This is a genomic window from Cellulomonas algicola (assembly GCF_019024305.1).
GTDB classification, from domain to species: Bacteria; Actinomycetota; Actinomycetes; order Actinomycetales; family Cellulomonadaceae; genus Cellulomonas; species Cellulomonas algicola.
In genome coordinates, this window is record NZ_JAHKSJ010000015.1 from 1 (window position 1) to 227,622 (window position 227,622).

Genomic DNA, 227,622 nt, shown 5'->3' on the forward strand with positions numbered 1-227,622 from the left:
GTCCTGAGACATGCGTTGCCCATGTCCTGAAACAGGACACCCCCTCGCGCACACAGGGGTGGTTCCCGAGAGAACCGCCCGAGCAGTACGAGACTCCCGGTCAGGGTTCCTGGCCGGGAGTCTTCGTGTTCGTGGGGGCGTCGACGCGGGGCCGCGGGCCTGTTCGGGACAGCGGGGAGCCCCGCCGAGTTGCTCGACAGGGCTCCGGGCTGAGGTGTCGACGGTGACCGGGCGCGTCCTGGCCCGGCGTCGTCCCACCTCAGGGCGAGGTGCGTGCCCGGCGCCGCAGCAGGACGAGGGCCCCACCGACCAGGATCAGGCCGAGCGCGGTCGGGACGATCCAGGGGTCGGAGAAGCCCGTCGCGGGCAGCCTCCCGCCCCAGGCCGCGCCGGTGCGCTGGGCGACCGTGCGGCTGCCGGAGCCTCCCGACGGAGCGGCGGGGTCGGCGGGAGCCGGTGCGCCGGCCCCGGAACCCGGCGGGTTCGCGGGCACGGGCCCTGGCGGGTCGACCGGGCCGGGGTCCGGCGGGTCGGTCGGCTCGGGCGCGATCTGGACGATCGGACCACCGCCCAGCCACGCCATGCTCTCCGCGCCCTCGGCGAAGGTGCCGACGGCGTCGCCGGCCCGGGCGGCCTGGGCGGCCAGCGGCACGCTCACCGCGTCGTAGAGGGAGGACTGCACGGTCGCCGGCAGGGTCGGGTGCGCCTGCTGGAACTGCTCCGCGGGCATCGCCTCACGCGGCGTGTCCGGGAGCGTGACACCGCCGACGATGTCCATCCAGTACTCCATCTCCCCGAACGTCCACTCGTACCGGAACAGCGGCGTGCTCAGCTGCTCGAGGTACTCGTCGAAGACGTCCTGCGGGTCCCACGCCGTGCGCGCCGGCCACGCCGAGACGTCACCGGAGCCGATCACGTCGTGGAACGCGCCCGGACGCTCGGCGTCGCGCTCCGTCAACCACTGGGCGGCCACCCGGGACGTGTACACGCGACGCAGGTCCGCGTACTCCGGGGCGGTGTTCACCCGCTGCTCGAGCAGTGGCGCGAACGTGTCGGCGATCCGCTGCGTGTTGCGGTCCACGACGTCCTGCGGCGCGTCCTCGCAGAGGTCCTCGACCTGGCCCGGGGGGCGCCAGTCGATGTCCATCGGCTCGTACCGGGCCGCCAGGGGCGCGTCGAGGATGTACAGCTGGTCGCCGTCCTCGCGGACGGTCGCGGGCTTGGGCTCGACCCACATCCGGTACGACCCGTGGCAGATCAGGCCGTCGGAGGTGCGCTCCATGGAGTCCCAGAACGCCTTGCCGTGCTCCGTCGCCGGGTCCATGTAGGCGTTCTGCGTCTCCTTGAACCGCAGGTCCGCCTGCAGCAGCACGCGCCCGGCGTCGGTGGTCGCGAACTGCGGGTCGATGATCGACTCCGGCGTGTCCGGGTTGAGGCTGACCCAGAACTGGCTCTGGTCGAGGGACAGCCAGGTGAACAGGGCGTCCGAGGACAGGTCGAGCGCGGCCTCGCCCCCGTACCCGGGCTCGGCCTCGCCGTCGTCCGGCAGCTCGGCGGCGGAGAAGGCGTACCCGAAGTCCTTGGTCTGCGGGTTGTCCGACACGTAGTGCAGCTCGAGCGACGTCCAGTCGATGCCGCCCGGACGCCGCGGACCGAAGCCCTGGCGGCGCTGGTCGTTCGCGAAGTCGTCCGCGAGGCGCCGGGCCTCGCGCGCGTCGGCGGCCGTCCGGCCCGAGCGCTGGGCGAGGTCCTTGGCGGCGCCGCCGGTCGGCCTGTTCGGGTCGGGGTTCATCGAGCTGTTGCCCGGGTTCGCCGCCGGGTTCTGCAGGCGTGCGGTGGACTCCAGCACGACGTACCGCACGCCGTGCTGGTTCATCAGCCGGACCTGCCCGGGCAGCGGCTCCTGGCTGAAGACGTAGTACACCCTCCAGCCCGACCCGCGCATGAGCGCCTGGTCGGCCCGCAGCTGGTCGAGCTTGAGCGGCGATCCACCGGACTTGAGCTCGTAGGCGACCTGCCGGTTGCGGTTCACGGAGTCGTACCGGCGGTCGTACCCGAGGTTCTTCTCCTTCGCGAGCTGCGTGTCCTCGCACATCCAGTCCGGGCCGCCGAGCTTCAGGCGCCGACCGACGTTGCGGTGGAACCCGTCGCCCCGCGAGTCGTTCGCCATGTTCGGGATGTACGTGTTGCGCCAGCGCTCCCACTCCCACTCGCCGCCGCTGGTCGTGTACTCCTTCCAGCGCCGGAGCATGTGGTCCTCGGACCCGGCGGGGAAGCCCTTGTAGTCGCCCTGCAGCGCGTCGAGCTCCGCACCGGTCGGCGCCGCACGGGTCCGATACGCCTCGGCGGGGTTCTCGTACGTGTAGTCCGGGATCTTCTCCTTGTGCCCCGCCGGCACGTTCTTCCCGCCGGGCAGGTCGTCGTCGCCCGCGATGCCGTCGATGCCGTCGATCAGCTCGTCGCACTGGATGTCGAAGCGGGGTGCGGCCTCCACCTCGCCGAGCGGGACGAGCACGACCGTGACGGCGAGCGCGAGCCCGGCGGCAAGACCGAGCAGGCCTCGGAGCCGGTCACGGCGCCGGTCCGGGCGCGGGAGGTTGCTTCGTGGCACGTCCATCTGGGCCCCCTGAGACCAGCGACGACGCAAACCCCGCCAGGCTGTCGCAAACCACTCAGAACAGTCAAGGAGTTACGGGGACCGCTCCCGCTCGACCCGACGTCAGCGGGCGTCGACGGCGGCCGTGGTGCGCGCCGCCGCGTTGGAGGCCGGGGGCCGGTCGACGCGTAGGCCGGCCGCGAAGGCGACGACGGCGTCGTGCAGGACGTCCGCGTACTGCGGTGCGGACGTCGTGCCGGTGACCACGGCGAGCCAGATGCTGCCGGGCACGGGGGCGGCGACCTGCGCCGTCGGGCTGAGAGCGCCCGTCACGGTGCGCTCGACGCGGCGCGCGACCAGGCCGGGCCCGATGCCGGTGTCCACGCGCTCGTCGCTCTGCACGACGAGCCGCGCCAGGGTGAGGTCCGCCCGCAGCGGGGCGGTGCGGAGCCACGTCAGGGAGATCGTGCTGACCTCGGGCTCGGAGGTCACGTCCCCCGCCGAGCCCAGACGCAGCAGCGTCACCACCGCACCGCTGCTCGCGCTGGCCCGGGCCACCGACACCAGCACCGCGGCCGCGCCGCGACGACGACGTTCGTCGAGCGCCGCCCACAGCGGGGTCCGTGCGACGAGGCCGACGAGGTCGTCGCGCATCGACGGCGCGTCTCCTCGCAGGGCGTGCCAGCCCTCGGGCGCGGTCACACCGAAGCCGAAGGGGGGCCGTGAGGGGACGCCCGGCAGACCGGGTCCCGGGGAGGTGCGCTCGACGCTAGGGTGCACACCCGGACGATCCCATACGAATCGACCCGCGACGCGCAGGGGGTGACGACGTGACCGACGATCTGACCCGGGCCCAGGGCCGCGTCGACGACCTGCGCCTGCTGCTGCGACAGGTGCGCGACGCGCGCGAGGGCGTCCCGTCCCTGCACCGCGCCGCCGAGGCCGTCGGGTCCGCCGGCACCTGGACGGGGACGGCGGCCGACCGGCTGCACCGCGATGAGCTCGCGCCGGCCGCCGCCGCGCTCCCGCGGACGCTGGTCCGGATCGAGGAGGCCGTGGCGGACGAGCTCGCGCACGCCGAGCGCGCCCTGGGGCGGGCACGCGAGGACGCGGAGGGCGTCGCGTGACGCGTCTCGTCGAGGTCTGCCCGGAGGCGCTGTCCGGGGTCCGCTCGGACGTGGCGGCGACCCGCGACGCGGTGCGCGACACGGTCGGGCCGTTGCGGCACCGGATGGTCGCGCTGGGTGTGCCGACCGGGGCGATGGACGAGGCGCAGACCATGGCGGACCGTCTCGGGACGCACGTGCTGGGCACGCTCGACCCGTACGTCGCGCGCGCACGGGACCTGGCGGCGATGCGCTACGACGGCGACTTCGGCGCGACCCTGCCGGTGGTCGACGACCCGGACCCGTTCGTCCCCGCCAGCCCGTTCACCCAGACCGCGCTCGCCGGCGGGGGATCGGCCCTGACGTGGAGCGCGGCACCCGTCGAGGAGCAGGAGGCCGACGAGCGCGACACCGAGAGGTCCCGCGGGATCGGCGACTGGTTCGGCGACCGCTGGGACGACCTGTCCGGGGCGGTGTCGGACGGTGTCGACCGGTTCGCCGACGTCGCCACCGACGCCTGGGACGGCGTGCTGGACGCTGGTGGGCAGGTCGCCGACTGGTGGGACCGGACCAGCGGCGATCTCGGCGGCTGGATCGACGAGAACCTGGACGGGCTGCGCGACTTCATCGGCGAGCACGTCGCGGTGTTCCGCGTCCTCGCGACGGTGTGCCGGGTGGTCGGGTGGGTCGTGGTGGCCGTCGGGGCCGTGCTCACGATCGCGCTCGCGATCATCGGCGGCATGGGCGGGGCCGCGATCGGCGGCGTGCTCGGCTTCGGGGTCGGTGCCGTCCCGGCCGGAGGCGCGGGTGTCGTCGCGGGACTGTCCTTCGGGCTCAAGGTCGTCGGCGTCGGCTTCACCCTCGTGTCCGTCGGTGACTTCCTCGACGTGGCGGCCGACTGGGGCGAGGGCACGATCGACGGGCAGCAGCTCGTCCAGCAGGGCAGCCTCGAGCTCGCCCTCGCCGTGACGTCGCTGCTGGGTGCCGGCGCCGTCGGGAAGATCCTGCAGAAGACCCTGCGGCACCTCCCGGCGTCGTGGCGTTCGGCGCTCGACGACCTCTTCTCCCGCCCGGCGCCGACGCGGCCCCGCGCCCCGTTCACGTCGTCCGACCCGTTCGTCGCCGACGCCGCCAACGCGATCGAGGCCGCGTTCCCGGGACAGGTCCGGGACATCAACAACCTCGTGCCGATGAGCAACGGGCTCTCGCGCGAGGTGGACGTCGACCTGGGCGATATCGTCGTCCAGGTCAAGGAGGGCAACGCGCGAGGGCTGACCGGCCAGATCCTCAAGACCGAGCAGACGACAGGCCGCCGGACGATCGGGTTCGCCCCGGACATGCCCGACGGGGCGTGGCAGGCCGCCGCGAGGCAGGGCATCCCGATCGCGCGGTCGCTCGACGAGCTCGTCGCCATGGTGGGAGAGATGCGGTGAAGGGTGCGCTCGTGCTGAGCGAGGACGCGGACCTGTTCGAGGTGGCCCGCGACGTGATCGTCGGCCGGGGCGGGACCGCGGTCGAGGACACGGCCCAGCTCCGGGGGCCTGACGGCTTCCTGCTGACGCTCTTCCGCGACGAGTACCCGGGCGACGACTTCCGCGAGCAGCCCTTCACCCCGGCCGGCGGCGTCGAGGACGTCCCGCAGATGACGCAGGCGCACGGTCTGCCCGTCGAGTGCCGGTCCGAGGTGCTGTTCGTCGACGTCGTCCGTGCGATCTCGGCCGCCGCCGCGGGGCCCGTGTGGGTCCTGGACAACGAGTCGGTCCTCTGGGCCGCGGAGCAGCTGGACCCGACGACGATCTCGCTCTGAGCCCGACAGGCAGAACGGCGCCCGAGCCGCAGGGACGAACGTCCGTCGGAGGTCAGCGGCCCGTCTGTCGCGTGTCAGTGGATCGAGGCCATCACGCGCGTGAGGGCGGCGACCTTGTCGAGGCACGCCTCGAGGCCGGCGGCCGACAGGTCGCGTGACGCCTCGGTCGCGTAGCCGCGCTCGGTCACGGTGATCCGCGTCCCGTCGTCGGCGGTCTCGAACGTCACGACGTGCGGGACGGGATCGGGGACGCCGTCGAGGCCGGAGGCGGCCGGGCCGACGTGGTGCCCGTCGGCGTCGACGAACCGCAGGTCGTAGCGCAGCTCGTGCGGCTCGTCGACCAGCGTGCACGTCCACGCGGTGTACGTCGTCGCGCCGCCCATCTCCGCGGGTGCGCGCATCCCGAGCAGCGACGTGCCGCCCTCGCGGACGTCGAGCACGGCGACGGGACAGGTGAACGGGCCCGGGCACCACCACTGGCGGACCAGGCCGGGCTCGGTCCACACGCCACGCGTCGCGCGGGTCCACCGGGACCGTCCGCGCGGCGACGACGTCGTGGAGGTCGTCGTCACGGACGTGCCGTCCACCGGGACCGTGCCTGCGACCGAGGACGGGACCGACCCCGGCACCCGGATCTGACCTCAGCTCAGGGATGAGCACGACGGCCGCCCGTCGGACGCACCACGGCCCGCGACCGCTGCCCGTCAGCGTCGGAGCAGGGTGTCCTTGATCTGGACGCCGGTGGACGTGATGGACGCCGTGAATGCGCCGCCCAGCTGCTCGCTCGAGCAGGCGATCGCCACGAGAAAGCCGTCGTGGTGCGACGACACCGACACGGTGTCGACCGACTCCCGGGTGATCTCGACGATCACGGTGCCCGCGGCGTCTCTCCAGACGACGTGCACCGATCCGGCGATCTCGTCCCACGTCAGCTCGACGGACGCGACGCCCGCGGCGTCGAAGGTCACCGTGCGCACCCACGGCTCGTCACCGACCTGAGCGTCCAGCCCGAGCTCGGCGAGCTCGAGCGCGGTCGGTGCGGTCAGGGGCGACGCCATCATCTTCCTCCCATGGGGATGATCGGGGTCAGACGACAGCCGTCGTCGGTGACCTACCGGGCCGTCTCCAGCGTGAGCGACCCTCCCGGTCCGACCAGGGGGCTGGACGTGCGGACGGCCGCCGGTCACGTGGACCGGCGGCCGCCGTCGCACCGCGGGAGGTCGCGCCGTTCACGGCGCGCGACCCGTGCGCGTCAGGCGCAGGGCGTCCCGTTGACGGTGAACGCCGTCGGGGCGGTGTTCGTCCCGCTGTACGAGCCGTTGAAGCCGATGCTCGTCGAGCCGCCGGCGGGCACGGTGCCGTTCCACGGCGCGTTCGTCACGGTCACCGCGGCGCCCGTCTGGCTGTAGGTGGCGCTCCACCCCTGCGTGACCTTCTGGTCGCCCGGGAAGGTGAACCCGAGCCGCCAGGACGTCCACGCCGACGACGAGGTGTTCGTGACGGTGATCGACGCGGTGAAGCCGGTGCCCCACGAGTTCGCCGTGTAGGAGACGCGGCACGCGCCCGGCGGCGGGGTGGTGACCTCGGGGAGCGTCCGGAAGGTGACGCTGGGGGACAGCGCGGAGAGCTGCCCGGCGGTGTCCTTGGCCCGGACCGTCAGCACGTGGTCCGTCCCCGGCGTGAGACCGGTGAGCGTGACCGACGGGGTGCTCGACGTCGCCACGACGGTGCCGTCCTGCGCCCGCAGGACGTCGTAGCCCGTGACGCCCTTGTCGTCGGTCGACGCCGACCACGTGAGCGTGGCGCCCGTCTGCGTGATCGCCGACGCGACCGGGAGGCCCGGCGTGCTGGGCGGCAGGTCGGTCGTGGAGCCGGTGGTCCGCACGGTGACCGGCGACGAGTCGGAGGACAGCCGGGCGTTGTTGCGGGCGCGGACGACGAACGTGTACGAGGTGCTCGGCGTCAGGCCCGTCACCGTCGCCGAGGTCGTCGTCGTCGTCGCCACGATCTGCAGCGCGTCGCCAGCGACGCGGATCACGTCGTACCCGGCGATCCCGCTCTCGGGGTCGCCCGACGCGGTCCAGGTGAGCGTCACCGACGTGTCCGTCACGGCGCTCGCGTCCGGCGTGCCCGGGACGGTCGGCGGCGTGGTGTCGACGGCCGGCGCGGTGCCCGCCTTCTCGGCCGCCCAGCTCGCGAGCCAGGCCAGCGCCGAGTTCCAGTTGATCGCGACCTCGTTCACCGAGTACGCCTCGATGTGGTCGACGAAGCACTTCTGGGCCGCGCAGCCGCCGAGCTGGGCCGCGGCGATCGGGTCCTGCAGCTCGCTGTTCGGGCCGCCCGAGAACGACCCCGGCGGCGCGATCGGCAGCGACGCGTCGGCCTGGTGCGCCCAGAACCGGTGGTGCACGTTCTGCACGGCGCGCTCGCCGTAGCCTGCGATGTACGACTGGTTCAGGGGGTTGCGACCCTGGAAGTAGTCGAGGGCCGCGTAGACGCCCGTCCGGTACTTCGCCTGGCCGGTGAAGTCGTAGGCCAGCGCGAGCGCGTTCGCGTTGTTGGCGACCTGGCCGTTCGAGCCCCAGTAGTAGACGGACCCGGCGTTGTTCGGCGCGGGGTACGCCTGGGCGTTCGCACGGGCGAGCGCGGCGTCGGCGAACGACACGATCGCGGCGCGGGTCGCGGCGACGTCGGCGGCGGGAAGACCCGTCGGGACCAGCGCGAGCGTGGTGTCGCCGAGCCCGCCGGTCCAGCCCCAGTCGTACCCGCGCTGCGCAAAGCTGCCGCCCTTGTACAGCGACGAGCCGGCGACGTCGGCGCGGTAGGTGTCGGAGCCGGTCGTCGCGTAGAGCTCGGCGGCGGCCCAGTAGAACTCGTCGGTCACCGAGCTGTCGCTGTACGCGCCCCCGCCCGTCCCGTCGGTGCTCGAGGCGAGCCGGTTCGGGTTGGCCTTGGCCGCCGCGTACGCGGTCTGCGCCGCCGCGAGGGCCTTCGCGGAGAACGTCGGGTCGATCGTCTTCCACAGCCGTGACGCCTGCGCGGCCACCGCGGCCATGTTGAGCGTCGCCGCGGTGCTCACCGGGGACAGGAGCCGGCGCTGGCTGTCCCGCGCGGGGATCGTCGGCAGCGCGGTCCAGTTCTCGTCGTGGATCTTGTGGTGCACCATCCCGGCGTCCGTGCGGCCCGCCGGCACCTGCATGCGGAGCAGGAACTCGACCTCCCAGCGCGCCTCGTCCAGCACGTCCGGGGCGCCGTTGGCGCGCTCGGGGATCGCCATCGTGCCGTCGGCGAGCGCCGTGGCGTCGGCGCCCGCGACGTGGAGCGTCCGCTCGTACGCGTTCTGCAGCTGCCACGTGGCGATGCCGCCGTTCACGACGTACTTCCCCTGGTCACCGGCGTCGTACCAGCCGCCGCGCACGTCGAGGCTGTACCCGCACGACTGCCGGCACGGCACGCTCGTGTCGCCCTGGTTCGGCGCGACCCCCAGGTGCCCGGCGGCCCGCGCGTACGTGCTGCCGACGTACTGCGACTCGATCGCGATGCCGCTGCGCTGGTGGTAGAAGAACGCCAGCGCGTCGTAGCGGAGCTTCTTGACGGGGTCCGCGGAGATGTCGAACGGCAGGCTGCTCGCGCCACCGGCGGACAGGACGTAGCCGGAGCCCGGGGTGTCGAACGTCGAGAAGTCGATCAGGTGCGTCGAGTCACCCGAGAGCGCGTCGGCGCCCCGCACGGTCGACTGCCCCGAGGCGACGGTGGTGCCGGCCGCGTTCCGCAGCGTCCACGCGACCGGCGACGTCGACGTGCTGACGAGCGTCGCGACCTTGGCGACGCCCGGGACGTAGGCGACCTGGTTGACCTTGACCTGCGAACCCGGGTCGGGGGCGGCGAACGCCGCCTGCGGGGCGACGACGCCGCACACGGCCAGCGCGGCGGCGACCGCGACGGCGGCGACGCAGGCCCGGCGCGGCCCTCGGGGGTGGGTGTTCCGTGACATGACGGTCCTTCGTTGGACGGACGACGGGTGGGCGGTCGCCCGCGAGGAACCGGCCGGCCAGGCGGTCGTCGCAGGCACGCTCCGCCCACGCTAGGGCGCGCCCGCAGCCCGTCAGCGGCCGTCCGACGGCGGAATCGATTAGGCCGTCACGGGCCCCGGTTCCCGTGCCGGGGCACGTCACGGATCTCGTGGTGCCCACCACGACGTGCGCCGGCGCCGTGGGGCGAAGGCGCGTGCGTACGGAGGCGACCAGCGCCTCGGCAGGCACACCGGGAGACGGAGCATGCCCAGCATCACCAACCCCGACCTGACCTTGAGCGAGTCCGAGGGCAAGGTCACGCTGCGCGTCGAGCACGACGCGACCTGACGACCGGCGCGGCGGCACTCGCCGGTCGACGAGAGGGTCGGCGGGGGCGGTCGACGTCCCGTGCGCGCGCGGTGTGCGCGTCGAGGGCGGCCGCGCAGCGCTCGGTCGCCGCGACGAACCGGCCCTGGCCGACGGCTCGGTGTGCACGCCACCGTCGCGCGACGCTGACGATCCGCGCAGAGCCTTCACGACACCTCGACGCCGACCCGGTCCGGGCCTCGGTGACCGCTGGGTACGGTCGGCCCGGCGCCGGACCCGGTGGCCGCCGAGCGACGGACAGGAGACGGGATGCCCGACGGGGCACGCTTCGAGACCGTGCGGCGTGCCGGTGCGGGCGCCGTCGCCGTCGTGGGGGTCTGGACCGCCGCGGCGCTGGTCGGCGGCGGGACGTGGGCGACGGTCGGCGACGGGTTCCGCGCGCTGCTCGGGGAGGGCGCACCGTCGGACGCCGTCGAGGCGCTGTGGGCGCTGCGCGGGGACGCGCTGCCGCTGCTGGTCCTGGTGCTCGGGCTGGTCCCCGCGGCCGCGCTCCTGCTGGGTGGGGTGGCGCGGCGGTCGCCCGCTGGGCCGGGCACCGCGAGCGTCGCGTCGCCGGTGGACGGGTCGACGTCGGTCCCGCCCGGAGCGCGCCGTCTGACGTGGCGCGGGGCCGGTGTCGTCGCGGGTGTCGTGGCGGCCGGCCTGGTGGCGGTCGTCGCCGGGGCGCTCGTCGTGTCGGCGGACCCTGCGTCTGCGCCCCTCACGTCCCGGCCGTGGATCTGGCTGCTCGTGTCGTCGCCTCGCACGCTCGCGGGCGTGTGGCTCACGTGCGTGGGGGCCGGGCTGGGCGCGGCCGGGGTGGGCGTCCTGCTGCGGCGCCGGGGTCCCGTCGTCGGGGGTGCGCTGGCCGTGGCCGTCGGTGCGGCGGCGATCGCCCTCTCCGTCGCCGCGTGGACCGCGCGCACGGTCGCGTCGGTCGCGCGGAACCGCGGCGGACCGTCGTCGCTCACGACGGTGCTGCAGGACGGGGTGGTCGCAGCGGGCCTGGTCGCGGCCACGGCAGCGGTCGTCGCCGGGTGGTGCGCCGTGGTCGCGTGGCGCCGGCTCGGGGGCGGGGAGTCGTCCGCCCGGACGGTCGGACCGGAGGAGCGCAGGGCGACCCTGCGGCGGCGACGGCTGGTCGCTCTCGGCGTGGCGGCTGTCGTGGTGGTCGCCGTCGGGACCGCGTCCGGCGTGCGGGTGGCGGAGCGGCGCGTCGTCGACGAGGTCGTGGCTGATCCCGTCCTCGCGGCGTGCCTCGAACGGGCCCTCGGCGCGGGCCGGGGCGACGGGCTCGCGCCGCACCGGTTCGACGAGGTGTTCACGGTCGACTGCCCGCGCGGCAGCAGCGGTGCGCAGGTCCGGTCGCTCGACGGCCTCGAGCGGATCACCTCGGTGCAGCAGATCGACCTGACCGGCCAGGACGTCGCCGACCTGCGGCCGCTCGTGGCGCTGACCCGGCTCACGTCGTTGCGCCTGACGAACAACCCCCGCGTCGCGGACCTGTCACCGCTGGCGGGGCTGCCGCTCGACGACCTGGGCCTGTCGGGAACCGGTGTGCACGACCTGGGTCCGCTCGCGGGGACGACCTCGCTGCGGTTCGTCGGCCTGGGCGGCACGGGGGTGTCGGACCTGTCGCCGCTCGTCGGGTCCACCGGGCTGATCGAGCTCGACGTGTCGCACGCCGCCGTCGTCGACCTCTCGCCGCTCGCGGGCGCTGCGAGCCTCACGAAGATCGACGTCCGCGACAACGACGTCGTGGACGTCGCGCCGCTCGCGCGGATGCCCGCGCTCGACGAGCTGTGGATCGGCGGCAACCCGGTGGCCGACCTGCGGCCGCTCGTGGACGCGCCGGCCCTGCTGGGCGTCGACGTCGAAGGGCTGCCGGGGACGACGCCGGGGATCGCCGAGCTGCGGGCGCGGGGCGTCTACGTCGGCGGGCTGGCCTGACCCGACGTCACCCGCGCGGTGGGGGGTGACGCCGGGCGCGCGGCGACGGGCTCGGACCGTCGGGTCCGGCGACGGACGGTCCTGCTCAGCGCAGGGCGTCGGCCGTCGGCTCCGCCTTCTCGGCCCGTCGCCCCGTGCGTCGTGCGAGAGCCAGCGCGACCGTTGCGAGGCCCGCACCCAGAGCGGCGCCGAGCGCGTTCGAGAGCCAGTCGTTCGTGTCGCACGAGCGGCCCAGGACCGGCAGCAGCGCCTGCACGGCCTCGATGCCCGCCGACGCGAGGACGCCGCCCAGCAGCGCGAGCAGCGGGCGACGGGTCGCGACGGCCGCGAGCAGCACGGGCGGGACGAGCAGCAGGACGTTGGCGAGGAGCTCGACCCGGCCGAACGTCGGGAGCACCCAGCCGACCGCGCAGCGCTCGAACACCTCGCGCTGCGTCGGGACGAGCGTGAGGAGCACGACGGGCACGAGCGAGAGCGCGCAGAGGATCCACGACAGCCGGGGCGGGCGGCCGAGGAGCCACCAGCCGAGCAGCGGGCCGACGACGACGAGGACGGCGAGCACCGTCGGGCCGAACCACGGGTGGGCGACGAGCAGGGTGGAGATCACGGGGGCAAGGGCTCCGGGGGGCGGACGACAGGGCTGGGGCGGGTAGGTACGGGCTACGACGCGAGGCGCGCGCCGCCGCCGGGCGACGTGCGGTCGAGCGCATCGCCGGGGTCCTTGACCGCGTCCCACACGGCGTCGAGCGAGAGGCCGAGGACCTCGGCGATCGCGGCGATCGTGGGGAAGGCGGGGGTGGCCACGCGGCCGGACTCGATCTTGCGCAGCGTCTCCGGGGAGACGCCGGCGTCGAGCGCGACGGTGAGGATCGACCTGTCGGCCCGCGCGCGGCGCAGCAGCGCGCCGAGGCGCTGTCCTCGGGCGACCTCGTCGGGCGTCAGCGGCAACCGGACCATGCGACCGATTGTAATACCGGGATAGTATGGCCGGGATAGTTATCCGAACCGCGGAAGGGCCTGGCCCGATGATCGAGATCCTGACGCCCACCGAGGTGCTGCGTGCCCGTGACACCGGCGCACTCGTCGCCGAGATCCTCCACACCCTCCGCGGCCGCGCGACCGTCGGCACCAACCTGCTCGACATCGACCGCTGGGCCCAGCGCATGATCGCCGACGCGGGCGCCGAGTCCTGCTACGTCGACTACGCGCCGTCGTTCGGGCGCGGGCCGTTCGGCCACTACGTCTGCACGTCCGTCAACGACGCGGTGCTGCACGGCCTCCCGCACGACTACGCGCTCGCGGACGGCGACCTGCTCACGCTCGACCTCGCGGTGTCGCTCGGGGGAGTGGTCGCCGACTCGGCGATCAGCTTCGTCGTCGGCGACGGCGCGCGGGCCGAGGACGTCGCGCTCATCGAGGCGACCGAGCGCGCGCTCGCCGCCGCGATCGCGACCGTCGGGCCCGGCGTCCGGCTCGGCGACGTGTCGCACGCGATCGGCACCGTCCTCACCGACGCGGGTTACCCCGTCAACACCGAGTTCGGCGGGCACGGCGTCGGGACGACCATGCACCAGGACCCGCACGTCCCGAACACCGGCCGGCCCGGGCGCGGGTACACGCTGCGCCCCGGCCTGCTCCTCGCGCTCGAGCCGTGGGTCATGGCCGACACCGACGAGCTCGTCACCGACCCCGACGGCTGGACGCTGCGCAGCGCGACGGGGTGCCGCACCGCGCACTCCGAGCACACCGTCGCGATCACCGACGACGGCGCGGAGATCCTCACGCTGCCCCGCTAGCCCGACCGCGTCGCTCGTGGCCGCCGGGACCCTCACGGCCCGGTCTCGTTCGACCCTGCGCGCCGACGTGCCGATCGCGACGCAGCGACGGACCCGGAGACGCCGAGAGGCGTACGACCCCGAGCGGGGCCGCACGCCTCTCGTGCCCTGAGCAGGGTCAGGACATCCGACGCCGCGCCAGCGTCGCCACGCCGATCCCCCCGGCGAACAGCGCGATCGCCGCGACCAGCCGGCCGATGTTCGTCGCCCCGGCACCGTCGACACCGGCGATCTCGATCGAGTACGCGGTTGCGCCGACCGCCCCGTCCGGTGCGCCGTACGCCATGCCCTCGGACTGCGCACGCTCGGCGCCGGCCGCGAGCACCGCGTACTTCACGCCGAAGTCCTCCGCCGTCGCCTGGCCGCTCGCGACGACCTGCGACGTGCCCTCGTCGGACAGCTGCTGCGTCCCGTCGACGAGCTTCGGCGCGCCCTCGGAGGCGGAGCCGAGTCCGTCTGACAACGCGCGTGACCCCTCGGCGGCGCGCGCGATACCAGCGGAGAGCTCGTCGGCACCGTCGTCGAGGCGGCTCGCCCCCGCGCCGAGCTGCGCGAGGCCCGAGGCGAGAGTCCCCCCGCCGGCGCTGAGCTGGTCCATGCCTGCCTGGAGCGAGTGGACGCCGCCCCGCAGGGTGTTGTCGGCTCGGGTGTCGTCGGCGTCGCCGACGCCTGCCCGGACCTTCGTGATGACGCCCGAGATCAGCTGGCTGACGCCGGCGTCGACCGCGGCAAGACCGTGGACGACGTCCGGCCGGCTCGTGTCGCAGGTGCCGGGGATCGACGTGCTGTCGAGGCCGCACTCGATCATGGCGAGCGTGCCCGCGGCTGTCGCGAGCCCACTGGCGAGCGCCGAGGCCCCACCGGCGATGGTCGCGGGGTTCGTCGTGTCGGTGAGGACGGGGACGCCCGCGGAGAGCTGGGCGACGACGTAGTCGTACTGCGGGAGCAACGCTGGGTTCATGCCGGCACGCAGTCCTCCGAGCCCTGTCACCGCGTCCTGCAGCTGCCCGCCGAGGGCGACGGCACCCGAGGAGAGCTTCGTCGCGCTCGTGGCGGCGCCCGCGACTCCCGTACGGACCTGGTGGACCGCGCCGGTGAGTGTCGCCGCCGCCGTCCGGAGCTTGGTGATCCCTGCCTGGAGCTCCTTCACCTTCGGATCCTGGTCCAGCGCGCCGATCTCGCCGTACATCTTGACGAGTCCGGCGTCGACGAGCGCGAGCCCTGAGTCGACCTGCGCGAGGCCGTCGAGGAGCTGTGGAGCCTTGGCGCGAGCCTGCGCGAGCCCTTGGTCGAGCTGCTCGGCACCCGCAGCGAGCCGCGCGGCGCCCGGGGCGGCGGAGTCGTTGAGGCCCGCGGAGAGCTCCGCCGCGCCGTCGCGGAGCTGGAGGAGGCCTGCGAGGAGCTGCGCGGCGCCGTCGTGCAGCTGGAGGACGGAGTCGTCGATCTGCGTCGCGCCCGCGGTGAGGTCGACGCCCTTCTGCGCGCCGGAGCGATAGCTCTCCGCGCCGCCCTTGAACGACGGGTAGTCGAGCGGGGAGACGGGCATCGACGTGAGGGTCGCGGGCGGGACGACGGCGCCGCGGACCTGCGCGGTGTACCCGAACTCGGCGGTCGCCGAGCCGATGGGCGGGAAGAGCGTCATCTGGAACTGCAGGCGCGTGCCGCCGCGGCCGTCGCCGGCCAGGCCCGCCTCGTCGGACCGCACGTCGGTGAAGGTCGACGGGAGGACGGTGACGAGCTGGCCGATCATCGGCACGACGGTCTCGGCGGAGGCGGTGGCCTCGCTGCCGGTGCCGTCGTCGTAGGTGACGTCCTGCGTCTTCCCGGTCGTGTTGGTGACGGTGTAGTGGACGCCGAGCGTGCCGGAGCGGCCGACGACGGCGCCGGGCTGCACGGGCTCGCCGTCGAGCGTGTACTCGACCTCGACCGCGAGGGGCAGGTCGCGGTCGTAGGTGCTGACGGTGCGGGCGCGACGCTCGCCGTCGACGTCGACCGTCGCGACGAGCCGGCCGTCGACGACGCGGTACCCGCCGAAGCCGTCGAGGTTCCGCAGGCCCTTGGTCGACACGGGGTTCTCGACGGTCGCGCTGCCGTGGCCGGTGAACGCGAGCTGGTCGTAGACGCGGGCCTCCTGGACCGCGCCGGTCGCGGACAGACGGGCCTGCACGGTCTCGGTGTTGGTGACGGTCACGTCGCCGGAGCCCGAGCCGGAGCCGGAGCCCGAGCCCGCGGCGAGCGCGGGGGACCCGGCGGTGCCGACGAGGAGCGGGATGAGCACGACGGCGGCGGCCGCCGCGGTGGTGGTGGAGCGGCGCACGTCAGGCCTCCGGCTGCGGGTCGAACGGACGGGTGGCGGGCGCGCCGCGGCGGGCGGGGTCGGGGGCGGCGTACGGGCGGGCCGGCGCGTGCGTGCCGGCGGCCTCGTAGCCTCCGACAGGCTCGGGCGCGGTGACCGCGGGCGCCGGGGACGACTCGTGGGCGTCCGCGTCGGCGCGCTCCTGCGCGCGGTCCTGCTCGACGACGACGCCCAGGAGCGACGTCGCGACGAAGCCGGCGCCGGCCGCGAGGAGGATCGACGTCGCGGTCGCGGCGGACGACGCGACGAACGCCGAGGGGTCCGCGGAGTAGGTGGCCTCGTACGCGCCGGCCATCGCGGCGGTGCCGAGCAGCGCCGCCCACAGCGGGAGGCGCCCGCGCGTGGCCCCGGCGACGGCCAGGCAGACCGCGAGGACGACGAGCACGGCGACGGCGCGTCCGGCGGCGGAGTCGGGCAGTGCGGCGGCCCGCAGCGCGTAGCCGAGCCACGCGGCGAGGAACCCGACGGCGAACGCGCCGGCGCGCGCGCCGGGGGAGCGGTCGGGCACGAGCCCGAGGGCCCCGCCGAGCGCGGCGCCGAGGAGGGTGACGCCCTGGAGGTCAGGGCCGGAGAACAGGACGATCGCGGTCGCGAGGACCGCGAGGGCGAGGCCTGCCAGGATGTGACGCCTCATGCTTGACCACCTCGTCGTGGTGACCGCCGGCGGGGTGCGCCCGGGGCGGTGGTGCGGGGACACGGTCGCCCGACGGGCCCGCTACCTGCACCGTCACCCTTGACGGTGGTCGTCGAGCGGGCCCTCGGGCGCAACCGAGCGACTGTCTAGCAGTCGGTCCGGCACCTGAGCCACGCGGTACTAGGTAAATCGACGCGGTACCAGGTACATCGTTATGTCGCCGTGATCTTCGGCGCGTGAAGCACAGCGGCCGGGACCACGGACGGACGACTCGGGCGGTCCGCGGAGAGCGGCGACGTCGGAGCGGGCAGCCGGCGCCCTACGCTGGGCCGCGTGACCCCCGCGTGCGGCCTCCGGCGTCGTTCATGACCGTCGTCCGCCGGTGGGTCCTCACCACCGCATGGCGCCTGGGGGCCTTCCTCCTCCAGACCCGGTGGATCGTCCTGAGCGTCGTGCTCGCGGCGGCCGGTGTCATCGGCCTCTACCGAGCGACGCCCGCGTGGCTCAACTGGTCGCTCGCGCTCGTCTCGCTCGTCCTGCTGGTGCTGGAGGTGCGCGCGCACGCCGCACGACTGGCCTCGGTGCAGTTCGTCGACCGGGTCGACGACTTCCAGGACGTCGCCGCCTCCCTCCGTGGCTCTGACCGGTTCCGGGTGGTCGACACGGGGGCGGGACACGTGGTGCTCGACTCCGTCGCGGCGGCCGCGATCGCCCGCGGCACCGTGGTGGCGAGGCTCAGCCTCACGGGCTACGTCCTGCCGCGTGAGCTCCGCGGCTACGGGGCCGCGTTCTGTCGGCGCCGCGTCTCGCGCGGTGCGACGTACAACGGCCACCTCCTGGGGCTCGCGACCGACGTCGGCACCGGGCCCACCCTGCCCACGACCACGTGGAACCTCGTCCCCGCGCGGTACTGGGACCACCTGGGGAGCGACATCTTCGCGACCAAGGACGTCCTCGTGTCCGGCCGGCTCGAGAGCGGATTCGGGCGCTCGCTGTTCGTCGACCGACGAGGGCGCCTGCGCGACCATGGCGAGAGCTGGCTGCTGAACGCGATCGGGACGTCGGTGCTCGCGCTCACGACCGACGGTCGGCTGGTCGTCGTCTCGCAGTCCGCCCACAACGAGTCGAGCGGCGGTTTGCTCGCACCGAGCGGCTCGGGGTCCCTCGAACCCGCCGACGTCGGTGCGGCCGGGGCGTCCGACCTCGCGACGATCGCCGCGCACGGTGCGCTTCGCGAGCTGGAGGAGGAGACCGGGCTCCGCCGCGACGACGTGGTCGACTGGCGGCATCTCGGCTACGGCCGTTGGCTCGAGAAGGCAGGGAAGCCGGAGCTGTTCACCGTCGCGGCGCTGCGGGTGGACTCCCACGAGCTGCACCGGCGACGGATCCCCTCCGCCGACCGGCCGTACACGCTCGGTGCCGAGGCGGTGCGTCTGCGTGCCCGTGACGAGTGGGACGCCGACCCGAGGTCGACGGTCGACCCCGCCGTCCGCCACCGGCTGAGCGCTCCTCTCGTCGCCGGGCTCAGCCTGCTGGTGACGGCCGCCGGCGACGCCGCGAACCCCGCTCACCGACTCGTGGTGGGGCGACTTCCCGTGGCCTAGGACGACGGCGTGCCGGTGCGCTGGAGGATCCCCGACGGCGTGCCGGTCGGCCCCGCAGCGGCGCCGCCGGTCAGTCGCGCAGCAGCGGGAGCAGCTGGTCGCCCTGGCGGCGGATCTCGCGGAGGTACGGGGTGTCGGAGAGGACGAAGTGCGTGACGCCCAGGTCCTGGTAGCGGCGCAGGGACTTCGCGACGTCCTCGGGGGACCCGACGAGCCACGTCGTGCCCGCACCCCCGCCGCCGAACCGGCCCGGAGCCGTGTAGAGGTGGTCGTCGAGCACGTCGCCACGAGCGGCGAGGTCCAGCAGGCGCTGCTGACCGACGGCGGTGCCGCGGTGCCGGTCGACGGGTGCGGTGCCGCGCGTGCGGGCGAGCTCGGCGACCTTCGCCTCGGCGTCCGCCCAGGCCTCCTCGGTGGTGTCGCGGACGAACGTCGTGACGCGCAGCCCGAACTGCAGCGGCGGGTGCGCGCGACCGAGCCGCTGCTCGAGGGTCCGGAGGCGGTCGATGCGCTCCTCGACTCCCGCGAGCGGCTCGCCCCAGAACAGCTGGACGTCGGCCTCGGTGGCGGCGACCCGCTCGGCGGCCTCGGACGCACCGCCGAAGTACAAGGTGGGGTGCCGCCGGTCGCCGCGCGGCTCGATGCGGGGCTGGACCGTCGACCCGGTGACCTGGAAGTGCTCGCCGCGGAAGTCGACGTGCTCCTGCGTCCAGAGCCGTCGGACGAGCTGGAGGAACTCGCGCGTACGGGCGTACCGGTCGGCCTGGTCGCCGTCCGCGTCGCCGTACGCGGCGAGGTCGTCCTTGCCGGAGACGACGTTGACGCGCACGCGGCCGCCCGTGAGGTGGTCGAGCGTCGCGGCGGCGGCCGCGAAGTGCGCTGGGCGCCAGTAGCCCGGCCGGACCGCGACGAGCGGCTCGAACGTCGTGGTGCGCGCGGCCAGCGCGGCGGCGACCGTGAAGGTGTCGGGCCGTCCCCAGCCGGTGCCGAGCAGTGCGCCCCTCCAGCCGTGCTGCTCGAGCGCGACGGCCTGCTCGGTGAGCGTGTCCAGGCTGTTGTGGCGTGCGGACACGGGCTCGCCGCGGTGACCCGGCGCGACCTGGTTGGGGATGTACCAGAGGAACTCGGCGCTCATCGGTGACCTCCTGTCGAGAGCGCGCACTGTCCCCCGCGTCTGATGGCATGTCCAGGGCTCCGTCGGGACGTCCCGCGTGGTGAGAAGGGTGCGAAGGTGCTCGCCCGGGCTCGCATCGCTGCAGGTCAAGAGGCTTTTCGCGTCGCGAAACGTTTAGCCGTTGAGTCTGCGGAAACCGCTGTCCTACGATCGAGAAACCGGTTACTCACACGGTGTGGGTGACGTCTGCAGAACCCGCGACGACGCGGCGCAGCGCCCTCGACGGCGCGCGGGACGCACCACGGCACTGCCCCTTCGATGACGAGGTGAGAGGCAACGATGAACCGACCAGTCGCAGTGCGACTCCTCGCAGCGGGAGCCACGACGGCCCTGGCTGCCACGCTCGGACTGACCGCCCTGGCTGCCCCCGGCGCCGTCGCGGTCGCCGGGTCCGCCAACGGCTACGCCGCCCAGAACGGCGGCACCACCGGCGGTGCCGGCGGCACGACCGTCAAGGCGACCAGCGGGACCGCCATCCACCAGGCGCTCTGCGGTCGCGCGAGCACCAGCACGCCCATCACGATCCAGGTCGAGGGCACGATCACCGTCGGCAACACCGCCAAGGTGTCGGGCTCGTGCAACACCGCGGCGGGCGTGATCGAGCTCAAGGGCATCAGCAACGTGACGATCGAGGGCGTGGGCAGCGGTGCCACGTTCGACCAGATCGGGATCCACATCCGCGACTCGCGGAACATCATCATCCAGAACGTCACCGTCAAGAACGTCAAGAAGTCCGGCTCGCCCACGTCGAACGGTGGCGACGCCATCGGCATGGAGAGCACCGTCCGCAACGTCTGGGTCGACCACGTGACGCTCGAGGCGTCGGGCGGCGAGGACCAGGGCTTCGACGGCCTCTTCGACATGAAGGACGACGTCCAGTACGTGACGCTGTCCTACTCGATCCTGCGCAACTCCGGCCGCGGCGGCCTCATCGGGTCGAGCGAGAGCGACACCGGGAACAGCTTCATCACGTTCCACCACAACCTGTACTCGAACATCGAGTCCCGCACGCCGCTGCTGCGTGGCGGCACGGCGCACATCTACAACAACCACTACGTCAACCTCGCCAAGTCCGGCATCAACTCGCGCGCCGGGGCCAAGGCGAAGGTCGAGAACAACTACTTCGAGGACTCGAAGGACGTGCTCGGCACGTTCTACACGTCCGAGCGGGGCACCTGGCAGACCGCCGGCAACATCCTCGACAACGTGACCTGGTCCTCGACCGGCTCCGACAACTACCCCGCCGGGCCGAGCATGGCGTCGACCACCACGGTCTCCGTGCCGTACTCGTACTCCCTCGACGGCGCGTCGTGCGTCCCCAGCGTCGTCTCGTCGACCGCCGGCGCGAACAAGGGCCTGAAGACGTCGAACGGCTCCTGCACGCCGACCAACCCGAGCCCGACGCCGACGCAGACCTCGAACCCGACGCCGACCCAGACGTCGAACCCGACGCCCACGTCGAACCCGACCACGCCGCCGAGCGGCACCAACCTGAGCATCGGCGCGGGTGCGGACGGCTCGAGCAAGGCGTCGGGCACGAGCTACGGCAACGTCATCGACGGCTCGACCAGCACGTACTGGTCGCCCTCCGGCTCGACCGGGAAGATCTCGGTCAAGTGGGGTTCCGCCACGACGATCTCGAAGGTGAACGTCATCCAGGCGTCGGGCGGCGGCTCGATCGGCTCCTGGAAGATCCTCAACGGCGACAACGGCTCGACCCTCGCGTCCGGCAGCGGCGCACCCGGCGTCGTCTCGTTCTCGTCGACGTCGCTCAAGAAGGTGACCCTGGAGATCGTCAGCGCGTCGGGCACGCCGCGCATCGCCGAGCTCCAGACGTTCGCCGGCTGACCCGCCGCTCGACCGGCGGCACCGACGGCCGCGTGAGCGGCCCACGGACCGGGTGACCGACAGCCCGGTCGACCCGGGGGAGCCCCGAGGAGTCCTGCACGAGGACCCTCGGGGCTCCGCCTCGTCGTGACCCGGTCGCCTCGCGGACTGTGCGACCCGTCGCGCGCGTCCGCTCCACCCGGGGAGCAGGGCGGAGTAACGTCCAGCGACCGTGGACGCCTCGTACCCGCCGCCCGCCCCGCCGACCTCCACGACGCCGCGCCGCTCGCTCGTCGGCCCTGTCGTCCTGACGTCGGCCGGCGCGCTGCTGCTCGTCGCCACGATGGTCGCCGCGGTCGTGGTCCTGCGCACGTTCCTGTCGCTGCTGCCGCTCGGCGTGATCGACGCGCAGGGTGAGGCGGGACCCTCGGCGGTGGCATGGACCGACGTGCCGGGCGCGGTCGACGTGGACCTCGCGCCCGGGCGCTACGACGTGTTCCTCGTGGTCGACGACGTCGACGCCCACACGGGCCTCGACGCGGACGTGCGGGTCGTCGGGCCCGACGGGTCGCCGGTCGAGGTCGACGACGCCCCGGGCGTCAGCATCAACGCACAGCGCGGCGACCGGCGGGCGTCCAACGTGGCGGCGTTCACCGTCGCGACGGCGGGTCAGCACACGGTCGTCGTCCCGGGCTCGCCGAGCGACGGCGCGCTCGCGGTCGTCGCGGAGGGGCAGCGGACGTCGTCGTTCCTGCTGGGCGTGTTCGGCACGATCGGTGGCGTCTTCCTCACGATCGTCCTCGGCCTGCTCGGGCTGGGCCTGACGGTGGGCGGTGTCGTCTGGTGGGCGCTGCGCGCGCGGGCCCGTACGGTCGGACCGGCGGCACGCGTCGGCTGAGGAGGGGCATGGGCTGGGTCGAGCACTGCATCTGGTGGCACGTCTACCCGTTGGGGTTCACGGGGGCGCCGATCCGGACCGCGCACGACGCGGCGCACCGGCTGCGGCACCTCGAGGCGTGGCTCGACTACGCGGTCGAGCTCGGCACGTCGGGGCTGCTGCTCGGGCCGGTGTTCGCGTCGGAGTCGCACGGGTACGACACGCTCGACCACTTCCGGATCGACCCGCGGCTCGGCGACGAGGAGGACGTCGACCACCTCGTCACCGCGTGCCGTGAGCGAGGGCTGCGCGTCGTGCTGGACGGGGTGTTCAACCACGTCGGCGCCGGGCACCCATGGGTGCGCGAGGTGCTGGAGGGCGGCCCCGACGGTCCGCTCGCCGACGTGCTGCGCGTCGACTGGTCGGACCCGGCGGCGCCGCGGCTGGGCGACTTCGAGGGGCACGGCTCGCTCGTCGCGCTGAACCACGGCTCGCCGCAGGTCGTCGATCTCGTCGCACGCGTGATGACGACGTGGCTCGACCGCGGGATCGACGGCTGGCGGCTCGACGCGGCGTACGCGGTGCCGACCGAGTTCTGGGCGCAGGTGCTGCCGCGCGTGCGCGAGTCGCACCCCGACGCGTGGTTCGTCGGCGAGGTCATCCACGGGGACTACGCCGCGATCGCGCGGGCGGCGACGTTCGACTCGGTGACGCAGTACGAGCTGTGGAAGGCGATCTGGAGCAGCCTCGTCGACGGCAACTTCTTCGAGCTCGACTGGGCGTTGCAGCGGCACGCGGAGATCCTCGACAGCGTCCTGACCAGCACGTTCGTGGGGAACCACGACGTCAGCCGGATCGCGTCGACCGTCGGCCCGGAGGGTGCCGTGCTGGCGCTCGTCGTCCTCATGACCGTCGGTGGCGTGCCGTCCGTGTACTACGGCGACGAGCAGGGGTACGCGGGCGTCAAGGAGGAGCGGCTGGGCGGCGACGACGACGTGCGTCCGTCGATGCCCGCGTCGCCGGGCGACCTCGCGGCGTGGGGCGGCGACACGTTCCGCCGGCACCAGGAGCTCATCGGGCTGCGTCGTCGGCACCCGTGGCTGGTCCGGGCGACGACCACCGCGACGTCGCTGACCAACACGCGGTACGCGTACACGGCGCGCGCGGGCGACGAGGCGTTGCACGTCGAGCTCGACGTCACCGACGGTCACCGCGCGGTGGTGCGCGACGACGCCGGGACGGTGCTGTTCGAGTACCGCGCCTGACCGGGCTGCCCGGGCGGTGCCGACGCCGTCGCACGCGTACGTGCGGGTGACGCGCGTGCGCAGGGCGGGTGCGGGCGGTGTCCCTCGTCCGGGGACGACTTCCTCCTTCCGCTTGACTTTGTCCGGCGTCGCCACCAGCCTTGACGCTCAACGCCGGTGACACGAGTCAACGACCGTGACCAGGCCTCAGAGACGAGGCCCTGCGCCGGCGACGGACTGCACCACGGCGGTCACGAGCCGCCCGCACCACGCCGGCCACGAGGCACGGTCCGCGCTGCGACAGGGACGTCGCGGCGCCACCGCGCCGACGACCGGCGCCCGCCCCGCACCGGCGCTGCGTCTCGCGACGCCGGTGAGACCAGCACGTCCCGGCGCGCACGTCCCCCGACGCCCGCGCCGGCCCCCGGTGCCGCACGACGCGTCGACGACGACAGCCGGCGGCACCCGACCCGAGAACGGAGACCGTCGGATGTCATCCCATCCCCTGCCGGTGAGGGCGCGAGCCGTCGACCGGCGCGCCCTCGTGGCGATGATCGTGGTCGGCGCCCTGGTGGCGTACCTCGTCCAGGCGCTGTTCCTGCCCGTCCCGCGCGCCGCCGCCGTCGCGGTGGGCTCCGGCAGCTACGCCGAGGGGACGCCCAGCGGCGGTGCGGTGCCCACGGAGTGCAACGGCACCCCGGTCACCAACCCGCGCGCGCACGTCACGTCGAGCTTCCCGGCGGGGGCGATCCCGACGAACGACTGGTGGACGTCGCTGCTGTGGCGCAAGTTCGACTGCAACGCGATCTCCGAGAACCTCGTCGCGCACCCGCTGACGTTCAAGGCGTTCACGAACGGGCTCGGCGTGAGCTACCCGACGACGCCCAGCGTCTCCGGCACGTCGACGGGTGTGAGCGAGTACCACTACTCCTACGCCGAGGACTTCCGCCTCGGCGTCGCGGGCCTGTCGTCGGACGGCAAGGTCGACGGCTACTCCGACTGGACCGTCAGCGAGCTCTGGACGAACGGCTCGAGCAGCCTGCGCACGACGTTCGGGCACGGCCTGCCGTTCGTCTACGCGACCAAGACCGGCGGCAACGCGACGCTCACGACGACCGGCACGCCGACCGTGTGGAGCAACACCAACGCGGCGCTCGGCTTCACGGTCAACGGGCACGACTACGCGGCGTTCGCACCCTCTGGTTCCACGTGGAACATCTCGGGGACGTCGATCAGCTCGTCGCTGAACGGCAAGGACTTCTTCTCCGTCGCGGTCCTCCCGACGGCGTCGGGCAGCAGCACGTCGGACAAGGTCGCCGCGCTCAACGCCTACGCGACCTACGCGCACAACCACGTCACGGGCACCAAGGTGTCGTGGTCGTACGACGAGTCGACCGCGCGCATGACGGCGACCTACGCGTTCACCACGACCGCCAAGCAGGGGTCGGCGACGGGCACCGTGTACGCCCTCTACCCGCACCAGCGCGACCAGCTCTCGGGCGTCACCCCGAGCAGCTACGCGTACGTCTCGCCGCGCGGCCCGATGCGCGTCGTCATCGGCTCGTCGCAGTTCCAGACCGTCACCGCGTTCAACGGCGTGCTCCCGCAGCTCGCGTCGACCGGCTTCACGCCCGGCTCGGCCGACGCGACGCAGCTGAACGGCTACGTCGACCAGGTCGCCGCGACCGACCCGTTCGCGGGCTTCGGCGAGGACACCTACTGGACGGGCAAGGCCTTCGGCCGGGCCGCGCAGGTCATCCAGATCGCCAACCTCACGGGCAACACCACCGCGCGCGACAAGCTGCTCGCCTCGGTCAAGACGCGCCTCACCGACTGGATGACCGCGTCCTCCGGCGAGACGCAGCGGGCGTTCTGGTACAACCCGTCGTGGGGCACGCTCATCGGCTACCCCGCGTCGTACGGCTCGGACACCGACCTCAACGACCACCACTTCCACTACGGCTACTACGTCGTCGCGGCCGCGAACGTCGCGCAGTTCGACCCGTCGTGGGCCGCGGACTCCGCGTACGGCGGCATGGTCAACACCGTCATCAAGGACGCCGCGAACTGGGACCGCACCGACACCCGGTTCCCGTTCCTGCGCGACTTCGACATCTACGCCGGCCACGACTGGGCCTCCGGGCACGGCGCGTTCGGCGCGGGCAACAACCAGGAGTCGTCGTCCGAGGGCATGAACTTCGCCAGCGGGCTCATCCAGTGGGGCCAGGCGACGGGCAACAAGACGGTCCGTGACCTGGGCATCTACCTCTACACGACGCAGGCGTCGGCCATCGAGAACTACTGGTTCGACACCGACGACGAGGCGTTCCCGGCCTCCTTCGGGCACTCCACGGTCGGCATGGTGTGGGGCGACGGCGGCGCGTACTCGACGTGGTTCTCCGCCGAGCCCGAGATGATCCAGGGCATCAACCTGCTGCCCAGCACCGCGGGCCACCTCTACCTCGGCTACAACCCGTCGTACATCGGTCGGAACCTCACGGAGCTCGAGCGCAACAACGGCGGCAAGGCGACGGTGTGGCAGGACATCATCTGGGAGTTCCAGGCCCTCGCCGACGCCCCCACCGCGCTGTCCGAGTTCCGGTCCCAGGCCGGCTCGTACACCGTCGAGGAGGGCGAGTCCCGGGCGCACACGTTCTACTGGCTGAAGAACCTGTCCGTGCTCGGCACCGTCGACCGGTCCGTCACGGCGAACACCCCGCTGCACGCGGTCTTCGTCAAGAACGGCACGCGCACCTACCAGGCCGCCAACATGGGCAGCTCGGCGATCACCGTGACGTTCTCCAACGGCGTCACGCTGTCCGTGCCGGCGCGGTCCGTCGCGTCGACGACGGGCGGCTCGACCGGCGGTGACACGACGGCGCCCTCGACCCCGTCGGGGCTGAGCGCATCCGGCACGACGTCGTCCTCGACCTCGCTCTCGTGGTCGGCCTCGACCGACAACGTCGCGGTCACCGGCTACGAGGTGCTGCGCAACGGGACCGTCGTCGGCTCGACGTCCGGCACGACGTACACGGCGTCCGGGCTGTCCGCCGGCACGACGTACACGTTCGCCGTCCGGGCGTACGACGCGGCCGGCAACCGGTCGTCGTCCAGCACGTCGGTCAACGTCTCCACGCCGTCCGGCACCGGGAGCGACACCACGGCACCGTCCACGCCGGGCGGTCTCGCCGCGTCGGGCACGACCTCGTCGTCGACGACCCTGGCGTGGTCCGCGTCGACCGACAACGTCGGGGTGACCGGGTACGAGGTGCTGCGGAACGGCACGGTCGTCGGCTCGACATCCGGCACGTCCTACACCGCGTCCGGCCTGTCCGCGTCCACGGCCTACACGTTCGCGGTCCGCGCCTACGACGCGGCGGGCAACCGGTCCGCCACCAGCGGCTCGGTGTCCGTCACGACGTCGGCCGGCACGGGCACGGGCGTCGACGCGACGTCCCGCATCCAGGCGGAGGCGTCCAACGGCCAGTCGGGCACCGCCACCGAGGCGACGTCCGACACCGACGGCGGCCTCAACGTCGCCTGGATCGGCAACGGCGACCACCTGCGGTTCGACAACGTCCGCTTCGGCACCACGGCCCGCACGCAGTTCAGCGCGCGCGTCGCGTCCGGGGCGGTCGCCGGGGTCAGCGGGCTCGTGGTCGTGCGGCTCGACAGCCCCACCGCCCAGCCGGTCGGCAGCTTCGCGATCGGCAGCACCGGTGGCTGGCAGACGTGGCGGACCGTCCCGACGAACATCGCGGGCGTGACCGGCACGCACACGGTCTACCTGACGTTCGAGTCCGGTCAGCCGGCCGACTTCGTCAACGTCAACTGGTTCACGTTCCAGTAGGCCGACCGACGACAGGGCGCACCCGCCGGGCTCCACACCGGCGGGTGCGCCCTGTCGTCGTATCAGGACGGCTCGCCGTCGCGTCGTGGGGCGTCACGCCGGGACATGACGACGCGACCGGGACCTCGACGGGCAGGGTCAGGTGGACTCGCGTGCGACGACGTGGAAGACGTCGCTCGTCTGGGACGGCGGCCGGACCGCGGGGTCGAGCGCGGCGAGCACGGAGGCCGCGAGGTAGGACGCCTGCGCGTCGATGGCCTGCCAGATCGTGGTCAGCGGCGGGGCCGCGAGCTTCGCGGTCGGGATGTCGTCGACGCCGATCACGGCGACGTCGTCGGGCACGCGCAGCCCTTCGGCGCGCAGCCCGGCCAGCACCGCCAGCGCGACCTCGTCGTTGTACGCGGCCACTGCCGTCACGGGCTCGTCGCCGGACCGCCACGCGCGCACGGCGGCCGTCGCCGACTCGACGTCGAGCCCGACGGCCGCGACGCGCGGGGCGGGCAGCCCGTGGTCCTGGCACGCGGCCTGCACGCCCGCGAGCCGCCGGTCGGCGAAGGCGGACAGCCGGTCGTCGGCAGGAGCGGCGTAGGCCAGCGCGCGGTGCCCGCGCTCGACCAGGTGGTCGACCTGGAGCGCGCCGATGTTCGTCTGCGGGACGGAGAAGATCTCGGGGTGCGGGTCCTCGTCGAGAGCCGTGCCGACGACGGGGATGCCGGCCCGACGCATCGCGTAGGTGTCCTCGTCGGCGAAGGGCGCGAGGCCCAGCACAGCGCACGGCGTCACCGCACGCCACAGGTCGGCAAGCGACCCCTTGCCGCGGCCGCTGTGCACGAGCACCGACAGTCCGTGGTCGGCGAGCGTCGTCGTGAGGTGGTCGATGAGGGTGTCGATGACGGGCCCGACGGTCCAGTCAGGGAGCACGACGAGCACGAGGTCCGACCGGCCCGAGCGCAGGGTCCGCGCCGCCGCCGACGGGGTGTAGCCGAGGCGGGCCGCCGCGTCGAGGACGCGCTGCCGGGTCGCGTCGGTGATGACGACGCCGTCCTTGGCGTTCAGCACGTAGCTCACCGTGGTGCGCGAGACGCCGCTCTCCCGAGCCACGTCGGCACTGGTCACGCGCGGCACGGTCTTCCTCCTCAACCTGGCCGGACTGCGCCGCCCACCCTAGACCCGCGCACCCGCGCGGAAGCCGCACGTCGTCGAAGAACGCGCAGGCGGCCCAACGACGCCCGTCCTGCGGCGGCGCGGCCGGTCGCGCGCACCGCCGCAGCAGCGGTCAGGCCTGCTGCGACCGGGCGACGAGCTTGTGTCCGAGCTGGCCCGCGGAGTGGGCGTCGAGCATCTGCGTCTGCGCCTCGACGATCCGCAGCAGCGCGGGGTCGTGCCGCTGCACCTCGGACGACTGGAGCAGCACGGTGCCCTTGCCGGTGAAGTCGTACTGCCGCTCCTCGCCGGACTCGCGGCCGAACAGCATCTGCACGCCCGACATGAGCGAGTGCGCCATCCAGTTGTAGTCGTAGTGGTGGCTCGGCGACGGGCAGTCGGCCCAGCCGAGCAGCGCCTCGGGATCGGCGCGGAACGGCGGCTCGACGAAGATGACGGGCCCGTTCGACGACGCGAGGAACTTGCCCGTGCCGATGAGCGTGACGAACCCGGGCACGATCGACTGCTTGAGCTCGAGGCCCGTCTCGAACGCGAGCAGGTTGGTCTGCTTGATCGTGAGGTTGCCGTCGCCCAGGTCGTACGAGTTGATGTCGTTGCCGCGGTCGCCGATCACGAGCTTGCCGCGACCGCTCGCGACGACCCACTCCTGCGCGTACAGCGGCGACGCGAACCGGGCCGCGACCCAGGACGCGCGCGACGCGTAGGCGCTCACGGCGGAGAAGTCGATGTTGCCGTAGTACGCGATCATCGCGCCCTTCGACGTGAACCACTCGCCGTTCAGGTCGATCGAGAACGAGTACGCGTTGACGTTGTCGTTCGCCGGGAGGGTCCGGGCGTCGTAGACCGTGGTGTCGATCCCGCTGATCATCAGAACTTCTCCTCGGACGCCTGGACGTAGACCGTGCCGTGTCCCGACACGTGGAGCTGGAACGCCTCGCCGGACCCGCGGCCGACGAGGTCGCGCAGGCCGACGCTGGCCTTGAGGTCGACGTTCAGCGCGCCGGTGTGGCCGACGTACGCCTGCGGGTCGACGCCGACGACGTCCCCGGTGAGCTGCAGCGGGAAGGTGCCGCCGTGCGACAGCAGCGCGACCGACCCGTGCCCGGAGATGCGCGTGGTGAACAGGCCCTGCCCCGTCATGGCGCCGCGGACCGCGGAGCGGATGCCGCCCTGGCCGATGAACTCGACGCTCGTCTGGAGGTTCGCGTCGTGCGCGAGCAGCCGGTCCGCCTCGACCGTGAGCGAGTCGCCCGTGAGGTCGACGACCGTCACGTGCAGGCCGCGGAACCCGTACAGGACGGAGCCGTTGCCCTCGGTCGCCATCATCGGGTTGGACTCGCCGGACATCGCGGCCCCGACGAACCCGCCGACGCCCTGCCCCTGGCCGCTGATCGGCCGGAACGACACGTTGCCCTCGTACCCGAGCATCGCGCCGCGCCGCGCGAGCACCGGGTTCTGCGTCGTCACGGGGATGCGGACGACCTTGCTGTTGACCTTCTCGAACGCCATCGTCGTCGCCCTCTCAGCGCTCGGCCGGCTGGATGTAGACGGTGCCGTTGCCCTCGAACCGCAGGGAGAACGGCTCGCCCCCGTCCTCGCCGATGACGGACCGCCAGGAGACGCCCGACACGAGGCTCATCTGCGTCTGCCCGGTGCCCGCGACGTACACGTCCGGGTCGACGACGAGCGGCTCGCCGGGGGTGACGGCAAGGGCGATCAGCGGGCCCTCGGACATGATCGCGACCTGCCCGGTGCCGGTCACGGTGGTCGTGGCGAGGCCCTGCCCGCTGGTCATGCCCCGCAGCCCGGCGAACTGCACGTCGAGCTGGAGACCGTCGGTCACGGCGAGGATGTGGTCGGACTCGACCGTCAGCCGGTCGTTCTGCAGCTGCACGACGGTCACGTCCATCGCGTCCTGCGCGAGGTAGACGCGGCCCGCGCCGCTGCACGTCATGAGGGAGATCGACTCGCCGGCGACGCGCTGCTTGAGCGCGGCGCGGAAACCGCCGCCGCCGCCCATGCCGGCCGACTTGAACTCGACCTTGCCGGTGTAGGCGACCATCGAGCCGGACGCGGCCCGGACGGAGTCGCCCTGGAGGTCGGCGTGCAGGACGCGCTTGTCCGCGGTGAGGACGGCCACGGTTCCCCTGTCTGACGGGCGCGCGCGTGAGCGCGCGGGCGGAGGGCGACGCCACGTCCGGGGGCGGTGGGCGTCAGGACTCCGGGGAGCCTAACCGTGCGGTGCGACGCCCGCGCCGCGTTCGGGCCGGGAGAGCAGGTGATTCCCCGACTCGGGGGAACCGCCCCCGGCGCGACGACGCGACGACGCCCCGACGGCGCGACATCGATGCCTCGCGGCCGCGCCGATGTCGCTCAGTTCGCCACCTTCCCCCGCGCCACCGAGCGCGACATAAGTCGGCCCTCGTCCGGCTCCCGTACGCGGTGGACCGTGATCTCTGGCAGTCGCGGCTGGAACGCGGTCTGCTCCGCATCACCGTCGTCACGCGGCTCGAGGTCGGCTTCAGCGCGGTGTCCGCCCGAGCCGCACGCGCGGCCGGCGACGTCCCCCCGATCTCGCTGATGCCCGTCGAGCACCTCACGCCCGGGATCGAGGCGCGTGCGGTCGAGGTGCAGATCCTTCTCGCCGAGCGCGGCGAGCACCGATCAGCCTCCATCCCTGACCTTCTGGTGGCGGCGACGGCGGAGAAGCTGGGCCTCACGGTGCTCGCGGTCGACAAGAATCTCGACCTGATCGCCGACGTGACCGGCCAGCGGGTCGAGACGCTCGACTTCGCCTGAGAGCGTCCTGCCCCGGAGAACCGGCACCGGGCGCGGGGGTTGGCACCTACAGTGCACGGGTGCCTGACGACGGGACGAGCGGGACGACGACGCAGAGCGCCTTCCAGGTCGACCTGCGCGGCGTCGTCGAGCTCCTGAGCCACCACCTCTACTCCGGCCCGCGCGTGTACGTGCGCGAGGTCGTCCAGAACGCGGTCGACGCGGTGACGGTGCGCGGCGCGCACGACGACCGCCCGGCGCTGCTCCTGGTCCCGGCCGACGTGTCCGACGACGGCCGCCTGCACGCGATGGACTCGGGCGTCGGGCTCGACGAGGACGACGTACGCACGTTCCTCGCGACGATCGGCCGGTCGAGCAAGCGCGACGAGCTCGGCCTGGCGCGGTCCGACCTGCTCGGGCGGTTCGGCATCGGGCTGCTGTCGTGCTTCATGGTCACGGACGCGATCGAGGTCGTGTCCCGCCGCGGCGACCGGGCCGACGAGCCGCCCGTGCGCTGGGTCGGCGAGGCGGACGGGACGTACCGGCTGCAGCCCTGGGCCGGGAACGAGCAGGCGGACGACGAGCGCGCCGGCTGGCTCGGCGCCGGCCCGGGCACGTGCGTCGCCCTCGCACCGCGCCGCGGGTCGGAGCACCTGCTGAGCAGCCCGAGCGTCGTCGAGCTGGCCCGGCACTACGGCGCGTACCTGCCGCACCGCGTGGTCGTCCGCACGCCCGACGGCGACGTCGAGGTGAGCGACCGGACCCCGCCGTGGCGCGAGACGGACCCCGAGCGGCGACGCGACGCGTGCGTGCGGCTCGCGGAGGCCGAGCTCGGCGGGACGCCGTTCCACGTGCTGCCGATCCGGGTGCCGGAGGCCGGGCTCGACGGCGTCGCCGTGATCGCCGGGCAGCGCTCGTCGAGCGCGCGGCACGGGCGCCACCGCGTGCACCTCAAGGGCATGCTGCTGTCCGACCAGGTGCCGGACCTCGTCCCCGAGTGGGCGTTCTTCGTGCGGTGCGCGGTCGACGCGGAGCTGCTGCGCCCGACGGCGGACCGCGAGGGTCTCGTCGAGGACGACCTGCTGGAGCACGTCCGCACGTCGATCGGCGAGCAGGTCCGCGCGTGGCTCGTGCGGCTCGCGGCGACGCAGCCGCACCGGCTGCGCGAGTTCCTGTCGCTGCACGACACCGCGGTCAAGGCGCTCGCGCTGCACGACGACGAGCTGCTGCGCATCGTCCTGCCGCTGCTGCCCTTCGAGACGAACCAGGGCGTCACGACGCTGCCCGAGCTGCTGGCCACGACCGACGTCGTGCGCGTCACGCAGTCGATCGACGACTTCCGGCAGGTCGGGGCGGTGCTCGCCGCGCAAGGCGTGGCGGTCGTCAACGGCGGGTACACGTTCGACCTCGCGCTCGTGCACCGGCTGGTCGACGTCCGGCCCGACGCGGTCGTGGAGCGCGTGACGCCGACGGACGTCGAGGGGCACGTGCGGTTCGTCGGGGAGGAGCGCGCGCGTGAGGTCGCGTCGGCGCTCGACGAGGTCCGGGCGGTCCTCGACGCCGTCCAGGTGGACGTCGAGCTGCGCTCGTACGCACCCGCGACGCTCCCTGCGCTGCTGGTCGAGGACGACGCCGCGCAGGACCGGCGCGAGGTCCGGGCGGTGGCCGCCGAGGTCGACGACGCGTGGGGTGCGCTGCTCGGCGCGCTCGACGACGGCGGCAGCGACCGCCCGCGCCTGCTGCTCAACGACGCCAACCCGACGGTGCGGCGCGTGCTCGCGCTCGACGACGCGGCGCTGCGCGGCGTCGCCGCCGAGACGCTGTACGGCCGCGCCCTCCTCGCCGCACCGCGCCGTCTGCGCCCCGCCGACTCGGCCCTGCTCGACCGTTCGTTCAACGCCCTGCTCGACCGCGCGGTCGCGACGGCGACCCCCGCCACCGAGACCTCCGCCACCGACCCCGAGGGGACGACCCGATGACCGTGACGCGTGCCGAGGTCGAGGAGCTGCTCCACCGGCTCGCGCAGACGCCGCCGAACGCGAAGCCCGACGTCGCGACGGAGCTCGTCCAGGTCGCCGACGCGCAGGGCGACGCCGACCTGCGGTTCCGCGCCCGCCTGGCGTACGTGTCGTCGCTGCACCACGCCAACGACCGGCACCGCATGTTCGCGCCGTTCGTCTACGTCCTCCAGCAGTACGACGCCGCGCCCGGCTGGATGACGGAGGAGCAGCGGTGGGAGGTCCTCTGGCTGCACAAGTGGATGGTCACGTGGCTCGTCGACCACCCGCAGGTGCCGCTCGCGCAGCTCCAGGAGGTGCTCGACGGCATGCGGCGCCGGTACGCGGAAGCCGGCGAAGGGCTCGCGCCCGTGCTCGGCTGCGCGTACGTGCTGCGCGCGCACGTCGACGGTGAAGCCGCGGCCGAGGCCGAGTTCGACGCGTGGGTGCGCGCGCCGCGCACGCACCTGTCGGACTGCGAGGGCTGCGAGCCGTCGGCGCGCATCGCGCACCTCGCCGAGCTGGGCCGGCACGCGGACGTGCTCGCCGAGCTCGCGCCCGTGGTCGACGGCGACGTGGGGTGCAGCGAGCAGCCGCAGGTCGCGATCGGCGAGGCGCTGACGTCGCTCGTCGTCGTCGGCGACCACGACCGCGCCGCGACGCTGCACCGCACCGCGTTCCGGGCGAGCCGGTCCAACCCCGCGGACACGGCCTCGGTCGCGCGGCACCTGCACGTGCTCGCGCGCACCGGCAACCTCACGCGCGGGCTCGAGGTGCTCGGCGAGCAGCGGCACGCGCTCGAGCACCCGTCGTCGCCCTACGCGGGGATGGAGCTCGCCGCGGCGGCGACGCGACTGCTGCACGCGGTCGTCGCGGCCGGGGACGGCGACGCGACGGTCCGCGGTGGCGGTCGGCCGCCCGAGCGCGCCGCCGACCTGCTGGCCCGCGTCGAGGAGCAGACGTGGTCGCTCGCGCGCGCGTTCGACGAGCGCAACGGCACGACGGCCGTCGGCGACCGCGTGCGCGCGTGGGTCGAGGCACCCGACCTCCCGCACCTCCCGCTCGGCCCCGTCACGGCCCCCGCCGAGACCGTCGCGCGCCTCGACGTGGTCCGGACCCCGCTCGACCCGACGTTCGGCGCCGACCCGGGCGGCCTCGACCTGCCCGCGCTCGCGGAGCTCGTGATCCTCGCGCGCCGCCGTGCGTCGACCCCGACGTGGACGCGTCTCGTGGCGCACTGGAAGGCGCGCCGCGACGGCGAGCTCGCGACCCTCGACCGGGTCGACGCCGTCGCCGTGCGCGCCGCCGCGGATCTCGACGCGTTCGCGCTGTGGGCGCCGTCCCCGCAGCCCGACGTGTCGCTCGCGACGAGCGCCGCGGAGCTCTACCGGACGCTCGGCGACGAGGCCGAGGCCGTGCTCGTCGAGGTCCTGGCGGACCTGCACGCCGGTCGCCCGGTCGACGTGGCCGCCGTGATCGCGGCCGTCGACGCGCACGGCACCCCCGTCCAGCGGGCGCGCGTCCGGTCGCGGGTCGCCGCCGAGGCGCTCGAGGAGCAGGCCCGGGCGCTCCACACGGAGGCCTACGCGATCCTCGTCGAGGCCCGCCCGACCTCCGCCGAGGACCGGTCGGTCGCGGCGCGCGTGCTGCTCGACGTCACGCCGTTCGGCCCCGACCGTCCGGCCGTCCTGCAGAGCGCGCTCGACCTGCTCGACGACGGCGACGAGCCCATGCTGCGCGCGCAGGTCGCGGCCGAGCGGGCCGTCGCGAGCGCGCAGGACGGTGACCTCGACGCCGCGCACGCGCACTTCGACGAGGCCGCCCGGGTCGCGCGCGTCGCCGGTGCGCCCGAGGTGCTGCTCCAGGTCGAGGCGCGCCGCGCGCACGTGCTCGCCGGGACCGGTCAGCCGGACCGCGCGGAGGCGCTCGCGCTCGCGGTCGCCGCGGCCGCGCGCGAGGTCGAGCGCCCGGACCTCGCGATCGAGCAGAGCACGCTCGCGGCGCAGCTCATGGCGTCGCGCGGCCGCGAGCTCGAGGCCGTCGAGGTCGCCGAGGCCGCGCTCGGGCTCGTCTACCCCGACGCCGCTGTGTCGCGGCAGCACCGCGCGCTGCGCCGCCACCTGCGCGCCCAGCTGCTCGACCTCACGTCACGCCTGTCCGCCGCGCTCGGCGAGCAGGACCGCGCCGTCGCGCTCGCCCGCGAGGCCGTCGACCTCGCGAGCGGCCCCGCCGAGCCCGGCGCCGAACCCGACCCCGGTGCGGCCGCGGTCGTCGCGCGCCTCGCTGGGCTCGTGGAGGACGACGACGCCGTCGAGGCCACCCGCCTCTACGCGCACGCGCTCGACCTCGCCGAGCGCGCCGGTCAGGACGCGTTCGCGCAGGTCGTGCGGCGCGAGCGGGTCGCGGCGCGGTTCGACGCCGACGGGGTCGACGCCGCGCTGCGGGACGTCGACGACGCCGCCCGGTCCAACGCGGCGGCCCACGCCCGCACGCTCGCCGACCCCGACGCGGCGGCGGCCTGGCAGGGCTGGGACTTCGCGTGGGAGGACGTCGTGCTCGCGGGCATGCGCAGCCGGGTGCTCGCGTCGGCGGGGCTCGTCGACGACGCGCTCGCGGCCGTCGAGGGGCTGCCCGCGCGGTGGGACGAGGTCGGCGGGCGGGTCGAGGCGATCGACGCCGAGATCCTGCGCGGCCGGCTGCTGCTGCACACTCCCCGCCCGGACGACGGCGTCGCCGCGCTCGAGTCCGCCGCGCTGCGCGCCCGCGCCGCCGGGGAGACGTCGCTCGTGCACTCGGCCGCCGGCACCGCGGCGAGCTGGCTCGACGAGTCCGGCCGTCCCGCGGAGGCGCAGGCGCTGTGGGACCGCCTGGTCGCGGACGTCTGACGACGTCGGGGCGAGGCCCGCGGGCTGCAGGGAGCGCCGTGCCCGCGGCGTGGGCGCGAACGTCAGTCGAGGCCGAGATAGCGGCTGACGGTGTGCTCCAGCTCGGCGAGCTCGTCAGGTCCGAGATGGTCGACGGGGTCTCCGTGGATGTGGTCGACGTCGACCGCCCGCAGCTGGTCGACGAGCAGCACGGTCGTCTGACCGGCGAGCTCGAGCTGCGGACGGAAGCGAGCTGGCTGCGCCCGAGTGCTGGTCGGGACCACGACGACGACCGACCAGGCCACACCTGTGGCGGGCGCGAGCACGACGCCGTAGCGGCGACCGCCCTGCTCGTGACCGCGCGCCGCACCGAGGTCGACGCGGTACACCGCGCCGCGGATCACCAGGCGTCGGGTTCGGTCGTCAGGTCCTCGTCGGCCAGGCGCTCCATGTCGTCACGGGCACCCTGCCACCACATCTCGCGGTCGAGGAGGGCGAGGCCGCGCTTGATCGCGTCGCTGGTCGAGGTGCCGTGCTCTGCGGCCCGCGCGAGCACGTCGAGCTCGGCGGGGCCGGGCCGGAAGCCGATCGTCTTGCTCATGCTTCGATGTTACACATCTGTGCAACAGAGGTTCGCGGGAACGAGATCGTGGAGGCAGCCCGCTCGGCGGCGCGATGATGGGGTGATGTCGAGGATCGCGGTCCGCACCCGGGTCACCCGGATCACCGTCGACGGCCCGCCGCGGCACGTCGAGGACCTGCTCGCCGCCGAGGAGCCGCTCGAGATCCGCGTCGGCGGTCGGTCGCTCGTCGTCACGATGCGCACGCCCGGCCACGACGTCGAGCTCGCGCAGGGGTTCCTGGTGTCGGAGGGCGTCGTCTCGCGTCGGGAGCACGTCGCCGCGGCCCGGTACTGCGCGGGTGCGACCGTCGACGGCGAGAACACGTACAACGTCCTCGACGTGACGCTCGGCCACGGCGTGCCCGCACCGGACGCCGGTCTGGAGCGTGCGTTCGTCAGCACGTCGGCGTGCGGGCTGTGCGGGAAGTCGAGCATCGACGCCGTCCGGACGCACTCGTGCTGGACCGTCGACGGCGACGACCTCGTCGTCCCGCCCGCGCTGCTCGCGACGTTCCCCGACCGGCTCCGCGAGCAGCAGGACGTGTTCGCGAAGACGGGCGGCCTGCACGCCGCAGCTCTGTTCGACGGGCGCACCGGCGAGCTGCTCGTGCTGCGCGAGGACGTCGGGCGGCACAACGCGGTCGACAAGGTCGTCGGCTGGGCGCTGGCCGCGGGCCGGCTGCCGCTGCGCGGGACCGTCCTCATGGTGTCGGGGCGCGCGTCGTTCGAGCTCACGCAGAAGGCGTGGATGGCGGGCATCCCGTTCCTCGCGGCGGTGTCGGCGCCGTCGTCGCTCGCCGTGGACCTCGCGCGGTCGGCGGGGATGACGCTCGTCGGGTTCCTGCGCGGGCCGTCGATGGTCGCCTACGCGGGTGCGGAGCGGGTGGTCGCGCCGTCGAGCGTCGCCCCGCCGTCGTCGGCCGACGCCCTCCCCGCCCCCGTCCGGCCGCAGCCCGTCGAGGCGGCCGCCCGATGACGCGTCGACCGCCCCTCGTCGACGCGGCCGCCGCGCCCTCGACGGAGGTGCACGCGCCCGCGTCGTGGGCCGTGGGCCTGCCGTCGGTGTCGAACGCGATGTCGTACGCGGTCGGGGAGATGGGCGCGGCCCGCGCCCTGCGGCTGCTCACGAAGCTCAACCAGAAGGACGGCTTCGACTGCATGAGCTGCGCGTGGCCGGACCCGGACCACCGCGGCATGGCGGAGTTCTGCGAGAACGGCGCACGCGCGGTGAGCTGGGAGGCGACGCAGCTGACCGTACCGACGTCGTTCTGGGCGGAGCACTCGCTGACGGACCTGGCCGACCGCTCGGAGTACTGGCTGGGGTCGCAGGGGCGGCTCGTCGAGCCTGTCCACAAGCCGGCCGGCAGCGACCACTATGTGCCCGTGACGTGGGAGGACGCGTTCCGGATCGTCGCGGACCGGCTGCGCGGGCTCGACTCGCCGGACCAGGCGGCGTTCTACACGAGCGGCCGCGCCGCGAACGAGACGGCGTTCGTCTACCAGCTCTTCGTCCGGGCGTTCGGCACCAACAACCTGCCCGACTGCTCGAACATGTGCCACGAGTCCACGGGCTCGGCGTTGGGCGCGACGATCGGGATCGGCAAGTCGACGGTCACGTACGCCGACTTCGCGCAGGCCGACCTCATCGTCGTCATGGGACAGAACCCGGGCACGAACCACCCGCGCATGCTCACCGCGCTCGAGGACGCCAAGCGGCACGGCGCGACGGTCGTGGCGGTCAACCCGCTGCCCGAGGCGTCGCTCAAGCGGTTCCGGAACCCGCAGACGGTTCGCGGGGCCGTCGGCCGCGGCACCGACATCGCCGACCAGTTCCTGCAGATCCGCAGCGGCGGCGACATGGCGCTGCTCCAGTGGGTCTCGAAGCGCGTGCTGGAGGCGGAGGACCGCGCGCCCGGCACGGTGCTCGACCACGCGTTCCTCGACGCCCACACGCTGGGCCTCGACGACCTCCGCCGGCACCTCGCGGACCTCGACGAGCAGGAGGTCCTGACGGCCACGGGCCTCACGGTCGCGGAGATGGACGAGCTCGCCGACCGCTACCTCGCGGCGAACCGCGTCATCGTCACGTGGGCGATGGGCCTGACGCAGCACCGCAAGGGCGTCGACACCATCAAGGAGATCGTCAACCTCCTGCTGCTGCGCGGGAACATCGGGAAGCCGGGTGCGGGTGCGTCGCCGATCCGCGGGCACAGCAACGTGCAGGGCGACCGGACGATGGGCATCTGGGAGCGACCGCCGGACGCGTTCCTCGACGCGCTGGCCGCCGAGTTCGCGTTCGAGCCGCCCCGGCGCCACGGGCTGGACTCGGTCGCGTGCGTCGAGGCGATGCAGCGCGGCGACGTGAAGGTCTGGTTCTCGCTCGGCGGCAACTTCGTCGGCGCGATCTCCGACACGCGCGCGGCCGAGGTGGCCGTGCGCGGCACCGACCTGACCGTCCAGGTGTCGACCAAGCTCAACCGCTCACACGTCGTCACGGGTGCGGAGGCGCTCATCCTCCCGACGCTCGGCCGCACCGACCTCGACCTGCAGGAGACCGGCCCGCAGTTCGTCTCCGTCGAGGACTCGGTGTGCGCGGTCCACGCGACGCACGGCCCGCTCCCGCCGGTGTCGCCGCTGCTGCTCTCGGAGATCTCGATCGTCACGCGCCTCGCCCGCGCGGTGCTGGGCGACGACGGTCCCGTCGACTGGGCGGGCTTCGAGCGCGACTACGACACGATCCGTGACTCCATCGCGCGCGTCGTGCCGGGCTTCGAGGACTTCAACACCCGCGTCCGCCACAAGGACGGGTTCGTCCTCCCGCACGGGCCGCGCGACTCGCGCACGTTCCCGACGCCGAGCGGCAAGGCGCACATCACCGTGAACGACCTGGTCCCCGTCGAGTGCCCGCCGGGCCGGCTGATCCTCCAGACCGTCCGCGCGCACGACCAGTTCAACACCACGATGTACGGCCTCGACGACCGCTACCGCGGCATCCGTCGGGGGCGTGACGTCGTGCTGGTGAACCCGGATGACCTCGACGACCTGGGCCTGGCCGACGGCGACCGTGTCGACGTGCACAGCGAGTGGCCCGGCGAGCCCGACCGCGTCCTGCCGAACCTTCGCGTGGTCGCCTACCCGACGTCCCGTGGCTGCGCGGCGGCGTACTTCCCCGAGGCGAACGTCCTGGTCCCGCTCGCGAGCACCGCGCTCGACAGCAACACCCCCGTCTCGAAGGCGATCGTCGTCCGCCTGGAGCGCCGGGCGACCGACCGCTGACCGCGCAGACGTAGACACCAAAAACGCAAGCGCCGCGTTCATGCGTTGTGTTTCTGGTGTTTGTGGCTCTAGCGTTGGTCCATGCGTACGGCGTCGGATGCCTCCTGGGGTGAGGTGGATGAGCTCCTCACGACCGGAGAGGTCGCTCGTCTGCTGGGCGCGTCGCGGCAGCACGTCGTGAACCTGACCGAGCGCGGCGACCTGCCGTACGAGATGTCGGGCGCCCACCGACGAGTGCGCCGGTCCGACGTGGACAGGCTGCGGTACTCGACCCAGCGACTGTCCGCCGACCAGCGCCGGTCGCTCTACCTGGCATTCGCGACCGCCGGGAAGCTCGTCCTTCATCCTGAGCTCGTCGAGCTCGCCAGGGAGAACCTCGCGCACATGCGGACCAGGCACACACGCGGCCGCCCAGCGCAGTGGTTGGCGCAGTGGCAGCAGCTCCTGGACGGCCCCTTCGACGACCTCCTGCTGGCGCTCACGTCGCCGTCGCAGCGCTCGCGCGAGCTCCGGCAGAACTCGCCGTTCGCTGGTGTCCTGACCGAGGACGAACGCCTCGCCGCTCTGGACGCAGCCCGATGAAGCGCTCCGACCTCGCGCACATCCTCCGAGCCGCGTCCACGATCACGAGCACGCCCGACATCGTCATCGTCGGGTCGCAGTCGATCCTGGGGTCGTTCGACGAGGACGACCTGCCGGACGAAGCGGTCGGCTCGATCGAGGCCGACGTCGCGTTCCTCGGCGTGGACGCCGCCAAGAAGGCTCTGGCCGTCGACGGTGCCATCGGCGAGGACTCGGGCTTCCACCAGATGTACGGGTACTACGCCCAAGGGGTCGAGATCGACGGCCTCATCGTGCTGCCTGTCGGGTGGCAGGACCGGTTGGTGCGAGGGGAGTCGCTGTCGTCGGCACCAGGACGTGCACTGTGCCTCGAACGGCACGACCTGGCCGTGTCCAAGCTCGCTGCGTTCCGCGAGAAGGACCTGGACTTCGTGCACGCGCTGCTCCGCGCCGGGCTCCTGGACCCGCCGGTCGTGCTGGAACGCCTGGACCTCGCCGATGTCCCGGGACCGCACGCGCGTCGGCTCCGGGCGTGGGTCGAGGCGGTCACCGCGCGACTTCAGGCGAGCGGGTGATCACCGCAACTGTCAGCCCTGGTCATCGCGGCGCGACGACCACCCTGCCCTCGCGGACGTCGACCGCCCAGGTCGTCAGGTCAGGCGTCACGTCCTTCGGCGTCTTGCCGCCGGTGTCCAGGCACTCGCCGGTGCGCAGGTCCCAGACCTGCTTGTGCATGGGCGAGGTGACGGTCGGGGTGTCGCCGACCGACCCGACGATGCCGCGCGCGACGACGTTGGCCCCCGCGAAGGGGTCGCGGTTCTGCACGGCGAGGACGGTGTCGTCAGCGAGCCGGAACAGCGCGACCTGCACGCCGTCGACGAGGGCGGCGGCCCCGCGCTCGGGGACGAGGGCGTCGAGCGCGCAGACGTCGGTGCTGAGAGCGGTGGCGGTCACCGGGTCACCTCCAGGGTGAGCGTGCGCGCGACGCGCGGGTCGTGGTGCGCGACCTCGCCGGGCTCGGCGGGGCGGACCTGCCCGCGCAGCGGCGTGTACGCCAGGTCGGGGTCGTGCGCGTCGGGGGCGTTGACGAACGCGGTGAAGCGGTCGAGCTTGTCGGGGTCCTCCAGCGCGGCGGCCCACTCGTCGCGGTAGTCGTCGACGTGCGCGGCGACGTCGGCCTCGAGGTCGGCGGCGATGCCCTCGCTGTCGTCGACGACGACGGCCCGCAGCGCCTCGATGCCGCCGGGGTACTCGGCGACGAACGGCGCGGTCCGCTGGAGCCGGTCACCGCGGCGGACGTAGAGCGCGAGGAAGCGGTCGATCACAGCGACGAGCGCGTCGTCGGTGAGGTCCTCCGCGAGCAGGTCGGCGTGCCGCGGGTTGGCCCCGCCGTTGCCGCCGACGTAGACGTTCCAGCCGCCCGCCGTCGCGATGACGCCGACGTCCTTGCCGCGTGCCTCGGCGCACTCGCGCGCGCACCCGGAGACGCCGACCTTGAACTTGTGGGGCGTCCGCAGCCCGCGGTAGCGGTTCTCCAGCAGGATGCCCATGCCGACGGAGTCGCGGACGCCGAACCGGCACCAGGCCGACCCGACGCAGGACTTCACGGCGCGCAGCGACTTGCCGTACGCCTGCCCGGACTCGAACCCGGCGTCGATGAGCCGCTGCCAGATCGCCGGGAGCTGGTCGATACGGGCCCCGAACATGCCGATCCGCTGCGCGCCCGTGATGCGCGTGTAGAGGCCGAACTCCGCCGCCACCGACCCGAGGGCCACGAGCTTCTCCGGCGTGATCTCTCCGCCCGGCACCCGCGGGATGACCGAGTAGGTGCCGTCCTTCTGCAGGTTCGCCATGACGTGGTCGTTGGTGTCCTGGAGCCCGGCGTGCTGGCGCTCCAGCACGTGCCCGGCGCGCAGCGACGACAGGATCGACGCGACGACGGGCTTGCAGACGGCGCAGCCGCGGCCGGTGCCGTGCGCGGCGACGATCTCGGAGAACGTGCGCGCCTCGCCGGCCGCGACGAGCGCGTACAGGTCCGCGCGGGGCATCGCGAAGTGCTCGCACATGGCCCGCGACACCTCGATGCCCGACGCCTCGAGCTGCGCGTTGACGATCTTCGTGACGACGGGGACGCACGAGCCGCAGACCGTGCCGGCCTTCGTGCACGCCTTGACCTCGCCGACCGTCGTGCAGCCGTGCTCGGTGACGGCCTCGCGCACCGTCCCGGCGGTGACGTTGGTGCACGAGCAGACGACGACGTCGTCGGGCAGGTCGGCGCCGGTGTCGGGCGCGCCGCCCTCGGGTGCGAGGAACGCGGACGGGTCGGCGCCGAGCGGGCGGCCCAGCATGGGACGCAGCTGCGGGTAGAGGGCCGCGTCGCCGACGAAGACACCACCGAGCAGCGTGCGCGCGTCGTCGGACACGACGAGCTTGCGGTAGGTCTTCGCGACGGGGTCGGTGAAGGTGACCTCGAGCGCGCCCGGTGTCAGGGCCAGCACGTCGCCGAACGAGGCGGCGTCGATCCCGACGCCCTTGAGCTTCGTGCCCTCGGGAGCAGGCGTGTACAGCCGCGGCCCGCCGAGCAGCCGGTCGACGACCACGTCGGCCATCGCGTTGCCCGGCGCGACGAGGCCGGTGCACTCGCCCTCGAACGACGCGCACTCGCCGATCGCCCAGATCGCCGGGTCGGACGTGCGGCACGACGCGCCGACGACGACACCGCCGCGCTCGCCGATCGCCAGGCCGGACTCGCGCGCGAGCCGGTCGCGCGGCCGCACACCGGTCGAGAAGACGACGACGTCGGCGGGGATCTCGTCGTCGCCCGACAGCCGCATGGTCGCGACGGCACCGTCGTCCGCCGCCGCGAGACCCGTGCAGCCGGTCGTGGTGCGGACGTCGATGCCGAGCCCGTCGACGAGCACCCGCAGCGCCTCGCCACCGCCCGCGTCGAGCTGGACGTTCATCAGGTGGTCCGCGAACTCGACGACGGTCGCGCTCGCGCCGAGGTGCTGCAGCGCCGCCGCAGCCTCCAGACCGAGGACGCCGCCGCCGACGACCGCGCCGCGCAGCGGCCGCCCGAGCACCGCGGACCGGTCGGCGACCCAGTCGCGCAGCTCGTCGAGGTCGGTCAGCGTCCGGTAGCGGAACACGCCCGGCAGGTCCGTTCCCTCGGTGCGCGGCGTCCACGCCCACGACCCGGTCGCGAGGACGAGCTGGTCGTAGGGCAGCACCACGCCGGAGCGGGTCGTCACGGTCTGCGCGTCGCGGTCGAGCTTGTCGACGGCGTCGCCCGTGATGAGCGACGCGCGCGGGTCCTCCCACACGCCGGGCTCGAGCGCGAGGTCGGCTGGCGTGCGGTCCGCCGTGATCAGCTCGGACAGGTGGACCCGGTCGTACGGGGCCCACGGCTCGTCGCCGACGACGGTGACGTGCCAGCCGTCGCCGGGCGCCCGGTCGAGCAGGCCGGCGACGAGGCGGTGGGCCACCATGCCGGCGCCGACGACGACGACCCGGCCGAGTGCGGGCGGAGGAGAGGTGCGCATCGGAGTGGACTCCTGTGGGGACGAACGGTGCTGCGACCAGCATCCGTGCACGTCCGAGGCTCGCGACGGGCCCTTGGACCCACACAACCTCACAGGGTCCGGCGCCCCTCTGAGAGAAGATGCCGGACGTGACGGGCGGATGGCTCGCTCGGCGTGCGGCGCCGGTCGGAGGTCCCGATCCGCCTCGGAGCGCTCGCGGCACGATGTCGACGTGTTCACGCTCTACCTGCACGGCCGCCTCCGGACGACGCGCGCCGACCTCGAGGCGTTCCTGGCACGCGCCCGCCCCGTGTACGAGGAGCCGGGCGGCATCCGGACGCGGCTGCAGTGGTCGCTCGACGACCCCGCGCTGTTCGTCGAGATCATGGAGTACGCCGACCGCGCCACCTACGACGCCGATCAGCTCCGCGTCGAGCAGGACCCGGCGATGCGCGCGCTCCTCACCGAGTGGCGCACCCACCTCGACGGCGCGCCCCGCGTCGTCGCGTACGTCGAGGCCGACCTGGGTAGGGGCTCGGCCGGCGGTCCTGCGTCCTAGTCGCCGCCCCCGCCACCGTCCGAGCCGCCTCCGTCGAAGCCTCCCGACCACCCGTCGTCGCCGCCCCCGGCATGGACGGACGAGCGGTGCGAGTCCTGGCCGGACCGGCGCGTCCTGCCGTCGCGTCGCGGGATGAGCGAGATCAGGATCGCGACGACGACGAACACCACGACGAGCGCGACGGCGACCGGTGGGAACCCGGGGTCGGGTGAGGCGGCAGCGGCAGCGGCCGCGATGGTGAGCACGCGGTGTTTCTAGCGCACCGGCGCCTGCCGCGCGCGGGTTCAGGACATTCGTCCTGCAGACGGGTGACGCCGGACTGGGAAAGTCGGCTTGAAAGGTTTCAAGACGACGCGCGAAGGCGAGACGACGATGACCCGCACGGGAACGCGGTCCAGGGCCGACCAGGCGCTGCGCGAGGAGATCCTCTACTACTGCCGCGAGTCGGTCCGGACGGGCCTCAACTTCAACACCCAGGGCAACATCAGCGTCCGCGTGCACGGCGACGACGGCTTCGAGGGCGTCGTCATCACGCCGTCCGACGTCCGCTACGACGCCATGCGCCCCGACGACATGCTCGTCGTCGACATGGACGGCACCGTGGTCGAGGGCGACCTGCTCCCGTCCACCGAGCTGCCCGTCCACCTCGCGCACTACCGTCGCCGACCCGACGTGCAGGCGATCGTGCACACCGAGTCGACGTTCGTGAACGTCCTCGGGACGCTCGGCCGGACGATCGACCCCGTCCTGCTCAACATGGTCCTGTACGCCAAGGGACCCGTGCCGGTCATGCCGTTCGAGTTCTCGACGTGCGCCGCGTTCGGGGAGCGCAGCGCGGCTCTCATGGGCGACGACGTCGACGCCGTCGTCTGGGCGAACCACGGGCTGCTCGCTGTCGGCGTCTCCCTGAAGCTCGCGTTCAAGGTCGCCGTCGCGGTCGAGGAGAACGCCGAGGTCCTCTTCCACGCGAGCCGCGTCGGCACCCCGCACGTGCTGGCCTACGACGCCATCGCGCTCCCGGAGGGCGCGCGCCTCCCCTGATGCCGCGCAGCCGGACCTCAGCCGTCGAGGTGCTGGCGGTCCGCCTCCGCGGCCTCGGCCGTGCGCCAGAAGCCGCGCAGGATCGCCTCCTCCGGCCCGAGCGGGTCGGTGTCGGCGCGGGCGTCGTCGTCGGCGGTCATGGCCTTCACCTCGTCGTGGATCCGCTCCATCGACGCGTCGAGCGACGCGGCGACGTCGGCCGCCAGGCGTAGGGAGTCCATGAGGTGCTGCGGCACCTGCCGGTGGTACTTGTAGAAGATCTTGTGCTCGAGGCTCGCCCAGAAGTCCATCGCGATGGTGCGCAGCTGGACCTCGACGATGACGTCCTCGACGCGGTCGGACAGGAACACCGGCACCTGCAGGATGAGGTGCAGCGACTGGTAGCCATTGGGCTTGGGGTGCGCGATGTAGTCGCGCTCCTCGAGCAGCGTGAGGTCGGCCTGGCCGACGAGCATGTCGCGCACCCGGTAGATGTCGGACACGAACGAGCAGGTCACGCGCACGCCCGCGACGTCGAACATCTGCTCGCGGATCGCGTCGGGCGTGAGCGGGATGCCCTTGCGTCGGCACTTCGCGAGGATCGACTCGAACGACTTCAGCCGGGACCCGACGTGCTCGACGGGGTTGTAGTCGCGCATGTGCCGGAAGTCCTCGCGCAGGATCGAGAGCTTCGTCATGACCTCGTCGATCCCGAACTTGTACGTGAGCACGAGGCGCCGCAGGTCCGTCATGAGCGCGCGGATCTCGGCGGGGTCGGGCACGGGGTGGTCGGGGCCGAAGGAGGCTGTCTCGGTCACCCGTCCACGGTACGTCGCGGCCCCGGGCCCCTCCGGGCCGGAGGTCCGGGGTGCCGGGGTGCCGGTCACCGACGCCTCCGACGCGGCCGGCGCTACGGCGCGGGCACCCGCGAGACCGTGAACGGACCCGGTGCCTCACCCGCGGCCCGCTCGCCGAACTGGCTGTTCACGACCAGGAGCGACCGCCCGACGAGCGCCGCGGTCGTGGGGTCGTCGAACGACGGGTCGGTCGTGCGGCTGACGACCGTCCCGGACCGCAGCGACCGGTCGAGGTCGACGCGCACCACGTACCCGACGTCACCCTGCCGCTCGACGGCCCAGAGCGTGCGGTGCTTCAGCACGAGGCCGTCGCCGGCCACCGTCGCGCCGCCGAGGTCGATCGCCGCCACGGTGCGGTCCCGCAGCCCGACGGCGAAGAGCGTCGCGGTGTTCGACTGCGCGAGCACGGCCGTCCGACCGTCGCCGGAGATCGCGATGCCGTTGACGTTGAACCCGGCCTGGTACTGCAGCGCGGTCCCGGTGAAGTCGAGGAACACCGGAAGGGTGCGCTCGGCGGGCGTGGCGCGCAGGTCGCGCGCGTCGATGCGGTAGAGGGACGGCCGCTGCGAGTCGGTCGCGTACACGTCGCCGCGGGGGCTGATCGCGACGTCGTTGACGAACGTCGGCGCACCGGTCGGCGCGACGAGCCACGAGCCGACGAGCGCGCGCGTCCGGACGTCGTACGCGAGGACGCGACCGGTGGCCCCGCCCGCGACGACCAGCGTCCGCCCGTCCGTCTTCATGCCGACCGCCGACGTGCGCCCGTCGGCGCCACCGGTCAGGAACGGCGTGGCCGTCGGGTCGTCGAGGTCGCCGCGGTAGACGGTGCCGTCGGTCGTGCTGCCCACGTAGAAGTCGTCGCCGTGCACCGCGACGCCCTCGGGGTAGACGTCGTCGGCCGCGGGGCCGACGGGGTCGAGCAGGTAGCTCGTCGGCCGGTCGTGCCCGTGCCCGCCGCCGGGCCCGTGACCACCGCCGTGACCGCCGCCGTGCGCGATCGCGGCGGCCGGGGCGGCGACGACCAGCGCCGCGGCGAGGAGCCCTGTGGCGAGACGTCGGGTGCTGCGTCGGACGGTCATGGCGGTCCCCCTCGTCGACGTGTTCGACGGCGACCGTGCGCGGTGGGCGCGGCGTGCGTCGTCGCGCGCGGAGCCTTCGCGAGGGTAGGTCGGCGCGCCCGCACCCGCATCCCGGAGCGGTGAATCGGATCGCCGCGCCCGGCCGTCGCAGAGGAGGATGGCCGCATGAGCACCCCGACCCTCGACCGTCTGACCTCCGACCTCACGACCGCCATGAAGGCGCGGGACTCGTTCCGCACCGGCACGCTCCGCCAGCTCGTCGCCGCGGTGCGCGCCGAGGCCAAGGCGGGCCCCGTCGAGAAGGACCTCACCGAGGACGACGTGCTGCGCGTGCTGGCCCGCGAGGTGAAGAAGCGCCGGGAGAGCGCGGAGATCTACACGACCGCGGGCGCCGACGAGCGGGCCGCGAACGAGTCGGCCGAGGCCGACGTCGTCGAGGAGTACCTGCCGCAGCAGCTGTCGGACGACGAGCTCGCCGCGCTCGTGCAGGACGTCGTCGCCGCCACCGGCGCGAGCAGCCTGCGCGACATGGGTGCCGTCATGAAGGAGGCGACGGCCCGCGCCGGGCTCAGCGCCGACGGCAAGAAGCTGTCCGCCCTGGTCCGCGCGGCGCTCGCGGGCTGACCCGGGCCGACCCTGGCTGACGCGACGCCCGCCGCAGCCCGTCGGCGCCCCCTGCAGACGACGAGGCCCGGCCGTGGAGGGGTTCCCCTCCGGGCCGGGCCTTCGTCGTGCTCGGGTGGTCCCGGGCTCAGTCCTCGGTGCGCTCCGGCGTCGTGTTGAGCCCGCGCTGCATGGCCGTCGCACGGCCGCCGACGAGGATCGTGCGGTCCTCGGACAGGAACGGGTTCGGGTCCGTGAACGCGTGCGTCAGGTTCTGCGCGGTCGCGCGCGGCGCGACGTTGTCGTGCGGGTTCATGTCGTCCTCCTGCGTGCCCTCTGCGAGTCGTTCCTGGGCGCTCGTCCAGTCTTCACGTGCGTCCGGCAACATACCCGGACCATCGGCCGCCCCGTGGCCGATCTGAAGGGAAGGAGATGTTTCCCACGCTCCGGATACCGGGCGAAATCACCGCAGAACCACCCGTCCACGCAACCGCCGGCCGTACGCTCGCTGCGTCGCGCGACGCGGTCGGGACGGCCCGGCGGCGGTCCGTGACGTCGCGCCGGCGTCGTCGACGCCCGCGGCAGGGGTGGTGGCTGGGGGGCACGCGATGACGACGAGCCTGGACGACCCGCCGGCGGGTGCGCCGCCGGGGGCCGACCGCGCGGTCGTCGACGTGGACGTCCGCGTGGTCCCCGACGGGGACGCATACCTGGCGGTCGTGTCGTGCGACGCGTTCGGCGCGTCGAGCACCCGTCCCTTCACGCCTCCGGTCGCGGCCGACGCGAGCGCGTTCGCCGACGCGCTCGCGGACGCGCGCGGCCGCACCCGGCCCGACGCCGACGCCGCGCGTGCGCTCGCCGAGCGGACGGAGACGCTCGGCCGCGCGCTGTTCGACGCCGTGTTCGCCGACGACGCGCGCGACCTCCTCGTCACGGCTCGCGATCGTGCCGGGCGGGACGGCGGGGCCGTCCGGGTCCGGCTCCAGCTGGACGACGCCCCCGACGTGGCCGCGCTGCCGTGGGAGCTGCTGCTGCACGGGTCGACGTTCCTCGTGCACACCGACGGCGTCTTCGTGGTCCGCTACCCCGACGCGTCCACCCCGGTCGACCCCGCGCCGCTCGAGGGGACGCTGCGCGTCCTCCTCGTCGCCGCGTCGCCGAGCGACCTGCCGCCGCTCGACGTGGACCGCGAGGTCGACGCGCTGCGCGAGGCCCTCGCACCGCTGGGGGACCGGGTCGAGCTGCACCGGCTCGAGCCCCCGACGCTCGACGCGCTGCGGCGCACGCTCGACGACCGCTGGCACGTGCTGCACGTCGTCGGGCACGGCGGCGCGGACGCGCGCGGCGGGATCCTCGCGCTCACCGCGGACGACGGCACCGCGGACGTGCTCGACGCCCGGACCCTCGCGGACCACCTGCTGGCCGCACCGCACCTGCGGGTGGCCGTGCTCAACGGGTGCAGCACGGGTGAGGTCAGCACGCAGGAGCCGAAGGCGGGGTCGGCGCACCAGCTCGTGCGGGCGGGCGTTCCCGTCGCGCTCGCGATGCAGTACCCGGTGACGGACCGGTCGGCGCACGCCGCCGCTGCGGCGCTGTACGAGCGGCTGGCGGCGGGTGCGCTCGTCGAGCAGGCGGTGACCGCGGCCCGACGTGCGCTGCTGCGCGGGCCGGAGTGGGTCACGCCCGTCCTCTACACGCGCACGTCGCCGCGCGTGTTCGTCGCGCCGTCCGCATCGCCCGGCACGCCCGTCGCCGTGGTGTCGCCGCGGGACCGCGTGCCCGCGGGGGTCGTCCCGGACGTGCTGCAGCCGCGCTGGTGGGCGGTGCGCGAGGTCGCCGCGTGGATGGACAGCCCGTCGACGGCCCTCCTGCTCACGGGTGACGTCGGGTCGGGGACGTCGGTGCTCGCCGCGTGGCTGGCCGGCGCGGGGTCGGCGCCCGACGAGCCGGACGCCCCCGTCGACCTGCTGGAGTCCGTCCGCAGCCGGTGGAGCGCGGTGCACGTCAGCGCCCCGGGTGGGGGCGGAGCGGCCGTCGACCCCCGCGCCGTCGTCCGCTCCCTCGCCGAGCAGCTCGCGACGACCGTGCCCGGCTGGCAGCCCGTCCGCGCCGACGCCGCGGGTCCGTACGGGCTCGCGCACCTGCCGCCGGAGGAGCTGTTCGCGGTCCTCGTCGGGCAGCCGCTGCGTGCCGCGCTGACGGCGGCGCCGCCGGCGACCACCGTGCGCGTGCTCGTGGACGGGCTCGACCACGACGGCCTCGACCCCGTCCTGCGCCTCGCCGCCGTCCCGGGCGTGCGCGTGCTGGTCGCGGGCACCGACCCCGCGGTCGCGACCGCGCTCGACGCGCTCTCCGCCGCACGCCTGGACCTCGCGAGCCCGCACCGACGGGCGCTCGTCGACGCGGACCTCACCGGCTACCTGCGTCGTCGCCTCGACGGCAGCGGCCGCGGCGACGACGAGATCGCCGCGCTCGTCGCCCGCGCCGGAGGGAACTTCCTGGTCGCGCGCAACGCGGCCGACGAGCTGCTCGCACGCCCCGACGTCGCGCTCGCCGACCTCGAGCTGCCGCGCGACGTCGACGCGTCGTCGGAACGGCACCTGCGCGCGACGCTCGAGCAGTCGTTCGGGCCGACGTGGCGCGACCAGTGGGCGACCGTGCTCGAGCCGCTGCTCGCGCACCTCGCGGTCGCCCGCGGGCCCGTGCCGCTGCCCGCGCTCGTCCGGTGGCTCGGCTCGACGCTGCCGCGGGTCGCGGCGCTCGTCGACGGGCTGGGCGACCTCGTCGTGGCGGACGCCGACGGCTGCCGGCTCGCGCACTCGTCGCTCGTCGCGACCCTGCGCGCGGCGACGCTGCCGTCCGGCGGGCCGAACCTGCTGCGGGTCGACGAGGCGGCCGCGCACCGCCGGGTCGTGGGCGGTGCGGTGGCACTGACGGCGACGGACCTCGCGCATCCCGACGACGTCGGTGCCTCGTACCCGCTCGTGCACGCGCCCGGGCACCTCCTCGAGCTGCCGCGCGACGACGAGGTCGTGCCTCCGCCGGTCACTGGCGCGGGCGCGGGCGCGGGTGCGGGTCCGCGACGCGAGGTGCCGCTCGACGCCCGGCGGGCGCTCGGCGACCGCGCGCTGGAGCGCGACTGGGTCGACGCCCTCACCGCCTCCGTGCACGACCCGCTGCTGCTCGGGCTGCCCTACCGCGACCTCGTCGCGCTGCACCTGCGTGCGGGCGACACCGCCGCCGTCGAGCGCGTCGTCCGGTTCCTCGGGACGTCCGACGTGCCGCTGCTGCGCGGCGCGGTGTTCGACGTCCTCTCCACCTATGCGGAGCGGTCGCCCGCCGCCGCGACCGCCTTCCTGGTCCGCGTCGCGGTGCACGACGCGCCCGAGCTCCAGCGCATCGCCCTGCACGCGACGTGCCTGCTGCCCGCCGCCGCGCAGGCCGACGTGTACGCGGGTGTCGTGACCGACCCCGACAGCACCGACGCGCATGCCGTGGCCGCCGCGTTCGCGCTGTACTCGAACGGCACGTCGGACCCGCAACGCCTCATCGGTGACGTGCTGGACCGGGTCGTCGGGCGGCTGCACGTCTTCCCGCCGCGCCGCGGCACGTGGCCGCTCGTGACCTTCTTCTCGCAGGTCACCGTGACGAACTACGTCAACGGGTGCGCCGACCCCGCGGTCGTGGACGCGACGAGCCGGCTGTGGCGGCACGTCCTGGTCGACCGCATCGGGGTGCTGCGCCCGTGGGGCCCGCTCGTGCAGCGGCTCGTCGTCGAGGGCGTCGTCGCGCGCCGCATCGCCCGTCGCGTGCTGCTCCTCTTCACCCCTCCGGGCCGACCCGACGGACCGGTCGAGCTGGGCGGTGACCGGCCCGAGGCGCCCGCCGCGCGACGCGTGCTCGCGGGACTCGACCCGCACGTCGACGTGGGCGCCCTGGCGCCGGACCTGCGCACGCTGCTCGCGTCCGACACGACCATGTTCCGCGTGCTCGCCGCGCTGGTCGTCGCGGTCCACGGCCTTGCCGACGCCACCGGGACGGACGCGCTCGTCACCGCCCTGGCCGACGGCGGCGACGCCCGCACGCACCGCGCGCTCCTCGTCGCGCACGCCGTCGTCGCCCCGGACCGGACGCCCTCGTCGTGGGTGCCCCGGCTCGACCGCCTCACCCGGCTGGTGACCGCCCGCCCGCACGACGAGCACGCCGCCGCCGGACCGCTCGGCGGCCGGCACCTCGTCTTCGTGCCGTTCGGCCTCGCGTGCGCCGCGACCGGGACGTCGCTCGACGTGCTGGACGAGTGGCTGCGACCCGACGCCGACCCGGGCTGGCGGTACTGCTGCCTCCGGGGACTCGGCGCCGTCGGCCTCTACCACCCCGACGCGGTGCTCGGGACGTTCGAGCGCCTCGACCGCGCCGGCACGCTGCCCCTCGACGCAGCCGTGCCCGCGCTCGCGCTCATGGCCGGCCTGCACCCCATGCGCACCCGCACGTGGCTGCTCCGCGCCGGGCGTCGTGACGTGCTCGACGCCGTCTTCGGCGCCGCCGACCCCACCGACAGCCGCGAGCACCTCGAGCTGCTCGGCATGTACAACGCCGCGGTCCACGGGTGCGTCACGTCACCGCGGGTGCGCGACCGCGTCGTGACCGAGATGTTCGCCGGGTTCCTCGACTGCCGGACCGGGCGCGAGTGGTCGCGCCGCTTCGGCTCCGCCGGGGTGCGCGCGCTGCGCGAGGACGACTGGGAGCTCGCCGCGTGGACGTCGTGAGCCGTCGCGCTTCGCGGGCAGCGAAATGAGTTGGCGGTCGCCCGGACGCGACGTAGCGTCGTCAGCACACGGGAAGGAGGTGGTCCGGAACATGAAGTCTTCCAGGACGCGTGAGGTGACTGTCCGCTAGTCGCCCGAACAGCTCGGGACGGACTGCACGTCCGCCCGTTGCCTTCCCGCCGGAGACGGCGAGGGGCGGCGAGCGAATTCCGGCAGTCACCGCAGCCCGTGGGAGCCGCGACCTCGTCCGCCGCGGCAGGACCGTCCAGGTCCGGCCCACGGGCTGTCCCCTGCCCGGAGACCTTCTCTCCTCGGCTCGCGTGCCCGCCGGCTCCGCCCGGCCGCCTTGCGACGGCGCCGCTGGTCCGGCCGGTGCTGCGATCGTCCGGCCTGGTCCGGCGCCGCGGCGACGGCATGACAAGGTGGTCCCGTGGCCCTCAAGAACCCCGCCCAGATCGAGGCGATGCGGCCGGCCGGCCGGTTCGTCGCCGGAGTCCTGCAGTCGCTGCGCGACGTCGCACGGCCCGGGATGACGCTCCTCGACCTCGACGCGCACGCGCACCGCATGATCGACGACGCCGGCGCGCACTCGGTCTACCTCGGCTACCACCCGTCGTTCGGCGCGATCCCGTACCCCGGCGTGCTGTGCACCTCGGTCAACGACGCGGCGCTGCACGGCCTGCCGTCCGCGCAGGTGCTCGAGGACGGCGACGTGCTGAGCATCGACTTCGCCGCGCAGGTCGAGGGCTGGGTGTGCGACTCGGCGCTCACGTTCCAGCTCGGCACGCAGACGCCCGAGGCGCAGCGCCTCATCGCGACGACCGAGCAGGCGCTCGACGCGGGCATCGCCGCCGCGCGGGTCGGGGCGCGCATGGGCGACGTCTCCGCGGCGATCGGCCGCGTCGGGCGTGACGCCGGGTACGGCATCAACGCCGACTTCGGCGGGCACGGCGTCGGGCGGACGATGCACGAGGAACCGCACGTCGCGAACCTCGGCCGGGAGGGCACGGGGGTGCGGCTCAAGGCGGGCCTCGTCGTGGCGATCGAGCCGTGGTTCATGGCGGGCGGCGACGACTACGTGATCGACGACGACGGCTGGACGATCCGCACCGCGGACGGGTCGCTCGCCGCGCACGCCGAGCACACCGTGGCCCTGACACCCGAGGGCACGATCGTCCTGACGGCGCGCGACTGACGCTGCCGGCACGCCCGCGGGTGAATCGGGCGGTCCCGGGCTGCGGTGTGTCGGCGGTCCGTGCTAGCAAGGTGCTCAAGGCACTCGTCGCCACACGTGCCCGAGGCACCCGTACGTGTGGTTCTGTCCGCTCCTGTGGACGAGGGGAACGCCGGTCCGTCCGGTTCCTGGCAGGATGCTCGGGTCGTCCTGTCCGAGGACGCCGAACCGCGAGGGGGTTGATGTGAAGTTCGCGATGGGATCCGACGTCCTCTCGACGCTGACGAAGAAGACGTCGTCGTCGAACGAGGACCTCGGCGCGCTGGTGCGTCAGCTGGCGGCGGCCGCCGAGCCGCTGCAGGGCAAGTTCAACGGCGCCGGTCGTGCGGCGTTCGACAAGTTCAAGGGCGAGACGGACCGCATCGCGGTCGACCTCAACGGCGCCCTCGCCTCGGTGCTCCAGGGCATCGGCGGCATGGACCGGTCGTTCGGCGAGGGCGACCTGCAGATGGCCGACGAGACGCAGGCCGCGCAGGGCGGCTCCGCCTTCGACGCGGCGCGCTTCGGTTCGGCGAAGGGCTGAGGGGGAGAGCGATGAGCGGCAACAGCATCGACCGTCGGGACTTCGACCTGGGCGCGTCCACGACCGCGCAGGAGAACTTCAACGCCGTCGCGCAGCGCCTCGAGGCCCTGATCGACGCGCGCGACCGTGACGTCAAGACGGCCATGGCCGACTACCAGGCGTCGGGCGTCTCGGAGGAGTACGCCGCCAAGGAGGCGCGCTGGAACCGCGTCGCCGCCGAGGTCCGCACCATCATCCGCACGCTCCGCGGCGCGCTCGAGAAGAACGACGCCACGGCGCAGGACACGCTGAAGAAGGCCAAGGCGGCCGTCGACGCGATCGGCTGACGCCGTGACGAAGTGGCACATCGAACCGGCAGGGGTCCAGGACGTCCTCACCAAGGTGGGGACGGTCGCCGGGCTGCTGTCGAGCGTCGTCCAGGCCATGCCGGGCAAGGCCGAGTCCGCGGTGACGGCGGGTAACTCGCCGATCATCGGCGACGCCATCGCCGGGTTCTTCGAGCACCACAAGCCGACGCTCGAGGCGATCGGCAACCGCATCAACGCGTCCGTCGGTGGCGCCGCCGCGGCGACGCGGTGGTACCTCGAGGGGGACGAGACGATGGCAGCCCAGCAGCAGTCCGCCGCGGCGTCGTGCACCGGTGCGAACGCCCCGACCTTCCAGGTGCCGACTCCGTGACCGACCAGTGCTACGCCTCGGGCATCAACCCGTACGCCATCCCCGGCGCCGACCTCGACCCTGACGGCGTCGTCGCCGCCGCGGACGGGCTGTCGTCGCAGGGCGCCTCCGTGCGCGAGCACGGTGCCGACGCGCTCAACACGTGGCGCGGACTGGCCGGGCACTACGAGGCGCCCGAGGCGAGCACGTTGTTCGTCGTCATGGACCCCGTCGAGACCAAGTCGCGCCAGTTCGGCGACGACGTCGAGAAGGTCGCGGCGGCGCTCAAGACGTACGCGGAGGCCATCCGCCCCATCAAGGCGTCGCTGGCCACGATCAAGAGCGACGCGTACGCGTTCCGCAGCAAGATCGCGTCCAACGCCGAGTGGGAGTACGACCAGGACCTGGTCGACGAGAACACCGCGCTGGTGTCCCGCGTCAACGCGGAGCAGGTCAAGCTCTGGGAGGCCGAGCGGACCTGCGCCAACGCGATCCGCGCGCTGTACGGCGCCGAGCCGTGGCACGCGATGACGGGCGAGGACGACCCGCTGGGCTACGGCCTCGACTCCCTGCCGACCGACGCGGCCATGCCGTGGGGGTCGGAGGTCGAGCGCAAGGACCACTGCCCCAAGTCCGCGGCCGTGCAGGTCAAGCGGTTCGTGTGGGACGGCGTCGTCGTCGACGGCCTGTGGGGCACCGTCGTGGGCCTCGGCCAGCTCGTCGGCATCAAGGACTGGTCCTGGTCGTGGGACACCATGAAGACCACCTGGGTCGGCATGGGCGGCCTCATCGGCTACGCCGACGGCGAGTGGTCCTGGGGCAACGCCGGCAACGCGTGGCTCGGGCTCGGCAAGGGCCTCATCTCGTGGGACACCTGGGAGGACGACCCCGGGCGTGCCGCGGGCGGCGCGATCTTCAACGTCGCCACGATCTTCATCCCCGCGGGCGCGGCGGTGTCCGGCTCGAAGGGCGCGGCCACCGCAGCCGGCGCCGCGGGCAAGGCCGCACGGGTCTCGTCGTGGCTCAGCAAGGGCGCGCGCGTCCTCGAGTTCGTCGACCCCATCTCGCTGGGCCTCAAGGGCGTCGGCGCGCTGCCGAAGCTCGGTGACCTGCTGACCAACATGAAGATGGTCGACGACCTCGGCAAGGCGATCGACATCGACGTCGCCGACGTCGGCACCACGCTCGACGACGTCCCGACCAACCTCGGCGACGACCTCGGCTCGAACATCCCCGTCCGCGACCCCGACCGCGTCGACGTGGGCGACACCACGGGCGCCGACGTGCCCGAGCCCGTCAAGGTCCCCGAGCACCAGCTCGTCGGCACCGACGGCAACCCCGTTCACGACACCCCCGGCGGCACCGGCTCGGGCGCCGACGACCTGCTCGACGGCGGCACCACGCGTCCCCCGGGCAGCACGACGGGCGGCACCGACGCGCCGACCGGGGGCTCGCACGACCCGGCCACGGGCGGCTCGGGCACCGGGACCGGCGGCGCCGGGCACGGAGGCTCGGGGTCCGGCACCGGTCACGGTGGCTCGGGCTCCGGCGGATCCGGCTCCGGCTCGCCGGTGGACCCGCCGAAGACTCCGGTGGACCCGCCGGCGAACCCCGTCGACCCGCCCACGACGCCGGTCGACCCGCCGACGGGCGGCACGCCGGGCCACGTCGACCCGCCGAAGACGCCCGTCGACCCGCCGACGAGCGGCACGCCGCACGACCCGGCCACGGGTGGCGCGCCGCACGGTCCGGCGACGCCTGTCGACCCCGCGACCGGTGGTGCCCCGCACGACCCGGCGACCCCCGTCGACCCCGCGACCGGGGGTGGCTCGACGCCGCCGCCCGCGGGTCCGACCGGCCCGGGCAGCTCGCCGCACGGTCCCGAGCTCAAGTTCACGGACGTCCTCGACGACGTCCTGTACGACCACGGGCTCAACCGGACCGCGTTCCGCGAGCTCATGCAGACGCGCGTCGAGGACCTCACGCGCACGCAGGTCGACACGCTGCTCGACATCCGCTCGCGCATGCCCGCGGTGTACGAGGACACGCTGCTCCAGAAGGTCATCACGCCGAACCAGGCGTTGGACATCCTGGGCACGGACGCGGCGCGGTTCTTCGACCCGGACCACCTGGCATACGTGCGGACCCTCCCGAGCGCCCAGCTCGACAACCTCGGCGGGTTCGTGTCGCGGCTCCTCGACATCGACGGTGCGACGACGGCCCAGCTCTACCACCAGCTCGGGCTCAACTATCCGGGCAGCCCGTTCACGCTTCCCGACTCGGCGCCGTACTCGCTCGCGAACGACTCCGCGTTCACCGTGCGGTACATGGCCGGCGACGGGATCGCGTCCGGCGGAGGCTCGGCGCTGCCGAGCTACGTCTACCCGGGCATCCCCGAGGGGCCGCTGCAGGCGATGGCCTCCATGCCCGACTCGCTGTACCAGATCACGGACGACGTGGCACGGCGCGAAGCGATGTTCGACTGGGTCAAGACGCACCACCCGAGCGCCGCGTACGACGCGTCGAATGCGTTCGACGTCGACCCCAAGACCGGGACGGCGCGCGTCGGCGACGAGCGCAACCCGTTCCGCGGGAGCGGCTGGAGCGGTGCGTCGTCGGCGTACAGCCCCGAGCTCGCGTACGGCGCGAACAAGATCGAGATCCCCGAGGGTGCCGAGATGTGGCGGTCCGCCGCCGACGGCTCGCAGGAGCTCGTCGCCCGGTACGTCAACGACAAGTGGGTCGTCGTGCCGAAGGCGGGTACGCCGTGAGAGCAGGCGCCTACGCCGAGGTCGACGGTCACGTCTACCCCGCCGTGAGCCTGCACAAGCCTTCCGTGCGCCTGCTCTCCTTCGGTCCGCAGGCACCCGACCCTGCGTTCGAGGACGAGGGGCGCGGGCGGTGGAGCTGGCTGGTCGACCGGTCGGCCGCGTCGCGTCTGTTCTTCGTCGAGACGACCGCCCGCTGGAAGGGGCGCGACGTCGTCGTCCAGCGGGTCGAGGGGGACACGGCCATCTGGTCGTACGACCGCGACGACCTGCCGGCCGACCCGCGGGTGAGCCGTGTCGACCGGTTCGAGTGGCAAGGGCAGGTCCCTGTCAGCGAGCTGACCGACGCCGTCGAGGTCGAGCACGAGGTCCCCCTCTGACCTCACGCGAGGTCGCGCACCAGACGCGAGGTCGCACGGACCAGGCACGAGGTCGCACGGACCAGGCGCGGGCTGCCTGAGCACAGGGACGGGGTGACGCGACACGATGGGCGCCGTGCGGGTCGGGTTCTACGTCGTCGTCGGTGGCCAGGAGTACGCGTGCGAGGCACCGTACGCGCCGCAGGTGCGCGCGCTGTCGTCCCGGTTCGACGACGGTCCCGGCCGCACGGCGACGCCGTGGCAGCGCACGGAGGTCGACCGGGTGCTCCGCGTCCGGACGACCGCACGGTGGCGCGGCGTGGACGTGACGGTGCTGACCGTCCGCTCCGACGGTGTCGTCGTCGGCGGCCCGTGGGGCGCGCCGGGCGCCCCTGAGGTGCGCCACCTGACGCACGGCGCGTGGCAGGCGGTCGTCGACCCCGCCGAGCTGACCGAGGTGCGGGAGCGCGAGCAGGACGTCCTGCGGTGCCGGCCGCGCTGGGTGACCGGCACGGGTCCGGAGGCGACGCGCGTCGGCGTCTACGCGCTCGTGGGCGACGACGTGCTTCCGTGCGGCGAGCCGTGGGAAGGGCTGCTGCCCGTGGGGTTCGGGCTCACCGGCGACCCGGGAGGCGGCGCGGCGACGGGCCTGAGCGGCGACCGGCTCGTCGCCCTCTCCGACGTCCGGGCGATGGAGACGGTCGCGACGACGGCGACGTGGCGCGGACGTCGGGTGGGTGTCGCGGTCGTCGAGGGTGACGCGGTGCTCGTGTCCCTGCCCGACGGCGGGACGGAGGTCGTCCCGCTGGACGAGCTCACGGACGTGGCCGAGGAGGTCCGTGAGGCGCCCGTCCCGAGCGTGCCGGCCCGGTCGGCCCCTCCGGTCGCCTCCGCACCGAGCCTGCCGCCGGGCGCGCAGCCCGCGGAGCTCGCCGCCTGGGTCGGTGACGGCGAGCCCGCGCACCGCGAGCTGCGCGACCTCGTCGCCGCGCTCTACCGGTCGGCGGACGTCGACGGCGTCGCGGCGCTCGCGCGTGCGCTGCCGCGACTTCGCGAGGCGGACCCGGCGGCCGACACCGCGTGCGGGTACCGGCGGCTGGACTGGACGCTGCGGGTCGCGACGGCCACGTGGGTGGCCGCCGCGGGGCTCGGGGACCTGGCCGGGCTGCTCCGGCAGGCGGCTCCCGTGACGGACGACGCGAGTGCCGTGGGGCTCCGCGACGTGCTGGGCCGCGCGCTCGGGGCGCTGCAGGAGCGGGTCGTCGAGACCCGCAGCGGGCCGGTCGACGAGTGGGACGAGGTGGCGTGGCGCGCCGCGCGCAAGGGGGGCCGGGCCGACGCCCTCGTCGCGGTCTCGAAGACCGTCTGCCTGGTGCGCGCGGTGGGTCGGGGTGACGGTCGGTACGCCGGTGCGGTCGCGGCCGTGGCCGTGCGGGCGTCGGAGGTCCGGCAGGCGGCGGCGCGCGTCGTCGCCCGGCGTGGTGTCGACCCGGGTCTGGACGTCACGATCCACCCGCTGGGTGACGCGTTCCGGCGGTCGGCCCTCGACCTGGTCCGGGACGTGAGCGGCCCGGACGCCTGAAGGCGACCTCGGGACGCCGTCCGGCGGGAGGCGCGAGGGCGCCGCGGCGCTGCACCGCGCGCACCTGCCGTCCGGGTGGGGGTGTGGATGGCGGGCGGCCGGGTCGGCGCGCGTGGGACATACTCGCCGGAGCGTCTGGAGCCGAGTCGAAGGAGCAGTTCCTCGTGACCGTCATGCAGAAGGCCGTCACCCCGCAGATGAGCGCGGCGTACCTGGAGTCCGGGTACGACCGGGTCGCGGGGTTCGTCGTGCGGGCGGCGGACGTGGCGTGGGCGACGACGCCGGCGGCGGTCTTCGAGGCGCACGGGCTCGCGTTCCCGGGGGCGCCGTTCAGGGCGGACATGGAGCACGTCGACGTGCTGCGGTTCCCGGCCGGGCCGACCATGCGGTTCGTCGACGCGACGGGCGGCACGGACCAGCGGACGCGTGAGCTCACAGGTGGTCCGTTCGTCGACCGGCCGCCGTTCACCGGGCTGGGCTTCGTCGCCGTGGCCGACCACGTCGTGCCGCTGTCGTGGCTCGAGCACACGCGCATCCCCGCGGGCTCGGAGCTCGTGCGGATCGGCCGGGACGGCTCGTCGACGGTGATCGGGCGCTACGTGGACGTCGGGCACGGGTGGACGTCGGACGTCGCGACCGTCGGGACCCCTCGCGACCCGCGCATCTCGAGGTTCGTGGGGCACCTGGTCGAGTGGAACGGCGGGCACCTGTCCGCCGACGTGCTGGACGACCGCGCGGTGCTCGCGCTCGACGGCGAGCCGCGCGCGGAGCTCGGGTTCACCCGCACGGCGATCGGTCGGTGGCGCCGCGAGGTGCCGCTCACGGAGCTCGGCGAGCGGTTCGAGCTGCACGTCAGCGGCCGGTGGAACGGGCTCGAGGTGCGGCTCGTCGACCAGTGGCCCGCGGAGAACGGCGGCACGGTGTCGCGGGCGTTCTACACGGGGCACGACGCCGACCTCGCCGAAGGGCTGCGTCTCGTGAAGGTCGACGCCGCCGCGTACGAGGTCGTCGTCCCGACCGAGAACGTCGTCGACGTCGTCCCGACGCAGCTCATCCCGCAGGGCTGGTCCTGACGATCGTCGCTCGGCGTGGTCGAACACCGATGAACGAGGCATCCATCGGTGCTGACCTGGGCCGACGGGGTGGTGGTCGACCGGTGGAGCGCTCCGCTGGTCGCCCGACCGCACGAAACGTGCCAGGATCGGCGCTCGCAGAGCGGTTGCGGCACCTGGCTGTGACCCAGGTCCGACCGAGGGGGTGACGCGGGCCGTGGGCGACCCCGTCGTGGCCTGGTGCGGCGTCTGCGCGGCATCCCTTCCCGCCGGTGCGGCGACGTGCCCCCGGTGCGGGTCGGCGGTCCTGCGCGGGCGTCGTGAGCCTCTCGCGGTGCTGGAGGGCGCACGTCGCGCCCCGACCGCGTCCGTCGTCGTCGGCCTCGTGATCGACGTCCTCCTCGTGCTCGTCGCGCTGTCCCCGGCTGTCGTCGGTGCCGTCGGCACGTCGCCCGCCGGTCGGGCGCTCGTCGCCCTCGGTGCCGTGCTCGCGGTCGCCGTCGTCGTGGTGCTGCTCGTCGTGCTCGGGCGGACGGGGCGGACGCCGGGGCTCGCCGCGCTCGGGCTGCGGCTCGTCGACGGTGCCTCCGGGATGGCTCCCGGGCGCGGGACGGGACTCGCGACGTGGGCCCGTGACGGCGTGGTGCTCGACGTGCGCGGCGGGGTCGACACCGCGCAGCGGGCGAGCGTCGGGACGCGAGAGGCGATCGGTCGGCTGCGCCCGGCACCTGCTGCGGGCGGCACCGTCGCTGCCGGCGACGCAGGGGCGGGGTCGGCCACAGCGGCCGGTGCCCGTGGTGCCGGCGCCGCGACGTCGCCCGCCACGACCGGCACGGCCGGCCCGAGATACGGCGTCGCGCCCGTCGCGGACGACACCCGGTACGGCACCGCCGCGGGCTACGGCGTCGCGCCGCGCACGGGCGACGGCTGGTCCGGTGCTCCCGCTGCTCCGGGCGCGGCGCCTGCGACGTCGTCCGGGGCGGCCCTGTCCGGTGCCGCGAACCCGTGGGCCTCGACGGCGGCAGCCGCGTCGGCGGACACCGGCGAGGCCGGCGCCCAGGCGGCTCCGGCGGCCGGCGGTCGGCGAGCCGCACGACTCGCCGCCGCGTCCACGGACCCGTCCGGAGCTCCCGGTGCGCAGGCGTCGTCGCCGACGCCTCGCGTCGCGCACCCGCCGTCGGGCGCGTTCCCCACCGTCTCGACCGGCACGCCCGGTCGCGGTGCCCCGACCGCGGGCGGTGCGGCGGCGGGCGTCGTCCTCCCGCCCGTGCGCGCGCTCGACGACGCCGGCCACGCCGGGTCCTCGGCGGGCTGGACCCCGACGCGCGGGAGCGAGCCTGCGTCCGGCGGCACGCACGGAGCCCCGGGCCGGGCCGGCGGACCCGCGGGCCCGTCCGGGTCGACGGCACCCCTCTCGGGGGCCGTGCCGGTGGTCGGAGGGGGCGGTGCGGCAGGCCGACCGACGGGTGGCGCGCACGGGATCGTGCTCGTCGCGGACGACGGCGAGCGGCTGCTGGTCACCGGTCTCACGCTGATCGGGCGCAACCCCGAGCCGCGTCCCGGCGAGGTCGTCGCCGGGCTGGTCCCGATGATCGACATGACCCGGTCGGTGTCGAAGACGCACGCGTCGGTCCGCTGGGACGGCGCGACGCTGTGGGTCGCCGACCGCGGGTCCACGAACGGCACGGCGCTGGTGCGCCCGGGTGCGCAGCCCCTGCGGCTCGGCACGGCGACGGAGGAAGAGGCCCCGGTGGGCTCCCAGCTGCGGCTCGGGGAGCGCGTGTTCCGCGTGGAGGCGACGGCATGACGGTTCCGCACCCGGCGCTGGACGCGCGCGCGGGCGAGGTCCTGGTGACGGAGACGCGCGCCGAGGTCGCGTACCTCAGCGAGACGCGCGCCGACCTGCTGGTGCGTGCGCGCGCCGACGGGCGGCGGGTCGCGCTCGTGAGCGACGAGGTGACGCGGCTGTCGTACCCGATGCGCGAGGCGCTGCGGGACTCGGGCGGCGCGTGGGTCGTGCGCGGGATCGACGGCACGCTGCGCGACGGGTCCGACGGGCGTCGGCTGTCGTCGGTCGGCGAGATCGCCACGCGCGGGCCGATCACGGCGGCGGAGGACGTCGCGGTCCGGTTCCTGCGCCCGGTCGCGCCGCAGTCGGTGCAGCTCGTCGTGTCGCAGGCCGTGCGGCACCGCGCGACGGTCGACACACAGCTCGGCGGCACGGCCGAGCTGTTCGCCGAGGACCTGACGGGTGCGGCCCCGAGCGGCTGGGGTGCGCACGAGCCCGCCGTCGTCGCGTGGGACCGCGCGCGGCTGACCGAGCTCGCGCGGAACCGGATGCCGGAGGAGACGACGGTCGTCGTGGCGGGGACGCCCGAGCGGCCGCTCGTCGGCACGATCCGCACGACCCGCACCGAGCACGGCCTGGAGGAGACGACGCAGCTCGTCGTCGGGGTCGGCGCACCGGGCAGCCCGCAGGCGCGCGCCGCGATCGACGCGCTCCCGGGCACGTTCGAGCGGCTCGCGACGCGCAGCATGCCGCTGTTCGGCCTCGTCATGGGCCGGCAGGGCCGCCGCGACCTCACGTTCCCGTCCGTCCTCGAGGCGCCGCCCGTGCCCCTCGGGATGCTCGTGGGCCCGCCCGGCGTCCGCGACCTCGGTCTGCCGGTCGACGAGCTCGTGCGGACCCTCGGCGCGCGCGTCGTCGGACGGCCGCGCGTCCCCGGCCTCTACTTCCCGCTCGGCACGCTCGAGCGCGACGGCTGGCAGGCCTTCGACGAGGTGCTGCGGGCGATCGGCCACGACCGGGTCCGGGAGGCGCTCGGTGCCCCGCGCGGACCGTGGGAGGGGGTGCTCGATGGCCCGCGACCCTGATGCCGTCCTCCTGGAGTCCGTGCGCGTCCACCGGGCGCGGCTGCGCGCCGCGTTCCTGCACGGCGACCTGCGCGACCGGCGGACCACCAACGACAACGTGCGGCGGTTCGTCGGGAGCGTCGTCGTGGCCGCCCTCGCGTGCGCGGGCTGCGCGGGGTACTCGTTCGTCCAGGCGAACAGCGGGTCCCTGCGCGGAGGTACGTCGAGCCCGCAGTCGACGATCGGAACGACACCGTGAGCACCTTCACCCGGCTGACCCTGGTCGGCGCGGAGCGTCGCGCCGAGGTCGTCGTGCCGTCCGACGAAGGCGTCGCCGCGATGCTCCCGCAGCTGCTCGAGCTGCTCGGCGAGTCGCCGCGGCTCGCGCCGCAGGCCGTCGCGCTGGTCCGGGTCACGGGCGACCAGGTCGACCTCGCGCTCGACCCCGCGTCGCAGGGGCTGCTGGACGGCGAGGTGCTGCGCGTCGTCCGCGCCGCGGCCGCGCCGCCGCCTGCGGAGGTCGCCGACGTGACCGACGCGGCCGCGGAGGAGCTCCGCGTGCGGACCGACCGATGGTCGGCGTCGTCGCGCCGCGTGCTGGCGGCCGTCGTCGTCGGGCTCGCGACGGCGGCGACCATCGTCGCCGTGCCGCTCGTCGAGCAGGCCGTCGCGGGCGCTGCCGCGGTCGCGGTCCTCGCGCTCGTGCTCGCCGCCGTCGCGGCCGGCCTGGGGCGTGCGGGCCGCCGGTACGCCGGCCTGGTCCTCACCGCAGCCGTGGTCGGTGCGGGCGTCCCGTTCGCCGCGCTGCTCCTCGCGACCGGTGACGTGGCGCTCGCGGAGGCCGCGACCGCGGGGTCGCTGCTCGCGTGGGTCGCGCTGGGCGCAGGCGCCGGGATCGGCCGGTCCGACCGAGGCGCCGCCGTCGGGGCCGTCGCGGGCATCGTCCTCACGACGCTCCAGCTCGTGCTCGGTGCGCTGCTGCCGGAGGTCCGGGCCGATGCGGTCGTCGCGGTCGTCGCGGTGATCGCCTGCGGCCTGCTGCCCTGGTGGGCGATGACGACGTCCGGGCTGACCGGCCTCGACGACGCCGCGCTCGACGGGACACCCCCGCGCCGTCCCGCCGTGCGTCTCGCGCTCGGCGACGCGTACGCGGGCCTCACCTGGAGCACCGTCGCGGTGGCCGTCGCGGCGGCGACGTCGTGCGCGGGCCTCATCGCCTCCCGTGACACCGGCGCGACCGTCCTCGCCGTCGTCGCGCTCGTCGTGCTCGCGCTGCGCACCCGGAGCCTCCCGCTGCGGCCGCAGGTCGCACTGCTGTGGGCGGCCGTGGTCGTGCCGCTGCTCGTCGGCGTGCTCGGTCCGTGGGGTGGTGGCGAGCCTGCCGCGGCGGCCGGTGGGGCGCTCGCGCTCGCCGTGGTCGCGGCAGCCGTCGCGGGCTTCGACCCGTCGGGTCAGCAGCGCGCCCGCTGGCGGCGGATCGGCGACCTCGCCGAGCTGCTCGGAGTGCTCGCGATGCTGCCCACGCTGCTCGGGGTGCTCGGCCTCTACGCCGACCTGCTCGGGACGTTCTGATGGCCGGTGCACGGCTGCGTGAGGTCGCCCGGCTGACCCTCGGGGGCTCGACCGGTCTCGCGCGGACGCTCGAGGAGGCCGACCAGGGCCTGCGTCGCGCGGTCTCGACCAGCCGACGCGTCGCCGTCGTGCAGGCCGACGGCGGTGCGGGTGCGACGACCACGCTCGCGGGAGCCGCCACCGCGCTGGCGCAGCGCCGGCCGGCCGCCGTGCTGACGGTCGACGCCGCGGCCGGTGCCGCCGCCCTCGTCGCGGCGACGCGTGCCCCCGAGCCGCTGCCGTGGACGGTCGCGCGCGGCGCGACGGCGGGCCTCGCGCGTGCCGCCGACGCGCGCGCCGCGCTGCCCGTCGGTCGTGGCGGCCTCCGCGTGCTCGGGGACGGGACGGCGTCCTCGCCGTGGCCGCCGGGCCCGCGCGCGTGGCGGGAGGCCGTCGACCCCGTCGGGCGCTTCTTCGACGTCGTCCTCACCGACTGGGGCGTGCGGTCGGCGGGTGACCTGCGCGTCGTCGCGGGCGACCACCACGTCGTCGCGGTCGTCGCGCGCGCCGATCGTGGACCGGCCGAGCGCGGTGCCGTCCTCGCAGCACGACTCGTCACCGGCGGGCACGACGGCTTCGCGCCGGGTCGGCCCGGTGCCGATGGCGGCCCGGTCGCCCACGGTGGCGCGTCCGGTGCCGGCGGGTCCGGCGTCGGTCTCACGTCGCCCGGTACGACGCCCGGTGCCGGGCCCGTCGACGGCGGGTGGCGTGCTCCAGCCGTCGTGCTCGTGCTCGTCGACGTCGGCGGGACGGGCGGACGGTCGGACGCGGTCGCACGCGACGCGCTCGACGGGCTGCCGGTCAGTGTCGTCGCGGTGCCGCACGACACGATGCTCGGTCGCGGTGACGTCGTCGCGGGCACGGCGGTCAAGGCCGCGTGGTCGGGGCTCGCGTCGCACCTGCTGGCCCGCGCGTGCGACCCGTCGTCCGCGCTCGCCGACGGGCAGGTCGCATGACGCGCGTCCTCGTCCACCGCCCCGCGCGCATGGTCCGGCCGCTCGAGCAGCCGCCGGACGTGCCGGTCGCGTCGCCGCCGCAGACGAACGACGCCACGGGCGGCGCGGGACTGCAGTCGCTGCTGCCCGTGGTCGGTGCGGTCGGCTCGATGACGATGATGCTGGTGCTGCGCGGCAACCCGCTGTTCGTGCTGGTCGGGATCATGGTGCTGGTCGTCGCGCTGGTCGGCGGTGTCGGCATGGCCCTGAGCAGCCGCGGCACGGCGGCAAGGACGCGGCGGCTGCAGCGCGAGCGGTACCTCGACTACCTCGAGGAGCTCCGCGCGGACCTCGCGGACGCGGAGGACGACGCGCGCAGCACGGCCCTCACGGTGCACCCGGACCCGGTCGCGCTGGTCGACGTCGTGCGCGACCCGGAGCGGCGCTGGGAGCGCCGGCGCACCGACCCCGACTTCCTGGACCTGCGGGTCGGCGTGGGCGACCGGCCGTGGTTCTCGCTCGTCGTCCCGGAGGACCCGAACCCCACGCAACCCTTCGACCCCGCGATGGCGGCCGAGGCGCGGACGGTCGCGACCCGGCACGCGCGCGTGCCGCAGATGCCCGTGACCGTGCCGCTCGACCGCGCGGGCGAGGTCGCGGTCGTCGGACCGCGCGACGCCGGCCTGGCCGTCGTGCGGGCGCTCGTCACGCAGGCCGTCGCGCTGCATGCGCCGGACGACCTGCAGGTCGCGGCGGCGTTCCCCGCGGCACGAGCGGACGACTGGGCCTGGCTCGGTGCGGTGCCGCACGTCGTGGACGACGCGCTCTTCGACGGTCCCGTGGCGGCGCGCCGGGTGGCCGGTGACCTCGCCGGGCTCGTCCGCGTCGTCGGGCCGACGCTCGTCGACCGCGCGCAGGCGGCAGCCCGGGCACGACGCGGCGGCGGTATGGGCGACGGTGCCGCGTTCGCCGCGCGCCTGCTGGTGCTGTCCGACGACCACGGCGACGTCGCGCAGGTGCTGCCCGCGGTCGACGCGGCGCTGCGGCCCGCGGACCTCGGCGTGACGGTCGTGCACCTCGTCGAGGACCGGCGGCACGAGCCGTCGGACACCGCGGTCCGGCTCACGGTCGACACGGACGGCTCGGTCGTCGTCGAGGACCTGCGCGACCCCGAGGCCGTCCCCGTGCGCGCGACGGTCGACGACGTCCCCGTGCCCCTCGCGTCGGGCCTGACGCGCGCGCTCACGCCGCTGCGCCTGTCGTGGGAGGACAGCGCCGAGGCCGGCGAGGCCGCCGCGATCGGCACCGACGCGCTGCTGGGCGTCGAGGACGTCCGCCGGATCGACCTGCACCGCACGTGGGCGCAGCGTTCGCCGCGCGACTTCCTGCGCGTCCCCGTCGGCGTCGACGACACGGGCACGCCGCTGCTGCTGGACCTCAAGGAGTCGGCGCAGCTCGGCATGGGCCCGCACGGGCTGTGCGTCGGCGCGACCGGGTCCGGCAAGTCCGAGATGCTGCGGACGCTGGTCGCGGCGCTCGCGATCACGCACCCGCCCGACGACCTCGCGATGATCCTCGTCGACTACAAGGGCGGTGCCGCGTTCGCGCCGTTCGCGGACCTTCCGCACGTCGCGGGCATCATCGACAACCTCGCCGACGACGCGGGCCTCACCGAGCGGGCGCGCGCGAGCATCGCCGGGGAGGTCGTCCGCCGCCAGCAGGTGCTGCGCGACGCGGGCTCGTCGCCGTCGATCACGCACTACCGCGAGATGCGCGCGACGACCCGGCCGGACCTGCCGCCGCTGCCGCACCTGCTGCTCGTCATCGACGAGTTCGGCGAGCTGCTCACGGCCGACCCCGACTTCGTCGACCTGCTGCTGACGATCGGCCGCATCGGCCGGTCCATCGGCATGCACCTGCTGCTGTCGAGCCAGCGCATCGAGTCCGGCCGCCTGCGCGGGCTCGAGACCTACCTGTCGTACCGGATCGGTCTGCGCACGTTCTCCGAGGCCGAGAGCTCGGTCGTGCTCGACACGCCCGACGCGTTCCACCTGCCGGCGGTGCCCGGGTACGGGTACCTCAAGGTCGACACGACGGTCTACCAGCGATTCCGCGCGGGCTATGTGTCCGGGCCGCTGCCGACCGACGACGTGCCCGAGCCCGAGGTGACCGACGAGACGCGCCGGCCGCTGCTCGTGCCCGTGCACCACGGCGTCCTCGCGGCCAACGGCCTCGGCGACGGCGCACCCGGCGAGGTCGAGCTCGTGCGGCCGTCCGTCGGCGCGTCCATGGTCGACGTCGTCGTCGAGCAGCTCGCGTCCGCCGCCGACGCCACGACGCCCGTCTGGCTTCCGCCGCTGCCCGCACGCGTCGCGCTCGGCGGGCTGGTCGGCGAGCAGCGCCTCCCGCACCTCACCGTGCCGGTCGGCCTCCGCGACGACCCCGCGAAGCAGCGGCAGGGGACGTGGCGTCTCGACCTCACGCGCGCCGGCGGGCACGTCGCGATCATCGGCGCCCCGCAGTCCGGGCGGACCACGGTGCTGTGGACGATCGCCGCCGGGCTCGCGCTCACGCACGACCCGCGCCAGGTCGCCGTCTACGGCATGGACCTCGCGGGAGGCGGCCTCAGCCGGCTCGAGGCGTTCCCGCACGTCGGCGGGGTCGCGACGCGGTCCGGCCGCGACCGGCTGCGCCGGCTGCTCGAGGAGCTGCACGGCATGCTCGCGCACCGCGAGAAGGTGTTCGCCGAGCACGGCATCGACTCCCTCGCGCTGCTGCGCGCCCGGCACGCCGCCGGCCAGGTCCCCGAGCTCGCGACCGCCGACGTCGTGCTGCTCGTCGACGGGGTCGGCGCCGTGCGGGGCGACTTCGAGGAGCTCGACGAGACGTTCACCGCGCTGCTGTCGCGCGGCAGCGGCTTCGGCATCCACGTGGTCATGACCATGGCGCGCTGGAACGAGGTGCGCATGCAGAGCCAGCCGCTCGTCGGCACGCGCGTCGAGCTGCGGCTCAACGACCCCGGTGACTCGACCGTCGGGCGCAAGCTCGCCGCGACGCTGCGCGCCGACCAGCCGGGCCGCGCCCTCACCGACGACGGCCTGTTCGCGCAGGTGGCGCTGCCGCTGCCCGACACCGCCGCGCTCGACGGCGACGTCGCGACCGTCGGTGCCGGCCTCGACGCGCTGGCCGACGAGGCCCGCCGCCGCTGGGGTGGTGCCGCCGCCGCGCCGAGGATCCGCGAGCTCCCCGAGGTGCTCGAGCTCGCCACGCTGCCCGACCCGCTCGACGAGCCGGACCTCGTCCCGTTCGGCCTGCGGCAGGACACCATGTCGCCCGCGCTGCTCGACCTCGTCGCGCGCGACCAGCACCTGCTCGTCTTCGGCGACCCGCGCTGCGGCAAGACGACGCTGCTGCGCACCGTCGTCGAAGGGCTGGTCGACCGGTCCACGCCCGACGAGCTCGTCGTCGCCGTGTTCGACCCGCGCGGCGGGCTCGCCGACGTGTGCCCCGAGGACTACCTCGGCGGTCGCGCGACGAGCGCACCGCTCGCGCTGCAGCTGTCGACGGCCGTCGCCGCGGAGCTCGCGAAGCGCACCGGCGACGGCCCGTCCGGCGGACCGCGGATCGTCGTCGTGGTCGACGACTACGACATCCTCGCGTCCGGCGGCACCGACCCCCTGCGCCCCCTGCTCGAGCACCTGCCCGCCGCGCGCGACCTGCGGCTGCACGTGCTCCTCACCCGGCCCGTCGCCGGCGCGTCCCGCGCGCTCTACGACCCGGTCCTGCAGGCCGTCCGCGACACCGGCGGCAGCGGGTTCCTGATGGCCGGCGAACGGTCCGAGGGTCAGGTCTTCCCCGGCCAGTACGCGGAGCTGCTCCCGCCTGGACGCGGCAAGTGGCTGCGTCGCGGAGAACGGCCCACGCTCGTCCAGGTCGCCACGTCGCAGGAGGTGCCCGGTGCCCCGTGAGCTCGTCGTCCTCAGCCCCACCGCGCCCGACGCGCGCGTCCTCGTCGAGGCGGGTGCCGCCGTCGACCCCGACCTGGGGCTCCGCACGCTGCACGACGGCGCCGTGCACCAGGTCGTGCGCGTCGACCCCGCCGACCCGTCGCAGGGTGCGGGCGTCGTGAGCATCATGCAGCCGCTGCGCGTCGACAACGTCGCCGAGGTCCGTCGCCTCCTGCCGACCCTCACCGCGCTGCCGTCGTGGCTCGGTGCCGGGCAGCCCGTGTGGTGGGTCGAGGCCGTCGCGCCCTGGGGCGACCTGGGCCGGACCGGGATCGCCGTCGTGCAGGAGATGGCCGCGCGCCTCGGCGGCGTGTGCGTCGTGCAGGACGGCGAGTAGCCCGTGTCGTTCGTCGCACCCCCGCCCGCCGCGCTCGCCGGGCTGCCCGAGAGCGTGCTCACCGCGCTCGGCCGGCCGCTGCCCGCGACCGGTGCCGTGCACGTCGCGGGCGTCGGTGGCGGCGTCGGCACGTCGACCGTCGCCGGGCTCGTGTGGTCCGTCCTCGCGCTCGCGCACCCCGGAGCCGTCGGGCTCGCGTCGCACGCCGCCGTGCTCGGTGGCGGGGGGCTCGGCGCCGGACGCGTCGACGCGCGCGTCGAGGGCGACGTGCCCGCGACCGCACCCGTCGTCGTGCACGACCGGGGGCCGCACGCCGCGGTCGTCGCCGAGCAGGAGCCCGGGGCGTCGCGCGTCCTCGTCGTCGTGTGCCGTGCGCACACCGGGGGGATCGCCGACGCCGCACGCGCGGTCGAGCGGGTCGGCGCCCGCGGGCCCGACGACCTCGCGCGCGTCGTCGTCGCCGCCGTCGCGACCACCGGTGCCGCGCCCGGGACGCGGACCGTCGCCGCTGTCGCCGACCGGGTCGGGCTCGCGGTGCCGCTCGTCGTCGTCCCCTTCTCCCGCCACCTGGGCGCGGGCGGCCCGCTGCCCGGCCCGGACCCGCGCCCCCTCGCCGCCGCAGGCGTTCTCTCGGCCCACGTCCTGGCGGCCCTCGCCTCCTGACCTCACCCTCGCGACCGGGCGACGGTCGCCACGACGGCGCCGTCGCCGGAGGTCGGTCGACGTGGTCGCCGAGGTGGCTCGTGCGGCTGTGCGCGCGACGACCCGGTCATGAGGACCGCTGCGGAGTGGGTTCCGGTCACCACCACCGGGTCGTGACCGGAGGTCGGCCCGCGTGGTGGCTGAGGTCGCTCGTGCAGTCGGGATCGCGGCCGGGTTGTGCGCACGACGACCCGGGCATGGCGACCGCTGCGGGTTGCGTTCCGGTCGCCATGACCGGGTCGTGAGCGCGGACGGTCCGGGCGGCGGGCGTCCGGGTGCGCCGCGACCCCGTCACGGGACCGTTCCGACGGGTCGTCGAGTGTCCGTGACGGGGTCGCGGGTTCGCGGGCCGAGAGGTGCGGGCCGCCCGGCCGGTGGGTCAGAGAGAGCGTTGGTACGTGCGCATCGTCGCGACCGACCAGGCCGCCACCAGGACGGCGAGCACCGCGAGGAGGGCGGAGCGGGTGCCGACCAGGGTCCAGTCGACGTCGGTCGACATCGCGGTCCGTGCGACCTCGGTCGCCCACGTCAGCGGGTTGAACCGCGCGGCCGACTCGACCCACGCGGGCAGCAGGGCGGGCGGCATGAGGGCCGTCGAGACGAACGTCGCGGGCAGGACGATCGTCGTCGAGATGCCGATGAGCGCCGTCTGGTCCCGGGCCAGCAGCGCGACGGCCGCGGACAGCGAGCAGAACGACGCGGCGAGCAGCAGGGACGCCCCGAGCGCGACGGCCAGCCCGACGACGCCGCCGTCGAACCGGGCGCCGGCCGCCCACGCGATCGCGAGGACGATGACGCCCTGCACGGCCGTGAGCAGCAGCTGCTGCACGAGCTGCCCGACGACGAGCGCGGACCGGTGCACGGGCGACGTGAGCAGGCGGTCCATGACACCGCTGCGGATGTCGTCGATGAAGCCGGTCCCCGCCCAGGCGCCCGAGTACAGGACCGTCATCATGAGGATGCCGGGCACCAGGAACGTCAGGTAGTCGTCGGCGCCGAACCCGGGCACGGTCGCGACGGACTCGAAGACGTTTCCGAAGAGCACGATCCACACGAGCGGCTGCAGCACCGAGACGCCCAGGCCCCACGGCTGCCGGACGGTGTCGACGACCCAGCGTCGGCACACCTCGCCGGTCTGCGCGAACCAGGACGCGCGGCGGGCCACGGGGGCGACGGTGCGCGTCGGGGTGAGCGTGGCGGTCATCGGGTCACCTCCCGCGCGTCGCGCCCGTCGGCGGCGGAGGCTCCGTCCGTGTCGCGCCCGGCAGGGACGGCTGACGAGCCGGACGTCGAGCGACCGCCCGACGCGCCGGAGGTCGTGCGGGCCGGCGCAGCCGACGCCGAGCGGTCGGTCGACGAGCCCGTCGGGCGGGCCGGCGACGAGTCCGACCACGAGCGGCCCGCGTAGCGGAGGTAGACGTCGTCGAGCGTCGGGCGCGAGACCGCGACGGCCCCGTGCCGGACGCCCGCGGCCTGGAGCGCGGCGATGGTCGCGCCGACGACGGCCGGGCCGTCGGGCGTGCGCGCGACGAGACGGCCGGTCGGCCCCTCGACGTGCACGACGACGTCGGTCAGCACGCGCGCGACGGCGGCACGCACCGCGTCGGCGGCGGGCTCGACGAGGTCGACGGTGAGGGTGTCGCCGACGAGCGTCGCCTTGAGCTCGTCGGGCGTCCCGGCGACGACGACGCGCCCGCGGTCGACGATGCTCAGCCCGTCGGCCAGTCGGTCGGCCTCCTCGAGGTAGTGCGTCGTGAGCAGCACCGTGAGCGCGTCCTCGCCGGCCAGGCGGCGGATCTCGTCCCACATCGACGCGCGCGCCTCGGGGTCGAGGCCCGTCGTCGGCTCGTCGAGGAACAGCACGCGCGGCGCGTCGACCAGGCCGAGCGCGACGTCGAGCTTGCGCCGCGTCCCGCCCGACAGGCCGCCCGTGCGGCGGTCGCCCGCGTCGCCGAGGCCGAACCGGTCGACGAGCGCGGTGGCACGGTCGGACGCGGCGGACCGCGTCGCGCCGCGCAGCCGTGCGGCCATGACGAGGTTCTCGCGCGGCGTCAGGAGCGGGTCGGCGCCCGTGCCCTGCGAGACGTAGCCGATGCTGCGGCGGACCGCGTCGGCGTCGACCACGACGTCCTGCCCGACGACGCGGGCCGTGCCGCTCGTCGCGCGCGACAGCGTCGTGAGGATCTTCGTGGTGGTGGACTTGCCGGCGCCGTTCGGGCCGAGCAGCCCGTGGACGGTCCCGGCGGGGACGGTGAGCGTGAGGCCGTCGAGGGCGCGGACGTCCGGGCGGCCGCGGCCGCCGGGGTACGTCTTGACCAGGTCGACCGCCTCCACCGCCGGTGGGCGGATGGGCATGGTGGTGCTCCTTCTCGGTCGGACCGAGACGCCACCTATGCTGGTCGTCGCAGCGGATCGCACAGGTGTCCCGCCTCGCGGCGGGGCTCGGTCGGTTCGTCGTCGGTCGGCCCGGGTGTGCCAGCACCTGGGCCGACCTCGTTCCCGGGGACGGTTCCCCGGGGGTCGTGGTGGCGCGACGGCGCGACGGCCGCCCTCGCCCGTCAGCGGTCGGGCGGGCCCTCCTGTCCCGACAGGAACGGCGACAGCGCGTCGGCGACCGCCTCGGCGAGCTCGTCCGGGTCGATGCGACCCGCCGCGTTGGTGCGCGCGTGCAGGGACCGCCACATGTCGACGTGCTCGAGCGTGCCGTCGGAGATCGACGCCTCGAGCCCGACGACGAAGTCGAGCTCGGCGCGCAGCAGCCCGATCTCGTACTCGGCCTCGAGCGCGAAGATCCGGGGGAGGCCCTGCCGGCGGGCCTCGTCGACCGTCGTCTCGAGCGACGTGAGCGTCGTGCGCACCGACGCGGCGCGCATGCGCAGCAGCCGCGCGACGTCGTCGGGCGCGAGCAGCGGGAGGAACGACAGCGCGGCCTCGAACTGCGGGAACTCCTTGACGGGCGTGCGCACGAGGTCGCTCAGCCAGTCGACGGCCTCCGTCGCGCCGGCGTCGGTGATCCGGTAGACGGTGCGCGTAGGGCGGTTGCCCTCCCGCTCGGTCGACGCGGCCTCGATCAGCCCGCGCTTCTCCAAGCCCTCGACGACCGAGTACAGCGACCCGAAGTTGAGGCGCACGGTCTCGTCCTTGCGGCGCTCGCGCAGGGTCATCGACATCTCGTACGGGTGCATGGGCCGCTCCCAGAGCAGCGTGAGCACGGCCAGCGCCAACGGGTTGCTCCGCCCTCGTCCTGCCATCTCGCCCACCTCCCGTCGGTCGCCCGCGCGACCTACTCGCCGCCGAATGCTCGCCCTAGAGTATATCGCGTATATATCGCGTCTCAACCCCCCACGACGTCGCGCCCGCACCGAACCGCTGACGAGGGCCGCAGGCCGGGGCATGGACCGCCCGGCGACCCGGCGCTGGTGACCGCAGCGGACCGTCCACCGGTCACCAGACCCGGGTCGCCGGTGGCCCGGGGCGTCGACGCTCCGGGATCCGCCGCACGGGGGCGCACGCCGCACGGGGGCGCACGCCGCAGGGGGGCGCACGCCGCACGGGGCGCCGCCAGGATCTCTGGCCGGCCACCCGTCTCGTCACCGGCCTGTGCGTCATCAGCCCGTCGTGACGCCGGCCCGTCGCACCGCCGACCGCGTCCCGCTCGGGGCTCGCCGCGCTCCACCGCACGTCCGCCCGTTCCGGTGGCCGACGGTCCGCACCTCGGCAGGATGGGCGCGTGGAGCTCGAGTTCGACGGCGAGGTGTTCTGGTGGAAGGGTCCGGCGCCCTTCCACTTCGTCGCGGTGCCGGAGCCGGAGGCGGCCGAGCTGCGGGCCGCGTCGTCGCTGGTCAGCTACGGCTGGGGCGTCATCCCGGTCGCGGTGGACGTCGGCCGGACGCACTGGACCACGTCGCTGTTCCCGAAGCGGGGCGGGTACCTCGTGCCGTTGCGCGACGCGGTGCGCGCCGCCGAGCGGATCGAGCTCGGCGACGTCGTGACGATCCGCCTGACCGTCGACGTGGACCGCGCGGGCCGACGCTGAGCCGGACCGACGCCGAGCGGCGAGGGCGCGACGACGCGTAGGCGCCGGGGCCGTCGCCGCGGATCAGGCCCGACCGTAGGCGACCCGCCGCAGCGCGACCTCGAACGGGCCCCGCCGGCCCGCGCGCTGGAGGGCGACGGCGACGGCGACGGTGACGAGCCAGACGCCGACGGCGAGGAGCGCCGCCTGGGTCGTCGAGAGGTGCGCGCCGAACGCTCGGGACGGGCCGCCGCACCGCCCCAGGGGGCCGGCCCACGGATCGGGTGGGGGCAGGCCCACGGATCCCGCGCGGCCCGGTCGGACCACCCGGACCCGGCGACGTAGCAGGTCCTCGCCCGGGCGAGGTGGCAGGTCCCCGCCCGATCGGGCACCGCACGCTGCCCCCGGCCCCGCGCCGACGGCCGTCGCGCGCACGCCCGGTCCCTGCGTCTGCTGGACCATGGCCAGGCAGGCGCGTCCCGCCCCGGACGTCGGCCCCGCGCCACCCCGACGACCGCCGACGCCCGTCGCGTCGCCGCACGGGGCGTCCGCCGTGCCCCGGACGCCGACGGGCGCCCCCGCTGGGGGCGCGCCCCCGCAGGCGCTCCTCTCGCTCCAGGCGCTCGCGGGCAACCACGCGGTGACCGGTCTCGTCGAGGCCGGCGCGCCGACGCTCCAGCGCCAGCAGGTGCCCGCCGCACCGCCCACGGCACCACCGGCCGCCCCGCCGGCCGCGGGGGCAGGGACCCCGCTCGCCGCCCCCGCGGAGCCGCAGCACCGCTTCGCGCGCATCGCGACGTGGACCGGCTGGACCGACTCGGCGGTCACGACGCACGACGTCGTCGGCGCCGTGCCGATCGCGCACCACGTCACGCCGATCGACGCCGTGCCCGCGTCGATCACGCCCGTCGGCTGGACGCCCGGGCAGTACGAGTCGCTGGCCGCCGCGACGGCGGCGATCAAGTCCGCGGGGACGGCCGGCGCCGTCTTCCTGGAGAACGGCAGGTACGTCGCGTACCACGCGAGCGGCGAGACGCTGCTGAGCGCGTTCACGCTCGCGAACGTCCTGTGGTTCCCGGAGAAGCCGTGGACGGCCGTGCGGTTCGACACGGACGCGCAGGTCATCGTCACGGAGGACGGCGCCGAGCTACGGCCGACGCAGTTCACCACGAAGGACGACGCGAAGACGCGCATGGCGGACCAGGCGCTCATGCCGGGGGCGGGCACCGCGTCGACGGACCCGTTCGCGGGCTACAAGCAGGGCCTCGACCTCACGAAGCCCGCGGTGCTGGAGCTCGCGTTCGGCGCGGCGATGCGCGACAACGCGCTCGCGGTCCTCGCGTCCGCGCGCGTGCGGGTCCAGCGCGACGTGGACCGGCGGTTCGCGTCGGGCACGGTCTCCCAGGCGGAGATCCAGACGATGCGGAGCACCGCGGAGTACCTCGCGGGCATCGACGCCGAGATCGCGGCGATCCCGAAGACGCTCCCGAGCGGCACTCAGGAGTCGTACGCCGAGTTCCAGGCGAACCACGCGCGGTTCCAGGCGCTGCAGGCCCGTCGGCGCGTGGTGCTCGCGCGGTACCCGGCGCTCGCCCGGGTCGACGCCACGGCGTTCGCCAGGCTGAGCCCCGAGGAGCAGAACGCGCAGCTCGGCGCGGACGCGCTGCAGGTCCTCGAGGACATCGACACGACCCGCAACAACATCCACGACGGGTCGGTCAACCTGTGGAAGATCCGCTCGGTCGTCGACTCGACGATCGCCGGCCTCGGCATCTCCGACCCCGAGGCGCGCAAGCAGGTCGAGAACCTCGTCGCGGCGAACCAGACGTCGATCGCCGAGACGGTCCTCACGCTGTTCACGCTCGCGTTCGGCATCGGCGCGGCGTTCGCGACCGGGCCGGTCGGCGTCGCGCTCGCAGCGGGCGCGTTCGGCCTCGGGGTCGCGGACGCGATCTCCCAGACGGAGGCGTTCTTCGCCGAGCACGCGGCGTCGAACACCGACCTCGACCCGGCGCAGTCGCTGCTGTCGCCCGAGGAGGCGCGGTCCTGGGGCTGGCTCGTCGTCGCGTGGGTGGGGGTCGTCGCCGACGCCGCGCAGGTCGTGACCGCGCTCAAGGCGGTGAAGGCCGCCAACGGCACGCTCGAGGTGGGCGTCACCGCGCTCGCGAAGGGCGACCAGCGGCTCGCCACGGACCTGCGTCGTGCCGCGGGCATCGCCGACGCGGGCGAGGTGCTCACGGAGGCGCTGCGGCCCGGGCTGTCGCGACGCGTCGGCACGACCATCGAGGTCAACGCGTCGCTGGCGCCGCGCGAGATCCGGGTGGACATCCTGGTCGACGACGCGGGACGCGTGTCCGTGCAGGGGATGGTCGTCGGCGCGGAGGCCACGGTCGGCGAGATCCTCGCGCACGGGCAGGTCGTCACGATGGTGCGCCGCTACGACGGGCTCGTCGGCAAGATCCGCGAGCTCGTCGACAAGGTGCGCTCGCTGGCCGGCTTCCCGGCGCCGGGCGTCAACCCGTTCAAGGCCGGGTCGCAGGCGTACGAGTCGTTCTTCGAGGTCATGAAGCTGCCCGACATCATCGCGGCGCGGCGGGCCGCGCTCGGGCGCGCCCTCGGCACCGCCGAGGAGGACGTGCTGCGCCGCGAGGTCCGGTTCCTCGAGTCGGAGCTCGTCGAGCACTCCGCCGCGGTCGAGCGCATGGCCGCCGAGAAGGGCTCGGGGTTCGTCGCCGCCGCGGGCGAGGAGACGCGCAACGCGATCCGGTCCGGCGCGGTCCCGCCGCTCGAGGGCAACGCGCTCGTGAAGGACCCGTCGGCGTACTACTACCGGCGCAACCCGGCGGGGGACCCGCCGTTCCTGCTCACCCGGTTCGCCGACTCGAAGGAGCCGGCGCTCACCCTCGTGCGCGAGGGGTCAGGGTGGAAGATCGCGACGGGTGCGCTGTCGCGGCGCGAAGAGGGTGCGGCGCTCGTCGCGTCGTGGAGCGACGACCTCAAGCGCGGGTTCGCGGCGCTCGTGGGCCGATTCGCCGACGCGACCGTCGTGCCGCTGCGCGGTGTCGCGACCACCCGACGCCGCCTGCAGGAGGTCGTCACCGGGGCCCAGCAGTACGAGCTGCGCCAGATCCTCGCGGAGGCGTTGCGGACCCACCCCGACCCGCTCGTCGAGGCGACGCAGTCCGTCGACGCGCTGCTCGCGCACGAGATCGTCGTCGTGCGCGGCACCGACCAGCTGCGCGCGCACAACTACCGGCTCGCGTTCGAGACCGCGTCGGGCGCCCCCGCGTCAGGCGACCTGCACCACCTCATCCCGCTCTACCTCGGCGGCGACCACCGGCGGCTCGTCGACATCGAGCCGCTGCTGCACGACCGTCTGCACACCCTCATCGAGGGCATCCCGATCGGGGACGGCGTCACGCTCGCGCCGTCGTCGATCCAGAACTCGGCCGCGCTGACGTTCGACTACGGCGCGGGCATCCTGTCCAGCAACGGGCGCGTGCAGCTCGGCCGGTTCGCGGCCGACGGCACGTTCGTCCCGGTGCCGTGAGGAGGGCGCACGTGCGGACGCTGTGGCGCGCGGAGGTCGGCGCGGGCTTCTCCCTGCCGCGGCACCGGCCGCTGCTCCGCGACCGCACGGTCGCGGTGCGCACCGGCGGCACCGTGGCGGGGGTCGACGCCGCGACCGGCGACGTCCGGTGGGTCGTCGACCTGCACCACCCGTCGGACGACGGCCGCTGGTTCCTGCCGACCGGGCGCGGCCTCGTCACGGACGTGGCGCACGTCGACGACGGGCTGACCGAGGTCGTGGGCGTCGAGGACGCGTACGCCGCGTGGCACCGCGTCCTGCCGGTGCTCGACGCGACGTCGTGCGCGGTCGCCGACGGCGGTCGGGTGCACGTCACGGGCGCCACGCCCGACGGCCGCGCGCAGCTGCTGACCCTCGACGCGGGAGCCGACGCGGGAGCCGACGCGGGCGCCTCCGCGGGCCCGCCGGACGTCGCGACGCTGCCGCTCCCATGGCTCCCGCTCGGGCTCGTCGCGCTCGGCCCGCGCCGGCTGCTCGCGATGCACCGGTTCGGCGCGACGACGCCGGGCCTGTTCGAGGTCGACGCCGCGACGGGGCGCTGCACGGCACGCGCCGACGACGACGTCTGGCGGCTCGACGCGTCGGGCGACACGGTCGTGGCGGTCTGCGCGGCTGCCGGCGGCGGCCTCGTCCTGCGCGTGCTCGACCCGGTCGACCTCGACGTGCGCTGGTCGGCGGCGGTGTCGGCGGACTGCGCCGCGCTCGCCGGGGACCTCGTGGTCGCGGGCCGTGGAGGACCCTCCGACGGGCCGGCGCGCGTCGTGGCGTTCGCGGCCCGGACCGGTGAGGTCGTCTGGGAGGCGCCGGTCACCGACGGCCCGGTGTTCGACGTCGGCGGCGCGCCCGGCGTCGTCGTCGCGACGACCGGTGCCGGGGTCGTCGTGCTCGACGCGCGCGACGGGTCGCTCCTCGACGCGGGCGCCCGCATGTGCGCACCGCCGCACGTCGCGGACGGTGTCGCCCACCTGCTGCGGGACGACGGCCTGGTCGCCGCCGCGGTCCCCTGAGCGCCCCGGTGCCGTGAGCAGGGTGCGGCAGGATGGTGCGGTGACCGAGCCGTACCGCGTGATGACCGTCTGCACCGGCAACATCTGCCGCTCGCCCATGGCGGAGGTCGTGCTCCGCGACCGCCTCGACGCCGCCGGCCTGGGCGACCAGGTCGTCGTCGACTCGAGCGGCATCAGCGACGAGGAGCACGGCCGCCCGGTGGACCGGCGGGCGCGCGACGTGCTCGCCGCCCACGGCTACCCGGTCGGGGAGGGGCACCGTGCGCGTCAGGTCCGCGCGACCGACCTGCCGGCCCGGGACCTCGTGCTCGCGATGACCGCGCAGCACGCGCGTGCCCTGCGGCGCCTCGCCGGATCCGGGGACGTCGCGGACCGCGTCGTCATGTACCGCGCGTTCGACCCGGCCGCGCCGGTCGTCGCGCCCGGTCAGCCCGAGCACGTGCTCGACGTCGACGACCCCTGGTACGGCGGGCCGGAGAACTTCGAGACGTGCCTCGCCGAGGTCGAGGCGGCGGCGGACGGGGTCGTCGCGCACGTGCGAGCGGCGCTCGCGGCCCGCGACGGCGCCCCGACGGCCTGACGCGCCGACCGCGACCGTCGGTCCGTCGCGTCACCCCGACCGTCGCGGCGGCCCGGAGCCCCGGGCGCTACAGCCAGCGGTTGCGGCGGAACGCGCGGTGCAGCAGGACGCACGACGCGGCGATGACGACGAGCACCGCCCAGAACCCGAACGCGGTGTCGGCGATCGGCAGGTTCCGCACGTTCATGCCGTAGATGCCCGCGATGGCGGTCGGCACGAGCCCGATGGCCGCCCACGCGGAGATCTTTCGCATGTCGGCGTTCTGCTGGACGCTCACGCGCGACTGCGCGACGGTGACCTGCGCGAGGTCCGCCTGGAGCACGCCGGTGAGCAGGTTGTCGGCCGCCTCGATCGAGTCGGCGACGCGCAGCGTGTGGTCCTCGACGTCGCGGAAGTACTCCTGCAGGTCGCCCGGGATGCCCGGCACCTGGCCCGACGCGAGCCGGTGCACGGGCCCGACGAGCGGCACCACGGCCCGGCGGAACTGCTGCACCTCGGACTTCAGCCGGTAGATCCGCTCGGCGTGGTCCTCGCCCGGCACCGACCCGAACACCTGGTCCTCGATCTCGTCGAGGTCCACGTCGACGGACCTGGCGACCTCCAGGTACTGGTCGACGGTGAGGTCGAGCAGCCGGTGCAGGACGGCCCACGGGCCGAGCGCCATCGTCTCCGCGTCCCCCTCGAGCGTCTGGCGCGCGCGCGACGGGATGCGCGAGTCGCCGTGCCGCACGACGACGACGAACCGGTGCCCCACGAACACGGCGAGCTCGCTGACGTCGACCACCTCGGCGTGGTCGACGTACCGGACGGGCTTGACGATCGCGAAGGTCAGGTCGCCGTACCGCTCGAGCTTGGGCCGCTGGTGCGCGCGGATCGCGTCCTCGATCGCGAGCTCGGGCAGCGAGAACCCCTCGGCGAGGGCGTCGAACTCGTCCGCCGACGGGTCGACGAGGCCGATCCACACGAAGCCGTCCTCGTGCTCCGCCTCCTGCGCGGCGGCGAACACGTCGTCGAGCCGGTGCTGCCGGACCCCGCGGGTGTAGAGCGCGCAGTCGACGATCACCTTCTGATGCTCCTCTCGTCGCCCGGGCCCGTCGACCCGGTGCGTCCGCCCACGGGCGTCCGGGCGGCGTCGGTGGCGCCGCGGCCGGGTGGGCCGCACGGCAGGATAGGGCGGGTGAAGGTCGCATCCCGTGCGCACGTGCCGCCGTTCGCCGTCATGGAGATCCTCGCCGCCGCGAACGCGCGCCGCGCCGCGGGGGTCGACGTGCTCAACCTGTGCGCGGGCGAGCCGTCGACGGGTGCGTCGGAGGTCGTGCGGCAGCGCGCCGTCGAGCTCCTGACCAGCGGCGACCTCGGCTACACCGAGGCGCTCGGCGCCCCGGGCCTGCGCGCGGCGATCGCCACGCACTACCGCACCTGGTACGGCGTCGACGTCGACCCCGCGCGCATCGCGGTCACGACGGGCTCGTCGGGCGGCTTCATGCTCGCGTTCCTCGCGGCGTTCGACGTCGGCGACCGCGTCGCGCTCGCCCGCCCCGGGTACCCCGCGTACGCGAACATCCTGCGCGCACTGGGCTGCGAGGTCGTCGAGCTGCCGTGCGGGCCGGCGTCGCGGTTCCAGCCGACGGTCGCGCACCTGGAGGCGGCCGGCCCGCTCGACGGGCTCGTCGTCGCGAGTCCCGCCAACCCGACGGGCACGATGGTCGGGGCGTCGGCGCTCGCGGACCTCGCCGCGTGGTGCGCGGAGCACGGCGTGCGGCTGGTGAGCGACGAGATCTACCACGGCATCACCTACGACGCCGACGCGCAGGTCGCGACCGCCGCGCAGTACCTCGACACGGGCGCGGTCGTCGTGAACTCGTTCTCGAAGTACTGGGCGATGACGGGATGGCGGCTCGGCTGGCTCGTCCTGCCCGACGACCTCGTCGCCCCCGTCGACGCGCTCGCGGGGAACGTCGCCCTGTGCCCGCCCGCGCTCGCGCAGCACGCCGGTGTCGCCGCGTTCAGCCCCGACGGCTACGCGGCGGCACGGGCCAACGTCGAGCGGTACGCCGCGTCGCGCGCCCTGCTGCTCGAGCGCCTGCCCGAGCTCGGCTGGACGCACGTCGCGCCCGCCGACGGTGCGTTCTACCTGTACGCCGACGTGTCCTCGACCGGTCTCGACTCGGCGACGTGGTGCGCGCGGCTGCTCGACGAGGCGGGCGTGGCGCTGACGCCCGGGACCGACTTCGACCCCGTCGACGGGCACCGGTTCGTGCGGCTGTCGTTCGCGTCGTCGCCGGACGTCGTGCGCGAGGCCGTCGACCGCATCGTGCGGTGGCAGGGGACGCTGACGGCCTGACGGCCTGACGGGCTTCGCGGAGCGCCCGGCGGGCGGGCACGATCGGGACGGGTCGCACGTTGACCCGTCGACCGCCGACCCCGGGAGGACCGACCATGCGCTGCCCCGTCGACCAGGCCGAGCTCGTGATGTCCGAGCGGCAGGGGGTGGAGATCGACTACTGCCCGACGTGCCGCGGCATCTGGCTGGACCGCGGTGAGCTCGACAAGATCCTCGAACGCGCCGCCGCACCCGACCCGGGCCTCGGCGTCGGGGGTGCCCGTCCGGCCGACCCGCGCCCGCCCGCCGACCCTCGTGCGCCCTACGACGAGCGCCGCTACGACGACCGCGGCGGGTACGACGACCGTCGCGGCTACGACGACCGTCGCGGCTACGACGACCGTCGGGGCTACGACCCGCGCTCCGGCGGCGATCCCCGGTACTCGGGCGACCCGCGCTACCGCAAGAAGAAGAAGGACTCCTGGTTGGAGGACCTCTTCGACTTCTGAGGGCGACGCGGGCCCGTGCGGCGTCCCGGCGGCGTTCTCGCCGAGCCGGGGCGCGCTCCCCGTCCGCGGACGACCGCGGCCGGACGCGCGTGCATCGTTGGAGAAGGGGTCCTCGATGAAGCGATTCACCTGCTTGTGAGGCCCGACGCGGGCCCGGGACGTTAGCGATCACATCGTGAGCTGCCTCCCACCCGCGGAAGGACCCACCCATGCCTTTCTCCCTCCGGCGTCGTGCGCTCGCACGCCGCCTCCTGTCGCTCACCGCCTCGGTGGCGCTCCTCGGCGCCGGCCTCGTGGCCGCCTCGCCGGCGCAGGCCGCTGCGCACGCGCTCCGGTCGTCGGCATCGGGCCGGTGCCTCGACGTCGCCGGCAACAGCACGACCCCCGGCGCGGGGATCCAGATCTGGGACTGCAACGGCGTCGCGGGGCAGGGCTGGACGCTGACGTCAGCGGGCGAGCTGCGCACGTTCGACGGCACCCGCTGCCTCGACGCGCTGAACTGGGGGACGACGCCCGGCACCGCGCTGATCTCGTGGACCTGCACGGGCGGCGCCAACCAGACGTTCGCGTGGGGCGCGAACGGGTCGCTGCGCAGCCAGCAGTCCGGCCTGTGCCTCGACGTGACGAGCAACCGCACGGCCAACGGCACCGCCGTCGCGCTGTGGACGTGCAACGGCCGCGACAACCAGCGCTGGACGAGCGCGTCCGGCGGCGGCACGGCCTACCCGAACCCCGGCGTCGTCACGGGTGCGACGTGGGCGCACGACCCGACCGTCGTCAAGCGCCCCGACGGCTCCTACCTGGTCGCCACGACGGGCCGCGGCATCCCGCTGAAGACGTCCCGCGACCGCACCGCCTGGACCGACGCCGGCGCCGCCTTCCCGAACGGCACCCCGTGGACCGCGGCGCACACGACCGGCGACCTGTGGGCGCCCGACCTGTCGTACCGGAACGGGCAGTACTGGCTGTACTACTCGGCGTCGACGTTCGGCAGCCAGAACTCCGGGATCTACCTCGCGACGAGCCCCACCGGCGACGCCGGGACGTGGACCGACCGCGGCCTGGTCCTCAGCACGACGAGCAGCAGCGGCTACAACGCGATCGACCCTGACCTCGTCATCGACGCCCAGGGGAGGCCGTGGCTGAGCCTCGGGTCGTTCTGGTCCGGGATCAAGCTGATCGCGATCGACCCGTCGACGGGCCTGCGGTCCGGCACCGCGATCCACTCGCTCGCGACCCGCAGCGCCGGGATCGAGGCGCCCGACATCCTGTACCGCGACGGCCACTACTACCTGTTCGTGTCGTTCGACGCGTGCTGCCGGGGCGCGCAGAGCACCTACCGGGTCGCGGTCGGCCGCTCGACGTCGATCACCGGTCCGTACGTCGACCGCGCGGGCGTCGCGATGACGAGCGGCGGCGGCACGGAGATCCTCGCCGGCCACGGGTCGGTGCACGGCCCGGGACACAGCGCGACGCTGCGCGACGGCGACGGCGACGTGCTCTTCTACCACTGGTACACCGACGCGGGGGACTCCCGGCTGGGCATCAACCTGCTCGGCTGGGACGCCGCGGGCTGGCCGTCCGTGCGCTGAGCGACGACGACGCGGGGAGCGGCGGACGACGGGGCAGGGGTCTCTCCGTCGTCCGCCGCCCGCTTTCCACGGCCCGTGCGGGCTCACCGGGCGCGCCGCCGACGTAGGTTGGTCGACGTGCACGTGCCTCCGCTCGTCGAGCCCGGCCCGCCCCTGACCGCCGCCCAGGTGGCCCGCGGGTCCCGGCACCTGCTGCTGCCCGGTCTCGGCGTCGACGGCCAGCGTCGGCTGCGGAACGCGCGCGTGCTCGTCGTCGGCGCGGGCGGGCTCGGGGCACCCGTGCTCCAGTACCTCGCGGCGGCGGGCGTCGGGACGATCGGCGTGGTCGACGACGACGTCGTCGACGTCACCAACCTCCAGCGCCAGGTCGTCCACGGCACGGCCGACGTGGGCCGGCCGAAGGTCGAGAGCGCCCGCGACGCGATCACGGACCTCGACCCCGACGTGCACGTCGTCGTCCACGCCCTGCGGCTGACCGAGGAGAACGTCGACGACGTCCTGCGCGGCTACGACCTCGTCGTCGACGGCACCGACAACTTCCCGACCCGCTACCTCGTCAACGACGCGTGCGTCCGCCTCGGCCTGCCGGAGGTGTGGGGGTCGGTCCTGCGGTACGACGCCCAGACGACCGTCTTCTGGGGCCGCCCGCCCGCGGGCTCGGGCGTCCCCGCCGTGCAGCTCCGCGACCTCTTCCCGTCCCCGCCGCCGCCCGACACCGTGCCGTCGTGCGCCGAGGCCGGCGTGCTCGGGGCGCTGTGCGGGCAGGTCGGGTCCGTCATGGCGACCGAGGCGGTCAAGCTCGTCACCGGCCTCGGCGAGCCGATGCTCGGCCGCGTCCTCGTCGTCGACGCCCTCCGTGGCCGCTGGTCGGAGGTCCCGCTGGTCCCGTCCCCGCGCCGCGTCGCGGACGAGCTGCTGCCCGCACCGGTCGCGGGTGGGCAGCCGCCGTCCAGCCGGTCCGCGTCGTCCGCGCCGACGGCCCGTGGTCCGCGGGGGCTCGACGACGACGTGCCGACCGTGACGGCCGCCGAGCTCGTCGCCCGCCTCGCCGTCGACCCGTCGACCGTGCTCGTCGACGTCCGTGAGGCGGCGGAGCTCGAGGTGGTCGCCGTCCCGGGCGCCACGCACGTCCCGCTCGGACGCGTCCTCGACGGCTCCGGCGTCGCGGGCCTGCCCCGGGACCGGCCCGTCCTCGTCGTCTGCCAGGTCGGCGCCCGTTCGATGGTCGCCGCCCGCGCGCTCCGCGCGTCCGGCGTCGACGCGGTCAACGTCGACGGCGGCGTCCTCGCATGGATCGCGGTGCGTCCCGAGTCGTTTGTCCCGGTGGTCGGGGCGGACGGGACCTGACCGGCGGGTGGCAGGATCGGGGGGTGCCGACGACCACCGCGATGCGCACCCTCGACGAGCACCGGGCGGCGTCCCTCGCGCTCGCGGCGCCGCTGCCCACCGTCGTCGTCGGGCTCCCCGACGCGCTCGGGCACGTGCTCGCGCAGGACGTGCGCACCGACGAGCCGCTGCCGCGCTGGGACAACTCCGCGATGGACGGGTACGCGGTGCGCGCCGACGACGTGCGCGACGCGTCCGACGCGACGCCGGTGACGCTGCGGGTCGTCGCGGACCTGCCGGCGGGGTCGTCGGGGCGGCCGGTCGTCGAACCCGGGACGGCCGCACGGATCATGACGGGCGCGCCCGTCCCGCCCGGTGCCGATGCCGTGGTGCCGGTCGAGGACACCGACGCGGGGACGACGACGGTCGAGGTCAGGGCGTCGAAGGCCGTCGGCCAGCACGTCCGGCGCGCGGGCGAGGACGCGGTGCCCGGCGACCTCGTCGTCGCCGCGGGCACGCTGCTCGGCCCGGCGCACGTCGCGGCGGTCGCGTCGGTCGGCGTCGCGCAGGTCGCGGTGCACCGGCGGCCGCGCGTCGCGGTGATCAGCACGGGCGACGAGCTCGTCACGCCCGGCACGACGCTCGCCCACGGGCAGATCCCTGACTCGAACTCGTGGCTCCTCGCCGCCGCGGTCCGCGAGGCGGGCGGCGAGGCGATGCGGCTCGGGCCCGTCGGCGACGACCCCGACGCGCTGCGGGACCTGCTGCACGGGCTCGACGGCGGCGTCGACGCGATCGTCACGTCCGGCGGGGTCAGCGTCGGCGCGTTCGACGTCGTGAAGGCCGCGCTGCTCGACGAGCCCGACGTCGTCTTCGTGCCCGTCGCCGTGCAGCCGGGCAAGCCGCAGGGGCTCGGCCGTCTGCCGGGCGGCACCCCGGTGTTCGCGCTCCCCGGCAACCCGGTCAGCTCGTTCGTGTCGTTCGAGCTGTTCGTGCGACCCGCGCTGCTGCGCATGCGCGGACTCACCGACGTCGAGCGCCCGACGACGACCGCCGTGGTCGACGACGGCTGGCGCACCCCACCCGGCCGCGCTCAGGTCATGCCCGTGCGCTTCGTCGCCCCGGCCGCGAGCGGCGCCGGCGCCCGCACGCCCACCCACCCGCACGTCGTCCGCGCCACCGCGGGCGGCTCCGGGTCGCACCTCGTCGCCCGCCTCGCCCTCGCCGAGGGCCTCGCGATCGTCCCGCCCGACACCCAGGTCGCCCCCGGCGACCTCGTCACCGTCCTGAGAGTCGCCCCATGACGCAGCCGTTCACCCACCTCGACGCCGCGGGCCACGCCCGGATGGTCGACGTCACGCACAAGCAGCCGACGGTCCGCGCCGCGACCGCGACGGGTCGCGTCGTCTGCGGGCCGGACGTCGTCGCCGCGCTGCGCGACGGCACGGTCCCGAAGGGCGACGTGCTCGCGGTCGCGCGCGTCGCCGGGATCGCCGCCGCCAAGCGCACGGCCGAGCTGCTGCCGCTCGCGCACGTCATCGGCGTGCACGGCGTCGTGGTCGACCTGCGCGTGGAGGACGACGGCGTCGCGATCGAGGCGACCGTGCGGACCGCCGACCGCACGGGGGTCGAGATGGAGGCGCTCACAGCCGTCTCGGTGACCGCGCTCGCGGTCGTCGACATGGTCAAGGGCCTCGACAAGTCCGTGTCGATCGCCGACGTCCGGCTCGAGGCGAAGACCGGCGGCAAGTCCGGCGACTGGCGGCGCGAGCCGTGACGTTCGACGCGGTCGTCCTCGCGGGCGGTCGCGCGCAGCGGCTCGGCGGTGCCGACAAGGGGTCGGTCGTCGTCGCAGGTCGTGCGCTGGTCGACCACGCGCTCGCGGCGGTCGCGGACGCCCGGACGGTCGTCGTCGTCGGTCCGCCCTCGGTCGCGCGCCCGGGCGTCCCGACCGTCCAGGAGTCGCCCGCGTTCGGCGGGCCGGTCGCCGGTCTCGCCGCGGGTCTCGCGGCTCTGCCCGCGTCCACGACCGCGATCCCGCGACTCCCGCTCGCCGGCGACGTCCCCTCCGAGCACGCGGCGTCACCGAGCACTCAGCCACCGGTCGCCGATGACGCCGTGCCCGTCGACGAGGACGCCCTCGTCGTGGTCCTGGCCTGCGACGTCCCCGGCGCCGGCCGCGTGGTGCCCGCGCTGGTCGCCGCGGCGCTCGTGGACCCCGAGGCGGACGGCGCGCGGCTGGTCGGCCCCGACGGGTCGCCGCAGCACCTCGTCGCCGCCTACCGCCGGTCCGCGCTCGACGCCGCGCTCGACGCGCTCCCGGACGGCCTGCGCGACGCGTCGGTGCGGAGCCTGGTCGCCGGGCTGCGGCTCGTCGACGTGCCCGACCCCGACGACGCCGCCGCGGACGCGGACACGTGGGACGACGTGCGGCGCCTCGACGTCCGCCTGTCCGGTGGCACCATCGACCCTGACGACGATCGGAGGACACCGTGAGCACAGACCCCCGCAGGGCTCCCGGCGCGGACCTGCCCGCCTGGGTGGAGCACGTCGCCGCCGAGCTCGGCGTCGACCCCGCGCTCGTCGACATCGAGCGCATCCTCGACGTCGCGACGGACGTCGCGCACTCGGTCGCGCGGCCCGCCGTCCCGGTGACGATGCTGGTCGCGGGCCTGGCGATCGCCTCCGGCCGGTCCGGCGAGGACGTCCTCGCGACCGCCCGCCGCGCCGCGCTCGCGTGGGCGTCGGACGAGAACGTGCTGCCGTGACGACGCCCACGAGCGCCCCGACCGCCGCGACCGCATCCGGCACCGGCGTGAGCGGGACGACGGCCGCCGCGACGGTGGCCGTCCGCTACTTCGCCGCCGCGGCGGAGGCGGCCGGCGTCGACACCGAGACGGTCCCCGCGGGTACCGCGGCCCTGGTGGTCGCCGAGCTGACGCGTCGCCACCCCGACCTCGCGGCGGTGCTGAGCCGCTGCGCGCTGCTCGCCGACGGCACGCGTGTCGAGGGCGACGACGAGGTCCGCGCGGGCGTGACGCTCGACGTCCTGCCGCCCTTCGCGGGCGGCTGACCCGCCCGGCAGGTCGCACACCGGGCGGGTCGACGCCTCACCAGGGCAGCGCGCCCGCCCGGTCGTGGAACGTCCCGGACGGCGCGTCCGGACCGACGGTCGCGGCCGCGACGACGGCCTCGGCGCCCTGCTCGACCGTCTGGAACCCCTGGTGCCCGTTGAGGCCGGTCGCGGTGTAGCCGGGGTCGACGGCGAGCACCTGGTACCCGTCGAGCACCTTCGCGTACTGGCTCGTGATCATGTTGAGCGCGGCCTTCGACGACGGGTACGCGAGCCCGGCGATGGTCGACTCGAAGCGTGCCGGGTCCGTGGTCACGCCGAACGAGCCGAGCCCGCTCGACACCATGACGACGCGCGGCTGCGCGGACCGGTCGAGCAGCGGCAGGAACGCGTGCGTGACCCGCACGGGCCCGAGCACGTTGACGCCGTAGACGGGCAGGAAGTCGGCCGGCGGGGTGTCCCGCGGCCCGACGAGGCGCCCGCTGACGCCGGCGTTGTTGACGAGCACGTCGAGGCGCCCGTGCGTGGTGTCGACGACGCGCACGGCGTCGGCGACGGAGGCGTCGTCGGTGACGTCGAGCCGCACGGCCCGTGCGACGCCGCCGAGCTCGCCGGCGACCCGCTCGCCGGCGTCGAGGTCGCGCGCACCGACCCACACGGTCCAGCCGAGCGCGACGAGTCGGCGGGCGGTCTCCCGCCCGATTCCCTGGGTGGCCCCCGTGACGAGGACGATGGTGGTGTCCATGCCGTCGACCCTCCGCCGCGGCACGCGCGGGCTCCAGGGCGTGCGCACCCTGGGACCGGCGGTCCCATGCTGACGCCACCCGCGCGCCGCCGTGCGGGTGGATCCTGGGCGCATGGATCGCGGGGAGCTGGCCCAGGTGCTGCGACGTGCGCGGGGGCGCCTGTCGCCGCAGGACGTCGGGCTCCCGGCGGGCGAGCGTCGCCGGGTCGGGGGTCTGCGGCGTGAGGAGGTCGCGCTGCTCGCGGGCGTGAGCGTCGACTACGTCGTGCGGCTCGAGCAGGGTCGCGGCCCCCGCCCGTCGGCGCAGGTGCTGCGCGCGCTGGCCCGGGCGCTGCGGCTCGACGACGACGAGCGTGCGGAGCTCTTCCACCTGGCGGGCTCGCCGCCGCCGCTGTCCGGGACCGTGGACGACGTCGTGCGCCCCAGCGTGCAGCGCCTGATGGACCGGCTCGTCGACCTGCCGGTGCTGCTGCTCGACGCGCGCGGCGACGTGCTCGCGTGGAACGCGATGGCGTCGGCGCTGCTCGGCGACTGGTCGACCGTCCCTGCACGCGAGCGCAACGTCAACCGGATCCGGTTCCTCGGCACGACGCCGTACGGCCCGCGGACCCGCGTCGCGATGTCGCACGACGAGCGCGAGGCGACTGCGGCCCAGGCCGTCGCGGCGCTGCGGACGGCGGCCGCCCGGTACCCGAAGGACGCCCGCCTCAACGAGCTCGTCGCCGAGCTGCGGCGGGAGAGCCCCGACTTCGAGCGCATGTGGCAGGAGGGCGGCGCGAGCGTGTGGCGCAGCCACCGCAAGTCCGTCGACCACCCGACGGTCGGGCGGGTCACGCTCGACTGCGACGCGCTGCACGTGCCCGACAGCGACCAGGCGATCATCGTCTACTCGGCCCCGGCGGGGAGCCCCGCCGCCGACGCGCTCGCGCTGCTGCGCGTCATCGGGACGCAGTCGCTGACGCCGACCGCGGGTGCGTCCGCGACGCGCGACTGACGGCCCTCCGGCGTTCCGGCCGGGGGCCGGTGCACGGCCTCCCAGAGCCCCTCCCAAAGCCTGTCCCAGAGCCCTCGGAGGACGCGAAGGGTGCGCCTCGGCGATCTCCTCCGCACGTCGACGGGCCGACCTCCACCGGAACGGGGGACAGCTCCCGCGCTCGACGCGCGACCCGTCCGGGGCCGACCTAGCGTGGCCCGACAACCCCGTCCCGAGCGAAGGGAGCACGGCATGCCGACGATCGACCAGACCATCGAGGTGGCCGTCCCGATCAGCACCGCCTACGACCAGTGGACGCAGTTCGAGGAGTTCCCGCACTTCATGGGTGGCGTCGAGGAGGTGCGCCAGGTGACCGACACGCTCACCCACTGGCGGACCTCGATCGGCGGCGTCGAGCGCGAGTTCGACGCGCAGATCATCGACCAGCACCCGGACCAGCGCGTCGCGTGGCGCAGCGTCGACGGCCCGGCCCACGAGGGCGTCGTGACGTTCGAGGCCGTCGACGCCGGCACGACGCGCGTGCACGTCGAGACCCGGTGGGAGCCGGACTCGCTCGTCGAGAAGGCCGGTGCCGCCGTCGGTGCCGACGACCTGCAGGTCAAGGCCGACCTCAAGCGGTTCAAGGAGTTCGTCGAGAACCGCGGCACCGAGACGGGCGCCTGGCGCGGCGACGTCTGACCACCTGACGCACGACGACGCCCGACCCTCCCGCACGCGGGGCGGCCGGGCGTCGTCATGTGCGGCTGGGCCTTCGCGGAGCCGCGACGACCGGCGTGAACGTGAGCCGTCAGTCCTCGAGCGGCCGCGCGTGCGCCTCGAGCCACGCGGCGATGTCCTCGAGCGCCAGGTGCTCGTCACCACCGACCGACCGGACGAAGGCGTCGCCCTCGTCCGGATCAACCGTCAGGCGGTAACCGTTCATGTCGCAGAACGCGTCGACGAGTGTCCACGAGAGCCGCTTGTTGCCGTCGAGCAGCGGGTGGGAGCGGTTGACGGCGTCAAGCAGCGCGGCTCCCTTGAGGTGGATCCCGACGTACGCCTCGGAGCCCCAGACGACGGATCCGGGTCGCGCCAACGCTGACGCGAGTGCGCCCTCGTCCCTGATGTAGAGCCCGGCCCGCTCGCACACGTAGAGCGCGTCCTCCATGTCCGGGTACAGGAGCTCGGTCACCGCGACAGCCGCTCCAGCAGGTCGGCGTTCCGCTCCATCGACTCGTCGATCGACCGCCGCCACGCGGCTCGACGCTCGGCGCGCACCGCGAGCGACGCGTCCTCGTCGGCCGCGTCCAGCCGGGCGGCGTGCTCGCGGACGGAGATGGCCACGACATCGGTCATCGTCCGCTTCTCGCGTTCGGCGACGGAGCGGAGCAGCTCCTCGTCGGACGGGTCGAGGCGCAAGGTCATGGCCATGGGAGGCTCCTCGGTCGATGCAGGTATCGGCGAGACACCAACGTACTCGCTGATACCTGCCGGACACCAGAGTCGTCCGTCAGCCGCCGATCGCGCTCATCGGCCGGTCGGGTTGCCGGAACGTCGGCTCGCCGATGCCGTGACCGGCCTTCTTGCCGGCGAGGCAGCGGCGGAACGCGTCGGCGACGGCGCCGTCGTCGACCGCCTCGTCCCGCACCACCGCCCGCACGTCGACCTCGTCCTGCGCGAAGAGGCACGCGCGCAGCTGCCCGTCGGCGGTGAGCCGAAGCCGGTCGCACGCCGCGCAGAAGGGCGCGGTGACGGACGCGATGACGCCGACCGTCTGCGGGCCGCCGTCGACGTACCAGAGCTCGGCGGGCGCGGCCCCGCGGCCGGGCACCTCGGTGAGCGTGAACGCCGAGGTCAGCCGGTCGAGGATCTCCGCCTGCGTGACCATCTGCGTGCGGTCCCACGTGTGCCCGCCGTCGAGCGGCATCTGCTCGATGAACCGCATCTGGTACCCGCGGTCCACGGCGAACCGGGTGAGCGCGACGACCTCGTCGTCGTTGACCCCGCGCATCGCGACGGCGTTGATCTTCACGGGGTGCAGCCCGGCGGCGTCGGCGGCGGCGAGGCCGGCGAGCGTCTCGACCAGCTTGTCGCGCCGGGTCAGCTCGATGAACTTGCCGCGGTCGAGCGTGTCGAGGCTGACGTTCACGCGCGACAGCCCGGCGTCGCGCAGCGGGGAGGCGAGCGCGGGGAGCCGCAGGGCGTTGGTCGTGAGGGACACCTCGGCGCTGCCGTGCGGGCCGGTGAGCGCGGTCAGCCGTCGCACGACGTCGACGACGTCGACGCGCAGCAGCGGCTCGCCGCCGGTGAGCCGGATCTCCGTGATCCCGAGCTCGACGCCGACGCGCGCGACCCGCACGATCTCGTCGGTGCTGAGCATCGTCGAGCGGGCCAGCCACGGGACGCCCTCGGCGGGCATGCAGTACGTGCACCGCAGCGAGCACCGGTCCGTCAGGGAGATGCGCAGGTCGTGGTGCGGCCGCCCGAACCGGTCGACGAGCGGCCCCTCGGAGCGGACGTCGGGCTGCGGCGCGTGCTCCTGCTCCGGGGCGCGGGCGTCGCGGTCGGACGACGCGTCCCGCACCGTCGGCATCGGCAGGTCCGTCATGTCATCCCCACCCACACGTGCGACCCGTCCGCGAGGACCTCGCGCTTCCAGACGGGCAGCTCGGCCTTGACGGCCTCGACGAGCGCCCGGCACACCTCGAACGCCTCGGCCCGGTGCGCGGTCGCGACGGCGCACACGATCGCCGCCTCCCCGACCTCGAGCCGCCCGACGCGGTGGCTGACGGCGAGCCCGAGCACGTCGTCGTCCGCCGCCGCACGCTCGGCGAGCCGCGTGAGCACCGCCGCCGCATCGGGGTGCGCGCTGTACTCGAGCGCCACGACCTTCCCGTCCACCGACGGGTCGTGGTCGCGCACCAGCCCGACGAACGTCGCGACCGCCCCCGCCCGCGCGCTGCTCACATGTTCCACGTGAAACAGCAGGTCAAGCGGACGGTCGTCGATCCGCGCCAGCACGGTCATGCGTGGTCACCCCCCGCGACCTGGTCGAGCAGGTGGTCGAGCAGCGGCAGCAGCGTCGCGAGGTTGTCCCGGACGCCTCCAGGGGAGCCGGGCAGGTTGACGACGACGACGCCGTCGGCCGTCACGCCCGCGAGCCCGCGGGACAGGACGGCCGTCGGTACCGTCCGCGCCGACTCGCGCCGCAGCAGCTCGGCGATACCGGGGAGCTCGCGGTCCAGCACCGCGCGCGTCCCCTCGGGCGTCCGGTCGCGCGGCCCGACGCCGGTCCCGCCGGAGGTCACGACGAGCCGCGCACCGTCGCGCGCCGCCGCGTCGATCGCGTGCTGCACCGGGAGCGCGCCGTCCGGGACCACGACGACCTCACCGACCGCGAAGCCGGCCTCGGTCAGCAGGTCGCGCGCCACGGGCCCGGACCGGTCCTCGCGCGTCCCGGCAGCCGACCGGTCGGACACGACGACGACCGACGCCCGCCGCTCGCCCCGGTGTCCCGTGCTCATCGCGTCAGCCTAACGACGCACCCCGGGACCGCCTCCGCTGCCCGCACCGTGGAAAACCCGCTCGTCCTCGCGCCGTGCCAGCATGGGCACGACACCGGACCGGACCACGAAGAGCGGCGATGCGCAGACCTGTCACGACATCGGCCCAGCGCGGCGCCGCGCCGATGTCATGGCGGCGCAAGCGGCGGCTGCTCCTCAACGCCGCCGTCGTGCTCGTGATCGGGCTCGCGGTGCTGCGCGCGGCGACGCGTGGGTCGACGGTGCTTGCCGTCGCCGGTCTGCTCGCGGTCGGCGGCGTGGTGTGGCTGGTCGTCGACATGCTCCGCCGACGCCGGCGCGCAGTGGCCCCCCTCGACCGCGGGTCCGCCGACCGCCCACGCTGAGCGCACCGACCGACGTACGGTGCCCTGATGGGACTCGAGCGGCGGACCGAGCGACTCGTCATGCGGCCGTGGACGACGGCGGACCTCGAGCCGTTCGCGCGGATGAACGCCGACCCGGAGGTCATGGAGCACTTCCCGGCACCGCTGACCCGCGAGCAGAGCGACGCGCTCGCGACCCGCGCGCAGGCGGGCCTGGAGCAGCACGGCTGGGGTCTGTGGGCACTGGAGGTGGACGGCAGGTTCGCCGGCTTCACCGGTCTGAGCCGCCCGTCGTGGAACCCTGCCCTCGTCGAGGTCGGCTGGCGGCTGCAGCGCTGGGCGTGGGGGAACGGGTACGCGTCGGAGGCCGCGCGTGAGGCGCTGCGCGTCGGCTTCGAGGAGGCGGGTCTCGACGAGATCGTCTCGTTCACGGCGGTCCAGAACATCCGCTCGCAGGCGGTGATGCAGCGGATCGGCATGACGCGCGACCCCGCCGACGACTTCGACCACCCGTCGGTCCCGCACGGGCACCGGCTGGAGCGGCACGTGCTGTACCGCATCGCCCGACCGGCGGTCAGCGGCGGCCACGCGGCGGCGGGTACGCTGGCAGGGCAACGCGACAACTGAACACGCTGCTCGAACCGACGCGGGAGAGCTCCGGACACCACGAGCCGGACGCCGAAGGAGCAACCCTCCCCGGGAATCTCTCAGGCCCCTGTACCGCGACGGCGAGGCAACTCTGGAAAGCGGTCGACCCCCGACGGGGACCGACCCACCGACGGTGCAAGTCGGCGCGCCCCGGGCCCGTAGCGGCCATGGCGGACCGGCAAAACTCTCAGGTCGCACGCCCCGGCGCGCGGATGACAGAGCGGGGAGCCCACACGCCCGTCCCGGCGCGCCCGCCGGACGACCCCCGGAGCAGCCCGTGACCGACCTCAGCTCGTTGCACGACGTCGTCGCCCGTGCCGGCGCCCTCGCCGTCCCGCCCGTGCAGCCCGACGCCCCGCACGCCGGCCCTGCGGCCGAGAGCCACACCGCCGCGGTGAACCTGACGGCCGTCGAGCACACGCCCGCCGCCGAGGGTTTCGCCGACCGGCACATCGGTCCGCGCGGCGAGGAGACGCTGCGCATGCTGTCCACGGTCGGCTTCCCGACGGTCGACGCGCTGATCGACGCCGCGGTGCCCGCGTCGATCCGCACGGGCCGTGAGCTCGACCTGCCGGCGGCCCGCAGCGAGGAGGAGGTCCTCGACGCGCTGCGCGGCATCGCGGGCCGCAACCGCGTGCTCACGTCGATGATCGGCCAGGGGTACTACGACACGGTGACGCCGCCGGTGATCCGCCGCAACGTGCTGGAGTCGCCCGCCTGGTACACGGCGTACACGCCGTACCAGCCGGAGATCTCGCAGGGGCGCCTCGAGGCGCTGCTCAACTTCCAGACGATGGTCACGGACCTCACGGGCCTGGACATCGCGAACGCGTCGCTGCTCGACGAGGCGACCGCCGTGGCGGAAGCGGTCGCGCTCATGTGGCGCGGGCAGCGCAACAAGCCGGGCACGGTCGTGCTCGACGCGGACCTGTTCGGCCAGTCGCTGGCCGTGACGGTCGGGCGCGCGGAGGCGATCGGCCTGCCGGTCGTCGTCGCGGACCTGTCCGACGGGCTGCCGGAGGTCGAGGGGACGCTGCTCGGGGTCGTCGTGCAGCAGGTCGGCGCGTCGGGCGCGGTGCGTGACCTGCGGCCCGTGATCGCGCAGGCGAAGGAGCGCGGCGCGCTCGTGACGGTCGCCTCGGACCTGCTGGCGCTCACGCTCGTGACGACGCCGGGCGAGCTCGGCGCGGACATCGCGGTCGGCTCGGCGCAGCGGTTCGGCGTCCCGCTGTTCGGCGGCGGCCCGCACGCCGCGTTCATGGCGGTCCGCAACGGCCTGGAGCGCTCGCTCCCCGGGCGGCTCGTCGGGGTCAGCATCGACGCCGACGGCGCGCGCGCCTACCGCCTCGCGCTGCAGACGCGTGAGCAGCACATCCGCCGCGAGAAGGCCACGAGCAACATCTGCACCGCGCAGGCGCTGCTCGCGATCGTCGCGTCGATGTACGCGGTCTACCACGGGCCTGACGGCCTGCGGGCGATCGCTCAGCGCGTGCACGGGCACGCGCGGTCGGTCGCGACGGTCCTCACCGAGGTCGGCGTGTCCGTCGAGCACGCGACGTTCTTCGACACCGTGCGCGCGGCCGTCCCGGGTCGCGCGGCAGACGTCGTCGACGCGGCCGCGGACCTCGGCGTCAACCTGTGGGCGCCCGACGCCGACCACGTGCAGGTCACGTGCGACGAGCGGACCCGCCCGGAGCACGTGCTCGCGGTCGTCCTCGCGTTCGCGCAGGCCGGCACGACGCGTCTCGAGGCGGACGACGACGGCACGTTCGCGTTCGGCTTCGTCGGCGCGGGCGACCTCGACGGCCCGTCCGACGCCCTGCCGGACACGCTGCGCCGCACGACGCCGTACCTGCAGCACCCCGTCTTCCACCTGCACCGCTCCGAGACCGCGATGCTGCGCTACCTGCGACGCCTGTCCGACAAGGACCTCGCGCTCGACCGGACGATGATCCCGCTGGGCTCCTGCACCATGAAGCTCAACGCGACGGTCGAGATGGAGGCGATCTCCTGGCCCGAGTTCGCGTCGATCCACCCCTTCGCCCCCGCCGACCAGACGCAGGGCTACGCCGAGCTCGTCACCGAGCTGCAGGACTGGCTCGCCGAGATCACCGGCTACGCGGCGGTGTCCGTCCAGCCCAACGGCGGCTCGCAGGGCGAGTTCGCAGGCCTGCTCGCGATCCACGCCTACCACCGCAGCCGCGGCGAGGAGCGCGACATCTGCCTCATCCCGGCCTCCGCGCACGGCACGAACGCGGCCTCGGCGGCGCTCGCGGGCCTGCGCGTCGTGGTCGTCGCGACCGCGCCCGACGGGTCGATCGACCTCGACGACCTGCGCGCGAAGCTCGACCAGCACGGCCCCCAGGTCGCGGCGATCATGATCACGTACCCCTCGACGCACGGCGTCTACGAGGAGGGCGTCCGGACGGTGTGCGACCTCGTGCACGACGCAGGCGGCCAGGTGTACATCGACGGCGCGAACCTCAACGCGCTCGTCGGGCTCGCGCGGCCGGGCGAGATCGGCGGCGACGTGAGCCACCTCAACCTGCACAAGACGTTCTGCATCCCGCACGGCGGCGGCGGCCCCGGCGTCGGGCCGGTCGCGGTCGCGGCGCACCTCGCACCGTTCCTGCCGGGCGACCCGACCCCGGCGCGCTCCGGAGCGGGCGACGCGGCGACGAGCGGTGCCGTCGCCCCCGTGTCCGCCGCACCCTGGGGCTCGGCGGGCATCCTGCCGATCTCGTGGGCGTACGTCGCGCTCATGGGCCCCGACGGCCTGCGCGCCGCGACGGAGACCGCGGTGCTGGCCGCGAACTACCTGGCCACGCGCCTCGCCCTGCACTTCCCCGTGCTCTACACGGGCCCGAACGGGCTCGTCGCGCACGAGTGCATCCTCGACCTGCGCGACATCACGAAGCAGACGGGCGTGACCGCGGAGGACGTCGCGAAGCGGCTCATGGACTACGGGTTCCACGCGCCGACGCTGTCGTTCCCCGTGGCGGGCACGCTCATGGTCGAGCCGACCGAGAGCGAGGACCTCGCCGAGCTCGACCGGTTCGTCGAGGCGCTCGTCGCGATCCGTGCGGAGATCGACGCCGTCGCCGACGGTCGCTGGGCCGTCGAGGAGTCGCCCCTGCGGGGCGCCCCGCACACCGCGGCAGCCGTGACGTCCGACGACTGGGACAAGCCGTACCCGCGCCGGCTCGCGGCCTACCCGGTCGCGTCGCTCGGCGAGAACAAGTACTGGCCGCCGGTCCGCCGCATCGACGGCGCGCACGGCGACCGCAACCTCATCTGCTCGTGCCCGCCGGTCGAGGCGTTCGCCGAGTGAGCACGCCCGAGCCCACCCCGACGACGCCGGCCGCGACGACCGCGACCGGTGAGCCGGACCCGACGAACGGAGCGACCGTGAGCGACCCGACGACGGACACCCTGTCCCCGCTGCACGACGAGCACGTCGCCCTGGGCGCCGCGCTCACGTCCTTCGCGGGGTGGCAGATGCCGCTGCGCTACTCGTCCGACATCGCCGAGCACACCGCGGTCCGCACGGCTGCGGGGCTGTTCGACCTGTCGCACATGGGCGAGCTCGAGATCACCGGCCCGCAGGCGGGCGCCGCGCTCGACGCGGCCCTCGTCGGCCACCTGTCGGCGCTGGCCGACGGTCGCGCGCGGTACACGATGATCGTCGACGAGCACGGCGCGGTCCTCGACGACCTCGTCGTCTACCGGCTGGCGGCCGAGCGGTTCGTCGTCGTCGCGAACGCGTCGAACGTCGACGTCGTCCGCGCGGCACTGGTCGAGCGGCTCGCGGGCTTCGACGCGACCCTCGACGACGCCTCCCTGCGGACGGCCCTCGTCGCGGTGCAGGGTCCGCGCGCGGCGGAGATCCTCGCGTCCGTGACCGAGGCCTCCGACGTCGACGCGGTGCGCGCGCTCACGTACTACGCCGCGGTCCCGGCGACCGTCGCGGGTCTGCCCGCGCTCGTCGCGCGCACCGGCTACACCGGCGAGGACGGCTTCGAGCTGTTCGTCGACGCCTCCGACGCGCCCGCGCTGTGGCGCGCCCTGCTCACCGCCGGCGAGCCGCACGGGCTCGTCCCCGCGGGCCTCTCCGCGCGCGACAGCCTGCGCCTCGAGGCCGGCATGCCGCTCTACGGCAACGAGCTCGACCGCACGACGACGCCCTACGACGCCGGCCTCGGTCGCGTCGTCCGGCTCGACAAGACCGACGCCGACGGCAAGCCGCTCGACTTCGTCGGACGCGCCGCGCTCGCCGGTCGCCACGACTCCGAGCCCGCGCGCGTGCTCGTCGGGCTGCAGGGTCTCGGTCGTCGCGCCGCCCGGCACGGGTACCCGGTGCTCGCGTCGTCGGCGCCGGACGCCCCGCACGTCGGGACCGTCACGTCGGGCGCCCCGTCGCCGACCCTCGGACACCCCGTCGCCATGGCGTACGTGACCCCGGAGGTCAGCGCGCCCGGCACCGAGCTCGCCGTCGACGTGCGCGGACGCGCCGAACTCGTGCGCGTGGTGGCCCTGCCCTTCTACCGTCGTCCTCGATGACGCCGTCGCGTCGGGACCCGTCCCGGCGCGACCCCACCCGACGACACCCGTCCTCGACGAGCCCGGCCCGGACCCACCTGGAGACGCCATGACCGACCTGCCCACGCATCTGCACTACACGCTCGAGCACGAGTGGCTCCAGGACGGCGCCCCCGCGACCGTCGGCATCACCTCGACCGCCGCCGAGGCGCTCGGCGACATCGTCTACCTCGAGCTGCCGGCCGTCGGCGAGACGATCACCGCCGGCGCCGTGGTCGGCGAGATCGAGTCGACCAAGTCCGTCTCCGAGCTCTTCTCGCCGGTCTCCGGCACCGTCGCCGAGGTCAACCAGGAGGCGGTCGACGACCCGTCGCTCGTCAACTCGGACCCCTTCGGCCGGGGCTGGCTGCTCAAGGTCGACGTCACCGAGACGGGCCCGCTGCTCACCGCCGAGGAGTACGAAGCGCACGCCGCCGGCTGACGGTCGCCTCCGGGAGTGAACCAACTGCTGCGCTGATCCGTATATCGGACGTTACGGACCGCACACCATCGGCCGAACGGGTGAACCGCGCGGTCTCCTGCAACCCGGGTGTATCAGCATCGCCCCCCGGCGTTCATTGTGGGTGGCAGCGAGACCGGTACGCAGCGCTTCGCGAAAACGAGTTGGTGAAAGTGGCGTCATGACGCCCTGGTTGTCGCCTCTCATCCGGTACGCCGCCTCAGGCGGAGCCGGAGAAGTCGGCATCCATGCAGCACAACCGGAGGACACGATGAGCATGTTGGAGACGAGCGAGACGGTCGGGACCGTCACCGAGGCGCTGACGCGCCGCGAGCGGGTGGTCCTCGGCGAGCTCGGCGAGGACGTGACGCTCGAGGAGATCGCCACCCGTCTGTTCGTGACGCGCAACACCGTCAAGTCCCAGGTCCGCAGCGTCTACCGCAAGATCGGCGTCTCCACGCGCGCCGAGGCGGTCGCGTGGGCCGTCGCGCACGGCATCCGCTGATCTGACGAAGCCGACTTCCCCGGCGGCCCGGGCGACCGGGCCGCCGCACGGCAGCCGGCCGCCACACCCGAGTCGCCACCGGGACTGGCAGACTCACCGCATGACACCCCCTGTGCTCGTCGTCGCCGCCGCCGTGGTCGACGACCTGGACGAGCCCCGGGTCCTGCTCTCCGCGCGTCGCGCGACGCCGGCGAGCCTCGCAGGTCGATGGGAGTTCCCCGGCGGCAAGGTCGACGCCGGGGAGACCCCCGAGACCGCGCTCCACCGTGAGCTCCGGGAAGAGCTCGGCGTCCGTGTCGCTCTCGGCGACGAGGTCGTGGGTCCGGACGACGGCGTCTGGCCCCTCACCGACCGGTACGTGATGCGCCTCTGGCTCGCGGAGGTCGTCGACGGCGTCCCCGAGCCGCTCGTCGAGCACGACGAGCTCCGCTGGCTGCCCGCCGGTCAGTGGCACGTCGTCCCGTGGCTCGACGCGGACGTCCCCATCGTCGACGCCCTCGTCGCGCTGGTCCGCGACCGCGTCTGACGCGTCCGCCCCGGCGATCGCTGCCGCACCCGGGCATGAGACGGCCCGCGGGGGGCCGGCATCGACGGCGGCGGGACCGTGCGCCGGCCCGCTCCGCGGGCCGTCAGCTCACCAGCGGTGGTTGCTGTTGCCCGAGCAGATCATTCCGGTGCCCCGGCAGAACGTGCACTCGCCCTTCCACCGCTTGCGACCCTGACCCTCGCAGTGGCTGCACTCCGCCACCGGGGACGTGCACTCGTCGCACCTCTTCATGTCGGCCTCCTCGCCAGGCTCGTCGTCGTGCCCGGACCTCGTCGCCGTCTGGACCGGCACGGGGTCTTCAGTCGTCAGCATCGGCAGGACGGGCGTCCACTTGAGCGGCGCAACCCGACCGTGACCTGGACACCTGCCCGCAGGGCGCCCTGGCCAGGACCTATGTCGCGATTCGTGCGCTGTGTCCGTGCAGCCCGGCGCAGATTCGCCCGTTCGGCGCAAGGCTCGTCGGCGCGTCGCTGAGCGGTCCGACGCGCACGTCGCCGCGCAGGCGAGCCAGGATCGGACCGACGGGCGGCGAACCGCCGAGGTGTCCGGTGGCGGAACGTCAGGCGAGGGCCGATGCCAGACGTCGGACGCCGTCCTCGAGAGTGGTGGTCGACGCCGCGAGGTTGAGGCGGGCGAAGCCGACGCCCTCGGGTGCGCCGAACGTCGGCCCGGGGTTGAGCGCGAGGCGACCGCGATCGAGTGCGAGCCGTGCGGGGTCGGCGCCGTCGCGGACCGCGGGGACGTCGCGCAGGTCGAGCCACGCGAAGTACGTCGCGTCGGGCGGTGCCCAGCGTGCCGCGGGCAGGTGCGTCGCCAGCAGGTCCGAGAGCAGCCGCTGGTTGTGCCGAAGACCGTCGAGGACCGCGTCCAGCCAGTCCCCGCAGTCGCGCAGCGCGGTCGTGTGGGCGACGGCGCCCAGGTGGCTGACGCCGTGCAGCACGATCTCGGGCAGGCGCGCGAGGTCGGCGCGCGCGTCCGGTCCGGGGACGGCGACCGCGGCCTTGAGCGCGGCGAGGTTGAACGCCTTCGACGCCGAGTGCAGCGCGATGGCCGACGGGATCACCGTCGTCGTCGGGACGAACCGGGGCCGCGCGCCGTCCTGCTCGCCGCGACCGGCCGTGACGAGCGGCGCGTGGATCTCGTCCGCGACGACCCGGACGCCGTACCGCCGCGCGAGCTCGCCGACAGCCGCGAGCTCGGCGGCCGTGTGCAGGGTGCCCGTCGGGTTGTGCGGGTGGCAGAGCAGGTACGCGGCGCGACGGCTGTCCGTCGTCGCGGCGGCGAACGCGGCCGCGAGCACGTCGAGGTCGAGGCGACCGTCCGGACCGAGCGGGGCCGGCAGCGGGCGACGGTCGGCGTGCTCGACGAACTGCACGAACGGCGGGTACACGGGCGGGTTGATCACGACGGCGTCGCCGGGGTCGGTGACGAGCCGCAGCACCTCGACGATGCCCAGCATGACGTCCGGCACGAGACGGCAGTCGGCGACGGGCACGTCCCAGCCGTACCGGGCGGCGGCGAACCCGGCGATTGCCTCGGCGTAGCCAGGCCCGTGCACGTACCCGGTGTCGCCGGCGCGCATCGCGTCCGACACCGCGCGCACGACGGCCTCGGGCTGCGGGACGTCCATCTCCGCGACGTACATCGGCAGCACGTCGGCGGGGTAGCGGCGCCACTTCTGGCTCGTCCGGCGCCGCAGCGCGTCGAGCGGCACGGAGTCGAAGATCGTCGTCCCGCCGCGCACGTCCACGTCCCGACCCTACGTCGGGCCCTGCGCGGCCGGCGGAGGGCCGGCTCCCTGGTGGACCCGGCCCTCCGGTCGTGCGGTGCGCCCGTCAGGGCGTGTGCGGCGTCAGAGCGTCGCGCGGACCGCCCGCGTCGCCTGCAGGATGTGCTCGAGCGACGGGGTGACCTCCTCGTAACGGCGGGTCTTGAGGCCGCAGTCGGGGTTCACCCAGAGCTGGTCGAGCGCGATGGCCTTGACGGCCTCGGTGAGGAGCTCCTCGACCTCGCCCTCGCTCGGCACGCGCGGCGAGTGGATGTCGTAGACGCCCGGGCCGACCGCACGCGGGTAGCCCGCGGCGGCGATGTCGCCGAGGATCTCCATCTTCGAGCGCGCCGCCTCGATGGACGTGACGTCGGCGTCGAGGCCGTCGATCGCGCCCATGATCTGGCCGAACTCGGAGTAGCAGAGGTGCGTGTGGATCTGCGTGTCCTCGCGCACGCCCGCCGTGGAGAGGCGGAACGAGCGGACCGACCAGTCGAGGTACGCCGCGTGGTCCTCCGCGCGCAGCGGCAGGAGCTCGCGGAGCGCGGGCTCGTCGACCTGGATGATGCCGATGCCGGCGGCCTCGAGGTCGGCGATCTCGTCGCGCAGGGCGAGGCCGACCTGGTTGGCGGTGTCGCCGAGCGGCTGGTCGTCGCGGACGAACGACCAGGCGAGGATCGTCACCGGGCCGGTGAGCATGCCCTTGACGGGCTTCTCCGTGAGCGACTGCGTGTACGACGTCCACGCGACCGTGATGGGCGCCGGGCGGGACACGTCGCCCCAGAGGATCGACGGGCGCGTGCAGCGCGAGCCGTAGGACTGGACCCAGCCGTTCTGCGTCACGGCGAACCCGTCGAGGTTCTCCGCGAAGTACTGGACCATGTCGTTGCGCTCGGGCTCGCCGTGCACGAGGACGTCGAGGCCGATCTTCTCCTGCAGCTCGACGACGCGGCGGATCTCCGCCTTCATCTCGTCCTCGTACTGCTCGGCGGTCAGCTCGCCCTTGCCGAACGCGGCGCGCGCCTTGCGGATCTCGGGCGTCTGCGGGAACGAGCCGATGGTGGTCGTGGGCAGCGGCGGCAGGTCGAAACGCGCGGCCTGCGCGGCCTTGCGGCCCTCGAAGTCGCCGCGGTTGAACGCGTCCTCGCCGAGGGCGGCGACGCGCTCGCGCACCTCGGGGCGGACCACGCCGGGGGCCGTCTTGCGCGAGGCGACGGCGTCGGACGCGGCGAGGAGCTGCTCGTGGATCGCCTCGCGGCCCTCGGTCAGGCCCTCGGCGAGCGTGACGACCTCGACGACCTTCTGGTCGGCGAACGCGAGCCACGACTTCAGCGTCGGGTCGAGCGTGGGCTCGTCCTGCACGTCGTGGGGGACGTGGAACAGCGACGTCGACGTGCCGACCGTCACCGCGCCCGCACCGAGGTTCTCGAGCTGCTCGAGCACCTGGAGCTTGGCGTCGAGGTCGGCGCGCCAGATGTTGTGGCCGTCGATCACGCCGGCGACCAGCGTCTTCGACTCCAGGCCGGCGACGGCCTGCGTCGGGGCCGGGCCGCGGACCAGGTCGACGCCGATGGCCTCGACGTCGGTCGCCGCGAGCACGCCGAGCGCGTCGCGCAGGTCGCCGTAGGGCGCGGCGACGAACAGCGCCGGGCGGCCCTCGACCGCGGTGAGCGCGCCGTACGCCTCGGTGACGGACGCGAGCAGACGCTCGACGGGCACCTCGACCGAGTCGGACACGAGGGCCGGCTCGTCGAGCTGGACCCACGTCGCACCGGCGGCGGCGAGGTCGCGCAGCAGCGCGGCGTAGACGGGGAGCACGTCGGCGAGGCGGTCGATGGGCGCGAAGTCGTCGGGCGAGCCCTCGGCGGCCTTGGCGAGCGCGAGGAACGTCACCGGGCCGACGATGACCGGGCGGGTCAGCACGCCCTCGGCCAGCGCCTCGGCGAACTCGCGGACCGGGCGGTCGCTGGCGTAGCGGAACTCGGTGTCGGGGCCGATCTCGGGGACCAGGTAGTGGTAGTTCGAGTCGAACCACTTGGTCATCTCGAGCGGCAGGTCGTCACCGCGGCCGCGCGCGACCGTCGAGTAGCCCGCGAGGTCCAGACGGCCGTCGGCGTCGAGCAGGTCGGCGAAGCGCGACGGGATCGCGCCGAGCACGGCTGCGGCGTCGAGCACGTGGTCGTAGAACGAGAACGCGCTGGGGATCGCCGGCACGTCGGTGCGCAGGCCGAGCTCGGCCAGGCGGGTGCGGGTGCGGCGGCGCAGGTCGGCGGCGACGGCCTCGACCTCGTCGGCCGAGGAGCGACCGGCCCAGAACGCCTCGATGGCCTTCTTGAGCTCGCGGCGCGGGCCGATCCGGGGGTAGCCCAGGACGGAGCCGGCGGGGAACGTGGGGGTGGTGGTCATCGCGGTGTCTGTCCCTCGTGGGTCGGGTCGGGTGCCGTCGTGGTCGGTCCGGGCGTGCCGGGGGTCGTCGCGGTGGGGGCCGTGACGGGTACGGCGCTGCGGCCGGTGCGGGCCCCGCCGTCCAGACCTGCTCCTTCGAGCAGGTCGAGCGCGGCGTGGTGCTGGTTGAACGTGTAGAGGTGGACGCCCGGGGCGCCGCCGTCGAGCACGCCCTGGACGAGGTCGACGCCGGCGCGGATGCCGCGACGGTGCCGCTCGAGGTCGTCGTCCGCGGACCCGAGCAGGTCGAGCAGGTCGCGCGGGACGGGCACACCCGTGAGGTCCTGCACGCGGAGCAGCCGTGCGGGGTCCGTGCTGGGGATGATGCCCGGGATGATCGGGATGGTGACGCCCGCGTCGTGCGCCTCGGCGACGAGCCCGAGGTACGACTCGGCGTCGAAGAAGACCTGCGTGATCGCGAAGTCCGCGCCGGCCTCCTGCTTGGCCAGCAGCGACGCGACGTCCTGCGCGCGGGTCCCGCCGGTCGCCGCGTTGCCCCGGGGGAACGCCGCGACGGCCACCGAGAGCGGCCGGACGCGGGCGCGGACCGCCTGCGACGGGCTGCCCGCGCACCGGCGGGACTCGATCTCGCGCAGCAGCTCCACGAGCTCGCTCGCGGTGTTCACGCCGTCCGGGTGCGGCTGCCAGTCGTCCTGCCCCGCGGGCGGGTCGCCGCGCAGCGCCAGGAAGGAGCGCGCACCTTCGTCGAGGAACTCCTCGACGATGGCCGTGATCTCGTCGCGCGACGTGCCGACGCACGTGAGGTGCGCGATCGGGTTGAGCGACGTCTCGCGCAGGAGCCGGCTGACGAGCGCACGGGTCGTGACGCGCGTGCGGCCCGAGGCGCCGTACGTGACCGACACGAAGTCGGGGTGCGCCTCGCCGAGCCGCTGGATCGTCTCCCAGAGCCGCGGGGCGGCGTCGGGGTTGCGCGGCGGGAACAGCTCGAACGACACGGTCGGCCGGTCGATCGCGGCGAGCGGGCGGTCGGGGACCACGTGCGGGCCGGTCGTCCGACGCGATCCGGCGTCGGCGACGGTGCCGGTCGCGTCGACTGTGCCGGGGGCCGCGTCCACGACGGGGGCGCTCACCGGACGACCGGTGTCGGTCGGCCCGCGCGGGGGTCGCGGGGGCACGCGGGGTGCTGCGGCATCGTTCACTCCATCGACCCTGGCGGAAGCACCCACACCCTCGCCAGGAGGGGGGTTGCTGCGGCGTCGTCGAGCCAGGTCTCTCGGCCGCTCTGGATGGTTGTCGAGATGCTAGACCGCCGACCACATGGTGGGCAACGTTGCTCGACCGGTGAGACACCGACGTCCGCCCGCGACGTGGTCCGTCGCGCGGGTTGCGTGGCCGCCGCGAGCCGTCGCCCGTCGATGATGATGATCGATCCCGCGCGGTGCCGGACGGTTGCCCGACGAGGGGCTGAGGAGGGCGGGGCGGAGGGGCGTCCGGTCCGTCCTCGGATCAGCGGCGGCGGCGCGGGGTCAGGTGACCGGGCCGGAGCCGGCTGCGCTGCGTCGGGACGTCGAACCAGGAGGTCGGCGAACCCGCCACGACACCGAGCAGACCGTCCTGGACGGCGGCCAGCACCTCGGCGTCGACGTCCGACGGCGTGGACATCGCGGCGGCAGCCGCACGCACGGCGTCGAGCCGCCCGTCGGGGTCCGTCGTGTCCGTCATGCCGGGCATCCTAACCTCCGCCCGAAAGTGGGTCGGAGGCGCGTGCCGAGGCGTCACTCGACGGGAGCAGCAGCCTCACGCGGGCGCCGCGCCGAGCGGTCGTCGGTGGCCGCTGGGATGCGTCGGCTGCGATGGTCCGCGGCCGCCGGGATGCGTCCGCCGCGCTGGTAGGCGGGCGTTCTCCGCACGGTGAACACCGTGGCCGACGCAGCGCGGACGCGTCACGCCACCGCTACCGCGACCGACGGGCACGTCGCGAGGTGGTCGTCGACCAGCCCGCACGCCTGCATCGCGGCGTAGGCGGTCGTGGGTCCGACGAACCGGAAGCCGAGCGACTTGAGCTCGCGCGCGAGCGCGCGGGACTCCGCGGTCACGGCCGGCACGTCCGTCCAGGTCGCGGGCCGGACGTGGTCGGCCCGGTCGGGGGCGTGGGACCACAGGACCTCGTCGAGCGTGCGTCCCTGCGCGTGCAGGTCCCGCAGCGCACGGGCGTTGGCGATCGTCGCCTCGATCTTCGCGCGGTTCCGGACGATGCCGACGTCGGCCATCAGGCGTGCGACGTCGTCATCGCCGAACTCCGCCACGACCTCGGGGTCGAAGTCGGCGAAGGCCGCGCGGAATGCGGGTCGCTTGCGCAGGATCGTGATCCAGGCGAGCCCGGACTGGAAGCCCTCGAGCGCGAGCCGCTCGAAGAGCGCGTGCTCCCCGTGGACCGGGTGCCCCCACTCCTCGTCGTGGTACTGCTCGTAGAGGGGGTCGCCGTCGCCGAAGCACCGGCCCGTCACGAGCGGGCGTGCCGGGGTGGCGGCGGGGACGTCGGGCGTCGCGGCGGCGTCAGGGGTCTGCGTGGGCACGGCGTCAGTCTGGCGCGGGACGCCGACACCGCGCGGGCGGACGTCGACGGCTGGGGATGCCGGTGCACCGACGCGGGCTGTGGACGGCTCGCGTGGGGTCGTGCCGCTCACGATCCCGTGCGACCCTCCGCCCGTGCGATGAGCGCCGCGATGCCGTCGAGCAGCAGGGTCGTGCCGAACGAGACCGGGCCGTCCTCCATCGCGGCCCCGAAGGCTCCCGCGCTCGCGGCCCGGACGAGCGCGGGGTGCTCGTCGGGCGTCGCGACGGCCAGCAGCATCCCGTCCATGTCGTAGGACCGGGACGTCGCCTCCTGCACGGCCCGCTCCCGGTCGGTCCACGAGGCGAACAGCCGCAGCTCGTCCAGCTGGTGGCTCGCGATCGTGCCGACGGCCGTCACCTTGGTCGCCTCGTCGAGCGGCGTGTCCTCGAGGGCCGCGACCATCGCCTCCATCCAGGCGAGCCGGTTGGGCCCGACCGCGTGCAGGACGGTGCCCGTCTGCGCGAGCCACGGGTGCGAGAACAGGACCGGCTGCTGGATCGACACCAGCAGCTCGATGCGCGCGCGCCAGTCGCCGACCTCGCGCCCGACGGCGGGCGGCCGGCCGCTCGCGCGGTCGGACATGAGGCTGACGACCTCGTCCTTCGACGCCACGTACCGGTAGAGCGACATGGTCGTGAACCCGAGCGACTCCGCGAGCCGTGCCATCGACACCGCACCGAGGCCCTCCGCGTCCGCGAGCGCGATGGCGGCGTCGGCGATCTGGTCGAGCGTGAGGCTCGGGCGCGGACCTCGCCGGGGTGGCTCGGGAGTGCGCCACAGGACGGCGAGGTCGGGCGGGAGCGCGGACGCGTCGACCGTGGTCGTGGGCGCGGCCTCGGCGCGGGCGGCCTCGCGACGCGCCTTCTCGGCCTCGCGAGCGGCGCGCTGCTGTGCGAGGGCGGCGTCGCGCGCGGCCTTCTCGGCCTCACGCAGGGCCCGGCCGGCCTCGCGTGCGGCGTCGCGGGCGGCGCGCTCGCGCTCGGCCTGGGCGCGTTCGGCCTCGCGGCGGGCCTCGGTCTCGCGGCGCGCCCGTTCGCGCTCGGCGTCCTGCAGGGCCCGCTCGCGGGCGGCCTCGGCCTGCGCCAGCGCCTTGACGCGGTCGCGCTCGGCCTTCTCGTCGTCGCGACGGCGACGGTCGGCCTCCTTGCGGGCGCGCTCGGCGTCCTTGGCGGCCTCGCGCTCGGCCTTCTCGCGGTCGCGACGTGCGCGGTCGGCCTCCTTGGCGGCGGCGCGCTCGGCCTTCTCGCGGTCGCGGCGCAGCGCCTCGGTCTCCTTGCGTGCGTCGTCGGCCTCGCGACGCGCGACCCCCGCGTCGCGGCCGTCGGCGTCCCGACGTGCGTCCTCGGCGGCGCGGTCGTCGGCCTCGGAGCTGCCGGCCGGGGAGGGGCGACCGTCGGCCTCGCGACTGTCGGGGACCGCGTCGGGCCCGCTGTCGCTCGCCGCGTCCACGTCGGGCCACGTGCGATCGCCCCCCGTGCGGTCGCCGTCCGGGTGCGGGTTCGCTGCCTCGTCCACGTCGTACCTCCTTGACGCCCGATCCTATAAGTGTGTATGACATACACACACAGTTTACGACGTACACAGAAGGAGGCCACGCGATGACCGCACCGATCGTCGTCGCCCGCGGACTGCGCAAGTCCTACGGCGACCTCACCGTCCTCGACGGCGTCGACCTCGACGTCCACCGCGGCGAGGTCCTCGCCCTGCTCGGGCCCAACGGCGCGGGCAAGACGACGACCGTCCGCATCCTGTCGACGCTCCTGCGACCCGACGGCGGCACCGCGACGGTCGCCGGCGCCGACGTCGTCCGCGACCCGGCAGCGGTGCGCGCGGCCATCAGCCTCACCGGCCAGTACGCGGCGGTCGACGAGCTGCTCACGGGCGCGGAGAACCTCCACCTCATGGCCCGCCTCGCGCACCTGGGTGGCCGCGAGGTCCGCACGCGCACGGACGCGATGCTCGAGCTGTTCGACCTCACCGACGCCGCGGGACGCCTGGTCAAGACGTACTCCGGCGGCATGCGGCGGCGGCTCGACCTCGCCGTGAGCCTGCTGAGCCGTCCCCAGGTCGTGTTCCTCGACGAGCCGACCACCGGCCTCGACCCGCGCAGCCGCGGTGACCTCTGGGACGTCATCCGGGCCGTCGTCGACGCGGGCGCGACGCTCCTGCTCACCACGCAGTACCTGGAGGAGGCCGACCGCCTCGCCGACCGGATCGTCGTGATCGACCACGGACGCGTCATCGCGCAGGGCACTGCCACCGAGCTCAAGCGCACCGTCGGGTCCGCGCACGTCGAGCTGGTCCTGCGCGACGGCACCGTGCAGCGCGTCCCCACGGACGGGTCCGTCGCGGACGTCCACCGGATCCTCGGCGACGTGTCCGCGCGCCCGCTCGACGTCGCCGCGTGGCAGGTCCGTGAGCCCACGCTCGACGACGTGTTCCTCAGCCTCACCGGCAAGCCTGCCGAGCCCACGCCCGGATCTGACCCGAGCCGCGGCGGCGACGCCGACGACCGCACCCGCCCGTCCGCCGACGCGCTCGCCGCCGCCGGCCCGCACCCCCGGGAGACCCGATGACCGCCCTGCTCGCCCCCGCGACCACGACGGTCCGCCCCGGTGCGGGCCAGACCGTCCGTGACACGACCGCGCTGATCGGCCGCACCCTGCGCCGCACGACCCGGCAGCTCGACACGCTGCTCCTCTCGGTGATGCTGCCCGTGATGCTCCTGCTGATGTTCACGTTCGTGTTCGGCGGGGCGATCGACCCGACGGGCCGCTACGTCGACTTCGTCGTGCCGGGCATCATCCTGCTGACCGCGGGCTACGGGGCCGCCAACACCGCGGTCGACATGGCGTCCGACATGACGAACGGCATCATCGACCGCTTCCGCTCCATGCCGATCCGCGCGACAGGCGTCGTGACCGGCCACGTCGTCGCGAGCATGGTCCGCAACGCGGTGTCGACGGCGCTCGTCATCGGCGCCGCGTTCCTCGTCGGGTTCAGCCCTGACGCGACACTGCTCGACTGGCTCGGCGCGCTCGGGATGGTCGCGCTGTTCGTCCTCGCGCTGACGTGGGTCGGCGTCGCGGTGGGCATCGTGTCGTCCGGGCCCGAGGCGGCCAGCGGCTTCACGTTCTTCATCCTGTTCCTGCCGTACGTGTCGAGCGCGTTCGTGCCGCCGGAGTCGATGCCGTCGGTGCTCGAGGCGATCGCCGCGTGGAACCCGGTCACGCCGGTGACGGACACGATGCGCGCCCTGCTGCTGGGCCTGCCGCTGGAGACGTCGACGTGGGTGTCCGCGGTCGCGTGGTGCCTCGGCATCTTCCTGGTCGCGAGGACGGCCGCCGGCCTCCTCTTCGCCCGCCGCCGCTGACGTCCTCCCGTCCACGAGCCCGCGACCCGGGTCTGGGTACCGCTCGAGTGCCAGTAGCGGTACCCAGACCCGGGTCGTCGGTCGTGAGGTCGGGGCGTCGGCGGGCAGGCGGGGGCGGTGCGGACCGGCGGGGAGACGCGGACGGGTGGCCGCGTGCGAGTCCGGGGTGGCCGTGCGCGCCCGGGCGGCGGCCCTGTCGGCGCGGCCCGGGGCCCCGGCGCGTCGCGCAGAGGAGGGACCCGACGTCAGAGGGCGGCGAGGGCCTTGCGGATGCGGGTCGGGGAGACCGGGACGGGCGTGCCGAGCTGCTGCGCGAACAGGCTGACGCGGAGCTCCTGGAGCAGCCAGCGGACCTCGTCGAGCGCCGCGTCCCGGGCGGGGTCGGGCAAGGCCGCGCGCGCCTTCGTCACCGCCGCGTCGTACAGGTCCTCGACGTCGTGCACCTGCCACGCGAGGTCGCCGTCGCGCTGCGGGTTGTCGCCGGCCTTCGCGAGCCGGTGCCGGGCGCCGCGCAGGTAGCGGGTCAGCTGCGGCAGCCGGACCGCGCCGACCTCGGACACGAACCCGTCGTGCACCAGCTCGGCGGACTGCTCGCGCACGTCCTGCACGGTCGCGAGCAGCGCGAGGCTCGCCGACGCACGCAGGTCACCCTCGAGCTCGCGCCACGCGCCGAGCACCGCGACCAGGTCGGTGACGACCGCGTGCACGGCGTCCTCCAGCCGGTCGCGGACGGCCGTGCGCAGCGCGGCGTAGGCGTCGGCGTCGCGCACGTCGGCGGGCGTGCGGTCGCCCAGGTGCGACGTCACGAGCCGGTCGATCGCGGCGAGCTGCACGTCGGTGACCAGCGCGTCCGTGCTGGGGTAGGGGCTCGCGGCGAGCGTGAGCGCCTGCGTCCCGGTCCACCGGGACGTGATCCGGCCCGGAGCGAGGCCGACGTCGAGCAGAAGCAGCCGGCGCAGGCCGCGGCGGGCCGTCGAGGGGACGGCGGCGGCGTCGGCGAGCGTCCGCACCGCGACCGACGTCGTCTCGTCGACGAGCACGGGGAACGCCCGCACGGTGACCCCGGCCGCGGACGCCTCCAGCACCTCCGGCAGACGCCCGCCCGGCAGGTCGTCGGGCCACGTGCGCAGACCGGACCGCTCGAGCGACACGGGTGCGGCAGCGGGCGCCGACGAGCCGGATGCGCCGGGCGTCGGGACCGCGCCCCGGCCGGGACCGGCGCCGGCACCCTGCGCGGCCGCAGCACCGAAGGCCCCGGCGCGTCCGTCATCGCCGGTCTTCCCGCGGCCTCCGGCCGCGCCACCCGACCCGGCCTGCCCTGCAGGACCCGACCCAGCGGAAGCCGGGCCGCCGGCGGCAGCGCGCGCCTCCTCCATCGCCGCACGCACCGCGGTCCGGACGGCCGCGTCGACCGCCTCCTGCGTGCGCGACGCGAGCCGCCGCTGCAGGACCAGCAGGTCCTTGCCCTCGTCGACGACGCCCCCGCGGTCCCCGACGACGCGGAACGTCATGCGCAGGTGCGGCGGCAGCTTCTCGTCGTCGAACGCGTCGTCGGGCACGTCGACGTCGCGCACCGCCCGGACGGCCTGCCGGAACAGCTCGCGGAACGACGGTGCCGCGTCGCCGGCCCGGACGGTGTCCTCCCACGACGCGGTGTGCGCGCGCAGCCACGCCTCGACGGACCGTGCGACGTCGGGCGCGGGCACGAGCTGCACGCGCACGGGCTTGGGCAGGGCGCGGATGGTCGCGGTGACGAGCTCCTCGCGCAGGCCGGGCACCATCCAGTCGAAGCCGTCGGGGGTCAGCCGGGCCAGGGCCGTGATCGGGACGTGCACGGTCACGCCGTCGGCCTCGGTGCCGGGCTGGAACTGATAGGTCAGCGGCAGGCGCAGGTCGCCCTGCGGCCAGCGCGACGGGAACGCGGACTCGTCGATCGCGTCGGCGTCGTCGGCGACCAGCAGCTCGCGCGTGAACGTCAGCAGGTCCGGGTCGCGTCGGCGGGCGCCCTTCCACCACTGGTCGAAGTGCCGCGCGGACACGACGTCGGACGGGACGCGCTCGTCGTAGAACGCGAACAGGACGTCGTCGTCGACGACCAGGTCGCGGCGCCGGGCCCGCGCTTCCAGCCCTTCGGCCTCGGCGAGCAGCCGCCGGTTCTCGTGGAAGAACTGGTGGTGCGTCGTCCACTCGCCCTGCACGAGCGCGTGCCGCACGAACAGCTCGCGCGCGTGCTCGGGGTCGACCTTGGCGTACAGGACGCGGCGCTGCGCGACGATCGGCACGCCGTACAGCAGGACCTTCTCCGACGCGGTCGCCGCGCCCTGCTTCGACGACCACGCGGGCTCCGAGTAGGTGCGCTTGACGAGGTGCGCGCCGACCTCCTCGGCCCACTCGGGCTGGATGCGTGCCGCGTCGCGCGCCCACAGGCGGGACGTCTCGACGAGCTCGGCGGCCATGACCCACGACGGCGGCCGCTTCGCGAGGCCCGACCCCGGGAAGATCGCGAACCGCGCCCCGCGCGCGCCCAGGTACTCGTTGCGCGCCCGCCGGTCGGGCCGACGCCCGCGCCCGGACTGCTGGCCGCTGCGCGCGGGAGCGGCGACCTCCGTCGCCTCCTGCATGCCGATGTGCGACAGCAGCCCGGACAGCACGCTCACGTGGATGCGGTCGGCGTCCCACTCGAGCCGCAGCGCGCCGCGGGCGGTGTCGTCGGGACCGTGACCTCCGCCGGCGGCGGAGTCATCGCCTCCGGGAGCGGATGTCGAGCCGTCGACCGCGGAGGTCGCCGCCGAAGCGGCCGAGGTCGCACCGGCCGACGACGAGCCCGGACGCAGCGGCGACACGTGGATGCCCAGCGGCTTCGCGAGCTCGCGGAGCTGCGTGACCACGTCCTGCCACTCGCGGATGCGCAGGTAGTTGAGGTGCTCCGACCGGCACCGCCGCCGGAACGCGTTGCCGGACAGCTCGCGCTGCTGCTCGCGCAGGTACTGCCAGAGGTTGAGGTACGCGAGGAGGTCGGACGTCGGGTCGGCGAACCGGCCGTGCAGCTGGTCGGCGCGGTCGCGCTCCTCGGCGGGACGCTCGCGCGGGTCCTGGATCGACAGCGCGGCGGCGATCACCATGACCTCGCGCGCGACGCCCCGCCGGCCGCCCTCGACGATCATGCGCGCGAGCCGCGGGTCCATCGGCAGCTGCGCGAGGGCCCGGCCGGTGTCGGTGAGGCGCGTGACGTTCGAGGTGCGGCCGGACGCGTCGGCGACCGGCACCGTCTCCAGCGCCCCGAGCTCGGTCAGCAGCTGCACGCCGTCGCGCACGGCCCGCACGTCGGGCGGGTCGACGAACGGGAAGTCGGTCACGTCGTCGGGTGACGCAGCGACCCCCACCGCGATCATCTGCAGGATCACCGAGGCGAGCGACGTGCGCAGGATCTCGGGCTCGGTGTACATCGGCCGCGACGCGAAGTCGTCCTGCGAGTACAGCCGGATCGCGATGCCGTCGGCGACGCGCCCGCACCGCCCGGACCGCTGGTTGGCCGACGCCTGCGAGATCGGCTCGATCGGCAGCCGCTGCACCTTCGTCGCCTTCGACCACCGCGAGATGCGCGCGGTCCCCGGGTCGACGACGTACCGGACGCCGGGCACGGTGAGCGACGTCTCGGCGACGTTCGTGGAGAGCACGACGCGTCGGGCCGCGTGCTGCTCGAAGACCCGGTGCTGCTCGGCGGCGGACAGGCGCGAGTACAGCGGCAGCAGCTCGACGGCCTGCGGGTGGCGCGGGTCGCTGACGCGCGCGCCGAGCGACGTGCGCAGCGCGTCCTCCGCGTCGCGGATCTCCCGCTCGCCGGACAGGAACACGAGGATGTCGCCCGGCCCCTCGGCGGACAGCTCGTCGACGGCCTCGGTGATCGCGGTCATGAGGTCGCGGTCCTCGGTCGCCTTCGCCCGCGCGCGGCGTCCGGCGTCCTCCGCGGGTGCCTCGACGTCCGGCGACAGGGGGCGGTACCGGATCTCGACGGGGTACGTGCGGCCGCTGACCTCGACGACGGGAGCGGGCACGCCGTCGGGGTGCTCGGGCGTCGGCGGCCCGGCGAAGTGCTGCGCGAAGCGGGCCGAGTCGATCGTCGCCGACGTGATGACGACCTTGAGGTCGGGCCGCTGCGGCAGCAGCCGCGTCAGGTAGCCGAGGATGAAGTCGATGTTGAGCGAGCGCTCGTGCGCCTCGTCGATGATGAGCGTGTCGTACGCCCACAGCATCGGGTCGCGCTGGATCTGCGCGAGCAGGATGCCGTCCGTCATGACCTTGACGAGCGTCTCGTCCGACGACGTGTCCGTGAAGCGCACCTGGTACCCGACGAGCTCGCCGAGCGGCGTGCCGACCTCCTCCGCGATGCGCTCCGCGACCGACCGGGCGGCGATCCGGCGGGGCTGCGTGTGGCCGATCTGCCCGGCCCGTCCGCGACCCAGGTCGAGCGCGATCTTCGGCAGCTGCGTCGTCTTCCCGGAGCCCGTCTCGCCTGCGACGACGACGACCTGGTGGTCGCGGATCGCGGCGGCGATCTCGTCGCGCCGCGCGCTGACCGGCAGGGCCTCCGGGTAGACGATCGGCGGGACGACGACCTGCTCACGGATCGCCGCGGCACGGGCCCGACGGGCCTGCGCGCGCTCGTCGTCGCGTCGCCGGTCGTGCTGGTGGCCGCCGCGCGCACGCTGGCCGGGCTGCCGACCCTCGTCGGGGCGTCGTGCCTCATCGGGCCGTCGTGCCTCGTCAGGACGCCGCGCCTCGTCTGGCCGCCGACCGCGACCACCGCCGCGACCCCCGCGCCGGCGCGGGCCGGACGGGCGCCCGGTCGACGGCTCGCTGGTGGTCACGACGCACGATTCTCCCAGGTGCTCCGCGCAGCCCGCGCGCTCATTGCTCGAGCAGCACCAGCGCCTGGATGACGGGACCCGCGACGGCGACGTACATGACGGCGAAGAACAGCGCGTACAGGAGCGTGAACGCCGTCGCCTGACCCGCCGCGCGCGGCTCGCGCAGGTGCGTGACCGTCCTGCTCACGACCCGCCACGGCCGCGCGACGTCCCAGCTGTTGAGGCGCAGGTGCCGGCCCAGGTACATGCCGAACGACACGAGCAGCAGGACCACCGCGACGAGCACGAGCGTGTCGCCCGCGAGCAGGGACGAGGCGGTGTCGCCGTGCCGCGTGATCGCGAACTCCAGCTGCACCAGCAGCACGTTGAGCACGGTGTTGAGGACGCCGGCCATCGCGAGCGAGATCACGAGCACGACGTCGAACCACATCGGCACCCCGTCGCCGTCGCGCCGGTGGCTGAGGTTGAGCTCGGTGACGAGGTAGCCCGCGTTGGGCAGGAGCAGCAGCCAGACGAGGAGGAGCATGCCGACGAGCGGCAGCACGACGGAGCGCGGCACGCCGACCGGGATCAGGAAGATCAGCGCGTACGACAGCAGCAGGACCAGCAGCGGTGCCGCGGAGAGCCCGAGGTTGAGCAGCATCGGCCGGTACACGCGCGTGCCGAACACCGGGCCGCGGGCCACGACGAGCCCGAGCGCGAGCACGTTCATGAGGAGCACGCCCAGCAGCAGGCTCGCGATCACGGGCGACGTCCGGGGGTGGTCGGCATGCCGCCATGCTCGTGCGTCGCGCCTGGTGAGGCCACCGGACAGGGGTCGGCGTGAGGGGCGCTCGCCGCCGGGGCGCCCGCCCCTCGCGTCGTCGCCCCAGCGCGGGGCGGCGGAAATGGGGTGGCGCGCCCGCGGCCACCCTGCCTACCGTGCCCGGGTGCTGATCTGACCACCGCGCCGAGTCCCTCTCCCGACTCCCGCGCCCGTCGTGCTGCCACGACGCCGGCGCACCCCGGTGGTGATCGCATGAACCCAGTCCTCCGTGCCCGTGCCCTGACCCGTTCCTACGACGGGCGTCCCGTGCTGTCCGGCGTCGACCTCGACGTCGACCCCGGCCACCGCCTCGGCGTCGTCGGGGAGAACGGCATCGGCAAGTCGACGCTGCTGCGCCTGCTCGCGGGCGTCGAGCCGCCCGACAGCGGCGACGTGACCCGCCCCGCCGCGCTCGAGCTGCTCACGCAGGAGCCGACCTTCGCCGCGACGGACACCGTCGCCGACGTCATGGCCGCCGCGCTCGCGGACGTGCGGGCCGTCGAGCAGGCGCTCGAACGGGCGTCGTCGGCGCTCGCGGACGACGTCCCCGGTGCCGACGACGCGTACGCGGCCGCGCTCCTGGCCGCCGAGCTGGCGGGCGTGTGGGACGCCGACCGGCGGGCGGAGCTGGCCCTCGTCGGGCTCGGCCTGGCGGACGTCGAGCCGTCCCGTCCGACGGTGCGCATGTCCGGGGGCCAACGTTCGCGGCTGGCGCTCGCGGCGCTGCTGGTCCGCAGCCCTGCTGCCGTGCTGCTCGACGAGCCGACCAACCACCTCGACGACGCGGCCGCCGAGTACCTCGCGGGTGCCCTGCGGGCGCTGCGCGGCGCGGTGGTGCTGACGAGCCACGACCGCGTGTTCCTCGACGAGACGTGCACCGAGATCCTCGACCTCGACCCGTCGCTCGACGGCCCGACGCGGTACGGCGGCACGTTCACGGACTACCTCGCGGCCAAGCGCGTCGAGCGCGCACGCTGGGAGGAGCGGTGGAAGGACGAGCGCGAGGAGCTGGCGCGGCTGCGGCACTCGGTGCGGGTCACCGCCCGGCAGGTCGGGTACGGCCGCGAGCTCGGCAACAACTTCAAGATGGACTACGACGCGCAGGGCGCGCGCGTCGAGCAGCAGGTGTCGCGGCGGGTCCGCGACGCGCAGCGGCGGCTCGACGAGCTCACGCGCGACCACGTCCGCAAGCCTCCGCCGCCGCTGCGGTTCGCGGTGCCGGCGTCCTGGTCGGGTGCGGCGGGCGGGCTCGTGCTGCAGGTCCGCGACGCCGAGGTGCCGGGGCGGCTCGTCGTCCCGTCGCTGGACCTCGCGGCCGGGACCAAGGTGCTGGTGAGCGGCCCGAACGGTGCGGGGAAGTCCACGCTGCTGCACCTGCTCGCGGGCGACCTCGCCCCGGCGCGCGGGTCGGTGCAGCGGGCGCGCGGCGTCGAGGTCGCGCTGCTCGAGCAGGACGTGGGCCTCGCCGACGACGCGCGCACCCCCCGGGCCCTGTTCGACGCGGTGACGGCCGATCTGCCCGCTCCCGTGCGGCTCGTCGACCTCGGGCTCGTCGCGCCGCGCGACGTCGACCGGCCGCTGCGGGAGCTGTCCGTCGGGCAGCGTCGACGCGTCGTGCTCGCGCTGCTCGTCGCCCGGACGCCCGGCGTCCTGCTGCTCGACGAGCCGACCAACCACGTGTCGGTCCGGCTCGCCGACGAGCTCGTCGACGCGCTCGAGGTGTCGCCCGGCGCCGTCGTCGTCGCGACGCACGACCGGTGGCTGCGGCGACGCTGGACGGGGCCGCACCTCGTCGTGCAGGAGGGACGTGCGCGCTGGGCCGACGCCCCTACAGTGGCCGGATGAGCGAGACGGCCGGGTCCGGCGACGTGCAGGAGGCGGCCGCGGGCGCGGCGCGCGAGGTGTTCGAGGCGCGCGAGGTGTCCGACGGTGAGCGGCGCTCGGCGGCGGCGCTCGAGGCGTCCGGCATCGGGTACGCGATCACCCGGCACGGTCCCGTGCGGTCGCTGGCCGAGGCCGCCGCCGCGCGGGGCGTCGAGCCCGCCGCCGTCGTCAAGACGATCGTCGTGCGGCGCGGTGACGACGACTTCCTCTTCGTCCTCGTGCCCGGCGACCGGACCATCTCGTGGCCCAAGCTGCGCGCCCTGCTCGGCGTGAGCCGGCTCTCGATGCCGGACGCGGCGACCGCACGTGACGTCACCGGGTACGAGCGCGGCACGATCACACCGTTCGGGTCCCTGACGGCGTGGCCGGTGGTCGCCGACTCGCGCGTCCCGGACCGGTCGGTGTCGATCGGGGCGGGTGCGCACGGCGTCGCTGCGACAGTCGACGGGACGGACCTGGTGCGCGCGCTCGACGCGACCGTGGCGGACGTCACCGAGCCGGAGGCCTGACCGCGCGTTGACCGGTGCGGGGTGGACTTGTGTCGATCTTTGACCGGTGCTGTACAGGCGTCCGACTCAGCCTTGACCTGACGTGGCGAGCGGTCGATTCTTGACGAACACCGCGGAACGGGCGCGGCGCGCGGGGAACGTATCTCGACCGGCGGCCGTTGGGGCTCTCGAGTGGCGGCGTCGGCGATGGCAGATACCGTCGTCAGGCCGCCGGGCCCCCTGGTCCGGACGTGCAGGAGTGAGGAGCCATGGAGCTGATCGACCACACCGCCGCCGCCGGGACGATCCGGGTCGACGAGCAGGACGGCCGCACGGTCGTCGTCCTCGTCGGGGAGGTCGACGCCGCGCTGCGCGACGAGGCGAGCGCGACCATGGCCCGCGCCCTCATCAGCGGTGACCCCGTCGTGGTCGACACCACGCACGCCACGTTCATCGACTCCTCCGGCATCGCCTTCGTCCTCCAGCTGCACCTCGCCGCCCGCGAGGCCGGCATCCCCGTGACGCTGCAGGACCCGCACCGCGTGCTGCGCGACGTGCTCGAGATGATCGGCATGGGCGACGAGTTCGCCGCCGAGCCGCCCCTCGCGGTGCCCGAGCCCGCCTGACCCACCGGCCGCGCTCCAGGCGCGGCTGACCCGGCGACCGCGCGGCGGGCGCGAGCCGTCCACAGCCCGGGATCACACGCGCGCGTCCACGACGCTCCGGACCGCCTGGGCCGTCGTGTCGGACGCGGCGGTTAGCGTCCTCGGCATGCGGATCCTGCACACCTCCGACTGGCACCTCGGTCGGACGCTGCACGGGGTCGACCTCCTCGACCACCAGGCGGCCTACCTCGACCACCTGGTCGAGGTCGTGCGCGCCGAGCCCGTCGCGGCCGTCGTCGTCGCGGGCGACGTGTACGATCGCGCGATCCCGCCCGTGGAGGCCGTGAGCCTCCTGTCCGACACGCTCGCGCGGCTGTCGGAGCACACCACCGTCGTCGTGACGTCCGGCAACCACGACTCCGCGACCCGCCTCGGCTTCGGGTCGGCGCTCATGCGCGAGCGCGTCCGGCTGCGCACCCGCGTCGCCGGTCTGCACGAGCCCGTCGCGCTCGGGTCCGACGACGGCGAGCTGCTCGTCTACGGCCTGCCGTACCTCGACCCCGACACCGTGCGCGGTGCGCTGACCGAGGACGGCCCCGACGGCGAGCGGCGCGTGCCGGCGCGGTCGCACGAGGCCGTGGTCGGCGCCGCGATGCGGCGGGTGCGGGCCGACGTCGACGCACGCCGCTCGGTGGGTCGTGGGCGGCGTGTCCGCAGCGTCGTCGCGGCGCACGCGTTCGTCGTGGGCGGCGTGTCCAGCGAGTCCGAGCGCGACCTCGCGGTCGGCGGCGTCGAGCACGTCCCCGCCGGTGCGTTCGCCGGCGTCGACTACGTGGCGCTCGGCCACCTGCACGGCCCGCAGCGGGTCGCCGGCCCCGACGGCACCACGCTGCGGTACTCCGGGTCGCCGCTCGCGTACTCGTTCTCCGAGCTGCGGCACACGAAGTCGACCGCGCTGGTCGACCTCTCCGGCGACCAGCCGTCCGTCGAGCTCGTGCCCGCGCCCGTCGCGCGCCGGCTCGCCGAGGTCACGGGCACGCTGGACGACCTGCTCGGCGCCGCGGGCGAGCCGCACGTCGACGACTGGGTCCGCGTCACCGTGACCGACACGCACCGCCCGACCGACCTCTACCGCCGCGTCACGCAGCGGTTCCCGCACGCCCTGGTCGTCCAGCACCGTGCTCCCGAGCACGTGCGGTCGACGGGCGCGACGCTCGTGACCGCGGCGCACGACCCGGTCGACGTCGCCGCGCAGTTCGTCCGGCACGTCACGGGCGCCGACGCCACGGACGTCGAGATCGACGTCCTGCGCCGCGCCTACGAGGACGTGCTGGCCGCGGAGCGGAGCGCCTGATGCAGCTGCGCACGCTCACCGTGCAGGCCCTCGGGCCGTTCGCCGGTCGGCACACCGTCGACTTCGCCGCGCTCGCCGCATCGGGGCTGTTCCTCCTCGACGGCCCGACCGGTTCGGGCAAGTCGACCCTGATCGACGCCGTGGTGTTCGCGCTCTACGGCAAGGTCGCGTCCGCCGACGCGAGCGACGACCGGCTGCGGTCCGCCTACGCCGCCGACGACGTCCCGACGGTCGTCGACCTCACCTTCGAGGTCGCGTCGGGCGTGTACCGGGTGCGGCGCAGCCCCGGCTACGACCGTCCCAAGAAGCGCGGCACCGGGACCGTGCGGCAGCAGCCGTCCATCACGCTGTGGCGGCTCGCGCCCGACGACGACGGCAGCGGCGACCTCGACGACGTCCCCACCGGCGAGGTGCTGTCGACCCGGCTGGACGAGGCCGGTGCCGAGCTGCAGCGCGTGGTCGGGCTCGACCGTACCCAGTTCGTGCAGACGATCGTGCTGCCGCAGGGCGAGTTCGCGCGGTTCCTGCGCGCCGACCCCGAGCAGCGTCGCGCGCTCCTGCAGAAGATCTTCGGCACCGAGGTGTACGACCGGATCGGCCGGCGGCTCGTCGAGCTGCGGCGCGAGTCGGCCGAGGCCGTGACGACCGCACGCGCCGGACTCACGACCGCCGCGGCGCACCTCGTGGGCGCGGCGCGGCTCGACAGCGACGCGGCCGACGCGCTCCGGCTCGAGCTCGACCAGGCCGTCGCCACGGGCACCGTCGACGCGGTGGACGGTGCCGTCGGGGCCCTCACGGCCACCGTGACCGACGCGGCGGTCGCCGCCGAGGCCAGGGCGTCGTCCGCCGAGCATCGGCGCGCCGACGCGCGCACGGCGCTCGACGAGGCGACCCGCACCGACCACCTGCTGCGCCGCCGCGACACGCTCCGCGCCGAGCAGGCCGCGCTCGACGTGGCCGCGCCCGTGCACCGTGACGCTCAGGCGCGCCTCACGACCGCACGTGCCGCGCAGGCCGTGCGGCCGCTGCTCCGCCGGTCCGACGACGCGCGCGTCGCCCTGGAGTCGGCAGTCAAGGCGCTCGACGCCGCGATCGACGCGGCACCCTCCGACCTGGCGGGCCTCGCGCGGTGGTCCGGGCCCGACGCTGCTGATCCCGACGGGTCACCGCCTGGCGCCGAGGAGGCCGTCGCTCTGTCGCGCGGAGGCACAGCGACGACCGGCGAGTCGGTGGGTGTCCGGGCGGGGCGCACCCGGCTGGCGGACCGCGGGACCGACGGATCGGCGCAGCCGACGCTCTTCGACGACCTCACGGTCGAGGCGGTGCCGCCGACGGTCGAGCGACGTCGGCTGCTCGACGCGGCGCGCGAGGAGTCGGTGGGCCAGGCGGCAGCCGTGGAGCGGCTCGTCGCGGTCGAGGCCGGGCTCGAGGCCCGTCGGCAGGAGGTGCGCGCGCTCCGCGCGACGGTCGACGACCTTCGTGCGGAGATCGCCGTGCACGACACCTGGCTGGCGACGCGCGCGCACGAGAGGACCGCGCTCGTCGACGCGCACCGCGCGGCAGCGGACCTCGCCGCGTGCGTGCCCGAGAGGGCTGCCGCCGTCGACGCGCTCGCGCAGGTCGCGGCCGCGCTCGTCGCGCTCGACGACGTCACCGATCGGCACACGGCTGCGGAGCGGCACCTGGCGGTCACGGCACGCGCCGCCGCGGGCGCCGTCAAGGCCGAGGCTGCGCTGCGGACCACGCGGATCGCCGGCCTGGCCGGTGAGCTCGCATCGGCGCTCGCGGACGGCGACCCGTGCCCGGTGTGCGGGGCCGTCGAGCACCCGACGAAGGCCGCGCTCGGGGTCGACCACGTCACCGCGGACGCGGTACAGCAGGCGGAGGACGCGCGCGTCGCCGCGGAGCGTGACGTGCGGACGGCCGAGGCCGAGGTCGTGCGGTGCGCCGAGCAGGTCGCCGCCCTGGTCCGCCAGGTCGACGGCGCCACGGCCGAGGACGTCGCGACGCGGCTCTCGGCGGCGCACGAGTCGCTGGCCGCCGCCCGTGCGGCTGTCACGAAGGCCGAACGCCTCGCCCGCGACGTCGAGGGCCATGACGCGGAGACCTCCCGACGGACGGAGCAGCGGCAGCAGGCGGTCACCGCGCTCGCCGCCGCCGAGGTGCGCGTCGAGGCGCTCGTCCAGCAGCTCGACGCGGCCGAGGCCGACGTGGTCGAGGCGCGCGCCGGCCACCCGACGGTCGCCGCCCGGCACGCCGCGCTCCGGGGACGGGCCGCCTCCGCAGGCGCGCTCGCCGACGCGCTGGTCGCCGTCGAGCAGGCGCACACCGACGACACGGTGCGCCGCACCGAGCTCGCCGACGCGCTGGCTGAGCACGGCTTCGCGGACGCCGACGAGGCGCGCGACGCCCTCCTGGAGCCCGCGGTGCTCAACGAGCTGACGTCGACCGTCGAGGCGTACCTCGCCGCGGTCGCGCGCGTGCAGGCGGGCCTCGCGGACGGCACGCTCGCGGACCTGCCCGACGACCTCGTGGTCGACCTGGCCGCCGCACGCGAGGTCGAGCGCGTCGCGCGACTCGACCACGAGGCCGCAGCCGGGGAGGCGCGCAGCGCACGCGACCGGGCCGACGCCGTCGAGGCGGCCACCGCCTCGGTCGCCGCAGCCGCGCGCGTGCTCGTCGAGCGGACCGCCGACCACGCGCCGATCGCACGGCTCGCCGCGGTCGCCGGTGGGACCGGTAGCGACAACGCGCACGCCCTCTCGCTCGCCACCTACGTGCTCACCCGTCGGTTCGAGGACGTCGTCGCGGCCGCGAACGACCGGCTGCTCGGCATGTCCGACGGGCGGTACGAGCTCGTGCGCAGCGACGTGAAGGAGGACGTCAGCACGCGCCGCACCGGTCTGTCGATGCGCGTCGTCGACCACCGGACCGGGCACCCGCGCGACCCGCGCACCCTGTCGGGAGGCGAGACCTTCTACGTCTCGCTCTGCCTCGCGCTCGGGCTCGCCGACGTGGTGAGCGCCGAGGCGGGCGGGATCGACCTCGGCACCCTGTTCGTCGACGAGGGGTTCGGCTCGCTCGACCCGCACACGCTCGACCAGGTGCTCGCGGAGCTCGGCCGGCTGCGCGCCGGCGGACGGGTCGTCGGCGTGGTGTCGCACGTCGAGACGCTCAAGCAGGCGATCCCCGATCGCATCGAGGTCCGCCCGACCCCGCACGGTCCGAGCACCCTCACGGTCCGCGCCGGCTGAACGCGCGGAGCCCACGGCACGCGAGCCTCCGACGCGCTCGCGGCTCGAGCCCTCGGAGCGCTCGCCCGTCGAGACCCGGAAGTGCTCGCAGGACAGAAGCGCGAACCCGCGCGCCCGCCGGTCGGGATGACCGCCCCGCGCCCGGGGGAGGCGCGGAGCGGGTGTCGGTCGGTCGACCCGCCCGGGCGGGACGACCCGCGGCGGAGGTCTCGTGCAGGTCGACCAGGCCGCGGTTCGGCAGTTCGTCCGAACCTGTGGCGTGCGTCACATGCGCCACCTAGCCTGGGGGAAAGCGTCGACGAAGGACCTCACGATGTCGTGGGTATTGCTGGCCGCAGTGCTCTTCGTGCCGGCGCTCGTCTTCAGCGCCCTGTGGTCGCTCCTCCCCGGCGCCGACGAGCCGCCGCGGTGGCGCGTCGTGCTCGCCGACCGGCTCGAAGGCTGGGCGCACCGGCTGCGTCCGGTACGCCCCGTGCCGCCCAACCCGTTCGACGCGCTGCGCGTCCAGGAGCGGCTCGGCGCCGTCGCGGACCACGTGCGCGAGCTCGAGCTCGACCCGCACACCTTCGCGCGGGCGGAGCGGATCATCGCGTCCCAGCTCGCGTACGACCAGCTGCTCGCCGAGGCGTGCCGGCTGGCGGGGGTCGAGGTGCTCCCGCGCCCTAAGGGCGACCCGGCCGAACGGTTCCGCGAGGAGGTCGAGCTCGCCGCACGCGGGTGGACCTGGTGAGCGCGCCCTGCGGATGTGCGCCGAGTTCAGGGCCCCTACGGTGGGCGCGTGCACACCCGGACCGAGCCCATGACCACCCCCGACCCGAGCCGCGCACCTGCGCCCGCCGTGCACGTAGCGCCTGAGGCGGCCGTGCTCATGGCCGGGGCGGGCCGATGAGCGGGCGGGCGGTCGCGGTCGTCGTGTCGACGGTCGTGGTGCTCGCCGCGGGGGTCGTGGTCGCGGACCGGGTCGCGGCGTCGACGGCCGAGCGGCGCGCCGCCGAGTCGGTCCAGGCGAACCTCGACGTCACGGGGACCCCGACGGTCGCGATCGACGGGTTCCCGTTCCTCACGCAGGTGCTGGCCGGCTCGCTCGACCACGTGACCGGCAGCGTCGACGGCGTGACGCTCGACGGCGGTCTCACCGCGACGGACGTGACCTTCGACGCGCAGGGCGTGAGCACGTCCGAGCCGTACACGGTCGCGACCGGCTCGATCACCGGGACCCTTCCGACGGCGACCATCGAGCAGGTCGTCGCGGAGCAGGCGGAGCTCGACGTCACGGTCGCGGTCGACGGCGACTCGCTGGTCGCGTCGGGCGAGGTGCTCGGAGTCGCGCTGTCGGCGGCCCTCGAGCCGCGCGTCGAGAGCGGTCGGCTGCTCGTCGACGTCGGGCAGATGTCGCTGGGCGGGCTGACGATCACGGTCGACGACCTCCCGGAGCGCGTCGCGTCCCGTCTCCGCGGGCTCGAGGTCCCGGTGACGGGCCTGCCCGAGGGGCTCGTGCTCTCGAGCGTGCAGGTCGTCCCCGACGGTGCACGCGTCACCGCCACGGGCGAGGACGTCACGCTCACCGCCCAGCCCTGAGGCGCCGCCGGTAGGGTCCCCCTGCCTGCGGACACGCTGCGGGCGGGACGCCGAGGAGAGCCGTGGACTGGTGGAACGAGACGTGGCAGTCGGTCACCACACCGCTGCCCGTGCCGGACACGGCCGTCGTGGTCGTCACCGCCGCCGTCGTGCTGCTGGCGCTCGTCGTGCCGCAGCTCTGGCATCTCACGCGGCACGCGCTCACCATCGTCCACGAGGCCGGTCACGCGGCCGTCGCCGTGCTCGTCGGGCGACGCCTGTCCGGCATCCGGGTGCACTCCGACACCTCCGGCCTGACGGTCTCGGTCGGCAAGCCCCGCGGTCCCGGCATGGTCGCGACCGCCGCCGCGGGCTACCCCGCACCGGCGCTCCTCGGGCTCGGTGCGGCGTGGTTGCTGTCGCAGGGTTACGCCGTCGCGCTCCTCTGGCTGCTCGTGGTCGTCGTGGCGCTCGTGCTCGTCCAGATCCGCAACTGGTACGGCCTGTGGTCCGTGCTCGTCAGCGCGGCGGTGCTCGTCGGCGTGACGGTGTGGGGCTCGGCGGCGGTGCAGTCGACGTTCGCCTACCTGGTCACGTGGTTCTTCCTCCTCGGTGCTCCGCGGGCGGTGCTCGAGATGCAGTCCGGGCGGCGACGCGTCCGGCGCCGGGGCGGCTCCGACGTCTCCGACGCCGGGATGCTGGGCCGTCTGACCCACCTGCCGGGGCTCTTCTGGGTCGGTGTCCTGCTCCTCGTCTGCCTCGCGTGCCTCGCGTTCGGCGGCGCGTGGCTGATCGGCCTCCAGCTCGCCTGAGACCCACCCGGCACAACACGCCCTCTCTGCCTCTGCGCGTTCTCCTGCCTCCGCTCGTCTTCGGCCCTCTGCACGTCCCGCCGTCTCGCCGTCGGGTCCTGCGCTCTCACGTCGTCGCGCACCCGCCGAGGGCGTGCGCGAGGGCTCGCCGTTCGTCGCGCGTGACGGACAGGTCGTACGCGGACTTCACGAGCACCTGCCGCACGGCGTACGCGCAGCGGTACCCCGTGTTCGGCGGCAACCACTGCGACGCGTCGGCGGCGCCCTTGTCCTGGTTGGTCCCGCCGTCGACGGCGAGCAGGTTCGCCGGGTCGTTCGCGAACGCGGTCCGCGCGGTGTCCGTCCACCCGGCCGCACCGGCGGCCCACGCGTCCCCGAGCGCGACGACGTGGTCGATCTGGACGTCGCCGGACGCCGTACCGCGCACGAACGCCACCGGACGTCCGGTGTACGGGTCGTCGAGGGTCCCGCTGAGCACGAGGCAGTCGCGCGTGCCGGGCTTGGTCACGACGTCGGTGAGATCGCGCCGCAGGACGTCGTTGCGGGTGTCGCAGCCGTTGCGGTCGACGTCGGCCCATGCCTGCCCGAACGCGTCACGGTCGTACGGGTCGGTCGGCGGCGGTCCGCGCACGTCGAGCGCCGCGAGCGCGGCACGCGCGACCGTGAGGTCGTCGGGGTGCACGGGGTAGCGCGCCGACGAGCGCGCCTGCGTCCACGCCGGGATCCCCGTCCCGAGCGCGACGCACAGGACGAGCACGCCGACCGACGTGCGACGCGCGCGCAGGTGCCGACGCACCGCCCGGATGCGCGACGCGGCGAGCCCGCTCGCGGACGCGGCGTGGGCGTGGGCGCGACCAAGGGCACGGGGGCGGGGGTGCCGACCGCGGGCCGGACGGCTCCTGCCCACCGGAGGGCTCGTGCAATGCCTGTGGGCGCGCGTGGTCATGGAGGCAGCCTCCGCCGCGATCGGCGGGCTCGAGCCGTCGCCGTCGCGAGCGGTGGATGAGACTCCTCATGAGCGGGCTGTGGGCGGGTCGGCTGAGCGCGGGGTGGGGGTGTGAGCCGGGCCTCGACGCGTGGCGGCCGGCGCAGACGACGGGTCGGCGCAGCGGGCGGTGGGCCGAGGGTGGGTCGGGCAGCGGCCGGTGGGCGGGTGAGCCGAGGGTGGGTCGGCGCAGCGGGCGGAGGACGGGTGAGCCGAGGGCGGGTCGGCGGAGCGAGCGGACCGCTCGGCGTCGACCGTGGCCGTGGTCTTGACTTCGAGTGCGCTCGAAGCGCCACCATCGGACCCATGAGCGTCGTCGCGGAGCGCGTCAGCCTGAGCATCGCCGAGGCAGCGGAGGCCACGGGCCTCACGGCCCACACGCTGCGCTACTACGAGCGCGACGGGCTGCTGCTCGACAACGTCGACCGGGCCGCGTCCGGCCACCGCCGGTACACCGAGCAGGACCTCGGGTGGATCCGGCTCGTCACGAAGCTGCGGGCCACGGGCATGCCGGTGCGCGAGATCCGGCTGTACGCCGACCTGGTCCGCGCGGGTGAGGGCAACGAGGACGCGCGGCTCGCACTCCTGCGGGCGCACCGGGACCGCGTCCGTGCACAGCTCGACGAGGTCGCCACGCACCTGCTCGCGATCGAGGGCAAGATCGCCGTCTACGAGGGGACGTCGGACACCTGCACGTCCGCGTGACGTCCGCGCCGCCCGGAGCACCGTCGCGCCACGCTCTCATCCAGCCCGAGCGGCGGCGCATCCTGCTCGTGTCGGCTCGAGGTCGGGTGCGGCGACCGTCTCGCGGTCCGAGGGGCGGCTCCCGCCTGCGCCGATCGTCCGTCCGACCTGCACCGTGCCTCCACGCGCTCGCCGGCCGGGCCACGCGCGGCCCTGCCTAGGGTGTGCGCGTGCCTGCCCGACCTCGCCGTTCGCTGCTCCTGGCCGCCGCGGTCGTCGTCGCCGCCGGGCTCCTCGTCGCGACGCGGGCGACCGGACCGGTCGCCGATCCGACGGGTGACGCGCTGTACGCGGCGCTCGTCTACGTGCTCGTGCTGCTCGTGGGCCCCCGGGTCGCGCCGTGGCGGGCGGGCGCGGTCGCGACGGCCGTGTGCGTCGCCGTCGAGCTCGCGCAGCTGACGGGAGCGCCGGCCGCGCTGGTGCAGGCGGTGCCGGTGAGCCGGTTCGTCGTGGGGACGACGTTCGTGCCGGTCGACCTGCTCGCGTACGGGCTGGGTGCGGCGCTCGCGACAGTGGTCGACGCGTCGGTGCTCCGCATGGTGCGCAGGTCCCGGGAGGGGAGTCCGACCCGCTGACACACTGAGCCGTCCACAGCCCCGGAAGCGCGCGTCGGTGTCCACAGGCCGCTCGTGCCGGGGTGCCGAGCACACGCATCCCCGGCATGCTGTCCCACGTCAGCGCACGCCGGCGAAGGGGCTGAGATGGCGACGTCGACGAGCATCTTCCGACGCAAGTCCGTGGAGGACTCGCTCGCCTCCGCGGAGGACCCGGACCGCCACCTCAAGCGGAACCTCACCGCCTGGGACCTCGCGATCATGGGCGTGGCCGTCGCGGTGGGCGCGGGCATCTTCTCGGTCGGCGCGACGGCCGCCGCGAACTACGCGGGCCCCGCGGTCATCCTGTCGTTCGTCATCGCCTCGATCGTCTGCGCGCTCGCCATCATGTGCTACGCCGAGTTCGCGTCGACGCTGCCCGTCGCAGGCTCCGCGTACACGTTCTCGTACGCGTCGATGGGCGAGTTCGTCGCGTGGATCATCGGCTGGGACCTGATCCTCGAGATGCTGCTGGCCGCAGCGGTGATCGCGAAGTTCTGGGGCGTCTACCTGTCCGACGCGTTCGGGCTCTTCGGCATCGACGTGCCGACGACGCTCGAGCTCGGCCCGGTCGACGTGGAGTGGGGGCCCGTCGTCATCGTCGCGATCTTCACGACGCTGCTCGCGATCGGCACCAAGCTCAGCGCGCGCGTGAACAGCGTGTTCACGATCATCAAGGTCGGTATCACGGTGTTCGTCATCGTCGCGGGCTTCTTCTACGTCAACGCCGCCAACTACTCGCCGTTCGTGCCGCCGTCGCAGCCGGCCGAGGGCGCGTCCTCCCTGGAGCAGCCGCTCACCGCGTTCCTGCTCGGCATGGACCCCTCGATGTACGGCGTGATGGGCATCCTGTCCGGCGCCGCGCTCGTGTTCTTCGCGTTCATCGGCTTCGACGTCGTCGCGACGACCGCGGAGGAGGCGCACGAGCCGCAGCGCACGATCCCGCGCGGCATCCTCGGCGGCCTCGCCGTCGTGACCGTGCTCTACATCCTCGTGACGATCGTGGTCACCGGGATGGTGTCGTACACCGACCTCGCCGCGTCGGACTCGCCGTCCCTCACGACGGCGTTCGTGCTGGTCGGCGCGGACTGGGCGGGCCGGATCATCAGCGTCGGCATCCTCGTGGGCCTCACGTCGGTGCTCATGGTGCTGCTGCTCGGCCTGACGCGCGTCGTGTTCGCGATGAGCCGCGACGGGCTGCTGCCGCGCGGCATGTCCCGCACGTCCCCGCGGTTCCGGACACCCGCCCGCCTGCAGATCGGTGCCGGCATCGTGGTCGCGCTGATCGCAGGCCTGTCCGACGTCGAGCTCCTCGAGGAGATGATCAACATCGGCACGCTGTCGGCGTTCGTCCTCGTCAGCTTCGGCGTCCCGATCCTCCGCAGGCGTCGGCCCGACCTGGCCCGCGGCTTCAAGGTGCCGTGGTCCCCGGCGCTGCCGATCATCGCGGGCGTCGCCTGCATCTGGCTCATGCTCAACCTCACCGCGCTGACCTGGGTGCGGTTCGCGGTGTGGCTTGTCATCGGCGTCGTCATCTATGCGGTGTACTCCTACCGGCACTCCGTGGCCGGACGCGAGCAGACCGACGAGCCCGCGACCGCCCGGACGCCCTGACCGACCCGACGACGTGACGACCGCGCCGCAGCCCGGCGCGTGCGACGAGCGAGCCCGCAGAGGAGACGCACCCGATGGACCCGTCCTACGCGCTCTGGATCCGCGTGACGTGCGAGTTCATCGGCACCGCCATCCTCATCATCCTGGGCAACGGCACCGTCGCGAACGTCCACCTCAAGGGGTCGAAGGGCTACCGCGGCGGGTGGTCGCTCATCGCGATGGGGTACGGGTTCGGCGTGATGATCCCGGCCGTCATGTTCGGCGGGATCAGCGGCAACCACATCAACCCGGCGTTCACCCTGGGGCTCGCCGCGTGGGGCCTGTTCCCGTGGTCCAACGTGCCGTACTACATCGCGGCGCAGATGCTCGGCGCCATGGCCGGGCAGCTGGCCATCGTCGTCACGCACAAGCCGTACTACGACGCGACGACCGACCCCGACGACATCCTCGCGACGTTCTCCACGGTCAACGCCGCACGGTCCCGGCTCAACGGGTTCGCGAACGAGCTGCTCGGCTCCGTGATCCTCTTCTCGTGCGCGCTCGGGATCGTCCACTCGCCGCTCACGACGACCGAGCCGGGGCTCGCGCACGTCGTCATCGGCTTCCTCGTCTGGGGCCTCGTCGCCGGGCTCGGCGGGCCGACCGGACCCGCGCTCAACCCCGCGCGTGACCTGGGGCCGCGCATCGTGCACGCGCTCCTGCCGCTGCGGCACAAGGGCGGGTCGGACTGGCGGTACTCCTGGGTGCCCGTCGCGGCGCCGATCCTCGGCGGACTGCTCGGCGTCGGCGGCTGGAAACTCCTGCTCGGCTGACGCGCGCGCACCCGCACGTCAGGGGTAGCGCGCGGGCTGCCGAGGACGGGCTCGCACGACGCGGGCGTGCGGGAGCGGACGAGCGACGGGCCGGCCGGGACGCGGGCGTGCGAGAGCAGACGAGCGACGGGCCGGCCGGGACGCGGGCGTGCGAGAGCAGACGAGCGACGGGCCGGCCGGGACGCGGGCGTGCGAGAGCAGACGAGCGACGGGCCGGCCGGGACGCGGGCGTGCGAGAGCAGACGAGCGACGGGCCGGCCGGGACGCGGGCGTGCGAGAGCAGACGAGCGACGGGCCGGCCGGGACGCGGGCGTGCGAGAGCAGACGAGCGACGGGCCGGCCGGGACGCGGGCGTGCGAGAGCAGACGAGCGACGGGCCGGCCGGGACGCGGGCGTGCGAGAGCAGACGAGCGACGGGCCGGCCGGGACGCGGGCGTGCGAGAGCAGACGAGCGACGGGCCGGCCGGGACGCGGGCGTGCGAGAGCAGACGAGCGACGGGCCGGCCGGGACGCGGGCGTGCGAGAGCAGACGAGCGACGGGCCGGCCGGGACGCGGGCGTGCGAGAGCAGACGAGCGACGGGCCGGCCGGGACGCGGGCGTGCGAGAGCAGACGAGCGACGGGCCGGCCGGGACGCGGGCGTGCGAGAGCAGACGAGCGACGGGCCGGCCGGGACGCGGGCGTGCGAGAGCAGACGAGCGACGGGCCGGCCGGGACGCGGGCGTGCGAGAGCAGACGAGCGACGGGCCGGCCGGGACGCGGGCGTGCGAGAGCAGACGAGCGACGGGCAGGCCGGACGCGGGCGTGCGAGAGCAGACGAGCGACGGGCCGGCGCAGACGCGGTGTGCGTCGCAGCCGGCCGTCTGCCCGTCGTCGACGGGTCAGGGCTCGATCGGCGTGAGGACGAAGAGCGGGATCCGACGGTCCGTCTTCGTCTGGTAGGTGTCGTACGCGGGCCAGACCGCGGTCGCGCGCGCCCACCACTCGTCGCGCTCGGCACCTGTCGCCTCGTGCGCCTCGTAGTCGCGCCTCACGGCACCGTCCTGCAGCTCGACGTGGGGGTGCGCGACGAGGTTGTGATACCAGGCGGGGTTCTCGGGGGTGCCGCCCTTGGACGCGACGACCGCGTAGCGACCCTCGTGCTCGACGCGCATGAGCGCGTTCTTGCGGAGCTTGCCGCTCGTCGCCCCGACTGAGGTCAGGACGATGACGGGCTTGCCCTGCAGCGTGTTCCCCTCGCGGCCGTCGGTGGCCTCGAAGAGCTCGGCCTGCTTGCGGGCCCACTCGGACGTGCTGGGTGCGTACTCACCGGTCAGAGGCATGCTGGTCGCAACCTTCGGTCTCGTGGCGTCATTCCCGCCGCGCACGCCGGACGGGCGGAGGTCAGTGCTTCTTCTGCTGGTCGAGGAAGTCCTTGGCCTTCTCCACGACCTCGTCGACCTTCGCGTCGGTGCCGTCGTCCGTGCGTGACTTCACGACGCCCGCCGCGCGGTCGAGCGCGTCCTTCGCCTGCTCCTCGTGGCCCTGCAGGGCGCCCTTCGCCTTGCTGACCAGGTCGTCGATGCCCATGTCGTCTCCTGCCGGCTCGTGGGGTCGCCGGATCGCCCCGGCACCCGTCAGTCTGCGTGCCCCGCGGCGGGCCCGCCCGTCGGGAGACGTGGTGGGCGCGGGCCGCGGTGTCTAGCCTGGGTGTCGAGGTGAGCGACGATGCACGCTGAGGTGGGTGACACGGTGGTCGTCCACGGCCGGACGGTCGGGACGACGGATCGCCGCGGGACGGTCGTGGAGGCGCGCGGCTCCGACGGGCCGTACCTGGTGAAGTTCGACGACGGGCACGAGAGCCTCGTCTTCCCGGGTCCGGACGTGTCGGTCGAGGCACGGGCCTGAGCCGAGCCGGACGGCGGGCGCCGACGGTGGTGGGCGGTCGACCGGTGGTCCGCGCGGGCCCCTACGCTGACGCGCATGGGTGAGCGGCCGGGCGGCGACGGGCAGGACGACGGGTACCGCATGACGGGGTTCGTCGTGCGCGACCACCGGGTGCGCGTCCCGGTCGACCGTGCTGACCCGGCGCGGTTCGGGGAGATCGAGGTGTTCGCGCGCGAGGTCGTCGACCCGCGTCGCGCCACGGAGGACCTGCCGCTGCTGCTGTTCCTGCAGGGCGGCCCCGGCGGGATGGGCCCGCGGCCCGCGCAGGGCGGCTGGCTCGCGAAGGCGCTCGAGAAGCACCGCGTGGTGCTGCTGGACCAGCGCGGGACGGGCCGGTCGTCGCGTGTGGACGCCCGCACGGTCGAGCGGATGACGGCGTCCGGTGCCGACGCGGCGACCGTCGCGGACTACCTCGCGTGCTTCCGCGGCGACGCGATCGTCGCGGACGCCGAGCACCTGCGTGCGACCGTCTTCGGCGGGAGGCGGTGGGCGACGCTCGGGCAGTCCTACGGCGGGTTCCTCACCATGACGTACCTGTCGCGGCACCCCGAGGCGCTGACCCGCTGCTACGTGACGGGTGGCCTTCCGCCGCTGACGGTCGACGCCGAGACGGTGTACCGGCACACGTTCGACCGGCAGGAGGCGCGCAACCGCGAGCTCGCACGTCAGCACCCCGACGACGTGGCGCTGCTCGGCGCGCTCGCGGACCGGACCGCCGCCGGGGACGTGGTGCTGCCCGGCGGGGACGCGCTCAGTCCGGAGCGGCTGCAGGCCCTCGGGATGTCGCTCGGGATGAGCACAGGGATCAGCGGCCTGCACTGGCTGCTCGACACGGCGCTCGACGACGCGACGGGCGAGCCGTCGGTGCCGTTCCTCGCCGAGGTCGCGGCGCGCACGGGCTTCGAGACGAACCCGCTGTACGCGGTGCTGCAGGAGGTCATCTACCACCAGGGCGAGCGCACGGGCGGGTGGGCGGCAGCCGCCGAGCACGACCGGCGGTCCTCGTTCGCGTCGTCGGCGCGCCCGCTGCTGCTCACGGGCGAGGCGATGTACCCCTGGATGTACGCGCAGCAGGCGGCGCTGCGCCCGTTCGAGGTGGCCGCGCACCTGCTCGCCGAGCGGACCGACTGGCCCGAGCTGTACGACCTCGACCGGCTCGCGTCCAACGACGTGCCCGTCGCGGCGGTGCAGTACTACGACGACCCGTACGTCGACCTCGACCTGGCGCTGCGCACCGCGGACGTCGTCGGGAACGTGCAGGTGTGGATCACGAACGCGCACCTGCACGACGGGCTGCGCGTCGCGGGCGACACGATCCTGCCGCGCCTCGTCGACCTGGTGGACGGCGTCTGGTCGGTCACGGGCCGCTGATCGGAGCCGGACCCGGACCTGCGCGCCGCGTGCACCGGGCGGTCACGCGTCGGGTGGCACGACCTCCAGGAGGTCGCCCGGCTGGCACCCGAGCACGTCGCAGACCACGGTGAGCGTGCTGAACCGGACGGCTCGCGCCCGGCCGTTCTTGAGCACGGACAGGTTGGCGACGGTGATCCCGGTCAGCGCGGCGAGCTGGACGAGCGTCATCCCGCGCGCGTCGAGCAGGGCGGCCAGGTGGGAGACGACGCGATGCGTGCCTTCGTCGTCGACGCTCACACCAGTCCTCGGACGTCGGCGGCCAGCCGGCTGCCTCGGCGGGTCGCGGCGGCGAGGGCGATGAGCAGCAGGGCCAGGAGCAACGGCCACCAGGTGACCTCGAAGGCCGGTGCGAGCCAACCGGTGGGCATCTCGAACGAGCCGGTCGACGACCACCGTGGGGTGCCCTCGATCACCGCGACGATGCGGGCGGCCGCGAGACGGTCGCCGACCGTGGCCAGCGCCCAGGCCCCGGCGACGACGACGGCGGCGAGCAGGAGTCGCCGGTCGTTGCCCGGACCGAACGGGCGACCCGACGCGGTGCTGCGCAGCACGGGGACGAGCAGCAGCCCGACGCCGCCGCCCGCGACCAACCCTCCCCATGCCCCGGCGGTCGCGAGGAGCGCGCTGAGAGCGTCGCCCGTCGTCCCCGCCAGCAGGCTGCCCGAGCGACGGACGGGCAGCGGCTCACCGGCCGGCCAGACGTCGGGCGACGCTGCGGGCTCGCACGAGGAGCCGTCCGCCATCGTCCAGCCGTCGACGCATGGCACGAGCGCGTCCGTGTACGCGACGGGGGCCGTGAGCCGCACGGGAGCCTCCGCGGCGGTGCCGCGGTCGTCCGCAGCGAGCACGGCGATGACGACGCCCGCGACGACCGCGAGGGCCGAAGCGACCATCAGTGCTCCGACCAGGAGCGCGGAGCCCCACGTCCGAGCCGACCGCTCGTCCACCTGCTCGTGCTCAGCCGTTGCCGACATCGCCGCACCACCATCTCGATAGTCGATGTGTTTCGGCGCCGAACATATCGACGATCGAGACGTCCGGGGAGGTCGGTCACCCGGTCGCCGCGGTGGCGGCAGCGGACGACCGAGTGTCAGGGCGAGTCGACAGCCGTGACCCAGCGCAAACCGGGGAAACGCGCGAAGTCGCGGTCCTGGGACACCCACGTCGCCCCGTGCTCGATCGCGACGGCGGCATGCTGCGCGTCGGACACCAGGTTCCCGCGTGCGTTCGCCGCTCGACAGAGCTCGCCGACGAGGTGCCAGTGCCGCGGACCGGGCCCCACCCGCACGACGTTGGGGTGGTCGAGGAGGCCCTGGACGAACCCGAGCGCCTCGTCGACGGTCGACGGTCTGACGAAGACGCGCGGGTGGGTGAGGACCCGCACGACACCGCCGAGGATCGCATCGGTGACGCCGAACGCGTGCGGGCCGGGAACGTGCTCCTCGACCCAGGCGCGCAGCTCGGGGTGCTGGACGGCGTCCGCCCGCACCGCGCCCACCAGCACGTTGACGTCCGGCAGGATCACCGCCCCTCCATCACGTCGAGCAGCGCAGCGCCGTCGTCGAGCTCGACCCCGGGCTGGAGACCGCCGCTGCCAGTGGGGACGACGACGAAGTCGACGCGGGCTGGCGCGTCGGAGGCGTGTCGCCGCAGTGCGTCGCGCAGCGCCTCCTCCACGAAGGACGTCATCGTCTCCCCCGATGCGGCAGCGGTCGACTTGACCTCGCGGTACAGGGCGTCAGGCAGGATCAGCGTCGTGCGCACGCACATCACCATATCGGCCATATGCGAATATGACTACTCGCACCCCGTCCGGCCGAGATGGGGGGCGACGGAGGTCGCGACGTTCTCGAGGATGCGGCGGCTCATCGCGTGCGACGCGTTCGCGGGCAGGACCACGTCGAGGCCGGTGGCCTCGCGCAGCGCGACGTCGGCCCGCAGGCTCTCGACGACCGCGTCGGCCGGGCCGTGGTGGGTCGGCGAGAACACGCCGAAGCCGGTTCCGGGGTGGGGGCGGCCGCGCGAGTCGAAGCGGCCCGCGTACCAGGCGACGTACTCCGCGAACAGGTCGTCGTCGGCGGGTGTGACGCTCGGCAGCACGATGCGGCCCGCGACGACGCGCGGCGTCCGGCCGGGCACGTCGAACGCGTCCTTGTAGGCGAGGATCTGGTCGCGCTGACCCTCCTCGAACGAGCGCCCGTCGTCCTCGGTGTTGAGGGTCGAGACGAGCAGGTCCATGCCCTGCTCCGCGGTCCGCACGGCCGTGGCACGCGATCCCGGGCCGTACCAGACGCGGTCCGCCAGACCGGGGCTGTGCGGTGTGACGGTCAGGGGCGTGCCCGGCTCGGCGATCGGGAAGCCCGACGACGGCGCGACGGCCACGGGCTCGCCGCGCAGCGCCGCCCGCAGCCGCGTGATCCGGTCCTGCGACTCGTCGTCGAACGAGCGCTCTCCCGCGCCGTACACGCCGTCGAGGACCGCGGCGGCCGGCTTGATCCCGCCCGCGACGCCGAGCTCGAGCCGCCCGCCCGACAGCAGGTCGACCGTCGCGGCGTCCTCCGCGACGGACACCGGGTCCGCGTAGCGCATCGGCAGGACGGCCGTGCCGAACCGCAGGCGGGTGGTGCGCTCGGCGATCGCCGAGAACAGGGGGAACGGCGACGACAGGAACCGTTCGAGGTGCCGGACGCGCACCCAGCCGACGTCGTAGCCGAGCTCCTCGGCGAACCGGAACAGGTCGACCGCGTCGCGCAGCGAGCGGCGGGCGTCGGCGGGGTCGTCGTAGGGGACGAACGTGAGGAACGAGAGCTCGAGGCGCGGCGTCACGTGCGCACGGTACGACGCAGGGTCCGTGGTCGGCGGACGGCGGCTCGCGCGTCCCACCGGTCGGTCGGCGTCAGCCCCACCAGCGCCACCAGCGCGGACCGGCGGGGACGCCCTCCGGTCGCGGCCGCGGCTCGCCGGCATCGGGCGCGGCGTCGGTGCCGCGCGGATCGGTCCCCGAGGGCTTCGGCGGGTCGGTCGCAGGGTGCGTGGTGTCGGGCGCCGGGTCGGTCCTCGCAGGTCGCGTCCCGCGCTCGCGTGCTTCCTCGCCCTGCGCCGGTGCCGTCTCCATGTCGGCCAGCGTGGAGGGGATCCTGGCGGGTGGCCAGCGGAATCGTCGTCGACCACCCGCCCGGCGTCGTCAGACGCGCGTCGTGGTGCGCTCCGCGTACGCCTCGCGGACGGTGGCCTCGGCGGCCTTGCCGTACATGCAGTAGTCGTCGTTCGTGGCGGCGTCCGCCTCGTCGTACAGGGACGCGGGCCAGTCCCACAGCATGAAGCCCTGGACCCACGGGCGGCGCGCGCTCGCGGTGAAGGCGGCCGCGTACCAGGCGACCTGCGCCCCCTGCGACGGCGCCCCGCGCAGCGACCAGTCGTTCGGCAGCGCGGGCGACCCCTCGCGGCTGGGGCAGCCGGCCTCCATGAAGAAGAACGGCTTGCCGAACCGCTCGACGACGGGCTCGATGCGGTCGAGCTGGTTCTCCCAGTCGTCGACGGGGTAGTAGCCGGAGGACGAGATCACGTCGACGGCGTCCCACCAGGTGACGCGGTCCTCCTGGTACTTGTCGCAGTTGTACGTGACGAGGCCGTCGTACACCTCGCGGACCGAGGCGACGAGCGCGCGCCACTCGTCCGCCCGGCGGTCCGTCTGGACCATCTCGCAGCCGATGCAGAGCATCTCGACGCCCTCCTCGGCGGCGATCCGCGCGTGGTGGACGACGTAGGCGGTGTACGACGCGAACCAGTCGCGCCACGTCGGCTCGCACGGGACGTCGTGGTCGAAGAAGTTGATGTGCGCGCGCCAGGTGCCGTCCGCGACGTTGACGACCGGCTTGAGGACGACGCGCAGGCCGCGGGCCTTCGCGGCGCGGACCGCCCACCGGACCTCGTCGTCGGTGACCGTGGGCGGCTCGGTCCAGCGGACGTCGACCGACTGCGCGGTGTCCTGGTAGGCGGCGAACGTGATCGCGGTCCAGGTGACGCCGAGGCGCTCGACCATGAGGTCCATCGACCGCTCGGCCGTCGGGCCGGCCCACGTGCCGCGGACACCGGTCCAGCCCCACGTCATGCCGGCGACGTACCCGCCGAGGATCTGGTCGCTCATGTCGCCTCCCGTCCCGACGACGCTCCGTCGCGACGTCTCCGGACAGCGTAGACGACTTTCTCAGTCTGCTGAACTTAGTCGCGCGCGGGTGGCGCGGCGTGCATCCACGGCGTGTCGGTGAGGCCGACGAGCAGACCCTCCGGGCTCAGCAGTCGCGAGGTCGTCTGCCCCCACGGCTCCTCGGTCGCCCCCCGCAGCACCCGGTGGCCCGCAGCCGCGAGCTCCGCGACACCCGCCGCGACCGCCTCGACCGACGGCACGTCGAGCTCGAGCCACGCCTGCGGCACCGGCACGTCGGCCGGCCACGCGGACGACCCGAACGTCGACTCGGCGGCCTGGGCGAGCGGCCACAGCGCGAACGCCTTCACGCCGTCGAGCGAGTCGTTGGTGAGGTAGCCCGGAGCGGGCTCCTCCAGCGGGATGCCCAGGCCGCCCTCCCAGAACGCGCGCGCGGCGGCGCCGTCCCGCGTGATCGGACCGAACCCCGCGACGAACGCGACCTCCACGTCGACCTCCCCGCACGCCCCGCCGCGCGACGCCCGCGCGGTCCGGTGCGCCCGACGCTAGACCTCGCCGCCCACGGCGAGCTCGCGCGCGCGCTCGAGCACCGCGTCCAGCATCGCGGGCGTCAGCCGGCCCGTGAAGGTGTTCTGCTGGCTCACGTGGAAGCAGCCGAGGAGCGTCAGCTCGGTCCGCCCCCGGCCGGCGTCCGGCCGTCGCAGCCGCACCTCGACGCCGTGCCCGAAGGCCGGTCGCGGACGGGGCACGTCCCACCCCTGCTCCGCCAGCGTCGTGAGCACCGCCTGCCACCCGAACCCGCCCAGCACGACCATCACGCCCGCGTCGACGAGCTCGACCTCGCGCGCCAGGTACGGCCCGCACGTCCGGCGCTCGGCGGGCGTCGGCGCGTTCGCCGGCGGCGCGCACCGCACGGGAGCCGTCACGCGGATCCCCGTGAGCGTCAGACCGTCGTCGGCGCGCACCGACAGCGCCTGCGACGCGAACCCCGTCCGGTGCATCGACGCGAACAGGAAGTCGCCCGACCGGTCGCCCGTGAACATCCGGCCCGTGCGGTTCGCGCCGTGCGCGGCGGGCGCCAGGCCCACGACGAGCACGCCCGCCTGAGGGTCGCCGAAGCCCGGGACCGGTCGTGCCCAGTAGGTCTCGTCGCGGAAGGCGGCGCGCTTGACCTCGGCGACCTCCTCGCGCCACGCGACGAGCCGCGGGCACGCGCGGCACCCGACGACCAGCGCGTCGAGGTCGTCGAGGGTCGCGGCGTCGCGCGCGAGCAGCAGGCGTCGCGCATCGTCGGGCAGGGCTCCGTCCGACGGGCGCGACGCCCCGCCCGTCGTCGCGGCGGTCGTCGAGGTCGCGGGAGTCGTCGAGGTCGCCGGCGTCGTCGAGGTCGCGGGAGTCGTCGCCGTTCGGCGCGCCCGCCGCTGGCGCGGGGCGCCAGTCGCGTCCGTCACCGGCCGCCCCCGAGCAGGTCGTCGACCGCCTCGAGCGCGGCGCGTGCGTCGGGCACGTGGTGCACCGCCGGCCGGGCCGACGTCCCGCCGGTCAGACGCTCCGCGGTGACGCCCGGCGGCGGTCCCGGCTCGTGCCCGTCAGCCGCGCGGACGACCCAGCCGCCGACGGCGATGACCGGCACGCCCGCCCGGACTGCGAGCGCGACCTCGCTCAGCGTGCCCCACGACCCGCCGACGCTCACGACGACGTCGCTCGCGCGCACGAGCAGCGCGTTGCGGACCTCGCCCAGCCCGGTCGGGAGCGCGACGGTGAGCCACCGGTTCCCGGCGTCGCGGTCGTCGCCCGGCAGCAGCCCGACGACCGTGCCGCCCGCGTCGTGCGCGCCCCGCGCGACGGCCGCCATGACGCCGCCGAGCCCGCCGCACAGCACCACATGACCGAGCGCGGCCAGCCCGCGCCCGACCTCCTCGGCGACGTCCAGGTCGACCCCCGACGCCTCGCCCGGCCCCACGACGCCGACGTGCCCGCCGCTCATCGCACCTCCCGCACGTCGTCCCGTCCCCCCATCGGACCACACCGCGACCGGATCGGGACCAGTTCGTGACCTGGGAGGCTTTCCTGGCAGCGCGACCACCCCGCATCCTTCCGGCACGTCGAAGGAGGCGAGACATGGAACGAGCCGTCACGGGTTCGTCCGACGAGCCGGTGGTCCGGGTCGGCTGCTACTGCGGCTGCCCGACGTGTCCCGGGACCGGCAGCGCCCCGGCGGACGCGTCCGACGCGGAGTGGTTGCACCGCGTGCTGCCGCCGTCGACGTCGCAGCCGTGGGTGCTCCTGCCGTTCGGCGCGGTCTGGTCGGGGCGCTCGACGGTCGACGTCACCGACTGAGCCGAGGGGCGTCAGCCCTCCGTCGACCGCCGACAGAAGACCGCCCGCCGCAGACCGCCGCCGGTCGGCGAAGGGCGACCGGCGGCGCTCAGGCGAAGCGCGACGCGTCGCCCGCACCGACGCGGACGACCTCCGGCGCGTCCTCGGTCCAGTCGACGACGGTCGTCGGCACGGTGCCGCAATCGCCGGCGTCCACAACGGCGTCGACGACGTGGTCGAGCTCCTCCTTGATCTGCCAGCCGTCGGTGAGCGGCTCGTCCTGGCCGGGGAGCAGCAGCGTCGAGGAGAGCAGCGGCTCGCCGAGCTCGCGGACGATGGCCTGCGCGACGCGGTTGTCGGGGATGCGCACGCCGACGGACCGCTTCTTCGGGTGCGCGAGCCGACGCGGCACCTCGGGCGTGGCCTTGAGGATGAACGTGTACGGCCCGGGCGTGGCCGCCTTGATCGCGCGGAAGGCCGCGTTGTCGAGGTGCACGAGCTGCCCGAGCTGCGCGAACTCCGCGCAGACGAGCGTGAAGTGGTGCCGGTCGTCGAGGTGGCGGATGCGGCGGATCCGCTCGGCGCCCTCCTGGTCGCCGACCCGACAGCCGAGCGCGTAGCAGGAGTCGGTCGGGTAGACGACGAGACCGCCGTTGCGCAGCAGGTCGACGACCTGCGTGATCGCCCGGGGCTGGGGGTCCTGCGGGTGGACGTCGAAATAGCGGGCCATGCGCCCGAGCGTAGGCCCGGCGGCCGCGACGTCGCCGGTCGGACGGGTGCGTCAGGCGGGCACGAGGTGGTCGGGGCAGACCTCGAAACGGTCGGGGGTCACGGTCAGCTCGGCGCGGCCGCCCGTGAGCGAGCGCAGGTCGAGCGCGTACCGGGAGAGCTCGGCCTCGGGCACGGACGCCTCGATCCGGACCGTCCCGTCGTCGAGCGACGCCGTCGCGGTGATCCTGCCGCGCCGCGACGACAGGTCGCTCATGACGTCGCCCTGCGCGGCCGTGGGGACGACGACCGACACGTGGCAGATCGGCTCGAGCACCACGGTCCCGGCGGCGGCGAGCGCCTCGCGCACACCGGTCGCGGCGGCGGTGCGGAACGCCATGTCGGACGAGTCGACCGAGTGCGACTTGCCGTCGTACACCTCGACGCGCAGGTCCACGACGGGGTACCCGTGCGGGCCGCCGTGCTCCATCGCCTCGACGACGCCCTTCTGCACCGCGGGCAGGTAGCCGCGCGGGATCGCCCCGCCGACGACCTTGTCGACGAACTCGAACCCCGACCCGTGCGGCGCGGGCGAGACGCGCAGCTGCACGACCGCGTACTGCCCGTGCCCGCCGGACTGCTTCTTGACCTTGCCCTCGGCCTCGACGGGCTTGCGGATCGTCTCGCGGTAGCCGACGGGCACGGGCGACGTGCGCACGTGCACGCCGAAGACGCGCGCCAGGCGCTCCAGGGCGACGGCGAGGTGGGTGTCGCCGAGGCCGCGCAGGATCGTCCGGTCGGTGCTGCGGTCGACCGTCAGCGTGGTGTCCTCGGCGACCAGCCGGGTCAGCGCGGCGGACAGCCGGTCGTCGTCGGACTGCGTGAGCGGCTCGAGCGCGAGCGCGTACACGGGCGGGCGGGTGCGCGGCGGGACGGCCGTCATGGCGGCGCCCGGGCCGGTCCGGTCCGCGAGGAGCGACCCCGACGGCGTGCCCGTGAGCTTCGCGACGGCCGCGACGTGCCCCGCCGGGACGGTGTCGACCGGCACGTGCTCCTTGCCGCGCAGCCGGAAGAGCCCGGGGATGCGCTCCTCGGTGCGGGTCGTCGTGTTGACGAGCTTGTCGCCGGGGCGCAGCGTCCCGGACAGCACACGCAGCAGCGTCACCTGCCCGACGAACGGGTCGGCGAGCGTGCGGAACGCGTGCACCAGCACCGGGCCGTCCGGGTCGGCCGCGACCTCGACGACCGTGTCGCCCGCGAGCACGCGCGACGTGCGGTCCGCGGGGGACGGCGCGAGCTCGCACAGCAGGTCCGCGAGCCGGTCCACGCCGACCCCGGTGACCCCCGAGACGACGAGGACCGGGAATGCCTCCCGGTCCCTGACCTCGTGCGCGAGCGTCCGCTCCAGCTCGGCGGCGCTCGGTACGTCGCCCGACAGGTAGCGCTCCAGCTGCTCGTCGTCGTGCGCGACGATCTCCTCCGTCACCTCGTCGTGCAGGCGGTGCTCCTCGTCCACGACGTCGGCCGGCAGCGGCTCGCTGTGGTGGTGACCGTCGGCGTCGTACGCGAGGCCCTCCTCGGTGAGCACGTCGGCGACGCCCGTGAACGCGGACTCCTCGCCCAGCGGCAGCTCGAGCGGCACGAACCCGTCACCGAACGCCGCGCGCAGGTCGGCGACGACGTGCCGGAAGTCCGCGCGGGCCTTGTCCTCCTTCGTCACGACGACGATCACGGGGAGGCTCGCGTCCGACGCCGTGCGCCACGCCGCGTGGGTGCCCGCCTGCACGCCGTCGACCGCGCTGACCACGACGAGCGCCAGGTCTGCGGCCGACACCGCGGCGTCGCACGCGCCCACGAAGTCCGGCGACCCGGGGGTGTCGAGCAGCGTCACGTCGTAGTCGCCGTCCGGGGCGCGCCATCGGAACGGCGCCACGCCCAGCCCGAGGGAGATGCCGCGCGCGACCTCCTCCGGCTCGTGGTCGCTCACCGTCGAGCCGTCCTCCACGCGCCCGGGCCGGGTCAGCACCCCGGCCTGGTGGAGGAGCTCCTCGACGAGCGTCGTCTTGCCCGCGCCGGCGGCGCCCAGCAGGGCCACCGTGCGGATCCTCGGCGTCGTTGCCTGGTCCATCGTCGTCTCCCGGCCGCCTCCCGGCGGTTCCCCGGGGGCACGTGCGACCACACTAGCCAGACCGGCGCGGGCGCGGCAGGACGAGAGGCCCTGGTGCCCGCGACGGCCGCGTGCCGGGCGCTGACGCGGCTCCGGCGCAGTCCTGGCGAGGACGGCGACGGCCCGGGACGCACCCTCGCGAGGAGGGGCGTCCCGGGCCGTCAGGTCCGGCGTGCGTCAGCGCGCGTCGAGGATGTCGACCACGAAGACGAGTGTCGAGCCGGCCGGGATCGAGCCCTGCTCCTGGTCGCCGTAGCCCTGGTCCGGCGGGACGACGAGCAGGACCTGGCTGCCGACCGGCTGCCCCTGCACGCCCGTGTCCCAGCCCTGGATGACCGCGCCCGCGCCCGCCTGGAACTCGAACGGCTCGCCCTTCTCCCACGCGGAGTCGAACTGCGTGCCGTCCCACAGCCAGCCCGTGTACTTGACGGTGACGAAGTCACCCTCCTCGACGACCTTGCCCGTGCCCGTGATGAGCGGCTGCGTGACGAGCGTCGTCGGGGCCGCGCCGCCGACCGGGGTGATCGACGGCGCGCCGTCCTCGCCCAGCGTCACGGCCGGCAGGCCCGCGGCCGGTGCGACGGCCGCACCCTCGGCCCGCGTCGGCAGGCTCGCGGGGTCGGCGCCGTCGACCGCGTCGACGACCTCCATCGCGTACACCTGCGTGTTGTCCTCGCCCGACGACAGCGCGACGAGCACGCGGGCGCCGACGTGCGCGCCCTCCAGCTCGGTGTCGAGCTCCGCGATGCTGGTCTGGCCGACCTTGATGCGCTGCGGGGTGTCCGTGTCGTACGTCGAGCCCATGGTCGAGCCGTCGGTGCCGTTGAGCATGAGCATCTGGATGGACATGATCTGCCCGTCCTTCAATTCGTCGCCGTCGCCGTCCTCGACGAGGTGCGCGACGAACGTCGTCACGTTGAACGGCGTGCTCGGGAGCGTGACGGTCGGCTCCTTGCCCGCCTCGCCCTCGATCGTCACCTTGGCGAGCGCCGCCTTGTCGGCGGCGACCGCCGCGTTCGCGGACGCCGACGCGTCGGCCGACGGCGAGTCGTCGGAACCGCCGTCACCGCTGCACGCGGCCAGCGAGAGGGACAGGACGAGCGCGGTCGCCGTGGCGACGACGGCGCGAGCGGTGGTCGTGCGACGCACGAGGGTCCTCCGTCGTTTCGGGTCCCGCCCGGGGTCAGGCGGCGGACCCCGGCACGGTACGCGACTTTCCTGGGCGTCCGCTGAGGGTGCCCGTGCGAAACCCTTCACCCACGGCGTCGTCGTGGCTCGGGTCCGCCGCGCGGACGTGCTGCGCCGGTCGCGACCTGCACGGGTCAGCGCGTGCCGAGCGCGGCGGCCAGGTCCTCGGGTGAGGTCGTCGGCCGGTCGCAGACGAAGCCGCGGCAGACGTACGCGGCGGGGCGGCCGTCGACGACAGGGCGGTCGCGCAGCAGCGGGACGACGAGGTCCAGGTCCGGCGCACCGGCACCCGCGGGGGCGCTCGTGCCGCCGTCGGCCGGCCGTGCGTCGGGCGGCGCGGCGGGTGGCCCGACCGCGACGACCAGACCCGGTGCCGGCGAGCGCAGCGCGACGCGGTGCAGCGCGCGTGTCCGCTCGTCGTCGGCGCGGCCCACGACCGCGACCTCGCGCGGGCCGTCGAGCAGCGCCTCCGCGACCGCGAGCGCCCACCCCGCCGCGCGCGGGTGCGGGACGGCGATGCGCAGCGGCTCGGCGAGCGCGCGCTCCGCGGCCTCGCGGTGGCGCGTCGACCCCGTCAGCGCCGCGTACGTGAGCAGCGCACCCGCGGCGGCCGCCTGGCCCGACGGCGTCGGACCGTCCGCCGGGTCGTGCGGGCGGCGCAGGCGGGCCAGCACCGGGTCGGTCTCGTCGTCCGCGGTGTCGTAGAAGCCGCCGTCGCCGTCGGGGAAGCGGTCGAGCACCGTCCGGAGCAGGCCGCCCGCGTGCCGCGCCCAGCGTCCGTCGCCCGTGACCGCCGCGAGCGCGAGCAGGCCCTCGGCGACGTCCGCGTAGTCCTCGAGCACGCCCGCGGCTGCGCCGGCGACGCCGTCCCGCGAGGCGCGGACGAGCCGGAGCGGGACGTCCGCCCGGCCGTCGCCGTTCGGCGCGCTCGCAGGCGTCGCCGGTGTGCCGTGGTCGGTCGGGGCGCCTCCAGGGGTCCCGCTGTCGCGGCCCGGTGCGGTGTCGTCGGACCGGGGAGCGACGGGCGTCGTCCCGCTCGACGTCGGGAGGTCCGGGCGGACGTGCAGGTCGACGAGCAGCGTCGCGGCGGCGACGGCCGCGTCGACCCAGTCGGGACGGTCGAGGAGCGCGCCCGCCTCCGCGAGCGCGGCGACCGCGAGGCCGTTCCAGGCGGACACGACCTTGTCGTCGCGGCCGGGCTGCGCGCGGGTCGCCCGGTGCGCGAGGAGCCGGGCGCGGACCGAGGCGGCGCGGTCCTCGTCGTCGGGGTCCGTGTGGAGCGTCGGGACGGACGTGCCGTGCTCGAAGGTGCCGGTGTCCGTGACGTCCAGCAGCGCGGCCGCCCACGCACCGTCCTCGTCGCCGAGCACCTCGCGCAGCTCGGCGGGCGTCCACACGTACGTCGCGCCCTCGGTGCCGTCGGTGTCGGCGTCGAGCGACGACGCGAAGCCGCCCTCGGCGGTGCGCAGGTCCCTGACCAGCCAGTCCGCGGTGCCCGTCGCGACGTGGCGCGCGAGCGGCGAGCCCGTGCTGCGCCACCAGTGCGCGTAGGCGCGCAGCAGCAGGGCGTTGTCGTAGAGCATCTTCTCGAAGTGCGGGACCGTCCAGGTGGCGTCGACCGCGTACCGCGCGAAGCCGCCGCCGAGCTGGTCGTGGATCCCGCCGCGGGCCATCGCCTCGAGCGTGTGCTCCGCCACCGCCAGCGTGCGGGCGTCGCCGGTGCGCGCGTGCCGGCGCAGCAGCCACTCGAGGACCGTCGAGGGCGGGAACTTGGGAGCGCCACCGAACCCGCCGAGCACGCGGTCCTGGGACACGAGGAGGCGGCCGAGCGCCCGGTCGAGGAGCGCGTCGTCGACGACCGTCGCGGGGGCGGCGACGAGCGGCGCGCCGTGGTCGACGGTCGCCCGCGGGTCGCCGTTCACGTGCGGCGCGGTCGCGTCGGCGGGTGCCGGTCCGGACCGCGGGGCGGCGAACGCGTCGCGGATCGTCGTGGCGGTCGCGTCGACCTCCTCGCGACGCGTCTGCCACGCGGCCGCGATCCCGGCGAGCACCTCGGGGAACGACGGCACGCCGTGCACGGGCCGCGGCGGGAAGTAGGTGCCGCAGAAGAACGGGGTGCCCTCGGGTGTCGTGAACACCGTCATCGGCCAGCCGCCCTGCCCCGTGAGCGCCTGCGTCGCGGCCATGTACACCGCGTCGACGTCGGGCCGCTCCTCGCGGTCGACCTTCACGTTGACGAAGTGCGCGTTCATGAACGCGGCCGTCGCGTCGTCCTCGAACGACTCGTGCGCCATCACGTGGCACCAGTGGCACGCCGCGTACCCGACGGACACGAGCAGCGGGACGTCGCGACGACGGGCCTCCGCGAAGGCGTCGTCGCCCCACTCCCACCAGTCGACGGGGTTGTCCGCGTGCTGCCGCAGGTACGGGCTCGTGCTGGCGGTCAGGCGGTTCGTCATGACGCTCCCCTCCGCGGGGCGTCCGGCTCCCCGGGAGCGTCCGACGCTACGCGCGGAGCGGCGACGCCGCGCGGGCGGTGAGACCCGCGCGGCGTCGGGCGATCAGCGCGCGGCGCCCTTGAGGGTGCCGGTGACGAGCTCGCCGTCCGTGTCGAGGACGCACTGGATGACGCGGTCGTCGACCGTCTCCCAGCCGCCCTGCGACGGCGTCAGCGGCCAGACGTACAGCGCCGAGTCGTCGTAGGGGATGCCGACGAACGTCTCGAACTCGGCGGCGCAGAACTCCTCGCCCTGCGCCACGAGCGCGTCGTCGCCGGGGAAGTCGCCCTCGGGCAGCTCGGTCTGGGCGATGATCTCGCCGTCGTGCGGGTCGGCGCAGGGGACCACCGGGAGCGACTCCATCTCGGTGTCGTCCTCCATCGCGCTCGCGTTGATGCAGTCGCCGACCTGCACGGAGAACACGTCGGCGTCGGCCGACTCGGTGATCTGGCCGCCGGGGGACTCGCGCGGTGCGTCCTCGGGGCCGAGGAGCGCGCAGCCGGACAGCGCGAGGAGCAGGAGGGCGGGGGCGGCGACGGACGTCGCGACGCGCCGGGTGGGGGACACGGGTACTCGATTCCGGGGGGCAGACGGGAGCCAGGGGCAGGGGCCCGGACTGGCGACGCGGCATCCAACCACGGGCGCGAACCTGTGCGTGGGCTGTGTGACCCGCTTCACAACCACCCGACGGAACCGCAGGTCCGCCGTTCACCGCGACGTCGCTCGCGGGGCCTACCGACGTGTCGGTGGTCGGGTCCACGATGGGCGCGTCCGCACCGGATCGACGAGGAGGCCCCCATGGCCGTGATCCTGAACCCGTACCTCAACTTCCGCACGGGTACCCGCGAGGTGATGGAGTTCTACCAGTCCGTCTTCGGGGGCGAGCTGAACGTCAGCACGTTCGCCGACTTCGGTGCGACGCAGGACCCGGCCGAGGCGGACCTCGTCATGCACAGCCAGCTGACGACCCCCGACCTCACGCTCATGGCCGCCGACGTGCCGCCCCGCATGGAGCTCGCGTCGGGGTCCACGATCTCCGTGTCGCTGAGCGGCGACGACGACGCGAAGCTGCGCGGCTGGTACGACGCGCTCGCCGACGGCGGGACCGTCCTCGAGCCGCTGACCGTCGCACCGTGGGGCGACGCCTTCGGCATGTGCGTGGACAAGTTCGGCACGACGTGGCTCGTCAACATCTCCGGGCCGGGGACGGGGGCGGACGCCTGACGCGTCTCTCGTCCGACGCCCGTCGAGGCCCGTCCACGCTCGTCGCCGCCTGCCCGGGACGCCGGGCGGGCGGCGCGTCGTCCCGTCAGGCGTGGACCGGCGCGTCGGCGGCGTCGGCCGTGGCGCGGGGCCGGTCGGGGGCCGGCCGGCCCAGGAGCGCGCGCGGCGGCAGCACGCGGTCGATCCCGACCAGCGCGAGACCGAGCACGGAGAACCCCACGCCGTAGATCGCGACGTTGAGTGCCAGACCGCCCCAGCCGAGCTCGTCGAGGTCGATGAACCCGTACGGGTAGCCGAGGTCCCAGACCAGCCCGCGGACCGTCGCGAACGCGCAGTACGCGAGCAACCAGCCGAGCCAGTACGCGGCGTGCCGCAGCCGCAGCCGGCGGTGCGCGTCGAGCAGCACGAAGTCGAGGAACGCCGCGATCGGCGTGATCTCGTGCTCGATGGTGCCCGACGTCAGCCCGAACGCGACCGCCGGGGCGTCGGCGGCCTCCGGCGCCAGCACGAAGTACGAGATCAGGCCGGTGATCGCGAGGAACAGCGTGATGCCGCCCTTGAGCCACGCGGGCGGCTGCGGGCGACCGAGCAGCGACGCGAACCCGGCCCAGACCATCACGACCGCGAGCATCAGGCCCGACTGGTTGGTGAAGTAGACGAGCCCGTCGAGGTCGCCGTCGAGCCAGATCTCGTGGGTCCCGACGAGCGCCAGCGTGGCGATCGCGAACCGCACGAGCGCGACCGGGACGTTGACGGCGGAGACGGACATGGTGCGGGGCCCTTTCGACGGCAGCGTCGGTGCTGTGGACGGAACCTTCGCACCTCCACCGGGGGTGCCGCAGCCACCCGCGCCGGTGACGTGCCCACGCCCTCAGCGTGTCGCGGCGTCCCCGACGATCGCGTCCGCGTGGTCGGCGACCCACGCCATGAGCGGGAGCAGGCGCGCGACGAGCTCGTCGCCCAGCGGGGTGAGGGAGTAGTCGACGCGCGGCGGGACGGTGCCCGTGACCTCGCGGTGCACGAGCCCGTCGGCCTCGAGGGTCCGCAGCGTCTGGGCCAGCATCTTCTCGCTGATGCCCTCGACGACGCGACGGAGCTCGCCCCACCGCATCGAGCGCTCGGACAGCGCGACCAGCAGCAGGACGCCCCACTTGCTCGTCACGTGGTCGAGCAGGACCCGGCTGGGGCACGCGGACGCGAGGACGCCGTCCGTCAGGAGGCGGTCCATCACGCTGACCTCGTTGCTTACCGTCACGTCCGTACCTTACGTCGAAGTGGGTACCTCCCGACGGGAAGGTGTGCCGATGCGGCCCGGTTGACGACGAGGACACAACTGCCGCCCGGCCCGCCGGGCCACCGAGAGGACCACCATGTCGATCGTCGTCACCGGAGCCACCGGCCACCTCGGCCGCCTCGTCGTCGACCACCTGCTCGACCGCGGCGTCCCCGCTCAGGACGTCGTCGCGACGGGCCGGTCCGTCGACCGCCTCGCGGACCTCGCCGCGCGCGGGGTGCGCACGACCGTCGCCGACTTCGACGACCCCGCCACGCTGACCGCCGCGTTCGAGGGCGCCGACGTCGTGCTGCTCGTGTCCGGCAGCGAGGTCGGCCAGCGCGTCCCGCAGCACACGCGCGCCATCGAGGCCGCCTCCGCCGCCGGCGTGGGCCGCGTCGTCTACACGAGCGCCCCGCACGCCGACACGACGCCGCTGCCCCTCGCCGTGGAGCACCGGGCGACCGAGGAGGTCCTGCGCGCGTCCGGCCTCACGTGGACGGTCCTGCGCAACAACTGGTACTCGGAGAACTACCTGCCCGTGCTCGAGCAGGCGGCCGCGACGGGCGTCGTCGTGTCGAGCACCGCGGGCGGACGGGTCGCCTCCGCACCGCGCGACGACTACGCCGAGGCCGCCGCCGTGGTCCTGTCCACCGACGGGCACGACGGGCGCGTGTACGAGCTCAGCGGCGACGTCGCGTGGACGCACGACGAGCTCGCCGCGGCCGCCGCCGAGGCGCTCGGCCGGCCCGTCGAGCACCGCGCCGTGTCACCCGAGGAGCACCGGGCGATCCTCGAGGGCGCCGGCCTCGACGCGGGCACGATCGGGTTCCTGCTGACGATGGACGAGGGCATCGCGCGCGGCGACCTGGCCGACGCGACCGCCGACCTGCGCACGCTCGTCGGCCGCCCGACCGTGCCGCTGCTCGACACGTTCCGCGCCGCCCGCGCCTGACGCCCGGCACGCGCGGCGCCGCGCCGACCGCTCGGCGTCGACGACACCCGGTCGACCCGGGTCTGGGTACCGCTCATCGCGTCCGCGCGGTACTCAGACCCGGGTCGTGCGTCGCGGCGGTCGGGCGGACGGGCGGTCGGGCGGCCGTCGGACGGGCGGGCGGGCGGTCGGTCGGCGAGGCGGTGGGGGCCGGGTTAGCCTCGGGCGGGTCCGGGTCGACGGAGAGGCGGGCGCATGGGCAAGGGTGGACCGGTCACGTTCGGGGTCGTCGGAAGCGGCTGGCGCGCGGAGTTCTTCCTCCGCGCGGCACGGCTCATGCCGGACAGGTTCCGGTGCGTGGGGGTCGTGACACGGACCGCCGAGCGCGGTGCCGAGGTCGAGCGGGCGTGGCAGGTGCCGACGGTCCGCACGATCCCCGAGCTCGTCGCGGACCGGCCCGAGCTCGTCGTCGTCTCCGTGCCGTGGCCCGTCACGCCCGAGGCGACGCGCGAGCTCGTCGGGCTGGGAGTGCCCGTGCTGGCGGAGACGCCGCCCGCGCCCGACGCCGACGGCCTGCGTGCGCTGTGGGCCGACGTGGGCGCCTCCGGCCTGGTCCAGGTCGCCGAGCACAGCCCGTCGATGCCGCAGCACCAGGCCCGGATCGCGCTCGTCGACGAGGGTCTGCTGGGCACGCCGACGAGCGTGCAGATCTCGTCGACGCACCTCTACCACGCGGTCGGCCTGGTCCGGCGGCTGCTCGACGCCGGACGCGGTGAGGTCGACGTGCACGCCGTCTCGACGACCGCGCCGCTGCTCGACCCGAGGAGCCGCGACGGCTGGACCGGCGAGACCGAGCCGCGCGACCGCTGGTCGATCCTCGCGACGCTCGACTTCGGCGGCGGGCGCACCGCGCTGTACGACTTCACCGAGAACCAGTGGCACAACCCGCTGCGCACCAACCGGATCGTCGTGCGCGGCTCGCACGGCGAGCTCGTCGACGACCGCCTCACGCGCTGGGTCGACGAGCGGACCGTCGTGACGTCGTCGCTCGTGCGCCGCATGTCCGGCGTGGAGCAGGACCTCGACGGGTTCGACCTCGAGCACGTGAGCCTCGACGGCCGCGTCCTGTACCGCAACCCGTTCGACGGCGCCCGCCTGGCCGACGACGACGTCGCCGCGGCGACCCTGCTCGCCGGCACCGGCGCGTGGGTGCGCGGCGACGGCCCGCCGCCGTACCCGCTCGCCGACGGCTGCCAGGACCACCTGCTCGGCCTCGCGATCGAGGAGTCGGCACGCACCGGCCGCGCCGTCCGCACGGCCCGGGAGGCGTGGGCGGACGCGTGACCGGCCGGGTCACCTCGCGACTCCGGGCGGGCGACGCCCGCTGGTCGGAGGTCTGCCCCTCGACGGCCGACGCGACGGTCGGCTCGTCGAGACGCCCGCTAGTCGCGGACGACGCCCGCCTCGACGGCGACGATCGCCGCCTGCACGCGCGACGCGCACCCGAGCTTCGCGAGCACGCGGCTGACGTGCGTCTTCGCGGTCGACTCGGCGATGACGAGCGCGGCGGCGACGTCGGCGTTGGACATCCCCGCGCCGAGGCACGCGAGCACGTCGCGCTCGCGGCCCGTGAGCGCCGCGACCGCCTCGGCCTGCGCCGGCTCGGGCACGTCCGGTGCGGGCTCGGGCGCCGCCGCGACGAGGTCCGCGAGCAGCCGTCGCGTCACCTCCGGCGCGAGGACCCCGTCGCCCGCGGCGACGCGCTGCACGGCGTCGACGAGCGCCGCGGCGCCGGTCGTCTTCAGCAGGAACCCGACGGCGCCCGCACGGAGCATGCCGAGGACGTACTCGTCGAGGTCGAACGTGGTGAGTGCCAGCACGTCGGCGAGCCCGTCGCGCGTGATGACACGGGTCGCCTCGATGCCGTCGACGCCGGGCATGCGGACGTCCATGAGCACGACGTCGGGGCGCAGCGCGCGGGCGTTCGCGATCGCGGCGGCACCGTCGGCGGCCTCGCCGACGACCGTGATCCCGCCCTGCTCGAGCAGGAGCCGCAGCCCCGCGCGGATCGCGGCGTGGTCGTCGGCGAGCAGCACGGTGGGCGCGCGTCGCGGCGAAGGCGCTCCGCCGGCGCTCATCCGACGACCGCCGGCAGGTGCGCGCGGACGGTCCACGTGCCGTCGCGCTCGCCCGCGTCGAGCGTCCCGCCGAGCGCCTCGGCGCGCTCGCGCATGGTGAGCAGCCCGGTCCCGCCGTGCAGGGGCGGCGTGACGGACGAGCCGTCGGTCGCGTTGCTGACGGTGACGTCGAGCGCGTCGGCGCCGGCGTCGAGCACGAGGTGCGTCGTCGTGCGCGGCGCGTGCTTGGCGGCGTTCGTGAGGGCCTCCTGGACGATGCGGAACGCGGCGTGGTCCGTCGCGGCGGCGAGCCCGACGGGCACGGAGCCGGCGACCACGACCCGCTGCCCGGCGGCACGGACCGTGCGCAGCAGGTCGTCGAGGCGGTCGAGCCCGGCGGGGGCGGTCACCGCGTCGGGGCGGCCCCGCAGGACGACGATCATGGCGCGCAGCTCCGCGAGCGCGTCGAGCGTCCCGGCGCGGACCGCCCTCAGCGCGTCACGGTCGGCGTCGGGGTCCGGCGGTCCGGCGAGCGCGGCCTCGGCGCGGATCGCGACGGCCGACACGTGCCCCGCGACGACGTCGTGCAGGTCGCGCGCCGTGCGGGCCCGCTCCTCGCGGACGGCGGACTCGCGGTCGAGGTCGGCGATGTGCGCGAGGTCGTCGGCGTGCGCTCGAGCGAGCTCGGCGGCGGCCTGCTCGGCGTCGGCGCGCTGCCGCTCCGCCTCTGCGCGCCGGCCCTCGGCCTCGGCGCGGTCCCGCTCCGCCTCCGCCCGACGTCCCTCCGCCGCAGCACGGTCCGACTCGAGCGCGGCGAGCTCGTCGCGTCGCCGCACGTCGTGCGCCCACCACAGCGGTGTCCCGAAGATCGCGACCGACTGCAGGAGCATGAGGACGGCCTCGCGCGCCGGTGCCCCCAGCGCGAGCGTGACGACGGCCGACAGGACGACGAGGACGACGACGGCCACCACGATCCGCCGCCGCACGGCCTCGCGGGTGAGGAGCGCGGCGGTGTAGAGCGCGTCGAACAGCGCGACGAGCGTCGCGACGCTGCCGCCGAGCAGGGCGTCGAGCAGCGCGCAGGCCGCGGTGACCAGGAGCACCGCCACCGGGTGCCGACGCTTGACGACGAGGGCGGTCGACGCGACGACGAGCAGCACGACGTGCCACAGGCCGACCCGGTCGGCGACCACGTCGGGGACCCACGGCGCTGCCGAGCTCGCGACGCCCAGCCCGAGGAGCACGAGACCGAACAGCAGCGTCCCCACGGCGGCCGTCCGGTCGTCCCACCAGCCGCGCTCCCGCGCGACCCGCAGGAGCCGCGCACCGCGGTCCCACCAGCCGGTGCGGCCGGCGCTCGCCGGGACCGTCGACGGGGGCGCCCCGCCGGCCGTGCCGCCGACGGGCTCGCCCGGGACGCGTCGCACGGCGTCCCGCGGCTCGGCGCCCGGCCCGCCGGGTGTCGCCGGGCCCGCGGCGTCCCGCACCTCGTCCGTCGCCCCGGTCACCCACCCATCCCAGCACAGCGGCCGACGACGGCCGTCGTCCGAAGGATGTACGCCGCCGCGCAGGATCGGCCCTCCGCCCGACGCGGCGCACGGGCCTGCGCCGCGAGGGTGACGGCATGACCGAGCTGCTGGACCTGATCCGTGAGAACCCCGTCGCCGCGCTGGTCGTGGCGTGCGAGGTGGCGTTCTGGGTGTTCCTCGTCGCCGCGGTCGTGGCGCGGTACTGGTTGCGGTGGCGGCGGACGTCGACCGTCCTGCTGCTGTGCGAGCCGGTGCTCGAGGTCGTGCTGCTCGTCGCGACCGTCGGGGACCTGCTGCGTGGCAGCGAGCCGACGTGGACGCACGGTCTTGCCGCCCTCTACCTGGGCTTCACCGCGGGGTTCGGGAAGTACACGATCCACCAGGTCGACGCGTGGGTCGCGTGGCGCTTCGCGGGCGGGCCCCGGCCCCCGCGCGTGCCGAAGACCGGTGCGCCGGCACGCGCGCACGAGTGGCGCATGTGGGGCCGCGTGGTCGTCGCGTGGGTCGTCGCCGCGGTCGTCCTCGGGGTGCTGCTGCTCATCGCGCAGGAGCCCGACCAGCGCGAGGTGCTGCTCGGGTGGCTCGGGCGCGCGACGCTCGTGCTCGTCGTCTGGTTCGTCGCGGGACCCGTCTGGACGGAGCTCTCGACGCGCGGCCGTCCGGCCGACGACGCCGACGACCCCGCGGACGACCGCGAGCGCGCCGACGCCCGCTGAGCGCCGCCCGGCGGCCGCGCCCCGGATGCGGGCCGCCGGGACGGGTGCGACGGTCGGGAGATGACGCGATTCGGCTACACGCTCATGACCGAGCAGTCCGGCCCCAAGGAGCTCGTGCGGTACGCCGCCGCGGCCGAGGAGGTCGGCTTCGACTTCGAGGTGTCGAGCGACCACTACTTCCCGTGGCTCGACGCGCAGGGCCACTCCGGCTACGCGTGGTCGACGCTCGGCGCGGTCGCGCAGGCGACCAGCCGTGTCGAGCTCATGACGTACGTGACGTGCCCGATCCTGCGGTACCACCCGGCCGTCGTGGCGCAGAAGGCCGCGACGCTCGGGGTGCTGTCCGACGGCCGGTTCACGCTCAACCTGGGCGCGGGGGAGAACCTCAACGAGCACGTCGTCGGCGAGCGCTGGCCCGCGGTCGGCGAGCGGCACGACATGCTCGAGGAGGCCGTCGAGATCATCCGCGAGCTCCTCACGGGCGAGCGCACGACGTACGACGGTGCGTACTTCCGCGTCGACTCCGCACGCGTGTGGGACACCCCGGACAGCGCGGTCGAGATCGGCGTGGCCGTGTCGGGCGACCAGTCGGTGCAGCGCTTCGCGCCGCTCGCCGACCACCTCGTCGCCGTCGAGCCCGACGGTGACCTCGTCGCCTCCTGGGACGCGGCCCGCCCGTCGGGTGCGGCGCTGTCCCGCAAGATCGGCCAGGTGCCCATCAGCTGGGACCCGTCGAAGGACCGCGCGGTCGAGCGTGCGCACGAGCAGTTCCGGTGGTTCGCGGGCGGGTGGAAGGTCAACGCCGACCTGCCGACGACCGAGGCCTTCGAGGCCGCGAGCCAGTTCGTGCGGCCCGAGGACGTCGCCGAGCAGATCGCGTGCGGTCCCGACCTCGACGCGTTCGTCGAGTCCGTCCGGGCCTACTGGGAGGCCGGGTTCACCGACGTCGCGATCGTGCAGATCGGCGACGAGAACCAGGCCGAGTTCCTCGAGAAGGCCGCCGGGCCGCTGCTCGAGAAGCTGCGCGCCGCGTCGAAGGCCTGACCGCGGCGGACGGCCGTCCTGCGCGCCCGTCTGCCCGTCTGCCCATCTGCCCATCTGCCAAGCGCACCACCGATGAGAGGAGCACCGACCGTGGCCGTGACCGCCTTCCAGGACCTCCCGCTCGCCGACCGCGACCGCGCGTGGGACGGCACCGCCGCCGAGAAGCGCGTCCGCGCATGGGCCGACGCGCAGGACGAGCCCAACGAGAAGTACCGCGACGCGCACGTCTGGTACGACGCCGACGCGAAGGACAACTTCACCGCGTACAAGCTGCTCATCGCCGACGTGGTCGACGGCCGGCTGAGGGCGGTGCCGCGCGGCGTGTTCGCGGCGGCCGCGGTCATGCAGGGCTCGCGCGGCGGCGTCGACCTGCCCGACAAGGACCGCGACCGCGTGAAGAGCCACCTGGCGAAGTACTACGCGAAGCTCGACGAGACCCCACCGTGGGACGACTGACCGACGGCCATGCCGTCCGTCGGCGGTTCCTGATCGACGCGTCGGGGTGGGGAGTGCGCCGGTCAGGCAGGACGTGCCGAGTCAGTAGCCGGGGCGGAGCTTGACGCGCGGCTGGTTGTCGGCCGAGCGCGCCGACTCGACGATGCTCGGGCGGTCCGCGACGAAGTCCCCGAACGACCGGTACCCGAGCGAGCGCTCGCTGAACGCCGGGTCCATGCGCGTCATCTGGTTCTTGAGCTCGCCGAACGACACCCACTCGTCGTCGGGCTTCTTGGTGCGGACCAGGCGCATCGCGCGCATGAGCAGCTGGGTCGCGGCCCGGTGGGCGGCCTTGCCGGTGCGTGCGGGCGGTCGGTCGGCGGCCTCCGCGTCCGCGTCGTCGGTCCCGTCGGCCGCGGCGGCGCCGTCGGCCGCAGCGCGCGCGTCGGGTACAGCCACCGCACCCGCCCCCGGGGAGACGCCGTCGTCGACGGCCGGTGCACCGCCGCCCTCGGACCCGTTGCGCGCCTTCTTGCCCGACCCGCGCCCGCCGGTCGAGGCGGGACGCTCTGCGGCGACGACCTCCACCGGCTCGTCGTCCTCGGGCTCGTCGGCCGCGGACGTCTCGAGCAGGTCGTCGTAGTCGGCGAACTCGTCGCACGCCGCCATGAGCGCGCGGGACGTGGCCCCGGCGACGCCGATCCCGACGACGTACCGCCCGAGCCGCTTGGCGCGCTGCGCGAGCGCGACGTAGTCGGAGTCGCCGGCCACGACGACGACGTGCGTGACGTCGGGCAGCCGGAACAGGTCCTCGACGACGTCGACCGCGAGCCGGATGTCGGCGCCGTTCTTGAGCCCGGCGGTCACCGGGAAGAGCTGCGTGAGGTCGACGGCGCGGTCGACGAGCTGGCGCTGGTAGGCGGCGTTGGCGGGCACGGACCAGTCGGCGTACGCACGGCTGACGACGACGGACCCGAACGAGGACGCGTAGTCGAGGATCGCGCCGACGTCGACGCGCGCCTGCGCGAGCCGCTGGGCGACGGGGTCGTCGGCGCGTGCGTCCATGCGGTGCTCGCGGGCGCTGTCGCGGTACCAGTCGCCGCGGCGGAACGTCTGGTCGTAGCGCGAGATGACGATGTTGTCGAAGTCGACGTACACGGCGACGCGGGCGGTGGTGGTCTCCGGCATGCCGCCCATCCTCGCCTGCGCGGGACGCGTCCGCGGTGCGAACGCGTCATGTCAGCGGTGCCGACGCGTCCGACCGGTGGTGCGAGCGCGTCGGGTGCGCGGTGGGCGCGCGTCAGAGGCGCACGGCGGACGCGTCAGGCCTGAGGCGCGAACCGGGCCAGGTCGGCGGGGACGTCGTCGTGCCGGAGCTCGAACCAGACGGCCTTGACGGCGACGCCGCCCTCCTCGGGCGTCGTGCCCCAGCTGCTCGAGAGCCGGTCGACGAACATCACGCCGCGACCGCCGAGGGCGCTGGGCGGCGGGTTGCGAAGGACGGGGTCCTCACGGGCGCCGTCGGTGACCTCGACGCGCGTGCGGACGTCGTCGACGTCGACGCGGAGCGTCACGGGCGGGTCGGCGTGCGCGACGGCGTTGGTCACCAGCTCGCTGACGAGCAGCACGAGCACTTCCAGCCGCGCGGGCTCGACGCCGGCCTCGACGAGTCGCTCGCGTGCCCACCGGCGCGCCGGCGCGACCGCGGACAGCGCGGGTGCGACGGACGTCTCGGCGCGCATGCGGGGCCTCCTGCTCGACCTCGTCCGGGGGTGACGTGGTGGGGACTCCGCCACGGTTGTGCACATCCGGCGATTCGGCAACTCGAACTCGCCCCTCAGGACGAACCTCCACCCGCACGCGTGTGAGCATGGTCGCCGTGGCCCCCGTCGCACCGTCCACCCCGCACCGACCGTCTCCGCGCCAGGTGCGCAGGTGGCGGCGCTATCTCGCCGACGAGCGGGCCGAGGCGGCGGTCTACCGGGACCTCGCGGCGCGCCGCACGGGCGAGGAGAAGGCGATCCTGCTCGCGCTCGCGGACGCGGAACGCCGCCACGAGCAGCACTGGCTGGACCTGCTGGGCGACGACGTGGGCCGCCCGCTCCAAGGCGACGTGCGGACGCGTGTGCTGGGGTGGCTGGCCCGACGGTTCGGGTCGGTGTTCGTCCTGGCGCTCGCGCAGCGTGCGGAGGCCCGGTCGGAGTACGCGGACGAGGCCGACGCGACCCCGCGCATGGCGGCGGACGAGCGCATCCACGAGGAGGTCGTGCGGGGGCTCGCGACCCGCGGTCGCAACCGCATGTCGGGCACGTTCCGGGCGGCGGTGTTCGGCGCGAACGACGGCCTGGTGAGCAACCTGGCGCTCGTGCTCGGCATCGGTGCGAGCGGCGCGTCGCAGGCCACGGTGCTGCTGACGGGCCTGGCCGGGCTGCTCGCGGGCGCGCTGTCGATGGGTGCGGGCGAGTACGTGTCGGTGCGGTCGCAGCGCGAGCTCCTGGAGGCGTCGCGGCCCGGTCGGCACGCGGCCGAGGCGCTGCCGCACCTCGACGTGGACGCGAACGAGCTCGCGCTCGTCTACCGGGCGCGGGGCCTGGACGCCGACGAGGCCCAGGAGCGTGCGGCGCAGGTCCTCGCGACGTTCGGCCCGGGCGGCTCGCGGACCGAGGCCGTGACCGGCCTCCCGGCGGTGGCGCGCGACGCGCTCGCGGTCGCGGCGGGCGAGGGCGACGAGGACGCCGTGGTCGAGGTCGACGAGCACGAGACGATCGGCACCGCGATGGGCGCGGCGGTCGCGAGCTTCTGCTTCTTCGCGTCGGGTGCCGCGATCCCGGTCCTGCCGTACCTGTTCGGCGCCGACGGGCTGGTCGCGGTCGCGTGGGCGGCGGCGCTGGTCGGGCTCGCGCTGCTCGGCACGGGCGCGACCGTCGGGGTGCTGTCGGGCGCGTCGCCGGGGCGTCGGGCGCTGCGTCAGCTCGCGATCGGGTTCGGGGCGGCCGCGGTCACGTACCTGCTGGGGCTGGCGTTCGGCACGTCGGTCGCCTGACGACCGCCCGGAGCCGACGGACGCGGACGGGACGGGCTGTCGCCCGGTGGGTGGACGAGGTTTGGCAATCCTTACTTAGTTGAGGCTAACCTGCGCGTGTGCCCACGACGCCTCCGTCCGACGACGCACCCGCCGCTGTTCTCGGCGCTCCCGGTGCCCCCGCGCTGCGCGGCCACGACCTGCGCCTGGCCTACCACGGCACGGTCGTCGTCGAGCGCGCGGGCCTCCGTCTGCTGCCCGGCGAGGTCACCGCGCTGATCGGCCCCAACGGCTCCGGCAAGTCCACGCTGCTCCGGGCTCTCGCCCGGCTGCACCGGCCCGACGCCGGGACGATCGCGCTGCCGGACGTCGAGGACGCCCGCGCGCTGTCGGCGCAGCACTTCGCGCGCCGCGTCACGCTGCTGTCGCAGTCCCGGCCCACGCCCTCGGGCGTCTGCGTCCGCGACGTCGTCGGCTACGGCCGCCACCCGTACCGCGGCCGCTGGCGCCAGGACGACCCCGACGGCCCCCGCGCGATCGCGTGGGCGATGGACGTCACCGGCACCACCGACATGGCCGCGCGTCCCGTCGACGAGCTGTCCGGCGGCGAGCTCCAGCGCGTCTGGCTCGCGACCTGCCTCGCGCAGGACACGCGCGTGCTGCTGCTCGACGAGCCCACGACCTACCTCGACCTGCGCTACCAGGTCGAGATCCTCGACCTGGTCCGCGACCTGGCCGACGAGCACGGCGTGGCCGTCGGCGTCGTCCTGCACGACCTCGACCAGGCCGCCGCCGTCGCCGACCACGTGGTGCTGCTGCGCCGCGGCGAGGTCGTCGGCGCGGGCCTCCCGCACGAGGTGCTCACCGCCGACGCGCTCACCGAGACCTACGGCATCCGCATCGACGTGACCGTCGACGACCACGGCCGCGTCCGCACGCGTCCCGTCGGCCGGCACACGCACCGCGCCCTCACGCCTGCCTGACCCGCACGACCCGTCTGACACCGCGCCCCGCCCCCGTGGGGCGCGCCACCACCACCCGAGGAACCTCATGCGAACCCTGCGCGCCCTGCCCGCCGCCGTCGTGACGGGCACCGTCGCCGCCCTGCTGCTGACCGCCTGCGGCACCACCGAGGAGCCCGCCGCCGCGGCGGAGACGGGTGCGGCCGAGGCGACCGGCGGCCCGGTCACCCTCACCGACGACCGCGGCGAGGAGGTCACGCTCGACGCCCCCGCGACGGACGTCGTCTCGCTCGAGTGGGGCCTCACGGAGAACCTGCTGACGCTCGGCGTCACGCCCGTCGGCCAGGCCGACGTCACGGGCTACAACGTGTGGGACACGGTCGTGCCGCTCGACGCGTCCGTCGCCGACGTGGGCATGCGCGGCGAGCCGAGCCTCGACGCGATCGCCGCGCTCGACGCCGACCTCGTCGTCACCACGACCGACCTCCCGGAGGAGGTCATCGCGCAGATCGAGGAGACCGTCCCCGTCATCGCGCTGCGCGGTTCGGACGCGACCGACCCGATCGGCCACATGGAGCGGACGATCGAGGTCCTCGGCCAGGCCACGGGCACCGAGGACGAGGCGGCGAAGGCCCTCGAGGAGTTCGACGCCGCGGTCGCCGACGCGAAGGCCGAGCTCGAGGACGCGGGCCTGTCCGGCGCGAAGGTCGCGATGGCCGACGGCTGGCTGTCCGACGGAGCCGTCTCGATCCGCGCCTACACCGAGGGCTCGTACCTCGGTGGCATCGGCAAGCTGCTCGGCCTCGAGAACGCCTGGTCGCTCGAGGGCGACCCCGACTACGGCCTCGGCGGCACGGACGTCGAGGGCCTGACGGCGCTCGGCGAGGGCGTGCACTTCCTCTACATCGCCAACGACACCGAGGGCGGCGACGCGTTCACCGAGGGCCTCGGCACCAACCCGATCTGGCAGCAGCTCCCGTTCGTCGTCGCCGGCGACGTGCACCGCCTGCCCGACGGCATCTGGCTGTTCGGCGGTCCCGCCTCCGGTGAGGCGTGGATCGACGCGACGGTGGGCGCGCTGACCAAGTGAGCCTCGGTCTCGACGAGCAGGTCGACGCACCGGCGGGCACGCGCCCGGGCCGGGGCGGCGCGACGGCCATCCCGGCCGCGCCGCCCCGCACCGCAGCGCTGCCGCTGGTGGGCGTGTTCACCGCGGCCGTCGTCCTCGTGGCGGCGCTCGCGGTGCTCGACCTCACGCTGGGCACCTCCGACGTGGGGGCCCTCGACCTGTGGCACCTGCTGCGGGGCACGAGCGACGACCAGACCCTCGCGGTCCTGATCGCGTCGCGGGCCCCGCGGGTGCTCGCCGGCCTGCTCGTCGGGGCCGCGCTCGGCGTCTCGGGCGGTGCGCTGCAGTCCGTGGCGCGCAACCCGCTGGCGTCGCCCGACACGCTCGCGGTCAACGCGGGCGCGTACGTCACGGTCGTCCTGGCGGCCGTGCTCGGGATCTCGCTGCCGTTCGCGCTGAGCGGCGCGCTCACGTTCGTCGGCGGCCTGGCCGCGGCGGCGTTCGTGCTCGCGATCGCGCGCGGCGGTGCCGCCGGTCCGTCGCGCCTGGTGCTCGCGGGCTCGGCGACGATGCTCGCGCTCTCGTCGATCACCTACCTGCTCATGCTGCTGTTCGAGCAGGAGACGCAGGGCATGTTCGCGTGGGGCGAGGGCACGATCGTCCAGTCCGGGACGCAGAAGGTGGCGCAGGCGGCCCCCGTCGTGCTGGTCGCGATCGTGGTGCTCGTCGTGTGGTCCCGCCGTCTCGACGTCCTCGCGCTCGGCGACGACACCGCGTCGGTGCTGGGGCTCGACGTCCGGCGGACGCGCGTCGTCGCCGTGCTGCTCGCGGTGCTCCTGGCGGCGCTCGCCGTGACGGTCGCCGGTCCCGTCGGCTTCGTCGGCCTCTCTGCGCCGGTCATCGCGCGGCTCGTCGCGTCACGCGTCCCCGGCCTGTTCCGGCACCGGCTGCTGCTGCCGTTCGCGGCGCTCGCCGGGTGCGCGGTCGTGCTGGCCGCCGACGTGCTCATCCGGGCGCTGGTGCCCGCGCGGGCGGGCGTGATGATCCCGACGGGCGTCGTCACGACGCTGCTCGGGGCGTCCCTCATGGTGTGGCTCGCGCGTCGGCTGCGCGCGTCGGGGCCCGTGCGCGCCACGGCGTCGGTCGGTGCGCGGGCGGCGTCGCGGACGCGCGTCGGCGTCGTCGTCGGGCTGCTCGTGGTCCTCGTCGTCGGGCTGCTCGTCGCGGGACTGCTGCTGGGCGACCGGCTGCTGCTCACCGGTGACGTCGCCAACTGGCTCGCCGGGACCAGCGGGCGACAGGTGTCGTTCGTGCTCGACCAGCGCGTGCCGCGCGTCCTCGCGGCGCTGCTCGCCGGTGCCGCGCTCGGCCTCGCCGGCACGTCGGTGCAGGCCGTCGCGCGCAACCCGCTCGCCGAGCCGGGGCTGCTCGGCATCACCGGCGGCGCGGGTGTCGGCGCGGTGCTCGCGACCTTCCTGCTGCCCGGGACGTCCGTGTGGGGCGTGTCCGTCGGCGCGGTGCTCGGCGCCGGGCTCACGTTCTCGCTCGTCTACGGCCTGTCGTCGCGGCGCGGGCTGAGCTCCGACCGGCTCGTGCTCGTCGGCATCGGCGTCTCCGCGGCTGCGAGCTCGATCATCACGCTGCTCGTGGTGCTCACGAGCCCGTGGAACACGACCATGGCGCTCACGTTCCTGTCCGGGTCGACGTACGGCCGGACGGCCGCGCAGGTGTGGCCCGTCGCGATCGCGCTCGTCGTGCTGACCCCGCTGCTGGTGCGCTGGCGGCGCGACCTCGACGTCATCGCGCTCGACGACGACGTGCCGCGCGTGCTCGGCGTGCCGCTCGAGCGCACCCGGCTCGGGCTGCTCGTCGTCACCGCGCTGCTCACGGCTGTCGCCGTGTCGGCCGTCGGCGTCGTCGGGTTCATCGGCCTCGTCGCGCCGCACCTGGCCCGTGCGCTCGTCGGGTCGTCGCACGCCCGCGTCATCCCCGTCGCGGCCCTGCTCGGCGCGGTCGTGCTCAGCGCGGCGGACACCGTCGGGCGGACCGTCATCGCCCCCGCGCAGATCCCCGCGGGCCTGGTGGCGGCACTCATCGGAGCGCCGTACTTCGTCTGGCTCCTCTGGCGCAGCCGCCGCGCCTGACCGCGCCGTGACGCACCCGGGAGGGGTGCTGCTACGCTATAAGCATCGTCAGTCGGGAGCTGAAAATGCTTATGAGCGACGTGTTCGTCGCCCTCGCGCAGGCGCACGGCATCGTTTTCCGGCCGTCGCCGGCCCTGGGCGTGCACGCACCGCTCACGCTGACCGGCCCGGACATGCCCGCGACCCCGTACGACGTGCACACGACCGGTGCGCTGTACCCCTCGCGCGTGCGCCGGTACAGCGTCGACCGGTACGCGCTCGCTGCGGCGCGACCTCGACCGCTCGTCATCGCCGCATCCGCGACGCGCGCGGCTCGCGACACCGCGCTCGAGGTCGGCGTGTCGCTGCTCGTCGCCCCCGACGGCGGCCCCGTCACCGGTGTGCTGATCGACGCGAGCGGGCGCACGCACGTCGTTGACGCGCCGACCGCGCACGAGGCAGCGGACGAGGCACCACGGCGTTCGGGCCGCACGCCGTGGGGCGCCTACGCACTCGCGATCTCCCTGCTGCACGACCCCACCCCGCGCAGCCAGGCCGCGCTGGCGTGCGAGGTGTCCCTCACGCAGCCGCGGGTCTCGCAGGCGCTCAGGGACATGCACGACTTCGTCGCGCGCGAGCCGGCCGGCTGGGCCGTGCGGGACTCGGACCAGCTCGCGCGCTGGCTGCGTGACCGGTACCCGCAGCCCCGGACCAGCGCGACGTGGCTCACGCTCGACGCCCCCGTCCTGGCGACGAGGGCGATCGCTGGTGCACTCGAGGACGCCGGTGTCCGGTACGCGGTCACCGGGCAGGTCGCCGCCGACTCCTACGCACCATGGGCGCGGCCGACGCGCACGACCATCTGGGCCGACCAGCTCGTCGACCTGTCCGCTGTCGGCTGCACACCCGCACGGGCGACCGACGCCACCGTCACCATCGCGGTGCCGGACGACCCGTACGCACTGCAAGACGCGACGTTGCGTGGAGGACTGCACCTGGCTGATCCGTGGCGGGTCTGGCTGACGCTGGCCCAGGACGGCGACGACGCCGCGGCGGACCGGCTGCGCGAGAAGCTGGTACAGGCGGCATGAGCTCGCTCGTGCTCGCGTCGACCTCGAAGGCGACCGACGCGGGTTGGCTCGCCGCGGCGGACATCGCCTCGGTCGCCGGCGCGGTCGGTGTCCCCTACCGGCTCGTCGGCGGCCTGGCGGTCACGCTGCTGGTCCACGTCCACGGCGCGGACGAGCTCGCTCCTGCCCGCGAGACCGCCGACGCCGACCTCGGTGTGCCGTTCGACGTGTGCGCGACGATCGCCTTCGGCAGGCGCTTCTCGACGTGGGATATGGCCAGATGCAGGGCAACCGGTTCGTGCGCGTCGACGCGGACGGGCGCGAGCTGGTGGTCGACGTGCTCACGACGTCGTACACCGGCCGGATGGAATCGAACCAGGAGCGCGGCCAGCTCGTCGTCGACGCCATCCCCGGCCTGCACACCGCGCTCCGCGAGCCGGCGACGGCCGTCGAGCTCACCGCCGTGCTCACCGACGGGACCGAGCTGCACACCACCCTCCTGCTACCGGACGTCGCCGCAGCCCTCGTGCTCAAGGCGTACGCATACCGCGGCCGGTACGCCGGGTCCGACGCCGTGGACATCCACCGGCTGCTCGAGGCCGCGAACGTCGCGGGTCGGACCGCGGCCGACTGGCCCGGGCGGACCGAAGGGCGAGACGCCGCCCACGTGCTCCACACGTCGTTCGGGGCTGCGGCGTCCGAACGCTGCACTGCGGGGAGCAGACGCGCGCGTCCGGCTCCTGGTGCAGAAGATCGTCGCCACGCACTGACCTCCGGCGCGGCCGACAGGCGATACGCACCTGCAGTGTCCATGTGACGAACACCTGGGTTTAGGCAAGCCTCACCTTCGCGTAGGGTGGCGGGCGTGACGACGACCACGACGACGGACGCCACCGCCGCCGCGACCGACGCCCTGCCGTTCCGCATGTTCGCGGTGCAGGTGTCCGACGTGCAGCGCCTGTGCCCCAGCGTCCTGCGCCTCACCTTCACGGGTGAGGACCTCGACCGCTTCGCGGACAACGGGTTCGACCAGCGCATCAAGTTCTTCCTGCCGCTGCACGACGCCGGCTACGACGAGCTGCTCTCGCTCGACGGCAGCGCCGACTGGTACGGCCGCTGGCGCGCGCTGCCCGACGAGCGCCGCCACACCGTCCGCACGTACACCGCGCGTGCCGTCCGCCAGCACCGCCGCGAGCTCGACGTCGACGTCGTGCTGCACGGCGACCTCGGACCGGCGTCCCGCTGGGCCGGCACGGCCGCCCCCGGCGACGAGCTCGTCATCCTCGGCCCCAACGCCGACGCGGTCGGCCCGCACGGCGGCGTCGACTTCGTGCCCCCGGCGCGCACCGACCGCCTGCTCATCGCGGGCGACGAGACGGCGCTGCCCGCCATCGCGGGCATCCTCGAGCGTCTGCCCGCCGACGCGCGGGGCGAGGCCATCATCGAGATGCCGCACCCCGAGGACCGCCTCGACCTCGTCGCCCCCGCGGGTGTGACCGTCCGCTGGTACGGCCGCGGCGACGAGCCGCACGGCTCGCTGCTCGTGCCCGCCGTCCAGGCCGCGTGCGCCCGCATGCTGCCCGGCCAGGCGCCTGCGCCCGACGTCGTCCTCGAGGACGTCGACGTCGACGAGGGCATCCTGTGGGAGGTGCCGGTCGACTGGTCGACCGGCGCCCCGCTCGCCGAGGAGGCGCACCTGTACGCGTGGCTCGCCGGCGAGGCCGCGGTCATCAAGACGCTGCGCCGCCACCTCGTGTCCGAGTGCGGCGTCGACCGCAAGGCCGTCGCGTTCATGGGTTACTGGCGCGAGGGGCGCTCCGAGGCGAGCTGACCGCTCGTCGACCTGTCCGGCTCGCCCTCGGCGCGGCTGGATCGCGGCGCCCGGCAGGCCCGTCAGCCGTCGCCCGCTCGGCGGCAGGCCGACGACACCCCTCTACGACGCGCCGCGCTCCGCGGTGACCGCGCGCACGGCAAGCCCGACTGCGGTCCGGAGGTCGGCGACGCTCTCCGGCGTTCCCGGCGGCGGGCCGCTGAGTGACCCGGCCCCGATGAGCCGGTCGAAGACGAGCCCGTCGAGGAACGCCACGAGCGCGTCGCCGCGTCGCTCCGCGTCCGGCACGCCAGCACGGGCCAGCAGCTCACGGGCCTGCACGCGGAACCCGACCCCGTGGGCGAGGACCGTGCGCAGCTCGGGGTGGTGCGTGGCCTCGAGCAGGCAGGCGTAGCGCACGAGCGTGCGGGTGCGCCCGGTGCTGAGCCAGGCGTCGAGGACGACGGCGACCTGGGCGGCGAACGCGTCCACGTGGTCGGGCTGCAGTGCGCCCGCGAGGTCGGCTGACTCGCCCCCCGAGCCCACGAAGCGCAGTCCCTGGTCCGCGAGCTCGGCCTGGTCCAGGTCGGCGAGCCGTTGGACGACCGCCTCGACGAGGGCCCGACGGGTGCGGAAGTGCACCGAGGTGGTGCCCGTCGGGACCCCGGCTCGCGCGTCGACCGCGCGGTGGGTGAGCCCGCGCATCCCGGCGTCGGCGACGAGCTGGATCGCCGCGTCCGTGAGGACCGCGAAGCGCGGTGGACGGTCCTGACTCACGACGTCGCCGCCTTTCCTCGAGCATCTACAGGTGTAGTAGCCTGGATTCTACAGGTGTAGTGCCGAGGATGGGGACGGACATGCGGGAAGCACGGAGTGCGGTCGTGGTCGGCGGAGGTATCGGCGGACTCGCGGCGGCCGTGGCGTTGCGACGGGTCGGCTGGTCCGTGACCGTGCTGGAGCGCGCCGACGCGTTCGAGGAGGTCGGCGCCGGCATCAGCCTCATGTCCAACGCGCTCGCCTGCCTCGACGCGCTCGGTCTCGGGGAGGCCGTGCGCGACGGCTCGCGCCCGCAGCTCGGCGGCGGGATGCGGACGCCGTCCGGCGCCTGGCTCTCCCGGCTCGACGGTGCGGCCGTGGAGGAGGAGCTCGGCGTCAACGCCGTCGTCCTGCCACGCCCCGAGCTCCTGGCGCTGCTCTTCGGTGCGCTGCCGGACGAGTCCGTGATCACCGGCGCGACGCCGTCGGCGATCGTCGACGACGAGGACGGCGTCGCGGTGCGCTACGTGCGCGACGGTCACGAGGGCACGCTCCGTGCGGACCTCGTCGTGGGCGCCGACGGGCTGCGCAGCTGGGTGCGCGCGCAGCGGTGGCCGGACGCGCCCGGACCCGTCCACGACGGGTCCACCGCCTGGCGCGCGATCACGACGGCCCCGGTCGGGACGGACGTCGAGATGAGCCAGACGTGGGGTGCCGCGCAGGAGTTCGGGTGCATCCCCCTGGCCGACGGGCGCGTGTACTGGTACGCCGCCGCGTCGACGCCGGAGGGAGAGCGGGCCCCCGACGAGCTCGCGGAGGTGCGCGCGCGCTTCGGCACCTGGCACGCGCCCATCGCCGACGTGCTCGCGGCCACCGACCCGGCGGCGGTGCTGCGGCACGACGTCTACCGGCTCCCCGACCTCCCGACGTACGTCCGCGGCAGGGTGGCCCTGCTGGGCGACGCCGCGCACGCGATGGTCCCGAACCTCGGCCAAGGCGGTGCCCAGGCGATCGAGGACGCCGTCGTGCTCGCGGCGGCGCTCGCATCGACGCCCGACCTGACGTCAGCGCTGGACGCGTACGACCGGCAGCGGCGCCCACGGAGCCAGTCGATCGGCCGTGCCGCCACGACGATCAGCCGCTTCGGGCAGCAGCTGCGCCACCCCGTCGCGGTGGCGGTGCGCAACACGGCGATGCGGCTCACCCCGGACCGCGTGGCGCTGAGCTCGATGGCCCGCTTCGGGCGCTGGACACCCCCGACGCTGCCGGCCCCGGGTCCGCGCTGACCCGACACCGCGCACTTCTGGCGGTCGCTGAGCGGTCCGTGGCGGTCGCACCCTTGGCAGGGCGCGCCGGGCTCGACAGAGTCGTGCCATGTCCCAGGCTCGCGTGCTGCCCGCGTTCGACGGTGAGGTCCTGGTCCCCGGCGACCCGGGGTACGACGAGGCGCGCGCCGTCTGGAACGGCGCGATCGACCGCAGACCGCGGTACGTCGTGCGGTGCGCCGGTGCGGACGACGTGCAGCGCGCCGTCCGCGTCGCGCGCGAGCACGGGCTGACGCTCGGCGTCCGCGGCGGCGGGCACAGCGCCGCGGGGTGGGCGGTGCCCGACGACGGGCTGATGATCGACCTGTCGGGCATGCGCGAGGTCGCGGTCGACCCGGCCGCGCGCACGGCCCAGGTGCAGGGCGGCGCGCTGCTCGGCTCGCTCGACGCGGCCACGCAGCCGTTCGGGCTCGCGACGACGGCGGGCATCGTGTCGCACACGGGCATCGGCGGGCTGGCGCTCGGCGGCGGCGTGGGGTGGCTCGCGCGGCAGGTCGGTCTGACCTGCGACAACGTCTGCGGGTTCGAGGTCGTCACGGCCGAGGGGGAGGTCGTCCGAGCGACCGCCGACGAGAACCCGGACCTGTTCTGGGGGCTGCGCGGCGGCGGCGGCAACTTCGGCGTCGTCACGCGCTTCGACCTCACGCTGCACGACGTCGGGACTCAGGCCCTCGTGGCCGAGGTGGACCTCGACCCCGAGCACGCGCTCGACGCGCTGCGGACCTGGGTCGCCCGGGCGTCGGACGCCCCGCGACCCGCCACGCTCTACGCCGACCTCGTCGCCGGGGGCGCGCTCACGCTCGGGTTCTCCTGGGTCGGGGATCCCGCCGGGGCGGAAGGGCTCGTCGCGGAGCTCGACCGGCTCGGGACGCCGCTCGCCCGACGCGTCGAACCCCGCTCGTACCTCGAGCTGCAGAGCCAGTCGGACGTCCCGACCGCGCACGGCTTCCGGCGCTACGCGAAGAGCCACTACGTCCGGGGTCTGACCGACGCGGCGCTCGAGGCGTTCCTGGCGCACGTCGACGCGCGCGTCGGCGCGGCGAGCCTCGTCGCGTACGGCGGCGCGATCGCGGACGTCGACCCGGACGCGACGGCGTTCGTCCATCGTGACGTCGAGTTCGAGTACGACGTCGGTGCGCGGTGGGAGGACCCGGCGGACGACGAGGCCGTCGTCGCGTCGTGCCGCCGCCTCGCGTCGGGGCTCGAGCCGTGGAGCACCGGGGTGTACGTCAACGCGCTCGCCGACGAGGGCGCCGCGGGCGTCCGGCGGGCGTACGGGGACGGAACCTACGCACGGCTGCGCCAGGTCAAGGCGGCCTGGGACCCCGAGAACGTCTTCCGCCTCAACCAGAACATCCCGCCGGCCTGATCTCGCGAGGTCCCGTCCGGACGGCTGCGGGCGGCACCGCGGGTCGGGTCGAGGACCGCCGGTTGCCGGTCGGCGGTGCGCCCCGCACGCTGGGAGGACGACGAGAGGGGACGCATGAGCTCGACCGACCCGTACCGCAACCCGGACCCCGACCCCGACGAGACGCCGGGGCTCGAACCCGGTGGCGGCGTCGCACCCGGCGACACGCCGCCCGCGGAGTCGTCCACGTCCGGCGCGTCGGACCGGCAGCCCGGCACCGCGTCGACACGCGCCAACTGGATGGCGTACGGGGTGATCGGGGCGTTCGTCGTCCTGATCGGCCTGTTCTTCGTGGGGTACGCGATCGGTCTGCTCGACTGAGTTCCCGTCACGCGTCCTGCGCCGCTCCTGACGCCCGGGTCTGCGGAGCCGGGTGCGTAGCACCGGTGCGTGACGCGCGCCACCCGTCCGGCGGGGCGCCGGCTCCGAACCACGGTCGACCCGTCCCGACGAGCCGACTGCGAGCGTCCCCATGTCCACCCTGGTCGTCTGCGCGACCCCCGCGCCGCCCTCCCCGTTCGCCGGGGTGGCGGCGCGCGTTCGTCGCGTACGCGAGCCGTGGGGCACACTGACCGGCGTGACGAACCCCGCGCGCGAGTCGGTGGCCGACTCCGCGCAGGGCCTCATGGCGGCGGTGGCGACCGGTGACCAGGCCGCCTTCGCGAGCCTCTACGACCTGCTGTCCCGCGCCGTACACGGCACGTGCCTCGGCGTCCTGCGGGACCCCGACCACGCCGCCGAGGTCGCGCAGGAGGTGTGGGTCGAGGTGTGGCGCACCGCCGCCCGCTACGAGGCATCGCGCGGGTCGGTGCGCACCTGGGTCACGACGCTCGCGCACCGCCGGGCCGTCGACCGCGTGCGGGCCGTGCAGGCGCAGCGCGACCGCGACCAGCGGGTGCTCGACGAGAGCACCGAGCGCCCGTTCGACGTGGTCGCGGACGACGTCGAGCAGCGCCTCGAGCAGTCCGCCGTGCGCGACTGCCTGGGCTCGTTGACCGAGACGCAACGCACCGCGGTTGTCCTCGCCTACTACGGCGGCCGGACCTACCGTGAGGTGGCGGCCGAGCTCGACGCGGCGCTGCCGACCGTGAAGTCCCGCATCCGCGACGGGCTGCTGCGCCTCAAGGACTGCCTGGGGGTGACCGCGTGAGCGAGCACGACGACGTCCGCGCCCTCCTCGGCGCGTACGCGCTCGACGCCGTCGACGACGACGAGCGCCGCGCCGTGGAGGCCCTCGTGGCCGCCGACCCCGACGCCGCTCGCGAGCTCGCCGACCTGCGCGCCGTCGCCGCACGACTGGGTGCCGCCGTCGAGGCCGAGCCGCCCGCGGGCGCCCGGGCCGCCGTGCTCGCCGCGATCGCGTCGACGCCGCAGGACGCGGACGAGCGCACGTCGCCGGACCATGACGGCGTGCCGCCCGTCGTCGTCGCCGACATGCCGTCCGCCGACGTGCCGTCCGCCGAGGTGCCGGCCGCCGAGGTGCCGGCCGTCAGGCCGGAGTTCGTCGCGGCGCCCTCGGTCGTCCCGCCCGTCGACGAGCGGTCGACCCCGCGTCGCGGTCCCGCGCGCTGGTACGCGCTCGCCGCCGCGGTCGCGATCGGGGCGGCCGTCCCGGGTGCGCTGCTCGTGCAGCAGGTCGCCCACACGCGCCAGGTCCAGGCCGAGCAGCAGCAGGTCGCGGACCTCCTGACCGACCCGTCCGCGGTGCTCGTGCACCAGGACGTGGCCGACGGCGGCGACGTGACGGCGATCCTCACCGACACACGGGCCGTCTTCACGGCGGAGAACCTGCCCGACCCCGACGACGGGCGCGTCTACCAGCTCTGGGTCGTCCGTGAGGGGCAGCCGCTCTCCGCGGGTGTCATGACGAGCGACGACGGGACGGTCCGGCAGTTCGCCGACGACTTCGCGCCCGGGGACGCGCTCGCCGTGACGGTCGAGCCGGCCGGCGGGTCCGCGCAGCCGACGAGCGACCCGATCGTGGTCCTCGCCGCGGCCTGACGCCGCACGCCGCACGCCCGCCGCACACGCCCGCCGCACGCCCGCCGACCTCGCCGCGGCCGGCCGTCGAGCGTGCGCCCCCGTCGTCCCGGCGGCCCGCGCTCGCACGCCCGACGACCCTCGGCGCGCGGGCGTCGCCCTGATGATCCCGTCGCGCGCGGACGCCGTCCCGACGAGCCGCACCCGGGACGACGAGAGCCCCCTCGCCGCAGGAGGCGAGGGGGCTCCGTGCTCCCCGACGGGCACCATGTCCGGGCACCGCAGGGGTGCCCCCGTCGGGGAGCGGGACGGTCCGGCACCGCACGGGACCGGACCGAGCCGTCACATCGTCGGCATGAGCACCGAGTCGATGAGGTAGACGGTCGCGTTGGCGGTGTGGACGCCGCCGCAGACGACCTTGGCGTCGTTGACCATGAGCTCGTCGCCCGAGCCGGTGACCTCGACGGTGCCGCCCTGGACGGTGGTCTGCGTGCCGACGACCTGGTCGGGCGTGAGCTGACCGGGCACGACGTGGTACGTGAGGATCGACGTCAGCGTCGGGGTGTCGGTCTTGAGGCCCTCGATCGTCGCGGGGTCGATCTTCGCGAAGGCGTCGTCGACGGGCGCGAACACCGTGAACTCGTCGCCGTTGAGCGTGTCGACCAGGTTGACGTCGGGGTTGAGCTGGCCGGAGACGGCGGCGGTGAGGGTCTTGAGCATCGGGTTGTTCGACGCGGCGACCGCGACGGGATCGGTCGACATGCCCATGACCGAGCCGGGCCCGTCGGGGACGGCGGCGGCGTAGTCGGCACAGCCGGGGCCGACGAGGTCCGCGGCGGGGTCGGCGGCCATCATCCCGTCGTCCTCGGGCGTCGACTCCTCCATGGGCGTCTGCTCCATCGTGGCCGTCTCGTCGGCGCCGGCCGTGTCGTCGCCCGAGGAGCACGCGGTGAGGGTGAGCCCGGTGACACCGGCGAGCAGGACCGCGGCGACGCGGGTGCGGGTGGTGGTCTTCATGGTGGTTCCCTCCTGAGTCCGAAGGGAGCGGCCCGGTGCCCGGTGGCTCCCCTGTCGAGGGTGGTTCGGGGCCGTCGACGGGGTGGATGGGTGCGGATGTCGACGAGTTCCCGACGCGTCCCGGACCCATCCGCGGGGGTCCTCGGCGGCGAACGTCGGGCATGGACCTGCTCACGCTCGCGCTGATCGGCCTCGTCGGCGGCCTCGTCACCGGCGTCTCGCCGTGCATCCTCCCCGTGCTGCCCGTCGTGCTCGTCGCGGGGGCGACGGGGTCGTCGGGTGCAGCCGGACCGCCGGGGAGCCCGTCGGGGCGCCGGACGCGGCCGCGCGTCGCCGGGGGCGCCTCGTCGTCGGGCTCGGGCACGTCGGGGGCAGGCCTGCCCGGCTTCGGCGTCCTGCCGGTGCCCGACTTCCTGCGCGGCACGGCGGCGGGCACCGCAGCGGGTGACGGCGGGACGCGTGCCGCCGGTGCGGGTGGGGGTGCGGTGACGGCGACGATCGACGGACCGCCCTCGGGCGACGAGCCGACGGTGACGCGGGCGCGCCGGTCGGCTCGTCCCTACCTGGTCGTCGCGGGCCTGGTCACGAGCTTCACGCTCGTCACGCTGCTCGGCAGCGTCGTGCTGTCGGTGCTGGGCCTGCCGCAGGACCTGCTGCGCTGGACGGGCATCGTCGTGCTCGCGGTGATCGGCCTCGGCCTGCTCGTGCCGCGGCTCGAGGCGATCATCGAGCGGCCGTTCGCGCGACTCGCTCCGCGCAACGCCCCCCGCTCGAGCCGCGGCGGGTTCGTGCTGGGTCTCGGTCTGGGCGCGGTCTACGTGCCGTGCGCGGGTCCGGTCCTCGCGGCGATCACGGTCGCGGGTGCGAGCGGGAACGTCGGCCCCGGGACCGTCGTGCTGACCGTGGCGTTCGCGCTGGGTGCTGCCGCGCCGCTGCTGGCCGTCGCGCTGGCCGGACGTCGGGCGTCGGAGCGCGTCAAGGCGTTCCGGTCGCACCTGCGCGCGGTACGGGCGGTCGGCGGTGCGCTCATGATCGCGCTCGCGCTCGCGCTGTCGTTCAACCTGACGGACGCGATCCAGCGCGCCCTGCCCGGCTACACCGACCGGTTGCAGGAGCAGATCGCGGCCGATCCTCGCGTGCAGCGCGAGCTCGACCTCGGCGGTCTCGTCACCGCGGAGAACGAGGGCCTGAGCCGCTGCACCGACGGTGCCGAGGAGCTCGAGGAGTGCGGCCCGGCGCCCGCGATCCGCGGCATCGACACGTGGCTCAACACGCCCGACGGCGCACCCGTCGACCTGACCGACCAGCGGGGCAAGGTCGTGCTGCTCGACTTCTGGGCGTACTCCTGCATCAACTGCCAGCGGTCCGTCCCGCACGTCGTCGCGTGGGACGAGGCGTACCGCGACGCCGGGCTCGTGGTGGTCGGCGTGCACACGCCCGAGTACGCGTTCGAGAGGGAGACCCGCAACGTCGTCGACGGCGCCCGCCGGTTCGGCATCGAGTACCCCGTCGCGCAGGACAACGCGTACGCGACGTGGACCGCGTACCGGAACCGGTACTGGCCGGCCGCGTACCTCGTCGACGCCGACGGGCAGGTGCGCCACGTCTCGCAGGGCGAGGGGAACTACGAGGCGACGGAGACGATGATCCGCGAGCTGCTCGTCGCCGCCGACCCCGACGTCGTGCTCCCGCCGCGCACGCAGGTCGACGACGCGACTCCGCAGGAGGACGTCACCCCCGAGACGTTCCTCTCCGTCTCGAAGCGCAGCAACGTCGCCGGGGAGTACGTGCAGGGCGAGCACACCTACGCACTGCCGACCGGGCAGGATCCCGACACGGTCGCGCTCGGCGGGACGTGGACGACGGACTTCCAGGGCGCGAACGCCGGCGCCGACGCCACCCTCCGGCTCCGCTACCACGCGGCCGTCGTGCAGACCGTGCTCGGCGGGACGGGCGAGGTCGGGTTCGTCGTGCGCGGCGCCGACGGGCGCGTCGTGGACCGCGGCAGGCTCGACGTCGCCGGGTCGCCGCGGTCCTACCCGGTCGTCGACGGCGACGAGGTCGCGGAGGGGACCGTCGAGCTCGACGCCCCCGAAGGCGTGACGGTCTACTCGTTCACCTTCGGGTGACGCCCGCGACGGACACGGATCCGGGCGCGACCAGCCACGGCGCGCAAGAACGTCTGTCAGGGTGGTGCGCATGCGGACCCTCACGCTGACCTCGACGATCGCCCTCTGCACCCTGGCCCTCGCGGCCTGCGCGACCGACCCGGAGGCCCAGGAGACGCCGCCCCCGGCGACGTCCGCGTCGGCGCCTGCCGCGTCGTCCTCGCCGACCGGCTCCGTCGCGACGGACGTCGCACCCGAGGTGATGCTGACCGAGGCGGCGTGGACGGCCGTCGGTCCGCAGGCCCCGCGCGACGAGTCGACGGGCGTCGTCGACTGGCGCCTGCCGGAGGCGTGCGCCGCGGGCGACCCGACCGGCGCGTCGGCGATGCGGACCGTCTCCCAGGGCTCGGGTGAGTTCGAGGCCCCCGTGGGCGTGCAGCAGGTCGCCGTGCTCGCGGATGCGGACGCCGCCGTCGCGGAGGCGGAGCGTCTGACCGCCGCGCTGGGCGCGTGCACCGAGGGTGAGCCGCCGACCCGGTACGTCGCGGAGCCGCTCGCGGTGGGGGCGCAGGGGCTCGGGCTGGCGACGGACTACTACGGCTCGTCCGCGTCGGGCTCGCTCGACGACGCGATGGGCACCTACGTCGCGGTGACGCGGCGCGGCAACGCCGTGATGCTCGTCGGGCTGGACGGGGGCGAGGGGACCGTCGGCTCGGCGCGCACGACCGTCTCCGGCCTCGCGCAGCAGGGCTGGGAGCTGCTGTGCCCGTTCGACTCGGCGGGTTGCTGACGCACGGCGCGAACCCGCCGACGGCACCCGCGTCCTGACCGCACAGGTCGCGCGCGGTCGGTACGCGCCCGCTCGCCCCGGCGGCGCCGACCGTGGGGCCGTCGACGCGTCAGGACGTCGGGCGGAGCACGGTCAGCCGCAGGGCGGCGCGCGCCCCCGCCGGCACGACGGGCGCACGCGGGGCGACGGGCGCGACGCGCACGTAGGCCTCGCCGAGCGGCGGCCGTGGGTCCCGGTCCCCGGCGTTCGGCCACAGCGCGCACGCGCGTTCCGCCTGGGCGGTGATCGTCAGCGACGGGTTGACGCCGAGGTTCGCGGTGATCGTCGAGCCGTCGAGGACGTGCAGCCCGTCGTGGCCGAAGACGCGGTGGTACGGGTCGACGACGCCGTCCGCGGCGCTCGTGCCGATGGTGCAGCCGCCGATGAAGTGCGCGGTCATCGGCACGTCGACGATCTCCCCGAGGCTGCTGAACGCCCCGCCACCGACGTGCGCGGCCATGCGTCGGTAGGCGGCGTTGGCCTGCGGGATCCACGTCGGGTTCGGCTCGCCGTCACCGGGTGTCGAGGTCAGGCGCCAGCGGCCGAGCCGCGTGCGGCGGGGGGAGACGGTGATCGACGCGTCGCCGGTCTGCATGACGAGCCCGATGACGGTGCGCTGCGACCACGACCCGAGCCCGGTGAGGACCGACGCGGCGCGCGCCGGGTGCCGCGCCACCTGACCGAGCCACCGCACGGGCCGCGGGACGCGTCCCCCGCCGTCGGTGAGCACCGTCGCCAGGAGCCCCATGAGGTTCGACCCGCGCCCGTACCGGACCGGTTCCAGGTGGGTGCGCTCGTCGAGCCAGACCGACGACGTGATGGCGACGCCGCTGTTCAACGGCTCGCGCCGCCGCCACCCGCGCACGCGTCGAGCCGCGCCGCCGAGCGACTCGGAGTTGGTCCGGGTGAGCGCGCCGAGCCGGTCGGACAGGCCCGGGAGCGTCCCGTCGGCCTTGAGCCGGTGCAGCAGCGACTGCGTGCCCCACGCACCCGCGGCGACGACCACCTGGTCGGCGACGAGCCGGCCGACCGGCCCGCGCCGCCCGGTCGGCACCGTCGAGACGGCCCACCCCCCGCCGGGACGCGGCGCCAGCGACGTCACCGTCGTGTCCGGGACGATCCGCGCGCCCGCGCGCTCGGCGAGCCACAGGTAGTTCGTCTCGAGCGTGTTCTTGGCCCCGTGCCGGCAGCCGGTCATGCACTCGCCGCACTCGAGGCACCCGCGTCGCTCGGGCCCGGCCCCGCCGAAGAACGGGTCGGGCACCGCGGCCCCCGGCGTGCCGAACACGACGCCGACCGGTGCCGGCCGGAACGACGAGTCCACCCCCAGGTCGCGCGCCGCCGCCAGCACCACGCGGTCCGCGGGCGTGACCGTCGGGTTGTCGACGACCCCGAGCATCCGCCGCGCCTGGTCGTAGTGCGGCGCGAGCTCGTCCCGCCAGTCGGTGATCCCGGCCCACTGCGGGTCGTCCCAGAACGCGGCCGACTCGGGCTCGTACAGCGTGTTCGCGTAGACGAGCGACCCGCCGCCGACTCCCGCCCCCGCGAGGACGACGACGTCGGGCAGCACGTGGATCCGCTGGATGCCGTGGCAGCCGAGCCGCGGCGCCCACAGGAACCGGCGCACGTCCCACGACGTCCGCGGCAGCGTCGCGGGCGTGAAGCGTCGGCCGGCCTCGAGGACGGTGACGCGGTACCCCTTCTCGGAGAGCCGCAGCGCCGCGACCGACCCGCCGAACCCGGACCCCACGACGACGACGTGCGGGCGCGCGTCGCTCCCCGCAGACGTCATCGTCGACCTCCGGCACCACCGCCCGCGTCGGTCACGGACGTCGTGATGATAGGACGACGCCGACCTCGGGCCGGGGTCAGCGTCCGGCCAGGGCGGGGACGGCCTCGCTCGTCGCGTCGAGCGGGCGCTCGTCGGTCGCCGCGACGAGGGCGCGGACGAGCGGGTGCCACGGACGGGTCGTCGGGCCGGTGAGCACGAGGTCGCGCGTCAGCGTGGGCGCGAGCGGGGCCATGACGACGCCGTCGGGGAGCAGGCCGCCGCCCAGGCTGGGCATGACGGAGACCCCGATGCCCTCGTCGACCATGCGGAGCATCGTCGCCAGCTCGCGGACACGCTGTCCGGGGGAGAACGGCAGGCCGGCGGTGCGGTGCAGGCGTCGGACCTGGGCCTCGCACCCGCCCCCGGACACGAGCAGCCCGTCGTCGACGAGCTCGGTCAGCGGGATCGGACCGGCGTCGACGAGCGGGTGGTCGGTGCGGACGACGGCACGGAAGTCGTCGCGCGCGACGAGCCGGGCGCCGTCCGGCGCCGGGTCCGGGTCGACGAGCACCGCGGCGTCGACGATGCCGCCCTCGAGCCAGTCCGCGAGCTCGTCGTCGTCGCCCTCGAACACGCGCACGTGGACGAGGGGCAGGCGGTCGCCCCACGTCCGGAGGAGCGTCGGCATGAGGCCCTGGCACACCGTCGGCACGGCGGCGAGCCGGACCGTCCCGGCCGACCGCGCCGAGGCGTGCTCGGCCGTGAAGGCGTCGGCGGACGCGATCGCGGCGCGCGCGTGGGGGAGCAGGCGGGCGCCGAGCGCCGTCGGCACGACGGGCGTCGCGCGCTCGACGAGCCGGCCACCGGCCTCCTGCTCGAGCGCGGCGACAGCGTGCGAGACGGCGGACTGGCTGACGTCGAGCGTCGCGGCGGCCTCGGTGAAGGACGAGCGGTCGACCACCGCGACGAGGACCCGGAGCTGCACGAGCGTGGGCATGAACCGACCGTATCGCGGTATGAGCCAGATGCGTTTGCCTCATGTCAGAGGTCTCGGCCACGGTGGTCCACGTGACCCGGGACCGGACGATCGTCGTCTACTACCTCGCCGCCGCCCTCGTGTGGGGCGCGAGCTTCCTGTTCATCAAGGTCGGGCTCGACGAGGGGCTGAGCCCGGCGCAGGTCGTGCTGGCGCGGCTGACGCTGGGGGCGGTCGCGCTGCTCGTCGCGATGCTCGTGCTGCGGCGGCGCTGGCCGCGCGGTGCCCGGACGTGGGGGCACCTCGCGGTGCTCGGCGTCGTCCTGTGCGTCGTGCCGTTCCTGCTCTTCTCGTGGGCCGGGCTGTACCTGACGTCGGGGCTCGAGAGCATCCTCAACGCGACGACGCCGCTCATGACCGCCGCGTGGGCGGCGGCGCTGCTGCCCACCGAGCGGCTGGTCGCCCGGCAGCGGGTCGGCCTGCTCGTCGGCATCGTCGGCGTGGTGGTGGTCGTCGCGCCGTGGACCTGGCTCGCGGGCGGCGTGTCCGCGAGCGTCCCGGCCGTGCTCGCGTGCCTCGGGGCGACGGCGAGCTACGGGATCGGCACCACCTACCTGCGCCGGTTCGTCACGCCGCTGGGCCTGCCGCCCGAGTCGGTCGCGGCGGGGCAGATCGGCGCCGGTGCGCTCATGGTGCTGGCCGCGTCGCCGTTCGTCGTGCCGGCGAGCGCGCTCGGCACGCTGGAGGTGTCGTGGCCGCTGGTCGGTGCGATGGTCGCCCTCGGCGCGCTGGGCACCGGCGCGGCGTACGTGTGGTTCAACCGGATCGTCGACGCGTGGGGCGCGCAGCGGGCGTCGACGGTCACGTACCTGACCCCGCTCGTCGGGGTGGTGCTGGGCGCGCTCGTCCTGGGCGAGCGGGTGCACTGGTACGAGCCGGTGGGTGGGGTGCTGGTCGTGCTCGGCGTGGTGGTGGCGCAGCGGGGGAAGCGGACGCCGGTCGCCGCCGCCGCACCGGGCGAAGCGCTCGGGGCGCGGACGGCCTGAGCTCCGCTCTGCGCTGGATGCCGAGGCAGCCGAGCCGCAGCGCCCACAGGAACCGGCGCACGTCCCCCGACGTCCGCGGCAGCATCTGCGGCGTGAAGCGGCGGCCGGCCTCGAGGACCGTGACGCGGTACCCCTTCTCGGAGAGCCGCAGCGCCGCGACCGAACCACCGAAGCCGGAGCCCACGACGACGACGTGCGGGCGCGTGTCGCTTCCCGCAGACGTCGTCGTCGACCTCCGGCACGCCTCGCCCGCGTCGATCACGGTCGTGGCGATGACAAGCAGCGGCGCGGACGGTGGCCGCTCGCTCCTCAGCTCACCGGTGCTGCCCGCGATGCCCCGCAGGCTCTGTGCACGCGCGCCCCGCGCGGGGCAGCCATGCGCCGCACGCGGCCGTGCTTCCCCCGGCCGCCTCGACGGCGACGACCGGGCCGTCGCCGCCGGCGCTCTCGTCGTCCGCACGGTGTCCGGGCAGCAGTGTGCTTACCAGGCCGAGGAGACCGGCCGCGACGTAGACGGTCTTGGTCCTGTCGGCCTTCCGGTCGCGCCGGAGGATCCCCGCGTCGGCCAGGGTCTCGAGCGCCGCCCGTGCGGCGTTGTCGGTCACGGCCTGCGAGGAGGCCACCGACGCCACGTCCAGCACGGGCGAGGTGGGGAGGTCGGCGATGATCCGGTGCGGTGCCCCGTGACGGACACGGCCTGAAGGCGACCGCTCGGCGAGATGGACGTCGAGCGTCTTCGTCTGCACCTCCAGCCAGGAGGCGACGGCGGTCGACAGCCGTACCGACTCCTCGGCTGCGACGCACACCGCGTCGGCGACGACTGCGACGATCGTGTCGTCGTCGCCGCCCCGGTAGGCGTCGAGAGCGGCGTAGTAGCGCTCGCGGTCGCGGAACAGCTCGGTCGAGACGGGGAGCGCGACGCCTGGCGTGAGCCCGTAGCGGGACAGCACGATGCCGAGAAGGATGCGACCGGCGCGGCCGTTGCCGTCGGTGAAGGGGTGGATCGTCTCGAACTGCGCGTGTGCGACGGCGGCCGCGACGACGGCGCTGTGGGCGTGCGACGTGAGGTAGTCGTCGAGGTCGTCGAGCAGACCGGGCACCCGGTCGGACGGCGGTGCGTTGTAGTGCGCGTCGAGCGGAGTGGCGCCCCCGATCCACACCGGCTCCTGACGCACCCCAGCGGCGCCTGGGGTGATCAGCGCGTGCAGGTCGCACACCTCCGCGACCACGCCGCGCGCGGTGGCGGCGGGCCGGGTCAGGGACTCGCGAACGGCGCGGAGGTTGCGCGCGACGATGACGGCAGGAGTGCGTCCACGCTTCACGAAGTCGGCGACAGCCACGGCTCGGGGTGTCGGTTCGTAGCCCTCGATGAGCGAGGACGCGGACGCCTCGGACCGGACGAGGAGGTCACCGATCTGGCCGAGCCCGGCATGCTGCACCGATGCGAGCGCTGCTGCTGCCAGCGCGCCGGCCTCGTCGACGAGCGCCTGCGTCGAGGCACGCAGCACGACCACCCGGCCGGTCAAGGCCTCGGGAACGTACGCCCGGTACGGCCCGGAGCGGGTGTACCGGCGCGGCAACCCGTCCGTGACTGAGGGCGTCCACACCTGGTCGACGAAGGGAGCCATCGCCTCCCTCTCTCGCGGCGTGAGGTGCACGGCTACTCGACCTCAGTTTAGCCGATTCCAGCTAAACTGAGGTCGAGTAGCGTCGGACCTCAGTTCACACCGCTTCGGCGGCCCTTGCCTGTTTGGCGCCTCGGGCGACCGGGTGCACCATGGACGGCGATCTGCGTCGCAGGAACAGCCCGCGACCGCGAGCACGAGGTGCATCTCGATGCAGCAGGGAAGCGAGGCGGCCGTCCTGGCCTCCTCAGGCGCGGGCCCGACGCCCGCCCCGCACGCCTGACGCCTCACGGCGACGACCCGTCCGGACCTGGTCCGCGCGGGTTCCTCGGTGCACCCCGGCGGGCCGTCTCCTGACCCGTGCCGTCCCCGGCCCCTCGATGGACCGGCGACGGCTCCTGCCGCACGAGAGCCGAGACCCATGCTTCCCCTGACCGAACAGCAGATCCGCACGTCCTTCGTGAACTGCTCGCGCCGCGAGGCCGCGCAGCTCACCCTCCCGTCCGACCTGGCCGACCTGCGCTGGGACCGCCTCGACTACCTGGGCTGGATCGACCGCAAGGCGCCGCTGCGCTCCTATGTGGTCGTCCCCGTGGACGACGGGGTCGTCGGCGTCACGCTGCGGGCCCCCGAGGTCGCGTCGCGACGCCGCGCGGTGTGCGCGTGGTGCGAGGACGTCTACGCGACCGACGACGTGTCGATGTACGTGGCCCGCCGGGCCGGCGCGGCCGGTCGCAACGGCGACACCCTCGGGACGCTCGTGTGCACGGACTTCGTGTGCTCGCGCAACGTGCGCCGCAAGCCCACGCTGGTCGAGGCCGGACAGGACCCGGCCGGTGTCGTCCAGCGCCGCATCGAGACGCTGCGCGAGCACTCCGTGCGGTTCGTCCGCGAGGTCCTGCGCGAGTCCTGACCGCTGACGGTGCGGCGTCGGCACGTCTGGCGCCGCACCGGCCCGCGCCCGTCGGGGTCGTCCCTCGCGGTCAGGTGGTCGCGCGGTGGCAGGCGGCGAGCAGCGTCTCCATGCCGACGCGGATCTCGTCGACCTCCCGCCGCGACAGGCCGAGGCGGTCGACCATCGCGGCGGGGATGCCGACGGCGTCGGCGCGCATCGCGCGGCCCTCGTCGGTGAGCGCGATGACGAGCTGCCGCTCGTCGTCGCCCGCACGCGTCTTCGTCACGAGGCCGAGGGCCTCCAGGCGCTTGACCAGCGGCGACGTCGTCGCGGGCTCGAGCTGGAGGACGGCGGCGAGCCGCTTGAGCGACAGGTCGCCGTGCTGCCAGAGCGCGAGCATCGCGAGGTACTGCGGGTGCGTGAGGCCGAGGGGCTCGAGGAGCGACCGGTAGACGCCGACGAGCGCGCGGGCGGCGGCGGACGTCGCGAGGCAGAGCTGCGCCTCGAGCGCGAGGGGGTCGACGTCCGAGGCGTCCGTCACGGTGGTCCGCATGCGAGCATCCTAGTGATAAGTTCGTGCACAAATCATCCGCGCACGAATGGAACTCACGATGGGCTTCGCCGACCGGTTCGACGCGCTGAACAACCACGTGACGCTGTTCTTCCTGCGCTTCGTCGGCCCGCCCTCGGTGGGATCGCCCGACGGCCGCGGTCGCGCGGTGACCGACCAGGAGCGCGCTCGTGAGACCGAGATGCGGCAGACCTTCGATCGCGTCACCGGCCCGGACGGTCGGCCGTACCTGGTCGAGCGACAGTCGCCGGAGGGCTAGGACGCGTCTCCTGACTGTGCAGGCGATCGGACGAGGGCGGCGTCGTGGCGGTGAGCGCGTCGGGCATGATCGGCAGATCGGTTCGCCGCACGGTCCCGGCACCGCGTCGTGTGATCCGGAGCACCGAGTCGGCCGTCGCTCACGGCAGGGGGTCGGTGGCCCACGGGTAGGACGGCTGGGCGCCGAGGCGCGTGACGGACGCCGCGGCGACGCGGGTCGCGAACGCTGCTGCGTCCCGGAGGGCGTCTCCGCCGGCGAGCCGGGCGGCGAGGGCGCCGACGAACGCGTCGCCGGCACCGGTGGTGTCGACCGCGTCGACGCGCACGGCGGGCCACGACCAGGACGCCCCCGCCTCGTGCCCGACGACCCCCGACGTCCCGAGCGTGACGACGACCGACCCCGACCCGCGCGCCGCGAGCTCCGCGGCGGCGTCGCGGGCACCCTCGGCACCGGCGGTGATCGGGCGTCCGAGCAGGAGCGCCGCCTCGTGCTCGTTGACGACGAGCGGGTCGGCCAGACGCACGACGTCGTCGGGGAGCGTGGTCGCGGGTGCGACGTTGAGCAGCACCCGCACGCCGGCACGGTGCGCGACGTGAGCGGCACGGCCGACGGCGTCGAGCGGGATCTCCGCCTGGAGCACGCACACGCGGCCGCCCGCGACCACGTCGCGAGCGGCGTCGACGGCCGCTGGTGTCACGGCGGCGTTGGCGCCCGGGACGACGACGATCGTGTTCCCGCCGTCGCCGGCGAGCGTCACGACGGCGAGCCCTGTCGGCCCGTCGACGGTCGCGACGTGGGTGAGGTCGACGCCCGCCGACGTCAGCAGGCTCAGCGCGACGGCGGCGTCGGGGTCGGTGCCGACGGCCCCGACCAGTGCGACGGACGCGCCGAGCCGGGCGGCGGCGACGGCCTGGTTCGCGCCCTTGCCACCGGGCAGGGTCACGGCGTCACGGCCCAGGAGCGTCTCCCCGGGCCGTGGGTGACGGTCGACCTGCAGCACGAGGTCGGCGTTGACCGACCCCACGACGACGACGTCGTGCCCCATGGCGACTCCTCGTGCTCGACGAGGACATCGTGGCCGCGACGGCGTCGCGTGTCGCGGCCGTGCCCGCCGCACGGGTCCCCGGTTGCGCTTCGCGGGGGGTCGCCTACCGTCGGCAACGGTCCAGCAGAGGTCGTCGGGCGCGGTTGCGCCGAGATGGCGACGGGCGCACCCGGACGGCGGACGCCGTCAGCACACGATCGGGTGACCTGGGTCCAACCAGCCTCAGTCATCCCAGGACTTCGGGGAGGCTTACGGGATGGACATGCGGATCGAGGTCACGAACGCCGACGTCGCCGCGGCCAAGCGCGCCTGGGCGCGCGCGGTGGAGAGCGGCGAGAGTGCCGCCCGCACCCAGGTGCTCTACGACAGCCTGCGCCGCGTCATCAACGCGCAGGCCCAGCAGATGGCGGAGGACTTCCGCGCGAAGCGCGCGAGCTGACGGGCGGACCTCCGCGCGCAGCGCGCGAGCCGCCCCGGCGCAGGACCGCGCGGGGCAGCGAGCCGACCCGGTGGGCCGCAGGCAGCCACGGCCCGCGACCCACCGGACCTGTCACGGGTAGGACGTGACGAACGACGGGGTCCCCGTGTTCGAGCTGTCCACCTGACCACCCACGCCGTTGACCACGTGGCGGATCGTGCCCGCGCTGAGGTTGACGGTCATGACGTGCTTCAGCGTGACGCCCGGACGCTGCGGCACCTCGAACCCGTTCTCGGTGACGATCGACGGGTTGTTCTGGTTGAACACGTAGACGCCCGCGCCCCACAGCTGGTGCGTCTTCACCTTGTCGCCGACCTTGTACCCGGCCCACCCGAGGGTGCCGTCGGGCTCGGTCCAGTCGGCCTGCGTCGGCGGGTCGTACGGCAGCTCGTTCTGGTAGAGGACGACGCGTCCGCGCTCGCCGTTCCAGACGGTGTTGTGCTGCTGGAAGTGCTCGACGAACAGGCCGGTCGCGGTCACGTCGTCGCCGTTCACGACGACGCCGTTGCGGCCGATGTTGGTGCGCCACCGCTGGGTGTCACCGTTCACCCCCTCGGTGAAGCCCTCGACGCCGTGGTCGGCGCGCCACACCCACGTGTGGTCGACGAGGACGTCGTCGGCGTTGATCTCGAGCGCGACGTCGGTGCTGCCCTTGTGGGGACCGCCGACGCGAAAGTAGACGTCGCTGAGCGTGATCGGGTCGCGACGGCTCTTGGTGCCCCAGTCGGGCGCGTGCCGGTGGTCGAGGCCGACCTTGAGCAGCACGGACGACTTCTGCGGGCCGGCGTCGATGGTGACGCCGGCGACGACGATGCCTGGCACGTCGGCGACGAACAGCGGGGTCGCGCCGCGCGCGGACGTGAGCGTCGCGTGGCCGGTCCCGAGCACGACCGTGCCGGGCCGCCAGACGGCGATCGTCGACGCGATGTCGTACACGCCGGGCGTGAGCAGCAGGTGCTTGCCGAGCGCGAGCTGCGCGTTGATCTTGAGCACCGAGTCGCCGGGCTTCGCGACGTAGAAGTCGCGCAGGGGGATCGAGCGGCCGGGCGTCATGCCGTTCGCCCAGGTGATGCCGCGCGTGCCCTCGGCCGCCGACGGGACGCGGACCTGCCACGTGCCGCGCGCGTCGACGTAGAGGTACGGCTTCTCGCGGCTGACGGGCGTGGTGTCGAGCGTCGTGTACGGGGGGTCGGGGAACGTCGCGTCGGCCGGCGCGCCCTCGACGCCGGCGAACACCTGGTTCCACACGGCGTTGGACCAGCTCCGCACGGAGCTGTTGCGCGTGAGCCACTGCTGCTGCGACCCGTTGACGACGTCGCCGAACCGGGAGTCGGCGATGAAGCCGCCGCTCGCGTACTGCGGGCCGGCGGTGCAGTAGTCCATGAGCGAGAACCCGGGGTCGCCCTCGTTCGCGAGGACGTCGAGGCGGCGCAGCGACACGGCCTGCGAGACGGCCCAGAAGTTCGCCGAGGCGCGGCAGCCGTCCTGCCCGGCGCCGTCGATGTCGAGCGTGAGGTTGGACAGCGTGCGCCAGAAGTTGACGAGCGCGATGCAGTTGGGGTTCGCGGGGTCGTCGGACAGGCAGCGGTTGTACGTCTCGATCTTGCCGTGCACGACGACGTCGGTCGGCGACGCCCCGAGGCCGGCGACCTCGGTGTAGTACCCGACCTTCATCTGCAGCGGCTGCGCGGCGGTGCCGTACTCACCGGGCTTGAAGAGCAGCGACCAGCGGGCGGTGCCCATCTCGGCGTCGACCTGCTGGGCGTGGATCTGGTCGACCTTCGCCTGGATGTCGGCGACGGGCATGCTCGGGTCGAAGACGACGACGTTCGGGCCGAGGTTCGGGGTGGAGGGCGCGCTGCCGCCGTGGGCGGTGGCGGGCGCGGCGGCCGTCGCGGCGAGCGCGAGGGCGAGGGTCGCGATCAGCGGGGTGCGACGACGTCGTCGTGACCGGCTGCTCGCAGGGACGTGCGGGTCCATGCGGGGTTCCTCTCCGTCGAGGGTGGACACACCGGAGGAAACCACACTTACCGACCTGTTAGTAAGAGGCCGGTGAAACGTGTCCACGATCAGGCCTCGGACGTGCGCGACGGCCGACGCACCGCGCGGGCACCGGGCCCCGGGTCTACTGTCGAGAGCAGCGGCGTCCACGACGGACCCGGGGGTTCGGACCCAGCCTCTCTCTTCCTTCGCGGCGGAGCCGCGAGGAGGACCCATGCCCGTCCACGCAGCCGAGGCGGTAGGCCGCTACACGTACGACGAGGGGGGTCGCTGGTGGTGGTCCGACACCATGCGGGCGACCTACGGCCCCAGGGCGGGCGGCTCACAGCCGGGCGCCGTGGGCGTGGGAAGCCTGCTGCACCGCATCGACGAGGACGACCGCGGGCGGGTCACCGACGCGCTCGCCGCCTGCATGACGCACGGGACGTCCTTCGCCGTGTCGCACCGCGTGCACGCGGCCGAGGGCGACGGCCGACGACGCGTCACCCTCACCGGTGCCCGCGAGCGCGACGACGCCGGCGAGCCCCGCGTCGGGGGCTTCGTCCTGGACGTCGACGAGGCCGTCACCGCCGCCGCGCGGCACGACGCGCAGCTGCAGCTCGGCACAGCCCTCGCGTCGCACGCGCTGATCGACCAGGCCAAGGGCGCCCTCATGCTCGTGTACGGCATCGACGAGCAGGAGGCGTTCGACCTGCTGCGCTGGAGCTCGATGCGGCTCAACGTCAAGCTCGCGCTGCTCGCCCAGCGGGTCGTCGCAGTCGTGCGCGCGGCCGAGAGCCTGGCACCGTCGGCCCGCGACGCCCTCGAGCGCATGCTCGACGACCCGGACGCCCCGCCCCGTCGACGTGCCGACCGCGGCGAGGTGACCACCTCGACCTACGGGCCGCACGGCCCGGTGGTCACGGTCGGCGGCCGGGTCGACCCGTGGACCGCGCGGCTGCTCGCCGAGGCGCTCGGCACGGTGTGGTCCGAGGCCCGCGCGCAGGGCGGCCTCGTCGTCGACCTCGAACGCACGGCCGGGATCGGCGCCGCGGCCCGGCACCTGCTCGCCGGGACGGCGCGGCGCGCGGACTCCGACCACGTCCGGCTGCGGGTCGTCGTCCCCGCCGGCGACCCCGCCGGGATGGTCGGGACCCTGCCGGCGCGCGTCGTGCGCGCCGCGGACGGGGCCCTCGCGCCGGGACGTCGCCTCGGCGCCGTCAGCGCCTGACGAGCAGGACACCGGACGAGCCTCGCGGGGGCGGAGGTGGTGCTGATGGACGACGCGGTGCGCACCGTGCGCTGGGACGGCGGCTGGGCGACGCTGGTCGGCCGGCGGCTCGAGGGTGAGCCGACCGCCGACGCGTGGCACGCGATCGCGCGCGGACGGCGGACGGCGCTGCGACTCGGGCGACCCCACCTGATCGACCTCCCGGACGAGACCGTCGTGGAACGCGTGAGCGAGCTCGACGACAGGGCCGACCAGGCGCCGTGGGTCGCGCCCCCGACCGACCCGCGCGCGACTCTGAGGTCGCGCTCCGCGGTCGAGCGCGCGACGCGTGCGCGCGAGCGGCTGGCGGAGCCGCAAGGGGGACGCGAACCGTCGCGTCCCGACGTCGGCGACGCCGCAGGCTCGGCCCGGGAGGTGCAGCGCGCCGCGGCGGCCGTGCGCGCCCGGTCCGCCGACGTGTTCGAACGAGCGGCCCTCGCGCACGAGGCCGCGGCCGACGTGCACGAGCGGCTCGCACGGCTCGGGTCGGACTCCGGTCGCCACCGCTCCCGAGCGCGCGAGCACCGCGAGGCGGCCGAGGTCGACTGGCGGATGAGTCGCGCGGGGCGCCCGCGAGGGGCGAGGGCCGCGTCCCAGCGGCCGGGGTCGACGGACGAGGAGCTCCGGTCCACGGTGGAGGAGCTGGAGACGGCGAACGAGGACCTCCTGTCGACGCACGAGGAGCTGGAGACCGTGGGCGAGGAGCTCCAGTCGATCGAGCTCGAGCCCATCGCCGGCGACGCGGAGCAGCGCACGTGGACCGTCCGGGTGAGCGAGGTCGACGACCTCACGGAGGAGGTGCTGTCGCCCCGGCGCGGGCGGGACGAGCGGCGCGATCCCTCGTGACGATGCTCCCGATCGCGTGAGCGCAGCGTGCGGAGACGCGTCAGGCGGGTGGCGTGTCGTCGAGTGCGCTCGCGACGGCACGCTCGAGTCGGCCCCCCTGGGTGCCGAGGTCGCCGCCTACCGCGACGGCTGCCTGCATGACGAGCCGTGCGGCTGCGGTCACGTCGACGTCGCGCCGGTCCGCGCTCCACCGGAGCATCTCCAGGGCGCCGGCCCGGTCGACCCCGTAGACCAGGCCGAGGCACCCGATCGCCTGCTCGACGACCGGACGCTCCGCGAGCAGCTCGGGCAGCTTCGCGTTGACGGCCCGCGCGGCACGCGCGCGGACATCGGGGGACACGTCGACGACCACGCCGCGCACGTCGTGCCCCGGTCCCGCCGGCTCCGCGACCCCGGCGATCGCCATGACCCGGGACTCGCCCTCGAGTCGCTTGACGGTGTGCACCTGGGCGAACGCGGCACCCCCGCGCGCGCACTCCTCGACCGCGCGGCGCAGCGCCTCCCGCTCGTCGACGTGCACGTGCCGCAGCAGCGCGTCGAGCGTCGGCGGGACGTCGCCGGGGGACATCCCGAGGACGGCGTACAGCTCGTCCGACCACCAGGGGCGGCCGTCGACCGGGACGAGGAACTGCCCCGACTGGAGGTCGTCCATCACTCGTGCTCCGCGACTCCCGGCTGCGGCGCGCCCGTGGCTGGACACCCTCGGCCGGATGATGCGCCCAGCGTAGTCTCGGCGTCTTCTCGCGGCATCCGAGTCCCGTCCCGGTCCCGCACCAGGGGACACCGGCCGGCGCACCGACGGAGAAGCGGCTCGCGGTGCGCTTCTCCGCGACGTGGGCACGTGAGCGGTGGCGCCGATGGCGCTCTGACGGACCGGCTCGTAGCGTGGACGCGTCGAGAACGCCCCGCGTGCGTCGGGGTCTGGCGGCAAGGCGTCCGAGGAGAGGACACCGCATGGACCGCGCGCAGGACGACAAGGACCGGGGGCCGCTGAGCGCCGGCCAGGGACCCGACGAGTCCGAGACCGACCCGAGCGAGATCGACGTGACCGACGCATCGGAGTCGTCGGAGGAGGACCGCTCGGACGCCGGCTGACCGCAGGGGGACCCCCCTCGCCCCGCCGCAGGGCGAGCCGCACCGACGTCGCAGATCGCGCCGTCGGGAGAGTCGGCTCGGCTCGCCGACCCGGGAGAAGCGGTTCATATTGAGGGGAGCCCTGAGGCAGTTCGGAGCGCGTCAGGGGCGGCGTCGGTCGCCCTTCGAGCCAGGCGGAGGCTCCGATGCGTGCAGTGCGATGGGCGGTCCCGGGTGCCGCGGTCCTTCTGGTCCTGACGGCGTGCGCCCGCGGGACGGGCGGCGGCGACGGGACGACGGCACCGTCCTTCGACCCCGACGCGGACGTCTCGGGGAAGCTCACGGTGATGGGCTTCGGGGCAGGCGACGAGATCGGCGAGACGCGGCTCGACCGCGCCAAGGAGTCGATGCCCGACGTCGACGTGTCGCTCGTCGAGGGCGACCTCGACATCCAGGCGTTCCTGTCGGCCGTCGCCGCCGGCGACCCGCCCGACGTCGTCTACGCGAACCGCGACCAGATCGGCACGTTCGCGTCGCGCGGCGCGGTGGTGCCGCTCGACGAGTGCTACGCGTCGCAGGAGATCGACCAGGACGCGTTCCGGGACGCGGCGCTCGCGCAGGTGACGTTCGGCGACCAGCTGTACGGGGTGCCCGAGTTCAACCAGGTGCAGCTCACGATGGCGAACCAGTCGCTGCTCGACGCCGCGGGCCTGACGATCGAGGACGTCAACGGCTCGGACTGGGACGCGGTGACCGCGGCGACGACGGCCCTGTCGAAGTCCGACGGCGGCACGGTGAGCGTCATCGGGTACGACTCGAAGATGCCGGAGTTCCTGCCGCTGTGGGCCAAGGCGAACGGCGCGGACCTGCTGTCCGAGGACGGGCGGACGGCGCAGCTCGACGACCCGAAGGTCCTCGAGGCGCTCGAGTTCGCGGTGAACGTCTACGACGTGCAGGGCGGTTTCGCGGGCGTGAAGTCGACGCGCGACGCGGCGGACTTCTTCGGCTCCGGCAACCAGTTCGCGTCGTCGACGCTGGGCGCGATGCCGATGGAGCAGTGGTACGTCAACGTGCTGAACGAGAACTCGCCGGACGCGCCGATGGCGTTCGACGCGTTCCGCACGCCCGAGGGTGAGCCGCTCGCGTACGCGACGGGCTCGGCGTGGGCGATCCCGGCCGGCTCGGCGAAGCCCGAGGCGGCGTGCCGGTTCGCGGCGTCGATGGTGTCGTTCGACAGCTGGATGGCGGCGGCGCAGGCCCGGGCCGACGCGCGCGAGCAGGAGGGCCTGGTCTTCACGGGCGTCCTGACGGGCAACGAGAAGGCGGACGACGAGATCCGCTCGACGCTCGTGACGGTCACGGACGAGCCCTGGGCGTCGGGCGTGAACGCGATGTACGAGGCCAACGACCACACGTTCGCGCTCCCCGCGAACCCCGCCGACAGCGAGTTCAAGACGGCGTGGCAGGACGCGGTGAACCGCGTGCTCAACGGCCAGCAGGAGCCGGCCGAGGCGCTGGCCCAGGCGCAGGAGGAGGCGCAGAAGGCGCTCGACGCGGCCTGGGAGCGCTGGGACGGCGGGTCGACGGACTGATGGCGGCGACGACGACGACCGCGCCGGCCGGGGTCGAGGCCCCGCGCCGGCGGCGGTCGAGCGTGTCGAGCCGCGACGCGCGCCACGCGTGGTGGTTCATCGCCCCGTGGCTCGTCGGGTTCGTCGTGTTCACCGCGTGGCCGATGGTCTACAGCGCGTACCTGTCGCTCACGGACTACGACGTCATCAACGACCCGCGGTTCGTGGGCTTCGACAACTACCGGGAGCTGTTCGCGGACCCGAAGGTCGCGCTCGCCCTGCGCAACACGCTGATCTACACGGTCATGGCGGTGCCGGCGCACATCCTGCTCGCCCTGGGCCTCGCGCTGCTGCTCGACCGGGCCGCCCGTTCGGCGGGCTTCTTCCGGACGGCGTTCTTCCTGCCGAAGATGACGCCGCCCGTCGCGATCGGCGTGCTCCTGCTGCTGCTGTTCAACGGTCAGCGGGGCGCGATCAACACCATGCTGGGTTGGATCGGGATCGACGGCCCCGCGTGGACGACCGACCCGGACTGGGTCAAGCCCGGGCTCGTGATGATGGGTCTGTGGACCGTCGGGTCGACCGTGATCATCCTGCTCGCGGCCCTGCGCAACGTCCCGACCGACCTCTACGACGCGGCCCGCGTCGACGGCGCCGGGTTCTGGCACCGCACGCGCGCGGTGACCCTCCCGATGATCAGCGGCCCGCTGTTCTTCGTCGTCGTCGTCAACACCATCGCGTCCTTGCAGCTCTTCACCGAGGCGTACACGGCGTTCTTCGGCTCGGGGAACACGACGTACTCCAACGACGCCGCGCTGTTCTACGTCATCTACCTGTTCCAGCAGGCGTTCGAGTTCCTGCACATGGGGTACGCCTCCGCGCTGGCGTGGCTGCTCTTCCTCGTCATCATGGCGATCACGGGCATCCAGGTGCTGGTCAGCCGACGCGTCGTCTACTACGAGGGGGACGCACGATGACCTCCGCCGCCGCGACGCGCATGCCCCAGGGCGTCGTCACCGCCGACCCCGGGACCCCGACGCTCCCGCGTCGGCGCCCGCCCCGAAGGCGCGCGCTGCGCGTCGCCGTCCTGGGCGCGCTCGTCGTCGCGACGCTCGCGTTCGTCTACCCCTTCGTCTGGCTGCTGTCGGCGTCGTTCAAGCCGCGCGGCGAGGTGTTCGACAACCGCTTGATCCCGCAGACGTTCACGCTGCAGAACTACGTCGAGGTGTGGCAGGTCGCCCCCATGGCGACCTGGCTGGCCAACACCGTGATCGTCACGGCGCTCGCCGCGGTCACCGTGACCTTCTCCTCCGCGCTCGTCGCGTGGGGCTTCGCGTACTTCCGGTTCCCCGGCCGCGGGCCGCTGTTCGGCCTCGTGCTCGCGACGATGATGCTGCCCGGCGCCGTCACGATGGTCCCGACCTACCTCATCTGGAAGGAGCTCGGGCTCGTCGGCGGCCTCACCCCGCTGTGGGGGGGCAACCTGTTCGGCAGCGCGTTCTACATCTTCCTGCTGCGGCAGTTCTTCCTCGGCCTGCCCCGCGAGCTCTTCGAGGCCGCGCGACTCGACGGCGCCGGCAACTGGACGATCTTCGCCCGCATCGCCGCGCCGCTGTGCCGGCCCGCGCTCATCCTCACGCTGCTGTTCGAGATCCAGGCCGCGTGGACCGACCTCATGCGCCCGCTCATCTACCTGCAGGACTCGTCGACCTTCACCGTCCCGCGCGGGCTCAAGGCGATGCTCGACCAGTTCGGGTTCGGCGGGGAGTGGCACTGGGAGATCGTCGTCACCGCCAGCGTCATCACGACGATCCCGATGATCCTCCTGTTCTTCCTCGGCCAGCGGCACTTCGTCCAGGGCATCGCGACGACGGGCTCGAAGGGCTGACCTGCACGATCGCGGTCGGCCGAGTACCCCGGGCACCGACGCATCGGTTACTGTTCGCGGCTTGCCACGGCTGTCGTCCAGCCCCGCGGAGAGGACCCCATGCGCAAGCTCGTCTACTACGTCGCCACGACCCTCGACGGCTACATCGCCGGCCCGGACGGAGGCGACCCGAGCGGCGCCGACTGGTTCTCGATCACACCCGACGTCGTCCGGTTCATCGTCGAGCACTACCCCGAGACCCTGCCCGGCCCCGCACGCGCGGCCATGGGCATCGACGGCCCGGGCCGGGTCTTCGACACGGTCCTGGAGGGACGCGCCTCGTACGAGCTCGGGCTCGCCGCCGGGATGACCGACGCGTACCCCCACCTGCGGCACCTCGTCTTCTCGACGACCCTGGCCACGAGCCCCGACCCCGCCGTCGAGATCATCGCCACCGACGCCCTCGACCGGGTCCGCGCGCTCAAGGCCGAGCCCGGCCTGGACCTGTGGCTGGTCGGCGGCGGCACCCTCGCGCACGCACTGCTCCCGGAGATCGACCGCCTCGTCCTCAAGCAGAACCCGTCGGTCATCGGCTCCGGCATCCCGCTGTTCCGCGGCCCGTTCGCGCCCCACCTCTTCCGTCCGGTCGACGAGGTCCGCCTGGAGAACGGGGTGCGCGTCCTCACCTACGACCGCACCTGACGCCGCGGTGTCACCGGCGGGCGCGTCGCCGCACCCGTGCGTAGGGTCGAGAGGGCGGTCAGGACGCGGCCGGTGAGCCCGTCGCCGAGCCCTCGACGGCGACGCACGCGAGGAGTCCTCATGGTCACGGCCGACACCGACCGCACCGGCGGCACGTCCGACGAGCAGCAGAGCACCGGTCGGCACGCCGGCCCGCGCGCCGACTCCGTCGCCGACCGGCTGGCGCAGGCGCTGGAGAACGCGCACCAGCTCGACCCGGTCGTCGAGCGCGTCGCCGCCCTCTGGCGCGGGCCCCTCCAGCACGACGGCCTGCGGCGGCTGCTGCGCGGCAAGCCGCTCGGCCACGCCGCGCACCCGCTGCTCACCGACGTGCCGCTCGGCCTCTGGATGAGCTCCGCGGTCCTGGACGCGGTCGGGCAGGAGAAGGCGGCGCGTCGCCTCATCGGCGCCGGGATCCTCGCCGCCGGGCCGACCGTCGTCACCGGGTGGGCCGACTGGTCGGTGGCCGACGACCGGACCCGCCGCGTCGGCGTCGTGCACGCGGCCTCCAACGGTGTCGCGCTCGCCTGCTACACCGTGTCGTGGGTCGCCCGTCGCAACGGCAACCAAGGCGTCGGCCTGCTCGCGTCGGCCGCGGGTGCTGCGGCGCTCGGCGTCGGCGGGTTCCTGGGCGGGCACATGGCGTACGTGCTCGGGTCACCTCCGCGCGACCCCGACGCGCCGGTGCGCTGACCGTCGTGCGGTCCGGAGTTGCGGGCCATGTGCCTCGAACCGCGAGCCCAGCCGCTCGACCCCGTCTCGCGGGTCGGGCGCGCGCGTCCTGACCGCCCGTCGTCCCGTACCCGCGGGCCGCGTCGTCGGTGACAATGTCCTGCGCGCACCGACCGCCGACCGCGCACCCCCGGGCAGCGTCGCCCGCCACGACGACGCGACCGAGGACGACACCATGGCCACCACCGACACCCCGACGCTGCCCACGGCGATCCCGCACGGGCGCGCGGAGGACCTGCTGGGACTGGTGACGGGCGTCGTCCTGGTCGCGGTCGGCATGTCGCTGCTGCGGACCGGCGGGCTCGTCACGGGCGGCATCGCGGGTGCCGCGCTGCTGCTGGGCCATGTCGTCGACCTGCCGCTCGGCGTGCTGTTCTTCGCGCTCAACGCGCCGTTCTTCGCGCTCGCGGCGCACCGGTCGGGCTGGTCGTTCACGTTCCGCAGCGCCGCGACCGTGGGGCTCGTCTCGCTCGGCACCGCGGTGACCGCCGCGCACCTCGACGTCGCGTCCGTCGACCCGTGGTTCGCCGCGGTCGTCGGCAACCTGCTGTGCGGGACGGGCCTCCTCGTCGTGTTCCGGCACCGGGCGAGCGTCGGCGGGTTCTCGATCGTCGCCGTCCTGCTGCAGGAGCGGTCGGGCATCCGCGCCGGGCACGTGCTCATGGCGCTCGACACGCTCGTCGTCCTCGCGGCGCTCACCGTCGCCCCGCCGCTCGACGTGCTGGTGTCCGCCGCGGGTGCCGTGCTGCTGAGCCTCGTGGTGACGTTCAACCACCGGCCGGGCCGCTACACGGGCTTCTGATCCGCCCGCGTCGGCCGTCGGCAGCGCACGCCGAGGCGGGGGACGTCACCCGCCGTAGAACGACTTGAGCAGCTCGTACGCGACGATCGCGGGCCACACGACCGCCTTCGGGATCGCCAGGACGAAGTCCCAGAAGCCCACCCCGGCCGAGAAGTAGTAGACCGCCGCGCCGATGATCCCGAGGCCGTAGACCGCCCCGCCGCCCGCACCGCCCGCGTCCGAACCCTTTGCCATCTCGCACTCCCGTCGTCTCGCGCGTCGTCCCCTCGACCGGCACCCTCCCGCCGTGGCGACGGCGGCGGCATCACCCGCGACGGGCGGTTCCGGGGTGCGCGCGAGGGCTGGACGGCGTGTGGGTGGTCCGCGGGACCATGGGACGGACGCCGCCGGGGACGTCCGGCGGGCCGACCGAGGGGGTCTCCCGTGGAGTTCAGGCTCGAGCTCGTGATCGTCCCCGTGAGCGACGTGGACCGCGCCGTCGCGTTCTACTCCGAGAAGGTCGGGTTCGTCGTCGACCACGACCAGCGCGTGAGCGACGACGTGCGGTTCGTGCAGCTCACGCCGCCCGGCTCGCAGTGCTCGATCGCGGTCGGGCTCGGCCTGTCCGACGCCGCGCCCGGGTCCGTCAAGGGCCTCCAGGTCGTCGTCGACGACGCCGACGCGGCGCGCGCGTTCCTCGTCGAGCACGGGATCGACGCGCCCGAGGTGCAGGAGTTCCCGTGGGGCCGGTTCACCGGCTTCCGGGACCCCGACGGCAACGAGTGGTCGGTCCAGCAGCTCCCGGCCTGGCGCGGCTGACGCGCGACCGTCGACAGACGACGACCCCCGACCCCGGCGGCGGACCGGGGTCGGGGGTCGCGTCGGTCACGGTCGGGGCAGCCCGATCCCGGTGCGGGCGAACCCGTCGGCGGCGGCGCGCAGCGACTGCGGCGACGAGTCGAGCCGCCAGTCGTTGGTCGAGCGGCCGCTGCCCTCGCCCGACGTGACGGCGAGGCTGAACCAGCCGATGCCGATGATGTCGCTGTTCTCCGGCCGGGCCAGCCCGTCGAACAGGTTGCTGATCCACTGCGCCTTCTTGCCGCCGCGCTCGGTCGCCCCGATCTCCGCGAGGAAGATCGGCTTGCCGGGTGCGGCCTCGCGCAGCATCGGCAACGTCATGGCGTACGTGTCGTCGAAGGTCGGCACGGGGTCGCCCGGGCGGTAGTAGCCGGACATGCCGACCCAGTCGACGTACTCGGGGCCAGGGTAGAACTGCCGCGGGTGCGGCTGGCTGGGGATCTTGTTGACGCGGTTGGGCGCCCACAGCCACACGACGAGGTCGTTCGCGCCCTCGGCCTCGAAGATGTCGTGCACGTGCCGCCACATCTCGACGTACTGGCCCGGCTTGTTGCCGTTGACGGACCCGCCGTCCCAGCCGCGGATCTCCGACCACGGGTACCACGAGCCGTTCATCTCGTGGTCGAACCGGATGACGAGCGGCAGCCCGGTGGCGGTGATGTCGCGGGCGTACTGGTGCAGGTAGTCGTCGAACGCGCCCCCGATGATGCGGCTGAGCGAGAACTCGGGCACGTCGCTCGTGATCGAGCCGATCTGGCTCTGGCTCTCCCACGTCAGCAGGGGGATCTGCCCGCGGCTCCACGCGGCCTGCACGGCGTCGGGGCGGAACGGGGTGTCCCACGACTGGAAGTAGCCGCTGACGTTCGCGTTGCGGTTGACGGCGGCCTCGACGCCGTTGAACTCGGCGTAGTCGAACGGGCTCTGCGTCGTGTAGAGCCCGAACAGCTGGCTGGCGGCGAGGATCTGCGACTTCGTCATCGACGCGGTCACGGGCGGTGGCACGTAGCCCTTGGGGTTCTCGACCTTCCAGGACAGCTCCTGCACCTGCCGGCGCAGGTCGGCGATCTTCGCGGTCGTGTCGACGGCGGCGGCGTTGTGCCGCTCGCGCGTCGCCTTGAGCTCGCCGTTCACGACGTTGGCGGTGTCCGCCTGCGCGGCGGCCTCGGCCTCGGCGCGACCGAGGGCCTGCTGGGTCGCGACGAGCTCGGCCTGCAGCGCGTCGAGCTGTGCCTTGAGGTCGTCGGCGCGGGCCTTCTGGACGGTGTCGAGCACGGGAGGCCGGCCACCGGTGAGCTTCTCCTCGGCGGCGGTGAGCTGGGTCTTGAGGTCGTCGGCGCGGGCGCGCTCGGTCTGCAGCGCGACCTCGGCCGCGGAGGGCCCTTCCCAGAAGCGCTGACCCTGCGGCGTGGACCACGCGAGGCCGGTGACCAGCAGGAGCGCGACGACGAGGGCCGCACCGCTGATGCGCTGACGTCGGCTGAGGCGGAACAGGCGGTCAGAGAACATACGCGAGGGCCTCCACGCTGAGCAGGGCACCGCCGAGGAGGTAGGGCACGGCGGCCTTCGGGTTGAGACGGCGTCGCCGGGGCGGGGGAGCCGGGTGCGTCCGGACGTACGTGAGCGTCTCGGTGCGGCGCGCGGCCCGGGTCTCGGCCGCCGTCCGGGTCCCCTGCGGACCGTGGCCCGGGCCGCCGGCGACCGGGACCCCGGACGGCGGGGTGTCGCCGACGGACGGCAGGGCCGCGTCGATCGGGCGCCCGGCGTCCGTGCGCAGCGCGTCCTCGGCGACGTCGAGCACCCCGTCGGACGTGTCCGCGGAGTAGGCGTGCGCCCGGGTGCCCCACGACGCGACGTGCGCCATGCGGAAGAACCCGAGCAGCCGGATCGGCATGAGGAAGAACGTCGAGAACACGATGTACGCAGGCAGCAGGAGCAGGTCGCGCGGGACCTCCCGCAGGTGCCGCATCTGCCGCAGCGCCATCGACAGCCAGCTGGCCGCGACGACGAGCCCGACGAGCAGCACGACGCCCTGCCACCCGGGCCGCAGCTCGAGCAGCGGCGTGTAGAAGTTGTAGCCGGTCGCCGCGAGCGTGCGGTACAGGCCCCCGGCCCACGTCCCGAGCAGCAGGAACGGCAGCAGGATGTCCATGACGAAGAAGAACCCGAGCACGGGGGCGTGCCCGGTCATCCAGGGCAGCATCCGCAGGGTGTTGTACTGGCTGCCGCGCGCCCAGCGCAGCTGCTGCTTCGCCATCTTGCGCAGCTTGAGCGGCGCATCGGTGTAGACCAGGCTCGTGTGCTGGTAGACGGTCCGGTACCCCTGCTTGAGCGTGAGGTTCGTGAGCGTCCGGTCGTCGGAGACCTCGAGGAAGATGCCGAGGAACTCCTCGCCGAGGAACTGCGGCATCGCCCGCACGAGGACGTCGCGGCGGAACGCGATGGTGCGGCCCGGCAGGCACCCGACCTGGCCGAGCGCGGACTGCGCGGGCATCGCGTACAGCGCGCGGCTGTTCTCGAGCCAGTCGGCCCAGCGGGTGATGAACTTGCGCCGCGGGTCGAGGATCCGCTGCCGGGTGGTGACACCGCCGACCTTGGGGTCGTTGAACGGCTTCACGAGCTCGGTGAGCGTGTGCGGCGTCCAGATGGTGTCGCTGTCGACGAGCGCGATGATCTCGCCCGTCGACACCTCCACCCCGATGGCAACCGCATTCCTCTTCCCGGCGACCGGGGTCCAGATCCGGCGCACTTCAGGAAAGTCGTCGCAGACGGATTCCAGCGCGGTGTTGCGCGGTCCGTTGATGACGACGACCACCTCGTGGGGCTGCTGCTCGGTGATGCGGCGCAGCACGTCGTGGAACAGGTCGAGCGGTTCGTCGACGACCGGGATCACGACCGACGTGGTCGCGTGGCACGGCTCCGTCCACGTGCGGTAGCGCGCGGAGAGGACGACCTTGACGAGCCAGATGAGCCAGACGAGAGCGGTGAACAGGGCGAAGAGGTAGATCTCGAACGGGGCGTCCGAGAGCAGGTCACGGACCTGCAGCAGGAAGATGAGCACGCGGGAGCTCCTCGTGTCGAGGCGTCGGCTTCTTCAACGCGGCGGGCTTCGGGGTCGCGCGGGGTCGGCGGCGAGGACGTCGCGGGGGAAGGGCGGCTCGACATCGAGCGGTGAGGCGGCGCGGCACGCGTTCGGAGTCCCCCCGGTCTCCGAGCAGTCGTGCGGCGCCGGATCCCGTTTTCGGGAGCGGCCAGGTCCGGCGTACCGGACAAGTGCTCACAGTTTCCACGAGTCGCCCGTGAAGGAAAATACCCGTCCACAAGTTGGTCACTACAGATATGACTGGATGAACAATCGTCTAGGACTTACGTCCTATATACATGTCCAGGAGTGTGCTCGTACGCTTGTTCGGTCAGCGACAAGGGCAAACCTGCCGCGAGGCAGGGACGCAAAGCCATGGGGCCCTCGAGGTCCGCCAGGCTGCCGAACGACTCAGGGGGCTCCTCACTTGCGCACGTCCACGCCCGTTCCGGGCGCCATCACCCATGCCCGGACCCACCCGACCGGCCGTCTCCGGGGCACCCGTGCGTCCCGGCCCGGCACGACCCGCCGCCGCGCCGTCGTCGTCGTGACGACCCTCGTCGCCGGCCTCCTCGGCACCGGCGTCGCCGCACCCGCGACCGCCGCCGAGCCCGCGCCGGGCGACGCCGCCGCGGCCCTCACCCCGCAGGACGGCCTGCTCTTCGGTGCGTTCGTCGCCAAGGGCGCGACCACGCAGGAGGAGGCCGTCGCGACGTTCGAGGACACCGTCGGCCGCAAGCTCGACACCCAGCGCCTCTACCGGCAGTGGGACGAGGACCTGCGCGCCGGTGGCGTCGCCTCGGCCGTCGAGCGCGGCCGCACGCCCGTCCTGTCCGTCGCGACCAAGCGTGTCGACGGGACCAAGGTGAGCTGGGCGTCCATCGCCCGCGGCGACCAGGACACCACCATCGCCGCCCAGGCCGCGACCGTCGCGGGCCTCGGCGTCCCGCTCTACCTGACCTTCCAGCACGAGCCCGACTACGCGACGGGCTACGGCACGGCCGCCGAGTACCGCGCCGCGTGGCGGCACTACGTGCAGGTCTTCCGCGACAAGGGCGTGAGCAACGTCGTCTGGACGTGGATCGTCACGCCCACGCCGTTCGCCGCGAACGCGACGACGACCGCCGACGCGCTCTACCCGGGCGACGACGTCGTCGACTTCGTCGGGCTCGACGTCTACAACTGGAACGGCTGCAACCCCGGCGGCCCCAGCTCCTGGCAGAGCGTCGCGACGCAGTCGACGGCGGCCCGGGCCTTCGCGCAGAAGCACGGCAAGCCGATGATGGTCGCCGAGTGGGGCTCGGTCGAGGACCCGACGAACGCGCAGCGCAAGGCCACCTGGCTGCGCGACTCGATGACCACGTGGACGAGCTGGCCGGAGGTCAAGGCGGTCCTCTACTTCCACCAGCAGGGCAGCTGCCCGTGGTGGGCGGACTCCTCGTCGACGACGCTCGGCGCGTTCCGGTCGATCGCGGCCGACCCCTCCGCCCGCACCCGCACCACCGCGTGGCTGCGCGTGTCCGCGACGCACGGCGCCGCACCGCTCGCCGTCACGGTCGACGCGTCCCGCTCGTGGGCGGCCGGCTCGGTGCCCGGGGCGGGGATCGCGTCGTGGACCCTCGACCTCGGCGACGGCTCCGCACCCCTCACCGGCACCGGCACGCCGCCCGCCACGGTGAGCCGGACGTACGCCGCGGGCACCTTCGCGCTGCGGCTCACCGTGACCGACACCGCCGGCCGCACCGCGACCGACCGCGTGTCCGTCGAGGCCGCACCCGTGCCGACGGTCACCGTGTCGGCCAAGGACGTCACGACGACGTCCGCGACGTCGCAGGCGCTCGTCGACCTGCACGGGTTCGCGGGCACCGTGCGGTCGGAGTGGGGCACGACGACCGCCTACGGGACGACCGGCCCGGTCACGTCCGTCCCGGCGGTGTCGTACGCGAAGGCGGTCAACCAGCCGCTCGGGACGCTGCAGCCGAACACCACCTACTACGTGCGCACCACGACCACGACGCCCGCGGGCACGACCGTCACCACGAGCAGCTTCGAGACCGCCGGGAAGCCCACGTCGTCGAAGCAGTGGACGTCCGGCACGACCGCGACGTCGACGACGTTGGTCGCGCAGGTGCACCCGCACCGGCTCGCGACCACGGCGTGGATCGAGTGGGGCACGACCACGGCCCTCGGCCAGGCCTCCCCCGTGACGTCGGTCGCCGCCCTCACCTACGAGAAGTCGGTGTCGAGCGGGCTCGTCGGCGGGCTCGCGCCGAGCACGACGTACTACTACCGGGTCGTCGCGCAGAACTCCGCGGGCACCCTCGTCGGGCCGATCGCCAGCGTGAAGACGCCGCGCCTGTCCTGACCGCCGGCCGCGGCCTAGGGTCGGCAGCATGGCCGTGACCGACGCCGACCTGGTCCACCTGCGACGGTGCGTCGCGCTCGCGCGCGAGGCGCTCGACGACGGCGACGAGCCGTTCGGCTCGGTGCTCGTCGACGCCGCCGGGACCGTCCTGCTCGAGGACCGCAACCGCGTCAAGGACGGCGACCAGACCCGGCACCCCGAGCTCGAGATCGCCCGCTGGGCCGCCGCGCACCTCCCGCCGGAGGAGCGCGGCGGCTGCACGGTCTACACGTCGGGCGAGCACTGCCCCATGTGCGCCGCCGCGCACGGGTGGGCCGGGCTCGGGCGGATCGTCTACGTCGCGTCGAGCGGGCAGCTCGTCGCGTGGCGGCGCGCGTGGGGGCTGCCGGCCGGGCCCGTCGCGCCGCTGCCCGTGAAGTCCGTCGTCCCCGGGGCGGTCGTCGACGGGCCCGCCGAGGCGCTCGTCGACGCGATGTGCGCGCTGCACCGCGAGCACGCGGACCGGTCGCGCTGAGCCCGGCCGTCCGCGCGGGCCGGCGCCGCCCGCGTCGACGTGACGAGGTCGTCCGACGTGGCCGTCGCCGGCCGCGTCGACCGTGAGGAGGCCGTCCGACGTCAGGCGCGGGACGTCGGGGCCGCCGCCTCGCGGCCCGTGCGGTCCGTGCGTCCCACCGCCCAGCGGTTGACCAGGTACAGCACCACACCGATCGCGAGCAGCGCGCCCGCCCGCACGTAGACGGCCGGGTCGCGGCCCGTCAGCGGTGACGCGAGGACGAGCGACACGACCGCACCCGCGACCGGGGCCCACGTCGGCGCCCGGAAGGTCGGTCGCTCCGCGTCGTCGCCTGCGGCCGGGTCCTCGTCGCGTGCGTCCGCGCCGTCGTCCGGCCGGCGCCGCAGCACCAGGACGGCGACGTTGACCGTCGCGAAGACGAGCAGCAGGAGCAGCACCGTCGTGTCCGCGAGCCCCGCCAGGTCGCCCGTCGCCACGAGCGTCAGCGCGATCACCACCGTGAACGCGATCGCCACGTACGGCGTCTGCCGCCCGCCCACGCGCCCCAGCACGCGCGGCACGATCCGCTCCTGCGCCATCCCGTAGACCAGCCGCGACGCCATGAGCATGTTGATGAGCGCCGTGTTCGACACCGCGAGCAGCGCGATCACCGCGAACAGCGCGGGCGGGAACGTCAGCCCGGCGACCTTGACGACCTCGAGCAGCGGTCCCGTCGACTCCGCGAGCACGTCGGTCTCCACGAGCATCGACGACGTGAACGCGACGCCGACGTAGATGAGGCCCGCGACCGCGAGCCCGCCGAACAGCGCGCGCGGGAAGTCGCGGCGCGGCGCGTGGCACTCCTCCGCGAGGTTCACCGAGTCCTCGAACCCGAGCAGCGCGTAGAACGCGAGCGCCGTCGCGCCGAGCACCGCCATCCACGCCGACCCGTCGGTCTCCAGCACGAACGCGCGGCCCGGGTCGCCCTCGCCCGTCAGCAGCGCCCACGCACCGATCGCGAGGATGACCAGCAGGCCCGTCGCCTCGACGATCGTCAGCACGACGTTGACGCGCACCGACTCCGAGATCCCCAGCAGGTTCACGCCCGTGATGAGCAGCAGGAAGAACCACGCCGCGACCAGCGTCGGCACGGACACGAACTCCGCGAGGTAGTCGCCGCCGAACGCCCGCGCGGCCGCGCTCGCCGACGTGATGCCCGACATCATCACCGCGAACGCCACGAGGAACGTGAGGAACGGCCGCCGGAACGCCCGGTTCGCGTACAGCGCCGCACCCGCCGCCTGCGGGAACCGGCCCACGAGCTCCGCGTACGCCGTCGCCGTGAGCGTCGCCAGCACGAACGCGCACACGAACGGCAGCCAGATCATGCCGCCGACCTCCGCCGCGACCTTGCCCGTCAGCGCGTAGATGCCCGCGCCCAGGATGTCGCCGACGACGAACAGCAGCAGGACGCGTCGGCCGATGGTGCGCCGCAGCGGCGGGCCGTCGGCCGACCGCGTGCTCGTCGTGGCCGTGCCCGGGTCGCTCATGCCGACCTCCCCCTGCCGTCGCGTGCCGCCAGTGTCGACCCGACGGTCCTCGCGCGCGCGGCGTGGTGACGCGACGCCCTCCGTCGCGCCGACCGCGTGGTGGCCGCGCGCGCCCGCAGCGGCGAGGGCGCCGTTCGACGCGCGCACCCGCGGGCCGGTGCCTACGCTCGGACCTTCGGACGGGCGGCGCGCACTGCGGACGTCGCCGCCACGGACCCACGGGAGGACCGCTCATGAAGGGCAAGGTCGTGTTCGCCGTCGGCGTCGGGCTCGGGTACGTGCTCGGGACCCGCGCGGGACGGGGTCAGTTCGAGAAGATCAAGGGCTGGGCGAACGACGTCTGGCAGGACCCGCGCGTCCAGGGCTACGTCCAGGACGTCGAGAGCCAGGCGACCGAGTTCGCCAAGCAGCAGGGTTCGGCGCTCAAGGACAAGGCCGTCGAGGCCGCGAAGTCTGCCGTCGCGGGCAACGCACCGTGGCGGTCCTCCACGACGACGCCCGAGGCCGACGACCCGGCGCCGGACGTCCTCGCCGGCGAGCCGATCATCGACGCGGACGACGCGCGGTACCGCACCCCCTGACGAGTCGCCGCTCCCGCTGGCCTGGGAGAAGCACCGGGAGCGACCGACCACGACGACGCGCCCCCGACGACCGCCACCCGGCGGGACGTCGGGGGCGCGTCGGCGCGTCAGGCGTCCAGCGCGTCGACGACCGCGGCCGCGGTGTGGGCCGGGTCGCGGTGGACGGACAGCGTGACGCCGTCCTCGTCGGGGCCGAGCGGCTCGAGCGTCGCGAGCTGCGACTCGAGCAGCGACGCCGGCATGAAGTGACCGCGCCGCCCGGCCATGCGCCGGGCGAGCTCCTCGTGGCCGACCGCGAGGTGCACGAACCGCACGCGCCCCTCGGCGCCGCGCAGCACGTCGCGGTACGCCCGCCGCAGCGACGAGCACGCGACGACGGTCCCGCGACCGGCCTCGGCGTGCTCGGTCATCGCGGCTGCGACGAGCCGCAGCCACGGCCCGCGGTCGTCGTCGGTGAGCGGGACGCCCGCGGCCATCTTCTCGACGTTCGCCGGCGGGTGGAGGTCGTCGCCCTCGACGAACGGGCTCCCGAGCGCCTCGGCGACGAGCCGCCCGATCGTCGTCTTGCCCGTCCCGGACACCCCCATCACGACCACGTGCTGCACGCCCACCGACTCTCCTCCCGCTCCCGGACCCGCCCACCCTCCCACGCCCCGCCCGCGCGTCGCCGTGAGACGGCGCCGGACCCGGCGAGGACGGGTGCCCCGGGCGACGTAGGGTGGCGGCGATGTCCGTGCTCGTCGACACCACACCCCTCCGCGTCAGCCCGGCGTTCCGGCGGCTGTGGTGGGGCCTGTCCGTGTCGAACCTCGGCACGCAGCTCACGGTCGTCGCCGTCGGGCTCCAGGTGTACGACCTCACGGGCTCGACGTTCTCCGTCGGCGTGCTCGGCGTGTGCGCGCTCGTGCCGCTCGTGGTCTTCGGGCTGTACGGCGGCGCGATCGTCGACCACTACGACCGGCGCCGGGTCGCGCTCGTCGCGTCGCTGGTCGCGTGGACCGTGGTGCTCGGACTCGCGGTGCAGGCGTGGCTCGGCAACGAGCACGTGGGGCTGCTCTACGCGCTGGTCGCGGTGCAGTCGGCCGCTGGCGCGGTGAACAGCCCCGCGCGGACGGCGATCATCCCGCGCCTGATCGACCCGACCCTGCTGCCCGCCGCCAACGCCCTGCAGACCACCGGCTGGAACGTCGCGCTCACCGTGGGCCCGCTGCTGGGCGCCGGGCTCGTCGCCGCGTTCGGGTACGCCGCCGCGTACACGCTCGACGCCGCGCTGTTCACGTTCGCGCTCGCCGCGCTGCTGCGCCTCCCGCCGGTCCCGCCCGAGCCCTCGTCGGTCCGGCGTGCGCGGGTCGGCCTCGGCTCGGTCGTCGACGGCCTGCGCTACCTCGGCACGCAGCGCAACGTCCGCATGACGTTCGCGGTCGACCTGGTCGCGATGATCACCGCGTCGCCGCGCGTGCTGTTCCCCGCGGTCGCGCTCCTCTACCTGGGCGGCGGCGAGACCACGACGGGCGTGGTCAGCGCCGCGGTCGCCGTCGGGGCGGTCCTCGCGGGCGTGTTCTCCGGCGCGCTCGTGCACGTGCGCTGGCAGGGCCGCATCATCACCGTCGCGATCGTGGTGTGGGGGCTCGCGATCGCCGGGTTCGGCGCGGTCCTCGTCGCGGTCGACGCCACGCGGCCCGACCAGGTGCTGTGGGGTGCGCTCGCGCTCGCGGTGCTCACGCTCGTCGTCGCGGGGGCCGCGGACGCCATCTCGTCGGTGTTCCGGCAGAGCATCCTGCAGACCGCGACGCCCGACGACATGCGCGGCCGGCTCCAGGGCGTGTTCGTGGTCGTCGTCGCCGGAGGCCCCCGGCTCGGGGAGCTGCTGCTCGGCGGGCTCGCGACGCGCGTCGGCGAGGGCTGGACCGCGGTGATCGGCGGCCTGACGTGCGTCGTGCTGGTGAGCGTCCTCGTGCGCGTCCAGCGCACGTTCTGGCACTACGACGCCCACCACCCCACCCCCTGACCGGGTCCTGTCGATTCCGGCGGGGCTCGTCCGTCACAGTGGTGACACGCCGCCACGGAGCGGCCGGCACACGAGGAGCGACGATGACCCGGTACGCCATCTACTTCCAGCAGAACTGGGTCGGTGACCACCCGGCCGAGTGGTTCCGGTCCCGCGTCGAGCCGAGCACGGCCGTCGTCCGCGAGATGGAGGAGGCGGGGGTGCTCGTCTTCGCGGGCGGGCTCGAGGTGGACCTGGCCGACGCGTTCACCGCCGACGCGACGAGCGGGACGGTCACGATCACCGACGGCCCCTACGCCGAGACCACCGAGTACCTGGGCGGGATCACGGTCATCGACGTGCCCGACCTGGAGACGGCCAAGATGTGGGCCGGCCGGGTCGCCGAGGGGTGCGGCTGGCCGCAGGAGGTCCGGGTCATCACGTAGGAAGCCCGGCGTCGCTACGCGAGCGAGTCCAGCAGCGTGCGCAGCGCGTCGGCCAGGGTCGTGCGGTAGCCCGGGAGCCAGTCGCCCGCGAACGACCGGGGGACGATCTCGGTCGTGAGGATCAGCGTGAGGAACGTCCGGTACAGCGCGAGCCGCGTCTGCGCCGACGCGCTGGTGACGTCGATGCCGCCGGGCACGACGCTCGCGTAGCCCGCGAGCACGCGGGGGTTCACCGGGCCGACGTTGTGGCAGTCGGCGCCGACGAGCTCGTGCAGCGGGTCTCCCCAGAACGCGCGCTCGGGGTCGATGACGCCGACGAGCCCGCCCGTCTCCGGGTCGACGAACAGGTTCCCGGCCCAGAGGTCGGTGTGCACGAGCGTCGGCGTGGTGACGTCGTCGAGCGCGTCGCCGTGTCGCCGCAGGGCGGCGCGCACCTCGTCGGCGGGCAGGTCGACGCCCCAGCGCGGCGCGTCGGTCAGGACGGCCTCGACCATCGCGGTGAACGTGCCGCGCCACGTGGGGGCGTTGAGCCCGGCCGCGGGGTTCGGGTAGCCGAAGCCGCCGTCCGGGGCGGGCAGCCCGGCGGTGTGCAGCCGCGCCATGTAGGCGCCGAGCTCGTGCTCCGCGCGCGCGGTGCGGGGGTCGTCGTCGGCGGTGCCGAAGCCCGCGTCGACCAGCGGGACCCCGGGCAGGTGGCTGACCACGAGCGCGTCGGTCGGCACGTGCGTGCGGGTGAAGTCGGTGAGGAGCACGCGGGGCATGAGCAGCGACGGGTGCTCCTCGGCGAGCCGGTAGACGTGCGCCTCCGACCGGACCAGGTCGTGCTCGTAGGTGAGCAGCGCGTCGGTCGCGGTGGGCGCGGTCTTGACGACGACGCGCGTCCCGTCGTCGAGCGTCACGCGGTAGCTCGTCGCGAACATCCCACCGGTGAGCCGCTCGACCCCGGCGACCGTCCCGAGCGGCGCGAGCACGGCCCGCAGCGCGTCGACGGGCACGTCCGCGGCGGTGTCGCCCGCCGGTGCGGTGCCGGCGGCGGGGGCGTTCGCGGGTGCAGCCGGTGCGTCCGACGTCAGGTCGGACGACGTCGCGGAGTCGGCCACGGGTGTCTCGTCGGCGAGGGTCACGACGCGCACGGTACTGCGGGGGCCGGGCGTCGGGGGAGGCCGGATGGGCCGTTCGTGGTGTCGAAAACGGGCACTCCCGCGGTATCGGAAGTCGCGACGGCGACGAGGTCGGCGACACGCGGCCCGACTGCGGGCTGGGAGGCGCTCAGCCGTCCTCGGCGACGCCCGTCGGCCGGGGCGGTGCGGGGTGCTCGACGGCGCTGCCGACCTGGCCGTCCGTCGCGGACCGCTGCTGCGGCACGGCGCTGCGCGGGTCGACGCTCTCGGCGACCTCGCAGGCGGCGACGGCGGCCCCGGCGGTGGCCGACGGCGACTCGTCCTCCACGGCGCGCGCGACGCGCTCGTCGGCGGCCTTCGCGTCGGGACGCGGCCGCAGCGTGCGGTACGCGGCGAGGGTCGCGACGAGCGCGAGCCCGGCGGAGACGATGACGACGAGGAACCCGCCGTGCGAGCCGTCGGCGTCGATGCGGGCGCCCGCGATGGACGAGCCGAAGGAGACGCCGACGCCGAGCGACGTGCCGACCCAGGTGAGGCCCTCGGTGAGCCGCGCGGGCGGCACGAGCTGCTGGACGAGCGCGTTGCCGTTGATGAGCGTGGGCGCGATGGCGAAGCCGGTGACGAACATGACCGCGGCGAGCACGACGAGGTTGGTCGCGACGACGAAGAACGAGACCCCGACGGCGAGCACGACGACGCCGATCGCGAACCGCTGGTGCAGCGGCCGGACCCAGTGCCGCGTGCCGTAGAGCAGCCCGGCGATGAGCGACCCGAACGCGAACACGGCGAGGATCACACCGGCGATGCCGGTGTTCCCGGACTCCTCCGCGAACGCGACGGTCGAGACGTCGGTCGCGCCGAAGATCGCGCCCATGGCGACGAAGACGAGCGCGAGCACGACCATGCCGGGGTTCGCGAGGACGGAGCCGCGCACGCGCTCGCCGCCGGCGCTGATGGTCGGGGCGGGCTCGGTGGCGCGCAGCGCGAGGAACCAGTACCCGCCGACGACCAGCGCGACGAGCGGCACGACCAGCCCGGCTGCGGGGTCGACGCCGGTCGCGAGGACCGTGGCGAGGACGGGGCCGACGATGAAGACGAACTCGTCGATGGTCGACTCGAGCGCGTACGCGGTGTGCATGGGGCGCGGGTCGCCCCCGAGCACGCCGGACCAGCGGGCGCGCACGAGCGAGCCGAACGACCCGACGGCGGCGCCCGTGACGGCGGCGGCGACGTAGAGGAGCCACGGGTTGCTGTCGGCGCGCGCCGCGACGACCAGTGTGACGAGACCGACGGACGCGACGGCGACGGCGGGGCGCATGACGCGGGCCTGGCCGTGCCGGTCGACGAGCCGGGCGAGCTGCGGCGAGCAGAGGGCCTGCGCGACGACGTAGACGGCGGAGACCCGTCCGGCCAGCCCGTAGGAGCCGTACAGCGCGGAGATCATGAGGACGATGCCGATCCCGATCATCGACATCTGGAGGCGCGCGACCATCCCCGCGACGGAGAAGGCGAGGGCACCCGGGCGCGACAGGATCTCGCGGTAGGGCTGGAGCATGCCCTCAGTCTCGCACCGCGCTCCGACGGTGGCCCGGGGCTGGTGGTGGGGCGCCGTGTGCCGCACGATCGGTGCATGACGGACGTGCTGGTCAGCGACGCGCCCGAGGCGCACCGGTTCGAGGCCCGCGACGAGGCGGGTGAGCTGCTGGGGTTCGCGGTGTACGACGTGGTGGGCCGGACGGTCGTGTTCACGCACACCGAGGTGGACCCGCGCGCGGAGGGTCGCGGGGTCGCGTCGACCCTCGTCCGCGAGGCGCTGGACGCCGTCCGGGAGAGCCACCGGGACGTCGTCGCGCTGTGCCCGTACGTGAAGGCGTGGGTGGCGCGTCACCCGGACTACCAGGACCTCCTGCACCGCCCGTGACAGACCCCGGTGACAGCCTGACGAACACCGTCCTCCCGAGCAACTTCTTGTAAATTTCGTGTGAAGTTGCCTCGGGCAAAGCGGACATGTCAGGTCAAGAGGTAAGCGCTTCCGGTGAGCGCCGTCACTTTTGGACGCTTGTCCGTCTCAATGTGCTGTTACCGGCTGGTAAGTTCGATTTACCGAGTTCGCCGGGCTGTGGTCACACGTGGGTCCACCGCACCGCGACCGGTCCGTGCGCCTCCATCTGCAGGGGGCGGTTGCGCACGTCCACTCGCAGGTCAGAGGCCTATGAGTGGTCCTTCGACGCGCCCGCTGGGTCCTCGCTGACCCGCCGGTGACGTTCACGCTGGATCGCCGACGACGCCGGGACAGCTGGTCAGAAAAAGCCACCACCGTGTCGGGTAGGCCATTCAGATGTTTGTTTTCGTTCTTCAGCTGCGTCATATGCTGGAAGGGCAGTCGGAGTTTTATCTCTTCGCTGTCTTCTCCACGCTGATCTGGGCGTTGTGGCTGCTCAAGGTGCTGCTCTCGCGCCGCTACAAGCCGTACACCGGCGAGTACCACGGCACCACCTCGGTCGTCGTCCCCGTGGTCGACGAGCCCCTCGACCTCTTCCACGACGTGCTCTCGCGGATCGTCGCGCAGCAGCCCGACGAGGTCATCGTCGTCATCAACGGCAAGCCCAACCCGGGCCTCGAGCGCGTCAGCGAGCAGTTCGCGCCGCTCGTCCGCTGGGTGCACACCCCGATCCCGGGCAAGCGCAACGCCGTCAAGATCGGCACCGAGATGTCGCGCGGCGAGATCACCGTGCTCGTCGACTCCGACACCGTGTGGACCGACGGCACGCTCCCCGAGCTCGTCAAGCCGTTCGCCGACCCCAACATCGGCGGCGTCACCACGCGTCAGCGCATCCTCGACCCCGAGCGCTCCTGGATCACCCGCTGGGCCGACTGGCTGGAGAACACCCGCGCGCTCTACTCGATGCCCGCGCAGTCCGCGCTCGGCCAGGTCGGCTGCCTGCCCGGACGCACCATCGCGTTCCGCCGGCACATCCTCATCGACGTCATGGACGACTTCATGCACGAGAAGTTCATGGGCGTCTTCCTCGAGGTCTCCGACGACCGCACGCTGACCAACCTGACGCTCAAGGCCGGCTACAAGTGCGTGTACCAGTACACGAGCCTCGTCTACACGGACGCCCCGCTGCAGGTGAAGAAGCTCTTCAAGCAGCAGCTCCGCTGGGCCCGCGGCAGCCAGTACAACACCCTGCGGATGCTGCCCTGGATGATGGGCCACGCCCCCGTCCTGGCGATCTTCTTCGTGATGGACATCATCCTGCCGTTCCTGCTGGTCGGGACGATCGCGGGCTGGATCTACCGCGCCGCGTCCGGCACGGGCGTGAACCTCTACCAGGCGATCCTCGAGACGTACACGGGGCTGCAGGGCTGGGTCTGGGTCGTCGCCACGATGGTCATCTCGTCGGTGCTCTCCATGGCGATCCGCCAGATCCGCCACCTGCACGAGAAGCCGTCCGACTTCCTGCGGCTGCCGGTCTTCATCATCGTCTCGACGTTCTTCCTCATGCCCGTCCGCCTGCTCGGCTTCCTGCGCATGGCGCACGCGTCGGGCTGGGGCACCCGTGCCGGCGCCTACGCCGGCGGTGACCTCATGGAGGAGCTCGAGCAGGCCCCGCAGGGTCCCGTCGACCTCGTCGACCGCGCCCCCGACGGAGTCGTCCCGCACCAGCGGTCCGCCGACGGCACCGTCCTGACCGAGGCGCCGGCGCGCGTCCGCCGCGCCACCGCGGCCCCCGCACCGGCTCCCGCGCCGCGTCGCCGCCGTCGTCTCAACCCGCTCGCCGGCATCCCCTACGTGGCCGCCGTGCTGATCTTCGCCCTGGAGGCACTCGTCTATGTCTGAGCACACCGCCCACGGCTGGTGGACCCGGGCGATCCGCCCGTCCCCCCGCAAGCGGCTCACCGCAGCCGCGATCGCGCTCGCCCTCGTCGCCGTCACCGTCGGCGTCTGGCTCTCGCCCTCCGTCGACGGCGTCGTCCCCACCCGCGCCAGCGCCGAGGAGATGCGTCTCCAGGCGGAGAACGAGAAGCTGCGCTACTCGCTCGAGGCCCGCGAGCAGGAGGTCCTCGACCTCGAGCGCTCGCAGCGCAAGGCCGCCTCCGAGCGGTCCGCCGCCGCCGAGCGCGGCAAGGCCAAGGCTGCCGAGGAGAAGGCCGCGGCTGACGCCGCCGCGCAGCAGAAGGCCGCCGAGGAGCAGGCCGCCGCGAAGGCCGCGTCCTCCGCGAAGGCCGCGTCCGAGAAGAAGGCCGCCGCCGAGCGCGGCAAGGCGCGCGACCGCGCCGAGCAGGCCGAGGCCGCGCTCGCCCGGGCCCGTGCCGCCGCGGCCACGCCGTCGTCGTCCGGCCCCGCCCCCGAGGTCAAGCCCACGGCACCGCCGCTCGCCGCGCTGCGGCAGCCCACGGCCCGCCAGTTCGGCCTCTACACCCCGCAGGCCCCGTTCAGCTGGGCCGAGCAGGACGCCGTCGCCGCGCAGATCGGGACGCAGCCGAACATCGTCGGCTACTTCCAGGGCTGGGACGGCAACTTCCGCGCCGACGCCGTGAGCCGGTCGTGGGCCAAGGGCGCCATGCCCATGCTCACGTGGGAGTCGCGGAACCTCGCCACGGCGAACGACGTGGTCGAGGAGCCCGAGTGGTCCCTCAAGGAGATCACCAACGGCCGCTACGACGCCTACCTGCGGCAGTACGCCGCGGACGTCACCGCCCTCGGCCTGCCCGTCGCGATCCGTCTCGACCACGAGATGAACGCGTCCTGGTACCCGTGGAACGAGCAGGGCTCCGGCGGCGCGTCCGTCAACGGCAACAGCCCCGGCGACTACGTCGCCATGTGGCGCCACGTGCACGACATCTTCGAGGCGTCCGGCGCCAACCAGTACGTGCTGTGGGTGTGGGCGCCGAACATCGTCAACAACCTGCCCGCCGCGAACCAGTCGCTCGCCTACACGAAGTCGCTCTACCCGGGTGACGAGTACGTCGACTGGGTCGGCCTGTCCGGCTACTACCGGCCGCCGTACCGCGACGGCCAGACGCCCACCTTCGCGTGGACCTTCGACAAGTCGCTCGACCAGCTGCGCGCCATCACGCACAAGCCGATCTTCCTCGCGGAGATCGGGGCGTCGGAGAGCGGCGGCCAGAAGGCCGCGTGGGTCACCGACCTGTTCGACGCGCTGGCCAAGCCGGAGAACGCCGACGTCGTCGGCTTCGCCTGGTTCAACCACGCCGTCACCACCATCAGCCAGGGCGAGCGCGTCACCAACGACTGGCGCGTCGAGTCCCGCGCCGACTCCCTCGCCGCCTTCGTCGAGGGACTGCACGACCCCGCCGCAGGCTTCGCCCTCCCGGGCGGTGCGTCATGACGCCCGCGACGCCCACCGCCAACCCCCGCCGTTCTAGGAGAGACGACATGACCGAGCAGCACACCGAGGACCTCACGGTCGCGGACCACTTCCCCCGGCGCGTCTTCGACGCCGACGCCCCCGCCCCTCGCATCTCGGTGCTCGGCACCGGCTACCTCGGCGCCACGCACGCCGTGTCGATGGCCGCGCTCGGCATGGAGGTCGTCGGCTACGACGTCGACCCCGCCAAGGTCGCCGCGCTCCAGGCCGGCAAGGTGCCGTTCTACGAGCCCGGGCTGCCCGAGCTCCTCGAGGAGCAGCTCGCCACCGGCCGCCTGCGCTTCACCTCCGACGTCGCCGAGGCCGTGGCGTTCGCGGACGTGCACTTCGTGTGCGTCGGCACGCCGCAGACCAAGACGAGCCACGCCGCGAACCTGTCCTTCGTCGAGGCTGCGACCACGGCCATCGCCGAGAACCTCACGCACGACGCGCTCATCGTCGGCAAGTCCACCGTGCCCGTCGGCACCGGCGCCCGCCTCCGCGAGCTCGTCGCGGCCAAGGCCCGCAAGGACGTCCGCGTCGAGCTCGTGTGGAACCCCGAGTTCCTCCGTGAGGGCAAGGCCGTCCAGGACACGCTGCACCCCGACCGCATCGTCATGGGCGGCACCACCGCCGACTCCGAGGCGCTGCTCCGCCGCGTCTACGAGACGCCCATCGCCGAGGGCACGCCGGTCGTCGTCTGCGACCTGCCCACCGCCGAGCTCGTCAAGGTGAGCGCCAACGCGTTCCTCGCGACCAAGATCTCGTTCATCAACGCGATCGCCTCCGTGTGCGAGGCCGCCGACGCGGACGTGACCGTCCTCGCCGACGCGCTCGGCCACGACGTCCGCATCGGCCGCCAGTTCCTCGACGCCGGTCTCGGCTTCGGCGGCGGCTGCCTCCCCAAGGACATCCGCGCCCTCATGCACCGCGCCAACGAGCTCGGTGCGCACCAGGCCTCCGCCCTGCTCCAGCAGGTCGACGAGATCAACATGGGCCAGCGCGGCCGCGTCGTCGAGCTCGCCCTCGAGGCGTGCGGCGGCTCCGTCCTCAACCGTCGGGTCGGCGTCCTCGGGGCGGCCTTCAAGCCGCACACCGACGACGTGCGCGACTCGCCGGCCCTCAACGTCGCCGCGGCCCTGCACCTGCGCGGTGCCCAGGTCACCGTGTACGACCCCGAGGCCGGCGACACCGCCCGCGCGTCCTTCCCGACGCTCGGCTACGCGACCTCCGCCGAGGAGGCCGTCGAGGGTGCGGACGTCGTCCTCGTCCTCACCGAGTGGGACGAGTTCGTCGGCGCCGAGCCGGCCAGGCTCGCCGCCCTCACGCAGAACGCGAACGTCATCGACGCGCGCGGCAAGCTCGACCCGCAGCGCTGGCGCCAGGCCGGCTGGTCCTTCCGGGGCCTCGGCCGCACCGCCGCCTGACGGGTCGCCTGAACGGTCGCCGGGGTGTCGGCGACCGACCTCGGGCCGCCGGAGGCACGGTCCGGCGGTCACCCCCGCACGCACCGCCCGACCGCGTCGGGTCGGGGGTGCGTGCAGCGGGCGGTGTCGCGCCCCGACGCCGCTCCGCACGACGGGCCGCGCACCTCGCAACCAGGTGCGCGGCCCGTCCGTGCGTCCGCCGCCTGGTGCGCGGCCCGTCCGTGTCCCCGCCGTCACACTGGCGGGTCCCGCTTCGCCGTACCGTGGCGCGCATGCCGCACGCGTCCGGACAGGTCGACGTCGTCGTCGTGAACGGCGGCTCCAGCTCGGGGAAGAGCTCCCTCTGCCGCGCCCTGCAGGAGGAGCTCCCCGGACTGTGGCTGACGTTCGGCGTCGACTCCTTCGTCGACGCGCTCCCGGGCGCCGGTGACAGCCCGCGAGCCGACATCACCTTCGGCGCGGACGGCACGGTGAGCGTCGGTCCGCAGTTCGGTGCCGGGCAGGACGCCTGGTACGCCGGGCTCGCGACCATGGCGCGCCACGGCGCCCACCTCGTGCTCGACGAGGTCCTGCTGGCCGGAGGCGCCGGTCAGGAGCGCGTGCGCCGGGCCCTCGACGGGCTCGACGTCGTGTGGGTCGGCGTGCACTGCGACCCCGAGGTCGCCGCGGCACGAGAGGCGCACCGGCCCGATCGTGTACCCGGCATGGCGCGCGACCAGGCGCTCAGCGTCCACGCGGGCGTGCGGTACGACCTCGAGGTGGACACGACGCGGCGTCCGACCCTGGACTGCGCCGCCGAGATCACCGCCGCCCTCGCGGCCAGGGCGTCCGCGCGCGAATGACGGGAGGGAAGGTGGCGGCAGGGCGGGTGACGGCAGGGCGGGCCGGCGCTACGGCCGTTGCTGCGGGACCGGTGCGTGGGTGATGGCGGACAGGCCTGCGTTGACGGGCGTCGAGAAGGTCGTCACGTCCGTGATGCCGAAGCCCGCGAGACGCGCGGTGTGCTTGGCGAGGTAGCGCTCGGCCGACGCGCGGTCGGTGAAGAGGTACGCGCCGCCCGCCGTCCCGGCCTCGGCGTCCTCCGTCCAGACCTTCCAGAGCAGCCCGTCCTCGGCGGCGATGTCCGCCGCCAGGTCCCCGAACGTGGTGACGGCCTCGTCACCGACGGGCCCGTCGGTCGGGAAGTCGAAGAACAGCAGGTGCGCCATGATCGGTCCTCTCCGCGGGCTCACGGTGGACGCCGGTCGACGCCCACCGGCCGCCCAGTCGACCACACGCCACCCACACGGCCGCGACCCGGGTCTGAGGACCGGAGACGGTGCGTCAGCGGTCGCCAGACCCGGGTCGTCGTCGAGCGAGGACGGCGGCGTCGGCCGGATCAGCTGCCCAGGGCCTGGGAGACGACCTGCTTGGCCTCGTCCTGGACCTGCGTGAGGTGCTCCTCGGACACGAACGACTCGGCGTAGATCTTGTAGACGTCCTCGGTGCCTGAGGGCCGCGCGGCGAACCACGCGTTCTCGGTCGTGACCTTGAGGCCGCCGATGGCCGCGTCGTTGCCGGGCGCGTGCGTGAGGCGCGCGGTGATCGGCTCGCCCGCGAGCGTCGTCGCGGTGACCTGCGAGGCGTCGAGCGCGGCGAGGGTCTTCTTCTCCTCGCGGGTCGCGGCGGCGTCCACGCGCGCGTACCAGGACTCGCCGAACTCGCCGACGAGCTCGCGGTGGATCTGCGACGGCGACTTCCCCGTGGTCGCGATGATCTCGGACGCGAGCAGCGCGGGCAGCAGGCCGTCCTTGTCGGTGGTCCAGACGGTGCCGTCCTTGCGGAGGAACGACGCCCCGGCGGACTCCTCGCCGCCGAACCCCACGGACCCGTCGACGAGCCCGGGCACGAACCACTTGAACCCGACGGGCACCTCGATGAGCCGGCGACCGAGGCGCGCGGCGACGCGGTCGACCAGGCTCGACGACACGAGCGTCTTCCCGATCGCCGTCCCCGTGGGCCAGCCCGGGCGGGCGCCGCCGTAGAGGTAGTGGATCATCACGGCGATGTAGTGGTTGGGGTTCATCAGGCCGCCGTCGGGCGTCACGATGCCGTGCCGGTCGGAGTCCGCGTCGTTGCCGGTCGCGACGTCGAACGGCGCCTCGCCGCCGGCCATGCGCTGGACGAGCGACGCCATCGCGTACGGCGACGAGCAGTCCATGCGGATCTTGCCGTCCCAGTCGAGGGTCATGAACGACCAGCGCGGGTCGACCTGCGGGTTCACGACGGTGAGGTCGAGGCCGTAGCGCTCGCCGATCGCGCCCCAGTACTCGACGGACGCGCCGCCGAGCGGGTCGGCGCCGATGCGCACGCCCGACGTCCGGATCGCCTCGAGGTCGAGGACGTTCGCGAGGTCGTCGACGTACGCAGACAGGTAGTCGTGCTTGCGCGTCGTCTCGGCCGCGAGCGCCTGCTCGTAGCTCACGCGCGGCACGGACCGCCAGCCCGACGCGAGGATCGCGTTCGCGCGGTCGGCGATCCACGCGGTCGCCTGCGACCCGGCCGGGCCGCCGTCCGGCGGGTTGTACTTGAAGCCGCCGTCGCGCGGCGGGTTGTGCGACGGGGTCACGACGATGCCGTCGGCCAGGCCGGGCCCGGCGATGCGGACCCCCTCGGACGATCCGGCGCCGTTGTAGCTGAGGATCGCGTGCGAGACGGCGGGCGTCGGCGTCCACGAGTCGCGCGCGTCGACGCGGACCTCGACGCCGGCCGCGGCCAGCACCTCGAGCGCGGACCGGAACGCGGGCTCGGACAGCCCGTGGGTGTCGCGGCCGATGAACAGCGGCCCGTCGGTGCCCTGCCCGCGGCGGTACTCGACGATCGCCGCGGTGATCGCGACGATGTGCGCCTCGTTGAACGCGGAGTCCAGGGCGGACCCGCGGTGGCCGCTCGTGCCGAAGACCACGCGCTGCGCGGGGTCGTCGAGGTCGGGCTCGCGATCGAAGTACGCCCCGAGGAGGGCGTCGAGGTCGACGAGGTCGGACGGCTGGGCAGGGGTTCCGGCGCGCGGGTCCATGCCGTCGATCCTTCCGCATGACCTGTGACCGCGCAGCCCCCGGCCGTCCCGGTCCGTGGACCTGCCGTGCCAGGTCCGTCACACGCGCCCCGACCGGCCGACGCGGGACCGGTCGGGCGGGCGCCGTCGCGCCCGGTAGCCTCGGGGCATGGCCAGGAACACGCCCGACTTCGTGCTGCGTCCGTTCGAGGGGCTGCCCGGTGAGCCCGACTGGGTCGCGCTCAAGGAGCTCGTCCCCGCGGCGACCGCGACCGCCCGCACCACCCAGGAGCACGGTGCGCGCGACGTCCTCGTCACCACCGTCCTCCCGACGGCGTGGCCCGCGCTGCACCGCGCCGACGGCGTGGTCCTCCTCGCCCTCCAGACGGTCGGCTCGTCGGGCGACGCCAGCCGCGACCTCGCCGCCTCGCTGCTCGAGGCCCTCGAGGTGGAGCCCGGCACGGCCGTCGAGACGGTCGGACTGCCCGGTCCCGGCCCGCGCCTCCAGGACGTGCTCGACCTGTCCGTGCCGTTCGAGGTCACCGTCCACGAGTCGTTCTCCTACTGGCTCGCGCCCGACACCGAGCGCACGCCCGACCTCGTCGCGGCCATGGAGGAGGCCGACGCGGGCATCATCGACACCCGCAAGCTCGCCGCCGCCGAGTCCGCCTACTGGTGCCGCATGGGCGCCCGCGAGTTCCTCCGCTGGGCGCAGCCGCACGACGAGCAGGTCGTCCTCGACGCGCTCGCCCGCCTGCACGCGCGCCGCGCGTCGGGCTTCGACGGCGGCAAGTTCGTCGGCTACTTCCGGTCCAGCGGGCTCGTCGTCCCCGTGTGGGAGCTCGCCCGCGGGTCGGAGGCCGAGGACGTCGAGGCGCCGCTCGCCGCGTTCGCGCCCTCGTTCGCGGAGGCGCTCGCGTCGACCGAGCCGCTCGACGCCGACGAGCGCCGTGCTCGCGCGGGTCTCGTCGCCCGCCAGGTGACGCTCCGCTGACACCCGTCCCGCTGACGCCGCCGACGCCGACGCCGCCCGCCGGACGGGTGCCGTCGGCGTCCCGGCCTGCGGGTCCGGGCGGGCGGTCCACGTCCGGCTCGCTAGGCTGGCGCCCGTGACGCGCAAGGGCGGGAAGGCCGCCGACGACCAGCCGGAGGCCGGCCCGACCGACGCCTCGACGGCCGCTGCGACCGCGCCCGCGCGCACGCGTGGCCGGACGCCCGCCACCACGACGGTCGACGAGGCGGCGACGTCCTCCGGCTCGGGAACCGACGCCCCCGCCGCGACGTCCGACGCGCACCCCGAGGCCCCGGCCACGGGCGGCCGTCAGCGGCGCGGAGGCCGCGACGCCGGTCGCGACGCCGCGCGTGAGCCCGCGCACGACGCGCGCGAGCCCAAGCCGCACCGGCACAAGCAGCGGGTCGCCGTCATCATCCCGGCGAAGGACGAGTCCCGGCGCATCGCCGCGACCGTCCGCTCCGCGCGCGCCATCCCGCACGTCGACCTCGTGCTCGTCGTCGACGACGGGTCGGAGGACAACACGCAGCACGTCGCGCGCGAGGCCGGCGCGGTCGTCGTCCGGCACTCGCACAACCGCGGCAAGGCCGCCGCGATGGAGACCGGCGCCGCCGTCGTCGCGATGCGCGACGCGCCCGACCGTCTGCCGCGCGTCCTGCTGTTCATCGACGGGGACCTGGGCGAGACCGCCGTCAACACCGCGCCGCTCGTGCCGCCCGTCGTCGACGGGCACGCCGACCTGTCGATCGCGCTGCTGCCGCCGCAGCCCGGCGCGGGTGGTCGCGGGATCGTCGTCGGCGCCGCGCGTCGTGCCATCGCGTCGATGACGGGGTGGACGCCCACGCAGCCGCTGTCCGGCATGCGCTGCCTCACGCGGGAGGCGTTCGAGGCCGCGACCCCGCTCGCGCGCGGGTGGGGCGTCGAGACGGGCATGACGATCGACCTGCTGCGACAGGGCTTCCGCGTGATCGAGGTGCCGTGCGAGCTGCGGCACCGGCCGTCCGGGTCCGACCTCAAGGGTCAGCTGCACCGGGCCGCGCAGTACCGCGACGTGCAGCTCGCGGTCAGCGCGCGCCGGGTCCGGGGGGCGGCGGCGTCGGTGAAGCAGACGGTCGCGCCGCGTCAGCGTCCGCCGCAGACGCACCGCTGACCTCGTCCGTCGCCACCGCCGCGGACGCACCGCTGACCTCGTCGGTCCCCACCGCCGCGGTCGCACCGGCGCGGTCGACGGGCGCGTCCTGCGCCGACCCGCCGTCGGCTGCGTCCGTCGCGACTGCCGTCCCCGCCCGCGCGGCGACGCCCGTCGGAGGTCCGTCGTCGACGGTCACGGCCGTGGGCTCGGGGTTCTCCAGCCGCCACTGCGCCGCCGCGGCGACGAGGCACGGCACCGCGACCGCGATCCCGGTCGCGGGGACGACGATGCCGGAGTCGTTGATGAGGAAGCCGACCCCGAGGCCGGCGCCGATCGCGAGGACCGCGGGCCGAAGCAGCGGGACGGCGGCCTGGAGCCCCGCGAGCGGGCTGCGCGGACCCATGAGGGCGCCGCGCCGCGGGCGGTCGCCGGCCAGGACGATCCACGTGAGCGCGATGCCGAACACCGCGAGCACGAGGTAGCGCCAGTTCGTGAGCACCCGCAGGTTGACCGACAGCTTGCGGTAGACGACGTCCCACAGGCCGCCGTCGAGGACCGTCGCGAAGAACCGTCCCAGGTGCGTGCGGTCGGCGGGCGGGCGCATCCAGTCGAGCACCGCGAAGCCGCCGACGACGAGCGCGCCGACGGCGAGGATGAGCGCGAGCGTCTTCCACTGCACCCGACGGCCGCTCACGACGATGCCGAGCAGCGCGAACGCGAGGATGAGCGCGGGCGGGCCGCCGAAGTCCGAGCCGAGGCCGGGGGCGCCGTCCACGACGACGAGCAGCAGCCCCAGCGCGCCCACCAGGACCGTCGCGAGGACGCGTCGGCCGCGGCGCACGAGCGGGTCGGCGATCGCGACGGCCACGAGCAGGCCCGCGGCCGTGAGCAGCGCGAACGCCTGGTTGCTCATGCCGTAGAACCGGGCCGCGAGCAGCCGGTGCGCACCCATCGGGGTGTCGATGACGAGGTGCGAGCCGGTGCACGCGTCGACGACGAGCACGCCGACGGTCACGGCGGCGACGAAGCCGGCGGGGCCGAGGACCGAGCGCCGCCACGGCCCGACGAGCGCGAGCGCCGTGATGAGCGCGATCCAGGCGAGGACGGTCCACCAGAACGCCATGCGCGGGTCGGCGGCGCGCCACCACGGGACCAGGCCGGTGAGGAACGCGGTGATGGGTGCGGCGGCGAGTGCGAGCGACGCGATCTTCAGCGCGTGCATCGCGGGCCGCAACGGTCGCCGGTCGGAGCGGCCCTTGCGCGTGAGGATGATCGCGGCGGCGACGAAGAGCACGGCCTGCGCGAGCACCATGCGCGTCGAGAACCCGCCGCTGACGCGCGTGACCCACTGCGCCTGCTGCTGCACGTCGAGCAGCATCGCCATCCGTGCGGACGCGGTCGCCGGGCCCGCGGTCGGCACGATCGTGGCGCCCGCGAGCGCCGGCGCGTCGTCGTCGAGGTCGAGGGCCGCGAGCAGCGTGGGCGTGACGTCGACCGTCTGGACCAGCCCGGGCTGCCGCGTCGCGCCCGACGTGAGCAGGTTGCGCGCGTACTCGGCGCCGTTGGGAGCGGTGCCGAGCGCCGCGGCGAGCTGGAGGGTCGCGCGGCTCGAGTCGGCGAGCGACACGACGAGGACCGTCGCCCCCGTGCGCTCGGTGGCGCGCAGGACCGCGCCGATGCGGTCGTCGAGGGTCTGCGCCTGGGCCGAGCGCGTGGGCTCGACGATCGCGCCGGGTGTGGGGAGCTCGGGGTCGGTCGGGTCCGCGATGCCGGGGATCTCGTCGCCGAGCTCCTCGTCGGGCGCCGTCGACGACCCGCGTGCGGCGGTGGCGTAGCCGGGGTCGCGCAGCACGCCTGCGTCGACGACCACGAGCTGCGAGGTCGCGAGCGCGTCACGGACCGTGCGCGTGAGGGCCGCCGTGCTGCCGGGACGCGCGACGTGCGTCCCGACGGGCAGGCCGTCGCCGTCGGCGAGCGCGATCGCGGCGCCCGGGCCGACGCCCGTGGCGGGCGTGCCCGAGCCGGCCAGCAGGTCGCCGAGCAGGCCGGGGCGTGCGCCGTACGACTCGGCGTCCGCGGACGCCTCGTAGTCGTCCCACCCGGGGACGACGCCGTCCTCCCCGGGGTCGCGGAGCGTGCGGCACGTGCGGTCGTCGGCCGGCAGGTCGGCGGCACGCTCGCCCGACGAGACCGCGAGCCAGCCGTCCGCGGGGCACGAGCGCGACGCGACCGAGCGGGCGGCGACGAGGCCGATGGACCCGTCGCGCGACAGGTCCCACAGGGTCGGCGTCGTGAGCGTCGTGACGTCGTCCCAGCGCAGGCCGGTCACGCCGACGAGGACGATCGGCGCGGTGGCGCCGCCCTCGGCGGCGGCACCTGACGGGGCCGGGGTCGGGGCGGCCGCGCCCGCGGTCGGGGCGGTGAGCAGCACGGTCGCGACGGCGAGCAGCGTGCCGGCGAGCGCGCGCACGCGGTGACGCAGGGCGCGCGGGCGGGCGGAGGTCGGCACCGGTCAAGCCTACGGGCGCACTACCCTCGACCCCGGCGGGTGGGGTCGACGCCGCGTGGAGCGCCTGAGGAGGAGCTGTGATGTCCGAGGCAGGAGCGGTCGCGTCCGGCGCGTCGACGTCGGGGCGGGGCGGTCGTCCGCGGTACGCGTACCTCGGGCCCGCGGGCACGTTCACCGAGGCCGCGCTGCGGCAGGTCGTCACGCCCGACGAGGCCGAGTACCTCCCGCAGACCGACGTCGGCGCCGCGATCGAGGCGGTCCGCTCGGGCGACGCGGACTTCGCGGTGGTCGCGATCGAGAGCACCGTCGAGGGCGGCGTCACCGCGACGCTCGACAGCCTGGCCGGCGGCGCGCCGCTCGTGCTGCTGCGCGAGGTGCTCGTGCCCGTGCAGTTCACGCTCGCGGGCGTGCCGGGCGTCGCGCTCGGCGACGTGCGCCGCATCTCTGCGCACCCGCACGCGTGGGTGCAGTGCCGCCGCTGGCTCGCGCGCCACCTGCCGGGTGTCGTGCACGTCCCCGCGACGTCCAACACCGCCCCGGCTGCGCTGCTCGCGCGCCGCGCCGCCGACGGCGAGCCCGTCGAGCCCGGGTTCGACGCCGCGCTCGTCCCGCCCGCCGCGGTCGAGACGTACGGGCTCGTGCCGCTCGCCGAGCACGTCGCGGACAACCCGAGCGCCGTGACGCGGTTCGTGGTCGTCGGCCACCCCGGCCAGGTCCCCGCGCCCACGGGGGCCGACAAGACGACGCTCGTCGTGCACCTGCCCGACAACGAGGCCGGTGCCCTGCTCGCGATGCTCGAGCAGTTCGCGGTGCGCGGCGTGAACCTGTCCCGGATCGAGTCGCGGCCCATCGGCGACGCGCTCGGCCGCTACTCGTTCTCCATCGACGCCGAGGGGCACATCACCGACGAGCGCGTGGGCGAGGCGATCATGGGCCTGCACCGCCGCTGCCCGCACGTGCGCTTCCTCGGGTCGTACCCGCGTGCCGACGCCGTCGAGCCGACCGTGCACGTCGGGACCACGGACGCGGACTTCGTCGGCGCCCGCGACTGGCTCCGCGCGGTACGCGAGGGCTCCGCGACCTGAGCCGACGCCTGTCTGCGACGGCCGGTCGGGGCGAGGTCAGCCCTGCGCGGCGACCAGCACCTCGGCCGCGGGGACCGCGCCTACGTCGACGCCGCGCAGCAGCCGGTCGGCCGTGACGCCGTCGCGAGGGTCGGGCGCGTCGAGGCCCGCGGACTCCGTGAGCGCGACCGGTCCGGAGAGCCCTTCGGCGGTGCCGGTGCCGCTGCCGGCCTCGTCGCCGACCGGCTCGGCGTCCGAGTCCGCGAGCGCGTGACCGGGCACGAGAACGGCAGTCGTCAGCGTGTGGCCGACGGGCAGGGTCCATCGGACGCGGTAGACGCCCGCCGCGACGTCGTCGAAGACCGCGGTCCCGTCGGGCCCGGTCGTAGCCGCGGCCACGGCGCTGCCGTCGACGTGCCGGGCGGGCCGGGCGTCGGCGGTCTCCAGGTGGGCGACGACCCCGACCAGCGGCTGCTCCGTCCCGCCGCGCAGGCCGTCGCCGTCGTCGTCGGACCAGGCGCGCGTGACCAGCGCGAACGCGGGCGCGGCGACGGCGCGGTCGTCGAGGAGGACGGGCGGGCGCTCGTCGTCAGGCGGGAAGGCCATCTGCCCGGCGGACGTCGTGACGGCGAACGCGGCGACGGCGGCGACCGCCGCGAGCGCTCCGGCGGTCGCGAGCACGAGCGAGGCGGACGTCGTCCGGCGGGACGGTGGTGCTCCGACGACGGGAGCACGCCCCAGCGTGGGCGACGAGGGTGTCGAGAGGGGCGTGGGCCTGACACCGCGGAAGGCGTCCGGCGACGGCACGACGCGCGGCGGCACCGGGACGACCGGTGTGGGCGCCGTCCGGTGCGGCGACCCGCCCGGGGGCTCGGGGCGGCTCTCGGTGGTCACCGTCCTCCTCGTCCGCGCTCCTCGGTGGTCCTCCGTCGACGAGCCCGCCGCTGGGGGTCGGGCGAGCCGAGGCTCGTCGCGCCCACGCGCACGTCGGCGGCGACTCGTCCACGGTAACGGCGACGTCGGACATCGGGGGAGGAACCGGACGATCTTCACCATCCCGGAGCAACGCCGAGGCGGCCCCGACGGACGGGCGGCGGTCAGCGGGTCGGGACGCGGACCACCAGCGCGCCGGGGTCGACCCGGGCCGTGAGCTCGGTGACCCGCCCGACGACGTCGCCGTCGACCTGCACGTGGTCCCCGCCCGGCACGACGAGCCGCACCTCCTGCGCGCGCGTGTGGTCGATGCGGCCGATCTTCGCCGGCAGGTCGTTGCGGACCCCCACGCCCTGCAGCACGACCTCGCCGAACAGCTGCGCCCACCCGGCGATCCCGGCGCGCGTGTCGATCGCGGCGACGTCGAACCAGCCGTCGTCGAGCTCCGCGTCGGGCAGCAGCGTGATGCCCCCGGGCAGCTTCCCGCAGTTGCCGATGAGCAGGCTGCGCAGCCGGGTCGTCGTGACGGGCTGGTCGTCGAGCCGGACGTGCACGCGGCTGCGGCGGCCGTGCAGGTGCTTCATGCCCGCGACGAAGTAGGCGATCCAGCCGACGCGCGCCTTGAGCTGCTCGTCGGCGTCGGCGACCATCGCCGCGTCGAACCCGACGCCCGCGATGACCAGGAAGATGTGGTCGCGCGGGACGTCCCCGTCGTCGGGCAGGTCGTCCGCGGCCTCGGCGACGTCGTCGTGCACGTCGGACTCCCAGCGCTGCACGCGCAGCCAGCCGACGTCGATGGTGCGGTCCCGGCCCTCGACGGCGACGCGCATCGCGGCGAGCGGGTCGGACAGCGGGATGTCGAGGTTCCGCGCGAGCAGGTTGCCCGTGCCGAGCGGCATGAGGCCCATCGGCACGCCCGTCCCGACCAGACCCTCGGCGACTGCCCGGACCGTCCCGTCGCCGCCCATCGCGACGACTACGTCCGCGCCTCGCTCGACCGCCTCGCGCGTCTGGCCGACGCCCGGGTCCTCGACCGTCGTCTCGAGCCAGAGCGGCTCCGGCAGCTCCTGCTCGGCGCACAGCCGCAGCACCGCGGCGCGCAGGTGCGCGACGTCGGGCTTCGACGGGTTGGCGACGAACGCGACGAGCTGCCCGCTGCCCTCGATGTCGCGCGCGAGCCGCAGCGCGCGGGCGGACCGCGCGACGCCGGGCGACTCGATGCGCCGCCGGAGGTCGCGCTGCCGGACGAGCAGCACGAGGACGAGGAGCAGCGAGAGGAGCGCGAGCGCACCCGCGACGACCGCGACCCACCCCTCCCACGACACACGGGCAATCTACGGCCACCCGCCCCTGACCCGCCGGAACGCCCCGCGCCGCTCCCAGCCACCGTCCTCGCCGCCCGCTCCTGTCCCGCCCGTGCGATCCGCGAGCTCGGCGCCGCGGGGGCCGGTCGGGTGCGGGGCGGGGGGTGCGGGGTGGTCGGTAGAGTCGGCGGGTGATCGATCTGCGGCTCCTGCGGGAGGAACCCGAGCTCGTCCGGACCAGCCAGCGGCTCCGTGGCGACGACCCGTCC

General features: G+C 74.6%; 210 protein-coding genes, 1 pseudogene and 3 riboswitches (1 of these 214 only partly in view). Of the genes and pseudogenes, 124 read left to right on the forward strand and 87 right to left on the reverse strand.

Translation table 11 applies throughout. From position 1 onward, the window contains the following. Positions 1-259: 259 nt before the first annotated feature. Both KOV94_RS12100 and KOV94_RS12105 read right to left on the reverse strand, forming a co-directional pair. Positions 260-2,617: an LPXTG cell wall anchor domain-containing protein gene (locus tag KOV94_RS12100; RefSeq protein ID WP_218052171.1), complete on the reverse strand. Its 2,358-nt coding sequence runs from the start codon at positions 2,615-2,617 to the stop codon at positions 260-262. A gap of 102 nt (positions 2,618-2,719) precedes the next feature. Further along, a complete protein-coding gene (locus KOV94_RS12105; protein ID WP_218052172.1) occupies positions 2,720-3,250 on the reverse strand; it encodes a hypothetical protein in 531 nt (176 codons plus the stop codon). A gap of 176 nt (positions 3,251-3,426) precedes the next feature. On the opposite strand from KOV94_RS12105, the gene KOV94_RS12110 reads away from it, so the two are divergent. Genes KOV94_RS12110 through KOV94_RS12120 form a run of 3 tightly spaced genes read left to right on the forward strand, consistent with a single transcriptional unit; the run spans position 3,427 to position 5,509 of the window. Continuing rightward, positions 3,427-3,723 (forward strand): hypothetical protein, encoded by a 297-nt coding sequence (locus tag KOV94_RS12110; protein ID WP_218052173.1) that lies wholly within the window; start codon positions 3,427-3,429, stop codon positions 3,721-3,723. Then, the gene (locus tag KOV94_RS12115) at positions 3,720-5,135 is read left to right on the forward strand and encodes a hypothetical protein (protein WP_218052174.1); all 1,416 of its coding nucleotides are present in this window, start codon (positions 3,720-3,722) and stop codon (positions 5,133-5,135) included. Before KOV94_RS12110 ends, KOV94_RS12115 begins: the two co-directional genes overlap by 4 nt. Positions 5,136-5,146: 11 nt before the next feature. After that, a complete protein-coding gene (locus tag KOV94_RS12120) occupies positions 5,147-5,509 on the forward strand; it encodes a hypothetical protein (RefSeq protein WP_218052175.1) in 363 nt (120 codons plus the stop codon). 74 nt (positions 5,510-5,583) lie between these two features. On the opposite strand, the gene KOV94_RS12125 is transcribed toward KOV94_RS12120, so the two are convergent. The 3 genes from KOV94_RS12125 to KOV94_RS12135 form a co-directional block, all read right to left on the reverse strand. Further along, the gene (locus KOV94_RS12125) at positions 5,584-6,081 is read right to left on the reverse strand and encodes an SRPBCC family protein (RefSeq protein WP_218052176.1); all 498 of its coding nucleotides are present in this window, start codon (positions 6,079-6,081) and stop codon (positions 5,584-5,586) included. Between the two features lie 132 nt (positions 6,082-6,213). After that, complete coding sequence (locus KOV94_RS12130) at positions 6,214-6,567, reverse strand: hypothetical protein (RefSeq protein WP_124342465.1); 354 nt, start codon at positions 6,565-6,567, stop codon at positions 6,214-6,216. Between the two features lie 194 nt (positions 6,568-6,761). Continuing rightward, entirely contained in the window at positions 6,762-9,503 is a 2,742-nt protein-coding gene (locus tag KOV94_RS12135; RefSeq protein WP_218052177.1) for a glycoside hydrolase family 9 protein, read from the reverse strand. Between the two features lie 655 nt (positions 9,504-10,158). Between KOV94_RS12135 and KOV94_RS12140 the strand changes: the two genes are divergently transcribed. Further along, positions 10,159-11,838 (forward strand): leucine-rich repeat domain-containing protein, encoded by a 1,680-nt coding sequence (locus tag KOV94_RS12140; protein ID WP_218052178.1) that lies wholly within the window; start codon positions 10,159-10,161, stop codon positions 11,836-11,838. 85 nt (positions 11,839-11,923) lie between these two features. On the opposite strand, the gene KOV94_RS12145 is transcribed toward KOV94_RS12140, so the two are convergent. Then, positions 11,924-12,445 carry a VanZ family protein gene (locus KOV94_RS12145; RefSeq protein WP_124342462.1) on the reverse strand — a complete coding sequence of 174 codons (522 nt, stop codon included), beginning with the start codon at positions 12,443-12,445 and terminating at the stop codon, positions 11,924-11,926. A 53-nt stretch (positions 12,446-12,498) separates the two neighbouring features. After that, the gene (locus KOV94_RS12150; protein ID WP_218052179.1) at positions 12,499-12,795 is read right to left on the reverse strand and encodes a helix-turn-helix domain-containing protein; all 297 of its coding nucleotides are present in this window, start codon (positions 12,793-12,795) and stop codon (positions 12,499-12,501) included. A gap of 68 nt (positions 12,796-12,863) precedes the next feature. Between KOV94_RS12150 and map (KOV94_RS12155) the strand changes: the two genes are divergently transcribed. Continuing rightward, positions 12,864-13,634, forward strand: coding sequence for a type I methionyl aminopeptidase (map, locus tag KOV94_RS12155; protein ID WP_218052180.1), 771 nt, complete (start codon positions 12,864-12,866; stop codon positions 13,632-13,634). A 157-nt stretch (positions 13,635-13,791) separates the two neighbouring features. On the opposite strand, the gene KOV94_RS21290 is transcribed toward map (KOV94_RS12155), so the two are convergent. Both KOV94_RS21290 and KOV94_RS12165 read right to left on the reverse strand, forming a co-directional pair. After that, entirely contained in the window at positions 13,792-15,990 is a 2,199-nt protein-coding gene (locus KOV94_RS21290) for a hypothetical protein (protein ID WP_218052181.1), read from the reverse strand. Between the two features lies 1 nt (position 15,991). Continuing rightward, positions 15,992-16,663: a hypothetical protein gene (locus KOV94_RS12165; RefSeq protein WP_218052182.1), complete on the reverse strand. Its 672-nt coding sequence runs from the start codon at positions 16,661-16,663 to the stop codon at positions 15,992-15,994. Positions 16,664-17,028: 365 nt separating this feature from the next. On the opposite strand from KOV94_RS12165, the gene KOV94_RS12170 reads away from it, so the two are divergent. Continuing rightward, positions 17,029-18,267 carry an NUDIX hydrolase gene (locus tag KOV94_RS12170; protein ID WP_218052183.1) on the forward strand — a complete coding sequence of 413 codons (1,239 nt, stop codon included), beginning with the start codon at positions 17,029-17,031 and terminating at the stop codon, positions 18,265-18,267. A gap of 70 nt (positions 18,268-18,337) precedes the next feature. Here KOV94_RS12170 and KOV94_RS12175 read toward each other — a convergent pair whose 3' ends face one another. Continuing rightward, a complete protein-coding gene (locus KOV94_RS12175) occupies positions 18,338-19,402 on the reverse strand; it encodes an LLM class flavin-dependent oxidoreductase (protein WP_124342859.1) in 1,065 nt (354 codons plus the stop codon). A gap of 318 nt (positions 19,403-19,720) precedes the next feature. Here KOV94_RS12175 and KOV94_RS12180 point away from each other — a divergent pair, with 318 nt between their 5' ends. The 4 genes from KOV94_RS12180 to KOV94_RS12195 all read left to right on the forward strand — a co-directional run bounded on the left by KOV94_RS12180 (position 19,721) and on the right by KOV94_RS12195 (position 27,239). Then, positions 19,721-21,289, forward strand: a complete 1,569-nt coding sequence (locus KOV94_RS12180) for a pectate lyase family protein (RefSeq protein ID WP_218052184.1) — start codon at positions 19,721-19,723, stop codon at positions 21,287-21,289. A gap of 211 nt (positions 21,290-21,500) precedes the next feature. Then, complete coding sequence (locus KOV94_RS12185) at positions 21,501-22,166, forward strand: hypothetical protein (protein ID WP_218052185.1); 666 nt, start codon at positions 21,501-21,503, stop codon at positions 22,164-22,166. Positions 22,167-22,174: 8 nt separating this feature from the next. Further along, complete coding sequence (locus KOV94_RS12190; protein WP_218052186.1) at positions 22,175-23,410, forward strand: alpha-amylase family protein; 1,236 nt, start codon at positions 22,175-22,177, stop codon at positions 23,408-23,410. A 469-nt stretch (positions 23,411-23,879) separates the two neighbouring features. Then, positions 23,880-27,239 (forward strand): glycosyl hydrolase, encoded by a 3,360-nt coding sequence (locus KOV94_RS12195; RefSeq protein WP_218052187.1) that lies wholly within the window; start codon positions 23,880-23,882, stop codon positions 27,237-27,239. A gap of 138 nt (positions 27,240-27,377) precedes the next feature. Here the strand turns inward: KOV94_RS12195 and KOV94_RS12200 are convergent, their stop codons facing one another. The 4 genes from KOV94_RS12200 to KOV94_RS12215 form a co-directional block, all read right to left on the reverse strand. After that, entirely contained in the window at positions 27,378-28,355 is a 978-nt protein-coding gene (locus KOV94_RS12200; protein WP_235843434.1) for a LacI family DNA-binding transcriptional regulator, read from the reverse strand. Between the two features lie 160 nt (positions 28,356-28,515). After that, on the reverse strand, positions 28,516-29,271 hold the full coding sequence (locus KOV94_RS12205) for an AIM24 family protein (protein ID WP_124342865.1): 756 nt from the start codon (positions 29,269-29,271) through the stop codon (positions 28,516-28,518). Further along, entirely contained in the window at positions 29,271-29,912 is a 642-nt protein-coding gene (locus KOV94_RS12210) for an AIM24 family protein (RefSeq protein WP_124342866.1), read from the reverse strand. The genes KOV94_RS12205 and KOV94_RS12210 overlap by 1 nt, the downstream gene beginning before the upstream one ends. 13 nt (positions 29,913-29,925) lie before the next feature. After that, complete coding sequence (locus tag KOV94_RS12215; RefSeq protein ID WP_124342867.1) at positions 29,926-30,543, reverse strand: AIM24 family protein; 618 nt, start codon at positions 30,541-30,543, stop codon at positions 29,926-29,928. Between the two features lie 302 nt (positions 30,544-30,845). On the opposite strand from KOV94_RS12215, the gene KOV94_RS12220 reads away from it, so the two are divergent. From KOV94_RS12220 to KOV94_RS12230, 3 genes are read left to right on the forward strand one after another with little or no spacing between them, the layout of a single operon-like run. Beyond that, entirely contained in the window at positions 30,846-31,202 is a 357-nt protein-coding gene (locus KOV94_RS12220) for a PIN domain-containing protein (RefSeq protein ID WP_218052188.1), read from the forward strand. A 59-nt stretch (positions 31,203-31,261) separates the two neighbouring features. Continuing rightward, positions 31,262-33,160: an HSP90 family protein gene (locus KOV94_RS12225; RefSeq protein ID WP_218052189.1), complete on the forward strand. Its 1,899-nt coding sequence runs from the start codon at positions 31,262-31,264 to the stop codon at positions 33,158-33,160. Then, positions 33,157-36,063, forward strand: a complete 2,907-nt coding sequence (locus KOV94_RS12230; RefSeq protein ID WP_218052190.1) for a hypothetical protein — start codon at positions 33,157-33,159, stop codon at positions 36,061-36,063. The genes KOV94_RS12225 and KOV94_RS12230 overlap by 4 nt, the downstream gene beginning before the upstream one ends. A 62-nt stretch (positions 36,064-36,125) precedes the next feature. On the opposite strand, the gene KOV94_RS12235 is transcribed toward KOV94_RS12230, so the two are convergent. Both KOV94_RS12235 and KOV94_RS12240 read right to left on the reverse strand, forming a co-directional pair. Continuing rightward, positions 36,126-36,446 carry a type II toxin-antitoxin system PemK/MazF family toxin gene (locus tag KOV94_RS12235; protein WP_124342230.1) on the reverse strand — a complete coding sequence of 107 codons (321 nt, stop codon included), beginning with the start codon at positions 36,444-36,446 and terminating at the stop codon, positions 36,126-36,128. Next, entirely contained in the window at positions 36,443-36,643 is a 201-nt protein-coding gene (locus KOV94_RS12240; RefSeq protein WP_124342231.1) for a hypothetical protein, read from the reverse strand. Before KOV94_RS12240 ends, KOV94_RS12235 begins: the two co-directional genes overlap by 4 nt. Before the next feature lie 85 nt (positions 36,644-36,728). Between KOV94_RS12240 and fdhD the strand changes: the two genes are divergently transcribed. The 4 genes from fdhD to KOV94_RS12260 all read left to right on the forward strand — a co-directional run bounded on the left by fdhD (position 36,729) and on the right by KOV94_RS12260 (position 41,076). Next, positions 36,729-37,640 carry a formate dehydrogenase accessory sulfurtransferase FdhD gene (gene fdhD, locus KOV94_RS12245; protein ID WP_218052191.1) on the forward strand — a complete coding sequence of 304 codons (912 nt, stop codon included), beginning with the start codon at positions 36,729-36,731 and terminating at the stop codon, positions 37,638-37,640. Beyond that, positions 37,637-39,940, forward strand: coding sequence for an FdhF/YdeP family oxidoreductase (locus KOV94_RS12250; protein WP_218052192.1), 2,304 nt, complete (start codon positions 37,637-37,639; stop codon positions 39,938-39,940). Before fdhD ends, KOV94_RS12250 begins: the two co-directional genes overlap by 4 nt. 81 nt (positions 39,941-40,021) lie before the next feature. Beyond that, positions 40,022-40,522, forward strand: a complete 501-nt coding sequence (locus KOV94_RS12255) for a helix-turn-helix domain-containing protein (RefSeq protein ID WP_124342234.1) — start codon at positions 40,022-40,024, stop codon at positions 40,520-40,522. After that, positions 40,519-41,076, forward strand: a complete 558-nt coding sequence (locus KOV94_RS12260; RefSeq protein WP_218052193.1) for a DUF6036 family nucleotidyltransferase — start codon at positions 40,519-40,521, stop codon at positions 41,074-41,076. Before KOV94_RS12255 ends, KOV94_RS12260 begins: the two co-directional genes overlap by 4 nt. A 22-nt stretch (positions 41,077-41,098) precedes the next feature. On the opposite strand, the gene nirD is transcribed toward KOV94_RS12260, so the two are convergent. Together nirD and nirB are read right to left on the reverse strand one after the other, a co-directional pair. Then, the gene (gene nirD / locus KOV94_RS12265) at positions 41,099-41,455 is read right to left on the reverse strand and encodes a nitrite reductase small subunit NirD (RefSeq protein ID WP_124342236.1); all 357 of its coding nucleotides are present in this window, start codon (positions 41,453-41,455) and stop codon (positions 41,099-41,101) included. After that, a complete protein-coding gene (gene nirB / locus KOV94_RS12270) occupies positions 41,452-44,043 on the reverse strand; it encodes a nitrite reductase large subunit NirB (RefSeq protein ID WP_218052194.1) in 2,592 nt (863 codons plus the stop codon). Before nirB ends, nirD begins: the two co-directional genes overlap by 4 nt. 211 nt (positions 44,044-44,254) lie before the next feature. On the opposite strand from nirB, the gene KOV94_RS12275 reads away from it, so the two are divergent. Next, the gene (locus KOV94_RS12275; RefSeq protein ID WP_218052195.1) at positions 44,255-44,581 is read left to right on the forward strand and encodes a putative quinol monooxygenase; all 327 of its coding nucleotides are present in this window, start codon (positions 44,255-44,257) and stop codon (positions 44,579-44,581) included. On the opposite strand, the gene KOV94_RS12280 is transcribed toward KOV94_RS12275, so the two are convergent. Continuing rightward, positions 44,578-44,826, reverse strand: coding sequence for a hypothetical protein (locus KOV94_RS12280; protein ID WP_218052196.1), 249 nt, complete (start codon positions 44,824-44,826; stop codon positions 44,578-44,580). The genes KOV94_RS12275 and KOV94_RS12280 overlap by 4 nt on opposite strands. 127 nt (positions 44,827-44,953) lie before the next feature. Here KOV94_RS12280 and KOV94_RS12285 point away from each other — a divergent pair, with 127 nt between their 5' ends. Then, the gene (locus KOV94_RS12285; protein WP_218052197.1) at positions 44,954-45,622 is read left to right on the forward strand and encodes a class II aldolase/adducin family protein; all 669 of its coding nucleotides are present in this window, start codon (positions 44,954-44,956) and stop codon (positions 45,620-45,622) included. Positions 45,623-45,639: 17 nt separating this feature from the next. On the opposite strand, the gene KOV94_RS12290 is transcribed toward KOV94_RS12285, so the two are convergent. Both KOV94_RS12290 and KOV94_RS12295 read right to left on the reverse strand, forming a co-directional pair. Continuing rightward, positions 45,640-46,353: a GTP pyrophosphokinase gene (locus KOV94_RS12290; protein WP_218052288.1), complete on the reverse strand. Its 714-nt coding sequence runs from the start codon at positions 46,351-46,353 to the stop codon at positions 45,640-45,642. A 158-nt stretch (positions 46,354-46,511) separates the two neighbouring features. Then, on the reverse strand, positions 46,512-47,537 hold the full coding sequence (locus KOV94_RS12295) for an SMP-30/gluconolactonase/LRE family protein (protein WP_218052198.1): 1,026 nt from the start codon (positions 47,535-47,537) through the stop codon (positions 46,512-46,514). Positions 47,538-47,702: 165 nt separating this feature from the next. Between KOV94_RS12295 and KOV94_RS12300 the strand changes: the two genes are divergently transcribed. Next, on the forward strand, positions 47,703-48,161 hold the full coding sequence (locus KOV94_RS12300) for a GatB/YqeY domain-containing protein (protein WP_124342242.1): 459 nt from the start codon (positions 47,703-47,705) through the stop codon (positions 48,159-48,161). A 127-nt stretch (positions 48,162-48,288) separates the two neighbouring features. Here the strand turns inward: KOV94_RS12300 and KOV94_RS12305 are convergent, their stop codons facing one another. Beyond that, entirely contained in the window at positions 48,289-48,456 is a 168-nt protein-coding gene (locus KOV94_RS12305; RefSeq protein WP_160142920.1) for a hypothetical protein, read from the reverse strand. A gap of 292 nt (positions 48,457-48,748) precedes the next feature. On the opposite strand from KOV94_RS12305, the gene KOV94_RS12310 reads away from it, so the two are divergent. From KOV94_RS12310 to KOV94_RS12390, 17 genes are all read left to right on the forward strand, one after another. Next, complete coding sequence (locus KOV94_RS12310; RefSeq protein WP_218052199.1) at positions 48,749-52,906, forward strand: CHAT domain-containing protein; 4,158 nt, start codon at positions 48,749-48,751, stop codon at positions 52,904-52,906. A gap of 430 nt (positions 52,907-53,336) precedes the next feature. Beyond that, a complete protein-coding gene (gene map / locus KOV94_RS12315) occupies positions 53,337-54,101 on the forward strand; it encodes a type I methionyl aminopeptidase (protein ID WP_124343920.1) in 765 nt (254 codons plus the stop codon). Between the two features lie 235 nt (positions 54,102-54,336). Continuing rightward, positions 54,337-54,663 (forward strand): hypothetical protein, encoded by a 327-nt coding sequence (locus KOV94_RS12320; RefSeq protein ID WP_200829780.1) that lies wholly within the window; start codon positions 54,337-54,339, stop codon positions 54,661-54,663. 11 nt (positions 54,664-54,674) lie between these two features. Continuing rightward, positions 54,675-54,989 (forward strand): pore-forming ESAT-6 family protein, encoded by a 315-nt coding sequence (locus KOV94_RS12325; protein ID WP_124343918.1) that lies wholly within the window; start codon positions 54,675-54,677, stop codon positions 54,987-54,989. Positions 54,990-54,993: 4 nt separating this feature from the next. Next, positions 54,994-55,341 (forward strand): DUF6507 family protein, encoded by a 348-nt coding sequence (locus KOV94_RS12330; RefSeq protein ID WP_124343917.1) that lies wholly within the window; start codon positions 54,994-54,996, stop codon positions 55,339-55,341. Further along, a complete protein-coding gene (locus tag KOV94_RS12335; RefSeq protein ID WP_218052200.1) occupies positions 55,338-58,091 on the forward strand; it encodes a hypothetical protein in 2,754 nt (917 codons plus the stop codon). Before KOV94_RS12330 ends, KOV94_RS12335 begins: the two co-directional genes overlap by 4 nt. Beyond that, the gene (locus KOV94_RS12340; protein WP_124343916.1) at positions 58,088-58,468 is read left to right on the forward strand and encodes a UCP033725 family protein; all 381 of its coding nucleotides are present in this window, start codon (positions 58,088-58,090) and stop codon (positions 58,466-58,468) included. Before KOV94_RS12335 ends, KOV94_RS12340 begins: the two co-directional genes overlap by 4 nt. Before the next feature lie 115 nt (positions 58,469-58,583). Beyond that, entirely contained in the window at positions 58,584-60,029 is a 1,446-nt protein-coding gene (locus KOV94_RS12345) for a hypothetical protein (RefSeq protein ID WP_218052201.1), read from the forward strand. Between the two features lie 173 nt (positions 60,030-60,202). Then, entirely contained in the window at positions 60,203-61,102 is a 900-nt protein-coding gene (locus KOV94_RS12350) for a hypothetical protein (RefSeq protein WP_417282007.1), read from the forward strand. A gap of 313 nt (positions 61,103-61,415) precedes the next feature. After that, complete coding sequence (locus tag KOV94_RS12355) at positions 61,416-62,888, forward strand: FHA domain-containing protein (protein ID WP_218052203.1); 1,473 nt, start codon at positions 61,416-61,418, stop codon at positions 62,886-62,888. Next, a complete protein-coding gene (locus tag KOV94_RS12360) occupies positions 62,885-63,955 on the forward strand; it encodes a DUF6177 family protein (protein ID WP_124344586.1) in 1,071 nt (356 codons plus the stop codon). The genes KOV94_RS12355 and KOV94_RS12360 overlap by 4 nt, the downstream gene beginning before the upstream one ends. Then, positions 63,939-64,193 carry a hypothetical protein gene (locus KOV94_RS12365; protein WP_200829854.1) on the forward strand — a complete coding sequence of 85 codons (255 nt, stop codon included), beginning with the start codon at positions 63,939-63,941 and terminating at the stop codon, positions 64,191-64,193. Before KOV94_RS12360 ends, KOV94_RS12365 begins: the two co-directional genes overlap by 17 nt. Continuing rightward, on the forward strand, positions 64,190-65,506 hold the full coding sequence (locus tag KOV94_RS12370) for an EsaB/YukD family protein (protein WP_218052204.1): 1,317 nt from the start codon (positions 64,190-64,192) through the stop codon (positions 65,504-65,506). The genes KOV94_RS12365 and KOV94_RS12370 overlap by 4 nt, the downstream gene beginning before the upstream one ends. Continuing rightward, positions 65,506-66,501 carry a hypothetical protein gene (locus tag KOV94_RS12375; RefSeq protein WP_218052205.1) on the forward strand — a complete coding sequence of 332 codons (996 nt, stop codon included), beginning with the start codon at positions 65,506-65,508 and terminating at the stop codon, positions 66,499-66,501. The genes KOV94_RS12370 and KOV94_RS12375 overlap by 1 nt, the downstream gene beginning before the upstream one ends. Beyond that, positions 66,498-70,448 carry a type VII secretion protein EccCa gene (gene eccCa, locus KOV94_RS12380; RefSeq protein WP_218052206.1) on the forward strand — a complete coding sequence of 1,317 codons (3,951 nt, stop codon included), beginning with the start codon at positions 66,498-66,500 and terminating at the stop codon, positions 70,446-70,448. The genes KOV94_RS12375 and eccCa overlap by 4 nt, the downstream gene beginning before the upstream one ends. Then, the gene (locus KOV94_RS12385; RefSeq protein WP_124342731.1) at positions 70,438-70,824 is read left to right on the forward strand and encodes a hypothetical protein; all 387 of its coding nucleotides are present in this window, start codon (positions 70,438-70,440) and stop codon (positions 70,822-70,824) included. Before eccCa ends, KOV94_RS12385 begins: the two co-directional genes overlap by 11 nt. Positions 70,825-70,827: 3 nt before the next feature. Continuing rightward, positions 70,828-71,487: a hypothetical protein gene (locus KOV94_RS12390; RefSeq protein ID WP_218052207.1), complete on the forward strand. Its 660-nt coding sequence runs from the start codon at positions 70,828-70,830 to the stop codon at positions 71,485-71,487. 418 nt (positions 71,488-71,905) lie between these two features. Here the strand turns inward: KOV94_RS12390 and KOV94_RS12395 are convergent, their stop codons facing one another. The 3 genes from KOV94_RS12395 to KOV94_RS12405 all read right to left on the reverse strand — a co-directional run bounded on the left by KOV94_RS12395 (position 71,906) and on the right by KOV94_RS12405 (position 74,777). After that, a complete protein-coding gene (locus tag KOV94_RS12395) occupies positions 71,906-72,730 on the reverse strand; it encodes an ABC transporter permease (RefSeq protein WP_218052208.1) in 825 nt (274 codons plus the stop codon). Continuing rightward, positions 72,727-73,881, reverse strand: a complete 1,155-nt coding sequence (locus tag KOV94_RS12400; protein ID WP_225916604.1) for an ABC transporter ATP-binding protein — start codon at positions 73,879-73,881, stop codon at positions 72,727-72,729. Before KOV94_RS12400 ends, KOV94_RS12395 begins: the two co-directional genes overlap by 4 nt. Before the next feature lie 203 nt (positions 73,882-74,084). Next, a complete protein-coding gene (locus KOV94_RS12405; protein ID WP_124342734.1) occupies positions 74,085-74,777 on the reverse strand; it encodes a PadR family transcriptional regulator in 693 nt (230 codons plus the stop codon). A 479-nt stretch (positions 74,778-75,256) separates the two neighbouring features. Between KOV94_RS12405 and KOV94_RS12410 the strand changes: the two genes are divergently transcribed. Then, positions 75,257-75,562, forward strand: a complete 306-nt coding sequence (locus tag KOV94_RS12410; RefSeq protein WP_124342735.1) for a DUF1905 domain-containing protein — start codon at positions 75,257-75,259, stop codon at positions 75,560-75,562. A gap of 63 nt (positions 75,563-75,625) precedes the next feature. Here the strand turns inward: KOV94_RS12410 and KOV94_RS21025 are convergent, their stop codons facing one another. Next, on the reverse strand, positions 75,626-75,841 hold the full coding sequence (locus KOV94_RS21025) for a DUF418 domain-containing protein (RefSeq protein WP_268904336.1): 216 nt from the start codon (positions 75,839-75,841) through the stop codon (positions 75,626-75,628). Between the two features lie 253 nt (positions 75,842-76,094). Here KOV94_RS21025 and KOV94_RS12420 point away from each other — a divergent pair, with 253 nt between their 5' ends. The 3 genes from KOV94_RS12420 to KOV94_RS12430 all read left to right on the forward strand — a co-directional run bounded on the left by KOV94_RS12420 (position 76,095) and on the right by KOV94_RS12430 (position 80,717). After that, positions 76,095-79,091, forward strand: a complete 2,997-nt coding sequence (locus KOV94_RS12420; protein WP_218052209.1) for a hypothetical protein — start codon at positions 76,095-76,097, stop codon at positions 79,089-79,091. A gap of 11 nt (positions 79,092-79,102) precedes the next feature. Next, positions 79,103-80,137: an outer membrane protein assembly factor BamB family protein gene (locus KOV94_RS12425; protein ID WP_218052210.1), complete on the forward strand. Its 1,035-nt coding sequence runs from the start codon at positions 79,103-79,105 to the stop codon at positions 80,135-80,137. Positions 80,138-80,198: 61 nt separating this feature from the next. Then, the gene (locus tag KOV94_RS12430) at positions 80,199-80,717 is read left to right on the forward strand and encodes a low molecular weight protein-tyrosine-phosphatase (protein WP_218052289.1); all 519 of its coding nucleotides are present in this window, start codon (positions 80,199-80,201) and stop codon (positions 80,715-80,717) included. 67 nt (positions 80,718-80,784) lie between these two features. Here KOV94_RS12430 and KOV94_RS12435 read toward each other — a convergent pair whose 3' ends face one another. Next, a complete protein-coding gene (locus tag KOV94_RS12435) occupies positions 80,785-81,780 on the reverse strand; it encodes a magnesium and cobalt transport protein CorA (RefSeq protein WP_218052211.1) in 996 nt (331 codons plus the stop codon). A gap of 114 nt (positions 81,781-81,894) precedes the next feature. Here KOV94_RS12435 and KOV94_RS12440 point away from each other — a divergent pair, with 114 nt between their 5' ends. The 9 genes from KOV94_RS12440 (at position 81,895) to KOV94_RS12480 (ending at position 89,540) form a co-directional block, all read left to right on the forward strand. Then, on the forward strand, positions 81,895-83,061 hold the full coding sequence (locus tag KOV94_RS12440; protein WP_218052212.1) for a pyridoxal phosphate-dependent aminotransferase: 1,167 nt from the start codon (positions 81,895-81,897) through the stop codon (positions 83,059-83,061). 95 nt (positions 83,062-83,156) lie between these two features. Next, a complete protein-coding gene (locus KOV94_RS12445) occupies positions 83,157-83,549 on the forward strand; it encodes a TFIIB-type zinc ribbon-containing protein (protein WP_124342738.1) in 393 nt (130 codons plus the stop codon). Positions 83,550-83,758: 209 nt separating this feature from the next. After that, entirely contained in the window at positions 83,759-85,141 is a 1,383-nt protein-coding gene (locus KOV94_RS12450) for a family 43 glycosylhydrolase (RefSeq protein ID WP_218052213.1), read from the forward strand. 117 nt (positions 85,142-85,258) lie between these two features. Continuing rightward, positions 85,259-86,488 (forward strand): ThiF family adenylyltransferase, encoded by a 1,230-nt coding sequence (locus tag KOV94_RS12455; RefSeq protein ID WP_218052214.1) that lies wholly within the window; start codon positions 85,259-85,261, stop codon positions 86,486-86,488. Positions 86,489-86,511: 23 nt separating this feature from the next. Beyond that, on the forward strand, positions 86,512-87,771 hold the full coding sequence (locus KOV94_RS12460; protein ID WP_308160520.1) for a molybdopterin molybdotransferase MoeA: 1,260 nt from the start codon (positions 86,512-86,514) through the stop codon (positions 87,769-87,771). Continuing rightward, positions 87,768-88,244, forward strand: a complete 477-nt coding sequence (gene moaC, locus KOV94_RS12465; RefSeq protein WP_162353447.1) for a cyclic pyranopterin monophosphate synthase MoaC — start codon at positions 87,768-87,770, stop codon at positions 88,242-88,244. Before KOV94_RS12460 ends, moaC begins: the two co-directional genes overlap by 4 nt. Then, positions 88,241-88,963 carry a molybdenum cofactor guanylyltransferase gene (gene mobA, locus KOV94_RS12470; RefSeq protein ID WP_218052215.1) on the forward strand — a complete coding sequence of 241 codons (723 nt, stop codon included), beginning with the start codon at positions 88,241-88,243 and terminating at the stop codon, positions 88,961-88,963. The genes moaC and mobA overlap by 4 nt, the downstream gene beginning before the upstream one ends. Continuing rightward, complete coding sequence (locus KOV94_RS12475) at positions 88,960-89,235, forward strand: DUF6457 domain-containing protein (RefSeq protein WP_218052216.1); 276 nt, start codon at positions 88,960-88,962, stop codon at positions 89,233-89,235. Before mobA ends, KOV94_RS12475 begins: the two co-directional genes overlap by 4 nt. Beyond that, positions 89,232-89,540 carry a MoaD/ThiS family protein gene (locus tag KOV94_RS12480; RefSeq protein ID WP_307720329.1) on the forward strand — a complete coding sequence of 103 codons (309 nt, stop codon included), beginning with the start codon at positions 89,232-89,234 and terminating at the stop codon, positions 89,538-89,540. Before KOV94_RS12475 ends, KOV94_RS12480 begins: the two co-directional genes overlap by 4 nt. Positions 89,541-89,577: 37 nt before the next feature. Here the strand turns inward: KOV94_RS12480 and KOV94_RS12485 are convergent, their stop codons facing one another. Then, a complete protein-coding gene (locus tag KOV94_RS12485) occupies positions 89,578-90,285 on the reverse strand; it encodes an SDR family NAD(P)-dependent oxidoreductase (protein ID WP_218052217.1) in 708 nt (235 codons plus the stop codon). Positions 90,286-90,397: 112 nt separating this feature from the next. On the opposite strand from KOV94_RS12485, the gene KOV94_RS12490 reads away from it, so the two are divergent. Both KOV94_RS12490 and KOV94_RS12495 read left to right on the forward strand, forming a co-directional pair. Then, a complete protein-coding gene (locus KOV94_RS12490; protein ID WP_218052218.1) occupies positions 90,398-91,279 on the forward strand; it encodes a helix-turn-helix transcriptional regulator in 882 nt (293 codons plus the stop codon). A 231-nt stretch (positions 91,280-91,510) separates the two neighbouring features. Beyond that, positions 91,511-91,957, forward strand: coding sequence for an SRPBCC family protein (locus KOV94_RS12495; protein WP_124344668.1), 447 nt, complete (start codon positions 91,511-91,513; stop codon positions 91,955-91,957). A 109-nt stretch (positions 91,958-92,066) separates the two neighbouring features. Here the strand turns inward: KOV94_RS12495 and KOV94_RS12500 are convergent, their stop codons facing one another. The 5 genes from KOV94_RS12500 to KOV94_RS12520 all read right to left on the reverse strand — a co-directional run bounded on the left by KOV94_RS12500 (position 92,067) and on the right by KOV94_RS12520 (position 94,782). Beyond that, a complete protein-coding gene (locus KOV94_RS12500) occupies positions 92,067-92,450 on the reverse strand; it encodes a type II toxin-antitoxin system death-on-curing family toxin (protein ID WP_218052219.1) in 384 nt (127 codons plus the stop codon). Continuing rightward, entirely contained in the window at positions 92,447-92,689 is a 243-nt protein-coding gene (locus KOV94_RS12505) for a type II toxin -antitoxin system TacA 1-like antitoxin (protein WP_124342567.1), read from the reverse strand. The genes KOV94_RS12500 and KOV94_RS12505 overlap by 4 nt, the downstream gene beginning before the upstream one ends. 79 nt (positions 92,690-92,768) lie before the next feature. Continuing rightward, positions 92,769-93,866 carry a GTP 3',8-cyclase MoaA gene (moaA, locus tag KOV94_RS12510; protein WP_218052220.1) on the reverse strand — a complete coding sequence of 366 codons (1,098 nt, stop codon included), beginning with the start codon at positions 93,864-93,866 and terminating at the stop codon, positions 92,769-92,771. Further along, positions 93,863-94,285, reverse strand: coding sequence for a molybdenum cofactor biosynthesis protein MoaE (locus KOV94_RS12515; protein WP_124342569.1), 423 nt, complete (start codon positions 94,283-94,285; stop codon positions 93,863-93,865). The genes moaA and KOV94_RS12515 overlap by 4 nt, the downstream gene beginning before the upstream one ends. Continuing rightward, a complete protein-coding gene (locus KOV94_RS12520) occupies positions 94,282-94,782 on the reverse strand; it encodes a MogA/MoaB family molybdenum cofactor biosynthesis protein (protein WP_124342570.1) in 501 nt (166 codons plus the stop codon). The genes KOV94_RS12515 and KOV94_RS12520 overlap by 4 nt, the downstream gene beginning before the upstream one ends. Positions 94,783-94,901: 119 nt before the next feature. On the opposite strand from KOV94_RS12520, the gene KOV94_RS12525 reads away from it, so the two are divergent. The 7 genes from KOV94_RS12525 (at position 94,902) to KOV94_RS12555 (ending at position 101,861) form a co-directional block, all read left to right on the forward strand. After that, complete coding sequence (locus KOV94_RS12525; protein WP_124342571.1) at positions 94,902-95,165, forward strand: hypothetical protein; 264 nt, start codon at positions 94,902-94,904, stop codon at positions 95,163-95,165. A 27-nt stretch (positions 95,166-95,192) separates the two neighbouring features. Further along, on the forward strand, positions 95,193-95,771 hold the full coding sequence (locus KOV94_RS12530; protein ID WP_218052221.1) for a GNAT family N-acetyltransferase: 579 nt from the start codon (positions 95,193-95,195) through the stop codon (positions 95,769-95,771). Between the two features lie 10 nt (positions 95,772-95,781). Beyond that, a riboswitch (glycine riboswitch) is annotated at positions 95,782-95,877 on the forward strand. Positions 95,878-96,069: 192 nt separating this feature from the next. After that, entirely contained in the window at positions 96,070-99,123 is a 3,054-nt protein-coding gene (gene gcvP / locus KOV94_RS12535; RefSeq protein WP_372449468.1) for an aminomethyl-transferring glycine dehydrogenase, read from the forward strand. A gap of 77 nt (positions 99,124-99,200) precedes the next feature. Beyond that, on the forward strand, positions 99,201-100,352 hold the full coding sequence (gene gcvT, locus KOV94_RS12540; protein WP_218052222.1) for a glycine cleavage system aminomethyltransferase GcvT: 1,152 nt from the start codon (positions 99,201-99,203) through the stop codon (positions 100,350-100,352). 88 nt (positions 100,353-100,440) lie between these two features. Further along, positions 100,441-100,812 (forward strand): glycine cleavage system protein GcvH, encoded by a 372-nt coding sequence (gcvH, locus tag KOV94_RS12545; RefSeq protein WP_124342575.1) that lies wholly within the window; start codon positions 100,441-100,443, stop codon positions 100,810-100,812. Positions 100,813-101,101: 289 nt separating this feature from the next. Continuing rightward, positions 101,102-101,335, forward strand: a complete 234-nt coding sequence (locus tag KOV94_RS12550; RefSeq protein WP_124342576.1) for a LuxR C-terminal-related transcriptional regulator — start codon at positions 101,102-101,104, stop codon at positions 101,333-101,335. 100 nt (positions 101,336-101,435) lie between these two features. Continuing rightward, positions 101,436-101,861 carry a (deoxy)nucleoside triphosphate pyrophosphohydrolase gene (locus KOV94_RS12555; RefSeq protein WP_124342577.1) on the forward strand — a complete coding sequence of 142 codons (426 nt, stop codon included), beginning with the start codon at positions 101,436-101,438 and terminating at the stop codon, positions 101,859-101,861. A 108-nt stretch (positions 101,862-101,969) separates the two neighbouring features. Here the strand turns inward: KOV94_RS12555 and KOV94_RS12560 are convergent, their stop codons facing one another. The 7 genes from KOV94_RS12560 to KOV94_RS21295 form a co-directional block, all read right to left on the reverse strand. Next, positions 101,970-102,113, reverse strand: coding sequence for a hypothetical protein (locus tag KOV94_RS12560; protein ID WP_160142857.1), 144 nt, complete (start codon positions 102,111-102,113; stop codon positions 101,970-101,972). 328 nt (positions 102,114-102,441) lie between these two features. Then, positions 102,442-103,632 (reverse strand): MalY/PatB family protein, encoded by a 1,191-nt coding sequence (locus KOV94_RS12565; protein WP_218052223.1) that lies wholly within the window; start codon positions 103,630-103,632, stop codon positions 102,442-102,444. 102 nt (positions 103,633-103,734) lie between these two features. After that, entirely contained in the window at positions 103,735-106,056 is a 2,322-nt protein-coding gene (gene metE, locus KOV94_RS12570; RefSeq protein ID WP_124342579.1) for a 5-methyltetrahydropteroyltriglutamate--homocysteine S-methyltransferase, read from the reverse strand. After that, the gene (locus tag KOV94_RS12575) at positions 106,053-107,186 is read right to left on the reverse strand and encodes a methylenetetrahydrofolate reductase (protein WP_372449469.1); all 1,134 of its coding nucleotides are present in this window, start codon (positions 107,184-107,186) and stop codon (positions 106,053-106,055) included. Before KOV94_RS12575 ends, metE begins: the two co-directional genes overlap by 4 nt. A gap of 67 nt (positions 107,187-107,253) precedes the next feature. Continuing rightward, positions 107,254-107,349, reverse strand: a riboswitch (SAM riboswitch). A 213-nt stretch (positions 107,350-107,562) separates the two neighbouring features. Further along, on the reverse strand, positions 107,563-107,778 hold the full coding sequence (locus KOV94_RS12580) for a hypothetical protein (RefSeq protein WP_124342580.1): 216 nt from the start codon (positions 107,776-107,778) through the stop codon (positions 107,563-107,565). 221 nt (positions 107,779-107,999) lie between these two features. Further along, positions 108,000-108,563, reverse strand: coding sequence for a DNA-3-methyladenine glycosylase I (locus KOV94_RS12585; protein WP_124342582.1), 564 nt, complete (start codon positions 108,561-108,563; stop codon positions 108,000-108,002). A 176-nt stretch (positions 108,564-108,739) separates the two neighbouring features. Further along, positions 108,740-110,188 (reverse strand): TetR/AcrR family transcriptional regulator C-terminal domain-containing protein, encoded by a 1,449-nt coding sequence (locus tag KOV94_RS21295; protein ID WP_218052224.1) that lies wholly within the window; start codon positions 110,186-110,188, stop codon positions 108,740-108,742. Positions 110,189-110,271: 83 nt separating this feature from the next. On the opposite strand from KOV94_RS21295, the gene KOV94_RS12595 reads away from it, so the two are divergent. Next, positions 110,272-111,249, forward strand: a complete 978-nt coding sequence (locus KOV94_RS12595) for an ATP-binding cassette domain-containing protein (RefSeq protein ID WP_218052225.1) — start codon at positions 110,272-110,274, stop codon at positions 111,247-111,249. After that, a complete protein-coding gene (locus KOV94_RS12600) occupies positions 111,246-112,046 on the forward strand; it encodes an ABC transporter permease (protein WP_218052226.1) in 801 nt (266 codons plus the stop codon). Before KOV94_RS12595 ends, KOV94_RS12600 begins: the two co-directional genes overlap by 4 nt. Positions 112,047-112,291: 245 nt before the next feature. Here KOV94_RS12600 and hrpA read toward each other — a convergent pair whose 3' ends face one another. Continuing rightward, the gene (gene hrpA, locus KOV94_RS12605; RefSeq protein ID WP_218052227.1) at positions 112,292-116,914 is read right to left on the reverse strand and encodes an ATP-dependent RNA helicase HrpA; all 4,623 of its coding nucleotides are present in this window, start codon (positions 116,912-116,914) and stop codon (positions 112,292-112,294) included. 40 nt (positions 116,915-116,954) lie between these two features. After that, positions 116,955-117,659, reverse strand: coding sequence for a DUF1361 domain-containing protein (locus KOV94_RS12610; RefSeq protein ID WP_124341778.1), 705 nt, complete (start codon positions 117,657-117,659; stop codon positions 116,955-116,957). A gap of 273 nt (positions 117,660-117,932) precedes the next feature. Between KOV94_RS12610 and KOV94_RS12615 the strand changes: the two genes are divergently transcribed. The 8 genes from KOV94_RS12615 (at position 117,933) to KOV94_RS12650 (ending at position 127,673) form a co-directional block, all read left to right on the forward strand. Beyond that, positions 117,933-119,564 (forward strand): ABC-F family ATP-binding cassette domain-containing protein, encoded by a 1,632-nt coding sequence (locus KOV94_RS12615; protein WP_218052228.1) that lies wholly within the window; start codon positions 117,933-117,935, stop codon positions 119,562-119,564. Next, positions 119,561-120,112, forward strand: coding sequence for an aminoacyl-tRNA deacylase (locus KOV94_RS12620; RefSeq protein ID WP_124341776.1), 552 nt, complete (start codon positions 119,561-119,563; stop codon positions 120,110-120,112). Before KOV94_RS12615 ends, KOV94_RS12620 begins: the two co-directional genes overlap by 4 nt. A gap of 248 nt (positions 120,113-120,360) precedes the next feature. Next, entirely contained in the window at positions 120,361-120,717 is a 357-nt protein-coding gene (locus tag KOV94_RS12625; RefSeq protein WP_124341775.1) for an STAS domain-containing protein, read from the forward strand. A gap of 145 nt (positions 120,718-120,862) precedes the next feature. Beyond that, positions 120,863-122,050, forward strand: a complete 1,188-nt coding sequence (locus tag KOV94_RS12630) for an exonuclease SbcCD subunit D (protein ID WP_218052229.1) — start codon at positions 120,863-120,865, stop codon at positions 122,048-122,050. Then, the gene (locus KOV94_RS12635) at positions 122,050-125,304 is read left to right on the forward strand and encodes an AAA family ATPase (protein ID WP_218052230.1); all 3,255 of its coding nucleotides are present in this window, start codon (positions 122,050-122,052) and stop codon (positions 125,302-125,304) included. The genes KOV94_RS12630 and KOV94_RS12635 overlap by 1 nt, the downstream gene beginning before the upstream one ends. A 313-nt stretch (positions 125,305-125,617) precedes the next feature. After that, complete coding sequence (locus KOV94_RS12640; protein WP_124341772.1) at positions 125,618-126,034, forward strand: hypothetical protein; 417 nt, start codon at positions 125,618-125,620, stop codon at positions 126,032-126,034. Positions 126,035-126,189: 155 nt separating this feature from the next. Beyond that, entirely contained in the window at positions 126,190-126,882 is a 693-nt protein-coding gene (locus KOV94_RS12645; RefSeq protein ID WP_124341771.1) for an LmeA family phospholipid-binding protein, read from the forward strand. Between the two features lie 62 nt (positions 126,883-126,944). Beyond that, complete coding sequence (locus KOV94_RS12650; RefSeq protein ID WP_124341770.1) at positions 126,945-127,673, forward strand: M50 family metallopeptidase; 729 nt, start codon at positions 126,945-126,947, stop codon at positions 127,671-127,673. A gap of 106 nt (positions 127,674-127,779) precedes the next feature. Here the strand turns inward: KOV94_RS12650 and KOV94_RS12655 are convergent, their stop codons facing one another. Then, positions 127,780-128,469: an HNH endonuclease family protein gene (locus KOV94_RS12655; RefSeq protein WP_308160522.1), complete on the reverse strand. Its 690-nt coding sequence runs from the start codon at positions 128,467-128,469 to the stop codon at positions 127,780-127,782. Positions 128,470-128,964: 495 nt separating this feature from the next. Between KOV94_RS12655 and KOV94_RS12660 the strand changes: the two genes are divergently transcribed. The 4 genes from KOV94_RS12660 (at position 128,965) to KOV94_RS12675 (ending at position 132,421) form a co-directional block, all read left to right on the forward strand. Beyond that, the gene (locus KOV94_RS12660; protein ID WP_124341768.1) at positions 128,965-129,363 is read left to right on the forward strand and encodes a MerR family transcriptional regulator; all 399 of its coding nucleotides are present in this window, start codon (positions 128,965-128,967) and stop codon (positions 129,361-129,363) included. A gap of 209 nt (positions 129,364-129,572) precedes the next feature. Next, positions 129,573-129,977 (forward strand): DUF2809 domain-containing protein, encoded by a 405-nt coding sequence (locus KOV94_RS12665; RefSeq protein WP_124341767.1) that lies wholly within the window; start codon positions 129,573-129,575, stop codon positions 129,975-129,977. A gap of 126 nt (positions 129,978-130,103) precedes the next feature. Beyond that, the gene (locus tag KOV94_RS12670) at positions 130,104-131,609 is read left to right on the forward strand and encodes an amino acid permease (RefSeq protein WP_124341766.1); all 1,506 of its coding nucleotides are present in this window, start codon (positions 130,104-130,106) and stop codon (positions 131,607-131,609) included. 74 nt (positions 131,610-131,683) lie between these two features. Continuing rightward, the gene (locus KOV94_RS12675) at positions 131,684-132,421 is read left to right on the forward strand and encodes an MIP/aquaporin family protein (RefSeq protein ID WP_218052232.1); all 738 of its coding nucleotides are present in this window, start codon (positions 131,684-131,686) and stop codon (positions 132,419-132,421) included. Between the two features lie 880 nt (positions 132,422-133,301). Here the strand turns inward: KOV94_RS12675 and KOV94_RS12680 are convergent. Both KOV94_RS12680 and KOV94_RS12685 read right to left on the reverse strand, forming a co-directional pair. Further along, positions 133,302-133,742, reverse strand: a complete 441-nt coding sequence (locus tag KOV94_RS12680; protein WP_124341764.1) for a nitroreductase family deazaflavin-dependent oxidoreductase — start codon at positions 133,740-133,742, stop codon at positions 133,302-133,304. A gap of 61 nt (positions 133,743-133,803) precedes the next feature. Then, entirely contained in the window at positions 133,804-133,989 is a 186-nt protein-coding gene (locus KOV94_RS12685; RefSeq protein ID WP_124341763.1) for an antitoxin, read from the reverse strand. A gap of 138 nt (positions 133,990-134,127) precedes the next feature. Here KOV94_RS12685 and KOV94_RS12690 point away from each other — a divergent pair, with 138 nt between their 5' ends. Next, the gene (locus KOV94_RS12690; RefSeq protein WP_124341762.1) at positions 134,128-134,307 is read left to right on the forward strand and encodes a DUF1918 domain-containing protein; all 180 of its coding nucleotides are present in this window, start codon (positions 134,128-134,130) and stop codon (positions 134,305-134,307) included. A 75-nt stretch (positions 134,308-134,382) separates the two neighbouring features. Further along, positions 134,383-135,717: an alpha/beta fold hydrolase gene (locus KOV94_RS12695; RefSeq protein WP_225916606.1), complete on the forward strand. Its 1,335-nt coding sequence runs from the start codon at positions 134,383-134,385 to the stop codon at positions 135,715-135,717. 42 nt (positions 135,718-135,759) lie between these two features. Here KOV94_RS12695 and KOV94_RS12700 read toward each other — a convergent pair whose 3' ends face one another. The 9 genes from KOV94_RS12700 to KOV94_RS12740 form a co-directional block, all read right to left on the reverse strand. Beyond that, entirely contained in the window at positions 135,760-135,996 is a 237-nt protein-coding gene (locus KOV94_RS12700) for a helix-turn-helix domain-containing protein (protein ID WP_124341761.1), read from the reverse strand. Beyond that, positions 135,993-136,652: a hypothetical protein gene (locus tag KOV94_RS12705; protein WP_218052233.1), complete on the reverse strand. Its 660-nt coding sequence runs from the start codon at positions 136,650-136,652 to the stop codon at positions 135,993-135,995. The genes KOV94_RS12700 and KOV94_RS12705 overlap by 4 nt, the downstream gene beginning before the upstream one ends. 197 nt (positions 136,653-136,849) lie before the next feature. Next, positions 136,850-137,284 (reverse strand): type II toxin-antitoxin system VapC family toxin, encoded by a 435-nt coding sequence (locus KOV94_RS12710; RefSeq protein ID WP_124341759.1) that lies wholly within the window; start codon positions 137,282-137,284, stop codon positions 136,850-136,852. Next, on the reverse strand, positions 137,281-137,523 hold the full coding sequence (locus KOV94_RS12715; RefSeq protein WP_417282005.1) for a YlcI/YnfO family protein: 243 nt from the start codon (positions 137,521-137,523) through the stop codon (positions 137,281-137,283). The genes KOV94_RS12710 and KOV94_RS12715 overlap by 4 nt, the downstream gene beginning before the upstream one ends. Positions 137,524-137,556: 33 nt before the next feature. Continuing rightward, positions 137,557-138,585 carry an LLM class flavin-dependent oxidoreductase gene (locus KOV94_RS12720; RefSeq protein ID WP_218052234.1) on the reverse strand — a complete coding sequence of 343 codons (1,029 nt, stop codon included), beginning with the start codon at positions 138,583-138,585 and terminating at the stop codon, positions 137,557-137,559. 358 nt (positions 138,586-138,943) lie between these two features. After that, a complete protein-coding gene (locus KOV94_RS12725; RefSeq protein WP_218052235.1) occupies positions 138,944-139,906 on the reverse strand; it encodes a glycoside hydrolase family 113 in 963 nt (320 codons plus the stop codon). Between the two features lie 74 nt (positions 139,907-139,980). Then, a complete protein-coding gene (locus KOV94_RS12730) occupies positions 139,981-140,412 on the reverse strand; it encodes a VOC family protein (RefSeq protein ID WP_218052236.1) in 432 nt (143 codons plus the stop codon). 57 nt (positions 140,413-140,469) lie between these two features. Then, positions 140,470-141,222, reverse strand: a complete 753-nt coding sequence (locus KOV94_RS12735; protein WP_372449470.1) for a uracil-DNA glycosylase — start codon at positions 141,220-141,222, stop codon at positions 140,470-140,472. Between the two features lie 149 nt (positions 141,223-141,371). Continuing rightward, positions 141,372-141,911, reverse strand: a complete 540-nt coding sequence (locus KOV94_RS12740; protein WP_124341755.1) for a TIGR00725 family protein — start codon at positions 141,909-141,911, stop codon at positions 141,372-141,374. Between the two features lie 134 nt (positions 141,912-142,045). Between KOV94_RS12740 and KOV94_RS12745 the strand changes: the two genes are divergently transcribed. Then, on the forward strand, positions 142,046-142,264 hold the full coding sequence (locus KOV94_RS12745) for a hypothetical protein (RefSeq protein ID WP_124341754.1): 219 nt from the start codon (positions 142,046-142,048) through the stop codon (positions 142,262-142,264). 88 nt (positions 142,265-142,352) lie between these two features. Here the strand turns inward: KOV94_RS12745 and KOV94_RS12750 are convergent, their stop codons facing one another. The 5 genes from KOV94_RS12750 to KOV94_RS12770 all read right to left on the reverse strand — a co-directional run bounded on the left by KOV94_RS12750 (position 142,353) and on the right by KOV94_RS12770 (position 149,371). After that, entirely contained in the window at positions 142,353-142,973 is a 621-nt protein-coding gene (locus KOV94_RS12750; RefSeq protein WP_124341753.1) for an L-threonylcarbamoyladenylate synthase, read from the reverse strand. 51 nt (positions 142,974-143,024) lie between these two features. Beyond that, positions 143,025-145,079: an elongation factor G gene (locus tag KOV94_RS12755; protein ID WP_124341752.1), complete on the reverse strand. Its 2,055-nt coding sequence runs from the start codon at positions 145,077-145,079 to the stop codon at positions 143,025-143,027. A gap of 216 nt (positions 145,080-145,295) precedes the next feature. After that, positions 145,296-146,267, reverse strand: a complete 972-nt coding sequence (locus tag KOV94_RS12760; protein ID WP_124344474.1) for an FKBP-type peptidyl-prolyl cis-trans isomerase — start codon at positions 146,265-146,267, stop codon at positions 145,296-145,298. Between the two features lie 173 nt (positions 146,268-146,440). Beyond that, positions 146,441-148,765 (reverse strand): thioredoxin domain-containing protein, encoded by a 2,325-nt coding sequence (locus KOV94_RS12765; protein ID WP_218052237.1) that lies wholly within the window; start codon positions 148,763-148,765, stop codon positions 146,441-146,443. 102 nt (positions 148,766-148,867) lie between these two features. After that, on the reverse strand, positions 148,868-149,371 hold the full coding sequence (locus KOV94_RS12770) for a septum formation family protein (RefSeq protein WP_124344515.1): 504 nt from the start codon (positions 149,369-149,371) through the stop codon (positions 148,868-148,870). A gap of 231 nt (positions 149,372-149,602) precedes the next feature. Between KOV94_RS12770 and KOV94_RS12775 the strand changes: the two genes are divergently transcribed. Then, positions 149,603-150,028, forward strand: coding sequence for a VOC family protein (locus KOV94_RS12775; RefSeq protein WP_124344514.1), 426 nt, complete (start codon positions 149,603-149,605; stop codon positions 150,026-150,028). Between the two features lie 85 nt (positions 150,029-150,113). Here the strand turns inward: KOV94_RS12775 and KOV94_RS12780 are convergent, their stop codons facing one another. Beyond that, the gene (locus KOV94_RS12780) at positions 150,114-150,797 is read right to left on the reverse strand and encodes a Pr6Pr family membrane protein (RefSeq protein ID WP_218052238.1); all 684 of its coding nucleotides are present in this window, start codon (positions 150,795-150,797) and stop codon (positions 150,114-150,116) included. Positions 150,798-150,899: 102 nt separating this feature from the next. Continuing rightward, a complete protein-coding gene (locus KOV94_RS12785) occupies positions 150,900-151,283 on the reverse strand; it encodes a winged helix-turn-helix transcriptional regulator (RefSeq protein ID WP_370520944.1) in 384 nt (127 codons plus the stop codon). Between the two features lie 115 nt (positions 151,284-151,398). On the opposite strand from KOV94_RS12785, the gene KOV94_RS12790 reads away from it, so the two are divergent. Together KOV94_RS12790 and KOV94_RS12795 are read left to right on the forward strand one after the other, a co-directional pair. Then, complete coding sequence (locus KOV94_RS12790) at positions 151,399-152,256, forward strand: SDR family oxidoreductase (protein ID WP_218052239.1); 858 nt, start codon at positions 151,399-151,401, stop codon at positions 152,254-152,256. 234 nt (positions 152,257-152,490) lie between these two features. Then, complete coding sequence (locus KOV94_RS12795) at positions 152,491-153,579, forward strand: Gfo/Idh/MocA family protein (protein WP_218052240.1); 1,089 nt, start codon at positions 152,491-152,493, stop codon at positions 153,577-153,579. Positions 153,580-153,677: 98 nt separating this feature from the next. Here KOV94_RS12795 and KOV94_RS12800 read toward each other — a convergent pair whose 3' ends face one another. Further along, positions 153,678-154,373 (reverse strand): response regulator, encoded by a 696-nt coding sequence (locus tag KOV94_RS12800; protein WP_124344549.1) that lies wholly within the window; start codon positions 154,371-154,373, stop codon positions 153,678-153,680. Next, entirely contained in the window at positions 154,370-155,860 is a 1,491-nt protein-coding gene (locus KOV94_RS21300; RefSeq protein WP_218052241.1) for a sensor histidine kinase, read from the reverse strand. Before KOV94_RS21300 ends, KOV94_RS12800 begins: the two co-directional genes overlap by 4 nt. A gap of 116 nt (positions 155,861-155,976) precedes the next feature. On the opposite strand from KOV94_RS21300, the gene KOV94_RS12810 reads away from it, so the two are divergent. The 3 genes from KOV94_RS12810 (at position 155,977) to KOV94_RS12820 (ending at position 158,097) form a co-directional block, all read left to right on the forward strand. Next, entirely contained in the window at positions 155,977-156,597 is a 621-nt protein-coding gene (locus KOV94_RS12810) for a hypothetical protein (protein WP_225916608.1), read from the forward strand. 60 nt (positions 156,598-156,657) lie between these two features. Beyond that, the gene (locus KOV94_RS12815) at positions 156,658-157,641 is read left to right on the forward strand and encodes a TIGR03557 family F420-dependent LLM class oxidoreductase (protein ID WP_218052242.1); all 984 of its coding nucleotides are present in this window, start codon (positions 156,658-156,660) and stop codon (positions 157,639-157,641) included. A 90-nt stretch (positions 157,642-157,731) separates the two neighbouring features. After that, on the forward strand, positions 157,732-158,097 hold the full coding sequence (locus tag KOV94_RS12820) for a hypothetical protein (RefSeq protein ID WP_124342649.1): 366 nt from the start codon (positions 157,732-157,734) through the stop codon (positions 158,095-158,097). A gap of 81 nt (positions 158,098-158,178) precedes the next feature. Here the strand turns inward: KOV94_RS12820 and KOV94_RS12825 are convergent, their stop codons facing one another. Then, complete coding sequence (locus KOV94_RS12825; protein WP_124342650.1) at positions 158,179-159,264, reverse strand: NYN domain-containing protein; 1,086 nt, start codon at positions 159,262-159,264, stop codon at positions 158,179-158,181. A 134-nt stretch (positions 159,265-159,398) separates the two neighbouring features. After that, entirely contained in the window at positions 159,399-159,818 is a 420-nt protein-coding gene (locus tag KOV94_RS12830; RefSeq protein ID WP_124342651.1) for an ATP-binding protein, read from the reverse strand. A gap of 128 nt (positions 159,819-159,946) precedes the next feature. Between KOV94_RS12830 and KOV94_RS12835 the strand changes: the two genes are divergently transcribed. From KOV94_RS12835 to KOV94_RS12865, 7 genes are all read left to right on the forward strand, one after another. After that, positions 159,947-161,119 (forward strand): VIT1/CCC1 transporter family protein, encoded by a 1,173-nt coding sequence (locus KOV94_RS12835; protein ID WP_124342652.1) that lies wholly within the window; start codon positions 159,947-159,949, stop codon positions 161,117-161,119. A gap of 98 nt (positions 161,120-161,217) precedes the next feature. Beyond that, positions 161,218-162,081, forward strand: a complete 864-nt coding sequence (locus KOV94_RS12840) for an ABC transporter ATP-binding protein (RefSeq protein WP_200829688.1) — start codon at positions 161,218-161,220, stop codon at positions 162,079-162,081. Positions 162,082-162,148: 67 nt separating this feature from the next. Beyond that, a complete protein-coding gene (locus tag KOV94_RS12845; RefSeq protein WP_124342653.1) occupies positions 162,149-163,150 on the forward strand; it encodes an ABC transporter substrate-binding protein in 1,002 nt (333 codons plus the stop codon). After that, complete coding sequence (locus KOV94_RS12850) at positions 163,147-165,273, forward strand: iron ABC transporter permease (RefSeq protein WP_124342654.1); 2,127 nt, start codon at positions 163,147-163,149, stop codon at positions 165,271-165,273. Before KOV94_RS12845 ends, KOV94_RS12850 begins: the two co-directional genes overlap by 4 nt. Positions 165,274-165,338: 65 nt before the next feature. After that, complete coding sequence (locus tag KOV94_RS12855) at positions 165,339-166,343, forward strand: hypothetical protein (RefSeq protein WP_162353390.1); 1,005 nt, start codon at positions 165,339-165,341, stop codon at positions 166,341-166,343. Positions 166,344-166,587: 244 nt separating this feature from the next. Continuing rightward, on the forward strand, positions 166,588-167,139 hold the full coding sequence (locus tag KOV94_RS12860; protein ID WP_218052243.1) for a hypothetical protein: 552 nt from the start codon (positions 166,588-166,590) through the stop codon (positions 167,137-167,139). A gap of 48 nt (positions 167,140-167,187) precedes the next feature. After that, positions 167,188-168,153 carry a siderophore-interacting protein gene (locus KOV94_RS12865; protein ID WP_218052244.1) on the forward strand — a complete coding sequence of 322 codons (966 nt, stop codon included), beginning with the start codon at positions 167,188-167,190 and terminating at the stop codon, positions 168,151-168,153. A 102-nt stretch (positions 168,154-168,255) separates the two neighbouring features. Here KOV94_RS12865 and KOV94_RS12870 read toward each other — a convergent pair whose 3' ends face one another. Further along, entirely contained in the window at positions 168,256-168,909 is a 654-nt protein-coding gene (locus KOV94_RS12870) for a TetR/AcrR family transcriptional regulator (RefSeq protein ID WP_218052245.1), read from the reverse strand. 104 nt (positions 168,910-169,013) lie between these two features. On the opposite strand from KOV94_RS12870, the gene KOV94_RS12875 reads away from it, so the two are divergent. The 5 genes from KOV94_RS12875 to KOV94_RS12895 all read left to right on the forward strand — a co-directional run bounded on the left by KOV94_RS12875 (position 169,014) and on the right by KOV94_RS12895 (position 173,622). Then, positions 169,014-170,174: an FAD-dependent monooxygenase gene (locus KOV94_RS12875; RefSeq protein ID WP_218052246.1), complete on the forward strand. Its 1,161-nt coding sequence runs from the start codon at positions 169,014-169,016 to the stop codon at positions 170,172-170,174. Between the two features lie 88 nt (positions 170,175-170,262). Next, the gene (locus tag KOV94_RS12880) at positions 170,263-171,582 is read left to right on the forward strand and encodes an FAD-binding oxidoreductase (RefSeq protein ID WP_218052247.1); all 1,320 of its coding nucleotides are present in this window, start codon (positions 170,263-170,265) and stop codon (positions 171,580-171,582) included. A 114-nt stretch (positions 171,583-171,696) separates the two neighbouring features. After that, entirely contained in the window at positions 171,697-171,942 is a 246-nt protein-coding gene (locus tag KOV94_RS12885; protein WP_218052248.1) for a DUF6480 family protein, read from the forward strand. A 256-nt stretch (positions 171,943-172,198) separates the two neighbouring features. Beyond that, the gene (gene sigK, locus KOV94_RS12890; protein ID WP_308160524.1) at positions 172,199-172,771 is read left to right on the forward strand and encodes an ECF RNA polymerase sigma factor SigK; all 573 of its coding nucleotides are present in this window, start codon (positions 172,199-172,201) and stop codon (positions 172,769-172,771) included. After that, positions 172,768-173,622, forward strand: coding sequence for an anti-sigma factor (locus KOV94_RS12895; RefSeq protein WP_218052250.1), 855 nt, complete (start codon positions 172,768-172,770; stop codon positions 173,620-173,622). Before sigK ends, KOV94_RS12895 begins: the two co-directional genes overlap by 4 nt. A gap of 321 nt (positions 173,623-173,943) precedes the next feature. Here KOV94_RS12895 and KOV94_RS12900 read toward each other — a convergent pair whose 3' ends face one another. Beyond that, positions 173,944-174,618: a fasciclin domain-containing protein gene (locus KOV94_RS12900; protein ID WP_218052251.1), complete on the reverse strand. Its 675-nt coding sequence runs from the start codon at positions 174,616-174,618 to the stop codon at positions 173,944-173,946. 161 nt (positions 174,619-174,779) lie between these two features. Between KOV94_RS12900 and KOV94_RS12905 the strand changes: the two genes are divergently transcribed. Continuing rightward, on the forward strand, positions 174,780-176,747 hold the full coding sequence (locus KOV94_RS12905; RefSeq protein WP_218052252.1) for a cytochrome c biogenesis protein CcdA: 1,968 nt from the start codon (positions 174,780-174,782) through the stop codon (positions 176,745-176,747). Positions 176,748-176,817: 70 nt separating this feature from the next. After that, positions 176,818-177,516 (forward strand): hypothetical protein, encoded by a 699-nt coding sequence (locus KOV94_RS12910; RefSeq protein ID WP_160142838.1) that lies wholly within the window; start codon positions 176,818-176,820, stop codon positions 177,514-177,516. A gap of 109 nt (positions 177,517-177,625) precedes the next feature. Here the strand turns inward: KOV94_RS12910 and KOV94_RS12915 are convergent, their stop codons facing one another. After that, positions 177,626-179,347: a GMC family oxidoreductase gene (locus tag KOV94_RS12915; RefSeq protein WP_218052253.1), complete on the reverse strand. Its 1,722-nt coding sequence runs from the start codon at positions 179,345-179,347 to the stop codon at positions 177,626-177,628. Positions 179,348-179,423: 76 nt separating this feature from the next. Further along, a complete protein-coding gene (locus KOV94_RS12920) occupies positions 179,424-180,323 on the reverse strand; it encodes a LysR family transcriptional regulator (RefSeq protein WP_162353379.1) in 900 nt (299 codons plus the stop codon). Between the two features lie 71 nt (positions 180,324-180,394). Here KOV94_RS12920 and KOV94_RS12925 point away from each other — a divergent pair, with 71 nt between their 5' ends. Continuing rightward, positions 180,395-181,348, forward strand: a complete 954-nt coding sequence (locus tag KOV94_RS12925; RefSeq protein WP_308160526.1) for a DMT family transporter — start codon at positions 180,395-180,397, stop codon at positions 181,346-181,348. A gap of 10 nt (positions 181,349-181,358) precedes the next feature. Here the strand turns inward: KOV94_RS12925 and KOV94_RS21305 are convergent. Together KOV94_RS21305 and KOV94_RS12935 are read right to left on the reverse strand one after the other, a co-directional pair. Next, positions 181,359-181,532: pseudogene (locus tag KOV94_RS21305) on the reverse strand (NAD(P)-binding protein); the annotation flags it as partial. Positions 181,533-181,662: 130 nt separating this feature from the next. Further along, positions 181,663-182,976 carry a Fic family protein gene (locus KOV94_RS12935; protein ID WP_218052255.1) on the reverse strand — a complete coding sequence of 438 codons (1,314 nt, stop codon included), beginning with the start codon at positions 182,974-182,976 and terminating at the stop codon, positions 181,663-181,665. A gap of 418 nt (positions 182,977-183,394) precedes the next feature. On the opposite strand from KOV94_RS12935, the gene KOV94_RS12940 reads away from it, so the two are divergent. After that, entirely contained in the window at positions 183,395-183,886 is a 492-nt protein-coding gene (locus KOV94_RS12940) for an FBP domain-containing protein (RefSeq protein ID WP_218052256.1), read from the forward strand. A gap of 70 nt (positions 183,887-183,956) precedes the next feature. On the opposite strand, the gene KOV94_RS12945 is transcribed toward KOV94_RS12940, so the two are convergent. Continuing rightward, complete coding sequence (locus tag KOV94_RS12945; RefSeq protein WP_200829650.1) at positions 183,957-184,421, reverse strand: MarR family winged helix-turn-helix transcriptional regulator; 465 nt, start codon at positions 184,419-184,421, stop codon at positions 183,957-183,959. A gap of 58 nt (positions 184,422-184,479) precedes the next feature. On the opposite strand from KOV94_RS12945, the gene KOV94_RS12950 reads away from it, so the two are divergent. Continuing rightward, positions 184,480-184,698 carry a hypothetical protein gene (locus KOV94_RS12950; protein ID WP_124342046.1) on the forward strand — a complete coding sequence of 73 codons (219 nt, stop codon included), beginning with the start codon at positions 184,480-184,482 and terminating at the stop codon, positions 184,696-184,698. A 139-nt stretch (positions 184,699-184,837) separates the two neighbouring features. On the opposite strand, the gene rbsK is transcribed toward KOV94_RS12950, so the two are convergent. Then, positions 184,838-185,743 carry a ribokinase gene (gene rbsK / locus KOV94_RS12955; protein WP_218052257.1) on the reverse strand — a complete coding sequence of 302 codons (906 nt, stop codon included), beginning with the start codon at positions 185,741-185,743 and terminating at the stop codon, positions 184,838-184,840. Positions 185,744-185,999: 256 nt separating this feature from the next. Between rbsK and KOV94_RS12960 the strand changes: the two genes are divergently transcribed. Continuing rightward, the gene (locus KOV94_RS12960) at positions 186,000-186,182 is read left to right on the forward strand and encodes a hypothetical protein (RefSeq protein ID WP_124342044.1); all 183 of its coding nucleotides are present in this window, start codon (positions 186,000-186,002) and stop codon (positions 186,180-186,182) included. 111 nt (positions 186,183-186,293) lie between these two features. Here the strand turns inward: KOV94_RS12960 and KOV94_RS12965 are convergent, their stop codons facing one another. Beyond that, positions 186,294-188,201: a pectate lyase-like domain-containing protein gene (locus KOV94_RS12965; protein ID WP_225916610.1), complete on the reverse strand. Its 1,908-nt coding sequence runs from the start codon at positions 188,199-188,201 to the stop codon at positions 186,294-186,296. 235 nt (positions 188,202-188,436) lie between these two features. On the opposite strand from KOV94_RS12965, the gene KOV94_RS12970 reads away from it, so the two are divergent. Both KOV94_RS12970 and KOV94_RS12975 read left to right on the forward strand, forming a co-directional pair. Further along, the gene (locus tag KOV94_RS12970; RefSeq protein ID WP_218052258.1) at positions 188,437-189,432 is read left to right on the forward strand and encodes an ANTAR domain-containing protein; all 996 of its coding nucleotides are present in this window, start codon (positions 188,437-188,439) and stop codon (positions 189,430-189,432) included. 45 nt (positions 189,433-189,477) lie between these two features. Next, positions 189,478-190,317, forward strand: coding sequence for a hypothetical protein (locus KOV94_RS12975; RefSeq protein ID WP_218052259.1), 840 nt, complete (start codon positions 189,478-189,480; stop codon positions 190,315-190,317). Between the two features lie 40 nt (positions 190,318-190,357). Here KOV94_RS12975 and KOV94_RS12980 read toward each other — a convergent pair whose 3' ends face one another. Then, positions 190,358-190,969, reverse strand: a complete 612-nt coding sequence (locus KOV94_RS12980) for a PAS and ANTAR domain-containing protein (protein WP_218052260.1) — start codon at positions 190,967-190,969, stop codon at positions 190,358-190,360. 302 nt (positions 190,970-191,271) lie between these two features. On the opposite strand from KOV94_RS12980, the gene KOV94_RS12985 reads away from it, so the two are divergent. The 7 genes from KOV94_RS12985 (at position 191,272) to KOV94_RS13015 (ending at position 197,104) form a co-directional block, all read left to right on the forward strand. Further along, the gene (locus KOV94_RS12985) at positions 191,272-191,412 is read left to right on the forward strand and encodes a hypothetical protein (RefSeq protein ID WP_160142836.1); all 141 of its coding nucleotides are present in this window, start codon (positions 191,272-191,274) and stop codon (positions 191,410-191,412) included. Between the two features lie 185 nt (positions 191,413-191,597). Further along, positions 191,598-192,983, forward strand: coding sequence for an ABC transporter substrate-binding protein (locus KOV94_RS12990; RefSeq protein ID WP_218052261.1), 1,386 nt, complete (start codon positions 191,598-191,600; stop codon positions 192,981-192,983). Further along, positions 192,983-193,939: a carbohydrate ABC transporter permease gene (locus KOV94_RS12995; protein ID WP_124342040.1), complete on the forward strand. Its 957-nt coding sequence runs from the start codon at positions 192,983-192,985 to the stop codon at positions 193,937-193,939. The genes KOV94_RS12990 and KOV94_RS12995 overlap by 1 nt, the downstream gene beginning before the upstream one ends. Continuing rightward, a complete protein-coding gene (locus KOV94_RS13000) occupies positions 193,936-194,850 on the forward strand; it encodes a carbohydrate ABC transporter permease (protein WP_218052262.1) in 915 nt (304 codons plus the stop codon). Before KOV94_RS12995 ends, KOV94_RS13000 begins: the two co-directional genes overlap by 4 nt. A 99-nt stretch (positions 194,851-194,949) precedes the next feature. Further along, on the forward strand, positions 194,950-195,531 hold the full coding sequence (locus tag KOV94_RS13005; RefSeq protein WP_124342038.1) for a dihydrofolate reductase family protein: 582 nt from the start codon (positions 194,950-194,952) through the stop codon (positions 195,529-195,531). Positions 195,532-195,651: 120 nt separating this feature from the next. Then, on the forward strand, positions 195,652-196,263 hold the full coding sequence (locus tag KOV94_RS13010; protein WP_218052263.1) for a DUF2231 domain-containing protein: 612 nt from the start codon (positions 195,652-195,654) through the stop codon (positions 196,261-196,263). A 214-nt stretch (positions 196,264-196,477) separates the two neighbouring features. Beyond that, positions 196,478-197,104 carry a YitT family protein gene (locus tag KOV94_RS13015; RefSeq protein WP_218052264.1) on the forward strand — a complete coding sequence of 209 codons (627 nt, stop codon included), beginning with the start codon at positions 196,478-196,480 and terminating at the stop codon, positions 197,102-197,104. Positions 197,105-197,149: 45 nt separating this feature from the next. On the opposite strand, the gene KOV94_RS13020 is transcribed toward KOV94_RS13015, so the two are convergent. Then, positions 197,150-197,338 carry a hypothetical protein gene (locus KOV94_RS13020; RefSeq protein ID WP_218052265.1) on the reverse strand — a complete coding sequence of 63 codons (189 nt, stop codon included), beginning with the start codon at positions 197,336-197,338 and terminating at the stop codon, positions 197,150-197,152. 189 nt (positions 197,339-197,527) lie between these two features. On the opposite strand from KOV94_RS13020, the gene KOV94_RS13025 reads away from it, so the two are divergent. Next, positions 197,528-197,902: a VOC family protein gene (locus tag KOV94_RS13025; RefSeq protein ID WP_124344279.1), complete on the forward strand. Its 375-nt coding sequence runs from the start codon at positions 197,528-197,530 to the stop codon at positions 197,900-197,902. Between the two features lie 66 nt (positions 197,903-197,968). On the opposite strand, the gene KOV94_RS13030 is transcribed toward KOV94_RS13025, so the two are convergent. Beyond that, positions 197,969-199,447: a glycoside hydrolase family 26 protein gene (locus tag KOV94_RS13030; RefSeq protein WP_218052266.1), complete on the reverse strand. Its 1,479-nt coding sequence runs from the start codon at positions 199,445-199,447 to the stop codon at positions 197,969-197,971. Next, the gene (locus KOV94_RS13035) at positions 199,437-200,999 is read right to left on the reverse strand and encodes a glycosyltransferase (RefSeq protein WP_218052267.1); all 1,563 of its coding nucleotides are present in this window, start codon (positions 200,997-200,999) and stop codon (positions 199,437-199,439) included. The genes KOV94_RS13030 and KOV94_RS13035 overlap by 11 nt, the downstream gene beginning before the upstream one ends. Before the next feature lie 353 nt (positions 201,000-201,352). Next, a riboswitch (cyclic di-GMP riboswitch) is annotated at positions 201,353-201,427 on the forward strand. 140 nt (positions 201,428-201,567) lie between these two features. Between KOV94_RS13035 and KOV94_RS13040 the strand changes: the two genes are divergently transcribed. Continuing rightward, the gene (locus KOV94_RS13040; protein WP_218052268.1) at positions 201,568-203,385 is read left to right on the forward strand and encodes a glycosyl hydrolase; all 1,818 of its coding nucleotides are present in this window, start codon (positions 201,568-201,570) and stop codon (positions 203,383-203,385) included. 28 nt (positions 203,386-203,413) lie between these two features. Next, positions 203,414-203,899 (forward strand): nucleoside deaminase, encoded by a 486-nt coding sequence (locus KOV94_RS13045; protein WP_218052269.1) that lies wholly within the window; start codon positions 203,414-203,416, stop codon positions 203,897-203,899. Positions 203,900-204,000: 101 nt separating this feature from the next. On the opposite strand, the gene KOV94_RS13050 is transcribed toward KOV94_RS13045, so the two are convergent. Further along, the gene (locus tag KOV94_RS13050; protein WP_218052270.1) at positions 204,001-205,428 is read right to left on the reverse strand and encodes an APC family permease; all 1,428 of its coding nucleotides are present in this window, start codon (positions 205,426-205,428) and stop codon (positions 204,001-204,003) included. Positions 205,429-205,661: 233 nt separating this feature from the next. On the opposite strand from KOV94_RS13050, the gene KOV94_RS13055 reads away from it, so the two are divergent. Further along, entirely contained in the window at positions 205,662-206,009 is a 348-nt protein-coding gene (locus KOV94_RS13055) for a YtxH domain-containing protein (RefSeq protein ID WP_124344274.1), read from the forward strand. A gap of 107 nt (positions 206,010-206,116) precedes the next feature. On the opposite strand, the gene KOV94_RS13060 is transcribed toward KOV94_RS13055, so the two are convergent. Further along, a complete protein-coding gene (locus tag KOV94_RS13060) occupies positions 206,117-206,620 on the reverse strand; it encodes a gluconokinase (RefSeq protein ID WP_124344273.1) in 504 nt (167 codons plus the stop codon). A 116-nt stretch (positions 206,621-206,736) separates the two neighbouring features. On the opposite strand from KOV94_RS13060, the gene KOV94_RS13065 reads away from it, so the two are divergent. Beyond that, the gene (locus tag KOV94_RS13065) at positions 206,737-208,017 is read left to right on the forward strand and encodes an MFS transporter (RefSeq protein WP_218052271.1); all 1,281 of its coding nucleotides are present in this window, start codon (positions 206,737-206,739) and stop codon (positions 208,015-208,017) included. Between the two features lie 83 nt (positions 208,018-208,100). After that, entirely contained in the window at positions 208,101-208,442 is a 342-nt protein-coding gene (locus KOV94_RS13070) for a YciI family protein (protein ID WP_218052272.1), read from the forward strand. Between the two features lie 14 nt (positions 208,443-208,456). Here KOV94_RS13070 and KOV94_RS13075 read toward each other — a convergent pair whose 3' ends face one another. After that, entirely contained in the window at positions 208,457-209,566 is a 1,110-nt protein-coding gene (locus tag KOV94_RS13075; RefSeq protein ID WP_308160531.1) for a phosphotransferase family protein, read from the reverse strand. A 145-nt stretch (positions 209,567-209,711) separates the two neighbouring features. Continuing rightward, complete coding sequence (locus KOV94_RS13080; RefSeq protein WP_218052274.1) at positions 209,712-211,118, reverse strand: MFS transporter; 1,407 nt, start codon at positions 211,116-211,118, stop codon at positions 209,712-209,714. Between the two features lie 75 nt (positions 211,119-211,193). Here KOV94_RS13080 and KOV94_RS13085 point away from each other — a divergent pair, with 75 nt between their 5' ends. From KOV94_RS13085 to KOV94_RS13105, 5 genes are all read left to right on the forward strand, one after another. Further along, entirely contained in the window at positions 211,194-211,484 is a 291-nt protein-coding gene (locus KOV94_RS13085; RefSeq protein ID WP_162353354.1) for a GNAT family N-acetyltransferase, read from the forward strand. Between the two features lie 417 nt (positions 211,485-211,901). Next, positions 211,902-213,407: a glycosyltransferase family 2 protein gene (locus KOV94_RS13090; RefSeq protein ID WP_162353353.1), complete on the forward strand. Its 1,506-nt coding sequence runs from the start codon at positions 211,902-211,904 to the stop codon at positions 213,405-213,407. Beyond that, the gene (locus tag KOV94_RS13095; protein ID WP_218052275.1) at positions 213,400-214,920 is read left to right on the forward strand and encodes a glycoside hydrolase family 26 protein; all 1,521 of its coding nucleotides are present in this window, start codon (positions 213,400-213,402) and stop codon (positions 214,918-214,920) included. Before KOV94_RS13090 ends, KOV94_RS13095 begins: the two co-directional genes overlap by 8 nt. 47 nt (positions 214,921-214,967) lie before the next feature. Continuing rightward, the gene (locus KOV94_RS13100; RefSeq protein WP_225916612.1) at positions 214,968-216,365 is read left to right on the forward strand and encodes a UDP-glucose dehydrogenase family protein; all 1,398 of its coding nucleotides are present in this window, start codon (positions 214,968-214,970) and stop codon (positions 216,363-216,365) included. Positions 216,366-216,637: 272 nt separating this feature from the next. Continuing rightward, a complete protein-coding gene (locus KOV94_RS13105; protein WP_124341059.1) occupies positions 216,638-217,207 on the forward strand; it encodes a chloramphenicol phosphotransferase CPT family protein in 570 nt (189 codons plus the stop codon). 48 nt (positions 217,208-217,255) lie between these two features. Here KOV94_RS13105 and KOV94_RS13110 read toward each other — a convergent pair whose 3' ends face one another. Both KOV94_RS13110 and pgm read right to left on the reverse strand, forming a co-directional pair. Beyond that, the gene (locus KOV94_RS13110; RefSeq protein ID WP_124341060.1) at positions 217,256-217,573 is read right to left on the reverse strand and encodes a monooxygenase; all 318 of its coding nucleotides are present in this window, start codon (positions 217,571-217,573) and stop codon (positions 217,256-217,258) included. 170 nt (positions 217,574-217,743) lie between these two features. Beyond that, positions 217,744-219,420: a phosphoglucomutase (alpha-D-glucose-1,6-bisphosphate-dependent) gene (pgm, locus tag KOV94_RS13115; protein WP_218052276.1), complete on the reverse strand. Its 1,677-nt coding sequence runs from the start codon at positions 219,418-219,420 to the stop codon at positions 217,744-217,746. Positions 219,421-219,568: 148 nt separating this feature from the next. On the opposite strand from pgm, the gene KOV94_RS13120 reads away from it, so the two are divergent. Then, positions 219,569-220,393 (forward strand): DUF5926 family protein, encoded by an 825-nt coding sequence (locus tag KOV94_RS13120; RefSeq protein WP_124341062.1) that lies wholly within the window; start codon positions 219,569-219,571, stop codon positions 220,391-220,393. A gap of 430 nt (positions 220,394-220,823) precedes the next feature. Continuing rightward, a complete protein-coding gene (locus tag KOV94_RS13125) occupies positions 220,824-221,561 on the forward strand; it encodes a glycosyltransferase family 2 protein (RefSeq protein ID WP_124341077.1) in 738 nt (245 codons plus the stop codon). On the opposite strand, the gene KOV94_RS13130 is transcribed toward KOV94_RS13125, so the two are convergent. Next, a complete protein-coding gene (locus KOV94_RS13130; RefSeq protein WP_308160532.1) occupies positions 221,476-224,052 on the reverse strand; it encodes a hypothetical protein in 2,577 nt (858 codons plus the stop codon). The two genes, KOV94_RS13125 and KOV94_RS13130, sit on opposite strands and share 86 nt — an antisense overlap. Before the next feature lie 80 nt (positions 224,053-224,132). Between KOV94_RS13130 and pheA the strand changes: the two genes are divergently transcribed. Continuing rightward, entirely contained in the window at positions 224,133-225,137 is a 1,005-nt protein-coding gene (gene pheA / locus KOV94_RS13135; RefSeq protein ID WP_218052277.1) for a prephenate dehydratase, read from the forward strand. 36 nt (positions 225,138-225,173) lie between these two features. Here pheA and KOV94_RS13140 read toward each other — a convergent pair whose 3' ends face one another. Both KOV94_RS13140 and KOV94_RS13145 read right to left on the reverse strand, forming a co-directional pair. Beyond that, positions 225,174-226,010, reverse strand: coding sequence for a prealbumin-like fold domain-containing protein (locus KOV94_RS13140; protein WP_218052278.1), 837 nt, complete (start codon positions 226,008-226,010; stop codon positions 225,174-225,176). Between the two features lie 203 nt (positions 226,011-226,213). Then, entirely contained in the window at positions 226,214-227,374 is a 1,161-nt protein-coding gene (locus KOV94_RS13145; RefSeq protein ID WP_218052279.1) for a diacylglycerol/lipid kinase family protein, read from the reverse strand. 170 nt (positions 227,375-227,544) lie between these two features. On the opposite strand from KOV94_RS13145, the gene serS reads away from it, so the two are divergent. Next, positions 227,545-227,622, forward strand: partial view of a serine--tRNA ligase gene (gene serS / locus KOV94_RS13150; protein WP_218052280.1) — the 5' portion only. The gene runs 1,206 nt beyond the window's last position; only the first 78 of its 1,284 coding nucleotides appear in the window; its start codon is at positions 227,545-227,547; its stop codon lies beyond the right edge, outside the window.

What these genes read in the sequence shown, in the direction of transcription:
- KOV94_RS12255 (WP_124342234.1), top strand. Translation starts at nt 40,022, where the DNA reads ATGCGTACGGCGTCGGATGCCTCCTGGGGTGAGGTGGATGAGCTCCTC.
- KOV94_RS12375 (WP_218052205.1), top strand. Translation starts at nt 65,506, where the DNA reads ATGGCCGGTGCACGGCTGCGTGAGGTCGCCCGGCTGACCCTCGGGGGC.
- KOV94_RS13105 (WP_124341059.1), top strand. Translation starts at nt 216,638, where the DNA reads ATGCCGCACGCGTCCGGACAGGTCGACGTCGTCGTCGTGAACGGCGGC.
- KOV94_RS12885 (WP_218052248.1), top strand. Translation starts at nt 171,697, where the DNA reads ATGAGCTCGACCGACCCGTACCGCAACCCGGACCCCGACCCCGACGAG.
- KOV94_RS12630 (WP_218052229.1), top strand. Translation starts at nt 120,863, where the DNA reads ATGCGGATCCTGCACACCTCCGACTGGCACCTCGGTCGGACGCTGCAC.
- KOV94_RS13080 (WP_218052274.1), bottom strand. Translation starts at nt 211,118, where the DNA reads ATGCTCCAGCCCTACCGCGAGATCCTGTCGCGCCCGGGTGCCCTCGCC.
- KOV94_RS12900 (WP_218052251.1), bottom strand. Translation starts at nt 174,618, where the DNA reads ATGAAGACCACCACCCGCACCCGCGTCGCCGCGGTCCTGCTCGCCGGT.
- KOV94_RS12405 (WP_124342734.1), bottom strand. Translation starts at nt 74,777, where the DNA reads ATGGCAGGACGAGGGCGGAGCAACCCGTTGGCGCTGGCCGTGCTCACG.
- KOV94_RS12960 (WP_124342044.1), top strand. Translation starts at nt 186,000, where the DNA reads ATGGACATGCGGATCGAGGTCACGAACGCCGACGTCGCCGCGGCCAAG.
- KOV94_RS12325 (WP_124343918.1), top strand. Translation starts at nt 54,675, where the DNA reads ATGAGCGGCAACAGCATCGACCGTCGGGACTTCGACCTGGGCGCGTCC.
- KOV94_RS12905 (WP_218052252.1), top strand. Translation starts at nt 174,780, where the DNA reads ATGGACCTGCTCACGCTCGCGCTGATCGGCCTCGTCGGCGGCCTCGTC.
- KOV94_RS12285 (WP_218052197.1), top strand. Translation starts at nt 44,954, where the DNA reads ATGACCCGCACGGGAACGCGGTCCAGGGCCGACCAGGCGCTGCGCGAG.
- KOV94_RS12530 (WP_218052221.1), top strand. Translation starts at nt 95,193, where the DNA reads ATGGGACTCGAGCGGCGGACCGAGCGACTCGTCATGCGGCCGTGGACG.
- KOV94_RS12625 (WP_124341775.1), top strand. Translation starts at nt 120,361, where the DNA reads ATGGAGCTGATCGACCACACCGCCGCCGCCGGGACGATCCGGGTCGAC.
- KOV94_RS12810 (WP_225916608.1), top strand. Translation starts at nt 155,977, where the DNA reads ATGACCGAGCTGCTGGACCTGATCCGTGAGAACCCCGTCGCCGCGCTG.
- KOV94_RS12970 (WP_218052258.1), top strand. Translation starts at nt 188,437, where the DNA reads ATGCCCGTCCACGCAGCCGAGGCGGTAGGCCGCTACACGTACGACGAG.
- KOV94_RS12400 (WP_225916604.1), bottom strand. Translation starts at nt 73,881, where the DNA reads ATGCCCATCCGCCCACCGGCGGTGGAGGCGGTCGACCTGGTCAAGACG.
- KOV94_RS12940 (WP_218052256.1), top strand. Translation starts at nt 183,395, where the DNA reads ATGCTTCCCCTGACCGAACAGCAGATCCGCACGTCCTTCGTGAACTGC.
- KOV94_RS12240 (WP_124342231.1), bottom strand. Translation starts at nt 36,643, where the DNA reads ATGAGCAAGACGATCGGCTTCCGGCCCGGCCCCGCCGAGCTCGACGTG.
- KOV94_RS12515 (WP_124342569.1), bottom strand. Translation starts at nt 94,285, where the DNA reads ATGACCGTGCTGGCGCGGATCGACGACCGTCCGCTTGACCTGCTGTTT.
- map (WP_218052180.1), top strand. Translation starts at nt 12,864, where the DNA reads ATGATCGAGATCCTGACGCCCACCGAGGTGCTGCGTGCCCGTGACACC.
- KOV94_RS12205 (WP_124342865.1), bottom strand. Translation starts at nt 29,271, where the DNA reads ATGATCAGCGGGATCGACACCACGGTCTACGACGCCCGGACCCTCCCG.
- KOV94_RS12365 (WP_200829854.1), top strand. Translation starts at nt 63,939, where the DNA reads ATGGCCCGCGACCCTGATGCCGTCCTCCTGGAGTCCGTGCGCGTCCAC.
- KOV94_RS12635 (WP_218052230.1), top strand. Translation starts at nt 122,050, where the DNA reads ATGCAGCTGCGCACGCTCACCGTGCAGGCCCTCGGGCCGTTCGCCGGT.
- KOV94_RS12935 (WP_218052255.1), bottom strand. Translation starts at nt 182,976, where the DNA reads ATGGCTCCCTTCGTCGACCAGGTGTGGACGCCCTCAGTCACGGACGGG.
- KOV94_RS12835 (WP_124342652.1), top strand. Translation starts at nt 159,947, where the DNA reads ATGGTCGCCGTGGCCCCCGTCGCACCGTCCACCCCGCACCGACCGTCT.
- KOV94_RS13045 (WP_218052269.1), top strand. Translation starts at nt 203,414, where the DNA reads ATGGCCGTGACCGACGCCGACCTGGTCCACCTGCGACGGTGCGTCGCG.
- KOV94_RS12830 (WP_124342651.1), bottom strand. Translation starts at nt 159,818, where the DNA reads ATGCGCGCCGAGACGTCCGTCGCACCCGCGCTGTCCGCGGTCGCGCCG.
- moaA (WP_218052220.1), bottom strand. Translation starts at nt 93,866, where the DNA reads ATGACGGACCTGCCGATGCCGACGGTGCGGGACGCGTCGTCCGACCGC.
- KOV94_RS12130 (WP_124342465.1), bottom strand. Translation starts at nt 6,567, where the DNA reads ATGGCGTCGCCCCTGACCGCACCGACCGCGCTCGAGCTCGCCGAGCTC.
- KOV94_RS12190 (WP_218052186.1), top strand. Translation starts at nt 22,175, where the DNA reads ATGGGCTGGGTCGAGCACTGCATCTGGTGGCACGTCTACCCGTTGGGG.
- KOV94_RS12310 (WP_218052199.1), top strand. Translation starts at nt 48,749, where the DNA reads ATGACGACGAGCCTGGACGACCCGCCGGCGGGTGCGCCGCCGGGGGCC.
- KOV94_RS12165 (WP_218052182.1), bottom strand. Translation starts at nt 16,663, where the DNA reads ATGAGGCGTCACATCCTGGCAGGCCTCGCCCTCGCGGTCCTCGCGACC.
- KOV94_RS12620 (WP_124341776.1), top strand. Translation starts at nt 119,561, where the DNA reads ATGAGCGAGACGGCCGGGTCCGGCGACGTGCAGGAGGCGGCCGCGGGC.
- KOV94_RS12695 (WP_225916606.1), top strand. Translation starts at nt 134,383, where the DNA reads ATGGGTGAGCGGCCGGGCGGCGACGGGCAGGACGACGGGTACCGCATG.
- KOV94_RS12675 (WP_218052232.1), top strand. Translation starts at nt 131,684, where the DNA reads ATGGACCCGTCCTACGCGCTCTGGATCCGCGTGACGTGCGAGTTCATC.
- rbsK (WP_218052257.1), bottom strand. Translation starts at nt 185,743, where the DNA reads ATGGGGCACGACGTCGTCGTCGTGGGGTCGGTCAACGCCGACCTCGTG.
- KOV94_RS12350 (WP_417282007.1), top strand. Translation starts at nt 60,203, where the DNA reads ATGCAGAAGGCCGTCACCCCGCAGATGAGCGCGGCGTACCTGGAGTCC.
- KOV94_RS12765 (WP_218052237.1), bottom strand. Translation starts at nt 148,765, where the DNA reads ATGACGAACCGCCTGACCGCCAGCACGAGCCCGTACCTGCGGCAGCAC.
- KOV94_RS12880 (WP_218052247.1), top strand. Translation starts at nt 170,263, where the DNA reads ATGTCCCAGGCTCGCGTGCTGCCCGCGTTCGACGGTGAGGTCCTGGTC.
- KOV94_RS13095 (WP_218052275.1), top strand. Translation starts at nt 213,400, where the DNA reads ATGTCTGAGCACACCGCCCACGGCTGGTGGACCCGGGCGATCCGCCCG.
- KOV94_RS12445 (WP_124342738.1), top strand. Translation starts at nt 83,157, where the DNA reads ATGCGCTGCCCCGTCGACCAGGCCGAGCTCGTGATGTCCGAGCGGCAG.
- KOV94_RS12555 (WP_124342577.1), top strand. Translation starts at nt 101,436, where the DNA reads ATGACACCCCCTGTGCTCGTCGTCGCCGCCGCCGTGGTCGACGACCTG.
- KOV94_RS12980 (WP_218052260.1), bottom strand. Translation starts at nt 190,969, where the DNA reads ATGGACGACCTCCAGTCGGGGCAGTTCCTCGTCCCGGTCGACGGCCGC.
- KOV94_RS13030 (WP_218052266.1), bottom strand. Translation starts at nt 199,447, where the DNA reads ATGTTCTCTGACCGCCTGTTCCGCCTCAGCCGACGTCAGCGCATCAGC.
- KOV94_RS12495 (WP_124344668.1), top strand. Translation starts at nt 91,511, where the DNA reads ATGCCGACGATCGACCAGACCATCGAGGTGGCCGTCCCGATCAGCACC.
- KOV94_RS12745 (WP_124341754.1), top strand. Translation starts at nt 142,046, where the DNA reads ATGGAACGAGCCGTCACGGGTTCGTCCGACGAGCCGGTGGTCCGGGTC.
- KOV94_RS13100 (WP_225916612.1), top strand. Translation starts at nt 214,968, where the DNA reads ATGACCGAGCAGCACACCGAGGACCTCACGGTCGCGGACCACTTCCCC.
- KOV94_RS12195 (WP_218052187.1), top strand. Translation starts at nt 23,880, where the DNA reads ATGTCATCCCATCCCCTGCCGGTGAGGGCGCGAGCCGTCGACCGGCGC.
- gcvH (WP_124342575.1), top strand. Translation starts at nt 100,441, where the DNA reads ATGACCGACCTGCCCACGCATCTGCACTACACGCTCGAGCACGAGTGG.
- KOV94_RS12230 (WP_218052190.1), top strand. Translation starts at nt 33,157, where the DNA reads ATGACCGTGACGCGTGCCGAGGTCGAGGAGCTGCTCCACCGGCTCGCG.
- KOV94_RS12660 (WP_124341768.1), top strand. Translation starts at nt 128,965, where the DNA reads ATGAGCGTCGTCGCGGAGCGCGTCAGCCTGAGCATCGCCGAGGCAGCG.
- KOV94_RS12995 (WP_124342040.1), top strand. Translation starts at nt 192,983, where the DNA reads ATGGCGGCGACGACGACGACCGCGCCGGCCGGGGTCGAGGCCCCGCGC.
- KOV94_RS13085 (WP_162353354.1), top strand. Translation starts at nt 211,194, where the DNA reads ATGACGGACGTGCTGGTCAGCGACGCGCCCGAGGCGCACCGGTTCGAG.
- KOV94_RS12210 (WP_124342866.1), bottom strand. Translation starts at nt 29,912, where the DNA reads ATGGCGTTCGAGAAGGTCAACAGCAAGGTCGTCCGCATCCCCGTGACG.
- KOV94_RS12595 (WP_218052225.1), top strand. Translation starts at nt 110,272, where the DNA reads ATGACCGCACCGATCGTCGTCGCCCGCGGACTGCGCAAGTCCTACGGC.
- KOV94_RS12815 (WP_218052242.1), top strand. Translation starts at nt 156,658, where the DNA reads ATGACGCGATTCGGCTACACGCTCATGACCGAGCAGTCCGGCCCCAAG.
- pgm (WP_218052276.1), bottom strand. Translation starts at nt 219,420, where the DNA reads ATGGACCCGCGCGCCGGAACCCCTGCCCAGCCGTCCGACCTCGTCGAC.
- KOV94_RS12855 (WP_162353390.1), top strand. Translation starts at nt 165,339, where the DNA reads ATGCTTATGAGCGACGTGTTCGTCGCCCTCGCGCAGGCGCACGGCATC.
- KOV94_RS12645 (WP_124341771.1), top strand. Translation starts at nt 126,190, where the DNA reads ATGAGCGGGCGGGCGGTCGCGGTCGTCGTGTCGACGGTCGTGGTGCTC.
- KOV94_RS12550 (WP_124342576.1), top strand. Translation starts at nt 101,102, where the DNA reads ATGAGCATGTTGGAGACGAGCGAGACGGTCGGGACCGTCACCGAGGCG.
- nirB (WP_218052194.1), bottom strand. Translation starts at nt 44,043, where the DNA reads ATGCGCACCTCTCCTCCGCCCGCACTCGGCCGGGTCGTCGTCGTCGGC.
- KOV94_RS12395 (WP_218052208.1), bottom strand. Translation starts at nt 72,730, where the DNA reads ATGACCGCCACGCTCACCCCGACGCGCACCGTCGCCCCCGTGGCCCGC.
- KOV94_RS12100 (WP_218052171.1), bottom strand. Translation starts at nt 2,617, where the DNA reads ATGGACGTGCCACGAAGCAACCTCCCGCGCCCGGACCGGCGCCGTGAC.
- KOV94_RS12560 (WP_160142857.1), bottom strand. Translation starts at nt 102,113, where the DNA reads ATGAAGAGGTGCGACGAGTGCACGTCCCCGGTGGCGGAGTGCAGCCAC.
- KOV94_RS12990 (WP_218052261.1), top strand. Translation starts at nt 191,598, where the DNA reads ATGCGTGCAGTGCGATGGGCGGTCCCGGGTGCCGCGGTCCTTCTGGTC.
- KOV94_RS12305 (WP_160142920.1), bottom strand. Translation starts at nt 48,456, where the DNA reads ATGAACCCGCACGACAACGTCGCGCCGCGCGCGACCGCGCAGAACCTG.
- KOV94_RS12525 (WP_124342571.1), top strand. Translation starts at nt 94,902, where the DNA reads ATGCGCAGACCTGTCACGACATCGGCCCAGCGCGGCGCCGCGCCGATG.
- KOV94_RS12945 (WP_200829650.1), bottom strand. Translation starts at nt 184,421, where the DNA reads ATGCGGACCACCGTGACGGACGCCTCGGACGTCGACCCCCTCGCGCTC.
- KOV94_RS12680 (WP_124341764.1), bottom strand. Translation starts at nt 133,742, where the DNA reads ATGCCTCTGACCGGTGAGTACGCACCCAGCACGTCCGAGTGGGCCCGC.
- eccCa (WP_218052206.1), top strand. Translation starts at nt 66,498, where the DNA reads ATGACGCGCGTCCTCGTCCACCGCCCCGCGCGCATGGTCCGGCCGCTC.
- KOV94_RS12320 (WP_200829780.1), top strand. Translation starts at nt 54,337, where the DNA reads ATGGGATCCGACGTCCTCTCGACGCTGACGAAGAAGACGTCGTCGTCG.
- KOV94_RS12690 (WP_124341762.1), top strand. Translation starts at nt 134,128, where the DNA reads ATGCACGCTGAGGTGGGTGACACGGTGGTCGTCCACGGCCGGACGGTC.
- KOV94_RS13050 (WP_218052270.1), bottom strand. Translation starts at nt 205,428, where the DNA reads ATGAGCGACCCGGGCACGGCCACGACGAGCACGCGGTCGGCCGACGGC.
- KOV94_RS12250 (WP_218052192.1), top strand. Translation starts at nt 37,637, where the DNA reads ATGACGCGTCGACCGCCCCTCGTCGACGCGGCCGCCGCGCCCTCGACG.
- KOV94_RS12300 (WP_124342242.1), top strand. Translation starts at nt 47,703, where the DNA reads ATGAGCACCCCGACCCTCGACCGTCTGACCTCCGACCTCACGACCGCC.
- KOV94_RS12600 (WP_218052226.1), top strand. Translation starts at nt 111,246, where the DNA reads ATGACCGCCCTGCTCGCCCCCGCGACCACGACGGTCCGCCCCGGTGCG.
- KOV94_RS12450 (WP_218052213.1), top strand. Translation starts at nt 83,759, where the DNA reads ATGCCTTTCTCCCTCCGGCGTCGTGCGCTCGCACGCCGCCTCCTGTCG.
- KOV94_RS13020 (WP_218052265.1), bottom strand. Translation starts at nt 197,338, where the DNA reads ATGGCAAAGGGTTCGGACGCGGGCGGTGCGGGCGGCGGGGCGGTCTAC.
- KOV94_RS12430 (WP_218052289.1), top strand. Translation starts at nt 80,199, where the DNA reads ATGACCGTCTGCACCGGCAACATCTGCCGCTCGCCCATGGCGGAGGTC.
- KOV94_RS12685 (WP_124341763.1), bottom strand. Translation starts at nt 133,989, where the DNA reads ATGGGCATCGACGACCTGGTCAGCAAGGCGAAGGGCGCCCTGCAGGGC.
- KOV94_RS13120 (WP_124341062.1), top strand. Translation starts at nt 219,569, where the DNA reads ATGGCCAGGAACACGCCCGACTTCGTGCTGCGTCCGTTCGAGGGGCTG.
- KOV94_RS12105 (WP_218052172.1), bottom strand. Translation starts at nt 3,250, where the DNA reads ATGCGCGACGACCTCGTCGGCCTCGTCGCACGGACCCCGCTGTGGGCG.
- KOV94_RS12910 (WP_160142838.1), top strand. Translation starts at nt 176,818, where the DNA reads ATGCGGACCCTCACGCTGACCTCGACGATCGCCCTCTGCACCCTGGCC.
- KOV94_RS12845 (WP_124342653.1), top strand. Translation starts at nt 162,149, where the DNA reads ATGCGAACCCTGCGCGCCCTGCCCGCCGCCGTCGTGACGGGCACCGTC.
- KOV94_RS13090 (WP_162353353.1), top strand. Translation starts at nt 211,902, where the DNA reads ATGTTTGTTTTCGTTCTTCAGCTGCGTCATATGCTGGAAGGGCAGTCG.
- KOV94_RS12985 (WP_160142836.1), top strand. Translation starts at nt 191,272, where the DNA reads ATGGACCGCGCGCAGGACGACAAGGACCGGGGGCCGCTGAGCGCCGGC.
- KOV94_RS12135 (WP_218052177.1), bottom strand. Translation starts at nt 9,503, where the DNA reads ATGTCACGGAACACCCACCCCCGAGGGCCGCGCCGGGCCTGCGTCGCC.
- KOV94_RS12915 (WP_218052253.1), bottom strand. Translation starts at nt 179,347, where the DNA reads ATGACGTCTGCGGGGAGCGACGCGCGCCCGCACGTCGTCGTCGTGGGG.
- KOV94_RS12705 (WP_218052233.1), bottom strand. Translation starts at nt 136,652, where the DNA reads ATGGTCGCTTCGGCCCTCGCGGTCGTCGCGGGCGTCGTCATCGCCGTG.
- metE (WP_124342579.1), bottom strand. Translation starts at nt 106,056, where the DNA reads ATGACCACCACCCCCACGTTCCCCGCCGGCTCCGTCCTGGGCTACCCC.
- KOV94_RS13000 (WP_218052262.1), top strand. Translation starts at nt 193,936, where the DNA reads ATGACCTCCGCCGCCGCGACGCGCATGCCCCAGGGCGTCGTCACCGCC.
- KOV94_RS12950 (WP_124342046.1), top strand. Translation starts at nt 184,480, where the DNA reads ATGGGCTTCGCCGACCGGTTCGACGCGCTGAACAACCACGTGACGCTG.
- KOV94_RS12640 (WP_124341772.1), top strand. Translation starts at nt 125,618, where the DNA reads ATGTCGTGGGTATTGCTGGCCGCAGTGCTCTTCGTGCCGGCGCTCGTC.
- fdhD (WP_218052191.1), top strand. Translation starts at nt 36,729, where the DNA reads ATGTCGAGGATCGCGGTCCGCACCCGGGTCACCCGGATCACCGTCGAC.
- KOV94_RS12965 (WP_225916610.1), bottom strand. Translation starts at nt 188,201, where the DNA reads ATGGACCCGCACGTCCCTGCGAGCAGCCGGTCACGACGACGTCGTCGC.
- KOV94_RS12175 (WP_124342859.1), bottom strand. Translation starts at nt 19,402, where the DNA reads ATGAGCGCCGAGTTCCTCTGGTACATCCCCAACCAGGTCGCGCCGGGT.
- KOV94_RS12170 (WP_218052183.1), top strand. Translation starts at nt 17,029, where the DNA reads ATGACCGTCGTCCGCCGGTGGGTCCTCACCACCGCATGGCGCCTGGGG.
- KOV94_RS12800 (WP_124344549.1), bottom strand. Translation starts at nt 154,373, where the DNA reads ATGAGCGCCGGCGGAGCGCCTTCGCCGCGACGCGCGCCCACCGTGCTG.
- KOV94_RS13010 (WP_218052263.1), top strand. Translation starts at nt 195,652, where the DNA reads ATGGTCACGGCCGACACCGACCGCACCGGCGGCACGTCCGACGAGCAG.
- KOV94_RS12790 (WP_218052239.1), top strand. Translation starts at nt 151,399, where the DNA reads ATGTCGATCGTCGTCACCGGAGCCACCGGCCACCTCGGCCGCCTCGTC.
- KOV94_RS12615 (WP_218052228.1), top strand. Translation starts at nt 117,933, where the DNA reads ATGAACCCAGTCCTCCGTGCCCGTGCCCTGACCCGTTCCTACGACGGG.
- KOV94_RS12360 (WP_124344586.1), top strand. Translation starts at nt 62,885, where the DNA reads ATGACGGTTCCGCACCCGGCGCTGGACGCGCGCGCGGGCGAGGTCCTG.
- KOV94_RS12920 (WP_162353379.1), bottom strand. Translation starts at nt 180,323, where the DNA reads ATGCCCACGCTCGTGCAGCTCCGGGTCCTCGTCGCGGTGGTCGACCGC.
- KOV94_RS12520 (WP_124342570.1), bottom strand. Translation starts at nt 94,782, where the DNA reads ATGAGCACGGGACACCGGGGCGAGCGGCGGGCGTCGGTCGTCGTCGTG.
- KOV94_RS12180 (WP_218052184.1), top strand. Translation starts at nt 19,721, where the DNA reads ATGAACCGACCAGTCGCAGTGCGACTCCTCGCAGCGGGAGCCACGACG.
- pheA (WP_218052277.1), top strand. Translation starts at nt 224,133, where the DNA reads ATGTCCGAGGCAGGAGCGGTCGCGTCCGGCGCGTCGACGTCGGGGCGG.
- KOV94_RS13015 (WP_218052264.1), top strand. Translation starts at nt 196,478, where the DNA reads ATGGCCACCACCGACACCCCGACGCTGCCCACGGCGATCCCGCACGGG.
- KOV94_RS12825 (WP_124342650.1), bottom strand. Translation starts at nt 159,264, where the DNA reads ATGCCGGAGACCACCACCGCCCGCGTCGCCGTGTACGTCGACTTCGAC.
- KOV94_RS12140 (WP_218052178.1), top strand. Translation starts at nt 10,159, where the DNA reads ATGCCCGACGGGGCACGCTTCGAGACCGTGCGGCGTGCCGGTGCGGGC.
- KOV94_RS12780 (WP_218052238.1), bottom strand. Translation starts at nt 150,797, where the DNA reads ATGTCCGTCTCCGCCGTCAACGTCCCGGTCGCGCTCGTGCGGTTCGCG.
- KOV94_RS12775 (WP_124344514.1), top strand. Translation starts at nt 149,603, where the DNA reads ATGGCCGTGATCCTGAACCCGTACCTCAACTTCCGCACGGGTACCCGC.
- KOV94_RS13005 (WP_124342038.1), top strand. Translation starts at nt 194,950, where the DNA reads ATGCGCAAGCTCGTCTACTACGTCGCCACGACCCTCGACGGCTACATC.
- KOV94_RS12260 (WP_218052193.1), top strand. Translation starts at nt 40,519, where the DNA reads ATGAAGCGCTCCGACCTCGCGCACATCCTCCGAGCCGCGTCCACGATC.
- KOV94_RS12740 (WP_124341755.1), bottom strand. Translation starts at nt 141,911, where the DNA reads ATGAGCGGCGGGCACGTCGGCGTCGTGGGGCCGGGCGAGGCGTCGGGG.
- KOV94_RS12485 (WP_218052217.1), bottom strand. Translation starts at nt 90,285, where the DNA reads ATGGACACCACCATCGTCCTCGTCACGGGGGCCACCCAGGGAATCGGG.
- KOV94_RS12150 (WP_218052179.1), bottom strand. Translation starts at nt 12,795, where the DNA reads ATGGTCCGGTTGCCGCTGACGCCCGACGAGGTCGCCCGAGGACAGCGC.
- KOV94_RS12490 (WP_218052218.1), top strand. Translation starts at nt 90,398, where the DNA reads ATGGATCGCGGGGAGCTGGCCCAGGTGCTGCGACGTGCGCGGGGGCGC.
- KOV94_RS13055 (WP_124344274.1), top strand. Translation starts at nt 205,662, where the DNA reads ATGAAGGGCAAGGTCGTGTTCGCCGTCGGCGTCGGGCTCGGGTACGTG.
- KOV94_RS13065 (WP_218052271.1), top strand. Translation starts at nt 206,737, where the DNA reads ATGTCCGTGCTCGTCGACACCACACCCCTCCGCGTCAGCCCGGCGTTC.
- KOV94_RS12580 (WP_124342580.1), bottom strand. Translation starts at nt 107,778, where the DNA reads ATGACGGACACGACGGACCCCGACGGGCGGCTCGACGCCGTGCGTGCG.
- KOV94_RS12755 (WP_124341752.1), bottom strand. Translation starts at nt 145,079, where the DNA reads ATGGACCAGGCAACGACGCCGAGGATCCGCACGGTGGCCCTGCTGGGC.
- KOV94_RS12975 (WP_218052259.1), top strand. Translation starts at nt 189,478, where the DNA reads ATGGACGACGCGGTGCGCACCGTGCGCTGGGACGGCGGCTGGGCGACG.
- KOV94_RS12670 (WP_124341766.1), top strand. Translation starts at nt 130,104, where the DNA reads ATGGCGACGTCGACGAGCATCTTCCGACGCAAGTCCGTGGAGGACTCG.
- KOV94_RS12750 (WP_124341753.1), bottom strand. Translation starts at nt 142,973, where the DNA reads ATGGCCCGCTATTTCGACGTCCACCCGCAGGACCCCCAGCCCCGGGCG.
- KOV94_RS12295 (WP_218052198.1), bottom strand. Translation starts at nt 47,537, where the DNA reads ATGACCGTCCGACGCAGCACCCGACGTCTCGCCACAGGGCTCCTCGCC.
- moaC (WP_162353447.1), top strand. Translation starts at nt 87,768, where the DNA reads ATGACGCAGCCGTTCACCCACCTCGACGCCGCGGGCCACGCCCGGATG.
- KOV94_RS12795 (WP_218052240.1), top strand. Translation starts at nt 152,491, where the DNA reads ATGGGCAAGGGTGGACCGGTCACGTTCGGGGTCGTCGGAAGCGGCTGG.
- KOV94_RS12725 (WP_218052235.1), bottom strand. Translation starts at nt 139,906, where the DNA reads ATGAGCGACCAGATCCTCGGCGGGTACGTCGCCGGCATGACGTGGGGC.
- KOV94_RS12505 (WP_124342567.1), bottom strand. Translation starts at nt 92,689, where the DNA reads ATGGCCATGACCTTGCGCCTCGACCCGTCCGACGAGGAGCTGCTCCGC.
- KOV94_RS12290 (WP_218052288.1), bottom strand. Translation starts at nt 46,353, where the DNA reads ATGACGGACCTGCGGCGCCTCGTGCTCACGTACAAGTTCGGGATCGAC.
- KOV94_RS13070 (WP_218052272.1), top strand. Translation starts at nt 208,101, where the DNA reads ATGACCCGGTACGCCATCTACTTCCAGCAGAACTGGGTCGGTGACCAC.
- KOV94_RS13110 (WP_124341060.1), bottom strand. Translation starts at nt 217,573, where the DNA reads ATGGCGCACCTGCTGTTCTTCGACTTCCCGACCGACGGGCCCGTCGGT.